The sequence below is a fragment of the Caballeronia sp. LZ019 genome (assembly GCF_031450825.1).
Lineage (GTDB): Bacteria > Pseudomonadota > Gammaproteobacteria > Burkholderiales > Burkholderiaceae > Caballeronia.
The window spans coordinates 1946434-2173889 of the sequence record NZ_JARTVZ010000005.1 but is presented as its reverse complement, the minus strand read 5'-3'; the positions used below and the strand labels follow the sequence as shown (position 1 = coordinate 2173889).

The 227456-nt window shown below is 64.3% G+C and carries 211 protein-coding genes, 8 tRNA genes, 1 other RNA gene, 3 pseudogenes and 1 riboswitch (2 of these 224 only partly in view); of the genes and pseudogenes, 113 read left to right on the top strand and 110 right to left on the bottom strand.

What is annotated here, in order from left to right; translation table 11 throughout:
- A protein-coding gene (locus tag P9255_RS23640; RefSeq protein ID WP_309790513.1) for a type VI secretion system tip protein TssI/VgrG crosses the window boundary here: on the top strand, positions 1-2382 show its 3' portion. 1614 nt of this gene lie to the left of the window's left edge; 2382 of the gene's 3996 nt are visible here — the last part of the coding sequence; the start codon falls outside the window, past its left edge; the stop codon is at positions 2380-2382.
- A 16-nt stretch (positions 2383-2398) separates the two neighbouring features.
- Positions 2399-3196, top strand: a complete 798-nt coding sequence (locus P9255_RS23635; RefSeq protein WP_309790512.1) for a hypothetical protein — start codon at positions 2399-2401, stop codon at positions 3194-3196.
- Between the two features lie 144 nt (positions 3197-3340).
- Here the strand turns inward: P9255_RS23635 and parC are convergent, their stop codons facing one another.
- The 4 genes from parC to P9255_RS23615 form a co-directional block, all read right to left on the bottom strand.
- The gene (parC, locus tag P9255_RS23630) at positions 3341-5659 is read right to left on the bottom strand and encodes a DNA topoisomerase IV subunit A (RefSeq protein WP_309790511.1); all 2319 of its coding nucleotides are present in this window, start codon (positions 5657-5659) and stop codon (positions 3341-3343) included.
- A gap of 37 nt (positions 5660-5696) precedes the next feature.
- Positions 5697-7676, bottom strand: coding sequence for a DNA topoisomerase IV subunit B (locus tag P9255_RS23625; RefSeq protein WP_309765494.1), 1980 nt, complete (start codon positions 7674-7676; stop codon positions 5697-5699).
- A gap of 270 nt (positions 7677-7946) precedes the next feature.
- On the bottom strand, positions 7947-9881 hold the full coding sequence (locus tag P9255_RS23620; protein WP_309790510.1) for an ATP-binding cassette domain-containing protein: 1935 nt from the start codon (positions 9879-9881) through the stop codon (positions 7947-7949).
- A 144-nt stretch (positions 9882-10025) separates the two neighbouring features.
- Positions 10026-10436, bottom strand: coding sequence for a DUF4399 domain-containing protein (locus P9255_RS23615; protein WP_309765284.1), 411 nt, complete (start codon positions 10434-10436; stop codon positions 10026-10028).
- 168 nt (positions 10437-10604) lie between these two features.
- On the opposite strand from P9255_RS23615, the gene P9255_RS23610 reads away from it, so the two are divergent.
- Positions 10605-10787 carry a rubredoxin gene (locus tag P9255_RS23610; RefSeq protein WP_309765285.1) on the top strand — a complete coding sequence of 61 codons (183 nt, stop codon included), beginning with the start codon at positions 10605-10607 and terminating at the stop codon, positions 10785-10787.
- Between the two features lie 33 nt (positions 10788-10820).
- Here P9255_RS23610 and P9255_RS23605 read toward each other — a convergent pair whose 3' ends face one another.
- The 4 genes and pseudogenes from P9255_RS23605 to P9255_RS23590 all read right to left on the bottom strand — a co-directional run bounded on the left by P9255_RS23605 (position 10821) and on the right by P9255_RS23590 (position 12584).
- Positions 10821-11084 (bottom strand): hypothetical protein, encoded by a 264-nt coding sequence (locus P9255_RS23605; protein WP_309790812.1) that lies wholly within the window; start codon positions 11082-11084, stop codon positions 10821-10823.
- An 88-nt stretch (positions 11085-11172) separates the two neighbouring features.
- Positions 11173-11556 (bottom strand): annotated as a pseudogene (locus P9255_RS23600) (class I SAM-dependent methyltransferase); the annotation flags it as partial.
- A gap of 8 nt (positions 11557-11564) precedes the next feature.
- Entirely contained in the window at positions 11565-12368 is an 804-nt protein-coding gene (locus P9255_RS23595; protein WP_309790509.1) for a hypothetical protein, read from the bottom strand.
- Between the two features lie 141 nt (positions 12369-12509).
- A tRNA-Arg gene (locus tag P9255_RS23590) sits at positions 12510-12584 on the bottom strand.
- 136 nt (positions 12585-12720) lie between these two features.
- Here P9255_RS23590 and P9255_RS23585 point away from each other — a divergent pair.
- On the top strand, positions 12721-13026 hold the full coding sequence (locus P9255_RS23585) for a hypothetical protein (RefSeq protein ID WP_309790508.1): 306 nt from the start codon (positions 12721-12723) through the stop codon (positions 13024-13026).
- On the opposite strand, the gene P9255_RS23580 is transcribed toward P9255_RS23585, so the two are convergent.
- Complete coding sequence (locus P9255_RS23580) at positions 13010-13174, bottom strand: hypothetical protein (protein ID WP_309765289.1); 165 nt, start codon at positions 13172-13174, stop codon at positions 13010-13012. The genes P9255_RS23585 and P9255_RS23580 overlap by 17 nt on opposite strands.
- 93 nt (positions 13175-13267) lie before the next feature.
- Positions 13268-15166 carry a TIM barrel protein gene (locus P9255_RS23575; protein WP_309765495.1) on the bottom strand — a complete coding sequence of 633 codons (1899 nt, stop codon included), beginning with the start codon at positions 15164-15166 and terminating at the stop codon, positions 13268-13270.
- A 267-nt stretch (positions 15167-15433) separates the two neighbouring features.
- Here P9255_RS23575 and P9255_RS23570 point away from each other — a divergent pair, with 267 nt between their 5' ends.
- Positions 15434-16291, top strand: a complete 858-nt coding sequence (locus tag P9255_RS23570; protein ID WP_309765290.1) for a shikimate dehydrogenase — start codon at positions 15434-15436, stop codon at positions 16289-16291.
- A gap of 60 nt (positions 16292-16351) precedes the next feature.
- Here P9255_RS23570 and P9255_RS23565 read toward each other — a convergent pair whose 3' ends face one another.
- Positions 16352-17041, bottom strand: a complete 690-nt coding sequence (locus P9255_RS23565; RefSeq protein WP_309765291.1) for a TetR/AcrR family transcriptional regulator — start codon at positions 17039-17041, stop codon at positions 16352-16354.
- Between the two features lie 131 nt (positions 17042-17172).
- Here P9255_RS23565 and P9255_RS23560 point away from each other — a divergent pair, with 131 nt between their 5' ends.
- From P9255_RS23560 to P9255_RS23530, 7 genes are all read left to right on the top strand, one after another.
- On the top strand, positions 17173-17571 hold the full coding sequence (locus tag P9255_RS23560; RefSeq protein ID WP_309765292.1) for a hypothetical protein: 399 nt from the start codon (positions 17173-17175) through the stop codon (positions 17569-17571).
- A 167-nt stretch (positions 17572-17738) separates the two neighbouring features.
- Entirely contained in the window at positions 17739-18242 is a 504-nt protein-coding gene (locus P9255_RS23555) for a YbhB/YbcL family Raf kinase inhibitor-like protein (protein WP_309790507.1), read from the top strand.
- A gap of 111 nt (positions 18243-18353) precedes the next feature.
- Complete coding sequence (locus P9255_RS23550; protein WP_309790506.1) at positions 18354-19721, top strand: MFS transporter; 1368 nt, start codon at positions 18354-18356, stop codon at positions 19719-19721.
- Between the two features lie 192 nt (positions 19722-19913).
- Complete coding sequence (locus tag P9255_RS23545) at positions 19914-20465, top strand: type 1 glutamine amidotransferase domain-containing protein (RefSeq protein WP_309790504.1); 552 nt, start codon at positions 19914-19916, stop codon at positions 20463-20465.
- A gap of 39 nt (positions 20466-20504) precedes the next feature.
- Positions 20505-21053, top strand: a complete 549-nt coding sequence (locus P9255_RS23540) for a DUF4142 domain-containing protein (protein WP_309790503.1) — start codon at positions 20505-20507, stop codon at positions 21051-21053.
- Entirely contained in the window at positions 21050-21424 is a 375-nt protein-coding gene (locus P9255_RS23535; RefSeq protein ID WP_309790502.1) for a DUF1488 domain-containing protein, read from the top strand. The genes P9255_RS23540 and P9255_RS23535 overlap by 4 nt, the downstream gene beginning before the upstream one ends.
- Before the next feature lie 64 nt (positions 21425-21488).
- Positions 21489-22064: a hypothetical protein gene (locus P9255_RS23530; protein ID WP_309765298.1), complete on the top strand. Its 576-nt coding sequence runs from the start codon at positions 21489-21491 to the stop codon at positions 22062-22064.
- A gap of 65 nt (positions 22065-22129) precedes the next feature.
- On the opposite strand, the gene P9255_RS23525 is transcribed toward P9255_RS23530, so the two are convergent.
- Positions 22130-22369, bottom strand: coding sequence for a hypothetical protein (locus P9255_RS23525; RefSeq protein ID WP_309790500.1), 240 nt, complete (start codon positions 22367-22369; stop codon positions 22130-22132).
- A 186-nt stretch (positions 22370-22555) separates the two neighbouring features.
- On the opposite strand from P9255_RS23525, the gene P9255_RS23520 reads away from it, so the two are divergent.
- Positions 22556-23008, top strand: coding sequence for a PA2169 family four-helix-bundle protein (locus P9255_RS23520; RefSeq protein ID WP_309765300.1), 453 nt, complete (start codon positions 22556-22558; stop codon positions 23006-23008).
- Between the two features lie 157 nt (positions 23009-23165).
- On the opposite strand, the gene P9255_RS23515 is transcribed toward P9255_RS23520, so the two are convergent.
- Complete coding sequence (locus P9255_RS23515; protein ID WP_309790499.1) at positions 23166-23402, bottom strand: hypothetical protein; 237 nt, start codon at positions 23400-23402, stop codon at positions 23166-23168.
- 307 nt (positions 23403-23709) lie between these two features.
- A pseudogene (locus P9255_RS23510) lies at positions 23710-24055 on the bottom strand (BON domain-containing protein).
- A gap of 515 nt (positions 24056-24570) precedes the next feature.
- Between P9255_RS23510 and P9255_RS23505 the strand changes: the two are divergent.
- A complete protein-coding gene (locus P9255_RS23505) occupies positions 24571-26058 on the top strand; it encodes an RNA polymerase factor sigma-54 (protein WP_309765303.1) in 1488 nt (495 codons plus the stop codon).
- Between the two features lie 144 nt (positions 26059-26202).
- On the opposite strand, the gene P9255_RS23500 is transcribed toward P9255_RS23505, so the two are convergent.
- The 9 genes from P9255_RS23500 to P9255_RS23460 all read right to left on the bottom strand — a co-directional run bounded on the left by P9255_RS23500 (position 26203) and on the right by P9255_RS23460 (position 32986).
- Positions 26203-27111, bottom strand: coding sequence for a YihY/virulence factor BrkB family protein (locus P9255_RS23500; RefSeq protein WP_309790498.1), 909 nt, complete (start codon positions 27109-27111; stop codon positions 26203-26205).
- Positions 27112-27235: 124 nt separating this feature from the next.
- On the bottom strand, positions 27236-27589 hold the full coding sequence (locus P9255_RS23495) for a chemotaxis protein (protein ID WP_404980402.1): 354 nt from the start codon (positions 27587-27589) through the stop codon (positions 27236-27238).
- A gap of 114 nt (positions 27590-27703) precedes the next feature.
- Positions 27704-29152, bottom strand: a complete 1449-nt coding sequence (gene otsA, locus P9255_RS23490) for an alpha,alpha-trehalose-phosphate synthase (UDP-forming) (protein WP_309790497.1) — start codon at positions 29150-29152, stop codon at positions 27704-27706.
- A 191-nt stretch (positions 29153-29343) separates the two neighbouring features.
- A complete protein-coding gene (locus tag P9255_RS23485; RefSeq protein ID WP_309765306.1) occupies positions 29344-29580 on the bottom strand; it encodes a hypothetical protein in 237 nt (78 codons plus the stop codon).
- A gap of 233 nt (positions 29581-29813) precedes the next feature.
- A complete protein-coding gene (locus P9255_RS23480) occupies positions 29814-30014 on the bottom strand; it encodes a hypothetical protein (protein ID WP_309765307.1) in 201 nt (66 codons plus the stop codon).
- 201 nt (positions 30015-30215) lie between these two features.
- A complete protein-coding gene (locus tag P9255_RS23475; RefSeq protein ID WP_309765308.1) occupies positions 30216-31619 on the bottom strand; it encodes a sigma-54 dependent transcriptional regulator in 1404 nt (467 codons plus the stop codon).
- 353 nt (positions 31620-31972) lie between these two features.
- On the bottom strand, positions 31973-32182 hold the full coding sequence (locus P9255_RS23470) for a hypothetical protein (RefSeq protein ID WP_309790496.1): 210 nt from the start codon (positions 32180-32182) through the stop codon (positions 31973-31975).
- 39 nt (positions 32183-32221) lie between these two features.
- Positions 32222-32539, bottom strand: coding sequence for a DUF883 family protein (locus P9255_RS23465; protein ID WP_309765310.1), 318 nt, complete (start codon positions 32537-32539; stop codon positions 32222-32224).
- An 84-nt stretch (positions 32540-32623) separates the two neighbouring features.
- Positions 32624-32986, bottom strand: coding sequence for a hypothetical protein (locus tag P9255_RS23460; RefSeq protein ID WP_309790495.1), 363 nt, complete (start codon positions 32984-32986; stop codon positions 32624-32626).
- 623 nt (positions 32987-33609) lie between these two features.
- Here P9255_RS23460 and P9255_RS23455 point away from each other — a divergent pair.
- The 3 genes from P9255_RS23455 (at position 33610) to P9255_RS23445 (ending at position 36023) form a co-directional block, all read left to right on the top strand.
- The gene (locus P9255_RS23455; RefSeq protein ID WP_309765312.1) at positions 33610-34677 is read left to right on the top strand and encodes a sigma-54 dependent transcriptional regulator; all 1068 of its coding nucleotides are present in this window, start codon (positions 33610-33612) and stop codon (positions 34675-34677) included.
- Positions 34678-34947: 270 nt separating this feature from the next.
- Entirely contained in the window at positions 34948-35502 is a 555-nt protein-coding gene (locus P9255_RS23450) for a hypothetical protein (RefSeq protein ID WP_309765313.1), read from the top strand.
- A complete protein-coding gene (locus tag P9255_RS23445) occupies positions 35499-36023 on the top strand; it encodes a hypothetical protein (protein ID WP_309790794.1) in 525 nt (174 codons plus the stop codon). Before P9255_RS23450 ends, P9255_RS23445 begins: the two co-directional genes overlap by 4 nt.
- Before the next feature lie 105 nt (positions 36024-36128).
- Here the strand turns inward: P9255_RS23445 and P9255_RS23440 are convergent, their stop codons facing one another.
- Together P9255_RS23440 and P9255_RS23435 are read right to left on the bottom strand one after the other, a co-directional pair.
- Positions 36129-37499, bottom strand: a complete 1371-nt coding sequence (locus P9255_RS23440) for a nitrate/sulfonate/bicarbonate ABC transporter ATP-binding protein (RefSeq protein WP_309765314.1) — start codon at positions 37497-37499, stop codon at positions 36129-36131.
- A gap of 12 nt (positions 37500-37511) precedes the next feature.
- Complete coding sequence (locus P9255_RS23435) at positions 37512-39263, bottom strand: ABC transporter permease subunit (protein WP_309765315.1); 1752 nt, start codon at positions 39261-39263, stop codon at positions 37512-37514.
- A gap of 768 nt (positions 39264-40031) precedes the next feature.
- Here P9255_RS23435 and P9255_RS23430 point away from each other — a divergent pair.
- Positions 40032-41717, top strand: coding sequence for a diguanylate cyclase (locus P9255_RS23430; protein WP_309790793.1), 1686 nt, complete (start codon positions 40032-40034; stop codon positions 41715-41717).
- 95 nt (positions 41718-41812) lie between these two features.
- Entirely contained in the window at positions 41813-42076 is a 264-nt protein-coding gene (locus tag P9255_RS23425; protein ID WP_309790494.1) for a hypothetical protein, read from the top strand.
- A gap of 11 nt (positions 42077-42087) precedes the next feature.
- Here the strand turns inward: P9255_RS23425 and P9255_RS23420 are convergent, their stop codons facing one another.
- Together P9255_RS23420 and P9255_RS23415 are read right to left on the bottom strand one after the other, a co-directional pair.
- Entirely contained in the window at positions 42088-43446 is a 1359-nt protein-coding gene (locus P9255_RS23420) for an ATP-binding protein (protein ID WP_309790493.1), read from the bottom strand.
- A complete protein-coding gene (locus tag P9255_RS23415; protein WP_309762993.1) occupies positions 43430-44152 on the bottom strand; it encodes a response regulator in 723 nt (240 codons plus the stop codon). Before P9255_RS23415 ends, P9255_RS23420 begins: the two co-directional genes overlap by 17 nt.
- Before the next feature lie 223 nt (positions 44153-44375).
- Between P9255_RS23415 and P9255_RS23410 the strand changes: the two genes are divergently transcribed.
- Positions 44376-44990, top strand: a complete 615-nt coding sequence (locus tag P9255_RS23410; protein WP_309790492.1) for a periplasmic heavy metal sensor — start codon at positions 44376-44378, stop codon at positions 44988-44990.
- Positions 44991-45097: 107 nt separating this feature from the next.
- Here P9255_RS23410 and P9255_RS23405 read toward each other — a convergent pair whose 3' ends face one another.
- Positions 45098-45796 carry a pirin family protein gene (locus tag P9255_RS23405; RefSeq protein WP_309790491.1) on the bottom strand — a complete coding sequence of 233 codons (699 nt, stop codon included), beginning with the start codon at positions 45794-45796 and terminating at the stop codon, positions 45098-45100.
- Positions 45797-46207: 411 nt separating this feature from the next.
- Between P9255_RS23405 and P9255_RS23400 the strand changes: the two genes are divergently transcribed.
- From P9255_RS23400 to P9255_RS23380, 5 genes are all read left to right on the top strand, one after another.
- Complete coding sequence (locus P9255_RS23400; RefSeq protein WP_309762996.1) at positions 46208-46894, top strand: histidine ABC transporter permease HisQ; 687 nt, start codon at positions 46208-46210, stop codon at positions 46892-46894.
- A 35-nt stretch (positions 46895-46929) separates the two neighbouring features.
- Positions 46930-47643: an ABC transporter permease gene (locus P9255_RS23395; RefSeq protein ID WP_309762997.1), complete on the top strand. Its 714-nt coding sequence runs from the start codon at positions 46930-46932 to the stop codon at positions 47641-47643.
- Between the two features lie 29 nt (positions 47644-47672).
- Positions 47673-48452 carry an ATP-binding cassette domain-containing protein gene (locus P9255_RS23390; protein ID WP_309790490.1) on the top strand — a complete coding sequence of 260 codons (780 nt, stop codon included), beginning with the start codon at positions 47673-47675 and terminating at the stop codon, positions 48450-48452.
- A 515-nt stretch (positions 48453-48967) separates the two neighbouring features.
- Positions 48968-50116, top strand: coding sequence for a porin (locus P9255_RS23385; RefSeq protein WP_309765316.1), 1149 nt, complete (start codon positions 48968-48970; stop codon positions 50114-50116).
- A 319-nt stretch (positions 50117-50435) separates the two neighbouring features.
- Positions 50436-51557, top strand: a complete 1122-nt coding sequence (locus P9255_RS23380; RefSeq protein ID WP_309762999.1) for a porin — start codon at positions 50436-50438, stop codon at positions 51555-51557.
- A gap of 128 nt (positions 51558-51685) precedes the next feature.
- Here the strand turns inward: P9255_RS23380 and P9255_RS23375 are convergent, their stop codons facing one another.
- The 3 genes from P9255_RS23375 to zwf form a co-directional block, all read right to left on the bottom strand.
- Positions 51686-53602 (bottom strand): bifunctional transcriptional regulator/glucokinase, encoded by a 1917-nt coding sequence (locus tag P9255_RS23375; protein WP_309763000.1) that lies wholly within the window; start codon positions 53600-53602, stop codon positions 51686-51688.
- The gene (pgl, locus tag P9255_RS23370) at positions 53583-54305 is read right to left on the bottom strand and encodes a 6-phosphogluconolactonase (protein WP_309763001.1); all 723 of its coding nucleotides are present in this window, start codon (positions 54303-54305) and stop codon (positions 53583-53585) included. The genes P9255_RS23375 and pgl overlap by 20 nt, the downstream gene beginning before the upstream one ends.
- Before the next feature lie 129 nt (positions 54306-54434).
- Positions 54435-55895, bottom strand: a complete 1461-nt coding sequence (gene zwf, locus P9255_RS23365) for a glucose-6-phosphate dehydrogenase (RefSeq protein WP_309763002.1) — start codon at positions 55893-55895, stop codon at positions 54435-54437.
- Between the two features lie 293 nt (positions 55896-56188).
- On the opposite strand from zwf, the gene P9255_RS23360 reads away from it, so the two are divergent.
- The 6 genes from P9255_RS23360 (at position 56189) to P9255_RS23335 (ending at position 63194) form a co-directional block, all read left to right on the top strand.
- Complete coding sequence (locus P9255_RS23360; RefSeq protein ID WP_309763003.1) at positions 56189-56497, top strand: hypothetical protein; 309 nt, start codon at positions 56189-56191, stop codon at positions 56495-56497.
- Entirely contained in the window at positions 56494-57747 is a 1254-nt protein-coding gene (locus P9255_RS23355; protein WP_309763004.1) for an ABC transporter substrate-binding protein, read from the top strand. The genes P9255_RS23360 and P9255_RS23355 overlap by 4 nt, the downstream gene beginning before the upstream one ends.
- A gap of 204 nt (positions 57748-57951) precedes the next feature.
- The gene (locus P9255_RS23350; RefSeq protein WP_309763005.1) at positions 57952-58893 is read left to right on the top strand and encodes a sugar ABC transporter permease; all 942 of its coding nucleotides are present in this window, start codon (positions 57952-57954) and stop codon (positions 58891-58893) included.
- Entirely contained in the window at positions 58883-59740 is an 858-nt protein-coding gene (locus P9255_RS23345; RefSeq protein ID WP_309790489.1) for a carbohydrate ABC transporter permease, read from the top strand. Before P9255_RS23350 ends, P9255_RS23345 begins: the two co-directional genes overlap by 11 nt.
- A gap of 52 nt (positions 59741-59792) precedes the next feature.
- Complete coding sequence (locus P9255_RS23340) at positions 59793-60911, top strand: sn-glycerol-3-phosphate ABC transporter ATP-binding protein UgpC (RefSeq protein WP_309763006.1); 1119 nt, start codon at positions 59793-59795, stop codon at positions 60909-60911.
- A 156-nt stretch (positions 60912-61067) separates the two neighbouring features.
- Entirely contained in the window at positions 61068-63194 is a 2127-nt protein-coding gene (locus tag P9255_RS23335) for a prolyl oligopeptidase family serine peptidase (protein WP_309763007.1), read from the top strand.
- Positions 63195-63724: 530 nt separating this feature from the next.
- Here the strand turns inward: P9255_RS23335 and P9255_RS23330 are convergent.
- Positions 63725-64936: a Bcr/CflA family multidrug efflux MFS transporter gene (locus P9255_RS23330; RefSeq protein ID WP_309763008.1), complete on the bottom strand. Its 1212-nt coding sequence runs from the start codon at positions 64934-64936 to the stop codon at positions 63725-63727.
- A gap of 112 nt (positions 64937-65048) precedes the next feature.
- On the opposite strand from P9255_RS23330, the gene P9255_RS23325 reads away from it, so the two are divergent.
- From P9255_RS23325 to P9255_RS23310, 4 genes are all read left to right on the top strand, one after another.
- Positions 65049-65513, top strand: a complete 465-nt coding sequence (locus tag P9255_RS23325; protein WP_309763009.1) for a hypothetical protein — start codon at positions 65049-65051, stop codon at positions 65511-65513.
- A 155-nt stretch (positions 65514-65668) separates the two neighbouring features.
- Positions 65669-66952 (top strand): glutamate-1-semialdehyde 2,1-aminomutase, encoded by a 1284-nt coding sequence (hemL, locus tag P9255_RS23320; RefSeq protein ID WP_309763010.1) that lies wholly within the window; start codon positions 65669-65671, stop codon positions 66950-66952.
- Positions 66953-66975: 23 nt separating this feature from the next.
- The gene (gene ribD / locus P9255_RS23315; protein ID WP_309763011.1) at positions 66976-68097 is read left to right on the top strand and encodes a bifunctional diaminohydroxyphosphoribosylaminopyrimidine deaminase/5-amino-6-(5-phosphoribosylamino)uracil reductase RibD; all 1122 of its coding nucleotides are present in this window, start codon (positions 66976-66978) and stop codon (positions 68095-68097) included.
- A 29-nt stretch (positions 68098-68126) separates the two neighbouring features.
- On the top strand, positions 68127-68741 hold the full coding sequence (locus tag P9255_RS23310; protein WP_309790488.1) for a riboflavin synthase: 615 nt from the start codon (positions 68127-68129) through the stop codon (positions 68739-68741).
- Positions 68742-68757: 16 nt separating this feature from the next.
- Here P9255_RS23310 and P9255_RS23305 read toward each other — a convergent pair whose 3' ends face one another.
- Positions 68758-69162 carry a type II toxin-antitoxin system RelE/ParE family toxin gene (locus P9255_RS23305; RefSeq protein WP_309763013.1) on the bottom strand — a complete coding sequence of 135 codons (405 nt, stop codon included), beginning with the start codon at positions 69160-69162 and terminating at the stop codon, positions 68758-68760.
- The gene (locus tag P9255_RS23300; RefSeq protein ID WP_309763014.1) at positions 69152-69475 is read right to left on the bottom strand and encodes a type II toxin-antitoxin system Phd/YefM family antitoxin; all 324 of its coding nucleotides are present in this window, start codon (positions 69473-69475) and stop codon (positions 69152-69154) included. The genes P9255_RS23305 and P9255_RS23300 overlap by 11 nt, the downstream gene beginning before the upstream one ends.
- A gap of 215 nt (positions 69476-69690) precedes the next feature.
- Here P9255_RS23300 and ribBA point away from each other — a divergent pair, with 215 nt between their 5' ends.
- The 4 genes from ribBA to P9255_RS23280 are packed head-to-tail and all read left to right on the top strand — an operon-like array spanning position 69691 to position 73033.
- Positions 69691-70857, top strand: coding sequence for a bifunctional 3,4-dihydroxy-2-butanone-4-phosphate synthase/GTP cyclohydrolase II (gene ribBA, locus P9255_RS23295; protein WP_309763015.1), 1167 nt, complete (start codon positions 69691-69693; stop codon positions 70855-70857).
- Positions 70858-70902: 45 nt separating this feature from the next.
- Complete coding sequence (gene ribH, locus P9255_RS23290) at positions 70903-71418, top strand: 6,7-dimethyl-8-ribityllumazine synthase (RefSeq protein ID WP_244793135.1); 516 nt, start codon at positions 70903-70905, stop codon at positions 71416-71418.
- Positions 71415-71843 carry a transcription antitermination factor NusB gene (nusB, locus tag P9255_RS23285; protein WP_309763017.1) on the top strand — a complete coding sequence of 143 codons (429 nt, stop codon included), beginning with the start codon at positions 71415-71417 and terminating at the stop codon, positions 71841-71843. Before ribH ends, nusB begins: the two co-directional genes overlap by 4 nt.
- The gene (locus P9255_RS23280) at positions 71840-73033 is read left to right on the top strand and encodes a pyridoxal phosphate-dependent aminotransferase (protein WP_309763018.1); all 1194 of its coding nucleotides are present in this window, start codon (positions 71840-71842) and stop codon (positions 73031-73033) included. The genes nusB and P9255_RS23280 overlap by 4 nt, the downstream gene beginning before the upstream one ends.
- A 71-nt stretch (positions 73034-73104) precedes the next feature.
- Here P9255_RS23280 and P9255_RS23275 read toward each other — a convergent pair whose 3' ends face one another.
- Positions 73105-74259: a transglycosylase SLT domain-containing protein gene (locus P9255_RS23275; protein WP_309763019.1), complete on the bottom strand. Its 1155-nt coding sequence runs from the start codon at positions 74257-74259 to the stop codon at positions 73105-73107.
- A gap of 116 nt (positions 74260-74375) precedes the next feature.
- Between P9255_RS23275 and P9255_RS23270 the strand changes: the two genes are divergently transcribed.
- The 4 genes from P9255_RS23270 (at position 74376) to P9255_RS23255 (ending at position 78114) form a co-directional block, all read left to right on the top strand.
- Positions 74376-74561 carry a hypothetical protein gene (locus tag P9255_RS23270; RefSeq protein ID WP_309763020.1) on the top strand — a complete coding sequence of 62 codons (186 nt, stop codon included), beginning with the start codon at positions 74376-74378 and terminating at the stop codon, positions 74559-74561.
- Positions 74562-74843: 282 nt separating this feature from the next.
- Positions 74844-76454, top strand: a complete 1611-nt coding sequence (locus P9255_RS23265; RefSeq protein ID WP_309763021.1) for a UbiD family decarboxylase — start codon at positions 74844-74846, stop codon at positions 76452-76454.
- The gene (locus P9255_RS23260) at positions 76451-77446 is read left to right on the top strand and encodes an asparaginase (RefSeq protein ID WP_309763022.1); all 996 of its coding nucleotides are present in this window, start codon (positions 76451-76453) and stop codon (positions 77444-77446) included. Before P9255_RS23265 ends, P9255_RS23260 begins: the two co-directional genes overlap by 4 nt.
- Positions 77446-78114 (top strand): LysE family transporter, encoded by a 669-nt coding sequence (locus P9255_RS23255; RefSeq protein ID WP_309765317.1) that lies wholly within the window; start codon positions 77446-77448, stop codon positions 78112-78114. Before P9255_RS23260 ends, P9255_RS23255 begins: the two co-directional genes overlap by 1 nt.
- Positions 78115-78129: 15 nt before the next feature.
- Here the strand turns inward: P9255_RS23255 and P9255_RS23250 are convergent, their stop codons facing one another.
- From P9255_RS23250 to P9255_RS23240, 3 genes are all read right to left on the bottom strand, one after another.
- Positions 78130-79095: a threo-3-hydroxy-L-aspartate ammonia-lyase gene (locus P9255_RS23250; RefSeq protein ID WP_309790487.1), complete on the bottom strand. Its 966-nt coding sequence runs from the start codon at positions 79093-79095 to the stop codon at positions 78130-78132.
- Between the two features lie 133 nt (positions 79096-79228).
- Complete coding sequence (locus tag P9255_RS23245) at positions 79229-79546, bottom strand: hypothetical protein (RefSeq protein WP_309763024.1); 318 nt, start codon at positions 79544-79546, stop codon at positions 79229-79231.
- 322 nt (positions 79547-79868) lie between these two features.
- Positions 79869-80030 carry a hypothetical protein gene (locus P9255_RS23240; protein WP_250450752.1) on the bottom strand — a complete coding sequence of 54 codons (162 nt, stop codon included), beginning with the start codon at positions 80028-80030 and terminating at the stop codon, positions 79869-79871.
- 680 nt (positions 80031-80710) lie between these two features.
- Here P9255_RS23240 and P9255_RS23235 point away from each other — a divergent pair.
- The 3 genes from P9255_RS23235 to P9255_RS23225 all read left to right on the top strand — a co-directional run bounded on the left by P9255_RS23235 (position 80711) and on the right by P9255_RS23225 (position 83379).
- Positions 80711-81271 (top strand): YggT family protein, encoded by a 561-nt coding sequence (locus P9255_RS23235; RefSeq protein ID WP_309790486.1) that lies wholly within the window; start codon positions 80711-80713, stop codon positions 81269-81271.
- Positions 81272-81336: 65 nt separating this feature from the next.
- Positions 81337-81411, top strand: a tRNA-Gly gene (locus tag P9255_RS23230).
- Between the two features lie 72 nt (positions 81412-81483).
- Positions 81484-83379: a site-specific integrase gene (locus P9255_RS23225; RefSeq protein WP_309790485.1), complete on the top strand. Its 1896-nt coding sequence runs from the start codon at positions 81484-81486 to the stop codon at positions 83377-83379.
- Between the two features lie 328 nt (positions 83380-83707).
- Here the strand turns inward: P9255_RS23225 and P9255_RS23220 are convergent, their stop codons facing one another.
- From P9255_RS23220 to P9255_RS23200, 5 genes are all read right to left on the bottom strand, one after another.
- Complete coding sequence (locus P9255_RS23220; RefSeq protein WP_309790484.1) at positions 83708-84187, bottom strand: hypothetical protein; 480 nt, start codon at positions 84185-84187, stop codon at positions 83708-83710.
- A gap of 113 nt (positions 84188-84300) precedes the next feature.
- A complete protein-coding gene (locus tag P9255_RS23215) occupies positions 84301-84903 on the bottom strand; it encodes a hypothetical protein (RefSeq protein ID WP_309790482.1) in 603 nt (200 codons plus the stop codon).
- A gap of 328 nt (positions 84904-85231) precedes the next feature.
- Complete coding sequence (locus P9255_RS23210; RefSeq protein ID WP_309790481.1) at positions 85232-85951, bottom strand: hypothetical protein; 720 nt, start codon at positions 85949-85951, stop codon at positions 85232-85234.
- A 203-nt stretch (positions 85952-86154) separates the two neighbouring features.
- Complete coding sequence (locus tag P9255_RS23205) at positions 86155-86544, bottom strand: hypothetical protein (RefSeq protein WP_309790480.1); 390 nt, start codon at positions 86542-86544, stop codon at positions 86155-86157.
- Complete coding sequence (locus P9255_RS23200; protein WP_309790479.1) at positions 86541-87020, bottom strand: hypothetical protein; 480 nt, start codon at positions 87018-87020, stop codon at positions 86541-86543. The genes P9255_RS23205 and P9255_RS23200 overlap by 4 nt, the downstream gene beginning before the upstream one ends.
- 150 nt (positions 87021-87170) lie before the next feature.
- Here P9255_RS23200 and P9255_RS23195 point away from each other — a divergent pair, with 150 nt between their 5' ends.
- Entirely contained in the window at positions 87171-87848 is a 678-nt protein-coding gene (locus P9255_RS23195; RefSeq protein ID WP_309790478.1) for a recombinase family protein, read from the top strand.
- 46 nt (positions 87849-87894) lie between these two features.
- Here the strand turns inward: P9255_RS23195 and P9255_RS23190 are convergent, their stop codons facing one another.
- Positions 87895-89349: a P-loop ATPase, Sll1717 family gene (locus P9255_RS23190; protein WP_309790477.1), complete on the bottom strand. Its 1455-nt coding sequence runs from the start codon at positions 89347-89349 to the stop codon at positions 87895-87897.
- A 317-nt stretch (positions 89350-89666) separates the two neighbouring features.
- Between P9255_RS23190 and P9255_RS23185 the strand changes: the two genes are divergently transcribed.
- Together P9255_RS23185 and trmB are read left to right on the top strand one after the other, a co-directional pair.
- The gene (locus P9255_RS23185; protein ID WP_309790476.1) at positions 89667-90146 is read left to right on the top strand and encodes a hypothetical protein; all 480 of its coding nucleotides are present in this window, start codon (positions 89667-89669) and stop codon (positions 90144-90146) included.
- 232 nt (positions 90147-90378) lie between these two features.
- A complete protein-coding gene (gene trmB / locus P9255_RS23180; RefSeq protein ID WP_309763026.1) occupies positions 90379-91113 on the top strand; it encodes a tRNA (guanosine(46)-N7)-methyltransferase TrmB in 735 nt (244 codons plus the stop codon).
- 67 nt (positions 91114-91180) lie between these two features.
- On the opposite strand, the gene P9255_RS23175 is transcribed toward trmB, so the two are convergent.
- From P9255_RS23175 to P9255_RS23165, 3 genes are all read right to left on the bottom strand, one after another.
- A complete protein-coding gene (locus P9255_RS23175) occupies positions 91181-92014 on the bottom strand; it encodes an undecaprenyl-diphosphate phosphatase (protein ID WP_309763027.1) in 834 nt (277 codons plus the stop codon).
- A gap of 63 nt (positions 92015-92077) precedes the next feature.
- Positions 92078-92665, bottom strand: coding sequence for a DUF1439 domain-containing protein (locus P9255_RS23170; protein ID WP_309763028.1), 588 nt, complete (start codon positions 92663-92665; stop codon positions 92078-92080).
- A 49-nt stretch (positions 92666-92714) separates the two neighbouring features.
- Entirely contained in the window at positions 92715-92996 is a 282-nt protein-coding gene (locus tag P9255_RS23165) for a YkgJ family cysteine cluster protein (RefSeq protein ID WP_309765318.1), read from the bottom strand.
- Positions 92997-93116: 120 nt separating this feature from the next.
- Between P9255_RS23165 and hemN the strand changes: the two genes are divergently transcribed.
- From hemN to P9255_RS23115, 10 genes are all read left to right on the top strand, one after another.
- The gene (gene hemN, locus P9255_RS23160) at positions 93117-94499 is read left to right on the top strand and encodes an oxygen-independent coproporphyrinogen III oxidase (RefSeq protein WP_309763029.1); all 1383 of its coding nucleotides are present in this window, start codon (positions 93117-93119) and stop codon (positions 94497-94499) included.
- Positions 94500-94709: 210 nt separating this feature from the next.
- Positions 94710-96089 (top strand): amidase, encoded by a 1380-nt coding sequence (locus tag P9255_RS23155; protein WP_309763030.1) that lies wholly within the window; start codon positions 94710-94712, stop codon positions 96087-96089.
- Between the two features lie 129 nt (positions 96090-96218).
- Positions 96219-96740, top strand: a complete 522-nt coding sequence (locus tag P9255_RS23150) for a disulfide bond formation protein B (RefSeq protein WP_309765319.1) — start codon at positions 96219-96221, stop codon at positions 96738-96740.
- 245 nt (positions 96741-96985) lie between these two features.
- Positions 96986-98479, top strand: a complete 1494-nt coding sequence (xdhA, locus tag P9255_RS23145) for a xanthine dehydrogenase small subunit (protein WP_309763031.1) — start codon at positions 96986-96988, stop codon at positions 98477-98479.
- Complete coding sequence (xdhB, locus tag P9255_RS23140) at positions 98476-100842, top strand: xanthine dehydrogenase molybdopterin binding subunit (protein WP_309763032.1); 2367 nt, start codon at positions 98476-98478, stop codon at positions 100840-100842. The genes xdhA and xdhB overlap by 4 nt, the downstream gene beginning before the upstream one ends.
- Positions 100843-100885: 43 nt before the next feature.
- Complete coding sequence (xdhC, locus tag P9255_RS23135; RefSeq protein ID WP_309763033.1) at positions 100886-101917, top strand: xanthine dehydrogenase accessory protein XdhC; 1032 nt, start codon at positions 100886-100888, stop codon at positions 101915-101917.
- Positions 101918-101942: 25 nt separating this feature from the next.
- Complete coding sequence (locus tag P9255_RS23130; RefSeq protein ID WP_309763034.1) at positions 101943-102965, top strand: adenosine deaminase; 1023 nt, start codon at positions 101943-101945, stop codon at positions 102963-102965.
- A gap of 37 nt (positions 102966-103002) precedes the next feature.
- Positions 103003-104373, top strand: a complete 1371-nt coding sequence (locus P9255_RS23125) for an NCS2 family permease (RefSeq protein WP_309763035.1) — start codon at positions 103003-103005, stop codon at positions 104371-104373.
- 29 nt (positions 104374-104402) lie between these two features.
- The gene (guaD, locus tag P9255_RS23120) at positions 104403-105731 is read left to right on the top strand and encodes a guanine deaminase (RefSeq protein WP_309763036.1); all 1329 of its coding nucleotides are present in this window, start codon (positions 104403-104405) and stop codon (positions 105729-105731) included.
- Between the two features lie 123 nt (positions 105732-105854).
- Positions 105855-106334: a hypothetical protein gene (locus P9255_RS23115; RefSeq protein WP_309790475.1), complete on the top strand. Its 480-nt coding sequence runs from the start codon at positions 105855-105857 to the stop codon at positions 106332-106334.
- Here P9255_RS23115 and P9255_RS23110 read toward each other — a convergent pair whose 3' ends face one another.
- The 8 genes from P9255_RS23110 to P9255_RS23075 form a co-directional block, all read right to left on the bottom strand.
- Entirely contained in the window at positions 106335-107399 is a 1065-nt protein-coding gene (locus P9255_RS23110; protein ID WP_309763038.1) for a 2-aminoethylphosphonate aminotransferase, read from the bottom strand. It abuts the gene before it with no gap.
- On the bottom strand, positions 107399-108577 hold the full coding sequence (gene aepY / locus P9255_RS23105) for a phosphonopyruvate decarboxylase (RefSeq protein WP_309763039.1): 1179 nt from the start codon (positions 108575-108577) through the stop codon (positions 107399-107401). Before aepY ends, P9255_RS23110 begins: the two co-directional genes overlap by 1 nt.
- Entirely contained in the window at positions 108570-110267 is a 1698-nt protein-coding gene (aepX, locus tag P9255_RS23100; protein WP_309763040.1) for a phosphoenolpyruvate mutase, read from the bottom strand. The genes aepY and aepX overlap by 8 nt, the downstream gene beginning before the upstream one ends.
- 24 nt (positions 110268-110291) lie before the next feature.
- The gene (locus P9255_RS23095) at positions 110292-111080 is read right to left on the bottom strand and encodes a phosphocholine cytidylyltransferase family protein (RefSeq protein ID WP_309763041.1); all 789 of its coding nucleotides are present in this window, start codon (positions 111078-111080) and stop codon (positions 110292-110294) included.
- A gap of 24 nt (positions 111081-111104) precedes the next feature.
- Positions 111105-112121, bottom strand: a complete 1017-nt coding sequence (locus P9255_RS23090; RefSeq protein WP_309763042.1) for a flippase-like domain-containing protein — start codon at positions 112119-112121, stop codon at positions 111105-111107.
- Positions 112118-112930 carry a 2OG-Fe(II) oxygenase gene (locus tag P9255_RS23085; RefSeq protein WP_309763043.1) on the bottom strand — a complete coding sequence of 271 codons (813 nt, stop codon included), beginning with the start codon at positions 112928-112930 and terminating at the stop codon, positions 112118-112120. The genes P9255_RS23090 and P9255_RS23085 overlap by 4 nt, the downstream gene beginning before the upstream one ends.
- Positions 112927-113643, bottom strand: coding sequence for a CDP-alcohol phosphatidyltransferase family protein (locus P9255_RS23080; RefSeq protein ID WP_309763044.1), 717 nt, complete (start codon positions 113641-113643; stop codon positions 112927-112929). The genes P9255_RS23085 and P9255_RS23080 overlap by 4 nt, the downstream gene beginning before the upstream one ends.
- Positions 113644-113751: 108 nt before the next feature.
- On the bottom strand, positions 113752-114459 hold the full coding sequence (locus P9255_RS23075; RefSeq protein ID WP_309763045.1) for a DUF4136 domain-containing protein: 708 nt from the start codon (positions 114457-114459) through the stop codon (positions 113752-113754).
- A 177-nt stretch (positions 114460-114636) separates the two neighbouring features.
- Between P9255_RS23075 and pepN the strand changes: the two genes are divergently transcribed.
- The 5 genes from pepN to P9255_RS23050 all read left to right on the top strand — a co-directional run bounded on the left by pepN (position 114637) and on the right by P9255_RS23050 (position 120173).
- Complete coding sequence (gene pepN / locus P9255_RS23070; RefSeq protein ID WP_309763046.1) at positions 114637-117360, top strand: aminopeptidase N; 2724 nt, start codon at positions 114637-114639, stop codon at positions 117358-117360.
- 151 nt (positions 117361-117511) lie between these two features.
- Positions 117512-118531: a class 1 fructose-bisphosphatase gene (locus tag P9255_RS23065; RefSeq protein ID WP_309763047.1), complete on the top strand. Its 1020-nt coding sequence runs from the start codon at positions 117512-117514 to the stop codon at positions 118529-118531.
- A 53-nt stretch (positions 118532-118584) separates the two neighbouring features.
- Positions 118585-118660, top strand: a tRNA-Thr gene (locus P9255_RS23060).
- A gap of 550 nt (positions 118661-119210) precedes the next feature.
- Positions 119211-119360, top strand: coding sequence for a hypothetical protein (locus P9255_RS23055; protein ID WP_309763048.1), 150 nt, complete (start codon positions 119211-119213; stop codon positions 119358-119360).
- A gap of 210 nt (positions 119361-119570) precedes the next feature.
- Positions 119571-120173, top strand: a complete 603-nt coding sequence (locus P9255_RS23050; protein WP_309763049.1) for a chorismate mutase — start codon at positions 119571-119573, stop codon at positions 120171-120173.
- Between the two features lie 31 nt (positions 120174-120204).
- Here the strand turns inward: P9255_RS23050 and P9255_RS23045 are convergent, their stop codons facing one another.
- On the bottom strand, positions 120205-121350 hold the full coding sequence (locus tag P9255_RS23045; protein ID WP_309790792.1) for an exonuclease domain-containing protein: 1146 nt from the start codon (positions 121348-121350) through the stop codon (positions 120205-120207).
- A gap of 1310 nt (positions 121351-122660) precedes the next feature.
- Between P9255_RS23045 and P9255_RS23040 the strand changes: the two genes are divergently transcribed.
- Complete coding sequence (locus P9255_RS23040) at positions 122661-123815, top strand: porin (RefSeq protein WP_309763050.1); 1155 nt, start codon at positions 122661-122663, stop codon at positions 123813-123815.
- A gap of 76 nt (positions 123816-123891) precedes the next feature.
- On the opposite strand, the gene greB is transcribed toward P9255_RS23040, so the two are convergent.
- Positions 123892-124443: a transcription elongation factor GreB gene (greB, locus tag P9255_RS23035; protein WP_309763051.1), complete on the bottom strand. Its 552-nt coding sequence runs from the start codon at positions 124441-124443 to the stop codon at positions 123892-123894.
- Positions 124444-124633: 190 nt separating this feature from the next.
- On the opposite strand from greB, the gene P9255_RS23030 reads away from it, so the two are divergent.
- Together P9255_RS23030 and P9255_RS23025 are read left to right on the top strand one after the other, a co-directional pair.
- A tRNA-Arg gene (locus P9255_RS23030) sits at positions 124634-124710 on the top strand.
- An 86-nt stretch (positions 124711-124796) separates the two neighbouring features.
- Positions 124797-124873: transfer RNA gene (locus P9255_RS23025), tRNA-Arg, on the top strand.
- Between the two features lie 410 nt (positions 124874-125283).
- Here the strand turns inward: P9255_RS23025 and P9255_RS23020 are convergent.
- From P9255_RS23020 to P9255_RS23000, 5 genes are all read right to left on the bottom strand, one after another.
- The gene (locus P9255_RS23020) at positions 125284-125775 is read right to left on the bottom strand and encodes a phage protein NinX family protein (protein ID WP_309763052.1); all 492 of its coding nucleotides are present in this window, start codon (positions 125773-125775) and stop codon (positions 125284-125286) included.
- 69 nt (positions 125776-125844) lie between these two features.
- Positions 125845-128190, bottom strand: coding sequence for a RelA/SpoT family protein (locus tag P9255_RS23015; RefSeq protein ID WP_404980450.1), 2346 nt, complete (start codon positions 128188-128190; stop codon positions 125845-125847).
- 184 nt (positions 128191-128374) lie between these two features.
- Entirely contained in the window at positions 128375-128578 is a 204-nt protein-coding gene (gene rpoZ / locus P9255_RS23010) for a DNA-directed RNA polymerase subunit omega (RefSeq protein WP_006025620.1), read from the bottom strand.
- A gap of 69 nt (positions 128579-128647) precedes the next feature.
- The gene (gene gmk, locus P9255_RS23005; protein WP_309763053.1) at positions 128648-129322 is read right to left on the bottom strand and encodes a guanylate kinase; all 675 of its coding nucleotides are present in this window, start codon (positions 129320-129322) and stop codon (positions 128648-128650) included.
- A gap of 9 nt (positions 129323-129331) precedes the next feature.
- Positions 129332-130276, bottom strand: coding sequence for a YicC/YloC family endoribonuclease (locus P9255_RS23000; protein WP_309763054.1), 945 nt, complete (start codon positions 130274-130276; stop codon positions 129332-129334).
- 290 nt (positions 130277-130566) lie between these two features.
- Between P9255_RS23000 and rph the strand changes: the two genes are divergently transcribed.
- The 5 genes from rph (at position 130567) to P9255_RS22975 (ending at position 134492) form a co-directional block, all read left to right on the top strand.
- Complete coding sequence (gene rph / locus P9255_RS22995) at positions 130567-131307, top strand: ribonuclease PH (RefSeq protein ID WP_309765322.1); 741 nt, start codon at positions 130567-130569, stop codon at positions 131305-131307.
- A 10-nt stretch (positions 131308-131317) separates the two neighbouring features.
- Positions 131318-131917, top strand: coding sequence for an RdgB/HAM1 family non-canonical purine NTP pyrophosphatase (gene rdgB / locus P9255_RS22990; RefSeq protein WP_309790791.1), 600 nt, complete (start codon positions 131318-131320; stop codon positions 131915-131917).
- Entirely contained in the window at positions 131914-133137 is a 1224-nt protein-coding gene (gene hemW / locus P9255_RS22985; RefSeq protein WP_309790473.1) for a radical SAM family heme chaperone HemW, read from the top strand. Before rdgB ends, hemW begins: the two co-directional genes overlap by 4 nt.
- Before the next feature lie 11 nt (positions 133138-133148).
- Positions 133149-134357 (top strand): MFS transporter, encoded by a 1209-nt coding sequence (locus tag P9255_RS22980; RefSeq protein WP_309765324.1) that lies wholly within the window; start codon positions 133149-133151, stop codon positions 134355-134357.
- A gap of 45 nt (positions 134358-134402) precedes the next feature.
- Positions 134403-134492 (top strand) — tRNA-Ser (locus P9255_RS22975).
- A 530-nt stretch (positions 134493-135022) separates the two neighbouring features.
- Here the strand turns inward: P9255_RS22975 and P9255_RS22970 are convergent.
- Positions 135023-135379, bottom strand: coding sequence for a hypothetical protein (locus tag P9255_RS22970; RefSeq protein ID WP_309763056.1), 357 nt, complete (start codon positions 135377-135379; stop codon positions 135023-135025).
- 1154 nt (positions 135380-136533) lie between these two features.
- Between P9255_RS22970 and P9255_RS22965 the strand changes: the two genes are divergently transcribed.
- Positions 136534-136857, top strand: coding sequence for a hypothetical protein (locus P9255_RS22965; protein ID WP_309763057.1), 324 nt, complete (start codon positions 136534-136536; stop codon positions 136855-136857).
- Positions 136858-137076: 219 nt separating this feature from the next.
- On the opposite strand, the gene P9255_RS22960 is transcribed toward P9255_RS22965, so the two are convergent.
- Positions 137077-137235, bottom strand: a complete 159-nt coding sequence (locus P9255_RS22960; RefSeq protein WP_309763059.1) for a hypothetical protein — start codon at positions 137233-137235, stop codon at positions 137077-137079.
- A 108-nt stretch (positions 137236-137343) separates the two neighbouring features.
- On the opposite strand from P9255_RS22960, the gene P9255_RS22955 reads away from it, so the two are divergent.
- A complete protein-coding gene (locus tag P9255_RS22955) occupies positions 137344-137835 on the top strand; it encodes a TonB family protein (RefSeq protein ID WP_309763060.1) in 492 nt (163 codons plus the stop codon).
- A gap of 261 nt (positions 137836-138096) precedes the next feature.
- A complete protein-coding gene (locus P9255_RS22950) occupies positions 138097-139401 on the top strand; it encodes an MFS transporter (RefSeq protein ID WP_309790472.1) in 1305 nt (434 codons plus the stop codon).
- A 15-nt stretch (positions 139402-139416) separates the two neighbouring features.
- Here P9255_RS22950 and opgC read toward each other — a convergent pair whose 3' ends face one another.
- The gene (gene opgC / locus P9255_RS22945) at positions 139417-140616 is read right to left on the bottom strand and encodes an OpgC domain-containing protein (RefSeq protein WP_309763062.1); all 1200 of its coding nucleotides are present in this window, start codon (positions 140614-140616) and stop codon (positions 139417-139419) included.
- 225 nt (positions 140617-140841) lie between these two features.
- Here opgC and P9255_RS22940 point away from each other — a divergent pair, with 225 nt between their 5' ends.
- Together P9255_RS22940 and P9255_RS22935 are read left to right on the top strand one after the other, a co-directional pair.
- Complete coding sequence (locus tag P9255_RS22940) at positions 140842-141021, top strand: hypothetical protein (protein WP_309763063.1); 180 nt, start codon at positions 140842-140844, stop codon at positions 141019-141021.
- 270 nt (positions 141022-141291) lie between these two features.
- On the top strand, positions 141292-142659 hold the full coding sequence (locus P9255_RS22935; protein ID WP_309763064.1) for a chloride channel protein: 1368 nt from the start codon (positions 141292-141294) through the stop codon (positions 142657-142659).
- A gap of 121 nt (positions 142660-142780) precedes the next feature.
- Here P9255_RS22935 and minE read toward each other — a convergent pair whose 3' ends face one another.
- The 5 genes from minE to map all read right to left on the bottom strand — a co-directional run bounded on the left by minE (position 142781) and on the right by map (position 146325).
- Positions 142781-143035, bottom strand: coding sequence for a cell division topological specificity factor MinE (gene minE / locus P9255_RS22930; RefSeq protein WP_049655730.1), 255 nt, complete (start codon positions 143033-143035; stop codon positions 142781-142783).
- A gap of 9 nt (positions 143036-143044) precedes the next feature.
- Positions 143045-143860 (bottom strand): septum site-determining protein MinD, encoded by an 816-nt coding sequence (minD, locus tag P9255_RS22925; protein WP_309763065.1) that lies wholly within the window; start codon positions 143858-143860, stop codon positions 143045-143047.
- A 78-nt stretch (positions 143861-143938) separates the two neighbouring features.
- Positions 143939-144718, bottom strand: coding sequence for a septum site-determining protein MinC (minC, locus tag P9255_RS22920; RefSeq protein ID WP_309763066.1), 780 nt, complete (start codon positions 144716-144718; stop codon positions 143939-143941).
- Between the two features lie 132 nt (positions 144719-144850).
- Positions 144851-145375: a GNAT family N-acetyltransferase gene (locus P9255_RS22915; protein ID WP_309763067.1), complete on the bottom strand. Its 525-nt coding sequence runs from the start codon at positions 145373-145375 to the stop codon at positions 144851-144853.
- Between the two features lie 167 nt (positions 145376-145542).
- On the bottom strand, positions 145543-146325 hold the full coding sequence (gene map, locus P9255_RS22910) for a type I methionyl aminopeptidase (protein ID WP_309763068.1): 783 nt from the start codon (positions 146323-146325) through the stop codon (positions 145543-145545).
- Positions 146326-146638: 313 nt separating this feature from the next.
- Between map and P9255_RS22905 the strand changes: the two genes are divergently transcribed.
- Positions 146639-146884 carry a hypothetical protein gene (locus P9255_RS22905; RefSeq protein ID WP_309790471.1) on the top strand — a complete coding sequence of 82 codons (246 nt, stop codon included), beginning with the start codon at positions 146639-146641 and terminating at the stop codon, positions 146882-146884.
- 91 nt (positions 146885-146975) lie between these two features.
- On the opposite strand, the gene P9255_RS22900 is transcribed toward P9255_RS22905, so the two are convergent.
- The 3 genes from P9255_RS22900 to P9255_RS22890 all read right to left on the bottom strand — a co-directional run bounded on the left by P9255_RS22900 (position 146976) and on the right by P9255_RS22890 (position 149990).
- Positions 146976-147066: transfer RNA gene (locus P9255_RS22900), tRNA-Ser, on the bottom strand.
- A 109-nt stretch (positions 147067-147175) separates the two neighbouring features.
- Positions 147176-148474 (bottom strand): serine--tRNA ligase, encoded by a 1299-nt coding sequence (gene serS / locus P9255_RS22895; RefSeq protein ID WP_309763071.1) that lies wholly within the window; start codon positions 148472-148474, stop codon positions 147176-147178.
- A 199-nt stretch (positions 148475-148673) separates the two neighbouring features.
- Positions 148674-149990, bottom strand: coding sequence for a replication-associated recombination protein A (locus tag P9255_RS22890; RefSeq protein ID WP_309763072.1), 1317 nt, complete (start codon positions 149988-149990; stop codon positions 148674-148676).
- A 235-nt stretch (positions 149991-150225) separates the two neighbouring features.
- On the opposite strand from P9255_RS22890, the gene cytX reads away from it, so the two are divergent.
- Positions 150226-151530: a putative hydroxymethylpyrimidine transporter CytX gene (gene cytX, locus P9255_RS22885; protein WP_309763073.1), complete on the top strand. Its 1305-nt coding sequence runs from the start codon at positions 150226-150228 to the stop codon at positions 151528-151530.
- A 180-nt stretch (positions 151531-151710) separates the two neighbouring features.
- On the opposite strand, the gene speB is transcribed toward cytX, so the two are convergent.
- Complete coding sequence (gene speB / locus P9255_RS22880) at positions 151711-152721, bottom strand: agmatinase (RefSeq protein ID WP_404980392.1); 1011 nt, start codon at positions 152719-152721, stop codon at positions 151711-151713.
- A gap of 117 nt (positions 152722-152838) precedes the next feature.
- On the opposite strand from speB, the gene P9255_RS22875 reads away from it, so the two are divergent.
- Positions 152839-153768, top strand: coding sequence for a LysR family transcriptional regulator (locus P9255_RS22875; RefSeq protein WP_309763074.1), 930 nt, complete (start codon positions 152839-152841; stop codon positions 153766-153768).
- A 159-nt stretch (positions 153769-153927) separates the two neighbouring features.
- On the opposite strand, the gene lolA is transcribed toward P9255_RS22875, so the two are convergent.
- Both lolA and P9255_RS22865 read right to left on the bottom strand, forming a co-directional pair.
- Positions 153928-154638, bottom strand: coding sequence for an outer membrane lipoprotein chaperone LolA (gene lolA / locus P9255_RS22870; RefSeq protein WP_404980391.1), 711 nt, complete (start codon positions 154636-154638; stop codon positions 153928-153930).
- Positions 154635-156959, bottom strand: coding sequence for a DNA translocase FtsK 4TM domain-containing protein (locus P9255_RS22865; protein ID WP_309790470.1), 2325 nt, complete (start codon positions 156957-156959; stop codon positions 154635-154637). Before P9255_RS22865 ends, lolA begins: the two co-directional genes overlap by 4 nt.
- Before the next feature lie 357 nt (positions 156960-157316).
- Here P9255_RS22865 and trxB point away from each other — a divergent pair, with 357 nt between their 5' ends.
- The 5 genes from trxB to P9255_RS22840 all read left to right on the top strand — a co-directional run bounded on the left by trxB (position 157317) and on the right by P9255_RS22840 (position 161170).
- Positions 157317-158324, top strand: a complete 1008-nt coding sequence (gene trxB, locus P9255_RS22860; protein ID WP_309763078.1) for a thioredoxin-disulfide reductase — start codon at positions 157317-157319, stop codon at positions 158322-158324.
- Between the two features lie 254 nt (positions 158325-158578).
- Positions 158579-159376 (top strand): Smr/MutS family protein, encoded by a 798-nt coding sequence (locus P9255_RS22855; RefSeq protein WP_309763079.1) that lies wholly within the window; start codon positions 158579-158581, stop codon positions 159374-159376.
- 2 nt (positions 159377-159378) lie between these two features.
- Entirely contained in the window at positions 159379-159999 is a 621-nt protein-coding gene (locus P9255_RS22850) for a trimeric intracellular cation channel family protein (protein WP_309763080.1), read from the top strand.
- A gap of 127 nt (positions 160000-160126) precedes the next feature.
- Positions 160127-160780, top strand: a complete 654-nt coding sequence (locus P9255_RS22845; RefSeq protein ID WP_309763081.1) for a protein-L-isoaspartate O-methyltransferase — start codon at positions 160127-160129, stop codon at positions 160778-160780.
- Positions 160781-160846: 66 nt separating this feature from the next.
- Positions 160847-161170: a rhodanese-like domain-containing protein gene (locus tag P9255_RS22840; protein ID WP_309763082.1), complete on the top strand. Its 324-nt coding sequence runs from the start codon at positions 160847-160849 to the stop codon at positions 161168-161170.
- On the opposite strand, the gene P9255_RS22835 is transcribed toward P9255_RS22840, so the two are convergent.
- The 4 genes from P9255_RS22835 to hemC all read right to left on the bottom strand — a co-directional run bounded on the left by P9255_RS22835 (position 161164) and on the right by hemC (position 167192).
- Positions 161164-162693, bottom strand: a complete 1530-nt coding sequence (locus P9255_RS22835; protein ID WP_309763083.1) for a GDSL-type esterase/lipase family protein — start codon at positions 162691-162693, stop codon at positions 161164-161166. The two genes, P9255_RS22840 and P9255_RS22835, sit on opposite strands and share 7 nt — an antisense overlap.
- Before the next feature lie 226 nt (positions 162694-162919).
- Positions 162920-164113, bottom strand: coding sequence for a heme biosynthesis protein HemY (locus tag P9255_RS22830; RefSeq protein WP_309790790.1), 1194 nt, complete (start codon positions 164111-164113; stop codon positions 162920-162922).
- Positions 164113-166158 carry a fused uroporphyrinogen-III synthase HemD/membrane protein HemX gene (gene hemDX, locus P9255_RS22825; protein WP_309763084.1) on the bottom strand — a complete coding sequence of 682 codons (2046 nt, stop codon included), beginning with the start codon at positions 166156-166158 and terminating at the stop codon, positions 164113-164115. The genes P9255_RS22830 and hemDX overlap by 1 nt, the downstream gene beginning before the upstream one ends.
- Entirely contained in the window at positions 166158-167192 is a 1035-nt protein-coding gene (hemC, locus tag P9255_RS22820) for a hydroxymethylbilane synthase (protein WP_309790469.1), read from the bottom strand. Before hemC ends, hemDX begins: the two co-directional genes overlap by 1 nt.
- 277 nt (positions 167193-167469) lie before the next feature.
- On the opposite strand from hemC, the gene ppc reads away from it, so the two are divergent.
- Positions 167470-170472 (top strand): phosphoenolpyruvate carboxylase, encoded by a 3003-nt coding sequence (gene ppc / locus P9255_RS22815; protein WP_309790468.1) that lies wholly within the window; start codon positions 167470-167472, stop codon positions 170470-170472.
- A 21-nt stretch (positions 170473-170493) separates the two neighbouring features.
- On the opposite strand, the gene P9255_RS22810 is transcribed toward ppc, so the two are convergent.
- The gene (locus tag P9255_RS22810; protein WP_309790467.1) at positions 170494-171258 is read right to left on the bottom strand and encodes a class I SAM-dependent methyltransferase; all 765 of its coding nucleotides are present in this window, start codon (positions 171256-171258) and stop codon (positions 170494-170496) included.
- A 113-nt stretch (positions 171259-171371) separates the two neighbouring features.
- Here P9255_RS22810 and P9255_RS22805 point away from each other — a divergent pair, with 113 nt between their 5' ends.
- From P9255_RS22805 to P9255_RS22795, 3 genes are all read left to right on the top strand, one after another.
- A complete protein-coding gene (locus tag P9255_RS22805) occupies positions 171372-172181 on the top strand; it encodes a helix-turn-helix transcriptional regulator (RefSeq protein WP_309763088.1) in 810 nt (269 codons plus the stop codon).
- Positions 172182-172248: 67 nt separating this feature from the next.
- Positions 172249-173652, top strand: coding sequence for an argininosuccinate lyase (argH, locus tag P9255_RS22800; RefSeq protein WP_309763089.1), 1404 nt, complete (start codon positions 172249-172251; stop codon positions 173650-173652).
- 83 nt (positions 173653-173735) lie between these two features.
- Positions 173736-174668 carry a bestrophin family ion channel gene (locus tag P9255_RS22795; protein WP_309763090.1) on the top strand — a complete coding sequence of 311 codons (933 nt, stop codon included), beginning with the start codon at positions 173736-173738 and terminating at the stop codon, positions 174666-174668.
- Here the strand turns inward: P9255_RS22795 and P9255_RS22790 are convergent.
- Entirely contained in the window at positions 174655-175038 is a 384-nt protein-coding gene (locus P9255_RS22790; RefSeq protein ID WP_309763091.1) for a T6SS amidase immunity protein Tai4 family protein, read from the bottom strand. The two genes, P9255_RS22795 and P9255_RS22790, sit on opposite strands and share 14 nt — an antisense overlap.
- A 302-nt stretch (positions 175039-175340) precedes the next feature.
- Here P9255_RS22790 and gstA point away from each other — a divergent pair, with 302 nt between their 5' ends.
- Positions 175341-175946 (top strand): glutathione transferase GstA, encoded by a 606-nt coding sequence (gene gstA / locus P9255_RS22785; protein WP_309763092.1) that lies wholly within the window; start codon positions 175341-175343, stop codon positions 175944-175946.
- Between the two features lie 79 nt (positions 175947-176025).
- Here gstA and P9255_RS22780 read toward each other — a convergent pair whose 3' ends face one another.
- The 4 genes from P9255_RS22780 to apbC form a co-directional block, all read right to left on the bottom strand.
- The gene (locus P9255_RS22780; RefSeq protein WP_309790466.1) at positions 176026-178311 is read right to left on the bottom strand and encodes an arginine/lysine/ornithine decarboxylase; all 2286 of its coding nucleotides are present in this window, start codon (positions 178309-178311) and stop codon (positions 176026-176028) included.
- 87 nt (positions 178312-178398) lie between these two features.
- On the bottom strand, positions 178399-178968 hold the full coding sequence (dcd, locus tag P9255_RS22775; protein ID WP_309763094.1) for a dCTP deaminase: 570 nt from the start codon (positions 178966-178968) through the stop codon (positions 178399-178401).
- 164 nt (positions 178969-179132) lie between these two features.
- A complete protein-coding gene (locus tag P9255_RS22770; RefSeq protein ID WP_309763095.1) occupies positions 179133-179666 on the bottom strand; it encodes a superoxide dismutase family protein in 534 nt (177 codons plus the stop codon).
- Between the two features lie 120 nt (positions 179667-179786).
- Positions 179787-180875 carry an iron-sulfur cluster carrier protein ApbC gene (gene apbC / locus P9255_RS22765; RefSeq protein WP_309763096.1) on the bottom strand — a complete coding sequence of 363 codons (1089 nt, stop codon included), beginning with the start codon at positions 180873-180875 and terminating at the stop codon, positions 179787-179789.
- Between the two features lie 271 nt (positions 180876-181146).
- Between apbC and P9255_RS22760 the strand changes: the two genes are divergently transcribed.
- Together P9255_RS22760 and metG are read left to right on the top strand one after the other, a co-directional pair.
- Positions 181147-181803, top strand: a complete 657-nt coding sequence (locus tag P9255_RS22760) for an OmpA family protein (protein ID WP_309763097.1) — start codon at positions 181147-181149, stop codon at positions 181801-181803.
- Between the two features lie 502 nt (positions 181804-182305).
- Positions 182306-184420: a methionine--tRNA ligase gene (gene metG / locus P9255_RS22755; RefSeq protein ID WP_404980449.1), complete on the top strand. Its 2115-nt coding sequence runs from the start codon at positions 182306-182308 to the stop codon at positions 184418-184420.
- A gap of 69 nt (positions 184421-184489) precedes the next feature.
- Here the strand turns inward: metG and P9255_RS22750 are convergent, their stop codons facing one another.
- Positions 184490-188611 carry a translocation/assembly module TamB domain-containing protein gene (locus P9255_RS22750; RefSeq protein ID WP_309763099.1) on the bottom strand — a complete coding sequence of 1374 codons (4122 nt, stop codon included), beginning with the start codon at positions 188609-188611 and terminating at the stop codon, positions 184490-184492.
- 35 nt (positions 188612-188646) lie between these two features.
- On the bottom strand, positions 188647-190467 hold the full coding sequence (locus P9255_RS22745) for an autotransporter assembly complex family protein (RefSeq protein WP_404980390.1): 1821 nt from the start codon (positions 190465-190467) through the stop codon (positions 188647-188649).
- Positions 190468-190865: 398 nt separating this feature from the next.
- Here P9255_RS22745 and P9255_RS22740 point away from each other — a divergent pair, with 398 nt between their 5' ends.
- The 4 genes from P9255_RS22740 (at position 190866) to panD (ending at position 193268) form a co-directional block, all read left to right on the top strand.
- Positions 190866-191054 carry a DUF3460 family protein gene (locus P9255_RS22740; RefSeq protein WP_174447191.1) on the top strand — a complete coding sequence of 63 codons (189 nt, stop codon included), beginning with the start codon at positions 190866-190868 and terminating at the stop codon, positions 191052-191054.
- 83 nt (positions 191055-191137) lie between these two features.
- Positions 191138-191965, top strand: coding sequence for a ScpA family protein (locus P9255_RS22735; protein WP_309765328.1), 828 nt, complete (start codon positions 191138-191140; stop codon positions 191963-191965).
- Between the two features lie 68 nt (positions 191966-192033).
- Positions 192034-192867: a pantoate--beta-alanine ligase gene (panC, locus tag P9255_RS22730; protein WP_309790465.1), complete on the top strand. Its 834-nt coding sequence runs from the start codon at positions 192034-192036 to the stop codon at positions 192865-192867.
- Between the two features lie 14 nt (positions 192868-192881).
- The gene (gene panD, locus P9255_RS22725) at positions 192882-193268 is read left to right on the top strand and encodes an aspartate 1-decarboxylase (RefSeq protein WP_309763101.1); all 387 of its coding nucleotides are present in this window, start codon (positions 192882-192884) and stop codon (positions 193266-193268) included.
- Positions 193269-193452: 184 nt separating this feature from the next.
- Here panD and P9255_RS22720 read toward each other — a convergent pair whose 3' ends face one another.
- On the bottom strand, positions 193453-194079 hold the full coding sequence (locus tag P9255_RS22720) for a ParA family protein (RefSeq protein WP_309763102.1): 627 nt from the start codon (positions 194077-194079) through the stop codon (positions 193453-193455).
- A 185-nt stretch (positions 194080-194264) separates the two neighbouring features.
- On the opposite strand from P9255_RS22720, the gene P9255_RS22715 reads away from it, so the two are divergent.
- Positions 194265-194681 (top strand): PaaI family thioesterase, encoded by a 417-nt coding sequence (locus P9255_RS22715; protein ID WP_309763103.1) that lies wholly within the window; start codon positions 194265-194267, stop codon positions 194679-194681.
- Positions 194682-194688: 7 nt separating this feature from the next.
- Here the strand turns inward: P9255_RS22715 and P9255_RS22710 are convergent, their stop codons facing one another.
- Positions 194689-196161: a cobyric acid synthase gene (locus P9255_RS22710; RefSeq protein WP_309790464.1), complete on the bottom strand. Its 1473-nt coding sequence runs from the start codon at positions 196159-196161 to the stop codon at positions 194689-194691.
- A 56-nt stretch (positions 196162-196217) separates the two neighbouring features.
- Between P9255_RS22710 and cobU the strand changes: the two genes are divergently transcribed.
- The 4 genes from cobU to P9255_RS22690 are packed head-to-tail and all read left to right on the top strand — an operon-like array spanning position 196218 to position 199593.
- Positions 196218-196781 (top strand): bifunctional adenosylcobinamide kinase/adenosylcobinamide-phosphate guanylyltransferase, encoded by a 564-nt coding sequence (cobU, locus tag P9255_RS22705; RefSeq protein ID WP_309790463.1) that lies wholly within the window; start codon positions 196218-196220, stop codon positions 196779-196781.
- A 4-nt stretch (positions 196782-196785) separates the two neighbouring features.
- On the top strand, positions 196786-197727 hold the full coding sequence (gene cbiB, locus P9255_RS22700) for an adenosylcobinamide-phosphate synthase CbiB (RefSeq protein WP_309763106.1): 942 nt from the start codon (positions 196786-196788) through the stop codon (positions 197725-197727).
- The gene (cobD, locus tag P9255_RS22695) at positions 197720-198715 is read left to right on the top strand and encodes a threonine-phosphate decarboxylase CobD (RefSeq protein WP_309763107.1); all 996 of its coding nucleotides are present in this window, start codon (positions 197720-197722) and stop codon (positions 198713-198715) included. The genes cbiB and cobD overlap by 8 nt, the downstream gene beginning before the upstream one ends.
- Positions 198712-199593: a cobalamin-binding protein gene (locus P9255_RS22690; protein WP_309763108.1), complete on the top strand. Its 882-nt coding sequence runs from the start codon at positions 198712-198714 to the stop codon at positions 199591-199593. The genes cobD and P9255_RS22690 overlap by 4 nt, the downstream gene beginning before the upstream one ends.
- A gap of 9 nt (positions 199594-199602) precedes the next feature.
- On the opposite strand, the gene cobC is transcribed toward P9255_RS22690, so the two are convergent.
- From cobC to P9255_RS22660, 6 genes are read right to left on the bottom strand one after another with little or no spacing between them, the layout of a single operon-like run.
- Positions 199603-200172: an alpha-ribazole phosphatase family protein gene (gene cobC, locus P9255_RS22685; RefSeq protein WP_309763109.1), complete on the bottom strand. Its 570-nt coding sequence runs from the start codon at positions 200170-200172 to the stop codon at positions 199603-199605.
- Positions 200157-200918, bottom strand: coding sequence for an adenosylcobinamide-GDP ribazoletransferase (locus tag P9255_RS22680; RefSeq protein ID WP_309763110.1), 762 nt, complete (start codon positions 200916-200918; stop codon positions 200157-200159). The genes cobC and P9255_RS22680 overlap by 16 nt, the downstream gene beginning before the upstream one ends.
- Complete coding sequence (gene cobT, locus P9255_RS22675; RefSeq protein WP_309763111.1) at positions 200915-201964, bottom strand: nicotinate-nucleotide--dimethylbenzimidazole phosphoribosyltransferase; 1050 nt, start codon at positions 201962-201964, stop codon at positions 200915-200917. The genes P9255_RS22680 and cobT overlap by 4 nt, the downstream gene beginning before the upstream one ends.
- A 22-nt stretch (positions 201965-201986) precedes the next feature.
- Entirely contained in the window at positions 201987-202763 is a 777-nt protein-coding gene (locus tag P9255_RS22670) for an ABC transporter ATP-binding protein (protein ID WP_309763112.1), read from the bottom strand.
- Positions 202760-203758 carry an iron ABC transporter permease gene (locus P9255_RS22665; RefSeq protein WP_309763113.1) on the bottom strand — a complete coding sequence of 333 codons (999 nt, stop codon included), beginning with the start codon at positions 203756-203758 and terminating at the stop codon, positions 202760-202762. The genes P9255_RS22670 and P9255_RS22665 overlap by 4 nt, the downstream gene beginning before the upstream one ends.
- Positions 203759-203782: 24 nt before the next feature.
- Positions 203783-205657 (bottom strand): TonB-dependent receptor domain-containing protein, encoded by a 1875-nt coding sequence (locus P9255_RS22660; RefSeq protein ID WP_309763114.1) that lies wholly within the window; start codon positions 205655-205657, stop codon positions 203783-203785.
- An 84-nt stretch (positions 205658-205741) separates the two neighbouring features.
- A riboswitch (cobalamin riboswitch) is annotated at positions 205742-206042 on the bottom strand.
- Between the two features lie 193 nt (positions 206043-206235).
- Between P9255_RS22660 and P9255_RS22655 the strand changes: the two genes are divergently transcribed.
- The 5 genes from P9255_RS22655 (at position 206236) to P9255_RS22635 (ending at position 208572) form a co-directional block, all read left to right on the top strand.
- On the top strand, positions 206236-206631 hold the full coding sequence (locus P9255_RS22655) for an ATPase (protein WP_309763115.1): 396 nt from the start codon (positions 206236-206238) through the stop codon (positions 206629-206631).
- The gene (locus tag P9255_RS22650) at positions 206628-206942 is read left to right on the top strand and encodes a cell division protein ZapA (protein WP_035960522.1); all 315 of its coding nucleotides are present in this window, start codon (positions 206628-206630) and stop codon (positions 206940-206942) included. The genes P9255_RS22655 and P9255_RS22650 overlap by 4 nt, the downstream gene beginning before the upstream one ends.
- Positions 206943-207059: 117 nt before the next feature.
- Positions 207060-207242, top strand: a non-coding RNA gene (ssrS, locus tag P9255_RS22645) — 6S RNA.
- Positions 207243-207308: 66 nt separating this feature from the next.
- Positions 207309-207779: an EVE domain-containing protein gene (locus P9255_RS22640; RefSeq protein ID WP_309763116.1), complete on the top strand. Its 471-nt coding sequence runs from the start codon at positions 207309-207311 to the stop codon at positions 207777-207779.
- A gap of 67 nt (positions 207780-207846) precedes the next feature.
- On the top strand, positions 207847-208572 hold the full coding sequence (locus P9255_RS22635) for an SIMPL domain-containing protein (RefSeq protein WP_309765329.1): 726 nt from the start codon (positions 207847-207849) through the stop codon (positions 208570-208572).
- A gap of 12 nt (positions 208573-208584) precedes the next feature.
- On the opposite strand, the gene lgt is transcribed toward P9255_RS22635, so the two are convergent.
- Both lgt and P9255_RS22625 read right to left on the bottom strand, forming a co-directional pair.
- Positions 208585-209481 carry a prolipoprotein diacylglyceryl transferase gene (gene lgt / locus P9255_RS22630; RefSeq protein WP_309763117.1) on the bottom strand — a complete coding sequence of 299 codons (897 nt, stop codon included), beginning with the start codon at positions 209479-209481 and terminating at the stop codon, positions 208585-208587.
- 37 nt (positions 209482-209518) lie between these two features.
- On the bottom strand, positions 209519-210475 hold the full coding sequence (locus tag P9255_RS22625; protein ID WP_309763118.1) for a LysR family transcriptional regulator: 957 nt from the start codon (positions 210473-210475) through the stop codon (positions 209519-209521).
- Between the two features lie 108 nt (positions 210476-210583).
- On the opposite strand from P9255_RS22625, the gene ilvD reads away from it, so the two are divergent.
- A complete protein-coding gene (ilvD, locus tag P9255_RS22620) occupies positions 210584-212257 on the top strand; it encodes a dihydroxy-acid dehydratase (RefSeq protein WP_309763119.1) in 1674 nt (557 codons plus the stop codon).
- 75 nt (positions 212258-212332) lie between these two features.
- On the opposite strand, the gene P9255_RS22615 is transcribed toward ilvD, so the two are convergent.
- From P9255_RS22615 to P9255_RS22605, 3 genes are all read right to left on the bottom strand, one after another.
- On the bottom strand, positions 212333-212683 hold the full coding sequence (locus P9255_RS22615) for a DUF2486 family protein (RefSeq protein ID WP_309763120.1): 351 nt from the start codon (positions 212681-212683) through the stop codon (positions 212333-212335).
- A 68-nt stretch (positions 212684-212751) separates the two neighbouring features.
- Complete coding sequence (locus tag P9255_RS22610; RefSeq protein WP_309790789.1) at positions 212752-213168, bottom strand: DNA polymerase III subunit chi; 417 nt, start codon at positions 213166-213168, stop codon at positions 212752-212754.
- 8 nt (positions 213169-213176) lie between these two features.
- Positions 213177-214724, bottom strand: coding sequence for a leucyl aminopeptidase (locus tag P9255_RS22605; protein ID WP_309763121.1), 1548 nt, complete (start codon positions 214722-214724; stop codon positions 213177-213179).
- A 164-nt stretch (positions 214725-214888) separates the two neighbouring features.
- Here P9255_RS22605 and lptF point away from each other — a divergent pair, with 164 nt between their 5' ends.
- Genes lptF through P9255_RS22590 form a run of 3 tightly spaced genes read left to right on the top strand, consistent with a single transcriptional unit; the run spans position 214889 to position 217523 of the window.
- Positions 214889-215986 carry an LPS export ABC transporter permease LptF gene (lptF, locus tag P9255_RS22600; RefSeq protein WP_309790462.1) on the top strand — a complete coding sequence of 366 codons (1098 nt, stop codon included), beginning with the start codon at positions 214889-214891 and terminating at the stop codon, positions 215984-215986.
- A gap of 3 nt (positions 215987-215989) precedes the next feature.
- Positions 215990-217138 (top strand): LPS export ABC transporter permease LptG, encoded by a 1149-nt coding sequence (gene lptG / locus P9255_RS22595; protein WP_309763123.1) that lies wholly within the window; start codon positions 215990-215992, stop codon positions 217136-217138.
- A gap of 19 nt (positions 217139-217157) precedes the next feature.
- Positions 217158-217523: a CbiX/SirB N-terminal domain-containing protein gene (locus tag P9255_RS22590; RefSeq protein WP_309763124.1), complete on the top strand. Its 366-nt coding sequence runs from the start codon at positions 217158-217160 to the stop codon at positions 217521-217523.
- 409 nt (positions 217524-217932) lie between these two features.
- On the opposite strand, the pseudogene P9255_RS22585 reads toward P9255_RS22590, so the two are convergent.
- The 7 genes and pseudogenes from P9255_RS22585 to P9255_RS22555 all read right to left on the bottom strand — a co-directional run.
- Positions 217933-218226, bottom strand: a pseudogene (locus P9255_RS22585) (DUF2459 domain-containing protein); the annotation flags it as partial.
- 102 nt (positions 218227-218328) lie between these two features.
- On the bottom strand, positions 218329-219084 hold the full coding sequence (gene cobA, locus P9255_RS22580) for a uroporphyrinogen-III C-methyltransferase (protein WP_309763125.1): 756 nt from the start codon (positions 219082-219084) through the stop codon (positions 218329-218331).
- 15 nt (positions 219085-219099) lie between these two features.
- On the bottom strand, positions 219100-220413 hold the full coding sequence (locus P9255_RS22575; protein WP_404980389.1) for a sulfate adenylyltransferase subunit 1: 1314 nt from the start codon (positions 220411-220413) through the stop codon (positions 219100-219102).
- 26 nt (positions 220414-220439) lie between these two features.
- On the bottom strand, positions 220440-221402 hold the full coding sequence (gene cysD, locus P9255_RS22570; RefSeq protein WP_309763126.1) for a sulfate adenylyltransferase subunit CysD: 963 nt from the start codon (positions 221400-221402) through the stop codon (positions 220440-220442).
- 89 nt (positions 221403-221491) lie between these two features.
- Entirely contained in the window at positions 221492-222232 is a 741-nt protein-coding gene (locus P9255_RS22565; protein WP_309763127.1) for a phosphoadenylyl-sulfate reductase, read from the bottom strand.
- 3 nt (positions 222233-222235) lie between these two features.
- Positions 222236-222775, bottom strand: coding sequence for a DUF934 domain-containing protein (locus P9255_RS22560; protein ID WP_309790461.1), 540 nt, complete (start codon positions 222773-222775; stop codon positions 222236-222238).
- A gap of 10 nt (positions 222776-222785) precedes the next feature.
- A complete protein-coding gene (locus P9255_RS22555; RefSeq protein WP_309763130.1) occupies positions 222786-224462 on the bottom strand; it encodes a nitrite/sulfite reductase in 1677 nt (558 codons plus the stop codon).
- Positions 224463-224688: 226 nt separating this feature from the next.
- On the opposite strand from P9255_RS22555, the gene P9255_RS22550 reads away from it, so the two are divergent.
- From P9255_RS22550 to P9255_RS22540, 3 genes are all read left to right on the top strand, one after another.
- Positions 224689-225630 carry a CysB family HTH-type transcriptional regulator gene (locus tag P9255_RS22550; protein ID WP_309763131.1) on the top strand — a complete coding sequence of 314 codons (942 nt, stop codon included), beginning with the start codon at positions 224689-224691 and terminating at the stop codon, positions 225628-225630.
- A gap of 53 nt (positions 225631-225683) precedes the next feature.
- The gene (locus P9255_RS22545) at positions 225684-226844 is read left to right on the top strand and encodes an ABC transporter substrate-binding protein (protein WP_309763132.1); all 1161 of its coding nucleotides are present in this window, start codon (positions 225684-225686) and stop codon (positions 226842-226844) included.
- Between the two features lie 115 nt (positions 226845-226959).
- Positions 226960-227044 (top strand) — tRNA-Leu (locus P9255_RS22540).
- Positions 227045-227186: 142 nt separating this feature from the next.
- Here the strand turns inward: P9255_RS22540 and P9255_RS22535 are convergent.
- Entirely contained in the window at positions 227187-227333 is a 147-nt protein-coding gene (locus P9255_RS22535; protein ID WP_309763133.1) for a hypothetical protein, read from the bottom strand.
- A protein-coding gene (locus tag P9255_RS22530) for a hypothetical protein (protein ID WP_309763134.1) crosses the window boundary here: on the bottom strand, positions 227318-227456 show its final stretch. Its footprint extends 299 nt past the window's final position; the window shows 139 of its 438 coding nt (coding positions 300-438); its start codon lies beyond the right edge, outside the window; it ends in the stop codon at positions 227318-227320. The genes P9255_RS22535 and P9255_RS22530 overlap by 16 nt, the downstream gene beginning before the upstream one ends.

Here is a 227456-nt window from a genome sequence, read left to right as displayed (position 1 = left end):
TCGAATCATCTTGCGCTGGACGATACGAAGGATCAGTTGCAGGCGCAGCTTGCGAGCGACCAGAGTTCGTCGATTCTCAGCCTTGGGTTCATCCGCCGCATCTTCGGCAAGGAAGGCCGCAAGGAAGCACGCGGCGAAGGGTTCGAATTGCGCACCGACGGGCACGGCGTCGCGCGTGCGGCCAAGGGCTTGCTGGTGACCACCGAGGCGCGCACCGGAGCGCAAGCGCACGCGACCGACATGGGCGAGACGATCGCGCGGCTCACGCAGGCTCGCGATGTTCACGAAAGCATGGCCAGGCTCGCGCAACAGCATGGCGCGCAAACGTCGCCGAGTGGGCAATCGGAAGTGGTCAAGTCGATGAAGGCCACCAATGACGCCCTTCGAGGCACGGGCAAAGGCAGTCCTCATTCGGGCGGCTTTCCTGAGTTCACAGAGCCGCATCTCACCCTGGCGAGTCCTGCAGGCATCGAGACGACAACGGCAGGCAGCACGCACCTTGCAAGCGACAAGGATCTCGCGGTGACGACCGGCCGGCATATCAGCCTGGCGGCGGCGCGTTCACTCTTCGCGAGTGTGCTGGAGTCGGTCGCCGTGTTCGCGCAGAAAGCCGGCATCGCGCTCACGGCGGCAGCGGGCAAGGTTCGCATCGAGGCTCAGAGCGACAGCGTGCAGGTCATCGCGAAGAAAGACGCCGAACTCGTCAGCACGGATGGGTGGATCAATCTGACGGCGGCGAAGGGAGTGCGGATCAACGGCGGCGGGACGGTGCTGGAGATCAGTCCGAGCGGGTTGGTCGGCTTCACCTCAGGGCAGTTCCTCGTACATGCCGCGGATCATGGAACGGCGGGGGCGCGAAGCAAGCCCGTCAAGATGCCACTAAGTAATCTCGCCGACGCCAAAGTAGCGGAACATTTCGTATTGGTTGAGCACGGTTCGGGCTTTCTTCTTCCCGATCACCCTTATCGAGTCACACTTGATGACGGCACTGTGCTTGAAGGTGTTAGCAATGAGCTCGGCGAGACGAAGCTTGTCCTATCGGAGTCCATCCAATTCGGCACTGTAGAAATTCTGAACAGCGATGGTTCCGGCAACGCTCTTTCCATTACTCGCGTCGCACTGACGCGTGACTCGGACATCAAAACTCCGCCCCCGTTGAGCATGCAGAAGCGTCTGAACACCATAGGTTCAAAAGTGGTTGAAAGAAATAATGCAAAACCAACGAGTGAGAATAAATATGCTAATTTGGCCAAGTGCAGCCCAAATAACTGGGGGATGCGCTATTCGACGAACCGTGACGCAGCTTCCGGCAAGCTGGGTTATCCGGTGGCGAGCGAATACGCCACGGCAATATACCGATGCCTTATCGACACAGTAAAGTGGGGCGATGGTTACTTCGGCAAGGATGAGAAGAACGCAACGCTCGCGCTCTCGTGGCCGATTGATCCAGCCGCAGCTCGCAAGCTTACGAAACTGATTGCTCCCGTGCTGCGAACTGCACTCGCAAGCTCTCTTGGTGACTTCAGCTTGCCAGAAGCCGCCTTCCCCACGTTTTCGTTCGAGTCGTTTCGGAACTCCGAGAATAACAAGGACATTGCAGTAGCCGATGGTGGTTTCACGGCGGCGCGCTGGGAGCTTTGCATCAATACCGACAAGTTGGCGAACATCTTCACGGGGAATATGGCCGAGGTCGGTGAACGTTGGCTGCGACTCAAGGAAATACGCAAGCTTGCGATGACGCTCTTTCACGAAAGCCGACATTGCGAACAGACGTTCTGGATGTATGCGATGGTGCAGCAGCAATCGAACGGATTCCGTGGTCAGGTGGACAAAGACGGCAAAGTACTGCCTGACCTTGTGCATATCGGAGAGTGGCCGGAGGCAGAAGCAAGAAACGACCTGGCTCGAGCAATCGTTGCGCTTGCATGCACACAAAGTATTCCTGAAAACACTGCGGCACTCATTAGCATCAAGCGCATGGCCGTGCCGTATTACTTGTGGCATCTGACTTTTCAGGAGCGGCATGGGGCACGTCCTTCCTATCTGTCAGACGCGAACGCTGCGGCGGTAGAGATCGGGAAGGTCAGAAGGTTTGCACTTGATTTATTGCACGATACCGGACTAGGAGGAACTGCGATTGATATCGACGATCTGGCAACCGAGCCGCCACAACGAAATGTTAATTACTCAGGCCGACCGTGGGAGAACGATGCATTCTTCACAGAAGAAGTTGCTGGCTGTTACTGGGATCATCTTGGCGGCGGTGAACTTGTCCTCCCCGAACCGGACGTTTGCAGCCCCAAACTCGACGGTGACAGTCGCTCCAGCGAACGACTCGCTAGCATTCTCAAGGGAAGCCGGCAAGGCGAACAGGCAAAATGACATGGGAAAAATACGCATGGCTAGTCCAGAACAACAGCACACGATTATTGAATGGTTCAGGTTGGCCCTAGACTGGACAAACGGTCGGATCGGATCAGAAGCGATACGTCGCTCCTTCGGTCAACCGGAGCAAGATGACGTTGTTGGGAATACTCGGTCTCAGGATTATTTTCCCGATTTCGCATCTATCTCGTTCGAATCGACTGTCACGAGTGATACGCCGACTTCTTTCACACTCAAGGTCGAACCGGCGCTTGATACGAACATACCCAAAGAGAGCTTCGAAAGCTATTTAGGACTTCGCAGAGCGGTGCGAGGGGAGATTATCGACGGCCGGCGTGAAGAGAAGAACCAATTCTTCAATCCTAACGTGGTTCCCAATGGAAATCCGGATCTGGTGACCCTGATTTACCGCGTTCCGCAATCTCCTGATTCACATTTCGAGGTGTACGTCAGCATCGACTATCTCGGGCTAAACGCCCACGATGGCCCGGATTTCAAGAACCTGCAAAGTGCCGTCAATCTGCGACAGATCGCAATACATCGTAGACCGCTGACCCCGGACGAACTCGAGCAACGTAATCAGGCCAAGCGTCAGAAATACGGCTACATGAACTTGCGCAGTGGCATGCTGTGCCCGGAAACGGGATGGTGGGAAGGTTGGACGACGCTTAACGAGATCGACAAGCAAGTCGTACGCGCAGGTTCTAATTTTCCGCAAGCAGTGTTGGGCGCGGGAAGATCCGGTCCTGACGGCGCGAGATTTGCCGACGCACAGTGGATGTGGCGCGGTCTCTATCGCGAGACGTCCTGAGCCACTGCTTGTTAATCGCGCCCTCTCCCATTCGGGTCGATAAGTGCCTTCCATCTAGCCGCCATAACGCGGTGCGCGTCGTTCCACAATCGCGACCGAGATGCAAGCACGCCCCGCAGACTGTCACTGCGGGGCGCCTCGTCACTACCCCTCAAACACCGGCCGCATCTCACCTACCTTCAACGACGTATCCGGCGCGCGCCCCTTCCTCGCCCGCTTGCCAAGATGCAGTTGCAACTGCGCCCCCGCGAGCTTCTCGTCCCTCACCTTCCCGCCGCGCCCCGCCCCCGTCAGCACGACGCCGCGCGCATCGATCGCCAACGCCTGTCGCAAAGTCTCCTTCGGATCCAGCGCCATCAGCGTGACGCCACGCCCGCCGCCCGACAGCGTCTTCATCTCGTCCATGCCGAACACGAGCAGGCGGCCCATGCTCGACAGGCACGCGACATGACTCGCGCCCGGCACGACCGGCATCGGCGCAAGCGGCGTCGCGCCCTCGTCGATAGTCATGAACGCCTTGCCCGCCTTCACGCGGCTCACCATATCGCCGATCTTCGCGATAAAGCCGAAGCCATTGCTCGACGCCAGCAGCAACTGCTGATCCGCCGATGCCGCGAAATAATGCAGCAAGTGCGTGCCCGATCCCAGCTCGATCAGCGACGTCACCGGCACGCCATCACCGCGCCCACCCGGCAGCGCCGCGACCGGCACCGAATACACGCGCCCATTGCTGCCCCACGCGACGAGCGTATCCGGCGTGCGCGCCTGGAACGCCGCATAGAGACTGTCGCCGGCCTTGAACGTGAAGCCCGCGGGGTCCAGCCCGTGTCCCTTCAGCGCGCGCACCCAGCCCCGCTGTGACACGACGACCGTCACCGGCTCATCGACGACACGCGCTTCGAAGGTGGCGCGGGTGGCCTGCTGAATCAGCGTGCGCCGATCGTCGCCATACTGCTTCGCATCCGCCTCGATCTCCTTGATGAGCAGGCGCTTCATCGCCGCGTCGCTGTTGAGCAGTTCCTCGAGCTTCGTCTTCTCGTCGCGCAGATCGGACAGTTCCTGCTCGATCTTGATTGCCTCCAGCCGCGCCAGCTGACGCAAGCGGATCTCGAGAATATCCTCGGCCTGCCGGTCCGAGAGCTTGAACCGCGCAATCAGCGCCTGCTTCGGCTCCTCGGCCTCGCGAATGATGCGAATGACTTCATCAATATTCAGGAAGACGATCATTCGCCCTTCGAGAATATGGATGCGGTCGTTCACCTTGTTCAACCGATGCTGCGTGCGGCGCGTCACCGTCACGAATCGGAAGCCGATCCACTCGTGCAGGATCTCGACGATGCCCTTCTGACGCGGCCGGCCATCCGCGCCGATCATCACGAGATTGATCGCCGCGTTCGACTCCAGGCTCGTATGCGCGAGCAGCGAATTGACGAACTCCGTCTGGTCGATACGGCTCGACTTCGGCTCGAACACGAGGCGCACCGGCGCATCCTTGCCGGACTCGTCGCGCACCGTATCCAGCAGGCCGAGCAGCGTCTGCTTCGTCTGCAACTGGTCGGGCGTGAGCGTCTTCTTGCCGAGCTTGATCTTGGGATTCGTCAGTTCCTCGATCTCTTCGAGCACCTTCTGGCCCGAAGTATTCGGCGGCAATTCGGTGATGACGAGTTGCCACTGACCGCGCGCGAGGTCCTCGATCTTCCAGCGCGCGCGCACCTTGAGACTGCCCCGCCCGCTTTCATACGCAGCGGAGATTTCCGCCTGCGACGAGATGATCTGCCCGCCGCCCGGAAAGTCGGGACCGTTGAGCTTTTCCATGACCGCCGCATGACCGAGCTTCGGATCGCGAATCATGGCGACGGCAGCCGTCGCGACTTCGCGCAGGTTGTGCGACGGAATCTCCGTCGCGAGACCGACCGCAATCCCCGATGCGCCGTTGAGCAGCAGAAACGGCAAGCGCGCGGGCAGGAGCTTCGGCTCTTCGAACGAACCGTCGTAGTTCGGCATGAAGTCAACCGTGCCCTGATCGATTTCATCGAGCAGAAGGCGCGCGATCGGCGTGAGGCGCGCTTCGGTGTATCGCATGGCGGCGGCGCCGTCGCCGTCGCGCGAGCCGAAGTTGCCCTGCCCGTCGATGAGCGGATAGCGCATCGAGAAGTCCTGCGCGAGACGCACGAGCGCGTCGTACGCCGATTGATCGCCGTGCGGGTGATACTTGCCGAGCACGTCGCCGACCACGCGCGCCGATTTCACCGGCTTGGCCGTACTCGCGAGGCCCATCTCGCTCATCGCGTAGAGAATGCGGCGCTGCACGGGCTTTTGCCCGTCCGATACGTCGGGCAGCGCGCGCCCCTTGACCACGCTCACCGCATAGTCGAGATACGCGCGTTCGGCGTAATCGCCGAGCGTCAGTTGTTCGCCGTCCGGTGCGGTCTGCTCGGCGAAGAGATCGTCTGTGATTCCCATCGAATTTCCGTTCTTGAAGCGTTGCGTCGTTTAAGCGTCAGATGTCCGCTTCGACTTCGTTGCCCTTCTCTTCGAGCCAGCTTCGGCGCGAGGCCGCTTCGCCCTTGCCCATCAGCATCGTCATGCGCGACACCGTGAGATCGAAGCCGAGATCGCCCAGGCCGACAGGCATCAGACGCCGCGTGTCGGGGTTCATCGTCGTGTCCCAGAGCTGTTCCGCGCTCATTTCACCCAGGCCCTTGAAGCGGCTGATGCTCCATTGCGTCTCGCGCACGTTGTCCTTGCGCAGCTTGTCGAGGATCGCTTCGAGTTCGCCTTCGTCGAGCGCATAGAGCTTCTGCGCGGGCTTCTTGCCGCGCGCGGGAGCATCGACGCGAAAGAGCGGCGGGCGCGCAACGCAGACATGGCCGCGTTCGATCAATTGCGGGAAATGCTTGAAGAACAGCGTGAGCAGGAGCACCTGAATGTGCGCGCCGTCAACGTCCGCGTCCGACAGGATGCAGATCTTCCCGTAACGCAGATTCGACAAGTCGATCTGATCGTCGGGACCGTGCGGATCGACGCCGATCGCGACCGCAATGTCATGCACTTCGTTGTTCGCGAACAGCCGGTCGCGCTCGGTTTCCCACGTGTTCAGCACCTTGCCGCGCAACGGGAGAATGGCCTGGAACTCCTTGTCGCGGCCCATCTTCGCGGACCCGCCCGCCGAATCGCCCTCGACGAGGAAGAGTTCGTTGCGCGAAATATCCGTCGATTCGCAATCGGTCAGCTTGCCGGGCAGCACCGCCACGCCCGAGCTCTTGCGCTTCTCGACCTTCTGGCCGGCACGCGTGCGCGCCTGCGCCTGGCGGATGACGAGTTCCGCGAGCTTCTTGCCGTACTCGACGTGCTGATTGAGCCACAATTCCAGCGCCGGCCGCGAGAACGACGACACGAGCTTCACCGCATCGCGGCTATTGAGGCGTTCCTTGATCTGCCCTTGAAACTGCGGATCGAGCACCTTCGCCGACAGCACGAACGACACGCGCGCGAACACGTCTTCCGCGAGCAGCTTCACGCCCTTCGGCTGCAGATTGTGAATCTCGACGAAGTTCTTCACCGCCTGAAAGAGGCCGTCGCGCAAGCCGGATTCGTGCGTGCCGCCCGCGGGCGTCGGGATGAGGTTCACATACGATTCGCGCAAGAGCGGCCCTTCCTCGCTCCACGCGACGACCCAGGACGCACCCTCGCCTTCCGCGAAGGTTTCTTCGGTGTTCTTCGAGCTTTCGGCGTAGCGCTCGCCTTCGAAAAGCGGAATCAGCAGTTCGCCGCCGCCCATGCCTTCGAGCAGATAGCCGCGCAGGCCGTCTTCGTACTTCCACGTCTGACGCTCGCCGCTTTTCTCGATGACGAGCGCCACTTCGACGCCCGGCAGCAGCACCGCCTTCGAGCGAAGCAGGCGCTGCAGTTCGCCGAGCGGCAGGTTCGGGGAGTCGAAATATTTCGCGTTCGGCCAGGCGCGCACGCGCGTGCCGGTCTTCTTCGCGCCGCGTTCGGCCGGGCGCACGGTGAGCGGCTCGATGACATCGCCGTTGGCGAACGCGAGTTGCGCGCACTTGTTGTCGCGCCAGACGGTGACTTCGAGGCGCGTGGCGAGCGCGTTCGTCACCGATACGCCGACGCCATGCAGGCCGCCCGAAAACGTATAGGCGCCGCCAGCGGCCTTGTCGAACTTGCCGCCCGCATGCAGGCGCGTGTACACGATCTCGACGACGGGCACGCCTTCCTCGGGATGCAGGCCGAACGGAATGCCGCGGCCATCGTCCTCGACGGACACGGAGTTGTCCGCATGCAGCGTGACGGTGATCTGCTTGCCGTAGCCGCCGAGCGCTTCGTCGGAGGCGTTGTCGATCACTTCCTGAATGATGTGCAGCGGGTTCTCGGTGCGCGTGTACATGCCCGGCCGCTGCTTGACCGGCTCGAGCCCTTTGAGCACCTTGATCGATGCTTCGCTGTAACCGGCCGCCTTCGCGCTCATCGCGCGCTTGCTGGAAACTGCTTCGGCCGCACTGGATTTTTTCGTGGACATAGCTGAACGTTGGTCCCGGCACCGAACCGACGCGCGGGAACGTTCACTGCGCGTCTGCCCGGATGCCGGGGAATGCTTGATCGAATGCTCGGGAAGTGCCTGGCGAAGCCGGCGCCACGCGGACATTGCCGCGAACGCTTGCCGCGCCGCGCTAGGAGAATAGCGGTTTTCGCGGGCCGCGCCCATCTTGACGGCGGCCCCGAAGCCGTGCAAGCCCGCTCAAGTGCGCTTCGCTTCCAGCTCTTCCCAGCGCTCCAGCGCGACGAGCAGTTCCTCTTCGATGGCCGCATGCCGCTCCGAAAGCCGCGCGCCTTCCTTCGCGTCCTTCGCGAAGATGGAGCCGTCTTCGAGCTGCGCGCCGATGCGCTTCTGCTCCTCTTCCAGTTCCGCGATGCGGCCGGGCAGCGCCTCGAGCTCGCGCTGTTCCTTGAACGACAGCTTGACCGTGCGCTGCGCGTTGCGGCCCGCTGCGCTTTCCTTGGGCGCATCGTCCCTCGGGGCTTCCTTCGCGCTTTGCCGCGCCGCTTCTTCGGCGATGCGATCCGAACGTTCGCGCTGGATTTGCCAGTCCGAGAAGCCGCCGACATACTCGCGCCACTTCCCGCCGCCCTCCGCCGCGAACACCGAGGTCACCACGTTGTCGAGAAACGCGCGGTCGTGGCTCACGAGCAGCACGGTGCCGTCGTAGTCCGCGAGCAGTTCTTCGAGCAGCTCGAGCGTGGGGATATCGAGGTCGTTGGTCGGCTCGTCGAGCACGAGCACGTTCGCGGGACGCGCAAAAAGCCGCGCGAGCAACAGGCGATTGCGCTCGCCGCCCGACAGCGACCGCACCGGCGAACGCGCGCGTTCCGGCGCGAACAGGAAGTCGCCGAGATAGCTCATCACATGCTTCTTCACGCCGTTCACCTCGACCCATTCGCTGCCCGGGCTGATGGTGTCCGCGAGCGATTTGTCGAGATCGAGCTGGGCGCGCATCTGATCGAAATACGCCGTCTGGATGTTCGTGCCGATGCGAACACCGCCTGCGTCGGGCTGAAGTTCGCCGAGAATGAGCTTGAGCAGCGTGGTCTTGCCCGCACCGTTCGGCCCGACGAGGCCGATCTTGTCGCCGCGCATGACAGTGGCCGTGAAGCTGTCAACGATGCTCCGCCCGCCGTAGCGCTTGGTGACATCGGTGAGTTCGGCGACGATCTTGCCGGACTTCTCGCCCTGCCCGACGTCGAGCTTGACGTTGCCCTGCACGTTGCGGCGATCGGCGCGTTCCTTGCGCATTTCGACGAGCCGCGCGATGCGTCCGACGCTGCGCGTGCGCCGCGCCTCCACGCCCTTGCGAATCCACACTTCTTCCTGCGCGAGCAGCTTGTCGAACTTGGCCTGCTCCACCTGTTCGACTTCGAGCTGCTGCGCCTTGCGAATCTGATACGCGCTGAAATTGCCCGGATACGACAGGAGACGCCCGCGATCCAGTTCGACGATGCGCGTCGCCACACGATCCAGGAATGCGCGATCGTGCGTGATGAAAAGCAGGCCCGTGCGCAAGGTCACGAGCAGTTCTTCCAGCCAGCGGATGCCTTCGAAGTCGAGATGGTTGGTCGGCTCGTCCAGCAGCAACACGTCGGGCTGCACGACGAGCGCCCGCGCCAGCGCGACGCGCTTTCTCATGCCGCCGGAGAGCGAGCCGGCACGCGCCTCGCCGTCGAGGCCGATCTGCGCGAGCGTCGTCGAGACGCGCGTGCGCCAGTTCCACGCGTCGCGCGTATCGAGTGCGGATTGCAGCGCGTTCATGCGCGCAAGCAGCGCATCGTGCTCCGCGCCTTCGGGCGTATCCGCGAGACGATGCGCGACGCTGTCGTATTCGTCGAGCAGCGAACGCGCATCGGTGAGGCCGGAGGCGACGACATCGAACACGGAGGCATCGAGGTCGAATTCCGGCTCCTGGGGCACATAGACGGTCGTCAGTTCGTTCTGGCGCGTGACGAGGCCATCGTCGGGCGCGGCGAGCCCCGCGACGATCTTGAGCAGCGACGACTTGCCCGCGCCGTTGCGGCCGATCAACCCGACGCGCTCGCCCGCTTCGAGCGAGAAGTCCGCGTGATCCAGCAATGCGACGTGGCCGAACGCAAGCTGTGCGTCCGAGATGGAATAAAGCGACATGGGGATGAATGCGAACGGACGGTGAACTAGCAGTGAACGATAGGCCAGCAATGGCGATACCGTGGAAGCGGCCATTGTACCGATGTTGACCGGCGCGTTCGGCCGGTCCTCCGCGCGTTGGCCGAACGGCCGATGCCCCGCTCGCTACTTCACGTGAACCTTGATCGTCTGCGCCATCTCCGGTCCATACGAGCGATGCGCGCCGTCGCCGAACTGCATCGTCAGCGTGTGGTCGCCGGGCGGCAGCCTGACATCGGCCTCGGTCTGGCCCTTGCCGTAGTGCAGGGAGGTGTCGCTGGCGGGAATCACCGTGCCCTTGGGCAGCGGGCCGCTATCGATGAGCAGGTGATGGTGGCCGGTGCCGTCGGTCATCGTGCCGGCCGGCTCGATTTTCATGCCCTCGACGGCGAACCTCACATGCACCGGGCTGGTGACGGTCGCGCCGTCCTTCGGCTCGACGAAACCGACGTGCGATTGCGCGTGAGCCGCGTGAGAGAAAGCGCCGAGCGCGAGCGCGCCCGACAGCGCGGCGGCGGAAAGCGTGTTCTTGAGCATCGTATTCTCCTGGTCAATGGCAGGCACAAACCGCGACCAAGGATACACCGCCCGGCGCGTGACGCATCGGGAACGCGTCCGCCGATTCGGGTAAGATGCCGGGTCGCCGGATGCCGCGCCGATGCAAAGCGCGGGCGGCCTGTTTCCATTTCAGATCAAGAGTTTGTCGTGAGCGAAGTCATCGAATACAAAAGCTGGGTGTGCCTGATTTGCGGCTGGGTCTATAGCGAGCAAGACGGCCTGCCGAACGAAGGCATCGCGCCGGGCACGCGTTTCGCCGATATCCCCGCCGACTGGCGCTGTCCGGAATGCGACGTCGGGAAGGAAGATTTCGTCGTCGTCGAGTTCTGATGTTACGGGCGTCGCCGATGCGCGACGCCTCCCCTAGCGCGCCACCGCGATCAACTCGCGGCTCGTTGCCGCCACCGGCGCGCGATTCCAGTCCCCGTACCACTCGATGTGTGCGAATCCCGCCTGCGTCAGCAAGCGCGCGAGTTCGTCCCGGGCGCGCAACCGCAGTTCGCTGTCGGCGCGCAAGGTCTCGCCGTCCGCGCAAAAGCGATAGTGCGTCGTGAAGGCGACGCGGCCTGTCGCGTCCGGGTCCGGAGCCGCATGCCGCTCCTGCCACACGTCGAACGATGCGCCCATCGGCTGCGGCGATGCGCCTTCGCGAGCGATCAGGCGTCCAGTCCTCCCACGCCCTCGCAGCGGGATTGCGGCTCTCGAACGCGATGCGCCCGCCCGGCCGCAGTGCGCGCCGCGCGGCCATGAGCGTCGCGAGCAGCGAGGCATCGTCGAGAAAAATCTGCGCGACGTGGCCCGTCATCACGAGCAGGTCCGCCGCGCCGGCGAACGGCAGCGCGCCGGCATCGCCTTCGATCCAGTTCACGCGATCGCCGCCCGCCCTTCGACGCGCGATACGCAGCATCTCCCGCGACGGATCGATGCCCGTCACGCGATAGCCGCGCTCCGCCAGTTCACATGCGAGCAGCCCCGTGCCGCAGCCGAGATCGATGACATGCCGCGCCGATCCGGCGAGCGCGAGATAGAACGCGGTATCGGGACCCGCGGGGTTGAGCGCGTCGTAGAGCGCGACGATGCGCGGGTCGGAGTAAGGCATGGAGGACGTCACCGGCTTTGATAAGCGAGCGCTTCGCGCATCGGCTGGCTGTGGACCATGATCGGCCCGGAGAATGGCGTATCGAGATCGAGGATCACGAGCACGGCGGACGCGATCGACAGCGCGCCGAGCGTGATCGTCACGAGGGACAGCGCGTTGCGCGGCGCGATCAGTCCGAAGCACAGAAAGATGATGAGCAGCCAGCCGACGAGAATGCGATCGAACGGATACGAGATCGAGCCGTGCGCTTCCTCGATCAGCTTCCAGCGCAGCGCGATCAGTTGATCGAAGCGCGTGGCGGCCTCGTCGGCGAGCTTGCGATGATACGCATCGGCGGGTTCGAGCAGCCGCACCTGACGTTGCCCGCGCGCGAGCATCTCGCCGAGCGCGCGGCTCGCGAGCTTGCCGCTCGCATGCGGCGAGGATTCCACTTTCGGATAGTCATCGCCGGGCGGCGGCGTTTCGCCGGGCCACGTGCTCGCGACCGCCGCCGCGGTGTACGCGCGCAGCAGCGCGCGGGTCTCGGCGAGTTCCGCGCCGTAGTCGCGCATCGTGTGATCGAGTTCGATGATCGCGGCGGCATAGCTGCGCACGTCGTTATCGGTAGTATCGAAAACCGTTTTCGCCGATGCCGTCAGAAGTCCGAGCACGAGCGCCGCGAACGTCACGAGCATGCCGACGAGCAACTGGACCAGTTGCACCGTCTCCTGCGCCTTGTGCTCCTCGGGCAGGAGCGGCCGCACCATCGCGCCGATGCCGGTGCTGGCGAGCAGCAGGACGAACACGAGCACCGCGGATTCGATTTCGGTCATCGAGGCATGAGCCGGCAGGCGCGATGAGGAGTCGTCGCATTATGGAGGGAATCGGGTCGGAGCGTGCAAGGACGCGGCGCGCACAGCAAGCGCCGGAAGGAGGGTCAACAGCTTGTGGGAGTTGCTGCGTTGCTTGCCTGGTGGTCCCCCCGGCAGGAATCGAACCTGCATCTAGCGCTTAGGAGGCACTCGTTCTATCCATTGAACTACGGGGAGCGGACCGTGCGACTCGCCAGAACTGGCGAGAGCGCAGAGTATAGCAAACGCTCCCGGCAATCGGCATCGGTCTGCCGCACGCACATTAAGGGTTTCTTCCTATCAAGTCTTGCCGCGCGATGCCGCCATCGGAGTAATGGACTCCATTCCCCACATGAAGCCGCACGGCGCATTCTCCGCGTTGCTGGCAGACCAGGACCTGGCGCACCTTCAGAGGGTGATGCGCCGTTCGTTGTCGTGCGATCTCGGCGGTCCGTTGCTGCCGCTCTCGTACTGGCGCGACCGGCTCGCCGCCATCACGCGCCGGACACACCTTTCGCCGACGCAGGTTCAGACCGTGCATCGGCTTTATCTTTATATCGATGTGTTCGAGGCCGCGTCCGTGGTGCGCGACGATGAGCCCGTCGCCATCGAAGCGGCTCAGGTCAATGCCGATGCCTGAGCCACCAGTCGCGCAGCGGATGACGCCGCGCCCGTGCGTGCATCGGCTCGCGCCGCCGGTCGTCCATCCGCCAGTCCTGCGCGAACAGCACGATGCCGAGCGCGGCCAGTCCCGCGATGCCGACGAGGATGCTGGTCAAATCCGTCATGGCGGCCTCCCGCTATCGATTGCCCCATGACTTCATGATAGTCACGCGCGCCGCGCACGACCGTCCGGAATCGCCCTGATCGCCGCCATCGCCCTAGACGGCCGCCTCCTGGCGCGCGCGCTGCTGCTGCGCATGCGCCGCAAGACGCACCGCCGCGTTCGCCGCGCCGTAGCCGTCATAACCGCCGCGCCGCTCGATCACTTCAAGAAAGAAGCGCTGATCGAGCTGCTCCGTGTAAGCATGGAAGAACTCGCCGCCGCGCTCGTCGCGGTCATAGAGGATGTTGTGCTCGCGCATCGCGTCGATCTGCTCGTCGGGCAGGCCGTAACGCGCGGCGAGATCGTCGTAGTAGTTGCGCGGAATGCGCAGGAAGGCGACGCCATCGGCGACGAGGCGCGGGATCGCATCGAAGATATCGGGCGTGCTGAACGCAACGTGATTCAGCCCCGAGCCGCGATACATCGACAGCGATTCGCCCACCGCCGTATATCGATCCACCGATGCGTTCAGCGCGATGCGCACCGAACCGTCGCGGCTGCGCACCGCACGGCTGCGCACGAGGCCATACGGGTCCGGTACGAGCACGCCCGGCTCCGTTTCGAAGCCGAATGCGCTCCGGAAAAACAGCACCCACGTATCGAGCGCTTCGGCAGGCAGCGACAGGCACACATGGTCGATGCGCGATAGCGGGCCCACTTCGTACGGGCCGTCGATATCGGTCAGGACGAAATCGGATTCCCATAGCGTCGGCGCGCCGGGGGCTTCATCGACGAAATAATCGAGACTGCCGTCCGGCGACTGCACGCCCGGCACGACGCGCTCGTTCGGCCCGACCTGCCCCGAGAACGGCTTCGAGCCGTAGGCGGCGGCGCGTTCGAAGGCGAGCTTCGCATCGTCGACATGAAACGCCGACGCGCACAGCGACAAGCCATGCTGCTGATAGAACGCGCTCGCGAACGAATCGGCTTCGGCGTTCAGCACGATCGACCCCGCGCCGTGGCGATACAGCGTCACATCCTTCGAGCGATGCCGGCCCGCGAGTCTGAAGCCGAGCTTGCCGAGCCAGCCGGCGACATGCTCGCGCGTCGTATCGTCGACGGCGAATTCGAGAAACTGGAAGCCGATATGCTCGGGCGGCGCGGGGGGATCGAAGAGCGCGGCGGGCGCGTTGTCGCCCATGAGGGCGCGCGTCTGTTCCTCGAGAAAGCGCAGCGAGCGATGCCCGTCCGCCGCGGTGATCGCGGTCGGCGCGGCGCGAAAGCCGTCGTTGAAGATTTCGAGCGACAGCGGGCCGGTGTAGCCCGCTTCGAGCACGCGCGCCGTGAAACCCGCGACATCGAAGGCGCCCTGCCCCGGAAAGCACCGATAGTGGCGGCTCCATTCGAGCACGTCCATCGCGAGGACGGGCGCATCCGCGATCTGCACGAACGCGATGCGATCGCCCGGAATCGCAGCGATTTCATCGACGGAATCGCGGATGCAAAGCGTATGGAAGCTGTCGAGCACGAGGCCCAGGCTCGGATGATTCACGGCATCGACGAGACGCCACGCATGCTTGTACGAATTGACGTGCCGCCCCCACGCCAGCGCCTCATAGCCGACGACGACGCCCGCTTGCTCGGCGAGCCGCGCGAGCGCGCCGAGCTGATCGACGATCAGCGCATCGTCAGCGATCGTCTCCGGCGACACGTTGCTGCACGCAAGCATGCGGTCCGCGCCGAGCTCGTGCATCAGGTCGAATTTGCGCTTCACGCGCTCGACGTTCCTGGCGAAGCGGTCGGGATTCACGCCCTCGAAATCGCGAAACGGCTGGAACAGGTAGATGCCGAGGCCGAGGTCGCCGCAAATGCGCCGGACATCGGCGGGCGTGCCGTCGAAGTAGAGAAGATCGTTCTCGAATATCTCGACGCCATCGAAGCCCGCCGCGCGAATCGCCTTCAGTTTTTCGACGAGCGTCCCGCTGATGGACACGGTCGCGATGGATGTGGGAATTGAACGCAGCATGCTGCCTCCTCGTTGCATTCGGTGTGATGCGGGATCAATCGATTCAGTGTAGGCGCTGCGCAAGCATTCCACGTCATTGTGCGGCAGAATAACAAACTAACTAGACCGTACAAAATCGGTACAAGTACGGACGGACAGCAATTGCTCCAGCGGTCACACTGCGTTCTTCCGTTCTGTCGCGATGCAGCATCGCGCCTTCAATTTCTGCTGTACGCTAGGCGCTGTCGCCTGGCTTCTTTCGCGGGAGCAGCTCGCATGACCAGCAAAACTTCATACCTCATCGGACTGATCGGCTCGGGCATCGGCGGTTCGCTCACGCCCGCGATGCACGAGGAGGAAGGCCGCCTCCTCGGGCTGAACTACGTGTATCGACGCATCGATCTGCAGGCGCTCGAGCTCGAACCATCGGCGCTGCCCGATCTCCTTCAAACAGCCGAACGCATGGGTTACGACGGCCTGAACATCACGTATCCGTGCAAGCAAAGTGTGATCCCCCTGCTCGACGATCTCGACCCCGACGCGCGCGCGCTCGGCGCGGTGAACACGGTCGTGCTGAAGGACGGCAAGCGCATCGGCTACAACACGGACTGGTCGGGCTTTGCGCGCGCGTTCCAGCGCGGTCTGCCCGATGCCCCGCTCGATCGCGTGGTGCAGCTCGGCGCGGGCGGCGCGGGCGCGGCCGTGGCGCATGCCGCGCTGACGATGGGCGCACGCGCGCTCACGCTGTTCGATTCCGACGAGGCGCGGGCATCGTCGCTGGCGCAGGAACTGGCGGCGCGCTTTCCTGATCGCGAAGTGACGAGCGGCGGCGATCTGCGCGAGACGCTGCGCGCCGGGAACGGCCTCATTCACGCGACGCCGACTGGCATGGCGAAGCTGCCCGGCCTGCCGTTGCCGGCCGAGTTTCTGCACGAGGACCTGTGGGTCGCGGAAATCGTCTATTTCCCGCTGGAGACCGAACTCCTCAAGGCGGCGAAGGCGCTCGGCTGCAAAACGGTCAGTGGCGGCGGCATGGCGGTGTGTCAGGCTGTCGATGCGCTGCGCATCTTCACCGGCCGCGAACCGGATGCCGAGCGCATGTTCGCGCATTTTCAGCGCTTGCTCGAAGCCTGATCCGCTGCGTTCATCGACGCCATGAAAAAACGGCGGTCTCGCAAGAGAGCCGCCGTTTTTTTAGTCGTCGCGACGCATGAAGCACAGCACGGCGTCGATGATCATCTCGCGATGCCGCGCCCGTGAGCGCGGACCGGACGGATCGCGCCCGAACGCCGCGCTCCACGTATGCCGGTTCGCCACGCGATGAAAACAGAACGAGCTGATCATCAGATGCAGATCGATGGGATCGACGTCATCGCGAAAGCGCCCCGCTTCGACGCCCCGCGCGATGAGATCCTCGATGGTCTTCACCACGGTCGAATTGCGCGCCTTGAAGGTCTTCGACTGCTCGATGTACTTCGCCGAATGCACGTTCTCGATGGTCACGAGGCGCACGAAATCGCGGTGCCTGTCGTGGTAATCGAACGTGAAGCCGATGAATTCGCGCAACGCTTCTTCGGGGTCCATCTCCGCCAGATGAAGCTCCTGTTCGAGCGCGCGGATGTCGCCGTAGACCTGTTCCAGCACCGCTTCGTACAGCCCTTCCTTGCTGCCGAAGTAGTAGTACAGCATGCGCTTGGTGGTGTTCGTGCGCTCCGCGATGGCATCGACGCGCGCGCCCGTCAGGCCCATCGCCGAGAATTCCTGCGTGGCGATGTCGAGGATATTGCGTTTGGTTTCCAGAGGATCGTACTTGCGCCGCCCTTCCGACCCGGTCGACGAGGGCGCAGCACTGGCGGGCGTCGCGGCCTTGCTTCCTTTTTTCATTGTTGTGTCTGAGAACGGCGGTGGGGAACGATTCTAGCATGGGGGTCCCGAGCTTCCGGGCCCATGCGCACGAGGGTTTTCAGGGGCTTCATCTATACTTTTTCGATCCCCTCAACGTCACCGTTCATCGCATGCCGCACGCCAAAGTCATCGCCGTATCGCTCGTGTTTTCCGCCCTCGCCGCTTCCGCGCTGCCCGTTGCGGCACAGACGCAACTGCCGCCCGGCCATCCATCGTCGCCGCAGCTTCTGGCCGCCGAAGGCGTGATGACGAGCGCGAACATCGCGCGTGGCGCGGCGGATGTCTGTCATATCGATGCAGCGAAGATCGCTCACTTCAAGGACGCCGCGCGCGCGAATTTCCGCGACGCGCCCGATTTCGACGCGGAATGGGCGCTCGGATACAAGCAGGCACAGGCGACCGTCGATCGCTTCGACAAGCTGAAGACGAGCAATCCGGCCGAGTACAAGAAGGAAATCGACGAGGCGTGCCCCGCGCTCGATCGCGGCATCGACGAAGTGACGCGCTAGGGAATAAGCGCCCGCGCGTGCGTGCTCGAATTGAGGGGCGGATGCTACACTCGACCGGCTATTGCGGTCCCTTGCGTACTCGTCGTCAGCCGTGCTGACTTTGTTCGCGCGCCGGGTTGGCAGAGACCGCATCGATCATTCGAAGCTCATAAGGAGGCATGACTCTCATGGCTGATTTCCGCATCTGGTCCGACGAATTTCCGGCGAATGGCTTCCTGACCCGCGCACAGGAATTCGATCAGCAAGCCTTCGGCGCGTCGGGCGAAAACATCTCCCCGGCATTGCAGTGGTCCGATCCGCCCGCCGACACGAAGAGCTTCGCGCTCACCGTCTACGATCCCGACGCGCCTACGGGCAGCGGCTTCTGGCACTGGATCGTCGTCAACATTCCCGCCGATGTCCGCTCGCTGCCGCGCAACGCGGGCAAGGCCGACGGCAGCCTGCTGCCCGCCGGCGCGCTGCAGCTTCGTAACGATTACGGCACGGTCGGCTTCGGCGGCGCGGCGCCTCCGCGTGGCGACAAGCCGCATCGCTACATCTTCCGCATCCACGCGCTCGAAGCCGAGAACCTCCCGCTCGATCCCAACGCGACGAACGCGGTGGCGCGCTTCATGACGCATCTGAACGAAATCGATTCGGCGACCTACACCGGTCTCTACGAATTGAAGTGAAGTGAACCGAGACGCGCGCCACGGCAGAATCCGTGGCCGCGCCGATCGCGTCACAAGCGATTTGAAAACGGCGCGTCATACAATGCGCCGCCCGCCACTCACCGCCCTCCGATGGATTCCGACCAAGGCCTTCCCGTCCCCCAACGATATTGGGCGATCGCCGTCGTCGCGCTCGGCATCACGCTCGCGGTGCTCGACGGCGCCATCGCCAACGTCGCGCTGCCGACCATCGCGCGCAATCTCTCGGCCTCCCCCGCCGATTCCATCTGGGTCGTCAACGCATATCAGCTCGCGATCACGATCTCGCTGCTGCCGCTCGCATCGCTCGGCGATCGCATCGGCTATCGGCGCGTGTACATGGCGGGGCTTGCGCTTTTCACGGTGTCGTCGCTGGCGTGTGCGCTGTCGGGATCGCTCGTCGCGCTGACGGTCGCGCGCGTCGTCCAGGGCTTCGGCGCGGCAGGCATCATGAGCGTGAACACCGCGATCGTCCGCATGATCTATCCGCAAAAGCTGCTCGGGCGCGGCGTGAGCATCAACGCGTCGGTGGTCGCCATCTCATCGGTAATCGGACCGACGGTCGCATCCGGCGTGCTCGCCATCGCGCCGTGGCCGTGGCTCTTTGCGATCAACGTGCCGATCGGCATTGCCGCGCTCGTCATCGGCGCAAAGGCGCTGCCGCGCACGCCGGGACATCGCCAGCCCTACGACTACGTGAGTGCGGTGATGAATGCGCTTTTCTTCGGCATCGCGATCGTGGCCATCGACGGACTCGGGCACGGCGAGCATCGGCCGTATGTGATCGCCGAATTCGTCGCCACAGCGGTCATCGGCTACTTCTTCGTGCGCCGGCAGCTCACGCAGAGCGCGCCGCTGCTGCCGGTCGATCTCTTGCGCATTCCGGTGTTCGCGCTGTCGGTCGGCACGTCGGTCTGTTCGTTCTGCGCGCAAATGCTGGCGTTCGTTTCGCTGCCTTTCCTGCTGCAGAACGGCTTCGGCATGAGCCAGGTCGAGACCGGCTTTCTGATGACGCCGTGGCCGCTCGTGATCGTCTTCGTCGCGCCGATAGCCGGCATGCTCGCCGACCGTTACTCCGCCGGATTGCTCGGCGGCATCGGCCTCGCGATCCTGACCGTCGGACTCGTTCTGCTCGCGACCGTCGGCGCGCATCCGACACCGCTCGACGTGGGATGGCGCATGGCGATCTGCGGGCTCGGCTTCGGCCTCTTCCAGTCGCCGAACAACCGGCAGATGCTTTCCTCGGCGCCGCGTCATCGCAGCGGCGGCGCGAGCGGCATGCTCGGCACCGCGCGCCTCACCGGTCAGACGGTGGGCGCGGCGCTCGTCGCGCTGATCTTCGGCGTGGAGCCGCAACGCGGCGCAGTCATCGCGCTGTCGCTCGCGGCCGTGTTCGCGGCGGCGGCGGCCGTGGTGAGCTTGTTGAGGCTGACGGGCAAGCGACGCGTCGAGCCTGCCTGACATCCCGGTTCAGCGACTGGCCGTCTGCCTCGCGCGCGACGCTGCGGACACGCGCGCCCGTCGGGCCGCATCTGCATCGCCGAAATCCCGGCCATCGCTGGGCACACACCTTGCTGCCGTTCGGACATCGATCCGCAGGCGATCTTCTCGCCGCGCGGAAGTCCGAACAAGCATCGAGAAGGAGGTGTGTTCATGGCAAGTTCCCTCAACGGCCGCAAGGTAGCGATTCTCGCCGTCGATGGATTCGAGCAGGCGGAACTCGTGGAACCGCAGCGTGCGCTGAAGGAAGCCGGCGCGCAAGTCGACGTCATCTCGCAGAAGCCGGGACAGGTTCAGGGCTTCAATCATGTCGACAAGGGCGATGCCGTGCCGGTCGACCGTACGTTCGATGAAGCCACCGCCGCCGAATACGATGCGGTCGTGCTGCCGGGCGGCGTCGTCAATGGCGATGCAATCCGCCTCGACGCGAAAGCGCAAGCCTTCGTGAAGGAAGCCGATCAGGCGCAAAAGCCCATCGCCGTGATCTGTCATGGCGGCTGGCTGCCGATCTCGGCGGGGATCATCGCCGGGCGCACCATCACGAGCTGGCCGAGCCTGCAAGACGATGTGCGCAACGCGGGCGGCACGTGGGTGGATCAGGAAGTGCAGATCGACGGCAATCTCATCACGAGCCGCAAGCCCGACGATCTGCCCGCATTCAACAACGCGCTGATCGAGGCGCTCGGCAAGGCGAACGCCGCCTGATCGCGCCGATCGAACCGACACGACCACCGGAGCCCGCCGATGCCACGCGTTTCATCGTGCTTCATCGCCCTCGCATTTGCCGCGTTCGCCACGCTCCCGGCGCTCGCACCTGCGCAGGCTCAGGACGGCGCGGGCAAGATGCAGACGCAGAAGCTCTCGACCGTCGATCAGCAGTTCATCCAGGACGCCGGCGCCGCGAGCGCGACGGAAATCGCCGCTAGCAAGCTCGCGCTCGCGCGATCGGCCGACAAGCAGGTGAAGGACTTCGCACAGCGAATGATCGCCGATCATACGAAGCTCGCACGCAACCTCGATGTGATCGCGAAGCGCCACGGCATCACGACGCCGCCGGCTTCGGACTCGTCGGTCGTCGGCAGCCTGCAAAATCTCGAGGGCGCGGACTTCGACAAGGCTTATATTGAAAAGGTCGCGCTGGCCGCGCATCAGAAGGCCGTCGAACTTTTCGCGAAGGAAAGCGAAAGCGGCAACGATGCCGCGCTGAAGGCCGCCGCCGCGAAGGCGCTGCCGATCATCCGCCATCACTATGCGATGGCGCAGCAGCTCGCCAGGACTAAGTCCGCGCCATGACCGCCCGGCTCAACACCGATCGCGCGGGCGGCCTGCCCGTTCGCGCGCCCGCCGGTCCCCGACCGGCTTATGAGGACTCGACCATGCACATCACGTTTTCGGAAGAACGCCCCGTGTTCGACGGCGACGACCTCGCAGTTCATTTCACCGCGCTCGTCGACGGCGAGGCAGTCGTCTGTTCGATCAGCGCGGAAGCGCTCGAGGATCACTTCGGCGCGGCATCGCCACGTGAAGAAGATCTGATGCCTGCGTTCGAAAACGGCGCGGCGCGCATTCGCGCAGTCTGCGCAGAAGCGCTCGACGACAACGGCGGCCAGCCCGTCGTGCTGCGCAGCGGACTCTTCCGCGTCGCGGGACTGGAACCCGAATGATGCCGTTCACACAGCGAGCAACGCTCGCCGATTCCACGCCATTCACATCTCAAAAGGAGGGAACATGTCCCTGATCATCGCCGGCCGATTCGAGACTTTTCCCGCCGCCGAAACGGCCGCGCAACGGCTCTTCGCAGACGGCTTCGTGGAAGAAGACGTGACGCTCTTCTTCGTCAATCCGAGCGGACAGCATGCGCGGTTTCCCATCGGCGGCGACGTGCATACGGACAAGGGCGCGGGCGCCGCACCGAAAGGCGCTGGCAAGGGCGTGACGATCGGCGCGGTCATCGGCGCGATCATCGGCGCGGCGATTTTCGCCGTCTTCAAGGCGCCGCTGTTCGTGTCGGTGGTGGCGGCCGGTGTCGGCGCGTATATCGGCTCGCTCGCGGGCGCGATGTCGCATACGAAGAAGAAGCCGGACGCCCCGATGCAGGCGGAAGAACCGACGCGCACGTCGGGCGTGCTCGTCGCCGTGCATGTGTCGCCGGAAACGCACGACCGCGCGGCGTCGATCTTGCGTGAAGCGGGCGGGCTCGATATCGAACGCGCGTCCGGCCGCTGGAAGCAAGGACGCTGGAGCGACTTCGACCCGCTGAAGCCGCCGCAACCCGTGAAGGAATTCGCGCAGCCGCGCGCGTGAGGTCCATCGGATAAGCAATCCAGACCGAGCCCCGAACCGCCAAGCTTCGGGGCTCTTTTATCGCGTCACACCCAGGGACGCTCGACGCCGGGCGGATGCGCGCCGGCCGGCACGTCGCATTCCGCGGATTGCAGCTTCGCTTTCTTCGTCGGCGGCGCGAAAGGTTCGCACATGAGCGTGTAGTTCGCGTGCGCCACGGCTGGACGGTCGACGACCTGCTCGCGGACATGCAACGTCAGCGCCGATACGACGATCGCCACCAGCACAAGAAACTCGCGATTCGCGAGCGCATTCAGCACTTTCATTCATTCTCCTGTTGCCTTGTCCTTGCGCCGTCCTGCGTGGGACAGGCGTCTGGTGCGCGGAACCAGCAAGTCACATGCCGCGCGCAAGGCCGTGATCCGGGCACGGGTCGTGCGACAGGAAGCGCAGGCGCATCCCCGAGGGGACGCAGCGCTCAAACCAATTCGCTAACAAAAGGAGGTATCCCTATGAGCACGAACGTCGTATCGGTACTCAACGATCTCATCGAAACCTCGAAGGACGGAGAGAAGGGTTTCCTCAAGGCCGCCGAAGATACGCGCGATCCGAGTCTCAAGCTGTTGTTCCAGAACCGCGCGGAAGCGTGCGCGCAAGGCGCGATCGAACTGCAAGACCTCGTGCAGCGTCTGGGCGGCAAGCCCGAAACCGGCGGTTCGGTTTCCGGCGCGTTGCATCGCGGCTGGGTCGATGTAAAGTCCGCCGTCAGCGGCCACAGCGATCACGCGGTCCTCGCCGAATGCGAGCGCGGTGAAGACGCTGCGAAGAAGAACTATCGCCAGGCGCTCGAAAAGGACCTGCCGGCCGATGTCCGCGCGGTCGTCGAACGCCAGTATCAGGGTGTCATCGAGAACCACGATCGCATCCGCGATCTGCGCGATCAGTACGCAGCCGCGAAGTCGTAAGTCATCGCGACGCATGCCGGCCCCGCGCCGGCATGACGCGTTGCGAGCATCGCTGCGCCGCCTTCGGGCGGCGTTTTTGTTGGGCGACGATGCGCCGCGTCATCGAATAAAAACGGCCACTTGCGTGGCCGTTCGTCGGACGCCGCTGCAACCGATATCAGTGCGGCTGTCCCTTGTCGTTGGTGCCGAGCGCGGATGCAGCCGCAGCCGCCGATGCGCCCTTGAGCTTGTGCGCCTTGTTCTGCTGATGCAGGGTCGTGCCCTTGCTCTTCGTCGTCTGCGCGCCGGAAGCCGGAGCAGCCGTGCCCGCCGCATCCGATGCTGCCTGTGCGAACGCCGTCGTCGAGAATGCGAGCGCCAGCGCGCCGATCAATGCCATCTTTTTCGTCTTCATGAAGAGCTCCTTTTGCCGGGGCCTTCGAGCGCCGTGTGCACGACGCGTCGTGAGCCGCCTGTGAGTAACGACCTGAGGCCGTCCTTCGTTTTTAGGGTTTCGAACATGCTGCGAGGTGATGCACGTGCCAGTTGATGCAAGCAAGGGCGATACAAAAAACGCCGCCCGATGCGATGAACCCGCGCCAAAGTCCGATGTCTCGCCGCGACGACGAATCATCGGACCCCGCGCGGGTTCCGGTCCAGCTGTTTCGAGCGCGGCCCGCCTTCAGCGAGCCGGGCATACGAACTATGCCATCACTTCCGTGTTACTTGGCAGAGATTTTGAGATGGTTCTTCACGGATGCAACACCCGACACTTCCTTCGCCACTTCGGCTGCGGCGGTCTTGTCTTCCGCCGACGGCACCGTGCCGGTCAGCGAGACGACGCCCCCGCGCGTCTTGACGTGGATGTGCGTCGACTTGACGTTCTTCGCGCTAAGCAACTCGGCCTTGACCTTTGCGGTCACCGCGCTGTCGTTCAACCTTCTGGCCGACCGAGGTATCGGTTGCGCCCGACGAGGACGCCGCCGAGTTGGTCTGCGCGCCCGCGTTCAGCGCGAACACCACACATGCGATACCGCCGGCTGCTTTGAGGAATTGAGTCGTCTTCATGGCAATGCTCCTTCTTTTCAGTTTTAGTGTTGCGCGCCCCTGTCACGCTGACTTGTCCCGCGTGTTCGCCGTAGGTCTTACGGCCCACACGCGCACGAGGCGCCCCGCTTTCTTTGTGACGATCGTTGTTGCCTCGATTGGTCCGCGCGTCGCCGCACGAACGCATCGATTCTTATGCAACTAGCGTGCCGGATCGCTTGGTTGTCGCGCTCGTCGAGCGTTCGTTGCGCCTCGTCGCCCTTGTCGGGCGGTCTCCAGCCGGCCCGGTGACAAATCGTCGACAAGCTCTGACGCACGTTCGGCGAGTGCGGGCAGCACCGTGCGCAACCCGCGTTCTTTTGTCTGAACCCGTGTAAAAATGGCGTGGAAAGCGCGCGTCCGCACGGTTCCCGGTGAGTTCTGCCGAAGCGAAAACGTAGTCGAAGCATGGCTTTAGCCGTCGATGGCATGGACGTTGCTCTGAGTGTGGTCGCGAACATATCGATCACGTACGAACACTCGAGGATTAGCAAGCAATGCCGCCTTCACTCGAACTCCGCACCAAGCAAAGCCTGGCCCTGACGCCACGGCTCCAGCAGTCCGTCCGGCTGTTGCAACTCTCGTCGCTGGAATTTCAGCAGGAACTGCGGAACGCCCTCGACACGAATCCTTTCCTCGAATACGACGAATCGCAGACCGAGGACAACGCGCTCGGCGCGGATAACGGCAACTCGATGAGCGACAGCTCGCTTTCGACTTCCACCGATACCGCGACGGAAGCGCCGCTTGCCGCCGAATCCAGCATGGACGGCGAAGCCAGCGCCGACTCCAGTTCACGCGAGGACTCCATGAGCGAGTTCTCGTCCGACCCGTTCGGCCGCAGCGCATCGCGCAACAACGGCGACGGCGAAGGCTCCGATCCCGCCGACTGGGTCCGCATCGAGCCGTCGCTGCATGAAACGCTGCACGATTCGCTGCGCATGTATCAGCTGAACCACCGCGATCGCGCGGTCGCGCAACTCATCATCGAAGCGCTCGACGACGACGGCTATCTGCGTCAGGAACTGAGCGAACTCGCGGACGTCGTCGACATCGAGCCCGCCATCAGCGAAGACGAACTCAGCATCGCGCTGAAGCTCGTGCAGTCGCTCGACAGGCCGGGCGTCGGCGCGCGCAATCTTTCGGAATGCCTGACGCTCCAGCTCGACGCGATGCCCGCCGACACGCCGGGCCGCGATGTGGCGCGCGAGATCGTCGCGCATCATCTGGAACGTCTCGCACGCCGCGAACAGGCGGAGCTGCAGAAGAAGATCGGCTGCACCGCGGAAGAACTGCGCATCGCGTGTGCGCTCGTGCGCCGTCTCGATCCGAAGCCGGGCGAGAACTACGGCCAGAGCGAGGACAACTACGTGGTGCCCGATGTCATCGTGCGCCAGGTGAAGAAGCAGTGGGTCGTGACGATCAACCCGGCGGTGCTGCCGCGTGCGCGCATCCATCGCATGTACGCGGAACTGTTCGCGCAATCGGCCGGGGCGAGCCGCTCGCCGCTCGCGCAGCAGTTGCAGGAAGCGCGCTGGCTGATCCGCAACGCGCAGCAGCGTTTCACGACGATTCAGCGCGTGGCCGAATGCATCGTCTCGCATCAGAAGGCGTTCTTCGATTACGGCGAAATCGCGCTGAAGCCGCTCGTGCTGCGCGATGTCGCCGACGAACTCGGCCTGCACGAATCGACCATCTCGCGCGCGACGGGCAACAAATATATGGCGACGCCGCGCGGCATCTTCGAGTTCAAGCACTTCTTCCCGCGCGAACTGTCAACGGAAAGCGGCGGCACGTGCTCGGCCGCAGCGGTGCGCGCGCTGCTCAAGGAGATGATCTCGAAGGAAAACTCGCGCGACCCGCTGTCGGATGTGAGCCTCGCGAAGATGCTCGCCGATCAGGGCGTGATCGTCGCGCGCCGCACGGTGGCGAAGTATCGGCATCTGATGAAGGTGCCGCCCGCCGAACTGCGCAGGCAGGCTTGAAGCACCGTGAAGCGTTTTGGCGCTCCGGCGTTCAGCGACGACCCGGTCAACTGAGTCGCATGAGCGGGATCAACGGAGCGTAGCTGCAGGGCCGCCTTTCCACAGGCGGCCTTTTTTTTCAGCGGGCACGGCTGCCCTGTCGTTCTATCGCCAGCCCGACTCGCGATGCGTGCGCCTGCGCGCCGCCGTGGCGGACAGTTCCGCGCCCAGCAGAAACACCGCCGCCGAGTAATAGAGCCACATGAGGATGATTGCGAGCGAGCCCGCCGCGCCGAACATGTTCGCCGTCCCGGCGTGCTGCAAATAGAACGCGAAGAGCCGCTTGCCGCCCTCGAACAGCAGCGCGGCCGCAGCGGCGCCGAGCGCGGCATCGCGCCAGCGCATGCGCGTCGTCGGCAGGAATTTGAGCAGCACCGAGAACGCGAGCATCAGCATCGCGAGCGATATCGCGCGGCGCGTCAGCGTCGACAGGACCACGAACGGATTGCCGTCGCCGAGCGCCCAGTGACCGAGCACTTCGACGAGCGCATCGAGCACGAGCAGCACGACCACGAGCAATCCCGCGCCGACGACCAGGCCGAACGACACGAGCCGCACGCGCAGCATCGCGAAGATGCTGTCGCGCGTGCTGACCGCCGGCGTCGGCCAGATGACGTTCAGCGCGCTATGCAGCGATGAGAATGTCGCCGACGCGCCGATCAGCACGCCTGCGATGGACAAGACCGCCGTGCGCCGCGCCATGTCGGCCTGCCATGCGTTGGCGACGATCGCCTCGAGCGCGTGAGCGGCATCCGCGCCCACCACGCCGCTGATCTCGTCGAAGAGGCGGCCCTGCACGGCATCCGCGCCGAAAAAGACGCTCGCCACCGAGATCACGATGACGAGCGTCGGCGCGAGCGAGAACGCGGCGAAGAATGAGATCGACGCCGAGAACATCAGGCAACGGTCCTGAATCCACTGCGTGACGGGATCGGCGACCCACGATAGCCAGCCGAGCCGCGACGTGCGACCTTCGGCGAGCGGAGCGGACGGATTCGGGACTTCGCGGGTCATCGGCAGAAAGCGGGCGAGTGGTGCGTCAAGCGCCGATGTTAACGTCCCCGCGTGCGATGCGTGTAAAAAGGCGCGGGCGGAAATCGTCCGCACGCGCCTCGACTCCGTTATCGAGCAAGCGACTTCAGATGCGTTCGTCGTCGCCGGCCGGGTCCGCGCCGTCGTCGCTCAGCGACTCCACGTCTTCGTCCTCGACCTGATCGGGCAGGATATCGCCGTAGACTTCGAGGTTGTTGTCGCCGTCGGCGGAGGCGTCCTCGCCGGTGCCGGCGCGGTCGGTGTCGCTGTCGAGCTGGGCGTCGGACAGGCCGAGCGCATGGGCGTCCAGTTCGTCTTCGATGTCGCCCGGACGGCGCATTTCGCCTTGCACGTCCGAACCGCTATCGGATGAATCGCTCGGTCCGAGCGCGCCCGTGCCGTGCCCCTTGCCCCATTCAACGCCGCCCTCATCCGGCGGATTCAGTGTGCTTCCCGTCATGATGACCTCCTTCGATTGTGTCGATGACGGGAACGCAAGACCCGTTCCGCGTTCCATGCGCGAAAAAATGCCCCGCGTTCTTGCGATACGCGGGGCATCGGCGAACGGCGAGCTTCACGCGCGGGCGGCGCGCTTCGCCGTCGCTGCGCCCTGCTTCACCGTCTTCACGGTCTTTTCCGTGACGGACGTCGCCGTGGCGACACTGCGCAAATCGGACAGGAACGAGTCGCGCCACACGGAGAGATTGTTCTCGCGCAACGGCGCCATCATGTCGGCGTGGCGGGCCTGACGCTCGGCGAGCGGCATCGACAACGCGCGCTCCAGCGCTTCGGACATCTGCGACAGATCGAACGGATTGACGACGAGCGCCCCCGGCAGCTGATCCGCCGCGCCCGCGAACTGCGACAGCACGAGCGCGCCCGGATCGGCCGGATCCTGCGATGCGACGTACTCCTTCGCGACGAGATTCATGCCGTCGCGCAACGGCGTCACATAGCCGACCTGCGAGAGACGGAACAACGCCATCAGCAGATTGCGTTCGTACTTGCGGTTGAGGTACTGGATCGGCGTCCAGTCGAGTTGCGCAAACCGCCCGTTGATGCGCCCCGCCTCGCCTTCCAGGTTCTGGCGAATGCGCTGGTACGTCTGCACGTCGGAGCGCGTCGGCGGGGCGATCTGCACGAGCGACACGCGCCCATGCCAGCCCGGCGCATTCAGCAGCAGCCGCTCGAACGCCTGGAACCGCTCGACGAGGCCCTTCGAATAATCGAGGCGATCCACGCTCATGATGAGCTTGCGGCCCCGCATGCTGTCGCGCAGGCTCTTGACCTGCTTGCGGCTGGAGAACTGCTCGGCGGCCTTGGCGATCGCATCCGGATAGATGCCGATCGGATACGCGCCGACTTTCAGCATGCGGCCGAATGCCTGCAACATGCCGTCCTCGCTCGCATGGCCGCGGCCGCTGCGCTCGATGTAATCGACGAACGACTGCTTGTCGCTGTCCGTCTGGAAGCCGACGACATCGTACTGGCACATCGCCGTCATCAGTTCTTCGTGCGGCGGCACGGTGCGCATGACTTCGGGCACCGGAAACGGAATATGCAGGAAGAAGCCGACAGGGTTCGTCACGCCGATCTTGCGCAGCTCCTGCGCGAACGGCAGCATGTGATAGTCGTGAACCCAGATGATGTCGTCGGGCTGCAGCAGCGTCTTCAGCTTCGCGGCGAGCGTCGCGTTGACGCGCATGTAGCCGGCGAATTCCTCGCGATCGAAGCGCGACAGGTCGTTGCGATAGTGGAAGGTCGGCCACAGCGTGGCGTTCGAGAAGCCGCGGTAGTACTGGTCATAATCGCGGCGCGTCAGTCCGACGGTCGCATAAGTGACATTGCCGTTCTTTTCGACGACCGGCGCAGCCGCTTCGCCGACGATTTCCCCGCTCCAGCCAAACCATACGCCGCCCGTCTCCTTGAGCGCATCCAGCACGCCGATAGCGAGACCGCCCGCGCTGGGCTTGCCCTCCTGAACCGGCGCGACGCGATTCGATACCACGATCAATCTGCTCATTACAGGCTCACCTCTCAGTTGTCGTTGCATGCCCGAATGGACGCCTTAGGGAATGCAAATCCTATGCCGTTTTGCGCATGATCCGATTCATAAATTCGTATCGAGATGTTACGGACGAACGGAAACGCGCGGCGCGAGGCCGCGGCGTCGAACTTTCTTGCTGTGCCGGATGCGCCGCGCAAACGCGGCATTCAGGCGTCCTGCTCGGAGCCGAGATCGCGCTGATAGTCGATGCCCTCGCGACGCACGCCGCCCTGGTTGTGCTCGCCATCGGGCGGAGCGCCAGGCGCGGGGCGATTCTGCCCGGCGGGATCGTGTTCGGCGGGCGGCGGCGACGCGCTCTGCGCCGTGCCGTTCTTGGCCGCTTCGGCGCGTGCTTCGCGTTTGGACGAGTGACGCGCGGAGCGTCGAAGTGCGGGATGCCTCATGGTGCCTCCAGAAAGAAGGCCGTCGTGAATGGACCTCGGCGGCGTCAGACCGATGCGCCTGCCCGCTGCCTGCGAAAGCAGTGGACCCAGGCGCGCTCTCAGAAAAAAGAACCGGCAGCGACAGCGCCGCCGGTCATTCTTGCGTCATTCGTTGTAATCCCTACCTTCGGAATTGAAAACTTATTAAGGCTTGCACGAATTTCGGTGAATCGGTCCGGAAGACGCCGGTGCGCTCAGGCCACAGGAGGCGCGTCGCCCGGTCCCGGCGGCGGGTCGCCGATCGGCTGCATCGGCTGCTCGGGGGGATCGCGCGTCGGGTCCGGATTCGTATCGGGCGGGATCGGAGTCGGCGGCGGCTGATCGGGCGGCGTCACCGGCGGGTCCGGCGGCTGGGGCGTCTGCGCACTAATGGGCGCGCGGTCGAAATCGGACATGGCGGGCTCCTTGCGGTCTTGTGTCGTGGATGCATCCGTCAGCGACGCATGCACGTACGGTCACGCAAGGCGCGTTCCGCTTTTCCTGAGTCGCTCCGCGTCCGTCGACCCCATTATGGTTGCTGAAAGCGCGCCTGCCAACAAAAACGCCCGCGCTTTTGCAAGCAGCGGGCGTTATTTTCGTGTGAAGATAACCGAAGATCAGGTATTTTCGCTGTCCGAGTCGCTCGGGTCGACGCCTTCGCCTACCGCCGCCTTGTTCGCGTCCTCGCCGTATTCGACGAGCCGGTTGTAGAGCGTCTTGAGGCTGATGCCGAGAATTTCCGCCGCGCGCGTCTTGACGCCGCCGCACTGCTCGAGCGTCGCGAGAATCAGTTGCCGGTCGGCTTGCGCGAGCGACGTGCCGAACGGAATCGTCACCGCCGTACCCGCCGATGGCTTCGACAGCGAAATCTGCAGCGGCACGGTCGCGGTGCTGTCCGAGTCGGACCCCGACATGATGTATGCGCGCTGCACGTAGTTCTTCAGTTCGCGCACGTTGCCCGGCCAGTTGTACGACGCGAGCATGTCCCGCACGGCCGGCGGAAAGTCCTTGCGCGTGTTGTAACGGGCGTTCAGTTCGTCGAGGAACGCCTGCCCCAGCAGTTCGACGTCCTTGCCACGCTCGCGAAGCGGCGGCAGGTTGATCGGAAACACGTTCAGCCGGTGATACAAGTCGAGGCGCAGCTTGCCTTCCAGCACGGCCTGCTCCGGATCGCGGTTGGTCGCGGCGATCAGGCGTACGTCCGTTTCAAGTTCCTTCGTCGTACCGACGCGCATGAACATGCCGGTTTCGAGCACGCGTAGCAGCTTGACCTGCAGCTCGATCGGCATTTCGGTGATTTCGTCGAGGAACAGCGTGCCGCCGTTCGCGCGTTCGAAATAGCCCTTGTGCTGACGATCCGCGCCGGTGAACGACCCGCGCTCGTGCCCGAACATTTCGGATTCGATCAGGTTCGGCGAGATCGCGCCGCAGTTCACCGCGATGAACGAATGCTTGCGACGCAGGCTCAGCTCGTGCAGCGTCTGCGCCGCGACTTCCTTGCCGGTACCCGATTCGCCGATCAGCAGCACCGATGCCGCCGTCGGCGCGACACGGCCGACTTGGTCGTAGACGGTCTGCATCGCGGGCGAATTGCCGAGCATCAGGCCGAAGCGGCCCATGCGGCGCAATTCGCCGCGCAAGGTGCCGATTTCCGCCTTGAGGTCGCCGGCGCGCGGCAGGCGCGACAGGATGGCCTTGACGCGCTGCATGTTGATCGGCTTGACCAGATAGTCGGTCGCGCCCATCTTGAGCGCGCTCACAGCCGACTCGACGGTCGCGTGTCCGGTGATGACGATCACTTCCACGCCCGAGCGCGGATCGAGATCCTCGAAAAGGTCGACGCCCGTGCCGTCAGGCAGCTTGAGGTCCGTGAACACGACGTCCGGCGTCTGCCTCACGAGCTGGATGCGCGCCTCGCGCAAATCGCTGGCGGTGGCTGTCGTCAGTCCATCTTCGCCGATGATCGCGGCTAGCGCCTCGCGGGTACTGGGATCGTCATCGACAATCAATACGTGTGGCATTGCGTCTCGAATTCTTCCAAAGCGTTTCAGGGTCACACACCGCGTGGCGGCGTGGTCGTCTCCGGGCGGCGGGACGCCGTCCGGGCCGGTGCGTCTTGCGGCCGGGCGTCAGGGCTGACGAACCGGGTTAAGGCGCAGAAAATAAAATAATTTCCGAAACTTCCGCACGCTTGGGGGCTGCCGCCGTAAGTATTGCCAATCAGGCCGCTTATAGGCCACTGATAGGGCACTTATGGCAGAGGTTTCTCGATTATAAGGGTTTATTAAGATAAAAACGCACGCCGGGCGGCGTGCGTCTGCATCGTGGATGCGTCGTATCGTTGCGGTCGAGCCGTTCAACGGCCCGGCGGCGATCAGCTGCGCGGGAAGTGCCAGGCGTCAGCCGTGCCGCCGACGACTTCGTCGCCCTTCACCGCCGAGCGCCGCCGCGACGAGGACACGGTGCGACGCCCATCGCGTCCCAGACGGCGCGCCGTGCCGTCCTGCGACTGCATCCACTTCCAGGCGAGCACGCTGCCGACAGCGAACAGCGCCCCGAACACTCCGATCGAAGAACGTGCCATTTCGTGTTTCTCCTGTCGTTATTGAGATTCGATGTCAGGTCAGCGCGAGATCAGGACGGCGAGCAGGAAGCCGGCAGCGGCTGCCATGCCCAGCGAGTTCCACGGGTTCTCGCGCACGTACTTCTCGGTGCAGTCGATCCCCGCGCGATAGCGGCTTTGCGCGTTCGCCTGGGCATCCTCCAGCGCGGCGCGAGCGGTGTCGGTGTGATCGCGCAGGCGCGAGCGCAGCGCTTCGACGCCCTCGCCCGGCAGCGTCGCCGACAGCCGCAGCAACTCTTCCGAGTCGTTGAGCAGCACCTTGATGTCCTCGATGATCTTCTGCTTGCCCAACGCAAGCTGGACAGTCGTATGACTCATGGAATCAGTCCTCCACATTGGGTTTGCCACTCCGGGTTGATTCAGCGGTTATTGCGGTTATTGCGGTCATTGCGGTCATTGCGGTTACCGAGTTTCGGCAACGGACACCGTCAACGGTTCGTGCGCGCCGGTCGCCGTCAGCCGGGCGCGCAGGCGGCGCACGATGCCGCTCGCCGTCAACATGCCGCCCGCCACGCCGAACACGAGGCTCGTCACGTTCGCCGCGCGCGCCAGCGCCGGCGTGCCCGCCGCGTAGCCGAGCACCGCGCACATCAGCGCCGTCACCAGCGCGACCGCGGCCCAGTGATAGATGTCGATCGCCTCGCCCGCCGCGAGTTCCTTCCCATCGCCGGGCGGGCGAGTACGGCCGCCTCGCGCGGAGCGCGCGGCGCCGGCTGAAACGCGGCTCTCGCGTGCGGCGATATCGAATTCGAAAATGTCTTCCATGATGTGTCGGCCTCTCGCACTGCCCTGTGTTTCGCCACGGTCCCGGGCATTCGAATAAGGATGCACAGCAAAGAGCAGCAATCGTGCCAGGCAGCATGAGCAGCCGCACGCCGTCGGACAACGCGTTCGCGGGTAAGTCTTACGCCGTCGGCTTGTAATTTCGCGGCGCAGAGGGCGAACCTTTCCGGAAGCGCCCGCCGCCGTCGCGGGCAGTCAGACAATTTGCCCTCGGGCCTTCAAGAGCGGATTGCCGCAATATCGTTGCGAATGGTTAAATAGCGTTTATGAGATAGAGTCGCCGACGGCGAAGCACGAGGAACACGGCAATTTAACGTGCGATGCGCGCCGCGCGGCTCTGGACCGACGCATAGAGAGGAATCGGCTCACCGCCATCGCGAGCAGGACAGCAGCGCCAGCGCGTCATCGCTGAAGCGGACGGTCACCACGGCGCGTGCGTCATGCCGCGCGAGGAAGTCACAGCACGATTTGCGGCCCGAGGCCCGCGTGCACCGCGTTTTGCGCCCCTGCCCGCTTCGGCGGCGCGCCTCTATCGACCGTATGGACCGATGCTGCGCGGCCGCCCGCCCAACCACATTCGCAGAACTCAGGAACCATCAGGACCTATGGCGTCAACCGATCTTGACCCGCCGCTCGTCGCAGGCGATACACCCGCGCAGAAGAAGCGCACTGCGGGCGATGTGCCGGGTTTGAAGTCTTACGGACTGCTGTACGGCTCGTCGCCCGTGATGCTCGAGCTGTACTCGCAGATCGAGCGCGTCGCGGGGACGGACGCCACGGCGCTCATCATCGGCGAGTCCGGCACCGGCAAGGAACTCGTCGCGCGAACGATTCACGACCAGAGCGCGCGCAAGGACGCGCCGTTCATCGCAGTGAACTGCGGTGCGATCCCCGACAACCTGATCGAAGCCGAACTGTTCGGCCACGAAAAAGGCAGCTTCACGGGCGCGGTGCAGGGGCGCGTCGGTTACTTCGAGCACGCGAATGGCGGCACGCTCTTTCTCGACGAAGTGACGGAGATGTCGCCGGTCCGGCAGGTCAAGCTGCTGCGGGCGCTCGAAACCGGCACGTTCTTTCGCGTCGGCGGCAACGATCTCATCAGTTCTGATGTGCGCGTGATCGCCGCCACCAATCGGGACCCGGTCGCCGCCGTGAAGGAGAACGGGCTGCGCGAGGACCTGATGTATCGCCTCGCCGTCTTTCCGTTGCGCGCGCCGCCGCTGCGCGAACGCGACGCCGACCGCGAACTGCTCGCGCAGCACTTTCTGGCCGAGATGAACGCGCAGGAAGGCACGAACAAGGCGTTCAGCAAGCGCGCGCTCGACGTGCTGCGCACGTATTCGTGGCCCGGCAACGTCCGCGAGCTGAAGAACACGGTGTATCGCGCGTTCATTCTCGCGGAGAAGACCGTGGAGATCGCGCATCCGCATCTGGCATCGCGCGTGAAGAAGCCCATCACGCAGGGCGACGCGATGAACGTCTGGGTCGGCACGCCGCTCGCCGATGCGCAAAAGCAGATCATCCTCGGCACGCTCAAGCATTGCGGCGGCGACAAGCGACGCGCGGCAAAGGCGCTCGGCGTCAGCCTCAAGACCTTGTACAACCGCCTCGGCGCCTATGAGAACGAGGACAGCGAGGGCGGCGACACGCCCTCTTCGTCCAGCGAAAGCTAATCCGAGCGGCTCGGGACCGGACGTTCGCTTCGTCGCCGGTCCTGACTGACACCGTCAACTTTACGCGGCGTGCAACGCGTTCCGCCCGCTTGCAATTTCTTGCAATTTTCCGGCACCGGTTATTAGAAGCTTGCTTCAAAATGCGCGATGCCTGCGGTGCGCCGCGCCTTCGCGTCGTCACGGCATTCGCGGGCGTTGAATCGCAAGAAGAATTTAGCCGCGTGCGTTCGATCGCAGCGCCAAGAAACGGCAGACGAAGGAACAAGCAACATGCAGATCTGTGTCCCCCGGCGCGGCCGACGCGTCGCCGCGCTCACCGCGATCGTGTCCGGCGCCATCGCGTGTCTGACCTTGAGCGGGTGCAACTCGCTCTACAGTGAAGGCGCGACGGCGGGCGCGGGTATCGCGGGCGCGGCTGTCGCCGCGAAGGTGACGGACAACGCGGCAGTGGCCACCGGCATCGGCCTCGGCGCGGTCGCGGCGGCGCGCGCGGGCGTGCAGTACACGCAACGCGTCATTCACACCGACACCCAGGACAAGATCGCCGCCGCTGCCGGCCCGCTCGCCGTCGGCGCGGTTGCGCCGTGGGTCGCGGTTCACTCGGTGCCGCTCGAAGCAGACGAGAAAGGCCGCGTGACGGTCAGCCGCGCCATCAGCAGCGGCGCGCTCGACTGCAAGGAAATCGTCTTCTCCGTGGATCGCGACGCGACGACCGATCGCGCCGCCGACAGCGCGTTCTATGTGGCGTCCGTCTGCCGCGACGGCAACAAGTGGAAGTGGGCGTCGGCAGAACCGGCTACGCCGCGCTGGGGCTCGTTGCAATGACGGTCCGGCTGACGAATCCGGCGGCGCTGCGCCTCGCGCTGCTGACCGCCGTGACGGCGGCGTGCGCGACCGTGAGCGGGTGCGCATCGATCGGCGCGGCGACCGGTGCGCTCGCCGGCGTGGCGACGGGCGCGGTGACGACGAATCCCGCGATCGGCATCGGCGTCGGCATTGCGGTGCAGGCCGCGACCGACGAAGCCGTCAAGCGCGTGTCGAAGTCGCTCCACACCGATCAGCAAATGGCGATCGCGGCGACGGCGGGCGGTTCGGCGGTCGGCGAGACTCGGCCGTGGAAGGTGAAGCACACGCTGCCGATTGAAAACGGCCACGGCGAAGTCCGCGTGTTGCGCACGTTCGACAACGCGCTCGCGAGTTGCAAGGAATTTGCGTTCTCGGTCGCGGACGGCGACGAGCCGAACGCGCACGCCGACTGGTTCATCGCCACTGCCTGCAAGCAGACCGAAGGATGGAAATGGGCGTCCGCGGAGCCTGCCGTCGAGCGCTGGGGAAATCTGCAGTAGCGACGAAAGGCGCGCAGAGGAAGCGCGATTCCGGCCGCAGGCCAATGCAAAAAGCGCGGCGCCGTTCCCGGCCACCGCGCTTTTTCGTCGAGTCGAAGCGAGACGTCAACCTTCCACGTCCTCCAGACTCAGCATCTCCGTCTGATCGTTGTACGAGAAAATCTCCCCGTACCGTCCCCAGTCGATAACCGCGTCGAGCGTCTCCTGCGCGGCCTTGTCGGAGAGAAAGTCCTCCAGTTCCTGCTCGAAACGCACGCGCGGCGCCCGATGCCCCGGCCGCTCGTTCAGCACCTTCTTGATTCGCGCGGCAAGCGGCACATGCCGCAGCAGATGCTCCGCGAACATCATCTTGCGTTCCTGCGTGCCGAATTCCGCGAAGACGCGCGCCTGCGGCGTCAGGTAAATGTCGCCCTCGCGCACGTCCGCGAAGCCGAGATGCTGGAGCACTTCGGCAATCGGGAACAGATCGTCCACTTCGAGATGCAGCGACCGCGCAATTTCCGGCATGTCCGCGCGCCCGTGATACGGCTCCGCAGCCAGCGTTTCGATGAGCCCCGCCATCAGGTTCGTCGATACCGACGGCAGCCAGCTTCCCAGCTCCAGCCCCTTCCGCTTCGATTCGTCGAGCTGGCGCGCCGTCATCTTCGCGTAGATGTCGTCGACGAGCCGCCGGAACGCCGGATCGAGCCGGTTGCGCGGATGCTTGAACGGCACCTTGATTTCGGCCATCACGCGGCCCGGATTGGACGACAGCACCAGAATGCGATCGCACATGAACACCGCTTCCTCGATGTTGTGCGTGACGATCAGCACCGATTTGATCGGCAGCCGGCCCTGCGTCCACAGGTCGAGCAGATCCGTGCGCAGGTTTTCGGCGGTCAGCACGTCGAGCGCGGAGAACGGCTCGTCCATCAGCAGCAGCGTCGGATCGACGACGAGCGCGCGCGCAAACCCCACGCGCTGGCGCATGCCGCCCGACAGTTCGCGCGGATAGGCGTTTTCGAAGCCGTCGAGACCGATCAGATCGATCGCGGCCAGCGCGCGTTCGCGGCGCTCGCGCGCGCCCACGCCCTGCGCTTCCAGCCCCGCTTCGACGTTCTGCAGCACGGTCAGCCACGGAAAGAGCGCGAAGGTCTGGAACACCATCGCGACACCCTTCGCGGGGCCGCGCAACGGCTCGTTCAGGTAGGTCACTTCGCCGGCGGTCGGCTCGATCAGTCCGGCGATGATCCGCAGCAAGGTCGATTTCCCCGAGCCTGAACGCCCCAGCAGTCCGACGATTTCGCCTTCGCGCAGGGCCAGGTTCGCGTCGTCGAGCACGAGCAGTTCGCCCTGCGTCTTGTTGAAGCCGCGGCTCACGTTCTGCACGCGCAGGATTTCCGCGCCGGGACGCGGCGGCTTCGCAGGCGCAGCGGCCGCGCCCGTGCGCGAAACGGTCTGCGCGCCGGGCGTCTGCGTGTTCTTGAGGTTCTGCATCGGAACTCGTCCTTAATCCAGTCGAAGCCTGGCTTCGGCGTAGGCGTACAGCGGACGCCACAACAATCGGTTGAACAACGTCACGAAGAGCGACATCACGGCGATGCCGAGAATGATCTTCGGGTAATCGCCATTGGCGGTGGTCTGCGCGATGTACGCGCCAAGGCCGTGCGCGACGACGCGGGTATCGCCCCACGACACCGCCTCCGCGACGATGCTCGCGTTCCACGCGCCGCCCGACGCGGTGATCGCGCCGGTGATGTAGTAAGGGAAGATGCCGGGCAGCATGGCCTTCTTCCACCACTGCCAGCCGCGAATCTGGAAGTTGGTCGCGGCTTCTCGATAATCGTTCGGATAGGCCGACGCGCCCGCGATCACGTTGAACAGGATATACCACTGCGTCCCGAGCACGATCAGCGGCGACAGCCAGATGTCCGGATTCAGATGCCAGCGCACGATCGCCACGACGAATACCGGAAACAGCAGGTTCGCCGGAAACGCCGCGAGGAACTGCGCGAGCGGCTGGAACTTCTCGGCGAGCGCGGGACGCAGCCCGATCAGCACGCCCACCGGCACCCACACGATCGAAGCAATCGCGATCAGCACGACGACGCGGATCAGCGTGAGAAAGCCGAGCAGGAACACATGGCCCACTTCGCCCCACGTGACGCCCGTCGCGACGAACGAGACCACTTTCCACACGACGAACACGGTCAGCAGCAGCACGACCGCGCCCCACGCGATGTCGCCCGCGCGCGTGGACGGCACGGGCGCGCGCAACGGCAGCCGCACGCGCTGGATCGACGGCAGGCGGATCGGCACGCGCGCCGCCTTCGAGAGCAGCCATCCGGCCGGCACGAGCAGGCGGTGAATCAGCCGCGTGCGGCGAATGAGGTCGAGCAGCCACGATGCCGGCGCGTTGCCCGAACTCGTGTTTTCCATGCGGAACTTGTCCGCCCACGCGACGAGCGGGCGGAACATCAACTGGTCATACGCGAGAATCACGATGGTCATCGCAAGGATCACCCAGCCGATCGCGCCGAGATTGCGCTCGCCGATGGCCGCCGCCAGGTACGCGCCGATGCCCGGCAGCACCACCGTGCGGTTGCCGACCGTGATCGCCTCGGACGCGACGACGAAAAACCAGCCGCCCGACATCGACATCATCATGTTCCAGATGAGGCCCGGCATCGAAAACGGCACTTCGAGCTTCCAGAAGCGTTGCCAGTTGGTGAGATGAAAGCCGCGCGACACTTCGTCCAGGTCGCGCGGCACCGTGCGCAGCGACTGATAGAAGCTGAACGTCATGTTCCACGCCTGGCTCGTGAAGATCGCGAAGATCGCCGCGCATTCCGCGCCGATCACGCGGCCGGGGAACAGCGCGAGAAAGAAGGTGACGGTAAACGAGATATAGCCGAGCACCGGCACCGACTGGAGGATGTCGAGAATCGGCACGAGCACGATGGACGCGCGCCGGCTCTTCGCGGCGAGCGTGCCATAGACGAGCGTGAAGACGAGCGAGGCGACCATTGCGGCCAGCATCCGCAAGGTCGTGCGCAACGCGTATTCGGGAAGATTCGCGGGGTCGAGGGAGATGGCCTGCGTCTCGAGCGTCGAGATCGGCGCGAGGGTCTCATGAAAACCGACGGCGGCGAGCGCGATGATGCAGATGATCATCGGGAAGGCGACGAAGTCCCACCGGTTGGGCAGGAGCCGCCACGCCGACGCATTCGCCGTGCGATTCAGATTGAAACCAAATTCCATTCAAGGCCCTCCCCGTAAGGCTTTGTTCCAGCCGCGCGTGGCGCGGGTCATGCTCGAGACGGCCAGCGCCGTCGCGCGGGTCGGAGGCCTCCCGTTGGCCGCTGCTCCGCGCCCTGACATTCAACGCGGCTCGCCGCCGAATCGACTACAGATGCGGCGCGCCGAACCGAGCGACACTACACCATGCACGATGACAGGCACAACCTCTCCTCCCGTACTTCGCCCATTCGTGCGATGCTTCTGTTGCTCTTCGGCACGACGAAGGCAAAAATGAAGGTGCGGCTCTCCCGGGCGTCGGTGTCCGTGCAACGGCGATCCGGCGCACCCGAAGACCGCCAGCCAGGGCAAGACGCCCGGCGCGGGCACGGCGGCGCGGCATGGCGTTGTGTTGGACAGACGTCGCCCACGACGAGAAGGCGCTTGATAGACGACAAAAAACATCGTCCAATCTTGGCTTACCACAAACAATAAATTGAGCGCCGATGCAATGCGTGACGCCAAATTCGAGTCGGAAGGCCGTCCGACAGACCCGAGAGACTGCTTCAGCCGCATCGCCCGGCCCGGTGCGTATGCAAGAACGGCGGCCGCGGCCCTGACGCGACGCAATGAATGCGCCCGCCGCGCACCGCTGAGCGGCGCGGCCAGGCCGGCGATTATCCCGTTTTCGGCCGACGCAGGCGAGTCTGGGCGCGCGTCCCGCATGTCCGCCGCGCGCGGCGCCGTTCACCCCCGCCCGACGCGTGCGGCGTGACCGTCCGCACCCGCATGATGAACAGGCTCAATCTGCACCGCGCGATCGCGACGCTCTGCCTCGCGCTGGTCGTGTTCGCGTGCTGGATCGCCGCGGGCCTGCTGTCGGACCGAATGGTACAACAGGAGATGACCGCGACGGTGCGCACCGAGCGGCAGATGGCTGCGTCCATCGTCGACAACATGGCGCAGATCATCGCGAGCGACCTGGCGATGTCCCGCGCCATTCCGGCCACGCTCGCGCAGATGGATCTGATGCAGCGCGCCCTCGCGGAATCGCGGCATTATGCCTTGAACCTGGATGCCACGGAAACCGCGCGCCGCGCGCAATGGATGACCTTGCCGAGCCTCGTCAAGGTCGACGCCTTTCTCCACGATGCACAGGGCTTCTCGGGGCTCGACTCGATCTGGCTCGTCAACGACCGGGGATACTGCATTGCGTCGAGCAATGCGGCCGATCCGAACAGCTTCATCGGCTATGACATGAGCGCGCGCGCCTACGTCGGACGCGCACTGCTCGGCGGTTTCGCCGAAATGTACGGCGTCGGCAGGCTGTCGGGCGAGCCGGGCATTTTCATCGCAGCGCCGGTGTACGAGGACGGACTGCTCGTCGGCGCGGTGATCGCGAAAGTGAGCATCGACCGGTTGCGGCACTGGGTGTCGCGCGCGGGGACCTTCGTGACCGATGAGAACGGCGTCGTCGTCATGGCCCACGACGGACGTCTCGAGTATCAGGCGATGCCCGATGCGCCCGTTGCCCGCATGACGCCCGGCGAGCGCTTCGAGCATTACCGCCGCGACGCGTTTCCGCCGTTGCGCGTCGCGCCGGTCGGCGATCAGATGCGCGAGACCGCGCCGTGGCTCGCCCCGCAACTCGCGGAGGGCTTCTATACCGCCAACGGCGACGCGTCACCTTCGCTCTACGACGAGCGCACCGGGCTCAATTCGGGGCTGTCAGCGCATATCATGCATCCGCTCACGAGCTGGCCGGAAATCAGCCGCAACCACAATCGCGACCGCCTGCTCGTGTTCCTGACGATGCTCGGCGTGGTGACGCTCGCGGTGGTGATCGCGACGTCGTACTCGCGCGAGCGCCGGCTGCATCGCGCGACACGCGATCTCGCCGAGCAGTTGCAGGCCGCGAACACGCTGCTGTCCGCCGAGGCCCGCCACGACGCGCTGACGGGCGCGCTGTCGCGCCGCTATTTCCTCGATACGCTGCGTCACGAAGTGGAGCTGGCGCGTTCGGCGGGCGCGCCGCTATCGGTGGCGATCGCCGATCTCGATCACTTCAAGCAGATCAACGACCGCTACGGTCATGCTTCCGGCGACCGCGCGCTGGAGCACTTCGCGGAAGTGTGCCGCACGCAGCTTCGTCCGAGCGACGCCATCGGCCGGCTCGGCGGCGAGGAGTTCGGCATCATCCTGCCGCAGACTTCGCTCGCGGATGCGCAAGCCGTGCTCGAGCGGCTGCGCAAGCGCTTCCGTCACGAGCACTGCGCGCATCTGCCCGACGACGCGGAGCTGTCGGTGAGCATCGGCATCACCGAACTGGCGGGCGGCGACGCGCTCGAATGGATTCTTTCGCGCGCCGACCTCGCGCTCTACGAAGCGAAGTCGCGCGGGCGCGACCGCAGCGAAGTGCGCCCCGCCGATCCCGTCCCGCCGGCGCGCCATCCCGAGAATTCGCTCGCCGGCAAATAGGCGCTTCTCCTCGCCGATGAACCCGGCGCATGCGCGCAGGGGCAGGTATGATGGCCTCGGACATCGAATGCCGTTGCCGTCACCGGGAGGATTGCATGAAGGGAAATCTGGTCATCGTGTGCCGCGATCAGGACGCTGAAACGTTCGACCAACTGCTCGCCGAGTACGGGTCGTTCCAGACGCGGCTCTCGTCCACCGCGTGGTACCTGAAGATCGACATCGCGCCCGAAGTCATTCAGGAAGAGATTCTCTCGCGGCTCGGCAAGTACACGACGCACTACATCTTCGAGGCATCCACGGTCACGTACAACACGGTCAACAGCGAGGCGGCCTCGGCGCTCGAAACGCTGTTCGACTGACACGCCTTTCGCTACAGCGCACGCTCCTCGTGCTGAGGTCCGGCGCGGCGTTCCGTGACCGGCCGCGTCGCGACATCGAACGGAAAGGTCATCACGACCTGCAAGCCGCCCTCCGCATGATTGCCGATCTCGCATTCGCCGCCCGCGCGCCGCGCGAGCCGCTCGACGATGGCGAGGCCCAGACCGCTATGCCCGCTGCCGCCGCGCGCGGGATCGAGCCGCACGAACGGCCGGGCCGCCTTGATGAGATCGGCGGGCGCAATGCCTTTGCCGTGATCCGAGACGCTCAACGTCCAGCCAATCGCCCCGCGCCGCGTCTCGATGACGATGGGCGGCGCGCCGTACGCATGCGCGTTGTCGAGCAGATTCGATAACAGGCGATCCAGCGTCGCCGCCGGCAGCACGAAGCTCGGCCCCGCTTCGAGCACGAGGCGAATGGACTCGGTTCCCGGCGGGAGCGCCGCAAGCGGCCGATACGCCCGATACGCCCGCGCGATGCGCTCGCAGTGCTCGTCCACCGGCGCCGGCTCGCTGCCGTCCGGGCGGTCATGCGCAAACACCAGAAATTGATCGACGATATGCGCCATCGAATCGACATCGCGCACGACGCCGTCGCGCGCTTTTTCGTCGTCCATCATCTCGGCGCGCAGACGCAGGCGGGCGAGCGGCGTCTTCAGATCGTGCGCGACGCCCGCGAGCATCACGGCGCGGTCGTTCTCGGTCTGCGAGACTTCTCGCACCATCTGGTTGAAGCCGTGCGTCAACTGACGCAGTTCGCGCGGACCGCGTTCGGGCACGGGCGGCGTCGGCTGGCCGCGCGCAAAGCGGCCGACCGCATGCGCGAGCGAGCGCAACGGCCGTTGCAGTTGCCACGCGGCTAAAAGCGCGGCAAGCACCGCCGTCGAGAAGATGATCGCGAGCCAGACCAGCATCCGGTCGCGCGAGCGCGGGGGCCGCAACGGCTGCACCGGCACGACGATCCAGCCTGCGTCCTTCACGCCATGTACCCACACGCTCGGCGGCGCGCCGGGTTCTCCGGGGCGCACGTCGGTGTCGTCGGGCAAACGGTCCTTCATGTCTTCGAGAAAGCGCGACAGCGGCCGCGGAATGTCCTCGGCCGCACGCTGAGGCACGTCGGGCGCGTTCAGCGGCACGACGCGCACGCGCGAAGGCAGCGGTTGATCCGGATTGTTCGCGATGTGCTGCCGCACGGCCTCGACGAGAAACGCGGCCTCTTCGACCGCATATCGCGTTTGCGAGTTGTCGCGCTCGACGCGGATGACCGCGAACCACGCGAGGTGCGACAGCACCAGCACGCCGATCACGAGGACGACGAGACGCCCGAACAGCGAATCAATGGGCCGGCGCATTGTGCTCGCCGTCGGGAACGAAGACGTAGCCGCGCCCCCGAACCGTCTGGATGAAGCGCGGCGCGGAAGGATCGGTCTCCAGGATGCGACGCAGACGCCACACCTGCACGTCGATGCCGCGGTCGGTGCCGTCGTATTCGGGGCCGTGCAGCAATTCGAGCAGGCGTTCGCGCGTGAGCGTGCGCATCGGGTTGTTCACGAAAATCTTCAGGAGCGCGAATTCGCTGCCAGAGAGCGTGAGCGGCTTTTCGTCGTGCTGAAGCGTGCGCGACTGGAAGTCCAGCCGGAAACGGCCGAACGAATAAGGCTCGCGCTGCTCGGGCGCGGCGGACGGAATCGTGCGGCGGCGGCGCAGCACCGCCTGCACCCGGGCGAGCAGCTCGCGCGGGTTGAACGGCTTGCCGAGGTAATCGTCCGCGCCGAGTTCCAGGCCGACGATACGGTCGACGTCGTCAGCGCGGGCGGTCAGCATGATGACGGGGATGTCGTCGCCGGATGCGCGCAGCTTCCTGAGCGCGGTAAGGCCGTCGACGCCCGGCATCATCAGATCGAGCACGATGAGATCGGGGCGTTCGCGCTCCAGGCGGCGTTCGAGCGAACCGGCGTCATGCAGCACCGACACTTCGATGCCCTGCCGGACCAGATAGTCGCGCAGAAGGTCGCGCAGTTCGGCGTCGTCGTCGACGACAAGGATTTGTGTAGTCATGTGAAGGAGTTTAGCGCGTGAGCCAGGACGGTTTGACGGTGTACGCGCCCCAAAGGGTTACGGGGTGTTACCGCGAAAGCCGCGCGTAAACCAGCGTAATACGAAACGTCATCGCGGTAACACGGGACGCGCCGCGAGCCTCTACGCTGTGTCTCACCGGAAGCGCAAGACCTCGACGAGGCCTCGCAATTCGGCTCCGACAATCAAGAAAGGGAGTCTCACGATGGGCAAGCAATATCGCATCCTCACCGCCGCCGCCACCGCGCTCGCTCTGACCTTCGGCTCGGCCTACGCCGCCACGAACGAAGCGCCCAGCGCGCCGCCGCCCGGCGGCCCGGCCATGATGGGTGGCCCCGGCGGTCCTGGCGGCCATCGCATGGAAATGCGCATGCAGAAGCAACTGGACCAGTTGCACGGACAGTTGAAGCTCAGCGCGGAGCAGGAAAAGCTCTGGCAAACCGCGCTCGACACGATGAAGCACAACCGCGACACGATGCGCGACAGTCATCGTCAGATGCATCAGCAGTTCGAGTCGATGGCCAACCAGCCGATTCTCGACCTGAACGCCATGCACGCGGCGCATCAGAAGCTGGAGCAGCAGCAGGCGCAACTGCGCGAAGAGACCGCGACCGCGTGGCTCAACTTCTATAACTCGCTCAACGATCAGCAGAAGACGACCGTCAGCACCGCGCTCAAGAAGCACTTCGCGAAGATGCGCGAGCACGAGCACAAGATGCACGAACGCTGGGGCAAGCATCGCGGCGCTCAGGACGGCGCTCGCGAAGCCGCGCCGGGCGCGGGGGCGGCTGCCGGCGCGTCGGCTGTGGCCAAGCCGTAAGCGCGTTGCCGGCCGCCAGGCGCGACCGGTTCCATTGCGCAAAAAAAAGCCGCGGGCGCTTGCGCTCCGCGGCTTCCGCATTGGCTGCGGCAACGACTCGCGCAATGTCACGCGAGGTCGAACAGCAGCACTTCGGCGTTATCGCCGGCGTCGAGCGTGACCTTCGCCACGTCTTCGATCTTCGCGGCATCGCCCGCACGGAGCGGCTCGCCGTTCACCGAGACGTTGCCGCGAGCGACATGCACATACACACGACGCCCCGCCGGCACGTCGAAGTCCGCCCGCGCCTCACCGTTGAAGAGTCCCGCGAAGATGCGTGCGTCCGCGCCGATCTTCACCGACCCGTCCACCCCTTCCGGCGATGCGATCACGCGCAGCCGGCCGCGCTTTTCATCGTCGCTGAAGCGCTTTTCCTCGTAGCCCGGCGCGCCGCCCGGCGCATCCGGAATGATCCAGATTTGCAGGAAGTGGGCCGTCTCGCTCGGCGAACCGTTGAACTCGCTATGACGCACGCCCGTGCCGGCGCTCATGCGCTGCACGTCGCCGGGACGGATCGTCGATCCGTTGCCCATGCTGTCGCGGTGGGCGAGCGCGCCTTCGAGCACATAGCTCACGATCTCCATGTCGCGATGACCGTGCGTGCCGAAGCCCTGCCCGCCCGCGACGCGGTCTTCGTTGATGACGCGCAGCGCGCCGAAGTGGACATGCTCCGGATCGTGATAATCGGCGAACGAGAAGCTGTGATACGAGTCGAGCCAGCCGTGGTTTGCGTGACCTCGTTCGTTGCTGCGGCGAATCTCGAACATGATGATGGCTCCCGGTAAAGACGTTGAACTGCGATGGAGAGAATGTAAGGGCGGCGGCCGCCCGGAACAACGAGCGCGCCGGCACTACACCGTCCTGCCGGTGGATGTAATCGGACATGTCCTGACATCGCCCGCGCCCGATCCGGGTTCGGGTAAAATACCGCGCTTTTCGGCCAGCGACGTCGCTTTGGAGCTGCGGAAAGCCTGCGGGCGGTCATCGTTCACGTCTCAGCGCACAGTGAACGGGAGCGGGACGGGACGCTCGCCAATTTTGGCCACCTAGAATACGCACCGCCGGCGCTCGAGCCTGAACACGGCGGCCTCGGCGCACGGCGCTTGCGAAACGGATGCCGGCCCGGCGCGGCCCAATGCGCGCCGGTCATATGTGGCGCACCTTACGAAGGAATCACCATGTTGCAAGGCTACGGTCCGCTGATCCTCGCGGGCACCTGGCAGACCGTCAAGCTGGCGGTGCTGTCGCTCGGGTTCGCCTTCGTGATCGGTCTGATCGGCGCGGCGGCGAAGCTCTCGAAGAGCCGGATCGCCTCGGGCATCGGCACCGTCTACACGACGCTGATCCGCGGCGTGCCCGATCTGGTGCTGATGCTGCTGCTCTTCTACAGCATTCAGATCTGGCTGAATCTGCTGACCGATCAGCTCGGCTGGGATCAGATCGACATCGATCCGTTCCTGGCGGGCATTCTCGTGCTCGGCTTCATCTACGGCGCATATTTCACCGAGACGTTCCGCGGCGCGTTTCTCTCGGTGCCGCGCGGCCAGCTCGAAGCGGGCGCGGCCTACGGCATGACACCGTGGCAAACCTTCTCGCGCATCATGTTTCCGCAGATGATGCGTTTCGCGCTGCCGGGCATCGGCAATAACTGGCAGGTGATGGTGAAGGCGACGGCGCTGGTGTCGATCATCGGCCTCGCGGATGTCGTGAAGGCCGCGCAGGACGCGGGCAAGGGCACGCAGCGGTTCTTCTTCTTCACGCTGCTCGCGGGCGTGATCTATCTCGCGATCACGACGATCTCGAACTTCGTGCTGATCTGGCTCGAGCGGCGCTACTCCATCGGCGTGCGCAAAGCCGATCTTTAACCAGCCATCCCCAGCGAACACGAGCGGCGGACTTCATGATCGAAATCATCCAGGAATTCTGGAAGAACTACCTTTTCACCGACGGCTATCGCATCACCGGTCTCGCGATCACGATGTGGCTGCTGGTCGTCTCCATCGGCTTCGGCTTCTGCCTGTCGGTGCCGCTCGCCGTGGCGCGCGTCTCGAAGAACAAGCTGCTGTCACGCTCGGTGTGGCTCTATACGTACGTGTTTCGCGGCACGCCGCTCTACGTGCAGTTGCTGCTTTGCTATACCGGCCTCTACAGCCTGCAGGTCGTGCGCGATCATCAGGTGCTCGGCGAATTCTTCCGCAGCGGAATGAACTGCACGCTGCTCGCATTCACGCTCAACACATGTGCCTATACGACGGAAATCTTCGCCGGCGCGATCAAGGCGACGCCCTACGGCGAAATCGAAGCCGCGCGCGCCTACGGCATGTCGAGCTTCACGCTTTATCGACGGGTGATTCTGCCGTCCGCGCTGCGCCGCGCGCTGCCGTACTACAGCAACGAAGTCATCCTCATGCTGCACGCGACGACCGTTGCTTTTACCGCGACCGTGCCGGACATTCTGAAGATCGCCCGTGACGTAAATTCGGCGACGTATCAGTCGTTCCAGGCATTCGGCATCGCCGCCCTGCTCTATCTCGTCATTTCGTTCGCGCTCGTGTGGCTGTTCCGCCGCGCCGAGCACCGCTGGCTCGCGTACCTGCGGCCTCAAGGCAAATAAGTCAGGCAATAGTCGCCCCAGGACCGTTCATGAATTCCCAGAAGCACAAGCTTTTCGTCAACGACATCCACAAGCAGTACGGCAGCAACGAAGTGCTGAAAGGCGTATCGCTGAAGGCGAACGCCGGCGATGTGATCAGCATCATCGGCTCGTCGGGCTCGGGCAAGAGCACGATGCTGCGTTGTATCAACTTTCTCGAGCAGCCGAACCGCGGGCGCATTTTCGTCGATGGCGCCGAGGTCCGCACGATGATGGACAAAAGCGGCGCGCTCAAGGTCGCCGATCCGAAGCAGCTGCGCCAGGTCCGCTCGAAACTGTCGATGGTGTTCCAGCACTTCAATCTCTGGTCGCACATGAACGTGCTGGAGAACGTGATGGAAGCGCCCGTCAACGTGCTCGGGCTGCCGAAGAAGGAAGCCGAGGACCGCGCGCGCATGTACCTGGAGAAAGTGGGCCTCGCGCCGCGGCTGGAAAAGCAGTATCCGTCGCATCTGTCGGGCGGACAGCAACAGCGCGTGGCAATTGCGCGGGCGCTCGCCATGCACCCCGACGTCATGCTCTTCGACGAGCCCACGTCCGCGCTCGATCCCGAACTCGTCGGCGAAGTGCTGAAGGTGATGCAGACGCTCGCCGAAGAAGGCCGCACGATGGTGGTCGTCACGCACGAAATGGCGTTCGCGCGCAACGTGTCGAACCATGTGGTGTTTCTGCATCAGGGGCGTATCGAAGAAGAAGGACATCCCGACGCGGTCTTCGGTAGCCCGAAGAGCGAGCGCCTGAAGCAGTTTCTGTCGGGCAGCCTCAAATAAGCAGACTAATGCAATGAAAAAGCGCCGAAAGGCGCTTTTTTTTCGTCTATGCGCCGTCAACGCGGCCTCTTGCGTGACTAGCGCCGCGGCGTTCGCCCGTCAATAGGCGTCAAACCCGACCCTCAATCCTTATCCGGCCAGAACCCTTGTCCAGTAAGGAGTTGCGGGCTGTTTCCCAAGCTATGGGTCGCGCGGCCACTGCATCAGCATTGCATTTTCGACACACAGTTCCTTCGAACGTCAAATTCTTTTGGCGTCTGTGATGTATTTTGTTAAATTGGTAACTAAAGTACCAAAACGAAGTACCCAAAAAGTAGTTTTACTTCAAAACAAAGTGAGGAGACACCGATCGACGGGTCGGCGTCACGTTCGCGCGCCCGACGCGTGGATCGCCATGAGCACTCTTGCCCGCGCGTGTGTCTTTCTCTGAAAACGATTTCCGGTTGGATGCGCTCGCATCGAACCGCACACGGCAGCACTTTGGGTTCTATTTCTTGACAGGGTTGGAGGAGATGATGAAGAAAGCTTTGCTCGCGGCAGCAGCACTGCTGACGTTCAGCGCGGTGGCTCACGCTCAAAGCAGCGTGACGCTGTACGGTCGCCTGGACGCGGGGCTCGAGTACATGAACGGCGTGCCGACCGGTCCCGCCGGCGCACCCGCCACCGGCACGTCGCACCGCTTCCGCGCGGAAAGCGGCGACTGGGGCACGAGCCTGTGGGGTTTGAAGGGCGTCGAAGACCTGGGCGGCGGCTATCGCGCCGTGTTCCAGTTGGAAGGCAGCTTCAACACCATGACGGGCCAGGGCCCGGGCAATAACGGCATCTTCAATCGCTGGGCGACGGTCGGTGTGGCGAACAACCAGTTCGGTACGCTGCTGTTGGGCCGTGAACTCTTCATCGCTAACGGCGTGTGGGACTTCGATCCGTTCGGGCAGTCGAACTGGTCGTCGGCATCGCTGGTTCGTGGCCGTAACTGGCCGCAGTCGAGCAACAACATTTCTTACCAGTCGCCGAAGTTCGCGGGCTTCGACTTCTACGGCCAGTACTCGCTGTCGAATGCGACGAACTGGAACGGCAACGGCACGACGCCGCAAGGCCGTGAAGCCGGCGCGTACATCACCTACACGACGCCGCTGTTCCAGATCCGCGGCATGTACGATGAAATCCGCAATCCGGCCAACGGCACGCTGGGCGGCGCGTACAACGCCATCGACGGCGGCGCGGGCGGCAACGGTGTCTACGCGTACTCGCGCGAGTACACGGCGATGTTCAACCTGTTCCTCGGCCAGTTCAAGGTCCAGGGCGCTTACCAGGCGATCCGCTCGTCGGGCATGACGGGCCAGTTGCCCGGCCAGCCGACCACGCTCGACCACGAATGGGGCGGCGTGACGTGGCAAGCAACGCCGGCGGCTGCGCTGATCGCGGCGGTCTACCACGTGAACGGCAACAACGGCGCGGGTAACGCGACCATCTATACGGTCGGCGGCTCGTACAACCTGTCGAAGCGCACGCTGCTCGATCTGCAGGTCGCGACGGTGCAGAACAGCAAGAGCGCCAACTACGGCCTGAACGCCAACAACTACGGTTCGGCGGCATCGACGGACAACCCGTTCCCCGGCCACAGCCAGACGGGCGTTTATGCAGGCATCCAGCACTCGTTCTGATCGTTCAGGCCGACGAAGCTGAATCAAGAATAGGTTTGTAGAGTTTTCACGCTGCTGCGAGAGGCGCGTATCGGTGCGGTGCCCGAAAGGGTATCGCACCGTTTTTTATTTGTGGCTGCATCTGTCAAATTGATTCAAAAGTACAGAATCAGGCGTTCTAAAAAGTAGTTTTCCTTCAGAATCCCGTCCAAAAAACGGGCCTTTGTCCGCATGGCGTTTTGCGCAAGGCGCGGGCATTCCCGTCGAACGCGTTCCGGTCGATGCACCCCGCATCGAACCGCAGCAGTGGTGAGTTCACTTTGACGGAGTTGGAGGAGATATGAAGAAGGCTTTGCTTGCAGCGGCAGCGCTGTTGACGTTCGGCGCCGCGGCGCATGCCCAAAGCAGCGTGACGCTGTATGGCCGCCTGGATGCGGGTCTCGAGTACATGAACGGCGTGCCGACCGGCAATCCGGCGAACGCCACCGCGAGCCGCATCCGCGCGGAAAGCGGCGACTGGGGCACGAACCTGTGGGGCCTGAAAGGCGCTGAAGACCTGGGCGGCGGCTATCGCGCCGTGTTCCAGCTCGAAGGCAGCTTCAATTCGATGAACGGCCAGGGCCCGGCCGACAACCGCATCTTCAATCGCTGGGCGACGGTCGGTATCGCCAGCGACCGCTTGGGCACGGTGCTGCTCGGCCGCGAACTGTTCGTATCGAACGGCGTATGGGACTTCGATCCGTTCGGCCAGTCGGCGTGGTCGTCGGCATCGCTGGTGCGTGGCCGCAACTGGCCGCAATCGAGCAACAACATCTCGTATCAGTCGCCGAAGTTCGCGGGCTTCGACTTCTACGGCCAGTACGCGCTGTCGAACGCGACGAACTGGAACGGCAACGGCACGACGCCGCAGGGCCGCGAGGCCGGCGCGTACATCACGTACACGTCGCCCTACTTCCAGATTCGCGGCATGTACGATGAAATCCGCAATCCGGGCAACGGCACGCTCGGCGGCAATTACAACGGCAACAACGGTGTCTACGACTACTCCCGCGAGTACTCGGCGATGGCCAACGTCTTCCTCGGCCAGTTCAAGCTGCAAGCGGGCTATCAGGCAATCCGTTCTTCCGGCATGACGGGCCAGTTGCCCGGCCAGCCGACCACGCTCGACCACGAATGGGGCGGCGTGACGTGGCAAGCGACGCCGGCGGCGGCGCTCACGGCCGCGGTCTACCACGTGAACGGCAACAACGGCGCCGGCAACGCGACGATGTACACGCTCGGCGGCTCGTACAACCTGTCGAAGCGCACGCTGTTCGACCTGCAGATCGCGACGGTGCAGAACAGCAAGACCGCGAACTACGGCCTGAACGCCAACGGCGTCGGCACGGGTCCGTCGACGGACAATCCCTATCCTGGCCGCAGCCAGACGGGCGTGTACGCGGGCATCCAGCACTCGTTCTGAGCGGCGATTGCGGCGTGACGGTGCGGCGTCTTTCGGATGCCGTACTGTCTCTCAGCAAGCGCGCAGACGTAAAAGGGGCCGCCGATTCACATCGGCGGCCCCCTTCATTGCGTGCGGCTCAACCGACGCTAATCCCTCGCGACGCCCGATGCCCCGTGGCTCAGCCAGTCGAGCACGGCGGCCGCGTCATCGTCGCTCGAATGACGCGCCTTCGCGACCGTCTCGCTCAGCTTCGCGCCCGGCTTCGGCGCGGCACGGCGGATCGCCACGCCGACCGCGAGGATGTCGATGATGACGAGGTGCAGGATGCGCGAGATCATCGATAGTTGCGATTCGCGAATCTCGATGTGATCGGTTTCCAGCGCCACGGTCGCGCGCTTGGCGAGCGGCGTGTTGCTCGATGTGATCGCGATCACGGTCGCGCCCTGCTGCATCGCCACTTCCAGCACGCGCAGCAGTTCCGGCGCGCGGCCCGACTTCGAGACGGCGACGATGACATCGCCCTTGCCGAGCAGCGCCGCCGACGCCGCCTGCATGTAGAGATCGCCGTAAGCGATCGTCGGGATGCCGAAGCGGAAGAACTTGTAATGCGCGTCCTGCGCGACGATGTTCGAATTGCCGAGCCCATAGAACTCGATGCGACGCGCGCCGTTCAGAATGTCGATCGCGCGCTCGACGTTCTCGAAGTTCAGATGCTCGCGCAGTTGCAGGATGGCGGACACGGTGTTGTCGAGCACCTTCGCGCCGAAATCCGTGGCCGTGTCGCCGAGATGGACCTGGCTGTGGCTGACGGGAATCGTGCCCGTCAGGCCTGTCGCGAGCTTGAGCTTGAAGTCGGACAGGCCCTGGCAGCCGAGCGAGCGGCAGAAGCGGATGACGGTCGGCTGGCTCACGTCGGCCTTGCGCGCGATGTCGATGATCGGATCGTTGATGATCGAGCGCGGATGATTCAGCGCGAGGTCCGCCACGCGCCGCTCGGCGGGCGTGAGTGCGTCGCGCATCTGGCGGATGCGCTCGAACACCGCCGACGAACCGCTATTCGCGCGATTCGACAGTTGTTCCGCGAGGATGGCGGACACACCCAGAAAGGCCGGATACTCAGCGGTGATGACGTAGGTCGGAATGCCGGACAGGTACTGCTGAAAGCGGCCTTTCGCCTCGAATCGCTCGCGAAAAGGCGACGCGTGAAAGAGCTCGCCGAGTTTCAGCACCACCCCGCCGCCGATATAGATGCCGCCCAGCGCGCCCAGCGTCACCGCGATGTTGCCCGAGAACGTGCCGAGGATGCCGCAGAAGCAGTTCACCGCCTGCAGCGCGAGCGGCTCGCCGTCGTGGGCGCGACGGGTGACGTCGGCGCTGCTGAAATCGTCCGCGACCGCCACGCCGTCACGCTCCGCGAACGCGCGATAGATCAATTCCAGGCCGGGCCCCGCGCACACGCGTTCGAACGACACGTGCGGCCACTTGCGGCGCGCATAGCGCATGACCAGGTCTTCGTTTTCGTCGAACGGCGAGAACGTGGCGTGACCGCCTTCGCTGCCGAGCGCGATCCAGCGGTCGTCGGCGGGAATCAGGCCCGAGACGCCCAGACCGGTGCCGGGACCGAGCAAGCCGATCACGCTGTTCTGCCGTCGCGCGCCGCCGCCGATCTGGACACGCTGCGCATCGGTGAGGCCGGGCAGCGCCATCGCCAGCGCGGTGAAGTCGTTGACAACGAGCAGCGTATCGAAGCCCAACGCGCGGCGCGTCGCTTCGATCGAGAAGCTCCAGTCGTGATTGGTCATTTTCACGTGATCGCCATCCACCGGATTGGCGATCGCGATCGCCGCGTGATTGACGCGGCCGACCTTCGTGTCCTTCAGATACTGCTGCATCACTTCCGCGATGCCGGGGTAATCGGCGCCCGGATAAACGCGGATTTGCCCGATCTCGCCGGGCGCCGTCTCCAGCGCGAAGCGCGCGTTCGTGCCGCCGATATCGGCGAGCAGCCTCGGTCCATCGGCGTGGCTCGCGGCCTGCGCGACCTTATGCACACCAGTAGACATCGAGCTTCACTCCTTCATCGTTGGCCAGCGTCGAGATGGCGTTCTTTTGGCGGGCGGCGAGCGCCGCATTGAGTACGTCGAGCTTCTTCTGGCCGGAGATGAAGAGAAAAAGCTGGCTGATTCCCTTGAGCGCGGACATCGACAGGCTCACGCGCGCATGCGGCGCGCTGCCCGGATGCACGGCGACGAAGCGCTCGGGCGTGGAAATCGCGAGATCCCACTCGGGCGCGTCCGCGAAGATGGATGCCGTATGTCCGTCTTCGCCCATGCCCAGCACGGCGACATCGGGCAGGCGGCGGCGCGCATCGGCGTTCAGTGCCGCGACGTGCGCCGCAAGCGACGCCGAGGTATCGACGAGCGGCAGAAAGGATGCCGCCGCGCCCGCGTTCTGCAGCAGCGTGCCGCGCACGAGCTGCGCGTTGCTGGCCGAATCGGATTCGGGCACCCAGCGATCGTCAACGAGCGTGACGTCGATGTGCGCCCAGTCGAGCGGCTCTTGCGACAGCGTCTGCAAGAACGGACGCGGACTCGTGCCGCCCGATACCGCAAGCGTGGCGTGCGCGGACTGTCCCGTGGGCTGCGCGCTGGCATCGGCCGATGCGGCGCCTCGTGCCGCGAGCGACGCGGCAAGCGCATCGCTGACGGCTTTCGCCAGCGCGTCCGAGTGGGCGCGCGGGTCGTCGAAAGTGCGAAGCTCGATCACTGCTCCTCCATCCTGCTTGTCTGGTTTATCGACCCGCTTTTGCCGCGAAGCCGCGAACGGTCCGCGAAGCGGTGTGGGTGCTGACGTTCGCGCCGCGTGCCTCTTCAGGGAACCGTCGGCGCGACGCCTTTAGTTCTCTTCTTCCAGCCAGCACGTGCCGTGCTGCGCGAGCATCGCGCTCGACGCCGCCGGCCCCCACGTGCCCGCCGCATACGGCTTCGGCTTGTTCATCGACGTGGACCATGCGTTCAGGATCGGTTCGACCCAGCGCCACGCGGCGTCCTGCTCGTCGCGCCGCACGAAAAGCGCGAGGCGGCCGCGGATCACGTCCAGCAAAAGCCGCTGATACGCCTCCATTTGCCCTTCCTTGAAAAACTGGTCGAACGCGAGATCCAGATGGACGCTTGCCAGATTCATGCCCTCGCCGGGCTGCTTGGCGAGGCAGTAGAGGCGAATGGTCTCGTTCGGCTGCAGGCGGATCACGAGCCGGTTCGCGCCTGCGCGCAACGCGTTTGCCCCGAGCGCCGAGTGCGGCACCGGCCTGAAATTGACGACGATTTCCGCGACCCGGTCCGCCAGCCGCTTGCCGGTACGCAGGAAAAACGGCACGCCGGCCCATCGCCAGTTTTCGATTTCGACCTTCAGCGCAACGAAGGTTTCGGTATTGCTGTCGGGACGCACTCCCGGTTCGGTCGCATACGCAGGCACCGATGCGCCGCGAATCACGCCCGCATGGTACTGACCGCGCACCGCGACACGGCTGATATCGCGCTCGTCGATGGGCTTCAGCGCGCGCAGCACGCGCAGCTTTTCGTCGCGCACGGAGTCGGAGTCCATCGAGTGCGGCGGCTCCATCGTCACGATGGAAAGCAGTTGCAGCAAGTGGTTCTGCACCATGTCGCGCAGCGCGCCGGTGTTGTCGTAGAAGTCGCCGCGCGCTTCGACGCCGAGTTCCTCGGCGATCGTGATCTGGATGCTCTCGACCCATTCCCGCCGCCATAGCGGCTCGAAGAGCGCATTGCCGAAGCGCAGCGCGAGCAGGTTCTGCACCGGCTCCTTGCCGAGGTAATGGTCGATTCGATAAATCTGCTCTTCCTGGAAGATCTCGCCGACAGCGTCGTTGATTGCGTTCGACGATTCCAGGTCATAGCCGAGCGGCTTTTCGAGCACGATGCGCGCATTCTCGTTCAGCCCCACTTGCGCGAGCGCCCGGCAAATAGGCACGAACAGCGACGGCCCGGTCGCCAGGTAGAAGACGCGCGTGCCGTCATGCCGCGCCAGTGCGTCGCGCAGCACGACGAAGTCTTCCGCCCGGCCGAGATCGAGCTGCACGTACTGAATGCGCTCGAGAAAGCTCCGCCACGCCGATTCGTCAACGCCCTTCTTCGAGACGTGCGGCTTCACGTGCTCTTCGACCCACGCGAGATATTCGCCCGGCGCCTGTTCGCCGCGCGCGACCGCGACGATCTTGCCCGACGGCGCGAGCATGCCCGCGCGATGCGCCTCGAACAGCGCGGGAAGAATCTTGCGCATCGACAGGTCGCCGGTCCCGCCGAACAGCACGAAGATGAAATTCGAGTCGGTTTGCATGGGTCTGAGGGCCGCTTTGTGAAGTCGGTGGGACGTCGAACAAAGAGCTAGCGTAGTTCGACAAAATTTTTTTTGACACTGAATTGTAGTTTAACTACAATCCAAATCAAGAGGAAATGTGATCTGGGAAAAAAATGGCTTGTCAATCAGAAGCTGCGTGTTTTCCCTAGGGCCATTGTTCTGAACGCATGTTAACGGAGTCCGGACATCGTTGCTTTCAAGCACCTTCGGGCTTTGCATGCGAACGGGCCTCGCGCCTGCACGCCTTCGCCCGCAACGTATCGCGGCGGTGCGTGCCGGCAAAAATCAAAAGCAATTACTTTGCATGGGACCGGAACAGGCGCACAACCGCCCGCTTCGGTCGAGAGGAGACAGTCGTTGCGATCCAACTCACTCATTCCTTGAGCGCCGTGCGGCCGATCATCGGTCTGCCGGCCCTGCACGCGCGTGCGCGAATCACGACGCGCGCCGCACGCTTTCCCGCCGACACCGCCGATTCCCCGGCCACCGCTGCACCCGTTGCACCTTCTTTTTCAACGCTTCTGGCGACATCAGGGGCCAATCGTTTTTTTGTTCAGGTGTCTGGAGGAGATAAACAATGAAAGTCCGTAAGCTCATGGGCGCGCTGTGCGCCGCAGGTCTTCTGTGCGGCGCGACGGCGTCGGCGGTGCAGGCTGCCGAAGCCGTGTCCGTGCTGCACTGGTGGACGTCGGGCGGCGAATCGAAGGCGGTCGGCGTGCTCAAGGACGACATGACCAAGCAGGGTTACACCTGGAAGGACTTCGCCGTCGCGGGCGGCGCAGGCGCTGCCGCGATGACCGCGCTGAAGACGCAGGTCATCTCGGGCAATGCGCCGTCGGCGGCGCAGATCAAGGGTCCGCTGATCCAGGAATGGTCGGAGCAAGGCGTGCTCGTGCCGATCGATTCCGTCGCCGGCGACTGGAAGAAGAACCTGCCGCCCGAAATCGACAAGATCATCCACGCGGACGGCCACTACGTCGCGGCGCCGTTCTCGGTGCATCGCGTGAACTGGCTGTACATCAACAAGGCCGCGCTCGACAAGGCGGGCGGCAAGGTCCCGACGACCTGGGCCGAGTTCTTCCAGGTGGCCGACAAGATGAAGGCCGCGGGCATTCAGCCGGTCGCGATGGGCGGCCAGCCGTGGCAAGACCTGACGCTGTGGGAAGACGTCGTGCTGTCGGAAGGCGCGGACTTCTACAAGAAGGCGATCGTCGATCTCGACCAGAAGACGCTGACCTCGGAAAAGATGGTCCAGGTGTTCGACACGGTCCGCAAGATTCAGGGCTACTTCGACAACGGCCGCACGGGCCGTGACTGGAACCTCGCAACGGCCATGGTCATCAACGGCAAGGCCGGCATGCAGTTCATGGGCGACTGGGCGAAGGGCGAATTCGCCGGCGCAAACAAGAAGGCCGGCACGGACTACATCTGCGCCGCGGTGCCGGGCACGGAGAAGTCGTACACGTTCAACGTGGACTCGTTCGTGTTCTTCCAGCAGAAGGGCCAGAAGAACGCCACGCCGGGCCAGCTCGCGCTCGCCAAGACCATCATGTCGCCGGAATTCCAGGAGCAGTTCAGCCTGAACAAAGGCTCGATCCCGGTTCGCCTCGGCGTGAAGATGGACAAATTCGACGACTGCGCGAAGAAGTCCTACGCTGATGAACAGACGGCGATCAAATCGGGCGGCTACGTTCCGTCGCTCGCTCACGGCATGGCTCAGGGCGACGCAACCGCTGGCGCAATGACCGACGTCGTAACGAAGTTCATGAATTCGTCGCAGGATTCCAAGAGCGCCGTCGCTGCGCTCGCGAACGCCGCCAAGACGAAGTAAGCACGCAGCCTGAAGGACGGGCGGCGCGCAGCGGATCATCGCTGCGCGCCGCCTGACCGGCGAACCGTCGCATCGAGCGCCCCTGGCGCTCCAAGCCAGCCCAATCGGAAAGCACCACCTGCCGCCACAAGCGCGCGAGTCCGTGTTCATCAGCGCGCAAGAGCGCATACCCCAAGCGCCGGCGCATCTTCCAGGAGTCGAGTTGTGACTGCCTCCCTCAGCGGTACCGCGGAAAAGACTCCGCACCAGCCTCGCCGCGCCTCGCCCACGGCGGCGCTCGCCGATCGCTGGATTCCCAAGCTGGTGCTCGCTCCCAGCATCCTGATCGCGCTCGTGTTCGTGTACGGGTTCATTCTCATCACGGGCTATCTGTCGCTGACGAACTCGCGCCTGATGCCACGCTACGAGTTCTCGGGATTCGACCGTTATCGGCAACTCTTCGACAACGACGTCTGGTGGACCTCGGCCGCCAACCTCGGCTGGTTCGGCATTCCGTTCATCGGTCTCTGCGTGGGCCTCGGCCTGTTTCTCGCAATCCTGCTCGATCAGAAAATCCGCAACGAAGGCGCATTGCGCGCAATCTTTCTCTATCCGATGGCCCTGTCGTTCATCGTGACCGGCACCGCGTGGCAATGGATTCTGAACCCCGGTCTCGGCATCGAGAAGGTGTTCCACGACTGGGGCTGGACGAGCTTCTCGTTCAACTGGCTCAACGATCCGGACAAGGCCATCTTCTGCGTTGTGATCGCGGCGGTCTGGCAATCGAGCGGCTTCGTGATGGCGCTCTTTCTCGCGGGCCTGCGCGGCGTCGACAGCGAAATCTTCAAGGCGGCGCAAGTGGACGGCGCGACGCTGCCGACCATCTATCGCAAGATCGTGATTCCGAGCATGCGCCCGGTGTTCTTCTCCGTGCTGCTGATTCTCTGCCACATCACGATCAAGACCTTCGACCTCGTCGTCGCGCTGACGGCGGGCGGGCCGGGCACCTCGTCGTCGCTGCCGGCCATCTTCATGTACACGTTCTCGTTCAACCGGGGACAACTGGGCGTGGGCGCCGCTTCGTCGATGATGATGCTCGCCACCGTCGTCGCGGTGCTCGTGCCGCTGATGTATCTCGAATCGAGGAGCACCCGCAATGCAGCCTAAGATGACGATCAGCCGCGCCGTCATTTACGCGGTGCTCATATTGTTCGCGCTTTACTTCCTGTTCCCGATCTACGTGATGCTGTCCACGTCGTTCAAGGACCTCGACCAGCTTCGCACGGGCAACCTGCTCACGCCGCCTACGCACTTCACGTTCGCGCCGTGGGTGAAGGCGTGGCAGGAAGCCTGTACCGGCGTGCGTTGCGACGGCATGCAGCCGTTCTTCATGAACTCCGTGCGCATGGTGATTCCGGCCGTGCTGATCTCGTCGATCGTCGGCGCGTTCAACGGCTACGTGCTCACGCACTGGCGCTTCCGCGGCGCGGATGCGTTCTTCACGATGCTGCTCGTCGGCTGCTTCATCCCGTTTCAGGCCATTTTGCTGCCGATGGCGCGCCTGCAGGGTTTCCTCGGCCTGTCGAACACGACGAGCGGCCTCGTGCTGGTGCACGTGATCTACGGCATTGCGTTCACGACAATGTTCTTCCGCAATTTCTACGTGAGCATTCCGGCGGAGCTCGTGAAGGCGGCGCGCATCGACGGCGCGGGATTCTTCACCATCTTCACGAAGATTCTGCTGCCCGTCTCGCTGCCCATCTTCATGGTTTGCCTCATCTGGCAGTTCACGCAGATCTGGAACGACTTCCTGTTCGGCATCGTGTTCTCGGGCGTCGATTCGATGCCGATCACGGTCGCGCTGAACAACCTCGTCAATACGTCGACGGGGGTCAAGGAATACAACGTCAACATGGCGGGCGCGATCATCGCGGCATTGCCGACGATTCTCGTCTACATGATCGCGGGGCGTTATTTCGTGCGCGGCCTGACGGCGGGCGCGGTGAAGGGTTGAGCGCGCAGCGGCGCGCGTCCCCTGCTGAACAGACAACATAGAGGATTCAAGCATGGCAAGCCTTTCCATCCGTGACGTGTACAAGACCTACCCGAACGGGGTGCCGGTTCTCAAGGGCGTCAACATCGACATCGAGGACGGTCAGTTTCTGATCCTCGTCGGCGGCTCGGGCTGCGGCAAGTCCACGCTGCTCAACATGATCGCCGGCCTGGAGACCGTGACCAAGGGCGCGATCATGATCGACGGCAAGACGGTCAACGATCTCTCGCCGAAGGACCGCGACATCGCGATGGTGTTCCAGTCGTACGCGCTCTACCCTTCCATGAGCGTGCGCGACAACATCTCGTTCGGCCTCAACATCCGCAAGGTGCCGAAGGACGAGCAGAAGAAGATCGTCGACCGCGTGTCGGAGACGCTGCAGATCGGCCATCTGCTCGACCGGAAGCCCGGCCAGTTGTCGGGCGGCCAGCGTCAGCGCGTCGCGATGGGCCGCGCGCTCGCCCGCGACCCCGTCATGTTCCTGTTCGATGAGCCGCTCTCGAACCTCGACGCGAAGCTGCGCATCGAGATGCGTTCGGAAATCAAGCTGCTGCATCAGCGTCTCGGCACGACCATCGTGTACGTGACGCACGATCAGATCGAGGCGATGACGCTCGGCGACCGCATCGCGGTGATGAAGGACGGCGTCGTGCAGCAGTTCGGCGCGCCGCAGGAAATCTACGATTCGCCGTCGAACCTGTTCGTCGCGGGCTTCATCGGCGCGCCGCCGATGAACTTCATCACCGGCAAGCTGGTCGAGTCGGGCGCGGGCGTCGGCCTGCAGATCGATACGGGCGTCACCCGGCAAGTGCTGAACCTGCCGTTCGATGCCTCCGGTCTGCGCGGCAAGGTCGGCCAGGACGTGGTGCTCGGCCTGCGTCCGGAACGTATCACCGATGCGCGCAGCGCCCACGACGTATCGGACGCGAGCCTGCAGCCGATCGACGTGCGCGTAGACGTCATCGAGCCGACCGGCCCCGACACCCTCGTGTTCGCGCAGGTGAACGGCAAGCGCATCGTGTCGCGCGTGCACCCGGCGTCGAATCCGCAGCCGATGTCGAACATGACGCTGCTTTTCGACGTATCGAAGGCCGTGCTGTTCGATCCGCAAACGGAAGAGCGTCTCGCCTGAGCGTTCGCTCCGGCTGCACCGCTTCCGAAGCCGCGCTCAACGCGCGGCTTTTTCTTTGCGCGTCGGCTCTGCATCGGCTTTGCATCGGCTTTGCGTGCCGTGCGGCACAATCACCGCTTCGACACTCGTATGAAGCTCCCCGCGCAGCCATCGTTCATGACCCAGCTTCCGACGCATCCCGCTCCCGCCTGGCCGCCTTCCGACGGCCCCGATCCGTTCATCGGCCTCGAATCCCTCGACGATCCTGCCGTCCAGGACTGGATCGACGCCCAGAACCGCCGCACCGAAGCCGCGTTCGGCGACACGCCCGAAGCGCGCGCCCTCGCCGCGCGGCTCGAAGCGGCGTACACGTCGCAGGATCGGATCGTGACCTGCTCGCGCTACGGCGACTGGGCCTACAACACGTGGCAGGACGACGCGCATCCGCTCGGCATCGTGCGCCGCACGCCGTGGAGCGCGTGGCTCGCCGGGACGCCCGACTGGGACATCGTGCTGGATGTCGACGCGCTCGATCTCAACTCGGACGCGGACGCCGACACCCGCTGGGCGCTCGCCGACTTCGACATGCTCTATCCGTCCTACGACCGCGCCCTCGTGAGTTTGTCGCCGGGCGGCTCGGACGCGTGCATCGTGCGGGAATTCGACATTGCGACGCGCCGCTTCGTCGACGATGGCTTCGTCCTACCGGATGTGGGCAAGCACGATGTCTCGTGGATCGATCGCGATACCGTCTACGTCGGCTGGGACGACAGCCGGACCAACGCGCGTCCCGCGCTGACGACGTCCGGCTTTCCGCGTCAGGCGCGGCGCTGGAAGCGCGGCACGCCGCTCGCCGATGCGCCGGTCGTGTTCGAAGGCAAGCGGCGCGACGTATCGGCGGGCGCGGACTACGATCCGCTCGAGAAGCTGCATCTCGCTTCGCGCGCGGTCACGTTCTGGGACACGCTGCACTACTGGCTCGACGAGAGCGCAAATGAATGGCGTCAGTACGACCTCCCGGCGCACGCGGAGATCGAGCATTGGGAGGGCTGGCTTTTCGTCACGCCGCGCAAGGCGTGGACGACGGGCGGGCGGCGGCACGCGGCGGGCTCGCTGCTCGTCATCCGGCGCGATGCGTTTCTCGACGGTGCGCGCGAGTTCACCGCGCTTTTCGTGCCGGGCGCGCGGCGCGTGCTCGCGGGCATCGACTTCACGAAGCACTGGCTGATCGCCTCCCAGATGGACGACGGCGCCCCGCGCGTCACGCTGTGGCGCCCGCCCGCCGATGCCGGCTCCGGCGCCGCATGGGAATCGCGCGAATTCGCGTTGCCGGACGCGAGCCAGTCCTATGTCGATTCGATCGATAGCGAACGCGACGACACGGTGCTGATCCACGTCGAGCACTTCCTGACGCCGCCGTCGCTCCATCACGCCGATCTCGCCACCGACGCGCCTTGGACGCTGCTCGCGCGCCTGCCCGCGCAATTCGACGCGACGGGGCTGTCGGCCGTGCGCCGTCACGCGATCGCGCCCGACGGCGAGCGCATTCCGTACTGGCTGATCGGCCGCGACGTCGACGCTGGACGGGCATCGCAACCGCGCCCCTGCCTGCTCTATGGCTACGGCGGCTTCGAAGTCGCGCTCGATCCGAGCTACGACGCGACAACCGGCATCGCGTGGCTGGAACGCGGCGGCCTCTACGCGGTGGCGAACATTCGCGGCGGCGGCGAGTTCGGGCCGCAATGGCATCAGGCTGCGCTGCGCGAAAACCGGCAAGTGTCCTTCGACGATTTCATCGCGGTGGCGGAGGCGCTCGTCGATAGCGGCGTCACGACCGCGAAGCAGCTCGGCATACGCGGCGCGAGCAACGGCGGGCTGCTGACCGGCGTCTGTCTGGTGCAGCGGCCGGACTGCTTCGGCGCGGTGCTTTCCGAAGTCCCGCTGCTCGATATGGCGCGCTTTCACATGCTGCTGCAGGGCGCATCGTGGATCGACGAATACGGCGATCCCGACGATGCCGCCGACCTCCGTCATCTCGTCGCGTATTCGCCGTACCAGAACGTCCGCGACGATGCGGCGTATCCGCCGGCGCTCTTCACGTCGTCGAGAAGCGATGACCGCGTGCATCCCGGCCACGCGCGCAAGATGGCGGCGAAGATGCAGGCGCAGGGTCACGAGCGCCTCTGGTATCAGGAGACGGGCGACGGCGGACACGGCGCGGGCGTCGAGCCGGAAGCGGTCGCGCAGGCCGAGGCGGCGGCGTTCGCATTTCTGGCGTCGGCGCTGGGGCCGCTGCCGCGATGAAGTAGTTGATTTTTGTCAGTCAAAACAATCGCTTGGCCGAATATGCATCGAATCCTTACGATTCGAATTCGTTCGATATGGTCGGGCGCACAGCGGGCCTATAGTTCATTCACTCCCTGCTGCATCGGCGATGCTTCTTCCGGACAAAGCGGCGAGCCAGTGAAGAACCGGTACGTGGACAGCACCGGTTCGTTCAGCCGGGAGTGATGAAGTAGTGACGTGTTCGACCCAAGCAAACCGATCGGGAAACCTTCTGACCCAGCAAGTACCGACCCGAACCAGGAGCAGACGCCTATCGCTGAAACCGCATCGACGAGTATTCACCTTTGACCCGGACGAATATTTGCCACGAAGCAGATCGACGCGCATTCATCTCTGACCCGGAAGAATGCTCGCCAGGAAACGGCTCGACTCAGGACACCTTTGACCCAGGCATGGACTGAACATTGACCGAAAGCATCACCTTTGACCTATTCGACCTCGCCATTGCGCGAGGTTTTTTTTCGCCCGCGCGGGCGCAGCGCTTCGTCTCAGACGCGGGCCGGCGCGGCGTGCGAACGCATTACGAGCGTGCGCCCGGCGAACGTGAGCACGCCGCATACGCCGATCACGATGCCCATGCCGTGCGGCGACACATCGTGGAAGAGACCGACCGCGAGGCTCGCCAGCGCGCCGAGCGCGAGCTGCATCGCGCCGAAGACGGCTGCCGCCGCACCCGCGTTGCGCGGATAGCGATGCATGAGTTCGGTCGTGCAGTTCGCCGACAGCAGGCCCACCACGCCGACGACGAAAAACAGGCTCGCGACGATCGACCACAGGCCGCCCCATCCCGTCAGCGCGACGAGCGCCACCACGAGCGCCGCCGCGACGCTGACGATCGCCGCGCCCGAAATCATCCGGATTGCGCCCACGCGCCCGACGAGCTTCGTATTCAGCACATTGCCGCCGATGATGCCGACGATGTTCAGCCCGAACAGCAGCCCATAATGCTGCGGCTTGACATGGAAGTAATCGATATAGACGAACGGCGTCGCGGTGATATACGCGAACATCGACGCGAACGCCATGCCGCCGCACAGCACGTGGCCCCAGGTGACCGGATCGGTCAGAAGATGTCCGTACGCGGCGAACGACTTGCCGAGCGCCGCGCCCGCGCGCTTCTCCTTCGGCCACGTTTCGGGCACGCGCAAGAACGCGGTCACGGCGCAGACCGCGCCGAAAAGCGTCAGCGCGACGAACACCACACGCCAGCCGCCCAGCAACAGCAATTGACCGCCGATGAGCGGCGCGAGCAGCGGGCCGATCGACGTGACGATGGACAGCATCGACAGCACGCGGGCGGCGTCGGTCGGCGCATGGGCGTCGCGGGCGATCGCGCGCGCCAGCACCGACGCCGCGCCCGCGCCGAGCGCCTGCAGGAAGCGCACGAAGACGAGCGCGTCGATCGAAAAGGCCGCCGCGCAACCGACGCTCGCCAGCGCGTAGAGCGCGATGCCGCCGAGCAGGACCGGTCGGCGGCCATAGGTATCGGAAAGCGGGCCATAGAGCAGCATGCCGAACGAGAAGCCGAACATGAAGCTCGTCAGCGTGCTTTGCGCGGCGGCCGGGCTCGTGCCGAACGCGGCGGCGAGCGACGGCAGGCTCGGCAGGTACATGTCGATGGACAGCGGGCCGCACGCTGCGAGCGCGCCGAGCAACAGGATCAGCCGGCGATCGGGCCGGCGACGGGTGGTGTCTGACATCGGATGCGCTGAAAAGGGGCTTGGGACCGGGCGCTTCGCGGCTTTCAGCGTTGAAGGCGAGCGGCCCATTGTACGCGACCCTCTTTTTCCTCGTTCGCGCTAAGCTCGGCGCATGACCGCCTTCCTTCTCATCTGGAGCCCCCGCAAGTGGCCGTGGCCCGAGTTGCCGGACCTTGCGCGCCGCGTGGCCGCAGGCGAAGCCGTCGCCGATGTCTGGGGCTGCGGCACGGCGCGCGGCCTTCTGCCGGGCGACCGCGTGTTCGTGCATCGCGTGGCGCAGGAGCCGAAGGGCGTCTTCGCGTCCGGCTACGTGACGCGCGCGCCCTACGAGGTCCCCGACGTGCACTCGAAGCGCGGCTATCGGCTGTGCATCGACTTCGTGTACGACTGGCTCGTCGATGCGCGCGAGCAGGTCGTCGTCACGCGCGACGAGCTGCGCGCGCATCCCATTTCCGTGCAGACGTGGGACGCTCAAAGCTCGGGCACGCTCATCAAGCCGATGGCCGAAGGCGCGCTCGAAAAGCTCTGGACCGCGCGCACCGGGCGGCGCGGGCGTTTCGGACCGGCCGAGGGTTGACATGTAACCCGGTCGCCACCCCGCCCGGCCCCGCCCGCTTGCAACGAGTCCGGTACAATTTCGGCAACAATCGTCGCGCCGGACGCCCAGGCATCTTCCACGGGCGAACGCCCCGTCCCGCGCGGCTCGCATCCACTTTCAGCAGGCCCTCATCCATGTCCAGGAACCAAGCTCTTTTCGAACGCGCCCAGCGAACCATTCCCGGCGGCGTGAACTCGCCGGTGCGGGCGTTTCGATCGGTCGGCGGCACGCCGCGCTTCATCGAGCGCGCGCAGGGGCCGTATTTCTGGGACGCCGAGGGCAAGCGCTATATCGACTACATCGGCTCGTGGGGCCCGATGATCGTCGGCCACGTTCACCCCGAAGTGCTCGATGCGGTGCAGCGCGTGCTCGCCGACGGCTTCTCATTCGGCGCGCCGACCGAGGCGGAAATCGAGATCGCGGAGGAAATCTGCAAGCTGGTGCCGTCGATCGAACAGGTGCGGATGGTCTCGTCCGGCACCGAAGCGACGATGAGCGCGCTGCGCCTCGCGCGCGGCTTCACGAACCGCAGCCGGATCATCAAGTTCGAGGGCTGCTATCACGGCCACGCGGACAGCCTGCTCGTGAAAGCCGGCTCGGGCCTGCTCACGTTCGGCAATCCCACCTCCGCCGGCGTGCCCGCCGACATCGCGAAGCACACGACGGTGCTCGAGTACAACAACGTCGAGCAGTTGAACGAAGCATTCGCGGCGTTCGGCGCGGAAATCGCGTCGGTCATCGTCGAGCCGGTGGCGGGCAACATGAACCTCGTGCGCGCGACGCCCGAATTCCTGAACGCGCTGCGTGAGCGCTGCAACGAGTACGGCTCGGTGCTGATCTTCGACGAAGTAATGTGCGGCTTTCGCGTCGCGCTCGGCGGCGCGCAGCAGGTCTACGGCATCAAGCCGGACCTCACGTGCCTCGGCAAGGTCATCGGCGGCGGCATGCCGGCGGCGGCCTTCGGCGGGCGGCGGGACATCATGGCGCATCTCGCGCCGCTGGGCGGCGTGTACCAGGCGGGCACGCTGTCGGGCAATCCGATCGCGGTCGCGGCCGGCCTCAAGACGCTGCAGCTGATCCAGCGCCCCGGCTTCTACGACGACCTCGCAAAACAGACGCGCAAGCTCGTCGATGGCCTCGCCGCAACCGCGCGTGAAGCGGACGTGCCCTTCTCGGCCGATTCTATCGGCGGCATGTTCGGCCTCTACTTCATGGACAAGGTGCCGGGCAGCTTCGCGGAAATCGCTGACGGGGACACGAAGCGCTTCAACGCGTTCTTCCACGCGATGCTCGATGCCGGCGTGTACTTCGCGCCGTCGGCATTCGAAGCGGGCTTCGTGTCGAGCGCCCACGACGACGCGGTGATCGACGCGACCATCGACGCCGCGCGCGGCGCCTTTGCGTCGGTCGCGGCCTGAACCCGCGTCCACGGACCGACGCGATGTTCTCGCAATCCGACTTCACCTACATGGAGCGCGCGCTCGCGCTCGCCTCCCGCGGCATGTACACGACGACGCCGAATCCGCGCGTCGGCTGCGTGCTCGTCAAGAACGGCGAAGTGATCGGCATGGGCTTCACGCAGCCGGCCGGCCAGGACCACGCGGAAGTGCGCGCGCTGAAGGACGCCCGCTCGCGGGGCAAAGACCCCCGCGGCGCGACGGCCTACGTGACGCTCGAACCCTGCAGTCATTTCGGCCGCACGCCGCCGTGCGCGCATGCGCTCATCGACGCGCGCGTCGAGAAAGTGATCGCCGCGATGGAAGATCCGAACCCGGCCGTGTCCGGACGCGGCCTCGCGATGCTGCGCGACGCGGGCATCGACGTGCGCTGCGGACTGCTCGCCAGCGAGGCGCACGAGATGAACATCGGCTTCGTCTCCCGGATGACGCGGCGGCGTCCGTGGGTGCGCATGAAGGTCGCGGCAACGCTCGACGGGCGCACCGGCTTGCCATCGGGCGAAAGCCAGTGGATCACGGGCGACGACGCACGCGCGGATGGCCACGCCTGGCGCGCTCGCGCCTGCGCAATCCTGACCGGCATCGGCACCGTGCGCGAGGACGATCCGCAACTGACCGTGCGCGCGGTCGACACGCCGCGCCAGCCGCAGCGCGTATTGATCGATAGCCGGCTCGACGTGCCGCTCGAGGCGCGCATCCTCGAGGGCGCGCCGCCGTGGATTTTCCATGCCGCCGATGCGGACCCCGCCCGCGCCGATGCGCTGCGCGAGCGCGGCGCGCAGCTCGTCGATCTGTCGAACGAACACGGCAAGGTCGATCTCCCCGCGATGCTGACCGCGCTCGCGGATCGCGGCATCAACGAATTGCATGTCGAAGCGGGGCACAAGCTGAACGGCTCGCTGCTGCGCGAAGGCTGCGTCGACGAACTGCTGATTTACCTCGCGCCGAGCCTGCTCGGCAACGCGCCCGGCATGTTCGATTTCGCGCCGCCCGCCACGCTGGATGCGCGGCCGCATCTGAAGTTTCATCGCATCGACCGGCTCGGCGACGATCTGCGCATTCTCGCGCGGTTCGCCGGGGCGCAAGCCGCCAGCGAAACGCGCTGAATTTCACCGAACAAAGGAACGCACATTTCATGTTTACAGGAATCGTCACGGCGGTGGGCCGCATCGAGAAAGTCACGCCGCTCGGATCCCAGCCGGAGGCGGGCGTCCGCCTGACGGTGGCAGCGGGCGGGCTGGATCTCTCGGACGTGGAACTCGGCGACAGCATCGCCATTCAAGGGGCGTGCATGACGGTGATCGAGAAATCGCCGGCTTCGTTCGACGTCAACGTGTCGCGTGAAAGTCTCAGCAAGACTGTCGGCCTCGGGGACACCGGCGCGGAGGTGAATCTCGAGAAGGCGCTGCGCGCGCACGACCGGCTCGGCGGGCATCTGGTTTCCGGTCACGTCGATGGGCTCGGCGTGGTATCGCGATTCGAGCGTGTGGGCGAATCGCACGAATTGCGCATCGTCGCGCCGAAGGACATCGGCAAGTATCTGGCCTACAAGGGCTCGGTGACGGTGAATGGCGTCAGCCTCACCGTCAATTCGGTCAGCGATCAGGCCGACGGCTGCGAATTCTCGATCAACCTCATCCCGCATACCGTGGAAGTCACGACGCTGAAGGCGCTGCGCGCGGGAGCGAAGGTCAATCTGGAAATCGATCTCATCGCGCGGTATGTCGAGCGGATGATGAGCGGAGCGTGACGCGGCGATTTGCTGCTCAGCGTTCGGGGTCCCAGATGTGGTCGAAGTCGAGGGAGAGTTCTTTGCTGCGGCGAATCGACAGCAGCTTCACCGTCTGTCCGCCCAGCCAGTACAGCAGGACGTAGTCATCGAAGATATGCTCGCGCAATTCGGCCCGCTGCGTTGACCCTCCCGTCGCTTCAATGAGCTTTTCGCAAGCCAGCAGCGCATCGCAGTTGTCCGGCATCGAGTCGAGAAACAGCCGACCGATAGCGGGAAAGCGTTCAAGCAGCGGTATCACCTTTGTATCGATGGAATCCAGCAGCCGGTCATAGCTGCGTGGTTGCGCCAGCCTGCTCCAATACCGCTCCATGTCCGCGAGTCGGGCCTCGAAAGCGTGCGTGAACTCGACGGCGGCGCGTGTGCGTCGATCACTCGCCATCCGAGGATCCTCCGCGTTCCCGCTTGGCCCGCAGATTCGCTCTGATGCGCGCAAGCGCCTCGCGAGCGTCCTCCGTGCGACCCGCCTCGAGATCTTCGAGTCCGGCCCGAGCATCTTCGAGAAGCTGGAGATGAACCCGCGCCCGCTCCGCCTCCTGATACTTCTCGAGCTTCTCCGTGCTGATCAGCGCGACGCTCGCGCCGTGGTTGTTCGTGATTATCTTGTTCGCGCCCTTCTGCACTTCATCGATGAGTTCGGACAGGTGCTCGCGCGCCTGTGAAAGGGAGATGACGTCCTTCGGTGTGAAAGCCATTTTCGGCTCCGTACTGTGTAATGTACGTAGCATGGTACGGTTTCCTCGCTTCGAAATGGGTAGGAATTGGTATCGTCGCGAACACGCGGCCAGCGCAACAGTCGGCCACACGGCATAAGCCGAATCCCCAAGCGCGCCGACCGCGATTTCACCGCCTGTCGATCGGCCGTGGCGTAAAATACGCCCTTTCCCAAACGCACCCATCGGGACGCACCATGTCGATCGCCTCCACCCCAGAAATCATCGCCGAGCTCAAGGCCGGCCGCATGGTGATCCTCGTCGACGAAGAAGACCGCGAGAACGAAGGCGATCTGATCGTGGCCGCCGATTTCATCACGCCCGAAGCCATCAACTTCATGGCGCGCTACGGCCGTGGCCTGATTTGCCTCACGCTCACGCAGGAACGCTGCCGGCAGCTCAATCTGCCGCTGATGACGCAGCGCAACGGCACTCAGTACGGCACCGCGTTCACGGTCAGCATCGAGGCGGCCGAAGGCGTGACCACCGGCATCTCGGCGGCCGACCGCGCGCGCACCATCGCCGCGGCCTGCGCGCCGGATGCGCGCGCCGACCACATCGTCCAGCCGGGGCACGTGTTCCCGATCATGGCGCAGCCGGGCGGCGTGCTCGTGCGCGCGGGACACACCGAAGCGGGCTGCGATCTCGCGTCGCTCGCGGGGCTGTCGCCGGCATCGGTGATCTGCGAAGTCATCCGCGACGATGGAGAAATGGCGCGTCTGCCCGATCTGATCGAGTTCGGCGAGCAGCACGGCATCAAGATCGGGACCATCGCCGATCTGATCCACTATCGCAGCCGCACCGAATCGATCATCGAAAAAGTCAGCGAGCGCACGATGCAGACCGCGCACGGACCGTTCCGCGCGGTGCTGTATCGCGACGAGCCGAGCGGTTCGCCGCATATCGCGCTGGTGCGCGGCACGCCGTGGCCCGACACCGAAACGCCGGTGCGCGTCCACGAGCCGCTTTCCGTGCTCGACCTGCTCGAAATCGACGCGTCCACGCACTCCTGGACCATCGACGCCGCCATGCGCGAAATCGCCGCCCGCGATCTGGGCGCGATCGTCATGCTGAATTGCGGCGACACGAACGATCATCTCGTCGACGCTTTCCGCGCCCTCGACGAAAACGACAAGACCGCGAAGCCGGCGCGCCGCCCGATCGACTTCAAGACCTACGGCATCGGCGCGCAGATTCTGCGCGATCTGGGCGTCGGCAAGATGCAGGTGCTCGCCACGCCGCGCAAGCTCGGTAGCATGTCGGGCTACGGGCTCGAGGTGACGGGCTTCATCCCGATGCCCGGGTCGCCCGCCACCGCCGCGGGTTCGAGCGACGCGGCTGTCCCGCATCTCAGGTCTGCATAAGACACCGCCTAAGCGCCACCCTATTCCAAACCAACGGATCTCTACATGGAAATCGGACAATATCAGCCGAATCTCGACGGCGACGGCCTGCGCATCGGCATCGTCCAGTCGCGCTTCAACGAACCGGTGTGCAACGGCCTCGCCGATGCGTGCATCGAAGAACTCGAACGCCTCGGCGTGATCGGCCAGGATGTGCTGCTCGTCACCGTGCCGGGCGCGCTGGAAATCCCGCTCGCGCTGCAGAAGCTCGCCGAATCCGGCCAGTTCGACGCGCTGATCGCGCTCGGCGCCGTGGTGCGCGGCGAGACGTACCACTTCGAACTCGTATCGAACGAGAGCGGCTCTGGCATTTCGCGCATCGCCCTGGATTTCGGCATTCCGGTGGCGAACGCCGTGCTGACGACCGAAGACGACGAGCAGGCCGTCGCCCGCATGACGGAAAAGGGCCGCGATGCGGCGCGCGTGGCGGTCGAGATGGCGAATCTGTCGGTCGCGCTCGAACAGCTCGGCGGCGACGATGAAGACGACGAAGATGAAGACGAAGACGAGGACCGCGCATGAAGAGCGCACGACGCCGCTCGCGTGAACTCGCGACGCAAGGGCTTTACCAATGGCTGCTGTCGGGTGCCCCCGGCGGCGAAATCGACGCGCAGCTGCGCAACGCGCAGGGCTTCGACAAGGCGGACCACGCCCATCTCGACGCCATCCTGCACGGCGTGATCAAGGAAGCCGACGCGCTGTCCGCGCAACTGCAGCCGTGTCTCGACCGGCCGATCGAACAATTGTCGCCGGTCGAGCGCGCGGTGCTGCTCGTCGCCGCGTTCGAGTTCAGGCACCACATCGACATTCCGTATCGTGTGGTCATCAACGAGGCGGTCGAACTGACGAAGACCTTCGGCGGCTCGGATGGCTACAAGTATGTAAACGGCGTGCTGGACAAGCTCGCCGTCGCGATGCGCCCGGCCGAAGCGCAGGCGCGCCGATGAACACCGTGTCGGAACCGCTCGTCCGGCTTGCGTCGCGCGTCGACGCAATCGAGCCGTTCTATGTGATGGAGCTGATGAAGGACGCACAGGCGCTGGAACGCGCCGGGCGCGACATCATCCACATGGGTATCGGCGAGCCGGATTTCACCGCGCCGGAGCCCGTCACGCGCGCCGCCGCCGATGCCCTGCATCGCGGCATCACGCAATACACGAATGCGCTCGGCGTCACGGCGCTGCGGGAAGCCATCGCCGCGCATTACCGCGATGCGTTCGGCGTCACCGTCGATCCGGCGCGCATCGTGGTGACGGCGGGCGCGTCGGCGGCGCTGCTGCTCGCGTGCATGGCGCTCGTCGATAACGGCGACGAAGTGCTGATGCCCGATCCCTGCTATCCGTGCAACCGGCATTTCGTGTCGGCGGCGGACGGCAAGCCGGTGCTCATTCCGAGCGGCCCGGCGGAGCGCTTCCAGTTGACGGCCGAACAGGTTCGGGCGCACTGGAGCGACAAGACGCGTGGCGTGCTGCTCGCGTCGCCGTCGAATCCCACCGGGACGTCGATCGAACCTGCCGAACTTCGGCGGATCGTCGATACGGTGCGCGAGCGCGGCGGCTTCACGATCGTCGATGAAATCTATCAAGGCCTGAGCTACGACGCGAAACCGGTGTCGGCGCTCTCCTTCGGCGATGACGTCGTCACCGTCAACAGCTTCTCGAAGTACTTCAGCATGACGGGCTGGCGGCTCGGCTGGCTGGTCGTGCCGCACGCGATGATCGGCGCGGTCGAGAAGCTCTCGCAGAATCTCTTCATCTGCGCGTCGGCGCTGGCGCAGCATGCCGCGCTCGCGTGCTTCGAGCCGGAGACCATCGCCATTTACGAAGCGCGGCGGCTCGAATTCAAGCGGCGCCGCGACTACATCGTGCCGGCGCTGCGCTCGCTGGGCTTCGGCGTGCCCGTGGTGCCCGATGGCGCGTTCTACGTCTATGCCGACACGAACGGCGTGCATCACCCCGGCGCTGGCGACAGTGAAGCCCTCACGCGCTCGATGCTGCACGACGCGGGCGTCGTGCTCGTGCCGGGTGCGGATTTCGGCGTGCATGCGCCGGAGCGCTACATCCGCCTTTCGTATGCGACGGCGTATGCAAAGCTGGAAGAGGCGGTCGCGCGGCTTGGCGATCTGTTCAGGCGCTGAACTTCCGCTGCGACCATGAAAAAGGGCACCGACGAGGTGCCCTTTTGCGTTTTGCGGATGCGGCTGCAGGATCAGGCGCCGTATTCCGCCGACGGAACGTGCTTCGCTTCGCCGACTTCGCCGTCGTCCTGCGCGTCGGCTTTCTTGGGCGCGTCCATCGTCATGTGAACGCGCTTGGCGGCATCTGTCGTCGATGCCGACGCCAGCACTTGCTTCGGCGCGGCCTGTACCGGCGCCTGAGGTCCGTTGACCGGCACATTGCGGCCGCGCGCGACATCGCGCAGACGCGAACGTTCCGCCAGCACCTTGGCGCCGTAACCGCCGTCGTCCTGCGACGTCGAGCCCACGTAGTAACGCAGACCACCGGCCACCGAGCCGCCGCGCGCGATGCAGTCCTTCAGCACCAGCGCACCGACCTTGATGTTCGCGAGCGGATCGAGCGCCGCGTGCGAGCCGCCGAAGTACTGGAACTTGTCCGAATGCACCTTCGACATGACCTGCATCAGGCCCTGAGCGCCCACGCCGCTTTCGGCATACGGATTGAAGCCGGATTCGATGGCCATCACCGACAGCAGCAGCAGCGGATCGAGACCGACTTCGCGGCCCGTATCGAACGCGGCGCGCACGAGTTCGCTGACCGGCTCCTGCGCCACGCGATACCGCCGCGCGATGAAGCTGGCGACGAGCTTTTGCTCGCGCGTCGAGACGAGCGCGCGATCGTCTCGGGCATCCGCGACGACGCGTTGCGTCGGAATCGCGTTCGCGAGCATGGCGACGGAGGGCATCGTGCGCGGGTCGAGCCCGTTCGGCGACACCGCGAGACTGATGCCGCCGGTCAACTGGCGCGTGCTTTCATCGTCGGAAGCGGCGGCGCCGAGCGACGGCGTCAACGGCTGCGGAGCAGCTGAAGGCGCAGCGTTCGCCGCGAGCGCGACCGACGTGGCCGCATCGCCCGGCTGCCGATGCACCGCCGCGAAAGGCGGCAGTGGCTGGCCCGCCAGCAGGCGTGCAGGGCCCGCCTGCACCGCGGCGGACACGAAAGGCATGATTCGTGCGGCAAAGGTGGTGCGCCACGAAGGCAGCAGCCACAGCGCGAGCGCCGTGACGACAGCCGCGCAGCCGACCAGACTGAAGATAGTGTGACTCATACGGCTTCCACGACGCAGCGCCGCGCGCAGAATCTGCGCGGCACGAGTGTCAGGACGCCATGTCAACCAAGCGTTCATCGATGCTCCCAATGTTGCATGATTTACGCTGATGATTGCCGGCAAGCCGGGAAATCGAAGCGTAAATCAGACACCGCTCGCTCTTGGCAAGGCGTAAGCGGCATCGGGGAAACGGCATGAGCCGTCAGGAAAACCGGCCCGGCAAAACGCGCCGGGATGCGCGGCACGAACAGCGTGCCCTTGGTGCGCAAGTGGCTTTCCACGCGAAAACCGGCGCGAGAAACGCCGGCAGTGATACCGACAGCCATGAATCGCCGGGCAGGTACGGCGCAGGCGACGCACAGCGTCTGAAGAAAACCTGAGGCGAAGGTAAAAAGTTTCAAAACCTGCAACTGATGCGAAGCGATTCTAGCAGGGTTTAATGATCCGTCAATGCTATAGCTTTGTGTTTCAATTACTTACAGTTATGATGAACACCGTTTAGGAGTGGCAACGCACACCTGGCGGGCAGTTTCGACGGGAATTTGCTGAATGTCTTCCAGCGCACGGACGCACACGCAGGTAAAATCGACAATCGCCAAGCGCGCAGCCGTCCCGCTCCCTCCGCTTGACCCGAGCGGCCTCGAGTCTCCAAACGACCATCGATGAAATATAAAGATCTGCGCGACTTCACCGCCCGCCTCGAAGCGCTCGGTGAACTGCGCCGCATCCGGCAGCCTGTTTCCCCCGTTCTCGAAATCACCGAAGTCTCGGACCGCGTCCTGCGCGCGGGCGGCCCGGCATTGCTGTTCGAAGCGCCGACCGGTCACACGATGCCGGTCCTCGCCAATCTGTTCGGGACCACGCGGCGCGTGGCGCTCGGCATGGGCATCGAGACGCAGACGCCCGCAGGCGCGACGGCGGAGCTCGGCAGCGACACCGCCGCCCTCGGTTCGCTGCGCGATGTCGGCCGGTTGCTGTCCGCGCTCAAGGAGCCGGAGCCGCCGCGCGGTCTGAAGGACGCCGGCAAGCTGCTGTCGCTCGCGAAAGCCGTGTGGGACATGGCCCCGAAAACGGTGAGTTCGCCGCCTTGCCAGGAAATCGTGTGGGAAGGCGACGATGTCGATCTCGCGCGCCTGCCGATCCAGACCTGCTGGCCCGGCGACGCCGGACCGCTGCTGACCTGGGGCCTCACGGTGACGCGCGGGCCGAACAAGCCGCGTCAGAACCTCGGTATCTACCGCCAGCAACTGATCGGGCGCAACAAGCTGATCATGCGATGGCTCGCTCATCGCGGCGGCGCGCTCGACTTCCACGAGTTCGCGCTCGTCAATCCGGGCAAGCCGTATCCGGTGGCCGTCGTGCTGGGCGCCGATCCCGCGACCATCCTCGGCGCGGTCACGCCTGTCCCCGATACGCTCTCCGAATATCAGTTCGCCGGCTTGCTGCGCGGCTCGCGCACCGAACTGGCAAAGTGTCTGACGCCCGGCGTCGATACCTTGCAGGTGCCGGCGCGCGCCGAAATCGTGCTGGAAGGCTTCATCTATCCGCAGGAAGGCGCGGCACCGCCCGCGCCGGAAGGTGCGCCGCCGCGTCCGTCCACGGGCGGCGCGGCGCGCTACGAGCACGCGCTCGAAGGGCCGTATGGCGATCACACCGGCTACTACAACGAGCAGGAGTGGTTTCCGGTTTTCACGGTCGAGAAGATCACGATGCGCCGCGACGCCCTGTTCCATTCGACCTACACCGGCAAGCCGCCCGACGAACCGGCCGTGCTCGGCGTCGCACTGAACGAAGTCTTCGTGCCGCTGCTGCAGAAGCAGTTCCCCGAGATCACCGACTTCTATCTGCCGCCCGAAGGCTGCAGCTATCGAATGGCGATCGTGCAGATGAAGAAAAGCTACGCCGGCCACGCGAAGCGCGTGATGCTCGGCGTGTGGAGCTTCCTGCGGCAGTTCATGTATACCAAGTTCATCGTCGTCGTGGATGAAGACGTCAACGTGCGCGACTGGAAGGAAGTCATCTGGGCGATCACCACGCGCGTCGATCCCACGCGCGACACCGTCATGGTCGACAACACGCCGATCGACTATCTCGACTTCGCCTCGCCGGTGGCGGGCCTCGGCTCGAAGATGGGACTCGACGCCACCAACAAATGGCCCGGCGAAACGCATCGCGAATGGGGCCGCCCGATCGTGATGGATGCAGCGGTCAAGCGGCGCGTCGATGCGCTGTGGACCGAAATCGGTCTCGACGACGCGGGGAAGAAGGCATGATCGCGGCGACGCTCTATCGCGGAAGCGCCATCGAGAATACGCATCGGGCGCACGTCGCGGTCGTCGATGCGAATGGCCGCGTGCTCCATTCGTTCGGCGATCCTCATCGCGTGACGCTGCCGCGCTCGGCCGCGAAGCCGGCGCAGGCGCTCGCGATCATCGAAACGGGTGCGCTTGAACGCTTCGCTTTCGACGATGCCGACCTCGCGCTGATGTGCGGCTCGCATAGCAGCGAGCCACGGCACATCGACCGCGCCCGCGCGATGCTCGCCAAGGCCGACGCGCACGAAGCCGATCTGCGCTGCGGCGGCCATCCGCCGATCTCGGACGCCGTCTACCGGGACTGGCTCCGCCGCGGCTTCACGCCGACGCCGGTTTGCAGCAACTGCTCCGGCAAGCACGCCGGCATGCTCGCCGCCGCCCGCGCGATGCAAGCTCCGCTCGCCGACTACCACTTGCCCGCGCATCCGCTGCAGGCGCATGTGAAGCAGACGGTGGCGCGCGCCGTCGATCTGCCCGCCGACGACGTGCAATGGGCCATCGACGGATGCAACCTGCCGACGCCCGCCTTCCCGCTCGACCGGCTGGCGCGGCTCTTCATGAAGATCGCCGCGGCGCGGGAAGGCTCGCCGCTCGGCCGCATCCATCGCGCGATGACGACGTATCCCGAACTCGTCTCGGGCGAAGGCCGTTTCTGCGAGCGGCTCATGCGCGCGTTCGGCGGCGCCGTTGTCGGCAAGACCGGCGCGGATGCGAGCTATGCAATCGGCGTGAAGCGTGCGCAAGGCGCGCTCGGCATCGCCGTGAAGGTGGAGGACGGCAACCTCGTCGTCATGCACGCGATCGTCGCGCACGTGCTGCATCTGCTCGACATCGGCACGCCGGAACAACGCGCGGCGCTCGACGACTTCCGTCACCCTGCGATGCGCAACACGATGGGCGTGGAAACCGGACGGCTCGACGTGACCCTGACACTGACCGGGGCACGATGATGCATTCCTGGTCGTTGATGTCCGACGGGTTTTTCCTGTCGCTGTCGCTGTGTCTGGATATCGGGATCGCGAACGTCGCGATCATTTCTCTCGCGCTGTCGCACGGCTTCAAGCCGGGGCTCGTGCTCGGCCTCGGGACGTGCGTCGGCGATCTGCTTTATGCGGGGCTCGCGCTCGCGGGCATGTCGGCGCTGCTGCAATTTTCCGCCGTGCGATGGGTCGTGTGGATCGGCGGCGGCATCGTGCTCCTGCTGCTTACCTGGAAGATGGCGCGCGAGGCGCTGAAGCCCGCGACCGCGCCGCCCGTCGAGGGCGAGGCGGACCCGCACGCGCCGCGTCAGAGCCACTTGAAGAGCTTCTTGCGCGGATGCCTGCTCGCGGTATCGTCGCCGAGCGCCATTCTATGGTTCGCAGCGGTTGGCGGCGCGCTGATCGCGAAGGCCGGCGCGACCAGCACGATGAGCGCATCTGTGTTTCTGCTGGGCTTCTTCTGCGGCGGACTCGGCTGGACCATCTTCATCTGCACGCTCGCGAGCCACGGCCGCAAGCGCGCCGGCACGCGCCTTTTGCGCGCGTGCCACGTGCTGTCGGCGGTGCTGTTCGCTTACTTCTCGTACAGCGTGATCATCGACGGCTACCGCGACCTCATCGTGCACGCGGCATCGTGACCATCGCCTGTCTCTTCAGGCGATGAACTGCGCGAGCCTCGCCAGATCGACATTACCGCCGCTCACGATCACGCCGACGCGCTTGCCTTCCACCGGCACGGTCTTCTGAAGCACCGCCGCCGCGGCGAGACAGCCGGTCGGCTCGACGACCATCTTCATGCGCTGCGCGAAGAACCGCAATGTGTCGATGAGCTGCGCGTCGCTGACGGTGACGATTCGATCCACATGTTCGCGGATGATCGGAAAGTTGTATTCGCCGACGTGCGTGGACGCGGCCCCATCGGCGATGGTGCGCGGCACGTCGATATGCACGATTTCGCCGCGCGCGAGCGACTGCTGCGCGTCGTTGCCCGCTTCCGGCTCCACGCCGATGACCTTGCACGATGGCGACAGCGCCGCCGCCGCGAGCGCGCAACCGGCGATCAGCCCGCCGCCGCCGAGACACACGAAAAGGTAGTCGAGCGGACCGGTTTCCTCGATCAGTTCCTTCGCCGCCGTGCCCTGCCCCGCGATCACATGCGGATGGTCGTAAGGCGGAATCAGCGTCATGCCGCGCTCGTCCGCCAGCGCGCGGCCGATCTCCTCGCGATTCTGCGTGTACCGGTCATACGTGATGACCTCGCCGCCGTAGCCGCGCGTCGCTTCCATTTTGGCGGCGGGCGCGTCTTCCGGCATGACGATCGTCGCGCGAATGCCCGCGAGCTTCGCCGACAGCGCAATGGCCTGCGCGTGATTGCCCGATGAGTACGTGATCACGCCGGCGGCGCGCTGTGCGTCGTTGAAATGCGAGATGGCGTTGTATGCGCCACGGAACTTGAACGCGCCCATGCGCTGGAAGTTCTCGCATTTGAAAAACAGCGACGCACCCGCGATCTCGTCGGCGGTCCGCGACGTGAGAACAGGCGTGCGATGCGCGAAACCGTCGATGCGGCGGGCGGCATCGGCGACATCGTCGAAAGTCGGAGCGGGAAGTGAGGGCATCGGATGGAGCGTAATTTGAGGAAGCCACCATTCTCCGCAGTTCCGGCGCGAATCGGAATAGGCTGATCGCGTCATGCATAAAAAAACGCAAGCCCCGGACGGGACTTGCGTTTATCGGCTCGCGAGACGGCGATTATCTGTGCCAGCCGCCGTAACCGTGGCGGTAATACCCGTGCTGCCGCCAATACGGACGGCCATAAGGACGGCCGTAGTATCCGTATGGATAACCGCCGACCACGACCGCGGGCGGCGGTCCATAGACGACCGGCGGCGGCGGCGCCATATACACGGGTGCTGCGGGTGCGACATAAACCGGCGCAGGCGGCGCCTGATACACCGGATACGCCGGCACCCCGATGCCGACACCGATCGATACACCGCCCGCCTGCGCCGCACCGGCCCCGCCGAGCGCGAGCGCACCAACGACCAAAAGACCACTGAGCTTTTTCACTTTCTTTCTCCTCGCCGCTTTTGCCGGCCATCCGGCGCGCGACGTCATAGAACGAATTTAGCGAAAAAAACGGCGCGGCGCATGAGCCATGTGTTGCAGATTGCAAGTTCTCGCGAAACCGCCGGTCGGCCGGCAAACGACGGCCGAACGGACCGCGCCCGTCGGCACGCCTTGTCGGGGCGATCGTCGCGCAAGCCAATTCCCCTTTGGCCGGAAGCGGGTAACGTCTGATTACAAATAGATGAGGAGCCAAATGAAAAGCCCCGCTGGACGTACGGTTCAGCGGGGCTTTTGATGTTTTACGCTAACTCGATAATCGATCTCAGCCGACTTTCACATAAGCGAATTCCCGCGAGACATTCGGCGGGACATAGGCCGCGCCAATGACGACACGCGGCGTCAGGCGCTTCTTTTGGTCCCACCAGCGGCGGCGCTGAGCCTGACTCAAGAACCGCAGATGCTTTCGATAAGAGAAAATGCTCATGCGACCTCCGAACGTAGCGAATAAAAACCTTGGGGAAAAGCATGCATTCACGATCCGCGATGCGTTTTCCATTGGAAACCGTCTTTCTCTAAGTATTTCGCGCCCTGTTCGTCCATCAATGTACGCAAGGAAACCAAAACCCGCGATCGACGTGTGCTGAACCACATTTCAGCAGTAACCGTGCCGATTACTTAATCGCTTTCTATTTCTCGGGCGGGTCTGTGTCGATTGCGGTCATCGTATCGTGGCATTTTTCGCTTTTCGAGACAGTATCGCTTTGACAACATCAGGGTTTTCCGATGCTGCGAGCGCCCCGGCCGCGTGCTTGCAGTCGGCTTTCACCGAGTCGTGGCACAATCGCTGCCGCCTGTTCGACAACGCTCCCCAAGCGGCGCGCAAGCCATGTTAAGGTGACGTCCGGCGCCCCACCGGCATTGGCGGTGGGCGGGGAACGCAAGCCGCCGCCCGGCGAAGACTTCGGCGTGACATCAGCTCAGAGAACGAACAATGATCAAGGTCAGCCTTCACGACTCGCACGGCCTCATACGCCGCAACGCCCGCGTCATCGGGCTTTGCGCGCCCCGCTAGCGGCATCGCCCTTTCGCTTCTTTCCGGCCAGCTTTCGCTTTTCCGACCCCGGCGCGGCGTGTATGCCGCGCATGTTTCCAAGAGGACCCGAGATGTTCGGCGATATCGCCCGTTTTCTGCTCAACACCGTTTTCACCCTCTTCGGCGCGGCGCTGCTGCTGCGCGCCTGGATGCAGGTCGTCCGCATGCCGCCCTACAACCCGGTATCGAATGCCGTGATGCAGGCAACGAACTGGATCGTGCTGCCGCTGCGCAAGATACTGCCGGGCGGGAAGATCGACTGGGCGAGCATCGTCGCGGCGTTTATCGCGGCGGCAGTCTATGTAACGCTGATGGTGGTGCTGGCCGGCGTCGATCCGACGCTCATGCTGCCGATGCTGCTGCTCGTCGCCGTGCTGACCGTCGTCAAATGGGCGCTGAACCTCATCATCTGGATGACGATCCTGATGGCGCTGCTCTCGTGGCTCAATCCGCAATCGCCGGCGATGCCGCTGCTCTATCAGATCACTGCGCCGTTTCTGGATCCGCTGCGGCGCATCCTGCCGCGTCTGGGCGGCATCGACCTGTCGCCGATTTTGCTCTTCGTGATCGTGCAGGTGCTGTTGATGGTGGTGACGCGCCTCGCCGTCTCGATGACCCTCTTCGGCATCTGAAGCTCGTCGGATGCGCCGCCGCAATTGCGCGGCGGCGCTTCTTGCGCTTACAATAGCCGACTCACGCGGGCGTCGTATAATGGCTATTACCGTAGCTTCCCAAGCTACTGACGTGGGTTCGATTCCCATCGCCCGCTCCAATACCCTCCTAAGCCGTTGATTTCAAGTCAACTCTGGCTCTGATGGTCGGGGTCCTCCGCAAGGCTACTACAGTGGTGGTCGCCATGTCGGGGATATCGTGCCTCTATCGTCGCCCCAGCGGCATCTATGCGGTTCGTCTCGTCGTGCCAAAGCGCCTTCGGGAGCTGTTAGGGCGCACGGAGATTCATACGTCTACCGGTCTGCGGAGCTTGGCGACGGCAAAGGCCGCCGCGCTCAGGATTCAACTCCACTGGCGCGAACGCTTTCTGGCGATGGACACCGAAAAACTCAGACACGAAAGCCCGTTGCTCGTTGGGGAAGGGACGATTGACCTCGCCGAAGCCGCCGCCTCTGTCGGCATATCCTCCGCCGCACTTGCCGGTGAGCTGTTGTCAGACGGCACGCGCGCCTTTGCCCGGGTCCAGGCATTGCGCTGCTGGACGGTTCCCGACCTGGACGATGTAGAGCGCGACTACGATGGCTCGTTCGTGCTGAACGACGCTATCGCCCGTGGTGAGCTGGACCTGTATTCCGGCGTCGTTCGCTTCTTCAGTAGTCGAGCCACGCTCGGGCGGTTCGCGGCAGGCGCTCTGGCGCGCGAGTCAGTATTCCGTGGCACAGGGGAAACCGGTTTCTTTGTGGATGGCGAGCTTGAACTGGCCCCATCCGATTGCATCGTGCCGAAAGCGGCTGTGGCGCAGGTGCGGGCGCGATTGGCGGCAGCATTGCCAGCGCCCGTTATGGCACCGACAAAGCCGCCAGCAAGCCCGGCGACGACGCCGACCATCTTTGACCCGATCACCGCACGGCACGGCGCGAAGCGGTTCTCTGAGCTGTTCGAAACCTACAAGCGCGACAAGGCATGGGGAAAAGATCAGGCCCGCCGCATGGCCACTGAGGCCGGTCTGTTCATTGACCTGATGGGCGACCCAGCACTGGGCGATATAGAGAAAGAGACGGTGCTGGAGTTCGCGCGATTGCTCGCCCTGCTGCCGACAGACATCTACCAGCCACGGCGCAAGTATGGCGCGAACAAAACCCTTCACGAGCTGATCGACATTGCCGAGCGCGACGGGCTTGCCTGCAAGTCGGAGACGACCATCAAGGGCCACGTAGGCCGCCTGAGCGAGATTCTTGGCTACGGAGTCAGGGCTGGCATGATGCGCTTCAATCCGGCGTCAGACTTCAAGCGCGGACGCAGCGTTGGACGACGCGCCCAGGATGAGCGGCAGGTCTTCACGCCGGACGAGCTTTCGTTGATCTTTTCGCAACACTGGTTCGTGCGAGGTGCGGGAACCATCGGCAATGGCGGTCGGACGCACTGGCGACCGCACTACTACTGGCTTCCGCTACTTGGTCTGCTTACCGGCGCACGCATCAACGAGCTGTCGCAGCTCTACGTAGACGACGTGCGGCAAACTGAATCCGGTTTGTGGTATCTGGATTTCAACCTTGATGGGGACAAGATCGACGAGCCGGACAAATCGCTAAAAACGGTCAATTCCGTGCGGGTTGTGCCGCTGCATGGAGAGTTGGTCCGGCTTGGACTGCCCGAATATGTCAACGCGTTGCGCCGGGCCGGTTACTCACGATTGTTCCCGGAACTTAAGCGCGATCCTGTGAAGGGCTATGGCAAGCCTGCCGGGTCTTGGTTCAACGAGCGCTTTCTGGGCGTGAAGCTTGGCATCGAACGAAACGGCATGAAGACATTCCACTCGTTCCGTCACACGTTCGTGACAGCGCTTGAAAGGCTCGGTCTACCAGAACGGGTTTTTGCGCAGCTTGCAGGACATGAGCGTGGCAAAACCCAAAGCGGGAGCCGCTACGCGAAGGATCGCAACGCCGACGAGGTAGCTGACAACGTAAAGGATCTCCGTTTCCCGGCGCTAGACGGCATTGCCCCCCTGAGGATCGATGATGCCTTGATGGCGATTCGGTATGCCTTGCGCCTGAAGGCTAAAGCGTGAAGGCGCAATGGCTGTGCTGGGCAGCTCAGGCCCATCACGCCGCTCCGAAAGTTCAGGTGGCGAAGCCTTGAACTTGCCGGGCGTCCTCATTGGTTGTTAGCTTCATATGAGTAGCGATCGACGTAGCGAACATGGCCCTTCGGGCTACGCTTTTAGAAGGTTTCCGATCTATAAGGTTTCGCAGTTTTCCGTCCCAGTTGATGAACGGACCGCCATCGGGCAGGTCCGTATTTCCTAAGGGTTTGCTTTTCACGCGTGCGCCCAAGTGGACCTATCACGCATCGTATCGTTTCGGTTCTTCGCCACAGAAGTAAGCGAATACCCGATTTCACATCGTCTCAAGCTGAAGTTCATTCGCGAGGGTGTCAAACTTTGCCGCTTCTTGATCGGCGACGGACGAACCGATTGCGTCCATAGTCGTCATCCATTGGGCAACAAGCTTCTTTGCTTTTGACTGCATGACGGGTCGCTTGAAGCCATTGATGAAGCGTTTGGCTTCCGGAAGCAAGATCCTTTTCTTTTCCGCTACGCATTGCTTGTGATAGAGCTGAACGTCTCCCTCCGACGAAGCCTTGTTTGTCCCGACTGGTCCGCCCGCGCGAGTCATTGCGTCGTCCGCGTCACGCCGGGCGTCGTCCGCTAGCCGGGAGACCTGCCGAATCGCCAAGTAGCCCTGATATTCGCTTTCGCACGCTTGGATCGCTTCCTTTCCCTGCTGCACGAAACTGGGCTCGCTCTCGGCCGAGAAGCCTGCCGTCGCGAACGCAACGAATCCCGCTGCGACGATGGCGCGAGTTTTGAGATTCATATATCCCCCGCAAATTGAGTGGTCTAGTTACGCTGTAGTTATGTATCAAATCAAGCGCGCGCGCCTTCGCGCCGCGCCGCATTGGCTTCCATACCGTCCAATGCGACCTCGCATCATAGGTAACGGGTTGTGAACGTGCTATCAAGCTCGGAATAGAAGCTCGTCCTATAAAGAGCAATGAGCCGTTGATATGATTCGTGGATCGCCGCTGCCGTAGCGTTTTTTCCATCAGGGAGCGAAATCTTCTTGTCGATTGTGTAGCTTCGAACAACCTTCCCTTCTACCTCTACCTCTAACGTTGCCTTAAGAAGCAGATAGAACTCCTCGTCGGCACCGACGGCGAGTATCCCGAAGAACGGGACGCGTTGACCGGCGCCCATGACCCAGTAGGATTCCGCTTTTTCCAGTCGGACAACTAGTTTTTCATTCGATGACGGGTCTATAACCGTCGAGTCGCTGAAATATTTCTTGAGGTCCGCCGTAACGGTGTCTCTCGTGTCGTTGGTAACCGGAAAAGACATCGCATCGAATACCGAAACGCTTGGTTTGGGCGGCAGTGGCGCCGCGTTGATAACCTCTACGGCGGCGACGGATGGCTTTTTCTGTGTCACAACCGCTGTTTTTACAAGATTCTCGGATTGGGAAACGTCGAAAGGAGCGACGGCGCACCCGGCCAAAAACACACAGACAGCGGAAACGACCGCTTTCTTTATCATTTTTTTGCATCCCCATAGCGTTATGAATTATGGCGTCGAGTTGGCCTGCCTAGAGCCAGCGACTGCACCTTCCGATTGAACGATCGCGGTGCAGCGACGCAGCGCCGATGCTATCAAGGCCGAAACACGTGCCCGGCTTACTTGAGTGAAAAGCAAGGGATTGAAGATACTGCGGTAACGGAGGCATCAATCCTTAGTGGCTATGTCAAGTAAAAGCGAAGGGTCCCGTATATACAGTTATTAGGACTGTCGTGGCACAATCCCGGCCCGGCAAGGCTTTCACCCGTGCAGGCCTACGAATCTTCGCCCCTTTTTTTGCGCAAGCCACTTACAGCTTCAGGTGGCGCAAGGCATCCTTGACCGCGCGTTGAAGCTCGTTGTCGGCTTGCAGATGGCTACTCTCGCTGCGCAGTTTCCGCCACTTGTCGCGCCGCCCCAATGACTCGAAGCTGTGCAAGCCGCGCTCCGGCGTTGCGTCATTCAAGCGCCTGTTGGCCTTAATCGCGACCAATTTGTAGCGATTTCCGTTGGCTTGGATGTCTGGGTCGATGGGCGTCCGAAATCGGAAGAACCGCGCAAGTCGCGCGAACTTGTATCCGTCGAGATCGGACAGCATTGCTAGGCCGACGGACTCTAGCGCAACCCCTTGCAGGGTGACTTCCACTCGCGCTCGCCACTCTGCCGGCGGTAAGGCCATCGTTTTATCCGTAGTCTTCCAATAGACCTGCCACGCCACGTCGTCCCATTTGTTCCCCACGCGAAAGTTTAGCTCGGGGTTTAGTCGCAGTCCGGGCGCGTCCATAAAGCGATTCTTGCCATTCTTGCCAATGGATGGATCGAACTGGCGGGGCTTGACACTATTGGTCAGCAAGCTCGTTTGCAGGCGATGCGCCATCGAGACCGTTGCCGAATCACGCTCCGCCCTGCTCCCTCTGTGCGTGAAGTCGCAGGCGACTTCAATCGCGCGGACGACGGGCTCTTCGGTAAGCGGAAACTCGGCAGAAACATCGGTAATCGCCTTGCGAAGTGCCGCGTAGTTGTTCGCCATACGGTCGGTAAAGCGCACCACAAACGTGTTCGCTACCCTGCCGGGACCGGCATCTACAGGGGTGACGTGGAGCCTTCCGACGCCCGCTGCATTGAACGCGGACTGGACGTGTTGGAACTGGGTCTGACGTGCCGTGTGAAGCGTCACGTCTAACCAGTCTACGCAAGCGCTGCGTCGGAAATCACGAAGGCCTGTCACGACGATTAGCTGCCCGCGATCGAGGCAAGCGGCGCGCGCCGGACCGCCCAGAGCCGTGCTACAGGTGCGCCGTCGCGGTCAAACTTGTTGACGCGCCAATGTCTGCCGGGATCAATCGATACAGCGGTCGTTTTGATAGTCTTTTTGCCGGCGCTTGGTATCACCTTTCGCACGTTCTCGATGAACGCTTTTACGTCCGACACCGCGTAGACTGGACGGTAGGACTTTCCGTCATGGCGTCGTGCGCACGGCATGAGCGTGCAACCGGCGATGCTTTGCTCTCCGCGAATATTGTCGCCGAGAAAGTTTGTCCAGTTGCGAAGTGTTCCAAGATAGCGATATAGCGTAAGCGCCGTTTCGCCTGCTGAGATCGTTTGAACGATGATGGCGGTCATTGCGCGCCCCGCTGTCCTGCTTGGGCAGTGTCTGCCAGTTCCTTCGCCAGCGCCCTTGCCTCGCTCAGCTCCAACCGATAGACCATGAGCGGGTCATTTGTGACGAGCTGCACGAAGTGCGCGCCGGTTGCTTGATCGAGCTGAAGCGTGAGAGCGGAAACATTCAGCTTGCGCCCGGTCGCGCTGCCACCCTTCTCGCCGATGCCGAATGCGCGCACGGCCTCTGCCGCCCGACCAGACAGCTTGAGGACGCCGAGACGGCGCGATTTCTCGAATTCGACAAATGCGGCTACATCCTCCGGCCGATAGAACGCGCCGCCACCCAATCTCTGGAAAGCAACGCGGTGCGGCGGGTTGCGATCCTCTCGGCGATTGTTGGTGAGAACACGCGACCAGTAGGCAGTGCCACCTGATTCGTCGATCTCAGCGGCGATCAGCTCTGCCGCCGCCTGAGTGCTCAAAAGTTCTTCGGTCATATCGGTGGTAAGAAATGAGATAAGTGTTACTGTATACAATAGTCATTTACTAGTCAATACGGATATATATTGACCTGAATCCCTACAGTGTGAGATAGTGGCCTCACATTAAACGCTCGTCTCGTCGTGAGGCCAAAAAAAGAGGAAGAGATGGCGCAAGGTCAGTTCGTCGCATATTACCGCGTCAGCACTGCGCGGCAGGGTCAGTCAGGATTAGGACTCGAAGCCCAGCGGGAGGCCGTCGCACGCTACCTGAACGGTGGCGATTGGGAGTTGGTGGGCGAGTTCACCGATACAGAGACCGGCAAGGGTGCGAACGCGCTCGAAAAGCGCCCGCAGCTTCGCACCGCGCTAGAGCTGTGCAAGCGCCGTGGTGCGACGCTCATTATCGCCAAGCTCGACCGCTTGGCGCGTAACGTCCACTTCGTATCAGGCTTGCTTGAGACCGGGTGCGACTTCGTAGCCGCAGACATGCCCGCCGCTAACAAGGTTATGATCCAGATGCACGCCGTGATGGCTGAGTGGGAACGAGATCAGATCAGCAAGCGCACACGTGATGCGCTCGCCGCCGCTAAGGCGCGCGGGGTGCGTCTTGGCGTGGCCGGACCAACAAACCTCAAGCCAAACCTTGAGGTCCGCCAGCGCGCCGCCAACGCCTTTGCAGACAAGCTGGCGGGCGTCATAACGGGATTCCGTAGTCGGAATCTGTCTCAACGTGAAATGGTGGCGCAGTTGAACGCCCTCGGAATTCGAACGCCTAACGGCGGCACGTGGCACAGAGGCCAATTGTGCCGGTTGCTAGAACGAATAGGCAAACAGACGAATTAGGCGTCGCAAAGCCCTTGGCTCGTCAACCCAATTATTTCCACGCCCATTAGACATTCTTAAGCTTGAGCACTTGCCGAAATACCGGATGTATTTCCCAAGAGTGCCCTTGATCAATATTAGTCTTCGCACCCAACAAAGCGGGATTCTCTGGGAACGAAACGTGATCATATCCGCCATCCGCCCTTTCCTTACGTGCGGTCAAGAACTCGATCTGAAACAGAAAGCGCGCGACCTCCCTCGGTGACGGCTTTCCCAATACCCCCACGATCTGAGGACTAACTGCTTGCAAGATTCGATTATTAATCGTGGAAATCAACTGGTCGGTAGTGAACCGTTCCGGCTGCCCCACGAAAGCAGTCAGCAGATCCTCCAGTTGAGGACATTGCGATCGAAATTCGGCTATCGAATCATCAATGCGCTTTCGACCAAACTCTTCCAACTGATCATCAATGTCATCAAAATTGATTTTCGAACGTCGAGCGACCTTTGCTGATTTAGCAGAGATTTTGCTCAACTCGATCACCCAGCGCGGCCGATGACGCGAAAGCGTATAGAGGATTGTTGTGGGTGGCCTGCTCGAATCGCGCCCCCACGGCATCGGATCATCGAAGACCATCCCAATCAACTCGCGGTTCCGTTGCGCCCGATTTCGGCTGAGCCCTTTGTCAACCTGTTCCCACAGACCGTAGCGCTTGAAGTATCCTTCAACGCGCTTTGCAAGCAGGTCGTAGAAATCATCCAGGGACCAATTCAAGTCGGTAATATACTGCTCGACGTGAGACAAAGCTTCAAAATCGCGCTTAATTGTCGTCCAAACGTTCGGACGAATCGCCAATCGAAACCTAAATTCTGGAATCAGATTCGAAATTTGGCGAATTGCCACAAAAAAACTGGCAATTTTGACCTTATTGATCTTTTCGTTTTCGAAGTTCTGGTCCAAATCGTCAATGATAAACCATACGTCGCTCCCCTTTTCACTCCACCTCTTAAGCAGCGCTTCTGGATTTGTCATTACAGGCTTGGTCCGCTCGATCGGGACTGCCGACGATTTAAGTCGATCGATTATTGAAGACACGAAGGAGCGCTGCTTAAAGCCATTGTTCTCCGCTTGCTCGACGAGCGTGATCGCGTCATCTTTGAAGGCGAAAGCAATAGCCGCTCCAATTTCATTGGCTGCCAATCGAAGTAAATTCGTTTTCCAGCCTCTTACCCATCGGTCCGAATCCGTCGTTTCGAGTTCGGGCGACACGGAAGATGCCGTTGTATTGATAACCAGTGGAATAGAAGACGTTCGCTTCTGCAAGCGCTCAGCAATAAGCCTCAATATTCCGGATTTTCCTTCGCCTTTGTAGGCACGGACGATTGAGATCTGCTTTTTCTCGTCCAAGAAAGCTGCGACCTCTGGACGCTCCACCGCATAGCTGTGAAACACATCTTCCGGCTCGTCTTCCGATGCCTCGTTGCCGAATAACGACTCGTCCGATAGATTGATCGTAACCACACTTTCTCCTTTTAGAATTCACGCCTGCGGAGACACTCGCTATAAAGAAGGAAGTGTTCGCCGCCCTGGTTATAGTCGTGCCTATGAACGGATCATGCCAGTTGCAATGCATTCGCGATAGACATTATCAGCGACTAGCCGCGCGCTCCCGCCTTGATGCGACGCTCTGTTTGCACACAAATGCGCAAAGAGCTAACGCCAAGCATCTCCGATCCCCTTCATGAACGACGCCTCCGACAGAGCTGTCCGGTATGATGCCGACGACAACAAACGGCAAGCGGCCTCAGCGAGGTCTCATAGGGCAAGGGAAACGTGATATGGACAAAACGAAACTCGACTTCATATCGGCGATCACGGACCATTTGGCTTGGCCGCTGCTAGTCCTCGTTTTGGTGCAGATGTTCCGCAACAATGTGAAAGAACTGCTGCACCGAGTGACCTCCGTGAAGCACGGCGAAACTGAAATGACGTTTGCCGAACAAAGCAAGCAGAAGCTCGCTGGCAACCTGACAGATGCCGAGGAAGACGAAATCAAGTGCCAGCAAGTCGTCACGACGAACGAGCACTACACGCTTTATGCGAATGGGACGTTTGTCCAGCGAGTGTCCGTGACATCGCGCCCAGGCGAGACAGACACGGTGGTGTTCCCTATCACGTTCCCCAACGAAGCTATCACAGTGCAAGTCATTGGCGACACGGGCGCCCGGGTGATCGAGATCACTCCCGGCAACTGCAAGATTGCTTACCCGCCCAACGACGCCCGGCAAACTTTCAGACTCTTGATTAGCGGGATCTGAGCCTGAGGACACTTGCTCTGATACAATCCGCTCCCACAAAAGCATGCCACATGGGCGGGTTTTGCCCGCTCGCTCTTTCAACTCAATCAAGCACTTGCGGTTTATACTGTGCGGGCGTTCGATTCCCATCGCCCGCTCCAGCATCACAGCGAAAGCCGCCTTCCTTCATCGAGGCGGCTTTTTAGTTCCCGCTTTCCGCGCAGCGCTTCCCCGCATCTTGCCTATTCTCGCCATGAATCACGATCCTGAGGACGACGTCAACGCCGCCGGTGAACCGGCAGACAGCCATGCATCGACGCTGCATCATCGCCGCATCCGCAGCTTCGTGACGCGTGCAGGCCGCGTCTCGCCAGGGCAGCAGCGTGCGATCGACGAACTCGGTCCACGCTTCGTCGTGCCATATACGCCCGAACTCGCCGACTGGGACGCCGTTTTCGGCCGGAAGGCGCCGCGCGTGCTCGAAATCGGCTTCGGCATGGGCGCGACGACGGCGGAAATCGCCGTGGCGCGTCCCGGCGACGATTTCATCGGCGTGGAAGTGCATGAGCCGGGCGTCGGCGCGTTGCTGAAGCTCATCGGCGAGCAGCAGCTCGGCAATATCCGCATCCTTCAGCACGACGCCGTCGAAGTGCTCGAACACATGATCGCGCCCGCGAGCCTCGACGGCGTGCACATCTATTTTCCCGATCCGTGGCACAAGGCGCGTCACCACAAGCGTCGCCTGATTCAGCCGAAGTTCGTTTCGCAACTCGTGTCGCGGGTGAAGCGGGGCGGCTATCTGCATCTCGCGACCGACTGGCAGAACTACGCCGAGCAGATGCTGGAAGTGCTGTCGGCAGAACCGGCGCTCGAAAATACCGCCGACGGTTATGCGCCGCGCCCCGATTATCGCCCGGTGACGAAATTCGAACGCCGCGGCTTGCGGCTCGGACACGGCGTATGGGACCTGGTGTTCCGGCGCAAATAAGCGCTCCGCACAAACGAAAACGCCACGGCAAGCCGTGGCGTTTTCGCATGCGTGGAAGTGCGGCGAATCAGTCCGCCCAGCTCAACCCGCCGCTATAGCCGACGATCAGAATGAGCAGCCCGAAACCGATCCGATACCACGCGAACGCCGTAAAGTCGTGCGACGCGACGTAGCGCAGCAGCCAGCGCACGCAGACGAACGCGCTCACGAACGCGGACACGAGCCCGATCGCGAACAAGCCGAGATCGTTGACGGACAGCGCGCGCCAGTATTTCGCCATCTCATAGAGCGTCGCGCCGAAGATGATCGGTATCGCGAGGAAAAACGAAAACTCCGTTGCCGCGCGCCGGTCGAGGCCGAACAGCATCCCGCCGATAATCGTCGCGCCGGAACGCGACGTGCCCGGAATCAGCGCGAAGCATTGCGCGAGGCCGACCTTGAAGGCGTCGGCATAGGTGAGGTCGTCGACGGAATGCACGCGCGGCGGCACGCCGCGATCCCGCTGACGCGCTTCCGCCCACAAGATGACGATGCCGCCGATGATCAGCGCCACCGACACCGGCACCGGCGAGAACAACACCGCCTTGATCTTCTTTTCGAAGAGCAGCCCGAGCACGATGGCCGGAATCGTCGCGATGATGACGTTCACCGCGAAGCGCCGCGCGTCAGGGCGCGTCGGCAATCCGCCCACGATGGAGCCGATCTTCGCGCGATATTCCCAGCAGATCGCGAGAATCGCGCCGAACTGGATGACGACATCGAACGTTTTCGCCTGGGCGTCGGTGAAATTCAGAAGACTGCCCGCGACGATCAGGTGCCCCGTGCTCGAGACTGGCAGAAATTCGGTGAGGCCTTCGACAACGCCCAGAACGAGCGCCTTCAACATGAGAATCCAGTCCATCCGTCAGCCCTTTGTTAGCTGTTTTCGCTGTTGGCGTGGAGCATTGCGCGCAAAGATTTCGGCTTACTTCTCGACAATCTGAACGCGTATGCCGTTTGAAAGGACTGTGATTGTACCGGGTTCGTAAGAAACACCGGCAAACTGCAATTCTTCGGGCTTGAACGTGTAGATCGGATAGCGGTCGAGCAACTGCGCGGCGAGCAGCGCGCCGGCGGCCGCAATTTGTTGGTTGTACTGCGCGGCGTCGCCGGTCAGCTGCGAATCGTCAACTGTCGGCGACATCAGGATGACCGAGCGGCTCGGGGCATCGTAGGCGAGTTGCGTCGATACCGTGAACGCGCCGTTCACCGGATTCGGCATGAAGGGCGTGGAAAGCCGCGCATCCACGCGCACCGTCACGCGATTGCGATCCGCCGCCATGCCGACGACGGGATTGCTCAGTACGACGTCGAAGATTTGCCGCGCGGTGCGCTCGAGCGGAAACTTGCGCGCGACCGCTTCCTGCACCTGCTTTTGTGAAAACGTGTAGTGATCCGGAATAAACGGAAAGATGGATGCAGCCCGCGCCGCCGATGCGAACGCGCACACCGGCAAGGCGGCAAGCCCGGCCAGCATGATCCGGCGCCGACGCGGCGCGACGGGATGAGTCATGCGGGGTTTCCTCGATTCGATGTTGGAACGGTGCTTTGACAGGCGAACTTCACTGCGGTTGCGTCTCGATCTCGAGCCTGCCGAGCCATGCGATCGCGTACTCGCGCGTGTCGCCGCACATCTCGGCCGAGGGCTGCAGCCCGCCGCAGCAAGCGGGCCGGCGCGGATCGCCGAAGATCCTGCAGCGCAGATCGTCGTCGAGCTGGACGCACGGCTCCCCCGCGCGCTTGCCGTGGGGCATGCCGGGAATCGCGCTCGTGATGGAAGGCGCGATGCAGCACGCGCCGCATCCTTCGCGGCAGGCATGAGGTGAGGAAGGCTCGGGAGGCATGGCGAAGTGGCAGACGAACGGCGAAAGCCGCATTGTCCCATGCCCGCGCCGGCTGCGACGTTATCACGCAACGCCGGTTCCTCTGCGCTCGCTAAACTCGGCGCAACGCACAGGCTTGCCATGACACTCGTCGACACTCTCTTCCGCCCGGACCTGCTCGCCCGCTACGACGCGCACGGCCCGCGCTACACGTCCTACCCTACCGCCGTCCAGTTCACGGATTCCTTCGACCCCGCGCATTACTTCGACGCAGCCGCACGCGGCGGCGCATCGGCGGACTTGTCGCTGTACTTCCACATACCGTTTTGCGACACCGTCTGCTTCTACTGCGGATGCAACAAGGTCGCGACGAAGAACCGCGCGCACGCTCGCCCGTATCTGGATCGCATGAAGCGCGAACTGGCGATGCAGGCCGCCTGCTTCGATACCGCCCGTCCGGTCACGCAGCTTCACTGGGGCGGCGGCACGCCCACCTTCCTGTCGCACGACGAAATGGCCGAACTGATGGCCGCCACCGCCGCGCATTTCAATCTGGTCGAGGACGAGCGCGCCGAGTATTCGATCGAAGTCGATCCCCGCGAGGCGTCGCCGGAAACCATCGGGCTGCTGCGGGCGCTCGGCTTCAATCGGCTGAGCCTCGGCGTCCAGGATTTCGATGAACGCGTGCAGCAGGCCGTCAACCGCATCCAGCCCCGCGCGATGACCGAAGACGTGATGCGCGCGGCGCGCGAGCACGGCTTCCGGTCGGTGAGCGCCGATCTCATCTACGGCTTGCCGCATCAGAGCGTCGAGAGCTTCACCCGCACGCTCGATGCCATCATCGCGCTCGCGCCGGATCGCGTGTCGGTGTTCGGCTACGCGCACATGCCGTCGCTCTTCAAGATGCAGCGTCAGATCGACGAAGCCGCCCTGCCCTCCCCCGCCATGCGGCTCGCGATTCTGAAGCGCGTGATCGAGCGCATGAGCGATGCGGGCTACGTCTACATCGGCATGGATCACTTCGCGCTGCCCGGCGACGAACTCGCGCGCGCGTACGAAGCCGGCACGCTTCAGCGCAACTTTCAGGGCTACAGCACGCACGCGGACTGCGATCTGATCGGCATCGGGGCATCGTCGATCGGCAAGGTCGGCCACGTCTATGCGCAGAACGCCCGCGAGTTGCCCGACTACGCCGCCGCCATCGACGCCGGCCAGTTCGCCATCCGGCGCGGCGTCCGGCTTTCCGCCGACGACCTCCTGCGCCGCGACGTCATCATGCGGCTGATGTGCGGCGGCACGCTGCGTTTCCCGGAGATCGAGGCGGCCCACGGCATCGCGTTCGCGGAAACATTCGCCGACGAACTCGCGCGCCTCGCGCCGATGGCCGGCGACGGTCTCATCGACATCACCGGCGACGCGATTCGCGTGCTCCCCGCGGGACGGATGCTCGTGCGCAACGTCGCATCGGTGTTCGACCGCTATCTGGGACAAGCGAGCCTTCAACGCTTCTCGCGCACCATCTGAGTCCGGCAGGCTGCGACGCCACTACGCCGTCGCACGAGTATTTCTTACTTCGCTGGCTTAGAATGACAGCCACCTTCGGCGCCCGGTCGCAGCCCCGGCTGATGATCGCGCCCGCCCTTACACCGCCGATGCGCGCCGAAAGCGCCGCATCGGACGCCGTCCGGCATGCGTGAAGCGAAGCCTGCCGCCGGCATGCTACTGCCCGACGCCATGCCAACCACATCGCCGCAGTTCGCCCCGCTCGCCCTCCTCGCCGCCGACCTGAGATGCGGCCGCACGACCAGCCGCGCGCTGATCGAAACGGCGCTCGAACGTATCGCCGATCCGAACGGTCAGGGCTCGACCGTCTTCACGCACGTCGATGCCGACCACGCCCGCTCCGCCGCCGACGCCCACGATGCGCTGCGCCGCGCCGGCACGGTGCTGTCGCCGCTCGCGGGCATTCCGGTGTCGGTGAAGGACCTGTTCGATATCGAAGGCCAGGTGACGCGCGCCGGGTCCCGCGTGCTCGCGAACGCCGCGCCCGCGAAAGCCGATGCCGTCACCGTCGCGCGGCTGCGGCGCGCCGGCGCGGTGATCGTCGGGCGCACCAACATGAGTGAATTCGCGTTCTCGGGACTCGGGCTCAATCCGCACTACGGCACGCCGCGCTCGCCGTATCGGGCCGACGTGCCGGGCGATGCGCGCATCGCGGGCGGATCGTCGGCGGGTGCGGCGGCCTCGGTGGCCGACGGCATGGCGGCCGTCGCGCTCGGCACCGATACCGGCGGCTCCATCCGCATTCCCGCCGCGCTGTGCGGCCTGACCGGCTTTAAGCCGACGGCGAGCCGCATCCCGAAGCAGGGCGGCATTCCGTTGTCGAAGACGCTCGATTCGTTCGGGCCGATCGGCGTATCGGTCGCGTGCTGCGCGCTCGTCGACCGCATTCTCGCGGGCCGCGAGCCGGATGTGCCCGCCACGCGCCCGCTCGACGGCGTGCGCCTCGGCGTGCTCACCAACTACGTGACGGAGGGCATCGAAGCGCCGGTCGCTCAGGCGGTGCAGGCCGCCGTCAATCATCTGGCGGCGGCAGGCGCGCTCGTCGATGACGTGCGCTTCGCCCCGCTCGACCGCCTGCCCGAACTGAACCGTTTCGGGCTCGTGTCGATCGAAGCGTATGCGTGGCATCGCAAGCTGATCGCCGGGCATTCCGCCGACTACGACCCGCGCGTGCTCGCCCGTCTGATGCGCGCCGAGACGGCGAGCGCCGCCGATTACATCGAGCTCTGCGAGGCCCGCGCCGCGATGATCGAGGCCGCGCGCACCACGCTCTGGCAGCGTTTCGACGCGATTCTCTGCCCGACCGTGCCGGTTCTGCCGCCGCGCATCGCGGATCTGGAGGGTGAAGACGAGCTTTTCAATCGGACCAACGCGCTCATTCTGCGCAATCCGACCACCTTCAATTTTCTCGATGCGTGCGCGTTGTCGCTGCCGTGCCATCCGCGTGGCGGCGCGCCGGTCGGCCTCATGCTCGCGGGCGCGCCGAACAGCGACGACACGCTGCTGTCGATCGGACGCGCGGTCGAGGCCGTACTGGAAACGACGCGCTGACCGCGCTGTCGCGTCTCGCTCGCGCCCTCGGGGCGTCGCGTTAGAATTCCTGCGCGAATCCCCGGGGAATGGGGTACTTCTTTCTCGAATCGTTGCGCAATAATGAACAACCATCTACATCACTTCACGATGCACGAGGATGACCGCGTGCTGCGACGCGAGCGCCGGCTTCTTTCGCTGCTCGGCTTCGTGTGCCTCGGGCTCGTCGGCGGTGCGCTGTACCTGCAGTTCTTCCACGGTGAGGACCCCTGCCCGCTGTGCATCATCCAGCGCTATTTCTTCCTGCTCGTCGCCGTGTTCGCGTTTCTCGGCGCGGGCCTCAACGGCTGGCGCGGCATTGCCGTGCTCGAAACGCTGGTGGCGATATCCGCGCTCGGCGGCATCGTGACGGCCGTCCGGCATGTCTACATCCAGGCGCATCCGGGCTTCAGCTGCGGCTTCGATGCGCTGCAGCCCGTCGTCGACGCCCTGCCGCCCGCGCGCTGGCTGCCGCAAGTGTTCAAGGTCGCGGGGCTGTGCGAAACGCCGTATCCGCCGATTCTCGGCCTGAGCCTGCCGCAATGGTCGCTCGTGGCGTTCGTCATCATCTTCGTGCTCGTGCTCGCGAGCCTGTTTTCCAAGCGCAAACTGCGCGCCGCCGCCGCGCGCTGATCCGCCTATACCGCGCGGGGGATTCGTCGCCCGCGCGCGTCGCCAGCTCCCCGCCTCGCATTTCGCTTCCCCGCATCAGCGCTTCCGCATAACCTAGATACCGTCCCGAAAATATTTTTGGGATATTGCGGTGCTATGGTCGAGGCTGGATGGCGATCTACGTGCGCGCAGTTCGTTTGGCCGAGCTTTCGCCGGCGACGGAAACCGCGTAACGCGCGCCCGGTCCGCAATGTCCCTGCTCGCTCATGACAACGCAAACCATCCGCTTCTACTGGCGCGGCGCCGTCCGCGAAATCGGCGACGCGCCCGCCACGCGCACGGTCCTCCAGCATCTGCGCGAAACCGAGCTTTGCACCGGCACGAAGGAAGGCTGTGCCGAAGGCGATTGCGGCGCGTGCACGGTCGTCGTCGGCGAGATCGATCCGGCCGGCGAACTCGTGCTCAAGGCCGTCAACGCGTGCATCCAGTTCTTGCCGACGCTCGATTCACGCGCGCTCTTCACCGTCGAAGACCTGCGTGGCGCCGATGGCGCGCTGCATCCGGTGCAGCAGGCGCTCGTCGATTGCCACGGCTCGCAGTGCGGCTTCTGCACGCCGGGCTTCGTGATGTCGCTGTGGGCGCTCTATCAGGCGCATCCCGTCGATGCCGGCCCGCCCTCGCGCGACGAAATCGCCACCGCGATCTCGGGCAATTTATGCCGCTGCACGGGGTATCGGCCGATCGTGGATGCCGCCGAGCGCATGTTCGGCTATCCGCGTCCGGCATTCGATCGCGAAGCGGTCAAGCACACGCTGGCTCAGATCCGCCGCACGGAGACGTTCGAATACGGCACGTACCGGGCGCCCGTCACGCGCGCCGAATTTGCGCGGCTGCGCGCAGCGAATCCGGGCGCGCGGCTGCTGGCAGGCAGCACGGACATCGGCCTGTGGGTCACGAAGCAATTCCGCGATCTGGGCGATATCCTGTTCATCGGCAACGTCGACGAGCTGAAGCGCATCGAGCGCGACCCGCAGCATCTGACGATCGGCGCGGCGGCATCGCTCGAAGACGCGTATGCGGCGCTGACCGTCGATCATCCCGAACTCGCGGAACTGTGGACGCGCTTCGCCTCGCGGCCCATCCGCAACGCGGGCACGCTCGGCGGCAACGTCGCGAACGGCTCGCCCATCGGCGATTCGATGCCCGCGCTCATCGCGCTCGACGCCGAAGTCGTCCTGCAACACGGCGACTCGACGCGCACGCTCCCGCTCGATGCGTTCTACCTCGCGTATCAGAAGACCGCGCTCGCGGCGGGCGAATTCGTCGCGGCGATCCGCGTGCCGCGCCCGAGCACCGATCTGCGGTTTCGCACCTACAAGGTGTCGAAGCGATACGACCAGGACATTTCCGCCGTCTGTGCGGCCTTTGCGATCCGCCTCGACGATGCGAAGCGCGTGACGGACGCGCGTATCGCGTTCGGCGGGATGGCGGCGACACCGAAGCGCGCGCCGCAGGCGGAAGCCGCGCTGATCGGCCACGACTGGACCGACGTCAGCGTGCGCGCCGCGATGACCGCGCTCGACAGCGACTTCCAGCCGCTCACCGACATGCGCGCATCGAGCGCGTATCGCGCGAAGGTGGCGCGCAACGTGCTGTGGCGCTTTTATCTGGAGACGCGTGCCGACGCGCCGCTCGCGCTCGCCGAAGTCAACGCGTTCGCTTACGGCGCGCACGCATCGGTTTCCGAGGGGCAGCCATGAACAAGGCAAGCGAGCCGGTCGCATTCGACGTCGCCGCGCAACAGGCCGCGGGCGCCGCGCTGCCGCACGAGTCGGCGGCGCTGCACGTGAGCGGCGAAGCCATTTACACCGACGACATCGCCGAGTTGCGCGGCACGCTGCACGCGGCGCTCGGCTTGTCGCGACACGCACATGCGCGCATCGTTTCGCTCGACCTCGACGCCGTGCGCGCCGCGCCGGGCGTGATCGCCGTGCTGACCGCCGCCGACATCCCCGGCGAGAACAACTGCGGCCCGGTGCTCCACGACGATCCGATCCTTGCGACCGGCGAAGTGCAGTATCTCGGCCAGCCGGTTTTCGCGGTCATCGCCGAAACACACGATCTCGCGCGCCGCGCCGCCGCGCTCGCCCGCAGCGGCGACGTCGTGCGCTACGAGCCGCTGGAAGCCGTGCTGACGCCGCGCGAAGCCAGGGCGCGCCATCAGTTCGTCTTGCCGCCGCTGCGCCTCACGCGCGGCGATCCGCAAGCGCGCATCGCGCAGGCGAAGCATCGCATCGCCGGGGAATTCGAAGTCGGCGGGCAGGAGCAGTTCTATCTCGAAGGACAAGTGGCGTATGCCGTGCCGAAGGAATCGGACGGCATGCTCGTCTACAGTTCGACGCAGCATCCGAGCGAAATGCAGCAGGTCGTCGCGCACATGCTCGACTGGCCGTCGCACGCCGTCGTGTGCGAATGCCGGCGCATGGGCGGCGGATTCGGCGGAAAAGAATCGCAATCGGCGGTGTTCGCCTGCGTCGCGTCTCTGGCGGCGCATGTGCTCAAGCGCCCCGTCAAGCTGCGCGCCGATCGCGACGACGACTTCATGATCACCGGCAAGCGCCACGACGCGGTCTACGAATACGAAGCGGGCTTCGACGACGATGGCCGCATCACCGGCGCGCGCGTCGAGATCGCGCTGAGAGCGGGATACTCGGCGGACCTGTCGGGCGCGGTGGCAACGCGCGCGGTCTGCCACTTCGACAACGCGTACTACCTGAGCGATGTCGATATCCGCGCGTACTGCTGCAAGACCCACACGCAGTCCAACACGGCGTTTCGCGGCTTCGGCGGGCCTCAGGGCGCGCTCGTGATGGAAGTAATGCTCGATGAAATCGCGCATCGCCTGAAGCGCGATCCGCTCGACGTGCGGCGCGCGAATTTCTACGGCATCGGCGAGCGCGACGTGACGCCGTACGGCCAGCCCGTCGCGGACAACGTGATCGCGCCGCTGACCGATGCGCTGATCGCCTCGAGCGATTACGCCGCGCGCCGCGCCGCGATTGCTGCGTTCAATGCGGCGAGCGGCGTGCTCAAGCGCGGCATCGCGTTCACGCCGGTCAAATTCGGCATCTCGTTCAATGTGCCGTTCCTGAATCAGGCGGGCGCGCTCGTGCACGTCTACAAGGACGGCTCCGTGCTCGTGAACCACGGCGGCACCGAAATGGGCCAGGGGTTGAACACGAAGGTCGCGCAGGTCGTGGCGAGCGTGTTCGGCATCGGCATCGCGCGGGTGCGCGTGACGGCCACCGATACGTCGAAAGTTGCGAATACTTCGGCGACGGCGGCATCGACCGGCAGCGATCTGAACGGCAAGGCTGCGGAAGACGCCGCGCTCACAATCCGCATGCGGCTCGCCGAACTCGCGGCGAAGCAGCTCGGCGGCGCGGCGGCGGACGTGCGTTTCGGCGGCGGCGTGGTCGCATCGAACGGCGGACAGATGCCCTTCGAACAGCTCGTCGCGGCTGCCTATCTCGCGCGCGTGCAACTGTGGTCCGACGGCTTCTACGCGACGCCGAAAGTCCATTGGGACGCGAAGACGCTCACCGGCCATCCGTTCTATTACTTCGCGTACGGCGCGGCGGTATCGGAAGTCGTCGTCGATACGCTCACCGGCGAATGGAAGCTCTTGCGCGCCGATCTGCTCCACGACGCGGGGCGCTCGATCAACCCGGCCATCGACATCGGGCAAGTGGAAGGCGGCTTCATCCAGGGCATGGGCTGGCTCACGACCGAGGAATTGTGGTGGAACCGCGATGGCCGCTTGATGACCCACGCGCCGTCCACATACAAGATTCCCGCCGTCAACGATACCCCCGCCGCGTTCAACGTCGCCCTGTACCGCAACGACAACGCCGAGCCGACGATCTTCCGCTCGAAGGCGGTCGGCGAGCCGCCGCTGTTGCTGTCGTTTTCGGTGCTGCTCGCGATCCGCGCGGCGATTGCGGCGTCCGCGCCCGATGCGCCGAACGCGCCGAAACTGCGCGCGCCCGCGACGCCGGAAGCGATCCTCGACGCGCTCGATTCGCTCGCCGCCGAAGCGCAAGGCGAGCGCCCGGTAAACTAGCGCCTGCGACGACGCAAACACGATCCTTTCCGGAGCTCCATCGATGCAAGTTTGGCTGACCGACCTGCAACACCTGCTCGCGCACGGCGACGCCGTCGTGCTCGTGACGGTCGCGCGTGTCGAAGGCTCCGCGCCGCGCGAGCCGGGCACGAAGATGATCGTCACGCGCGAGGACGCCCGCCATACCATCGGCGGCGGCCATCTCGAATGGAAGGCGATCGAAACCGCCCGGCAAGTGCTGAAGGACGGCATGCACATGCAGCGCATGCGCCGGCTCGAGCGTTTCGCGCTCGGCCCGAGCCTCGGCCAGTGCTGCGGCGGCGCCGTGGTGCTCGCGTTCGAGCGGCTCGACGTATCGGACCTGAACTGGGTGACATCGCTTGCGAAACGCACCGCGCAACGTCTGTCGACGGTGCGCAGCGTTTCCTTCGCGCCGCTGCCCGATGCGGTCATGCTCTCCGATCCCGAGCCGGGCGCGCAGGACACCGACTGCCTGCTGTGGGACGGCGCGGGTTTCGATGAAAGCGGCGCATTGCTCACCGAAACCATCGCGCCGCGCGACTTCAACTTGGTGCTGTTCGGTGCGGGTCATGTGGGCGCGGCGCTCGTGCGCGTGCTCGCGACGCTGCCCTGCCGCGTCACGTGGGTCGATGAACGCGACGCCGCTTTCCCCGCTGCGCCATTCGTTCCCGCGAACGTGAAGATCGAGCCGAACGACGCGCCCGACGAAGCTGTCGACAACGCGCCGCCCGGCACGTATTTCATCGTGATGACGCACAACCATGCGGTCGATCTCGTGCTGGCCGAGCGCATTCTCGCGCGCGGCGACTTCGCGTTCTTCGGCATGATCGGCTCGCACACGAAGCGCAGGCAGTTCGAGCATCGGCTGGCGGCGCGCGGCATCGACCCCGCGCGCATCGGACGGATGGTGTGTCCGATCGGCATCGGCGGCATCGTCGATAAAGCGCCCGAAGTGATCGCCGTCGCAGCGGCAGCCCAACTGCTGCAGGCGGTCGAAGCCAACATGGCGCATGCGTCGTCGCAGTCGTCCCAGTCCCCGCAGCAAACCGTATAAACCCAAGCCCCAAGAAGAAAGCCCCATGAATCCCACACTCGCCGACAAGATCGCGCACGCGCCCAAGGCGGAACTGCATATCCATATCGAAGGATCGCTCGAGCCCGAGCTGATCTTCGAACTGGCCAAACGCAACAACGTGAAGCTCGCGTACGGCTCCATCGAAGCCTTGCGCGCCGCGTATGCGTTCACGGACCTGCAATCGTTCCTCGACATCTACTACGCCGGCGCGAGCGTGCTGCTCACCGAGCAGGACTTCTACGACATGACGATGGCCTATGTCGAGCGCGCGCTCGAGGACCACGTCGCGCATGCGGAAATCTTCTTCGATCCGCAGACGCACACGGAGCGCGGCGTATCGATCGAAACGGTCGTCGCGGGAATCGAAGGCGCGCTCGCCGAAGCCGAGACGCGCGGCCTGAGTTCGCGCCTCATCCTGTGCTTCCTGCGCCATCTGTCCGAAGAAGACGCGCTCGCCACGTTCGAGGAAGCGCTGCCGCTCTTCGACAAGTACGCGCACCGGCTGATCGGCGTCGGGCTGGATTCGTCGGAGCGCGGGCATCCGCCGTCGAAATTCGAGCGCGTGTTCGCGAAGGCGCGCGCACGCGGGCTGAAGCTCGTCGCGCATGCGGGCGAGGAAGGCCCGCCGTCGTATGTCTATGAAGCGCTCGATCTGCTGAAAGTCGATCGCGTCGATCACGGCGTGCGCAGCATCGAGGATGCGCAGCTCGTCGCGCGTCTCGCCGACGAACGCATTGCGCTCACCGTTTGCCCGCTGTCGAACATCAAGCTCTGCGTGTTTGACGACATGACGAAGCACACGCTGAAGGACCTGCTCGATCAGCGCGTTCGCGTGATGATCAATTCCGACGATCCGGCCTACTTCGGCGGCTACGTCAACGCGAACTACTTCGCCATCGTCGATGCGCTCAAGCTCTCGGACAAAGAGGTCTACACGCTCTTGCGCAACAGTCTCGAAGCGTCGTTCGTAAGCGCGGAGGAACGCGACGGCATGATCGCGCGCCTCGACGCACACTGGAAGCAGTAACCGCCTCAATCCGCACTACACAGAAACAAGAAACACGATGGAAACCACTGCAACAACTCAACGCGACACCACCGCGCTCGAGCGCTTCTTCGGCATTCGCGCGGCGGGATCGCGCACGAAGACGGAAGTCGTCGCGGGCATCACGACGTTTCTCACCGCGATGTACATCATCGTGGTCAATCCCGGCATTCTGTCGCAGGCGGGCGTGCCGTTTCCCGCCGCGCTCACGGCCACCGTCATCGTCAGTTTTCTCGGCAGCTGCGCGATGGGCCTCTATGCGCGCAATCCGGTGCTCGTCGCGCCCGGCATGGGCATGAACGCGCTCTTCGCGTTCGTGATGGTTCACGGCGGCAAGATGCCGTGGCAGACCGCGCTCGGCTGCGTGTTCTGGGCCGGCGTCATCTTCGCGATCCTCGCGATGTTCAACGCGCGCAAGCTCGTCGTCGATGCGATTCCCGCCAACCTGCGCCATGCGGTGTCGTGCGGCATCGGGCTTTTCATCAGCCTGATCGGGCTCGTGAACGCGAAGTTCGTCGTCGGCGATCCGGTGACCATCGTGCATTCGGCGTCGCTCAATCCGGTCGTCGTCACGTTCCTCGTCGGCCTCGCCGTCACGACGATTCTCGTCGCCCGCAAAGTCACCGGCGCGCTGATGCTCGGCATCGTATTCACGACGATCATCGCGATTCCGATCGGCCGCGTCTGGGGCGACGGCACCGCGTACTGGCCCGCCGCCATCGCCACGAAAACGCTCGTCAACTGGAACGGCCTCTTCTCCGCGCCGGACTTCTCGGGCATCGGGCAACTGGACCTCTTCGGCGCGCTCAAGGTGGTCTACTGGCCGTTCATCTTCGTGATGCTGTTCACGTCGTTCTTCGATGCGCTCTCCACGTTCATGGCCATCTCCGAGGCCGGCAAGCTGTACGACGAGAAAGGCAATCCGCGCAACATCCGCCAGTCGATGACGGTCGACGCCTTCTCGGCGCTCGTTTCCGCGCCGCTCGGCACGAGTCCGGCAAACGCGTACATCGAATCGGCGGCGGGCATCTCGGCGGGCGGGCGCACGGGCCTCGTCGCAGTCGTCGCAGGCCTGTGTTTCCTGCCTTTCCTCTTTCTCTCGCCGCTCTTGTCGCTCGTTCCGGCGATCGCCACGGCGCCCGCGCTGGTGCTCGTCGGCGTGTTCATGATGGAAGCGATCACGAAGATCGAGTGGCATCGCTTCGATGAAGCCATTCCCGCGTTCCTCGCGATGATCCTGATCCCGCTCACGTACTCGATCACGGATGGCGTCGCCTACGGCTTCATCGCGTTCGTCGTGCTGAAGTCGGCGACGGGCCGCGCGAGGGAAATCAAGCCGGCGATGTGGATCATCGCGGCATTCTCGGTTCTGCTGCTGACGCAGCTGTAGACATTATTAGAAACTGGAGACGTTGCACCATGACTCAGACCGCCTACCGCGCGCAGTTGCTGACCTTTCGCGATGACCCCGCGCATGCCGCCGACGGCGCGGTGCACGAGGCCGATGGCCTGCTGATCGTCGAGAACGGCAAGGTGAGCGCGGCGGGCGCGTATGCGTCGCTGCGCGACAGGCTGAACGCCGACGCGTTTCTCCACACGATGCGAGACAAGCTGATCGTGCCGGGCTTCATCGACTCGCACATCCACTATCCGCAGACGGACATGATCGCGTCGCCGGCATCGGGCTTGTTGCCGTGGCTCAACACATACACGTTTCCGGTGGAACGCGGCTTCGAGAACGCCGCTGTCGCACGCGAAACGGCGAGCTTTTTCCTCGACGAACTGCTCGCGTGCGGCACGACGACGGCCTTCGTCTACTGCACCGTCCACAAGCAATCCGCCGATGCGTTCTTCGCCGAAAGCGATGCGCGCAATCTGCGCATGGTCGCGGGCAAGGTGCTGATGGATCGCAACTGCCCCGAGTTCCTGCGCGACACCGCGCAATCCGGCTATGACGACAGCGCCGAACTGATCGCGCGCTGGCATGGACATGGACGCCAGCATTACGCGTTGACGCCGCGCTTCGCGCCGACATCCACGGAAGCGCAGCTCGAAGCGTGCGGCGCGCTCGCGCAAAAGCACAACGACGTGTTCATTCAGAGCCACGTCGCCGAGAACACGGACGAGATCAAGTGGGTCGAGAGCCTCTTCCCGGGGCATCGCAGCTATCTCGACATTTACGATCACTACAACTTGCTGCGGCGGCGCGCGGTGTACGGACACTGCATCCATCTGGACGATACGGACCGTCAGCGCATGGCCGAAACCGGTGCGGTGGCGTCGCACTGCCCGACATCGAACCTCTTTCTCGGCAGCGGCCTGTTCGATTTCGAGAAAGCGGGCGCATCGAAGATGCCGGTGGCGCTGGCGACGGATGTCGGCGGCGGCACGTCGTTTTCGATGCTGCAGACGATGAACGAAGCGCACAAGGTCGCGCGGCTGACGGGACATCATCTGACCGCGACGCGCATGTTCTGGCTCGCGACGACGGGCGCGGCGCGCGTGCTCGACCTCGACGACACCATCGGCACGCTCGCGGCGGGCAGCGAAGCGGATTTCGTCGTGCTCGATCCATCCGCGACGCCGCTGCTTGCGCGGCGCACGGCGCGCGTCCAATCGCTCGAGGAACTGCTGTTCGCGTTCGCGCTGCTAGGCGACGATCGCGCGGTGTTCGAGACCTATGCGGCGGGCAAACGCGTGCATTCGCGCGACAAGCGCAAGACGGCGAGGCTCGAACTGGCAGCCTGACGCGCGCCTTCGATCCGCTTCGGTCGGGTTCGATCGGGTTCCAACCGGCTTCGCGACGGCGCGGCTCATGCACGATTCTTGCGTTGTCGTTAAAGTGCCTGAACCCCATCACGTCACTTTGCCATGACGCTCGCCGCTCGACTATTCTCGCTTGCCTGGCCGTTCGCGCTGACCGCCTTCGTCGCGCCGTCGCTCGCGCACGCGGCAGCGACAGCGACAGCGGCAGCGACAGCGACAGCGACAGCCATCGAATCGCAACTCGACTGCAAGTCGACGCCGCATGACTTCATCGCGCCGCTTCAGCAAGAAGGCCTGCTCGAAAAGAAAGCCATGCGCGTCGAGCCGAATTCGATCAACGCGTTCCGGCCGGTCAAAGGCGCGGCGCTGACCGCTTACGGCTTCAAGGTCTACGCGCTGGTGGCGTATCAGAAGGACGATCCGCTCTTCAGGCAAGGAAAGGGCGAACCGATTGGCGATGCGGCGTATGGCGCAGTCGTGTGGGGCGGCGATGACGAAGTGCAGCAGCGCGTACGCGAAGCCGGCAGCGACGCGGTGGTGCACCACGTCGCGCCGTTCATCACCGCGATCTTCTGCAAGCCCTGATCAGCGCAGCAGTTCGCCGACCGCTGCGATCAGCCGGTCCATGTCGCCCGCAGCGAGCGCGCCCATCGTCGAGATGCGGAACAGGCTCTTCGACAAACCGCCCTGCCCCGCGTAGATCACGAAGCCCCTGGCCTTGAGCGCATCGTGCAGCGTCTCGTACGTGACGCCTTCGGGCAGCCGGTACGCGCGCAACACCACCGACGATTCCTCCGCCGGCAACGCGCCTTCGATGCCGAGCGTGGCCAGCCCCGCGCGCACCTGCTCGGCGAGCGCCGCATAGCGGGCATGCCGAGCGCGCCAGCCGCCCTCGTCCTCGAACTCGCGCAGCGCTTCGACGAGCGCATAGTACGCATGCACCGACGGCGTGAACGGCGTGTTGCGCTCGTCCTGCAGCTTCGCGAGCCGCGCGATGCCGAGGTAGTACGTGCGGCTCGCGGCCTTCTCCAGCGCATCGCGCCGGACGATCACGAACGCCGCGCCGGGCACGCCGTGCAGGCACTTGTTCGCCGTCGCCGCCACCGCGACGATGCCCCCGCCGTCGAAATCGATTGCTTCCGCGCCGAAGCTGCTGACGCCGTCGACAAGCAAGCCCACGCCGCGCGCGGCGCACGCGCGCGACAGCGCATCGATGGCGTTGAGGCGGCCGGTCGTCGTCTCGTGATGGATGATCGCGACGTGCGTGAACGCCCGGGCGTCGATCATCGCGACGATCGCGTCGATGTCGGGCGCCTGCATCCACTCGTATTTCACGACTTCATGCTCGATGCCGTACTGCTTCGCAATCTGCGCGATGCGGTCGCCGTAGACGCCGTTCTCCACGATAAGCAGACGCCCGCCTTCCGGCACGATGCCCGCCACCATGCTTTCGACGGCGGCCGTGCCGGAGCCGGTCATCAGCACGGCGGTCCACTTCGCGGGATCGAGTTCATAGGCGGCGACGAGGCGCGTTCTCGCTTCGTCCTGAAGATCGAAGAACTCGGGCTCGCGATGGCACAGGTCCGTTTGCAGCAGGCTCTTGCGCACGCGCTCGGTCAGCGTGACGGGACCGGGATTGAGCAGCAGCATCAGCGTTCTCCGATGTGTCGTTGCAGGCGCGCGCGCACGTCCTCGGGCGTGATCTTCGGGCGCGGCAGGTCAGCGGGCGTGCCGGTGTCGATCGACAGCCGCGCGAAGCGTGCGCCTCGGCGGGCATCGGCTGCGGCATCGGCTTCGAACAGGCGATCGATCACGCCGATGTCGTCGCCATCGAGCGCGAGGGCGTAGCCGCACGCCGATGCGATCGACGCAAAGTCGACGCCGCGCGAGACGGTCGCCTGTCCGCCCGTCGATTCGTGCGCGCCGTTGTCGAGCAGCAGATGCAGCAGGTTCGACGGGCCATAGGCGCCGAGCGTCGCGAACGCGCCCATGCGCATCAGCGCCGCGCCGTCGCCATCGAGCGCGACCACGGTGAGGTCCGGCCGCGAGAGCGCGAGACCGAGCGCCATCGGCGTGACGCAGCCCATCGAGCCGACCAGATAGAGCTGGTTCTCGCGGTCGTCGATTGCGTACAGTTCGCGGCCGCAAAAGCCCGTCGATGCGAGCACGACGGTCGAATCCTTCGGCGTCCTCGCGATCACGCGCCGGAGCGCATCGCGGCGCGACACGCGCTCGCCATCGAAGCGCGCGACGGCGGCCGGTTCGCCAGATGCGTGCACGCCGGACAGGCCGGTCTTCTTCAGCTCATAAGGTGCGACGCTGCCCTTCTGCATCACGAGCGCATACGGACGGCCGGTGCGGTCCATGTACTCGGTCGCGCGATGGAGCGCCGGACCGATCGCATCGCTTTCGGTCGGGAACAGCTCCCACGCGATTTCCATCGTGTCGAGCATCTGCGGCGTGATCGGGCCCATCAGCGCGTGCTGCGGTTCGTCGGCGACGCCCGGCTGTCCGCGCCACGTGACGATCAGAAGCTGCGGCAGCCGGAACGTCCACGTGAGCGACGTCAGCGGGCTCACCGCATTGCCGAGGCCCGAGTTCTGCATCATCGCGATGCCGCGACGCTTGCCCGCCTCGTTTCCGGCGCCGAGCGCGACGCCGGCGATCAGCGCGACGGCGTCGCCCTCATTGGCCGCCGACACGTAATGCAGCGATTCGTCCTGCAACACGTAGTTGATGAACGGCGTGAGAAACGAGCACGGCACGCCCGCATACCAGTCGAAGCCGTGCGCGCGCGCCGCTTCGACGAACTCCGCTGCTTCAATCATGCGCGTTCTCCAATCCTTCCGAACCGATGGGCGTCTGACCGTGCGCGAAATCGCCGGCGCGGCGGAAGTCGTCGAGGTCGTTGACGCCGCGCCAGTGGCCGTGCACGTACTGCACTTCCACCTTCTCGCCCGACGCGATCAGCGCGTTGAGCAGCGCGGCCATGTCGAGAGTGTCGAAGTCGGGGCGTTGCCGAAGCTGCGAGAGCGTCGCAGTGAAACGCTCGCGCGCGCCCGCCCGCACGTTGATGAGGCCCATCCAGCGGCCTTGCGGCGCGCGGCTTTCGGTCAGCGCCTGCCCCGCGCCGACCACGCTTTCGAGCCACACTTTGTGGCCGAAAAGCGCGCGGTCGTCGGCGGTCGAGCAATAGGCGAAGTCAGTCGCGGATGCGCCCGCGTGCGGCGTCTGCGACGAATCGACGACGACGCAGAAGTCGCTTTCCGATTCGACCAGATCGCGCAGGATGTAGCTTCGGAACAGCAGGTCGCCGTAGGAGATGACCGTATCGCCGGTGATGTGCTTCGCCGCGCACGCGAGCGACGCGAGCTCGCCCGTCGATTCGTGCTGCTCGTTGACGACGAGGCGAATGCCCGACGCATCGATCGCGTCCGCGCGATATCCGCCGACCACGGTGATGTCGTTGATGCCTTCCTTCTTGAACGCTTCCGCGAGATGGCGCAGCAGAGGCTTGCCCGCGACCGGCAGCATCACCTTCGGGCGATCCGCCGTCACCGCTTCCAGGCCCGCGCCGCGGCTCGCCGCCAGCACGACCGCGCCGCGCTTTTCGTTGGCCGCCGTCAGATACAGGTTCTCGGCGGCGGAATATTCGTCCGCGTCCTGCAGCCGGAAAATTTCGTTCACCGACGCGATGCGGTCTTCCACATTGACGAGCGTCTCGCTGTCGTGGATTTCCTTGGCGATCGCCTGCATCGCGGAGACCGCGCCGCGAATCAGATGATTCGCCCAGATCACCGTGCTGATGCCCGCCTGACGGAACACGTCGGTCGGCGTGCTGTAGTACTTCGTCGGCACGATCACGAGCGGACCGCGCCCGGCCCATTCGCGGGCGAACGTGAGGATTTCGTCGGGCTTCGAGAGCTTGCTGTGAATGAGGATCGCGTCCGCGCCCGCCTGGCGATACGCCTCGGCGCGCTTCAGCGCCTCTTCCATCCCCCAGCCGGCGATCAGCGCTTCCACACGCGCGACGATGGAAAAGTTGGGATCGCTCTGCGAATCCTTGCCGGCCTTGATCTTGCCGCAGAATTCGTCGATGTCGGCGAGCGGCTGCGCTTCGCCGTTGATGAAGCTGTTGGTCTTCGGAAACTGCTTGTCTTCGATGCACACGCCCGCGATGCCGCGCTGCTCCAGCTTCTTTACCAGCCGGCGCACGTTGTTGAAGTTGCCGTAGCCGGTGTCGCCGTCGAGCAGGATCGGCAGATCGCTCGCGTCCGCCATGAATTCGAGGTTATCGACGACCTGCGTCCAGCTCGCCTCGTTGTTGTCGCGCACGCCGAACTGCGCGGAAATGGAAAGGCCCGAGCCCCAGATCGCCTTGAAGCCCGCTTCCTTCGCAATGCGCGCGGAAATGCCGTTGTGCGCTTCCATCAGGAATTCGAGGCGATTGCTCGTGAGCATCTCGCGCAGGCGCATCGTGCGCGAATAGCCAACCGGGATAGTGCGTGGTGCGTTCATTGTCGAATTGCTCCTCTTGTCCTTTTAGCCTGCGAACTGACGCAGCGGATGCAGTTGCGGCAGAACTTCATCGGCCGCGCGCTTCACGTCGTTCGGAAAGTCGATCTCGATCCACGGTGCGCCGGTGACATCGGCGATATCGAACACGTGGCGTTTTTCTAGCAGAAGGTCGCGCACCGCTTCTTCGTGCGGCAGCTTCGCGCGGCCCGTCTGCACGTAGTCCGCAACGATATCGGCGAGACGCGCGGCCGTCTTTTCGTCGAAGCGAAAGAAGCCGACCGATTCGCCGATGGTGTCGTACTTGAGGCCCGCCGCCACCTGCTTGCGCAGCTCGACCGGCACGCCGTTCTCGACGCACAGCTTCACCGGCTCGTCGCCGGCTTCGAAATCGCGGTCGATCAACAGACGGTTCACCGAGCCGCCCGCCACGAGCGGCTCGACGATGCGCTCATCGTAGAGCACGTCCGCGTCCATCAGCAGCACGTCGCCGCCGCGCGTCATCGCATCGCGCGCCGTGTGGACGGACAGCACGCTGCCGAGCGTGTACTCGTCGTTCACGATGGTCGAAGTCCGCGGCTTCCAGTCGATGCCCGCGAGTTCCGCATCGATCTGCTCGTGCTTGTAGCCCGTCACGAAGACGATTTCGTCGACGCCCGCGTTCTTCAGAAAATGCAGATGGCGTTCGAGCAGCGAGGCATCGCCCGAACCGTCGCCCATGTTGTCCTTGAAGCGCAGCAGACACTTCGGTTTTTGCTGGCCGTCGGGCTGACCGAGACGCGAGCCCATCCCGGCCGCAAGAATGATTGCGCGCATGCTTGTGTTTCTCTTCGAGGGTGATCAGTCGATGTCCGGCACGCGCGCAAGACGGCGGCGCTGCCAGCCCTTCTCAACGAAATGCAAATAGACGATGCCCGGCACGCCGAGCAGCAGTTCCCGCGCGCGCTTGGCGAGCGACAGCGCGAGCGCCGCTTCGGGCGGCAGGCCGACGAGCCGCGCGAGCAGCAGATAGCCGCCCTCCTGCACGCCGAGCGAGCCGGGAATCATGAAGGCCGCGCCGCGAATCGCCTGGCCGAGGCTTTCGAGCAGCAGCGCTTCGGTCAGCCCGACCGGATGGCCGAGCACGTTCAGCGCAAGCCACACTTCGCCGGTGCCGACGATCCATCCGATGAGGCTCAGGCCGAAGCTCGCGGCGACCTTGCCGCGCTCGCGATAGAGCGCGTGCACGGCGGTGTCCACCGCTTCGGCGCGGGAAACCAGCGACGACCAGTCGCGCTTCTTCGAGAAGCGCGCCGCGATGCCGGAGACGAAGCGCATCGCGCGGCCGAAGAGGCCCCGCCGTTGCGCGAGATAGAAGCCGAAAATGAGCGCGCCGATCACGGCGACGACCGCCAGCACTGCGATCGACACGACGGTCGACGATCCGCCCGCCGCGTGATCCGTGAGCAGCACGACGCCGACGAGCGCGAAGATCAGTTGGCCGACCGTCTGCATCGTCGTGCTGACCGTAATGACGGCGGCGGCGTCGCGCGCACGCATGCCGCGCTGCGAGAGATGGCGGACCATCAGCATCGGCCCGCCGATCTGGCCTGCGGGCATCAGGCTATTGACCGATTCGCCCGCCCAGCGCGCGAGCAGCGCATCGCGCAGGGAGACATCGCGTTGCTTGCCTGAGAAGAGCACGCTGATCGCGCCGGCATCGAGCATGAGCGGCACGAAGTGAAAGGCCGCGACCGCGACGAGACCCCAGCCCGCTGCGGCGAGCGTTGACGCCACCGAACCGAAGCCCTGCCAGCCGAGCAGCGCGATGAACAACACCACGCCGACCGACAGCATGAACGTTCCGGCGCGGCTCATGCCTGTCCGTTCTTGCCGCCCTTGCGGCGAAAGACCTGCCGGAAGCCGAAGTAGGCGATCGAATCCTTCATGTTCGAAATGAAGCGCTGGAACGGCCGCATGTTCGGATTCGTCACGTATTCGAACGTGAGCGACACGCGCATTTCGTTCTCGCCGAGCGGCGTGACGCGATGGCGCAGCTTGTCGCCGTCGAAGAACACCAGCGCGCCCGGCGGATACTGCACCGAGCCGGGCTCGGGCGTCGCGTTCGGCGTGCGCGTGTGCAGTTCGTAGTCGAGGCGGCAGGAAGAATGGTCGACGACGCCGAGCAGCATCGTGTAGCGGCGGCCGTTGTAGTACGAGGTATCGTAGTGCCAGCCGATGTGATCGCCCGGACGCGTGTAGAAATACAGCGCGTAGGCGTGCGGGTCGTCTTCGGGCGAGAGCTGCAGCTTGTCGCCGCTGATGGCTTCGAGCCACTTGATGAGCGCCTCGGACCGGTACAGGTCCGCGATGAACGGCGCGAGCTTGTCGAGCGTGTGGCGGCTCACGCTGCCGCCCGCCTTGTGACCCGGCAGATAGTTGCGGTTCACGGCCGGCGTCACGTCGTGAACGGCGGCGATCAGGCGTTCGGTGTATTCGCGCGGCAGGAAGTCGTCGAGATAGAGGAAGGAGCCCTGCTTCTCGTAGTCCGCATGCAGCTTGGGCGTCTGCAGCCCCGCGAGCCGGGCGTTCAGCGTGGCGTCGATTTCGTCCCGCGTGGGACGGCCGGCGTGCGTTGCATGCTGTTCGTGTTGCAGGTTGTTGACCGGGGTTGCCGTATCGCTCATCTCACCGCCTGGAAATCGTTGCCGTCCTTCGCCTGCGCAGCTTGTGTGGCCTGTGCGGCCTGTGCGTTGGCATGCACGCTTCTCACGACCCGCCGATAGTCCACCGCGACATACACCGCGAACAGCGGCGCGCCGATGCATGCGGCGATCAGGAACGGCGTCATGCCGTTGAGGATCGTCACGACCGGCAGCAGGTACAGCACGTCTTCGGTCTCGAAGCCGCCCATCGAAGCCTGCCTCGTGCCGGACTTGCCGACCATCGACTCGACGCGCATGCGCAAGAAGAAAATGATCGCGACCGCAACGCCCGCGACGCCGCCGAGCCACTGCGCCGCCGCAGCCATCGACGGATGATGCTCCGCCACATAGAAACCGATGCCGACAAACAGCAGCACGGTAATGAGCGCGTCGGACGCGAGGTCGTAAAAGTGCCCGATTTTACTCGACTGGCCGCTGATGCGCGCGAGCTCGCCATCGGTGTGATCGACGAAATTGGACAGCGCGATCAGCAACGCGCCGAGCGTGCAGAGCCAGAAATCGCCGAGGGAAAGGCAGTACGCTCCCGCGAGGCCGATAACAAGGCGCAGCGTCGTCAGATGGTTCGGCGTGACGGGCGTGCCGACGAGCGGCGTGACCAGCGCGCGGGCGAGCCGCGCGTCCCACGTGGAGGGCTTCGGAACGGTTTTGGGGTCGGGCGGACACGGTTTAGTCATGACCGCGAATATATCGCTAATCGGGCCGCACTGCATGGGTGCGGGCTGCCGCCGGCGACTGCGAACGCCCCGTTCCGTCAGGGTTCGCCGGGTTTCACCCAGCCCGTTTCACTCGACGTTTTTGGCCGCAGCGCCGCCGGCGTTCGAGCCGACCGACGCCGCCGTTTCGTTACCGACGCCGCCGCTCTGATCCACGGGCAGCGTCACCGTGCGCACGGTGCCGTTGCCGAGCGGGAAATCGGCGAGCGCGCTGCGGGCGAGATAGGGCATCGCGTGAAAGAGCGACGCATCGCCGGTCGAATTGACCGCGCTCACCTTGTAGACCTCGCGGCCCGTCGTGCGGTCGGTCATGCGAATCTGCAGCGCGTGGATAAAGACCGGATAGCTCTGGTCGACATAGCCCGTCGGTCCCCACGGACCGTACGGCCCCATGCCGCCCCACGGTCCCCAGAACGGGCGGCCGTAGTAGCCGTACATCGGCCACGGATCGTAATAGACGGGCTGACGCACGGTCAGCAGATCGCCGCGCACCGAATACGCGAGCGCCACTTCATAATGCGCGCTTCCTTCAGGCGCGTGCTTGAACGCATATCTCGCCAGCTCGTTCGCGACGAGCACTTCGTAGGTTGCCTGTTCGATGCTGTTCTGCTGCTCGGGCGTGCGCGCGAACGCGTAGGTGCGGTTCGCGTCGCTGCCGGACCAGTCCGAGAAGGCGGTCACGCGAGTCTGAACGTAGCTCGTGCAGCCCGCGAGCCACAGCGCGCCCAGTAGGCAGACGGCGCGAACAAGCGTCCGGGGAAACTTCGGGAGATTCATGGTCTTCCTCACTTGGTCAACTGCCCTTCTTAGTTATAGATAGCACTTGCCAGCCTTGCCGGCTCGCATCGGACTCACGACGTCCAGCCGTTTTGTACAATGGTTCGACCCGCCGCGCCCGCATTCGTGCCGTACCGCTGTGCGACCGCGCCGCCATTCCACCTACACGATCCTGCCATGTCCAACACCGCACCGACCGCATCCGCTGTTATCCGCCGCGAGGACTACACGCCGCCCGCGTTTCTTATCGATTCGGTCGCGCTCGAGTTCGATCTCGTGCCGTCGCGCACGGTCGTGAAGAACACCATGCGCCTGCGCCGCAATCCGGACGCCGCGGGCGAAGCGCCCCGTCTGGAACTGATGGGCGAGCAGCTCGAATTCGTGAGCGCATCGATCGATGGCCAGCCGCACGCCGACGCCCACGTGACCGACCACGGACTGTCGATCGGCGATATTCCCGGCGACGCGTTCGAACTCGTCATCGAAAGCATCTGCAATCCGGCCGAGAACACGACGCTGTCCGGGCTATATGTGTCGAGCGGCAACTTCTTCACGCAATGCGAGGCGGAAGGATTCCGGCGCATCACTTATTTTCTCGACCGCCCGGACGTGATGGCCACCTACACCGTCACGCTGCGCGCCGACAAGTCGGCGTATCCGGTGCTGCTGTCGAACGGCAATCTGCTCGAAGAAGGCGATCTGCCCGATGGCCGTCACTTCGCCAAATGGGAAGACCCGTTCAAGAAGCCGAGCTATCTGTTCGCACTCGTCGCGGGCAAGCTCGTCTGCCTCGAAGAGCGCATCGAATCGAGTTCGGGCAAGGAGAAGCTGCTGCAGGTCTGGGTCGAACCGCAGGATCTCGACAAGACGCGTCACGCGATGGATTCGCTCATCCACTCCATCCGCTGGGACGAAAAGCGCTTCGGGCTTGAACTGGATCTGGACCGCTTCATGATCGTGGCGGTGAGCGACTTCAACATGGGCGCGATGGAGAACAAGGGCCTCAACATCTTCAATACGAAGTACGTGCTGGCGAATCCGGAGACGGCGACCGACATCGACTTTTCGAACATCGAGGCCGTGGTCGGCCACGAGTATTTCCATAACTGGACGGGCAACCGCGTGACCTGCCGCGACTGGTTCCAGTTGAGCCTGAAGGAAGGGCTGACGGTGTTCCGCGACCAGGAATTCTCCGCCGACATGGCCGCCGGCGATGTCGAAGGCGCGGCGAGCGCGGCCGCCCGCGCGACCAAGCGCATCGAAGACGTGCGCGTGCTGCGGCAGATGCAGTTCGCCGAGGACGCCGGCCCGATGGCCCACCCGGTGCGCCCGGAAAGCTATGTCGAGATCAACAACTTCTACACGATGACCGTCTACGAGAAAGGCTCGGAAGTCGTGCGGATGTACCAGACGCTTTTCGGCCGCGACGGCTTTCGGCGCGGCATGGACCTCTACTTTCAGCGCCACGACGGCCAGGCCGTGACCTGCGACGATTTCCGCCGCGCGATGGCCGACGCCAACAAGCGCGACCTCGCGCAGTACGAGCGCTGGTACAGCCAGGCCGGCACGCCGCGCGTGACGGTGCGCGCATCGTACGACGCCGCCGCGAAGCGCTACACGCTGACGCTTGCGCAAGGTTACGGCGAGACGTCGGAGGCGGCGCGGGCGACCCAGAAGGGACCGCTGCTGATTCCGTTCTCGGTCGGTCTCATCGGGGCGAACGGCGCGGATCTGCCGCTGCGGCTCGACGGCGAGCCGCAGCCGGGCGGCACCACTCGCGTGCTCGAACTCACGGAGCGCGAACAGTCGTTCACGTTCGTCGATGTGAACGAGCCGCCGCTGCCGTCGCTGCTGCGCAATTTCTCGGCGCCGGTCATCGTCGATTTCGATTACACCAATGAACAGCTCGCGTTCCTGCTCGCGCACGACAGCGATCCGTTCAACCGCTGGGAAGCCGGTCAGCGGCTCGCGACGCGCGAGTTGCTCGCGCTGGCGGGACGCGCGGCGAAGGGTGAGACGCTATCTCTCGACGATGAAACCATCGCCGCGTTCGCCCGCGTGCTCGACGACACGACGCTCACGCCCGCATTCCGCGAGCTCGCGCTGATGCTGCCGTCGGAGAGCTATCTGGCCGAGCAGATGAGCGTGTCCGACCCGGCCGCTGTGCATGCGGCGCGCGTGTTCATGAGCCGGCAACTGGCGTCGCGCCTGCGCGACAAGTGGCTCGCGCTCTACGAGGCGAACCGGACGCCGGGCGAATATCGGCCGACGCCCGAAGACGCCGGCAAGCGCGGCCTGAAGAATCTGGCCCTCGCCTATCTGAGCCAGCTGGACGATCCGCGTGACGGCGGTAAGCTCGCGCAGAAACAGTACGACGACGCCAACAACATGACCGATCGCTCGGCGGCGCTTTCCGCGCTGCTGCTGGCGAGCGCGACGGCAGGCGCGAGCGCGACGGTCGCCGATGCCGCGCTCGAAGACTTCTATCGCCGCTTCGAGAAGGAGCCGCTCGTCATCGACAAGTGGTTCGCGCTGCAGGCGACGCAGCGCGGCGGGGCGGATCGCAAGGTGATCGATATCGTGCGCGAGCTGATGCAGCATCCGGCGTTCAACATCAAGAATCCGAATCGCGCGCGCTCGCTCATTTTCAGCTTCTGCAGCGGCAATCCCGCCCAGTTCCATGCCGTCGACGGTTCCGGCTACGCGTTCTGGGCCGAACAGGTGATCGCGCTCGATGCGCTCAATCCGCAAGTCGCCGCGCGTCTCGCGCGCGGACTCGAAATGTGGCGACGCTTCACGCCGCAGCTTCGCGAGAAGATGCATGCGGCGTTGACCGAAGTGGCGTCGAAGGTGAAGTCACGCGACGTACGGGAAGTCGTGGAGAAAGCACTGGCGTCCTGAGCGTTGCTAGCAGCCTGAACGGCCGCCGCGCGAGCATTCGCGCGACGGCCGTTCTCGCTTATGGCGGGCATCGGCGGGCGCTGTCATAAGGAATGACCGAATCGAGCGGTTACAATCGTGAACATTCGTCTAAACGCTCACGGAGCTCCGCATGTCCTCCATCTCCAGCCGTACCACGCTGACCAAGTATCTGATCGAGCAGCAGCGTGAACATCAAAACCTGCCGGCCGACCTGCGTCTGTTGATCGAAGTCGTCGCGCGCGCTTGCAAGCAGATCGGCTACCAGGTCAGCAAGGGCGCGCTCGGCGACGCGCTCGGCTCGGCGGGCAGCGAAAACGTCCAGGGCGAAGTGCAGAAGAAGCTGGACGTGCTCTCGAACGAGATTCTGCTCGAAGCCAACGAATGGGGCGGGAACCTGGCCGCCATGGCGTCGGAAGAGATGGAAAAGATCTTCCCGATCCCGAACCGCTATCCGAAGGGCAATTACCTGCTGACCTTCGATCCGCTCGATGGCTCGTCGAATATCGATGTCAACGTATCCATCGGCACGATCTTCTCCGTGTTGCGCTGCCCCGACGGCGCGGAGCCGACCGAAGCTGCGTTCATGCAGCCGGGCTCGGCGCAGGTGGCCGCCGGCTATGCGGTCTACGGTCCGCAGACGGTGCTCGTGCTGACCACCGGCAACGGCGTGAACTGCTTCACGCTCGACCGCGAACTGGGCTCGTGGGTGCTGACGCAGCGCGATATGCAGGTGCCGGCCGAAACACGCGAATACGCGATCAACGCGTCGAACAGCCGCCACTGGTACGAGCCGGTGCAGCGCTACATTGGCGAGTTGAACGAGGGCAAGGACGGCCCGCGCGGCGCGGACTTCAACATGCGCTGGATCGCATCGATGGTCGCGGACGTGCATCGCATCCTGACTCGCGGCGGCATCTTCATGTACCCCGCCGATCGTCGCGATCCATCGAAGCCCGGCAAGCTGCGTCTGATGTACGAGGCAAACCCGATGGCGTTCATCGTCGAACAGGCTGGCGGCGCGGCGACGAATGGCGAGCAACGCATCCTCGATATCGTTCCGACGAGCCTGCATCAGCGCGTGCCGGTCTTCCTCGGCTCGAAGAACGAAGTCGAGCGCGTGACCGGCTACCATCTCGAAAAGAAAATTTGATTCAGGCTATTGCCAAAACGAGAAGGTGCTCGCTATAATCTTGTTTCTCTGATGCCGGAATAGCTCAGACGGTAGAGCAGCGCATTCGTAATGCGAAGGTCGGGGGTTCGATTCCTCTTTCCGGCACCACAAGATTCAGCATCAAACAAAAACCCGCGTTCACGCAAGTGACGCGGGTTTTTGCTTTGCGTTCGCGGTTCGGCGCGACTCATCCGACTCCCTGGCTCGGCGCACACAGCGGATCTCGCTGTCGCGCTGTTCCGTTTTGGCGTGCCTTGACCGCGCCGGCTAATTCGCGCGTTATGTGCGGTTTCATACAGGAGCGACCCATTTTCCGCTCCGCAGCATGAGTCGTCAACGATGGTTTCCCGGTATCGTTATACCTATAGAGGAAAGGCTAGAGTTGGAAGCGTGCGGCAGGCGTCGTCGGCAAGGACAGACGCCACGCGCCTTGGCGGGCGGGGTCGTGCGACCGGAATGCGAAGCAGGGCATCGCGCGCAAATTACCGAAGGACTCACGAAAGATCATGCCGGGTCCGACGCGCCGCTCAAGTCAGGCAGCGACGATTCCGATAACGCATAAACACAAGGAAGTGGTATTGGATTAGTAAGGATGCGATTCACGCGAACGGTCGCATCCGCAGCAACGCAACAGTTGACGTCACCCGAGGAGAGAACCATGGACGCGAAACCGACGAAGATCCCGACGCCCGATAAAGTGTATTCGCCGGACCCGGAGCCGGTGGCGGTCGAGTTTCTCGCGACCGAGTTGCCGGAGCACGTGCGCGCGTTCTTCGACGAACAGCGCAAGATGGCGTCGTCGAAATAACGGCGGCGAATCTCATCGCCCTGTCGTCGACGTGATCCTGACGCCCTTGCGCGTGGCGCACCCGGACTCCGAAGTCCGCATACGGCTCGACGCCGGCGGGCGTCGCGCGCCCTCGAATATCGTCGATCGTCGCTGGCCGGCGCGCGTCCGTTTCGCCGGCTGAAGTCGCTGCGCTATGCTGGCGGTTTCGCCAGCTTCCGCCCATCACCGATGCGCCGACCTTCCCTTCTTCGTTCCCTTCACGCGATAACCGCCGCTTCGGCGCTCTTCCTCGCCTTCGTCACGCCCGCGCACGCCGACGGCGACGACACCGCGTTCACGAATCTCATCGCACTGGTTTCGCAACGGCTGGCTTTGGCCGAACCGGTCGCGCGCTGGAAATGGGCGAAGCACGAGCCGATTACCGACGAACCGCGTGAGGCGGCGTTATTGAAACAGGTCGAACAGCGGGCACTCGCCGCGCAAGTGGACCCCGAATTCGCGCAACAGTTCTTCCGCGATCAGATCGACGCCAGCAAGGACGTGCAAAACGCCCTCTTCGCCAGCTGGCGCGCGGTGCGGGCCGCGCCGGAAGGCACGCCGCCCGATCTCGCCCGTGATACGCGGCCGAAACTGGATCAGCTCACGCGGTCGCTGCTGAGCGCACTGGCGCGCATCGAGCCGATTCGTCATGCCGACGACTGCCCGCTTCGCCTCGCCGACAGCGTCGCGCGCTGGAAGCATCTGACGCGCTATGAGTCGTCGATGAACGCGCCGCTTTCGCGCGCGTTGTCACATGTGTGTGCGACCGGCGGTGTGGGCGCGGTTGGTTGAACCGACCGGCGTCGGATTGCGCGACGCTACGCTACGTTACGTTGACGAGCGCATCGAGCGCGAGCGGTGTGACGGCGAGTCCCCGCGAAAGGCGCTCGGCAAGAATCCGGTAGGTTGCCAGGTCGAATGCCTGCGGCGTGGCGGCCACGCATAACGCCCGCGCTTCGGTCAACGTGCCGGCCGTCCCGAGATACTGCCATTTGTCGACGACATGCCACGCGCGCGCGCCCGTTAACGCGTCGCGCTCCTCGATCGCGATCGCGCCCGCATGCAGCCACGGCGCGCCGCGCGCATCGCCGGTGCGCGACTTCGAAACGCGATTCAGCGACGGACGCAGCGTTGCAATCATCTGCGCTTCGGCAAGCATCGCGCCGATTTCACCGCCCGTCGCCTTCCATTCGACACGCCGTACGAGCGCGGCGAGGCGCATGTCCTTCGCGGATCGCCGCGGCCCCGTCAGATGGGAGCGCACGCGCTGACGCAGCCGCACGCTGCGGCCGACGTAGAGCGGCAGGTCATCGTCGCCATAGAACATATAGACGCCGCAGCCCGCCGGGATACGCTCGATCGTGTCTTCGTCGATATGCGCCGCGAGCTGGAACCGTCGCGTGACGCGCTCGACATGCGCGCGCAGCACGTCTTGCGGATGCGCGCCATGAAGATGCTGCCAGAACTGCCATAGCAGATCGGCGTCTGCGAGCGCCCGATGCCGCGCCGAAGGCAACAGCGCATGACGTTCGACGAGCGCATCGAGGCCATGGCGGGTCTCTCGCGGATAGATCGCACGCGAAAGCTGAACGGTACAGAGCACATCCGGCGAGAAACGCATGCCGATACGCCTGAACTCGCCCTTCAGGAATCCGTGGTCGAAGTGCGCGTTGTGCGCGATGAAGAGCCGTCCGCTCATCCGCTCCATCAGGCCGGAGGCGAGTTGCTCGAAGGTGGGCGCGTCGCGGACCATCGAATCGTCGATGCCGGTGAGCTGGCGGATGAACGCGGGAATCGGCCTGCCGGGATTGACGAGCGATGTCCATTGCGACACGCCTTGCGGCCCCGCCTCGACAATGCCGATTTCCGTGATGCGGTCGACGCCCAGCGTGCCGCCCGTGGTTTCGAGATCGACGAAAACGATCGGTTCGGCGGGCAGTGCGGATTGGGGCAATGAGTCGGGAAGCATCGTGGGACGGCTGGGTTGAGGCGGATCGAAGATCGCGATGACGATCGGATCGTGCATTCTAACGTACGGCGTTTTCCCGCAGCGATGGAGTGTGGGAAAACGCATTGACATCGGCAAATTGTACTTTTGCTAATATCGATTTGCGCATTGGTTAGTAGTTTCACTGATTTACGGTCTGCGAGACCTCGGCTTCGCGCATTCGTTATCCATTCGACAGCACAGAAGATAATCAGCAATTGAGGATAACCCGGTTGTCGCAGCCGCCTACGTTGCGGACGATTTATCACCACCCGTATTTTGGTTGTGGTAGTGCAGTCCGACGGAAAGTGACGACAAACCCGCCCGGCGGCCGGCCCCGTCGGACGGAGCGCCCAGCCTGCCGGGCGATCCAAGGCGGCGGCTCTCTTGAACACGCTAAACTTTTTGTGCGCTTTCCGCATGGACTCTTTTAACCTCCACGCGATTATTTAGTTTCCAGCCGTATTAATCCGTTAATGCCGACCGGATTCATAGCTATGAAAATGCACAGGACACGGATTCTGAATGAATCCACTACATCGCTCCGCCTTTATTCGCGCAATTGCTGTGTGTATTTATGACCCACTCGTCAACTCATTTTATAAGCAGCGTTAATTCGAACCGGAAAGGCACGATCGAGTTCGTCAGCAAAACTTACTGCCATGGCGGAGCCAACGGACATTCTGTAGCGGACTATCGGGCGAGCGTTTTCACACGGCTACCCGGCGCTCCGCACAGGCCCACGGAACATGGCCTAGAGCCCTCCCGGCCCATGCCGGCGCGACCGCGAAAAAAAAGCGCGACCGGGAAGTCGCGCTGACAAAGTTTGGAGATCTTTTCCGTCAACGAAAAAGTCTGCTTCGGAAAGCAGAAACGGCAGTATAGCCATACGCCACGCATGAATTACAGTCGGAACGCACAAACGTCTGTTTCATTACCATCAACAATCATCACTTCGGCATTTTCCCATTGCGAATGCCCCGGTTTCATGTAGCACTTGCGCAACGCTGTCTTGTTGACACCCACGCCCTTACGACTTTATTCGCTTATAAACCCTTGTGTATAAAGGAGAAAACGCCGTCGGGCGATCATTGCTGATTGCAGAATGATTTATTGCGGATTCTGGAACATCCGCTTTGTAACGCCGTCTTTACACTTCGTCTGGTCCGGAAACAAATGTGTCGCACCTTCGGACGCATTGCTCCGGTGGCCGCGCCTCTCGCAGCGCGCCGCACGGAGGTTTCCTCAAAGCCTGGGACCCTTAGGCCCAAACTGCTCTCGGAGTTACAAAGATGAAAAAGACTCTCATGGTCGCTGCCCTGTCGGGCGTTTTCGCTACCGCTGCCCACGCGCAAAGCAGCGTCACGCTGTACGGCCTGATCGATGCGGGCATCACCTACACGAACAACAACGTGACGACGGTCGGCGGCCCTGGCCATAGCAACTGGAAGGCGACGAGCGGCTCGGTCAACGGCAGCCGTTGGGGCCTGCGTGGTTCTGAAGACCTGGGTGGCGGTCTGAAGGCGATCTTCACGTTGGAGAACGGCTTCAACATCATGAACGGCACGAACGGCCAGGGCGGTCGTGAGTTCGGCCGTCAGGCTTTCGTCGGTCTGTCGAGCAACCAGTTCGGCGCGATCACGCTTGGCCGTCAGTATGACTCCGTGGTCGACTTCCTCGGGCCTCTGGCGCTGACGGGTACGCAATACGGCGGCACGCAGTTCGCCCACCCGTTCGACAACGACAACCTGGACAACACGTTCCGCGTCAACAACTCGGTCAAGTACACGAGCGCTAACTACGCTGGCTTCAAGTTCGGCGCACAGTATGGCTTCTCGAACGCAGCCGGCGGTTTCTCGAACAACCGTGAATACAGCGCAGGCGTGTCGTACAACTACGGTCCGTTGAACATCGCCGGTGCGTACATGCAGCTGAACAACGGCAACAATCCGCTGCAAGCAGGCGGCGCAGTTGCTGGCGACGCTCCGTTCGTCGCAGGCCGTCAGCGCGTGTTCGGCGGCGGCATCAACTACGCGTTCGGTCCGGCGACGGTCGGTTTCGTGTTCACGCAGACGATGCTGGACAACGCTACGCAAATCAGCGCGGTCGGCACGCAGACGGGCTCGCCCTTCAACCTGTCGAACGGCCACGTTCGCTTCACGAACTACGAAGTCAACGGCCGTTACAACCTGACGCCGGCTTTGTCGCTCGCTGCGAACTACACGTACACGAACAGCCGCATCGACGGTATCGCCCCGAAGTGGCATCAGGTCGACCTGCAAACGGCGTACGCGCTGTCGAAGCGTACCGACGTGTACCTGCAGGGCGAGTACCAGCACGTGACCGGCCTGGACGGCTCGGATCTGGGCGCGACGATCAACGGCGTCGGTATGTCGTCGTCGTCGAACCAGGTTTCGGCAACGGTTGGCGTTCGTCACCGCTTCTAAGCCGTATCCGCAGCACAGTTGTGAAAAAGCCGCTCTTCGGAGCGGCTTTTTTTCGTTCTGCGTTTCCGGTTCGGTTTCAGCGCGGATAACGCACGTCGAGAATATCGATCTGCTGAACGCCTGCGGGCGTGTGCAGCGGCACCGTATCGCCGATCCTGGCCTTGAGCAGCGCACGCGCGACCGGCGAGATCCAGCTGACGTGGCCGCGATCGAGATCGACCTCGTCGATACCGACGATCGTCACCGTATGCACGATTCCGTCGTCGCCCGCGTAGTCGACCGTCGCGCCAAAGAACACCTGGTCGACGTTTTCCTGCTTGCGCGCATCCACGACTTCCGCGAGGTCGAGGCGCTTGGTCAGGAAGCGGATGCGGCGGTCGATTTCACGCAGACGGCGCTTGCCGTAGATGTAATCGCCATTCTCCGAACGATCGCCGTTGGACGCCGCCCAGGACACGAGCCTGACGACTTCGGGACGTTCGGTATCGAGGAGCTGCAGCAACTCGCTGCGCAGCCTCTCATGCCCTGCCGGCGTGATGTAGTTCTTGGCGCCGGCCGGGACATCGGGCTGGTTCAGTTCGAGGTCGTCGTCGCTCTCGTCCGATTCTTTGACAAATGCCTTGTTCATCGTACCAACCAGTTTCAGTATTCTGCGGATGGGTTCAGACCATCAACTTACCACGCCCCAAGGGGCGAAGCGCGATCGGACCTGACTGCGCGATGGTGGCGGCAGCGGTCGAATGCAAACGATGCGTCGATCTTTCGGTCGAAAACTCTTCCTTTTTGAAAAAGGCTTCGCTATAATTCCGCTTCTGCGTGCGGCTGTAGCTCAGTTGGATAGAGTACTTGGCTACGAACCAAGGGGTCGTGGGTTCGAATCCTGCCAGCCGCGCCACTCATTCCGGTGTTTTCGTTTGGAACGAAGGCATCGAGCGCTTAACCACAAGCGCGTCGAAGTAACATAGCAGTACCGTTTTGCGTGCGGCTGTAGCTCAGTTGGATAGAGTACTTGGCTACGAACCAAGGGGTCGTGGGTTCGAATCCTGCCAGCCGCGCCATTTTTCGAAGGGCCTTCCATACGGAAGGCCCTTTTCGTTTGGCGCGGCGCAAATCGAGTGAGGCACCCAACGGCAGAGCACTCCACGGCAGCGCCAAGCGCTGTGCCGGATGAATGAGCCGCTCACCACTAAGTGGAGTGCGCGGTGCCACAGTGGCTAATCGCACCTAACCCGTACTGCCTATGCGGCCGACACTTAAGCGATTGCCGCTGCTAGGGCAAGTGCGATCGCGCCGGGCATGCTGCGGGCGGTGTGAAAGCTCCTTTCTTTGCATGGGACCAGCGTAAGGCGCCAAAGCGCCAACTCTGGCCGACAGCGAAGAAAATCGGCCCCGCCTCGGCGAGGCGCAGCCTAATAAACCGACACGAAGCAAGCGCCGCGGGGCCGCGCCGCAAGGCACAAGAAAAAACTCAAGGCCGCGGCGCCGACCTGACATCGCCGATCCGCCCTTCAGGCACGGGGACATCCCCCGTCGTACTGACAGCACTTTGCTCACCAATAGATTCGGCCTGAGTTCCAAGCAACGTCTGGGGATGCCGTAGATAAACATCCTCGACGGACTCACCGAAAGCGTGCCGCACGAACGCCCGCAGCAGCGCGATGCGCAACGACGGTCCCCGCCCCTCCACCGGCTGCCCATCCGCACCGAAGGTCACGGTACATTGCACTTCGCCCCGCCCGTGATCGCTCATCTCGAGCCGGCAGGCGCGCTCGAGGACGACAGAAGCCGCCTCCCAGGAAGTCGACGGCAAGAACCGCCCGTCCCATGCCTTCCCGCGATCATTGCCGCGAATGGAAAGCGTCTCCCCACTATCGGTGAAGTAGATTTCTCGGATGAAGTCATGCAGCCCTCGCGCGACCCAGTAGTCGAGCGTGGCGCCTTCGAGATCGGATGTATTCATTGCGGCGCTTCCCATGCTTTCAGTCGAATGACAATGACAAAAGGCATGCACGCCGCGTTCCCGCGCCGCTCAGTAGTCGGCGCGTTCGCGGTCGACACGCATGCCGCCGTCCTGATTGCGATGATGCGGCTCGTCGCTCGGACGCTCCCGCGCGATGCGCATCACGTCGTGGTTGGTGCGCACGCGGCGCATCACGTTGGCGAGGTGCACGCGGTCGCTCACCTGGATCACGAAACGCAGCAGCTTCGCTTCCTGCGAGACGTCTTCGTCCATCGCGATATGGACGATGTTCGCGTCCGCCGACGTGATGTCCGCCGCGACGCGAGCAAACACGCCCTTGGTGTTCCTGACGAGCACCTTGACGGCGACATCGAACAGGCGGCCCGGCTGCGGCGCCCACGCGACGTCGATCCAGCGGCCCGGATCGCGCCGATGAATGCGTTGGGCGACGCGGCATTCGGTCGTGTGAATCGCCATGCCGAGCCCGATGCCGATATAGCCCATGATGTTGTCGCCGGGAATCGGACGGCAGCACGGCGACAACTGCACCGACATGCCTTCCGTGCCCGTGATCACCACCGGCGGCGCGGTGTTCGTATGGTGATGCTCGCGATGCGGATGCTCGTCATCATCGGCGATGCCGTTCATCAAGACTTCGATGCGCTTCGCCATCACCGCCGCGACGCGCCGGCCGAGACCGATGTCCGCGAAAATTTCCTGGCGAGTCTTGTTGCCGGTCCACTGCACGAGCTTTTCCCACACTTCCGGCGTGACTTCGGAGAGCGCGAGGCCATAGCCCTTCAGACTTTGATCGACGAGCCGCTCGCCAAGTTGCACCGACTCGTTCAGGCGCATCGTCTTGAGATAGTGACGAATGGCCGAGCGCGCCTTTCCGGTGCGTACGAAACCGAGCCACGCCGGATTCGGCTTCGAATACGGCGCGGTGATCACTTCGACGATATCGCCGCTCTTCAGCTCCGTGCGCAGCGGCAGAAGCTCGTTGTTGATCTTCACCGCGACGCACTGGTTGCCCAGGTCGCTGTGGATCGAATACGCGAAGTCGAGCGCGGTCGCGCCGCGCGGCAGCGGCATGATCTTCGACTTCGGCGTGAAAACGTAGACCGCGTCCGGGAACAGATCGATCTTGACGTGTTCGAGGAATTCGCTCGAATCGCCGGCTTCGCTCTGAATGTCGAGCAGCGACTTCAACCACTGATGCGCGCGCTTCTGCACATCGTTGAGATCCGCGCCGCCGTTTTTGTAAAGCCAGTGCGCCGCGACGCCCGCTTCGGCGATTTCATGCATCTTGCGGGTGCGAATCTGAAACTCGATGGGCGCGCCGAACGGCCCGACGAGCGTCGTGTGCAACGACTGATAGCCGTTGACCTTCGGAATCGCGATGTAATCCTTGAACTTGCCCGGCACGGGCTTGTAGAGCGCATGCAACGCGCCGATGCATGTGTAGCACTCCAGCGCGCTTTCGACGACGACGCGAAAGCCGTAGACGTCCAGCACCTGCGAGAACGACAACTGCTTGTCGCGCATCTTCTTGTAGATGCTGTAGATGGTCTTTTCGCGGCCGGTGACTTCCGCGCAAATCTTTGCATCCGCGATGGTGCGCTGCACCGCTTCGAGAATCTTGCCGACCACTTCGCGCCGGTTGCCGCGCGCCGCCTTCACCGCTTTTTCGAGCGTGGCGTAGCGGTTCGGATTGAAGTTCGCGAAGCTCAGGTCCTGCAGTTCGCGATAGGTATTGTTGAGACCGAGCCGATGTGCAATCGGCGCGTAGATGTCCAGCGTTTCGCGCGCCACGCGCCGCCGCTTTTCCGGCGGCACCGCACCGAGGGTGCGCATGTTGTGCAGCCGGTCCGCGAGCTTGACGAGAATCACGCGGACGTCGCGCGCCATCGCGAGCAACATCTTGCGGAAGTTTTCCGCCTGCGCTTCCTCGCGATTGCGGAACTCCATCTTGTCGAGCTTCGACAAGCCGTCGACCAGTTCCGCGACTTTCGCGCCGAAGCGCTCCGCGATTTCGGTCTTGGTCACGCCCTGGTCTTCGATCACGTCGTGCAGGAGCGCCGCCATGATCGATTGTGCATCCAGCTTCCAGCCCGCGCAGATTTCGGCGACCGCCACCGGATGCGTGATGTACGGCTCGCCGCTCTGGCGATACTGCCCGAGATGCGCTTCGTCGCTGAAATGGAACGCCGCCTTGACTTCCTTGATCTCGTCGGCCGAGATATAGCTCGCGAGCGCGTTCGTCAGGTTCGCGATGGAAACGACATCGTGCTTGCGCGGCTGCTCGGGCGTCGCGGTCGGGCCGAACAGGTGGCGAAACGACTGTTCGAGGACCGCATCGATGTACTTGCGCGCGGCGTGCGGCTTGTCGGCGTCGAGAAGCGCGTCCTGATCGATCTCGGGATCGGTCTGGGTCTCGATCTCGGGGTCCACTGACGCGGAGACGGGCAACGGTGTCTGACTCAAGTTCGCCTCCGTGTTCGTGTGACGCGCCGCTTGACGATCTGTCGCGCCGGTTGCAGGAAATGAAACGCGTGTGATGCGATAAGACGTTGAAGCCGGACGTTGAAGCCGGCGGCCCTTAGACGGGCACCTTCTTCAGCATTTCGACGCCGACTTGCCCCGCTGCGATTTCGCGCAGCGCGACGACGGTCGGCTTGTCGCGGCTTTCGATCTTCGGGGTGTGACCTTGCGCCAGCTGGCGCGCACGATACGTTGCCGCGAGCGCCAGCTCGAAGCGATTCGGAATTTGTTTCAGGCAGTCTTCGACGGTAATGCGGGCCATGTTTGTTTCCTTCTCAATATGAGTTTTATTCTACCTTATGTGACCGATACGCCCCGGCCACGGCTCGCGTCACGACGCGTGCGAGGGATGAATGCCGAGGTCGACGAAAAGCTGCGTATGACGCGCGTATTGAGACGTGAAGCGCAGGCGCGTCGCCGTGACGAGGCATTGCAGTTCGGTGAGCGCGCGATCGAAGTTCTCGTTGATGACCACATACTCCGCCTCCGATGCATGCGCCATCTCGCTGCCCGCCGCGAGCAGGCGTCGCACGATCACTTTTTCGGAGTCCTGTCCGCGCTTCTTGAGCCGGTCTTCGAGCGCATCGAGCGACGGCGGCAGAATGAAAATCTCCACCGCGTTCCGGAACTGCTTCTTGACCTGTTGCGCGCCCTGCCAGTCGATTTCGAGCAGCACGTCGTGGCCCATCTTCATCTGGTCTTCGATCCACAGGCGCGAGGTCGCGTAGTAATTGCCGTGGACCTCGGCGCTCTCGAGGAACTCGCCCTTGTCGTGCCGTTCCATGAAGTCTTCGACCGACACGAAGTGATATTGCACGCCGTTGGTTTCCATCGGACGCGGATCGCGCGTGGTGTACGACACCGACAGGCGAATGGCCGGGTCCTGGGCGAGCAGCGCGTTGACGAGCGTGGACTTGCCCGCGCCCGACGGCGCGACCACCATGAACAGGTTGCCGGGATAGACGCCCGTATAGTTGCTATGCGAGCGATGTGTGGTGTTCGGCATGATGTTGCGTTACTCCAGATTCTGTACTTGTTCGCGCATCTGTTCGATGAGCAGCTTGAGCGTCATCGATGCATCCGCGAGTTCCTTCGCGGCCGCCTTGGAGCCGAGCGTGTTCGCTTCGCGATTGAGCTCCTGCATCATGAAGTCGAGCCGCTTGCCGACCTTGCCGCCCTTCTGCAGCACGTGGCGCGTTTCGGCGAGGTGCGCGGTCAGCCGCTGCAACTCTTCGGCGATGTCGATACGAATGCCGTACATCGTCACCTCCTGACGGATGCGCTCGGCAATCTCTTCGCGCGGCACGCTCGTCGTCGCGGCGTTCTCGGCAGTCGCGATGCCGAGCGCATCCTGCAATCGCTCGACGATCTTCTGCTGATGCTTGGCGATGAGTTCCGGCACGAGCGGCGTGATGCGCGCGACGATCGCTTCCATTTCCGTCACGTTGCTGACGAGCACGTTGCCAAGCGCCGCGCCTTCACGCGCGCGCACGTCGATGAGATCGGCGATGGCCTGCTTGCCGCACGCGAGCACCGCTTCGCGCAGCGTTTCCGGCGACACCGAGCTTTCCGCCAGCACGCCCGGCCAGCGAAGAATCTCGCCGGTGCGCATGCGCTCCGCATCGGGGAAAACGTCGAGCACCGCGCGCTCGAGCGTCGCGAGTTGCGTGAGCGCATCGCGATTGAGCGCGCCCGCGTTCGCCGTCTGCTCGACGCGATTCAGGTTGATGCGAATATCGACCTTGCCGCGCGAGAGCTTCGTCATCAGCATTTCGCGCAGTTGCGGTTCCGTCGCGCGCACGTCTTCGGGCATGCGGAAATTCAGGTCGAGAAAGCGCGAATTCACCGTGCGCAATTCGACCGATACGCCGACGCCCGAACCGCCCGCGCCATTGGGTCCCGCGCCATTCGCGACGACTTCCCGCGTCGCGCTGGCATAGCCTGTCATGCTGTAGATCATGGTCCGTCCCGCGATGTGAGCCTTGCTTGCGAAGGCCGGTTCAACGAAACGCCCGGCGTGTCTGAAGGTGCATTGGGATGGGCACGCGCGTGCCGCCGGGCGATGAATCGGCATTATCCCATTTTTGCCGCGCGGGCCGCCCGGAAAGGCGCGCCCGAAACATCCGATCCCCGCCGCGCCCGGCAACGCCACCCGTTGAATGACGATAAAATTGCTTCACCCGGCGCGCTCGGATTCGAAGCCGCGCCTGACCTCTCTTACTGCGGATCACCATGACCGACTCTCCCCTGCTGAAGCCTTCCATTCCACGTCCGAGCGGCCGTCGCGACAATCAGTTGCGCGATGTTCGCATCACGCGGCATTACACAAAGCACGCGGAAGGATCGGTGCTCGTCGAGTTCGGCGATACCAAGGTGATCTGCACGGCGAGCATCGCCGAGCGCGTGCCTGCGTTTCTGAGCGGACGCGAGCAAGGCTGGCTGACCGCGGAATACGGCATGCTGCCGCGCGCGACGCACACGCGCAGCGACCGCGAAGCCGCGCGTGGCAAGCAGACGGGCCGCACGCAGGAAATCCAGCGTTTGATCGGCCGCGCGCTGCGCTCGGTGTTCGACCTGAACGCGCTCGGCCCGCGCACGCTGCATATCGATTGCGACGTGATCCAGGCGGACGGCGGCACGCGCACGGCGAGCATCACCGGCGCGTTCGTCGCCGCGCACGATGCGGCAACGAAGCTGCTGGCAAGCGGGCGCATCGCGCAATCGCCGGTGAAGGACTTCGTCGCTGCGATTTCGGTCGGCATCTTCGATGGATCGCCGGTGCTCGATCTCGACTACGAAGAAGACTCGCAATGCGATACCGACATGAACGTCGTGATGACGGGCGCAGGCGGTTTCGTCGAGGTGCAGGGCACGGCGGAAGGCGCGCCGTTCTCGCGTGACGAAATGAACGCGCTGCTCGATCTCGCGGATAGCGGAATCAGGGCGCTGATCGCGAAGCAGAAGGCCGCGCTGGAGATCGAAGGTGTCTGATACGCACGGCATGAAGCGCGTGGTGCTCGCGTCCAATAACGCGGGCAAGCTGCGCGAATTCGCATCGCTGCTGGGGGCGGCGGGCATCGAACTTATCGCGCAGGGCGAGCTCGGCGTGCCGGAAGCGGAAGAGCCCCATGCGACGTTCGTCGAGAATGCGCTGGCGAAGGCGCGTCACGCGTCGTCGCTGACGGGCCTGCCCGCGCTCGCGGACGACTCCGGCCTCTGCGTGCGTGCGCTGAACGGCGCACCCGGCGTCTATTCGGCGCGCTACGCGATGATCAACGGCGGCGAAAAAAGCGACGCCGCCAACAATGCGCGGCTCGTCGCGGACCTCGCGAACGAGACCGACCGCCGCGCTTACTATTTCTGCGTGCTCGTGCTGGTGCGGCATGCGAACGATCCCGAACCGCTCATCGCGGAAGGCCGTTGGCATGGCGAAGTAATCGATGCGCCGCGCGGCGCGAACGGCTTCGGCTACGATCCTTATTTCTTTCTGCCGACGCTCAACGCGACGGCCGCCGAACTCGAGCCCGCACGCAAGAACGCGCTGAGCCATCGTGCGCTCGCGCTGCGTGATCTGCTGCAACGGCTGAAGGAACTGGCGTGAGCACGGGACCGAAGACGATCAATGTCGTTCAGGCGTTCACGTCGCCGGGAAGCATCCGGCTCACGTCGCTGCCGCCGCTTTCGCTTTATGTGCATTTTCCGTGGTGCGTGCGCAAGTGTCCGTACTGCGATTTCAACTCGCACGAATCGAAGGACGATACCTTCCCCGAAGACCGTTATCTCGATGCGTTGCGCGCCGATCTCGAAAGCGCGTTGCCGCTCGTATGGGGACGTCAGGTCCATACCATCTTCATCGGCGGCGGCACGCCGTCGTTGCTCTCGGCGAAGGGGCTCGATCGCTTGTTGTCCGATGCCCGCGCCCTGCTCCCCCTCGACGCCGACGCGGAGATCACGCTCGAAGCCAACCCGGGCACGTTCGAAGCCGAGAAGTTCGCGCAGTATCGGGCAAGCGGGGTGAATCGCCTGTCGATCGGCATTCAGAGCTTCAACGAGGCGCATCTGAAGGCGCTCGGGCGCATCCACGATGCGACGCAAGCCAGGCGCGCGGTGGAGATCGCCGGGAAGCACTTCGACAACTTCAATCTCGATCTGATGTTCGCGTTGCCGCAGCAGACGCTCGCCGAATGCCGGCAGGACATCGAGACGGCGATTGCGTTCGCGCCGCCGCATCTGTCGCTGTATCACCTGACGATGGAGCCGAACACGCTCTTTGCGAAGTATCCGCCCGCCTTGCCCGACGACGATGCCGCCGCCGACATGCAGGACTGGATTCACGAGCGCACGCGAGATGCGGGCTACGAGCGCTACGAAGTATCGGCGTATGCGAAGCCGCATCGGCAGAGCCGGCACAATCTGAACTACTGGCGTTTCGGCGACTATCTCGGCATCGGTGCCGGCGCGCATACCAAGCTGTCCTTTCCGCAGAAGATCGTGCGGCAGGCGCGCTTCAAGCATCCGTCGACGTATATGGATCAGGCGTTGTCGTCCGGGCAGAGCGCGGTTCAGGAAGAGCGTGAAGTCGGTCCGCGCGATCTGCCTTTCGAGTTCATGCTGAACACGCTGCGGCTGGTCGAGGGTTTTCCGGTGCACGCGTTCGTCGAGCGCACGGGCCTGGCGATGTCCGCCATCGAGCCCGCGCTCGTCGAAGCGGAGAAGCGCGGACTCATCACGCGCGATTTCGAGCGCATTGCGCCGACCGAACTCGGCCAGCGGTTTCTGAACGATCTGCAGGAGCTGTTCCTGAAGGATACGGACCGTTGAGCGCGCCGACGATGGCGCCCGGCTCGGTGATGCGGCATCGTCCGTTCGCGCTTTTCTGGAGCGCGCGGGTGATGTCGTCGGTGGCGTTTCAGATGATGTCGGTCGCGATCGGATGGCAGGTCTATTCGATCACGCACAGCGCGTTTGCGCTCGGGCTCGTCGGGCTCGCGCAGTTCCTGCCGATGTTCGTGCTCACGCTCGTGGTCGGGCATGTGGCGGATCGCTATGACCGGCGCACCATTGCGTACGTCTGTCAGACGATCGAGGGCATCGCGGCGCTGGTGCTGTGCTTCGGGGCGTGGCGCGGCTGGGACCACGTCGGGCCGATCTACGCGATCGCGATGATCACCGGCGCTGCGCGCGCATTCGAATCGCCATCGATGGCGGCGCTGCTGCCGAATCTCGTCGCGCGCAACCAGTTGCAGCACGCGAGCGCGTGGTCGACATCGGCGAATCAGACCGCGCAGATCCTTGGCCCGGCGATGGGTGGCCTGCTTTACGGGCTCGGCGCGTCGACCGTTTATGGCGCGGTGACGGTCGCGTTCATCGTCGCGGCTTGCGCGGTCGGGGCGATCCGCATCGACGAAGCCGTCCGCATGCGTGCGCCTTTGTCGTTTGCGGCGTTGTTCAGCGGGATCGGCTTCATTCGAAGCAAGCCGGTGATTCTCGGTGCGCTGTCGCTCGATCTCTTTGCGGTGCTGCTTGGCGGCGCGACGGCGCTGCTGCCCGTGTTCGCGCGTGACATCCTGCATACCGGTCCGTGGGGGCTGGGCGTGTTGCGGGCCGCGCCGGCGGCGGGCGCGTTGGCCGGATCGATCTGGCTTGCGCATTTTCCGCTGCGACGGCGCGCGGGGACGGCGCTTTTCGGCGGCGTGATCGCGTTCGGCATCGCGACGATCGTGTTCGGGCTGTCGAGCAATCTCTATGTGTCGCTGATCGCGCTGGCGGCGCTGGGCGCATCGGATGTGATCAGCGTGGTCGTGCGCATGTCGCTCGTTCAATTGCAGACGCCGGACGAGATGCGCGGACGCGTCGGCGCGATCAATTCGCTTTTCATAGGGACGTCGAACCAGCTCGGCGAATTCGAATCGGGGATGACGGCGGGCCTGTTCGGCGCGGTGCCGGCGGTGCTGATCGGGGGTATCGGCACGATTGCGGTTGCATTGCTGTGGATGCGGCTTTTCCCCGCGCTGAAGGCGACGCGCACGCTGGAAGGCTGAGCGTTTCTTCCGGCTGGCGAGTTGCGCTACAATACGCGCCTTGCTGGAGGTGTGGCCGAGCGGTTTAAGGCACCGGTCTTGAAAACCGGCGAAGGAGCGATCCTTCCGTGAGTTCGAATCTCACCGCCTCCGCCAGCGACAGAACAAAGGCCCCGTCAGTCAAGTGACTTACGGGGCCTTTTCGCAACCGGCCTTTCAGCCGATCAGACAAGGCGCTCAACGTTGAACGGCTACAGTGCTCGCCCTCACCGTCTGCGAAAGCGCGAAAAACTGTTCCGACGAAAGCGCCCTTCCGTCGTCAGCGAACCCCGTTCGAGCCTGCGCATGCATGGTGGTCACGACGCTGTCACAGCGCCGCTCGGAAAGACGGAGCGACCGCGAGTCCGGATCATGCTCCACCGCAACAAGTTCGGCGTCGTGAAAATTGGGTGCATCGGCAAGGGTTTGAACGGGCGTGAATCTGGAAGTAATCATCCGCTGGTCAACGGAAGAGTAGTGAGCGGCGCCCGCAACTATCTTTCCCGGTGAAAGAACTTGACGCTCCATTTCTGGGCGTGCGATACGCTTTGTTCATGGTCATGATCGAAGTCGAGGTCCACAACCGCTGCCATCGCTCACATACAACCGCATCCTGTTACTGCCGGTGCAATGTTAGCTTTGTGTTCTCACTGGTTATGAGAGTCGACTTCGACCGACCGCATCCTGTCGAATTCAACCGTTGCCTCGGCGCCGAGCGACGCGGAGATTCTTGCGATCTTCTTCATGGGCCAGTTATCACCCCAGGGATGCGCCTCCTCCAATGCCTTTCGTGCCACTGCGTATTCAGTCGAGGACTCCGTCAGTAGCGTCAAACTGTAGACGACGTTCTGAGCAACGAATCCCTCGACGATGAAACGAGTAGCCCCTTCGAAGTAGATGCTGGCGCGGCGTTTCTTGAAGTCGTCGCAAAGTTGAATGGTTAACTCATGAGTCCCCATATCCAGCGAGACGCCGACCCGGAACCAATCATGGAACGATTGCATACATCCTCTTAATAGGACCAAGGGCTAAAAGGAACTACGTCGTATCCGGTATCGCGGCCCCCGGTTCCCCACTTATGCGCGTGCGGCCGTAAGCCGTTGTGGACATGATCGAAATCCAGATCAACTACGGGCCTGCCGTCAGAACCATAGAGCCGCATTTGACCGCTGCCGGAATTCGTGTACCAGCTTCCCGGTTCCCCGAGATTCGGCGTCTTTGCAACGTCCCACACGTCACCGTCTGGCATGTCCGGCGAATATTCGAACGGCTGGGCGTCTGCAAGCGGTGTAACTTCTGACAGGCTCGATGGCTCATCGACCTCCTGGGGCATTCGCAGCCCCCCGCCGTACTTTTGAACCGCTCGGATTGCGCGGTAATCGCCTGCGGCTTGCGCCGGTCTTCCTGAATTGACTTCACGCAGACTCGCAAGTCATCGGGCGTCGGCACGAAAATCGAATCGCCTCGCGTCACCGCTTCGCGCACGGCCTGCGCGATCTCCCTTGTTTCCCGCCATACCCAATGCGGAAAGGACCTATCGGAGCGACCGAGCGCCGAACGCAAGTCAGAGTCGGAGCTCGATAATCGAATCACGGTGAAACGGTTGAGGAATGCGTGGCGGGCGACTCTCATGGCTATGGTGATAGCGTCTATCTCTTCGCGAGTCACTTCCGTGGCATTCCGGTTTGTGCAAAAACAGTAATGGCTAGCCGGAAAAAACATACGTGGATTTCTCACGCTGAGATAAACCGATCGATGAATGCTCTGCCAAAACAGATATGTGTACCGGTTGTTTTCGTCGTGAATGCCGTAGTCCGGACCAAGGTGAAACATTGCGTTCCTTACCTCTCCGCTGTCTTGAAAGAGAGCGTCAGAAGTACCACAAAACGGCGAAACGAAACCAGTGCGTTATTCTGAAAAGCCAATGGGGTAACGTTTCCAATAACGACCGCGCTGCGAAGCAGCGTAAAAAGATGCGCCTGAGTCGGGTTCGTTGATTGAAGCGCTCCCGTTGCCTTCTCAGCTCAGCTCGCGGGCATCGGCAATCGACCTATGAGGATACGTGCCCCTGCACGCCCGCATGCGATGCATTCGCTTTGGAACGCCCTCGCCTGCGCTCTATCTAACACGCCTCCATTCCTTACGCGGAGCACCGTGCATGAAATTTCCAAGCGGCATCCCGGCAATTCTTCTCGCGCTCGCGCCGCTCGCCATGGCCCCGTCCACCCGCGCCGAAGAAACACCCAACGCCCAATGGCGCGCATCTGAAACAACGCTCTTCGACCTCATTCAGAACGGCTACACGATGGTCAGCACGACGAGCGTCGCCGCGCGCAGCACGGGGCTGCCCGAAGACACCTACCTCCTGCAAAAGACAAACAGCGTCTATCGCTGCGTGGAAACGCGCGCGACCGATTCCGCCGCCACGCGTTCCATCACGCCGCTGCGCTGCGCCGAACTGGTCAAGCCGTACCGCGACTGATGCGGACCTCGCGTCAGTTGTCGTCCGTCCTGACAGGACGCTCGTGCGGCGCCGGCTCGGCCTTGTCGGCATCGGGAACGGATGCGTTCTCGTCCGGTGACGGCGGGGGTTGTTGCTCAGGCGCGCCGTTGGAAGGGGGATCGTTAGCGGGTGACATGGCATTCTCCCAAGAGGCACGGGGCGCCTCGCCCCTACCTTAGCACCGCACCGGCGCTGCGCTCAACCCACCGGCGGCTCGCCTTCGCCCGGCTCTTTCCCCGGCTGGTCGTTCGGCGCCTGCTTGCGACCTGCATCGTCACGCTCCGGCAGCTTGCTCTTCTCGTTGTCGCTATGCTCGGCGGGCTGCGCGTCTTCAGGCCGATTCGCTTCGCTGCTCATGACTCCCTCCTTTCTCCGTTCGATGGTGAACCATCGATAGCAAGTTATGCACCCGTCGACGCCACCACCGACTACTATTGAATCATCGCGTCACCCGTTCTTTCGCTCATGTTCGCCATATTCCTGCGACGGTCGGGCATCTGCCTCGCGTCGATGCTCCTTCTCGCGACCACCGCCTGCACCATCACGCCGCCGCCCGGCGTGCTGCAGGCGCGCGCCACGGCGCCCGCCACACCCGCGCCCAGCCCGACACTCGACGACTACAAGGCGCGCATCGCCGAGCGCATCTTCGAGCGCAATCCGTCGCTCGTGCTGCGTGGCACGCCGCAGGCGATGCTTCGCTCCTTCGTCCTCGTCTCGTTCACCGTCGATCGCAGCGGGCGGGTGGTGCACTCGTCGGTGTATCGCACGAACGGGGACGATGAAGCCGAAGCCACCGCGCTCGCGTCGCTGCGTCGATCCGCGCCGCTGCCCGCGCCGCCCGCGCGGCTCCTGAACGGCAGCGGACAGATCGAGCTTTTCGAAGGATGGATGTTCAACGACAACGGCCAGTTCCAGCTGCAGACATCGCACTCGCCGCAAGCGACGACCATCGATTAGCGCGCGCCGGCGAACGAGTTGGCGCTCCCCGCGCCCGGTCGATATAATTTTTGACACCCCTGCCGGCTCCACCGGCACCGCCTTCGCCGCGCGCCGACCCCGCGCGCCGTGCGAAGCGCCCATGCGGCCACGCCGCACCGCCTCGCGCACCACTCCCGCGCAGCACGAGGCATCGTATCCAATCCCTATAAAAGCATGACCGAGCGCCATCGTCCATGTGCCGTCGATGCGCGCAACAGCGTTTCATGAAACGGAGACACCATGTCCTCAACCCCGCTTTCCGCCGAAAATTCCGGCGATAAAGCCCAAAGCACCTCGCGCGTGATCTTCGCGAGCTTCATCGGAACCGCGATCGAGTTCTACGACTTCTACGTGTACGCGACCGCCGCCGCGCTTGTCATCGGACCGGTGTTCTTCCCGCACGGATCGCCGGCGGCGCAGGCGTTGTCGGCGTTCGTCACGTTCGGCATCGCGTTTCTCGCGCGTCCGGTCGGCTCGTTCCTGTTCGGGCATTTCGGCGATCGCGTCGGGCGCAAGTCGACGCTCGTCGCCTCCCTGCTCGTGATGGGCGTTTCCACGACGCTCATCGGCTTCGTGCCGGGCTACGATTCCATCGGCAGTCTTGCGCCCGTGCTGTTGTGCATCCTGCGCTTCGGGCAAGGCATCGGGCTCGGCGGCGAATGGGGCGGCGCGGCGCTGCTCGCGACCGAATATGCGCCGAAGGGCAAGCGCGGTCTCTTCGGCATGTTTCCGCAACTGGGGCCATCGGTCGGGTTCCTGGCGTCGAACGGATTGTTCTTCGGGCTCGCCCTCTCCCTTTCCGACGAGCAGTTCCGCAGCTGGGGCTGGCGCGTCCCGTTCATCGTCAGCGCGGTGCTGGTGGCGCTCGGCCTCTACGTGCGCCTGAAAATTGCGGAAACGCCTGCGTTCCGCGCCGCACTCGAGCGACAGGAGCGCGTGCGCGTGCCCATCGCGACGCTGCTCGGCCGCCATCTCGGGCCGACGCTGCTGGGCGCGCTCGCGATGGTCGTCTGCTACACGCTGTTCTATATCTCGACGGTCTTTTCGCTGTCCTACGGCGTCGCGACGCTGCACTTCTCGCGCGAAAAGTTCCTCAGCCTGCTGTGCTTCGCCGTGCTGTTCATGGCGATCGCCACGCCGATTTCCGCCATCGCCAGCGACCGCTTCGGCCGCAAGCCGGTGCTGGCCGTCGGCTGCATCGCGGCGATCCTCTCGGGCTTCGCGATGTCGCCGTTGCTCGGCAGCGGCAACACGGCTTACGTCGCGCTCTTCCTGGTGATCGAACTGTTCCTGATGGGCGTCACCTTCGCACCGATGGGCGCGCTTCTGCCCGAACTCTTCCCGACGAACGTGCGTTACACGGGCGCGGGCGTCGCCTACAACCTGGGCGGGATTCTGGGCGCATCGGTGGCGCCGTATATCGCGCAACTGCTCGCCAATCGCGGCGGGCTGGCGTGGGTCGGCGCTTATGTGTCGGTGGCGGCGGCGGTGAGTCTCTTCGCCGTGCTGGCCATGCGCGAAACGCGCGATATCACGCTGGAGTGATCGGAGCCGATACGCTCAGCGCTCGCGCCGCCGGTCGACGGCATGCGCGGGCGCCGGCCGCTGCTCGATGACCGGCAGCCGCCGCGCCGGTTTCGCGCCGGCGCGCGCCGCCTCTTTCGCTCGGACCGCCTTCGCCGCCTTGCGATCCGCCCAAACGCGCGCGAGCCATAGCAGCACGCCGACGGCGAGCGCATCGGCGGCGAGCCCCGCGAGCCAGTGCGACGGCGTCCGTCCAAGCTGATCGACGCCCATCACGCGCAGCGCCGTATCCAGCACGAGCGACACGCAGGTGCCCGCGATGAAGCACACGAGCCCCTGCTGCCCCACCGTGACGACGCCCGGCAGCCTGCGCGCGAGGTCGCCTATCCATCCTCGATACACCGCCCGCGCAACGATCCACGCGACGACCGCGAAACTCACGATGCGCAGCGTCGCGAGGTTCTGCTTCATGTATCCCGGCGGCGCCTGCGTCTCGAGAAAGAGCTTGGCGAACGCAAACGTCAGCGCGAACGCGACCGCGACGCACGTGAGCCAGCGCGCGGTCCGGCTCGCGTGAAACGTGGCGCTGACCGGCTGCGCGCGCGCCAGCACGCCCGCCACGAACATGAGCTGCCAGGCAAAAGGGTTGAAGGACCATGCCTGCGCATACGATGCCGGCAGCGCATGCGCGAGCGGCGCGGCGGCGAGCCACAGCAGCAGGCTCCCGAACATCACGGCGACGGGCCTGCGTTGCGCGAGCGGCGCGGCGACCGGCACGGCAAGGGCGAAGAGCGCATACATCGGCAGCACCGACGACAGATACGGCTGCTGACGCAACGTCGCGACATCGAGCATCAGGCCGAAGGGACGCCCGAGCAGCGCAGGCCATTCGGTGTACTGCAGCATCGGCGAATCGATCCGAAGGAACATCAGGAGCGCGCCGCAGAGCAGCATCAGCATCGCCGTCAGAAGATACGCGCGATAGATCTCCCAGCTTCGTCTGAAAAAGCGTCGGCGAGCGGCCGGGTTGCCACGGCGAGTCGCGAGCGCCGTGTAAGCCGCCGCCGACGCATAACCGCCAAGAAAGACGAAGACTTCAGCGGAGTCGCAGAACGCGTAGCGATGCAGCGTGAAGTGCGACAACACGCTTCCCGATATATGGTCGACCGCGATGACCAGCAGCACGATTCCCCGGAAGAAATCGACTTCGAGAGAACGTGTGGTCGGGGAAGTCATCGATCGGAAGCTCCAACGGACTGCGGTCGGGCGCGCCTCTCAGGGACGATTGCGCGCATGCGGGTTGGTAACCGGCCTTGCTGAAAGATTCCCTGAAATGCGTGCATCAAAGCTAACACCTGAACGCCGTCCGCAATGTGGCGGGAATATGGCGTTTCTGCCGGTTTGCCGCTGAACGCGGCGTGCCTATACTCGATCGAAGCAAGGCATTCAACGGGGACCACCATGCGCCTCTTTTTTCAAACCTCGCATCTCGTCGCGATGATCGCCATCGCGCTGTCCGTCGCCCTCCTGCTTGCGATCCGGTTCCGCCCCGCGACATGGCGCGGGGTCGTGTGCGAAGCGGTCATCGCCAATCTCGGCGCGATCGCGGCAGTCGTTGCTTTCGAAGTACTTACGGCTTGATCGATCGAGCGAAGAAGTTCGAAAGTCGATTGAACTTCCATCACAGGGTCTAGTCCGAACGTGTGATGCCGCGCTTGCCGACGAATCTCTTCCGGCGCGCGCGGCGCTCTTCTCCTCTCCGCTCCTGCTTTGTGGGAGCGTTTCCTGGGCGCCCGGCGAAAGCCTCGCGCCTGTTCTTTTTTCTGGCGGTCTTTCGCTTCTCGCGCGGCGCGCCATCGTTTATGAGATGGTCGTTATAATCGGCGCTCCTTCGAAAGCGACGGCTAACGCATGCTCCGAGCGCTCCGCTCCCTCTCGACCCTCACCACGCGCCGCACGCGCAGTCTCTGGCGGCGCTACGGCATCTTCTGGCTGGGTGCGATCCTCGTCGGTCTCGTCGCGGTGTACTACGCGCGGCTCATCGACTGGGGCTACGACCTTTTCATGCACTATCGCGCCGGGCATCCGTGGCTGCCGCTCATCGTGACGCCGGCGGTCGCGGCGCTGTGCGTCTTTCTCACGCGCAGTTTCTTTCGCGGCTCGGAAGGCAGCGGCATCCCGCAGGTCATCGCCGTGCTGCATAGTCCGACATCGGCGGCGGCAGGCAGGCGGCTGCTGACGCTGAAGATTCTCGCGAGCAAGATCGCCGTCTCGTTCATCGCGATTCTCGGCGGCTTCACGATCGGACGCGAAGGACCGACCGTGCAAGTCGGCGCGGCGCTGATGTTCAACATGCGGCGCTTCTATCCGCGTTCGAATTCGCTGATCGAACGGCAACTCGTGCTGGCGGGCGCGGCGGCCGGCTTGTCGGCGGCGTTCAACACGCCGCTTGCGGGCATCGTGTTCGCGATCGAGGAACTCACGCGCAGTTTCTCGACGCGCGCAAGCGGCGTGCTGATCACGGGCATCATCATCGCGGGTATCGTCGCGCTGGGGCTGAACGGCAACTACACGTACTTCGGCACCATCGACGTCGGCGCGCACTTTCCCAGTCTGCTCGCGGTGGCGGTCGTCGTCACGGCGGTCATTACCGGCATTGCGGGCGGCGTCTTCTGCTGGCTGCTGCTCAATACGGCGAAATGGATTCCCGCGCCGCTGCGCACACTGCACGCGTCGCGTCCGGTCGTCTTCGCGGCGCTGTGCGGGCTCGTCATCGCTGTAGTGGGCGTCGTGTCGGGTGGCACGACGTTCGGCAGCGGCTACGCGGAAGCACGCGGCCTGCTCGAAGGACGCGAGCATCTGTCGGTGTTTTATCCGCTGCTGAAAATGGTGTCGATGATCGGCTCGTATCTGCCGGGCATCCCCGGTGGCATCTTTGCGCCGTCGCTCTCCATTGGCGCGGGCTTCGGCAACGTGATCCACATGCTCTTCACCGACATGCCGTTGCCGATGCTGATCGCGCTCGCGATGGTCGGCTATCTCGCCGCCGTCACGCAGTCGCCGATCACGGCGTTCGTCATCGTGATGGAGATGATCAACGGCCACGCGCTCGTGATCTCGCTGATGGCGACTGCACTCATCTCGAGCCGCGTGTCGCGCGCGTTCGCGCCGCCGCTCTATGAAGCGCTGTCGGAGCGCTATCTGACGCCTGTGGCGCCGCAAGCGCCATCGCCGGAAGTGCCGGAAGCCGAAGAGACGCGCGTCGAAAAACGGACGTGAATCGCGGCACGCAAACGATAGCGCGCAAAAGCAAAAAGCCAGGTTCCAACCGATCCTGGCTTTTTTCATTTGGCGACGCCCCGCGCCAAGCGGATGACGCCGCGCGATGCGCGAAGGCGCGTTACGCCTGCGGAATCTCGATCTTCACTTCCAGCACTTCGAGATCGTCCTGACGTTCGAGGCTCACTCGAATATCGTCATCGGAAATCTTCACGTACTTCGAAATCACGGCAACGAGTTCCCGTTGCAACGCCGGCAGATAATCGGCGGCGGCTCTGCCACCCGCGCGCTCGTGCGCAATGATCAACTGCAAGCGTTCCTTCGCGACCGTAGCGGACTTCTTTTTCTCGCCCAGCAAAAACGAAAGAATCGACATTGCGTCCCCTTACTTGGTGCCGAAGATGCGTTGCAGCAGGCCAGGCTTCTGGTAGTCAGTGAAACGCAGCGCCTTTTCCTCGCCGAGGAAACGCGACACCACGTCCTTGTAGGATTCCGCGACATCGGTGCCGTCGAGATGCACGGCCGGCAGACCCTGGTTCGATGCATGCAGCACCGCTTCCGATTCCGGAATCACGCCGATCAGCTCGATACGCAGGATTTCCTGGATGTCGTTGAGCGACAGCATCTCGCCTTCCGACACGCGCTTCGGGTTGTAGCGTGTGATGAGCAGGTGTTCCTTGACGGGCTCCTTGCCTTCCATCGCGCGCTTCGTCTTCGATGCGAGAATGCCGAGAATGCGGTCCGAGTCGCGCACCGACGACACTTCCGGATTCGTCACGATGAGCGCTTCGTCCGCGAAGTGCATCGCCATCAGCGCGCCGGATTCGATGCCCGCGGGGGAATCGCACACGATGTACTCGAAGTCCATCTTGATGAGTTCGTCGATGACCTTCTCGACGCCTTCGAGCGTCAATGCGTCCTTGTCACGCGTCTGAGACGCCGGAAGGATATAAAGGTTCTCGCATTTCTTGTCCTTGATGAGCGCCTGGTGCAGGTTCGCTTCGCCCTGAATGACGTTGATCAGGTCGTACACGACGCGGCGTTCACAGCCCATGATGAGGTCGAGGTTGCGCAGACCGACGTCGAAGTCGATCACGGCCGTCTTGTGGCCGCGAATCGCGAGCGCCGATGCGAAGCTTGCGCTGGTGGTCGTCTTGCCGACGCCGCCCTTCCCCGAAGTCACCACAATGATTTTTGCCATACAAGTACCTTGTGTTCGTCAATAGGTCCGCTCGCGCCTCGTGCATGAGCGCGCGCCAAACGCAGCGGGCGCGCGGCTTCAGGTCAGCCGCAGCGGTTCGATCATGAGTTTTTCTTCGTCGAGCCAGATCTGCACGGGCTTGCTTTGCACATCGGCTGCGAGGGGGTTCTCGGTCGTCCGGTAGATTCCGGCGATGGAAATCAGTTCCGGCTCGAGGCACGTGCAGAAGATGCGCGCATCGAGATTGCCGTGCACGCCGGCGAGCGCGCGGCCACGCAACGGCGCATAGATATGGATGTTCCCTTCCGCGATGACCTCGGCCCCGTACGACACCAGCCCGAGCACGATGAGATCGCCCTTCGCATACACCTGCTGCCCCGAGCGCAGCGGCCGGTCGATGATGGTCGCGGGTTGCGGCAGCGCGGGCGGCGGCTCCTTCGCGACGGCCGCTTCGATGACGGCGGCGGCTTCGGTGTTGGGCTTCGCTTCATCCACCGAAGGCTTCGGTGAACCACGACGGTCGCGCGCTTCGAGCATGGGCAGGCCGCCCGCGTTCGCCCACTGGATCGCCCACGTCTGCGACGGCAATGCGACGACGCCCACGGGACGCATGTGCACGCTCTTCAACAGCGCCTCCAGCTCCGCCAGCGATACACGCTCGCCTTCGCCGCCTTCAGCCGAAGCGAGCCGCCGCACGTCGATGGCGACGACGTCGTTCGCGAAAAATTCGGGAGTCGCTTCGAAGCGCCGTGTGAGTTCGGTGCGAAGGGCATCGAGGTCGGGAGTCTTGACGACGAAGAGAAGCGTGTCGACGGAGCCGCTGCGCAGTTCGAAGAAGGGCGTTTTGTTGAGCGACATAGGAACGGCCAAAAATTTTGCGTATTTTACAGGCGTACACGCTCGCGGCCATAGTTTTTCAGGCCGATTTTCTGGCATCGAACAGATGAGTGCGTGCGGCGCGCACGCGATGCAGAGGCTTGACCGAAGGGCTTAAACGTCGTGTCCGGACTTCATGTGACGCACGTAGAGCGATTCCGCTTCCTGCTCGTGCATCGGCATCGCGCGTCGATCGCCGGTGGGGCCGAAGCCGAGGCGTTCGTAGAAGCGCATCGCGTTGCGGTTCTCATCGGCGATCCATGCATGCACTTCCGATGCGCCCTGCTCCGCGAGCCACTGCGATGCGAAGTTCACGAGCAGTTCGCCGCCGCGCAAATGACGGACCGCCGGGGCGACCCAGAGCGCGCTCACGAACGCGCGCCTGTCATCGGTTTCTTCGATATACGCATGCACGAGCCCGGCCGGATGCCCTTCGGTGTACAGCAGGAATGTCGCGAGCCGGGGCGAGCCGGCGTGCAGCGAGGCGGCATCGTCGAAGGAAGCGGGATCGACGAGCAGCGTGTCTTCCAGTGTTTCGCCGAACGCGTACGGCGCTTCGCGCAGCGATGCCGTGCGAAGCTCGCGCAAAACCGAACCTTGTTGCGCGCCGATGCGGCTGACGGTCAGTGAGGGACTCATGCGGGCGATTATCTCTCTGGCTTTCTGGCTGTGCTGAGGCGCCTCGCGGCGGCCCGGGCGCAGGCCCATTCGCGTAGCTTCATCCGAACGGGCGAACCCGTCAATTCCTAAATCCTGGAAAGTGCTTTACAGCGCACGCTTTCGCGTTTTTCCAGACGTCGCCCCGTTCACGGCTGGGCATACGGACCCGTGCCGTCGGGCCAGGGCGTGAGCAGCTCGAAGCCTTCTTCGGTGACGGCGACCATATGCTCCCATTGCGCCGACAGGGAGCGGTCCTTGGTCGTGACGGTCCAGCCATCGCGCGATTGCTGCGTGGCCGCGCGGCCCGCGTTGATCATCGGCTCGATGGTGAAGACGAGGCCGGGCTTGAGACGCAGTCCCGCGCCGCGCTGGCCGTAATGCAGCACTTGCGGATCTTCGTGATACACCCGGCCGATGCCGTGGCCGCAATACTCGCGCACCACGGAGAAGCCTTCGCGATGCGCCACCGATTGAATCGCGAAGCCGATATCGCCGAGCGTCGCGCCGGGACGCACCGCGCGGATGCCGGCGACCATCGCTTCGTATGTCGTTTCAGTCAGACGGCGCGCTTCCTTGCCCGGCGTGCCGGCGTAGTACATGCGGCTCGTGTCGCCGAAGTAGCCGTCCTTGATGATCGCGACATCGATGTTGACGATGTCGCCATCCTTCAATTCCTTCGGCCCCGGAATGCCGTGACAGACCACGTGATTGACCGACGTGCAGACCGTCTTCGGAAAGCCCATGTAGCCGACGTTCGCGGGGATGGCCTTCAGTTCGTCGACGATGAAGCGATTGCAGATGGCGTCGAGTTCGTCGGTCGTGACGCCGGGGCGCACGTGTTCGGCGATCATCGCGAGGACTTCGGCGGCCATGCGGCCTGAGATGCGCAATTTCTCGATGTCGGCGGGAGTCTTGAGGGTGATGGCCATTGAGCGATGCGGGTGGATTCGTGCCGCCTGCATGCGGGCCGGGCGCCGCCGCTGGCGACTGCCGATGGTGCGCCGCGCACGAGGACAATGGGCCCGATGATAGCATTGCCGCTCCTGGCAACGGGCGCGCGCGCTTCGAGGACGGCCTTTCCCGCCGTTTCGGCGCATGTCGCGTTCGTCGGCCAATTGGGTTTTCTTACGGAGCGTTATGACCTTGCATCGTGTTTTTGTCGTTCTCGCTTTTGCCTCGGCTGCCGGGGCGCTTGCCGCGTGCAGTTCGACCAGTGGTCCCGAGTTACGGGCATCGAAACCCGTGATCTATGTCTCGTCGGCGCGCGCGGCATCGGATATATCGAGCTGCCTGCAGCGCAGGCTACCGTCGGCGCAAGTGATGCGCGACCAGGGTTCCACCGAGCTGCTCGTCGGATCGAATGCCTGGCTTGTGACGTTGACGCCGTCGGGGTACGGATCGATCGTGAAGGTGCAGCAGTCGGCGAGCGACGATGGCGGCGTGCCCGAGCCGGAGATGAGGTTCGACGTGGCGCGGTGCGCGGTTTGAGGTCGGTATCGGACCCGGCGGTTTGCGGGTCCGCACATAGACCGGAAATGAAAAACCCCGCAAGTCTCTCGACTTGCGGGGTTTTGAATTTTGGCGGAAAGGGTGGGATTCGAACCCACGGTACGGGGAAACCGTACGCCTGATTTCGAGTCAGGTACATTCGACCACTCTGCCACCTTTCCGTCTACCAGCTTGCTTCTGCCGGCCTTCGCCAAGCGGGTCGCTGCTCAACGAAGAATGAAAGTATATCGAAGACTCGGAAGTTTTCAAGCACCTTTTTGCAAATAAGCATCACGCCGATGCACCCGCTTCGATACGCTCCGCACCGCGCATGTACGGGCGCAGCGCCGCCGGAATCGTCACCGAGCCGTCCGCGTTCTGGAAGTTTTCGAGCACCGCGACGAGCGTGCGACCGACCGCCAGCCCCGAACCGTTGAGCGTGTGCACGAACTCCGGCTTGCCCTGCGCGTTGCGAAAGCGCGCCTGCATGCGCCGCGCCTGGAACGCCTCGGTATTCGAACAGCTCGAAATTTCGCGATACGTGTTCTGCGCCGGCAACCAGACTTCGAGGTCGAACGTCTTCGCCGCGGAGAATCCCATGTCGCCCGTGCACAGCGTAATGACCCGGTACGGCAGTTCGAGCTTCTGCAGGATGGCTTCTGCCTGGCCGACCATTTCGTCGAGCGCCGCGTACGAATGTTCGGGCGCGACGACCTGAACCATCTCGACCTTGTCGAACTGATGCTGGCGGATCAGCCCGCGCGTGTCGCGTCCATACGAACCCGCCTCGGAACGGAAGCACGGCGAATGCGCCGTCAGCTTCACAGGCAGCGCGCCCGCTTCGAGGATGCTGTCGCGCACCGTATTCGTCAGCGAGATTTCCGACGTCGAAATCAGATACTGCGTGACCGTGTTCTCGTCGCCGCCCTTCTCCACGCGGAACATGTCGTCGGCGAATTTCGGCAACTGGCCGGTGCCGTACAGAATCTCCGGATTGACGATATACGGCGTGTAAGCCTCGGTATAACCGTGCTGCTCCGTATGCGTGTCGATCATGAACTGCGCGAGCGCGCGATGCAGCCGCGCGATCGGTCCGCGCAGCAGCGTGAAGCGCGCGCCCGACAGCTTCGCGCCCGTTTCGAAGTCGAGACCGAGCGGCGCGCCGACATCGACGTGATCCTTCACTTCGAAATCGAACGCGCGCGGTGCGCCCCAGCGCCGCACTTCGACGTTCTGCGTCTCATCGTTGCCCACGGGCACGCTTTCGTGGGGCAGATTGGGCACGGTCAGCATCAGGTCCGACAGGCGCTTTTGCACGTCGTCCAGTTGCGCCGCCGATGCCTTCATCGTCTCGCCGATGCCGCCGACTTCCGCCATGACGGCAGAGGCGTCCTCGCCGCGGCCTTTCATCGCACCGATCTGCTTCGACAGGCTGTTGCGGCGCGCCTGGAGTTCTTCGGTGCGGGTCTGGATCTCGCGGCGCTCGGCTTCGAGCGCGGCAAAGGCGGCGACGTCGAGCGTATAGCCCCGATCGGCGAGGCGCTTCGCGACGCCGTCCAGGTCTTTGCGGAGGAGTTGAATGTCGAGCATGGCGGGCTGCTTTTGTTAAGTATTCGGAAACGCCGATTCTAGCGTACCGACAATTGGCCGCTATCCGGCAACCGGCGCCGTGTGCGAAGGCGAAACGAAAGTGCAGTGGAAAGTCTAGTGCATCGTCCGCGCCGGCCAGCGTGCCTCGCCCGCTCGCCTGACGAAATTCGCATCGCGCAGGAGCGAAACGGCCATCGCATCACCGCTTCTTGCCATCCCGATGCTCGCGCCGCCAGGCATCGTCCAGTTCGGCCAGCCGCGAGAGCTTCTCGCCGATCTTGCCTTCCAGCCCACGCGGCGTCGGCTGATACCAGTGTGGATCGCGCATGCCGTCCGGCAGGTACGTTTCGCCGGCGGCGTAAGCGTCGGGCTCGTCGTGCGCGTAGCGATATTCGTGGCCGTAGCCGAGCTCTTTCATCAGCTTCGTCGGCGCATTGCGCAGATGCACCGGCACGCCGCGCGACTGGTCCTTGCCGACGAATCGCCGCGCCTCGTTATACGCGTTGTAGCCCGCATTCGATTTCGGCGCGACCGCGAGATAGATCAGCGCCTGCGCGAGCGCCAGTTCGCCTTCGGGCGTGCCGAGGCGTTCGTACGTTTCGGCGGCATCGAGCGCGATGCGCGCGGCGCGCGGGTCGGCCAGCCCAATGTCCTCCCACGCCATGCGTACGATGCGCCGCGCGAGATAACGCGCGTCCGCGCCGCCGTCGATCATGCGGCAGAACCAGTAGAGCGCCGCGTCGGGGTTGCTGCCGCGCACCGACTTATGCAGCGCGCTGATCTGGTCGTAGAACGCGTCGCCGCCCTTGTCGAAACGCCGCAGGTTTTCCGCGAGCGCGCTGCCGAGCAACGCGCCGTCGACTTCGGTTGTCTTCTGTTGCGCCGCCGCGCGCGCGACGATCTCGAGGTTGTTGAGGAGCTTGCGCCCGTCGCCGTCCGCCGAGCCGATGAGCGCGTCGCGCGCTTCGTCCGTGAACGTCAGGCCGCCCAGCTCCGCGGTCGCGCGTTCGAGCAGTTCCTTCAGCTCGTCGGCATCGAGGCTTTTGAGCACATACACCGCCGCGCGTGACAACAACGCGCTGTTCACCTCGAACGATGGATTCTCGGTCGTCGCCCCGACGAACACGAACAGGCCCGATTCGACATGCGGCAAGAACGCGTCCTGCTGGCTCTTGTTGAAGCGATGCACTTCGTCGACGAACACAAGCGTCTGCCGCCCGTTCGCGCGATGGATCTGCGCAGTCTCGACGGCCTCGCGGATGTCCTTCACGCCCGACAGCACCGCCGACAGCGAGATGAACTCCGCGTGGAACGCAGCGGCCATCAGGCGCGCGAGCGTCGTCTTGCCGACGCCGGGCGGGCCCCAGAGAATCATCGAATGCGCCTCGCCCGATTCGAAGGCGACGCGCAGCGGCTTGTTGGGCCCGAGCAGATGCTTCTGGCCGATTACATCGTCGATGGTGCGGGGACGCAGGCGCTCCGCGAGCGGAACGTTGCCACGATTTTGTTCGAACATGGTGCTGTGGACGCAATAGATGCAGGTTGGCGCGCGTATCGCACGCAGACCGAACGCGGCGATAATCTTGCGCTTTTCATGGAGCGCGGTGCATCGGCCATTCGGCCAGGTATCCGCGCGGCCAGCCGTGGCGCAAAACGGGTAACGATTCCGGGGATTATGACAGCCGGAAGCTGCACATGATTCACGGCGGCGGCCGTCATTCCGAACCGACACAACCTGGGGATCCGATCCGATGCAGCAAGAGAACACGTCCACCTACGCGCCGCTCACGCCGGTGCCCTCCGAGCGGCGCGCTTTCGGCACGAGCGACGCGTTCGCGCTGTGGTTTTCGCTCGGCATCGGCTTGCTGGTCGCGCAGGCGGGCGCGCTGCTGGTGCCGGGGCTGTCGCTGCCGCACGCGCTCGCCGCCATCGTCATCGGCACGGCGATCGGCGTCGTGCTGCTCGCGCTTGCCGGCGTCATCGGCACGGATACGGGGCTTGCGGCGATGTCGTCGCTGCGCCCGACGCTCGGCGTGCGCGGCGCGTCGGCGCCGGCGGTGCTGAACGCGGTGCAACTGGTCGGCTGGGGCTCGTTTGAAATCATCGTGATGCGCGATTCCGCCGACGCGCTCGCGAAGCAATCCTTCCATCTGTCGATCCCGCTCGTCTGGACGCTGCTTTTCGGCGCGCTCGCGACGCTGCTCGCCGTGAGCGGCCCGCTCTCCTTCGTGCGGCGCTTTCTGCGGACGTGGGGCATCTGGCTGCTGCTCGGCGGCGCGGGCTGGCTCACGTGGAATCTGCTTTCGACGCACGACCTCGCTTCGCTCCTGGCGCGCCCCGGCACCGGCGAAATGGCGTTCGGCGCGGGCATCGATCTGGTCGTCGCGATGCCGCTTTCGTGGCTGCCGCTCATCGCGGATTACACGCGCTTCGGGCGCAGCGCGGGCGGCACGTTCCGCGGCACGCTGCTGGGCTACGGCATCGCGAACCTGTGGTTCTATGCGCTGGGCGCGGTGTACGGCCTCGCAGCGGGCGGCGGCGATGCGCTTCTGACCGTCGCGCTGGCGCAGGCGGGCGGCGGCGTCGCGCTGCTGCTGATCCTGATCGATGAAATCGACAACGCCTTCGCCGATATCCACTCGGCCGCCGTTTCGACCGGCACGTTCTGGGCGCGCGCCAGCGTGCCGATGCTGTCGGCGGGCTACGGCGCGCTCTGCACGCTGGTCGCGCTCTTCGTCGCCATGGGCAAGTACCAGAACTTCCTGCTGCTGATCGGCTCGGTGTTCGCGCCGCTCTTCGGCGTGGTGCTGGCGGATCACTTCATCGTGAGAAAGCGCCGGGTCGATGCCGCGGCGCTCGGGCGCATCGACGGGCGCTACGGCTATTCCGGCGGCTGGCACGTGAGCGCGTTCGTCGCATGGGCAATCGGCATTGCGGCGTATCACGCGATCAACCAGTGGCTGCCGAACCTCGGCGCGACGCTGCCGGCGCTCGCGCTCGGTGCGGCGTGCTATCTGCTGCTGGTATCGGCGCGGCGGGCGGCGCTGGCTTCGTGAAGGCGTCTTGCGCGACGCTCTGAGCGAGGACGGAGCGCAACGCCATCCGCATAGCGCGAAGCACGCTTTGCGCAAAGTGCATGGCGCGCACGCCGGATCGAACCGTTCGTGCGCGTTCAGCCGCGCCGCCGCTGCGCGTTCAGCGCGTAACGCGCCCGCCTCGGCGTATCGCCTGCGCGCTCAAACGCGCCGCTCCACGCCCGGCAGCACGCACAGCAATTCAAACGCGATATTGGCCGCCAGCAACGCAGTGGTGCCGAACGGATCGTAAGGCGGCGCGACTTCCACCAGATCCGCGCCGACAATATTCAAGCCCCACGCGCCCCGCACGATTTCGAGCGCCTGCGGCACCGTCAGTCCCGCGATTTCCGGCGTGCCGGTTCCGGGCGCGAACGCCGGGTCGATGCCGTCGATATCGAACGTGATGTACACCGGCCCGTCGCTCAACTGCGCGCGCACTTCATCCATCAACGGTGCGAGCGACTTGTTCCAGCATTCCTCCGTCTGCACGACGCGAAAGCCCTGCTCGCGGCACCAGTCGAAATCGCCCGCTTCGTAGCCGGTTCCGCGCAGGCCGATCTGCACGACGCGCTCGCAATCGAGCAAGCCCTCCTCCACCGCGCGGCGAAAGGGCGTGCCGTGCGCGATTTTCTCGCCGAACATCGTGTCGTTGACGTCCGCGTGGGCGTCAACGTGAATCAAGCCGACTTTGCCGTGCTTCGCGTGGATCGCACGCAGGATCGGCAACGCGATGGTGTGGTCGCCGCCGAGCGTGATCGGCTTGCAATCGTGCTCGAGAATCTCGCGATACGCCCGCTCGATCCGGTCGATCGAATCGGGCAGGTTGTACGGATTGATCGCCACATCGCCTACATCCGCCACGCACAGCGAGTCGAACGGCGCGGCGCGCGTCGCCATGTTGTAGGGGCGCAGCAGCACCGATTCGTTGCGCACCTGGCGCGGCCCGAAGCGCGCGCCGGTCCGGTTCGACGTGCCGAGATCGAACGGCACCCCGACGAAACACGCGTCGAGCCCGGCGGCGGATGCGACGTGCGGCAGGCGCATCATCGTCGTGATTCCGCCGCAGCGCGGCATCTGATTGCCCGACAGCGGCTGCGGCCGCTCGGCGCGATGATCGCGGAAGTGCGAATCGAAGTGTTCGGCGGGAGCGAAAAGCGACGATGTATTCATGGCAGTGAATGTGAGCTGAAAGGCTGACAAACCTCATTAGTACCGCCTTTCCCGCCAAGTTAAAATGCCGCCGGCATCAACTACACATCGATACGAATCGATCTAACGGCGGCACGCATGTTCACTCACCTCTCGGACCTGGATTTGCGGCTCATCCGCGTCTTTTTGGCCATCGTCGATGCGGGCGGCGTTTCATCCGCGCAGGCAACGCTGAACGTGGGCCAGTCGACCATCAGCACGCAACTCGCGACGCTCGAAACGCGGCTCGGCTATCGGCTATGCGACCGCGGACGCGGCGGCTTCGCACTCACCGCGCGCGGCGAGCAATTCGTCGATGCCTGCCGGACGCTGCTCGTCGCCGTCGATACGTTCGATTCCACCGCGCGAAACGTCGGCAGAAAGCTCGTCGGCACGCTGACGCTCGGGATGATCGGCACGACGCCGGTCAGCGCCAACGCGCGCATCGGCGAGGCCATCGCGCGTTTTCGGGAACGCGACGAATCGGTGCGCTTCGCCGTGCTCGTCCGGTCGCCCAGCGAACTGGAAGAGATGCTGCTTGCCGGGCGCATTCAGATGGCGATCGGATATTTCTGGCATCGCGTGCCGTCGCTCGATTACACGGAAATTTTCGCGGAGGATCAGCTCGCGTATTGCGCGCGCACGCATCCGCTCTACGCCCGCGCGGGCGACGTGTCGCTCGATGAGGCCGCCGAACACGACTGGGCGTGGCGCAGCTATCCGCTGCCCGAAGCGGGCGCGCTGACGCCGCGCTCGATCAGCGCGGTGGCGGACAATATGGAAGCGGTCGCCATGCTGGTGCTGTCGGGGCGGCATCTCGGCTATCTGCCGGAGCACTTCGCCGCGTCGTATGTGGACGACGGACTGCTTGCGCCGCTGAACGAAGCGACGATGCGTTATCGCGTCGCCTTCCAGATGGTGACGCGCGCGCGGCGGGATCGCGGAGAACGCAACGAGATTCTCGATGCGTTTATCGAGGATATGAGCGCGGCGCATGCACCGAAGTGTCTTGCAGCTAGAAAGCAGTGACGCTCCTCGCCGGTTATCACTAAAAGCCGAGACCGCAAATGACGCGCGGCCCGAGAGAGCCGCGCTTTGCTTGACCTGCTGAAATTGAAGTCCCGCCGTGGATCGGCGGGTTCTTCTGACTATCCAAAACGCCCCGATGGGAAGTCGGGCGGCATCTCTTTACCCGTTGATCACATCCGCGCCCTTCGGCACGTTGAACTTGAAGGTATCGCTTTTGATCGGCGGGTTCTTCTGGATGTTCAGAAACGTAAGCAGCGTGACGTTACCGAACACATCGTGCAATTCCATCGCCTGCAAATTACCGTCCTTGAAGCCGATGCCGACCGTCTCGAACTGCGTGTCCTTCGCCTTCGGCGTCAGTTCCAGCCAGTCGATGCCGCCCTTCACGCCCGCATCGCGCAACGTGAAGTTCTTGTCGAGATCGTTGCTGCCGAAGAGGATCGCAGCCGGGCTTGCGCCGAGCGCACCGCCGAGGCTGCGAACCGTCACCTGGTTCAGGTCCTTGTCGTACACGTAGAGCTTGTCGCCGTCCGCCTGCAGCACTTGCGAATACGGCTTCTCATACGACCAGATGAATTTGCCCGGCCGCGCGAACATGAACGTGCCGCTGGAATTCGCGCCCTTCGACGCTGTGGGCGTGGCCGCCGCGCCATTGTTCGCCCTGCCCGGCGCTTTCACTTCCTGCTGCGTGAATTCGCCTCGCGCCGCGTGAACTTGCGACACGAACTGCTTCAACTGCTCCGTGCCGCTCGCGAATGCCTGCGCCGCGAAAAGCATCGACGCCGACAGAATCGCCGCGCCGAATATCTTCCCCGTTCGTTGCTTCATAGTCTCGTTCTCCAAATAATGCTCACCGTGCGCGACGCTCATTCCGCCTCGCGCGCCGGCGTGAGAATCTCCCGGTTGCCGTTCGACGACATCGCCGACACGAGACCCGAGTTCTCCATCTGTTCCAGAAGCCGCGCCGCCCGGTTATAGCCGATCCGCAAATGCCGCTGCACGAGCGAAATGGAAGCGCGCTTGTTCTTGATGACGACTTCCACCGCCTGATCGTACAAAGGATCGGCTTCGCCGTCGGCCGAGCCCGCGCCCGCGCCGGCTGCGCCTTCGTCGCCATCGCCCGCCAGCCCGCCCTCCAGAATCCCTTCGATGTAATTCGGCTCGCCGTGTTCTTTCAGCTTGTCGACCACGCGATGCACTTCCTCATCCGATACGAACGCGCCGTGCACGCGCACCGGCAGGCCCGAGCCCGGCGGCAGATACAGCATGTCGCCCATGCCGAGCAGCGATTCCGCGCCCTGCTGATCCAGAATCGTGCGTGAGTCGATTTTCGACGACACCTGGAACGCCATGCGCGTCGGTACGTTCGCCTTGATGAGGCCCGTGATGACATCGACCGACGGCCGCTGCGTCGCCAGAATCAGATGGATGCCGGCCGCCCGCGCCTTCTGCGCGATCCGCGCGATCAGCTCTTCGACTTTCTTGCCGACGACCATCATCAGGTCGGCGAGTTCGTCGATCACCACGACGATGTTCGGCAGGCGCGTGAGCGGCTCGGGATCGTCCGGCGTCAGGCTGAACGGATTCGGAATCTTCTCGTCGCGCTTCTTTGCTTCGTCGATCTTCGTATTGAAGCTCGCGAGGTTGCGCACGCCCATCTTGCTCATCAGCTTGTAGCGGCGCTCCATCTCGGCCACGGCCCAGTTGAGCGCATGCCCCGCCTGCCGCATGTCGGTGACGACCGGACACAGCAGATGCGGAATGCCTTCGTAGACGCTCATTTCGAGCATCTTCGGATCGATGAGGATGAGCCGCACCTGATCCGCGCTTGCCTTGTAGAGCAGGGAGAGGATCATCGCGTTGATGCCGACCGACTTGCCCGAACCCGTCGTGCCCGCGACCAGCAGGTGCGGCATCTTCGCGAGGTCGGCGCAGACCGGATTGCCGCCGATGTCCTTGCCGAGGCCCATCGTGAGCGGCGACGCGCCGTTCGCGTACACCTCGGAGCCGAGGATCTCCGAGAGCTTGACCGTCTGCCGGCGCTGGTTCGGCAATTCGAGCGCCATGAAGTTCTTGCCGGGAATCGTCTCGACGACGCGAATCGACACGAGCGACAGCGAACGCGCCAGATCCTTCGCCAGACCGACGATCTGGCTGCCCTTCACGCCCGTCGCCGGCTCGATTTCATAGCGCGTGACGACCGGCCCCGGATACGCCGCGACGACGCTGACTTCGACGCCGAAGTCCTTCAGCTTCTTTTCGATGAGACGCGATGTGTATTCGAGCGTATCCGCAGCGATGGTCTCCTGCGTCTTCGGCGGCGGATCGAGCAGGGAGATGGCCGGCAACGTCGAATCGCCCGGAAGGTTCGTGAAGAGCGGCGCCTGCTTTTCCTTCTCGACGCGCTCGGACCGCGCGGGCGTGGCGACCGGCGGGACGATCACGACCGGCTCGTGGTCCTCCTGCTTCACGCGCGAACGCACGACCTTGCCCTCGCGCTTCGATGCGGCTTCCTCGCCGAGCTTGCGGTCGCGGCCGGCTTCGCGCCGCAGTTGCGCGCCGGTGATTGCGTTCAGGATGCCCTCGCCGACCTTCTCGCAAACCGAGAGCCACGAGAACCGGAAGTAGAGCGACAGGCCGATTGCCAGCGCGATCAGCAAAAAGAGCGTGGCGCCGGTGAAGCCCAGCGCATGCGATACATGGCGCGCGATCAGATCGCCGACGACGCCGCCCGGCGCGCGCGGCAGCGGCACCTTGAGCGACCACATGCGCAGCGCCTCGATGCCGTCGCTGGCCAGCAGCACGAGCACGAAGGCGAACGCTTCGGCGAGCCACGTGCGGTCGCGCGGCGCGTCGGCATCGTCCTTCAATGACTGCGCCGCCGGCTCGCTGATGCGCCGGTAATTCGCGATGATGCGCCGCCCGAGCAGCACGACGAGCCAGTACGACGACAGCCCGAACACGAGCAGCAGAATGTCCGACGTGTACGCGCCGACGCGGCCTGCCCAGTTTGAAATGTGATCGACGCTGACCGCGTGCGTCCAGCTCGGGTCCTTGCGGCTGTAGGAAATCAGCGCCATCACGAGGAACAGGCCGAGCGCGACCTGGAGAATCCAGCGAATCTCGGTGAAGAGCCGCGACATGCGGTGAGGCAACGCCTGCGGGCTCGCGGAATAGGATGCTTTTGCCATTGATTCGGTGTCGCTTTTTGCGGCCCGTGGTTGATGAGCGCCGATGGCGAATGGGGCCGTACGAACGGTGGCCTATTGTAAACGCTGCATTGCGGGGAAAGGCGCAAAAACGGGCGCGTTCTTGCATCCTGTAACACTCCTCACATGCCGCGCGCGCGCCGTTTTCGCGTCGAATCTTCTACGGAAGCCTATCAAAGCGATTGAAAGGTTCACTCGGAAGGCTTTCGCACGGACCTTTATAATCGAGGACTTGCATCCAACTACGGGTCATCGGAATGCGACGCGCGCGGGAGTCGAACTTGCTGCGCTGACGTCATCCCCTGCTTCCGGTCAGACCATCAATAACGGACCATCGCCATGTCTTCATCCCAAAGCGCGCCCAAGCACGCCAAAGTGCTGATTCTCGGTTCCGGCCCCGCCGGCTACTCCGCCGCCGTCTACGCGGCGCGCGCGAACCTGTCGCCGCTGCTCGTCACCGGCCTCGCGCAAGGCGGCCAGCTGATGACCACGACCGACGTCGAAAACTGGCCGGGCGATCCCTCGGGCGTGCAGGGTCCGGAACTCATGCAGCGCATGGAGGAACACGCGCGCCGCTTCAACACCGAGATCGTGTTCGACCACATCCACACCGCGAAGCTGAACGAGCGGCCGTTCCGTCTGATCGGCGATTCGGGCGAGTACACCTGCGATTCGCTGATCATCTCGACGGGCGCATCGGCGCAATATCTCGGCGATCCGTCCGAGCAGGCCTTCATGGGCAAAGGCGTGTCCGCGTGCGCCACCTGCGACGGCTTCTTCTATCGCAACGGCGAAGTCGCGGTCATCGGCGGCGGCAACACGGCGGTCGAAGAGGCGCTGTATCTGTCGGGCATCGCGAAGAAAGTGACGGTGATCCACCGCCGCGACAAGTTCCGCGCCGAGCCGATTCTGATCGACCGCCTGCTCGCGAAAGAGAAGGAAGGCGTGGTCGACATCAAGTGGAATCACGTGCTCGACGAAGTGCTCGGCGACGAATCCGGCGTCACCGGCCTGCGCGTCAAGCACACGGTCACCGGCGAGACCACGGACATCGCGCTGCAGGGCGTGTTCGTCGCGATCGGTCACAAGCCGAACACCGATCTCTTCGCCGGCCAGGTGGAGATGAAGAACGGTTACATCATCACGAAGGGCGGCACGACCGGCAACGCAACCGCGACGAGCATCCCCGGCGTGTTCGCGGCGGGCGACGTGCAGGATCACATCTATCGTCAGGCGATCACCAGCGCCGGCACGGGCTGCATGGCCGCGCTCGATGCGCAGCGCTATCTCGAAGCCATCGACGAAACGCCCACGCCGCACTCGATGAGCCACGAAAAGGATCGTTGAGCGGCAAGGCGATACAGTGCGCCGGGCCGCTGGAATGGGGCTGGGCGCGCTGCATTCGGCGCAACGCGACGCCTGATCCATACCGGCGTTTCGACAAAACGGGCCTCGGCCCGTTTTTTGTTTCCCCGTACGGCCACGCGCGTTTCACCATCGCGCATTCGACGGCATCGCGCCCGTGGCACAATCGGCGCGCCGCGTCGCGTGCCGTCCTCAAGCCTGGCTTTTGAACTGCAGCCGACTCTTCAGGCCGAACGATGCCCAAAAATCATCCTCACCCGCACGAACCGAAAGCCCGCCGCCGGGAAACGCCGCGCGCAGCCGCGCCCGCCGAGAAGCCAGCCGATCCGCGCGAGGTGTCGGCGGCGGTGAAGCGCGACGGCCTCGCCGGTCTTGCATCGCTAAAGTCCGCGCTGAAAGCGGACGCCGACAAGCGCCAGGCCGAACGGGTCGCCGTGAAGCGCGCCGAGCGCGAAGCCGTCGCGGATGCCGACGAGTTTCGCCGCGCGATCGGCGAAGTCGAGCCGCTCAGAACGCCTCCGCGCACGATGGCGCCCCGCGTGCCGCCTTCGCCGCTGCCGCTCCAGAGCCTGCGCGACGAAGAAGCGGTGCTGCAGGAAGCGCTCTCCGACGAATACGATCCCGAAAGCCTGCTCGACATCGACGAAACGCTGTCCTTCCACCGGCCGGGCGTCAGTCAGGAAGTCGTGAGAAAGCTGCGGCGCGGCGCGTGGATCGTGCAGGCGCAACTCGATCTGCACGGCATGCGGCGCGAGGAAGCACGCGAGGCGCTGGCGGAATTCATCCGCGAATCGGTGAAGCGCGGGCTGCGCTGCCTGCGCGTGATTCACGGCAAGGGGCTCGGGTCCATCGGCAAGCATCCGGTGCTCAAGGGCAAGGTGCGCGCGTGGCTCGTGCAGAAGGCGGAGGTGATTGCCTTCTGTCAGGCGCGTCCGCACGACGGCGGCGAGGGCGCCGTGCTCGTGCTGCTGCAGCCGGGCGGCACGCCGCGGCATCACAACCATCCCGAAGACAAGACCCGCAAAACGGAATAGACGTGCATCCCAGACTCACCCTCGCCATTTCCATCATGGAGGCGTTCGCGATTTTCGCGTATGCGCTCTCCGGCCTCATCGAAGCGAGGAAGCGCCGGCTCGACGCGGTCGGCGCATTTCTCGTCGCGCTCGCGACCGCGTTCGGCGGCGGCACCGTGCGCGACGTGCTGCTGTCGCGCCGCCCCTTCTACTGGGTCGAGCATCAGGAATACGTGCTCGCGATTTTCGCGATGTCGATCTTCGCGCCGCTGTTCCTGCGCGTGACGACGCGCCTCTTCGATCAGCGCGCGCTTCTCGTCACCGACGCCATCGGGCTCGGCCTCTTCAGCGTGTCGGGCACGTCCATCGCGCTCGATGCGCAAATGCCCGTTTTCACCGCGACGATGATGGGCGTCACGACCGGCGTGTTCGGCGGCATCATGCGCGACGTGCTGTGCAACGAAATCCCTCTGATCCTGCGCGATTCGCGGCCCTACGCGGTGTGCGCGTTCGCGGGCTGCTGGATGTACATCGGCTTGGAGCAGTTCGCCGTCGAGCCGATCTACAACGTCCTGCTGTCGACGGCCTTCATCCTCGTGGCGCGGCTCATCACCTTCAAGTTCGATATCCGGCTGCCGCATTAGCGGCGCGGGGGCGCGGGCGGCGACGAGGCGTCGATTTGCTACAATCGCGAAGTCAATCAGCCCCGTTCCGGCGCGTCTCGCCGGGCATCGGGGCGTATGTTCCCGGTCGCCAACACGCACACAGAAAATGAACATCGAGCAAGCGCGTTTCAACATGATCGAGCAACAGATTCGTCCGTGGGATGTGCTGGACCAGGACGTATTGAATCTGCTGTCGGTCGTCAAGCGTGAGAACTTCGTTCCCGCCGCCTATCGCAACATCGCTTTCGCGGACCTCGAAGTTCCGCTGCCGGGCGGCGAACGCATGCTCGCGCCGAAGATCGAGGCGCGCGTCCTGCAAGAACTGGCGGTGAAGAAGACCGAGACGGTGCTCGAAATCGGCGCGGGCTCGGGCTACATGGCGGCCCTGCTCGCGCATCGCGGCCGCAGCGTGACGACCGTCGAAATTTCGCCGGAACTGGCCGAATTCGCCAAGCAGAACCTGGCGGCGAACGGCGTGACGAACGCGCAGGTCATGGAAGGCGACGGCTCGCGCGGCTGGAACGAAGGCGCACCGTACGACGTCATCTGCGTGTCGGGCGGACTGCCGATCATGCCGCAGGAATTTCTCGAGCAGCTGAGCATCGGCGGGCGTATTGCGGCATTCGTCGGCGCGGCGCCGGTCATGAAGGCGCAAATCATCACGCGCGTCGACGAAAAGCAGTTCCGCGTGTCGGATGTCTTCGAAACGCTCGTCGCGCCGCTCAAGAACGCGTTGCATCCTTCGCCGTTCAGGTTCTGAACGCCGCCCGGTCCGCGGCGGGCGAACATCGCCGCCGCGCATCATCATCGTCCCGCCCAGGCTCCCATGCAGAATCTCACCGCACCCGAACTCGCCGCGTGGCTCGCCGATTCCTCCCGCCCCGCTCCCGTGCTGCTCGACGTGCGCGAACCGTGGGAGCTTCAGACAGCCGCGATGGACAACATCGTGTCCATTCCGATGCGCGACATCCCCGCGCGCAGTGAAGAACTCGACGACGACGCGCAGATCGTCTGCATCTGCCATCACGGCGCGCGCAGCGCCCAGGTCGGCATGTTTCTCGAATCGCGCGGCTTCACGAACATCTTCAATCTGTACGGCGGCATCGACGCATGGTCGCGTCAGGTCGATCCGTCCGTTCCCACTTACTGAGCCCGTCCGGTCACCGTGCCCGTCGCCCAGACGGGCGTGCCGGCCTGCGAATAGACGACGAGGTTGCCGTCGCGCTGCATGTAGGCGTAGCCGGGCGCGCTGGTTTTCGTCGTCTGCCAGACGCGGGCGCCGTTCGCGTTGTATAGCGACAGCGTGCCGTCTTCCGCGAAGCGCACCACGACGCCCGGCGCTCCGAACGCGCCAGACGACCAGATCGGCCCGCCGTCGAACACAATGGCGAGATAACCGTCGCGGCCGAGCGTCAGAGAGAATCGACCGTCGCATGATGCGAGCGTCTGCCCCGCCAGCAATCCCTCGCCCGGCGCGAGCCGGCCGCAGCCCGAGGGCGCGCGCACCGTCGGCAACGCGGCGAACCAGCCGAGGTTGGCCGCATCGGCGATAGCCTGAAGGCCCGCATCGTTCGGATGCAGATTGTCGCCGCTATTGAACGCGGGCGCGAACGCGCTCGCACCGATGCCCGCGCCGCCGACCGCGACGGCCTGATCGAGCAAGCCGTCGCAGCCGCTGGATTTGTCGCGCAGGAAGGCGTTCACCGCCTGCCGCGTGTTCTCGATGCCGGGCGTCCAGCGCGACACACCCTGGAACGGCGTCAGCGTCGAGCAAATCATCCTGACGTTCGCCGCGTGGGCCTGCGCGATCAACAGCCGATAGGCGTCGATCAGCCGCTCGGCGGTCGGCGGATTGCCGCTGATCAAGTTGTTCACCGCATCGTCGGACACGATCACCCACTTCACGTTGGCCTGTTGCAGCGCATCGCGACCGAAGCGCGCGAGGCCCGCCTGACCCGTCGCGCCGCCATCCGAGAAGAAGTTGTTGCCGCTGATGCCCTGATTCAGCACGCCCACGTTCATGCCCGCGCCGATGAGCCGCTCGGCCAGGCGGTCAGGCCAGCGCCCGTTCGTGTTCGGCGCCGACGCGATGCCGTCCGTGATCGACGCCCCGAACGCGACGACCGCGCCGGTCGCGCCCGCGTTGACGACATCGACGTTGGTGAGGAAGTAATAGGACCGCTCGCCCGCCGCATTCGCGACGCCGCCCGCGAACGACGCATCCCCGCTGACGTCGCCGGGCGCGATGTAGACATCCTGCAATGCGGCGACGTGTCCGGTGGAATTCGGCGGCGTCTTCGACGGCACATGGACGCTGACCGCGATATCGCCGAGCGTCGGCACCGCGAAGGCGATGGCGTCGCTCAGCACGGAACCGCCCGCCGGAATCGTCACGTAGGCTTGTCCGTTAAATGTCGCGACGCGGTCGGTGGCGGCCACGGTCTGCGCCCCGCTCGCCCGTTCTGCGAGATGCACGTCGCCGATGGTGACAGGCTGCGCGCCGAACAGATTGGAGAACCGCAGCCGCGCCGCCGATCCGCCGATGCTCGTGTGGACGATCTGCCGGATCGTCTGGTTGTCGAAACCGGGATCGCTGGTCACGGCGGGCGCGGCTGACCACGTGCCGGTCCACTGCGGCGCGCTGTTCTGCGCGAACGCGGCCGATGATTCCATACACGAAAGCATCGTCCAAAGCGCCGCGGCGACGACGCTTCGAAGCCCATTTGTCTTATTCACTTCGTCCCCTTTGGCTGACTTTCGGCAACGGCTGAATGCGAATAGATCACGTTACCGTGCGGCGTGCACGTGCGGGAGCGAACAGACAGAGGCAGTGAAATAAAAAAGCCGCAGGCGCTTCGCGCGCCGGCGGCTTCTCTGCACTTCGAATCGAGCTTCGGCTTTAGACGACGTTCATCGCCAGCGCGCTCGCGCGATAGTGCTCGGCGGCTTTGTCGGCATCGCCGAGTTGTTCGTGCAGGCGAGCCAGCGCGCGATGCGTGCGGATCTTCAGCGGTTCGTTATCGGCGAGCTTCAGCGCCGATTCGAGGAACGCCTGCGCCTTGCCCCACAACTGCTGATGCAGGCACAGCCGCCCGAGCGTGAAGAGGAGGTCCGCGTCCTCCGTGCGCTCCTTCTGCCACGCCTCGGCGCGCTGAATCAGCGGGAAAGCGTCGCCACCGACGATGCAGTCCGGGTAACGCCGCAACAGGCGGGCATCCCAGTTGTGCGCGAGCGCGTCCTCGACGATCTTCTTCGCCTGCGCGCGGCGATCGAGCGCGATCAGCAGTTCGGCGGCGAGGTCGGCGAGACGCGGCGACTGGCGCTCCTTCACCGACAACGACTGCCAGAGTTCCAGCAGCGCGTCGGGATTGTGCCGGCGATCGCGCAAAAGGTTTTCGGCCGCGACCTGACGCAGGCGCACCGCGACCGCCGGATGCAGCGCCTCGCGCTTTTCCAGCATTCGCACGAGCTTCAGCACTTCGCCCCAGTTCTTCAACTGCTGCTGCGCGCGCAGCGCGATCTGCTGTGCATGGATGCGCCGGCCGCCCTGCGCCTGCATTTCCGTCAGCGCGACGAGCGCGCCGTCCGCGTCGCGGCCATCGGCGCGCATGTCGGCGGTGGCCATGAGACGCGCGTCCTGCCAGTCGGAGCCGTCGATCTGCGCGAGCCATTCGTCGCGACGCGCGTATTCGTGCAGCCGATGCGCCGCGTGCGCAGCGATCAGCCCGGCCGCGCCCTTGTTGGCATCGACGGAAAGCGCATCGCGCGCGGCTTTCTCCGCCTTCGAGAAGCGGCCCGCGTACAGGTGGCCGATCGCATCGCGCAAGGACGCATTCGCCTTCGCGAGCCGGCTGCGCGCCCGATAGGCGGCGACGCGCTCCGGCATCTTCCACACGCCGCGCGCCGCGCGAATCAGCGCGTACAGCACGATGAACAGCACGACGAGCGCCACCGCGAACAGGTTCAGCGACAGATCCACGCGATACGGCGGCACCACGAGCAGAACCTGCCCGCCGTCGAAGCCGCCGACCGTCGCGACGATCACCGCGACCGCGAACAGCAGCGCGAGCCAGATGAGTCCACGAATCGTCATCATCCGCCTCGCTTGAACTGGTGCACGGCGGCGAGGCTCGCGTTCAGGTTCGGCACGGCGACCGCGAGCGACGCCTGATCGACCTGCTTCACGAGACCGCGCACGGCCTGCACTTTCTTCGACGACGGATCGAAATAGCGGCCGAGCGACGCGTCGGCGGCCTGCAGATCGGATTTCAGCGTCGCTTCGCTGCGCGAAAGCAGCGACAAGCGCGCGGACAAGAGCCGCAGCTTCACGTTCTCACGCACGAAGTAGCCCTGATCGGGCGACGTGAGCATCGCGTCGGCGTTGTCGATACGCCGCACCGACACGAGACTCGCCAGTTGCTGGCCGATGCCCGTCGTGACTTGGCGCCACAGGACCTTCCAGCGCGGCTCGCCCGTCGCCGCCGCGATGGACGCGCTATCGCCCGGCGCCGCGGCCTGCGCGCGCGCGCGCTCGATCGGCGCTTCGCCCGCGAGCGGCAACGCGTCGATCTGTTCGATGGCGGTATCGAGCTTGATGGCGAGGCCGGTGAGATCGGTGGTGGGCGCGGCTTTGAGCTTGTCCATGTCCTGCGCGATGGCCTTGCGGATGGACACCACTTGCGGGCCGGTGGTCGCGGCGAGGCGCGTGTCGGCGCTTTCGAGCGCGAAGAGCGCAAGCTGCACGTTGCCGGTGAGTTGCAACTGCTGGCTCGCGCTCGACAAAATCTGCTCGACTTCGGCGAGCGTCCAGTCGTCGCGATTGCTCGCGAGGTCCTGATACTGCTGCTGCAGCGCCTGGCTGTGCGCTTCGGCATCGGCGAGCTTGCCCTGCAACTGGATGATCTGCGTGTTGAGCGCGCCCGTTGCGCTCGCGGCCTGATCGGCCTTCGCGCGCAGATCGGCGTTTTGCGCGTCCGACTGCGCGACGCGCTGCGTCAGCTGTTGCTCCTTGCGATCGACCTTGCGGTTCAGCGCGTAACCGCCCGCGCCTGCGGCAATCGCGAGAATGGCGACGACGAACCATAACAATACGATGCCCGCGCCGCCCCGCCGCTTCTGCTGCTCGTCAAGCGTGAACGGCGTGTTGGGCGGCAGGGGCGGTGTCACGTTCGGCTGAGGTGAAGCTTTCTTGGAATCGTTCGAATCAGTCATGCGTGATTGAGCCGGTTGATGGGCCGGTGAGTTGTCCGGCGAATGAGCCGGTGCGTTGTCCGTCGATACCGCCGCCCCGCGGCTCTGCGCCGGTGCGGCGGCATTGTCTGGAAGCAGGCTTTGCAGGGTATCCACGATGCGCTCGTCGCCGGCGCCGGACACCGTAATCCTATCAAAACCCGTCTGGCGCGCGGCTTCGGCGATGCGCGGGTGCGGGCAGACAACCGGCGCACGCTTCAGGCGCGCGATTTCATCGGCGGTCAGGTGCTCGCGCGCGAGTTCATCGAGATTGCGCACGCCTTCGGAACTGGTCAGCAGCCACGCGTGCGGCTCGCCGGCGAGCAGTGAGTGGATGCGCTCCCACTCTTGCATGGACGGTTCCGGCAGGAGACGCCGGTACGCCGCAGCCTTTTCGACACGCGCGCCCGCTTCGGCGAGACGGTCGGCGAGCCATTCGCGCCCGCCGTCGCCGCGCACGATCAGCACGCGCTTGCCTTCGAGCCCGTTCGCACCGAAGTGCGCCTCGATCGCCGTGTACAGCGCCTCCGAATCGAAGCGCGGATCGGCGTGTTCCGCCGACGGGCTGATCACGCGATGCCCCGGGGCGCTCACGCCCTGCCGCGCGAGCGCCGCGACGCTGCCCGGCCCGACGGCGGCCACCGGAATGTCCACCGGCCACGGCGCGAAGAGGCGGCCGAATGCGTGATCGATTGCGTTCGGCGACACGAACACCACCAGCGCGTAACGCCCGGGGCCGTAGAGTTCGTCGAGGGCCGCGCGCAGCGGGGCATCGTCGGAAACGGCGGCGATGTCGATCAGCGGAAACTCGAATGCATCGAGATGCGCGCGATGAAGCCGCTCGACCAGCGCGGACGACTGCCCGCCCGGCCGCGTGATGACGACGGTGGCGCGATGCGCGCTCGCCATCAGGACGGGTCCGCCGCGGACGGCGGGAGCGGTTGTTCCTTCGCCGGCGCTGCGTTGGGCGCGTCGGCGCGGCTCATCGCCGAGAGCGCGTTGACGATATCCATTGCGCCTTGCGCGGCCAGATCCGCCGATACGCGCTGACCGAGCGCGAGCGCAGCCGCGAGATCGGGCGTGGGCACGTGCTCTTCGGCGCGCAGGATGCGCTTGCCGTCGGGCATCGATACGGCGCCGCGCAGATAGAGCGCGTCGTCGCGCCATTGCGCGTAGGCGGCGAGCGGCACCTCGCAGCTTCCGCCGAGCGCGCGCGACACCGCGCGTTCCGCTTCGACGGCGAGCGCGGTCGCTTCATCGTGCAGCGGCGCGAGCCACGCGGCGAGATCGGCGCGGTCCGCGCAAATCTCGATGCCGAGCGCGCCCTGACCCGCCGCGGGCAGGCTGTCCGATGCGTCGAGCAGCGCGCGGATGCGCTCCTCCATGCCGAGCCGCTTCAGTCCGGCCGCCGCCAGAATGATGGCGGCGTAGTCGCCGCGATCGAGCTTCCCGAGGCGCGTGTCGAGATTGCCGCGCAGCGGCCGCACTTCGAGATGCGGGAAGCGCGCGCGGATCATCGCTTCACGGCGCAGGCTCGACGTGCCGACGACGCTGCCCGCAGGCAAGTCCGCCAGCGATGCATAGTGCGGCGACACGAAGGCGTCGCGCGGATCTTCGCGCTCGAGAATCGCGCCGAGCGTGAAGCCGTCGGGCAACTGCATCGGCACGTCCTTCAGCGAATGGACGGCCAGATCGGCCCGGCCTTCGGCGAGCGCGGCTTCGAGCTCCTTCACGAACAGGCCCTTGCCGCCGACTTTCGACAGCGTGCGATCCAGAATCTGATCGCCGCGCGTCGTCATTCCGAGAATTTTGACGTCGCAAGATGGATATAATTTGTGCAGCGCACACCGCACGTGCTCGGCCTGCCACATGGCGAGCCGGCTTTCCCTCGACGCGATGATGAGCGTGGCGGGCGGTGTCGTGGAATGCGTCTCGGAATTCATTGATGCTCGATCGAATGACGGGATGAAATAACGAATAATGGTAGCACGCACGCCAGGGTCCATTCGGCGCGGGCGGTGCGCCGGAGCCTTGTCTGGTGCGCTTCTCCGAGCGCCTGCAAGGCCGGCGCCGTGCGTGGCCGCCGCATGGGGAGACACATGCGCGCGCACTACGCTTCGAGCAGTTCCGCTTTCGCTGGTCCGCATGACACGCCAAGGACGCCGGCCCCGGCCGCTGCGTCTGTCGATGTTCTCTGGTTGCATCAAAGAGGAATCCAACGTGACGTCTTCCGCATCGGCCCGCCCGGCTAGCAGTAACGGCGCATTGCCCGACTCATCCTCCGACGCGTCGCTCGCGTTCGAGGCGAAGCCATCGAAGAAAAAAGACGCATTGACGCCGCGCAAGAAGCCGGTGGCCGATGCCGGCATCGACGAGGCTTCCCCCGAACGCGCGAAGCCCGCGAACCGCGCCCGCGACGACAAGGACCGCCCGCTCTTCGAAGACATCCGCTTTCTCGGCCGGCTGCTCGGCGAAGTGCTGCGGGAGCAGGAAGGCGACGCCGTCTTCGACATGGTCGAAACGATTCGGCAGACCGCCGTGAAATTCCGCCGCGAAGACGATGTCGATGCGTCGCAGGCGCTGGAAAAACGCCTGCGCGCGCTGTCGCCGGAGCAGACGGTGAGCGTCGTGCGCGCGTTCAGCTACTTTTCGCATCTGGCGAATATCGCGGAGGACCGGCATCACAACCGCCGCCGGCGCATCCACGCGCTCGCCGGCACGGCGCCGCGGCCCGGCTCGATCGCCTATGCGATCGAGCGCATGCGCGAGCAGAAAAACGTCAGCGCGACGCGCAAGCTGCTGCAGAAGTTCTTCGACGACGCGCTGATCGTCCCCGTCCTCACCGCGCATCCGACCGAAGTGCAGCGCAAGAGCATTCTCGATGCGCAGCACGACATCGCCCGCCTGCTCGCCGAGCGCGATCAGGAATTGACCGCCCGCGAACGTGCGCGCAACGAGGCGGTGCTGCGCGCGCGGGTGACGTCGCTGTGGCAGACGCGCATGCTGCGCGACGCGCGCCTGACCGTCGCCGATGAGATCGAGAATGCGCTGTCCTACTATCGCGCGACCTTCCTCGAAGAGATTCCCGCGCTTTATGCCGATATCGAAGCCGCGCTCGCCGAGCACGGCCTGCCCGCGCGCCTGCCGCCGTTCTTTCAGATGGGGAGCTGGATCGGCGGCGACCGCGACGGCAATCCGAACGTGACGGCCGAGACGCTCGAGAACGCGATCACGCGGCAGGCGACCGTCATCTTCGAACACTATCTGGAAGAGGTTCACAAGCTAGGCGCGGAACTGTCGGTGTCGGAGTTGCTCGCCGGATCGAGCGCGGCGCTGCAGGCGCTTGCCGATGCATCGCCGGACCGCTCGCCGCATCGCACGGACGAGCCGTATCGCCGGGCGCTGATCGGCATCTACACGCGGCTTGCCGCGAGCGCGCGCGTGCGGCTCGGCGAAGGCGTGGTGTCGGTGCGCGGCGCGGGGCGCAGCGCGACGCCGGTGCGCGCGACGCCCTATGCCGACGCCGCCGAGTTCACGCGCGACCTGCACGTGCTGATCGATTCGCTCGCGGAACATCACGGCGCGTCCTTGTCGACGCTGCGCCTGTCGCCGCTCGCGCGGGCATCGGAAGTGTTCGGCTTCCATCTCGCGAGCATCGATTTGCGGCAGAGTTCCGACATTCACGAAGCGGTCGTCGCGGAGCTGCTGTCGCGCGGCGGCGTCGAGCAGGACTACGCGGCGCTTGCCGAGGAAGACAAGCGGCGCGTGCTGCTGAAGGAACTCGCGCAGCCGCGTCCGCTGCGTCTGCCCTATGCGCGCTATTCCGATCTCGCGACGAGCGAGCTCGGCGTGCTCGAAGCCGCGCGCGTGACCCGCGAAAAATTCGGCACGCGCGCCGTGCGTAACTACATCATTTCGCACACGGAAACCGTCAGCGATTTGCTGGAAGTCATGCTGCTGCAAAAGGAGACCGGCGTCCTGCAAGGCTGCCTCGGCAACGACGACGATCCCGCGCGCGACGGCCTCATGGTGATTCCGCTCTTCGAGACGATCGCGGACTTGCGCAATGCGCCCGTCATCATGGGCGATCTGTTCGCGCTGCCGGGCGTCGATGCGCTCATCGAAAATCAGGGCGGCGAGCAGGAAGTCATGCTCGGCTATTCGGACAGCAACAAGGACGGCGGCTTCCTCACGTCGAACTGGGAGCTGTATCGCGCGGAACTGGCTCTCGTCGCATTGTTCAGGGAGCGGCGCACGACGCTCAGGCTGTTCCACGGGCGCGGGGGCACGGTCGGACGCGGCGGCGGCCCGACCTATCAGGCGATCCTGTCGCAGCCGCCCGGCACCGTTGACGGGCAAATTCGCCTGACGGAGCAAGGCGAAGTCATCGCGAGCAAGTTCGGCAATCCGGAAATCGGGCGGCGCAATCTGGAAACGGTCGTCGCCGCGACGCTGGAAGCCTCGCTGCTGCCGCACGAGAACGCGCCCGCCGAGCTGCCGAAGTTCGAAGCGACGATGCAGACGCTATCGGATGCGGCGATGTCCGCGTATCGCGCGCTCGTCTACGAGACGCCCGGCTTCACCGACTACTTCTTCTCGTCGACGCCGATCGCGGAGATCGCGGAGCTGAACATCGGCAGCCGGCCGGCGTCGCGCAAGCTCCAGGACCCCAAGCATCGCAAGATCGAGGATCTGCGCGCGATTCCCTGGGGCTTCTCCTGGGGACAATGCCGCTTGCTGCTGACGGGCTGGTACGGCTTCGGCAGCGCGGTGACGGCTTATCTGGATCAGGCGGCGTCGGATGCCGAGCGCACGAAGCGGCTCGGCATGCTGCGCAAGATGCACAAGACGTGGCCGTTCTTCCAGAACTTGCTGTCGAACATGGATATGGTGCTCGCGAAGACCGATCTCGCCGTGGCGTCGCGTTATGCGCAGCTCGTCAGCGACAAAAAGCTGCGCAAGCTCGTGTTCGAGCGGATCGTCGCGGAGCATGAGCGCACGTGCCGCGTGCTCGGCGAAATCTCCGGCAAGAGCGAGCGCCTCGCCGATAACCCGCTGCTCGCGCGATCGATCAAGAACCGCTTCCCGTATCTCGATCCGTTGAATCACCTGCAAGTGGAGCTGCTCAAGCGCCATCGCTCGGGAGACCAGAACGTGCGGCTGCGGCGCGGGATTCACCTGACGATCAACGGGATCGCGGCGGGGTTGCGCAATACCGGCTGAGGATCGCGCGGGGCGAACGCGTCAATCCCGGCGCTTCGCCTCGATCATCAACGCGTCCAGCTCGAACGAGCAATCGTCCTTGACGCTGAAGTACTGGCGCACTTCGTCGGGGGCGCTCGTCCACATCGAGCGAATGGCGGTCACGCGCTCCGGCGGCGTGCGCATCCGCGATACCCACGCTTCGAACTCCAGCGGAATGCGCCAGCGCTCGGTCACGTGCGCGTCGAAGCCGGCCGTGTCGAGCATCGCGATCCATTCGTCCGCGCGATAGTCGCGAATGTGCGACGCGTCGCGCAGCAGTTCGATTGCCTGAATGTACGTGTCGTAAAGCGGATCGTCGATGCCGGCGATATCGATGAACTTGAGCCGCCCGCCCGGCTTGAGCACGCGATGCGCTTCACGAAGCGCGCGCGGCACGTCGCGCCAGTGATGCGCGCTCATGCGGCTCACGGCCCAATCGAACGATGCGTCGTCGAACGGCAGCGTCTCGGCGGCGCCCTGCTGCGTGCGGATGGCCGTCAAGCCGCGCTCCTTCGCGGCGGCATCGACCGTGGCGAGCATCTGCGGCGCGATGTCGTACGCGACCACTGCCCGCACATGCGGCGCGATCGCGAAACTTGCGTGTCCCGCGCCGCAGCCCATGTCGAGCACCGTCGCGTTGCCGCACGTGGCCGCGAACGTCGCGGCGAGGTTCTGCAAGTCGGCGCCGGTCGCGTGAACCTGGCTCGTGAGATACGCGGCGGCGGTCGAGCCGAAGGCGTCGGCGACCTGTTCGTGGTGTTTCATCGTGCGCTCCGTTTTGTCATCGGCTGAAGTGCCTGCCGCTACAATAGAGCCCGCCTGGTACCAGTACAAGTTGAGCATTTATTCTGGTATCGGAACCACCTGTCGAAGTCCGAATGAATCCTGAGAAAAACGCTTCCGAGCCGTTGCCCGAGACGCCCGCGCGCGCGCTCGGCGATTTCATCCGCACGCATCGCGAACGCCTGTCGCCGCTCGCCGTCGGCTTGCCGCCCGGACCGCGCCGCCGCACGCCCGGATTGCGGCGCGAAGAAGTCGCGCAGCTTTGCGGCGTGAGTCCGACGTGGTACACGTGGATCGAGCAGGGCCGCCCCGTCTCCGCTTCCGCCGATGCCCTCGCGCGCATTGCCGTCGCGCTGCAGCTGTCGCGCGCCGAGCGTGCGTACCTTTTCGAACTCGCCGCCCAGCGCGATCCCGCCGAGCCCGATCCCGCCGCGCAGGACGTGCCCGCCGCGCTCTTGCAGACCGTCGGGCTGATCGGCGCGCCCGCCTACGTGCTCGACCGCCAGTGGAACGCGCTGCGCTGGAACGCGCCCGCCGCCGATCTGTTCGTCGGCTGGCTCGACGGCGAGCACGACCGCAATCTGCTGGCGTACACCTTCACGTCGATGGCGGCGCGCGAACTGATCGTCGACTGGGAGACGCGCGCGCGGCGTCTTGCCGCCGAATTCCGCGCCGATTCCATTCGCCATCTGAACGATCCGCCGACCCGCGCGCTGATCGATTCGCTTTCCGTCGCCAGCGACGCGTTCGCGCGCTACTGGGCCTCGCAGGACGTGTTCGAGCGCGAAGGCGGCGAGCGCGCGTTCCAGCATCCGGCGCGCGGGCGCATCGTGTTCAATCAGATCACGTTCAAGCCCGCGCATCGCGAGGACTTGAAGCTCGTCATTCTGGTCGGGTCCGAATAGTCTCGAATGTTAAAATCTTCGTCTTCCGGCTTGACGCAAAGCCGCTCCAACCGCTGAAAACATCACCATGACGTCCCAACTCCACAAAAAAGGCGAAGCCTGGTCGGCTCGCTTCTCCGAGCCGATGTCGGACCTCGTCAAGCGCTATACGTCGTCGGTGTTTTTCGACAAGCGGCTCGCGCTCGTCGACATTCAGGGCTCGCTCGCGCACGCGTCGATGCTCGCCGCGCAGAAGATCATCGGCGCCGACGACCTCGCCGCCATCGAGCGCGGCATGGCGCAGATCAGAGGCGAAATCGAACGCGGCGAATTCGAGTGGAAGCTGGACCTGGAAGACGTGCACCTGAACATCGAAGCGCGTCTGACCGCATTGATCGGCGATGCCGGCAAGCGGCTGCACACCGGCCGCTCGCGCAACGATCAGGTCGCGACCGACATCCGCCTGTGGCTGCGCGGCGAGATCGATCGCATCGGCGGCTTGCTCACGGACTTGCGCGGCGCGCTCATCGACATGGCCGAGAAGCACGCCGATACGATCATGCCCGGCTTCACGCACTTGCAGGTCGCGCAGCCGGTGACCTTCGGGCACCATCTGCTCGCTTACGTCGAGATGTTCGCGCGCGACGCCGAACGCATGCGCGATTGCCGCAAGCGTGTGAACCGCCTGCCGCTCGGCGCGGCGGCGCTTGCGGGCACGAGCTATCCGATCGACCGTCACGCGGTTGCCGCGACGCTCGGCTTCGACGGCGTCTGCGCGAATTCGCTCGATGCCGTCTCCGACCGCGACTTCGCGATCGAATTCACGGCGGCGGCCGCGCTCGTGATGACGCACGTATCGCGCTTCTCGGAAGAGCTGGTGCTGTGGATGAGTCCGCGCGTCGGCTTCATCGATCTTGCGGACCGCTTCTGCACCGGCTCGTCCATCATGCCGCAGAAGAAGAATCCCGACGTGCCCGAGCTGGCGCGTGGCAAGACGGGCCGCGTGAACGGGCATCTGATGGCGCTGCTGACGCTGATGAAAGGCCAGCCGCTCGCCTACAACAAGGACAATCAGGAAGACAAGGAGCCGCTCTTCGATACGGTCGATACCGTCGCCGATACGCTGCGCATCTTCTCGGAGATGGCGGCGGGCATCACGGTCAAGCCGCAGAACATGCGCGCGGCGGCGTTGCAGGGCTTCTCGACGGCGACCGATCTCGCGGATTACCTCGTGAAGCGCGGCCTGCCCTTCCGCGATGCGCACGAAGCCGTCGCGCACGCGGTGCGTATCTGCGACGACCGCGGCTGCGATCTCGCGGATCTTTCGCTCGACGCAATGCGTATCGAGTTGCCGAACGTCGCGCATCTGATCGGCGACGACGTGTTCGATTATCTGACGCTCGAAGGCTCGGTCGCGAGCCGCAATCATCCGGGCGGGACTGCGCCGGATCAGGTGCGCGCGGCGGCGAAGGCGGCGCGCGAAGCGCTTTGAACGTGCGCTGACATCGCATGTCACGGGAGGCCGTCCGTAAGGATGGCCTTTTTTGTCGCCGTCCTTCCCGTTCCTGACGCACCATGATCATTCGCCCCAAGCTGCACTGGTTCCGCATGCTGTTCGTCTGGCGCGGCTCTGTGCTGCCCCAGTTGCTGCCGCGGCTCGGACTGATCTTCGCGCTCTCGGTCGCGGCGATCTTCATGCACGACCACATGCGCCACTATCCGATCGGGCTTGGCACGCCGCCGTTCGCGCTCGTCGGCATTGCGCTCGCGGTGTTTCTCGGCTTTCGCAACAGCGCGAGCTACGACCGCTGGTGGGAGGGCCGCAAGCTGTGGGGCTCGATGCTGATCACCGCGCGTTCGCTCGCGCGGCAGGCGCTCGCATTGCAGCATCCGCGCGACGACGAAGCGACACGGCGCTTTCTCGCGGTGATCGGCGGCTTCGCGCATGCGCTGCGGCATCAGTTGCGCGGCACGGACGCGTCCGCCGATCTCGCGCCGCGCCTGCCGCCCGAACTGCTCGACCGGGTGAACGCCGCGCAATACAAGCCCGCGACGATCCTGCTGTGGCTCGGCGAATGGATTGCACAGCGCAAGCGCGATGCGTCGCTCGACGGCTACGCGGTGCTTGCGATGGATCACAACCTGAACGCGCTGTCGGCCGTCGTCGGCGGGTGCGAGCGGCTCGCGTCCACGCCGCTGCCGTTTTCGTACTCGGTGATGATCCATCGCACGATCTACATGTTCTGCTTTCTGCTGCCGTTCGGCCTGGTCGATGGCGCGGGCGTGCTCACGCCGCTTTTCGCGCTGCTGGTCGCGTATGCGTTCATGGCGCTGGAGGCGATTGCCGCGCAGATCGAGGACCCGTTCGGGCTCGAAGAAAACGACCTCGCCCTGAATGCGATCTGCGCAACGCTCGAAGCCGCGCTGCACGACATGGCGGCGGACCCCGAGTTTGCATCGGCGCCGCCGGCGGCGCGGGAGTCGGCGCGAAGGTTCATCGTCGATTGAGGGCGGCGAGGCGTCGGGTGAGATCGTCGAGCGCCTTGCTGTCGAACAAGTCAATGCATTTCTTCGTGCCGAAAGACGAATCTATCGAGCCCGTGCAGTGCCGGCTCGCGTAGTCGCTCGCGAGTTGATCGATTGCCCCGTACGCGTCCACTGGAACTTTGCCCGCTTCCAGATAGACGCTGGCCGTCGCGTTCGCATCTTTGCTCGTGGCTGCATCGGGATAGACCTTGGCGAGGCATCGGCTCAGTGCCCATCGCTTCAAAAGCGCACGTTGTCCGACGATGGAATCCGGTTGCGCTGCGGCTGCGGATTGGCCAAGTAACACCAACGCGATGCCTGCGACGACTGCGCGCATCAGTGCAGTATCCATAGCGATGCCGTTTCGGGAACGAATGTGCCGTTATCAGGGTTCTGAAGCAGATGGCATGAATCAGAACATGCGTTGCCGTCCCACAGGGTAACGTGCCCGCGCGAATGGCGGTCTCCCACTCATCGATGATCTCTCTCGTCGGTTTGTGATCGGCCAGCGTAATAGTCACCTCTACCCATTCATACACGACTAATCCGATAACCCCATCATTTCCCCCGCCGACACACATCGTTCCTCACCCGTCACTGCCGGCTCCGCCGCGAATCGTTCATAATGCTCCGCGATTTACCCTGGAGATTCGAATGAAACTGTTTTACAAAGCCGGCGCATGTTCGCTCGCATCGCATATCGTTCTGGAAGAGTCCGGTCTGCCTTACGAAATCGAAGCAGTTGACCTCAAAACGAAGCTGACCGCAAGCGGCGCCGATTTCACGGCGATCAACGCAAAGGGCTACGTGCCCGCGCTGCAACTCGATAACGGCGAAGTGCTGACGGAAGGCCCGGCGATCATGCAATACATCGCGGATCAGGTTCCGGCAAAGCATCTCGCCCCGCTCGCCGACGCGATGGCGCGCTATCGCCTGCAAGGGTGGCTCACGTTCATCGGCACCGAACTGCACAAGAACTTCTCGCCGTTCTTCAATCCCGCCGCGTCGAGCGACTGGAAAGCGGCCGCCATGGCAAATCTGGAACGCCGTCTCGGTTACGTCGCCAAGCACATCGACGACAAGCAGTTCCTGCTCGGCAACGAATTCGGCATTGCCGATGCATACCTCTTCACCGTGCTCGGCTGGGCCCCGCATATCGATCTCGACCTGAACAAGTGGTCGGCGCTGGTCGCGTATCAGGCGCGCGTGGGCGCGCGGGCGGCGGTTCAGGCGGCGATGAAGGCCGAAGGACTCATCTGACGCCGGCATTCATCGTCGTCACACCAAGACAAACGGCCCTCGCGGGCCGTTTGTCTTTCAGGCAAGAGACGCACAAGCGTCAATCCCGCACGCAATCGACAAAATACTCGATACGCCCGTTGATCATCTCGCCGACGAGCCCGTGAATATCCGTATGGAAGCCCGGGAAGCGCTCGTTGAACTCGCGCGCGAAACGCAGGTAATCGACGATCGTGCGATTGAAGCGCTCGCCCGGAATCAGAAGCGGAATGCCCGGCGGATACGGCGTCAGCAGAATGCTCGTCACGCGGCCTTCGAGTTCGTCGATCGGCACGCGGTCGATCTCGCGGTGCACGAGCTTCGCGTACGCCTCGGACGGCTTCATCGCCGGCTCCATGCTCGACAGATACATCTCGGTCGTCAGGCGCGCGATGTCGTTCGCGCGGTAGACGCTGTGAATCTGCTGGCACAGATCGCGCAGGCCGATGCGCTCATACGACGGATGCTGCGCGACGAATTCCGGCAGCACGCGCCACAGCGGCTGGTTGTTGTCGTAGTCGTCCTTGAACTGCTGAAGCTCCGTGACCATCGAGTTCCAGCGGCCCTTCGTGATGCCGATGGTGAACATGATGAAGAACGAGTAAAGCCCCGTCTTCTCCACGATGATGCCGTGCTCCGCCAGATAGCGCGTCACGATGCCGGCCGGAATGCCCGTTTCGCCGAACTCGCCGTTGACATCCAGCCCCGGCGTGATGATCGTCGCCTTGATCGGATCGAGCATGTTGAAGCCTTCCGCAAGCGGGCCGAAGCCGTGCCAGCGATCGTTCGGCTTCAGCATCCAGTCCTCGCGATCACCGATGCCTTCCTCGGCCAGCGCGTCCGGGCCCCAGACCGTGAAGAACCAGTCGTCGCCGTATTCGGCATCCACCTTGCGCATCGCGCGGCGGAAATCGAGCGCCTCCGCAATCGATTCTTCCACGAGCGCCGGGCCGCCGGGCGCTTCCATCATCGCGGCAGCGACGTCGCACGACGCGATGATCGCGTACTGCGGCGACGTTGACGTATGCATGAGATACGCCTCGTTGAAGCGATGACGGTCGAACGTGCTGTTCTCGCTGTCCTGCACGAGAATCTGCGACGCCTGCGAGATGCCGGCGAGCAGTTTGTGCGTGGAGTGCGTCGCGAACACGAGCGCGCCGGTGCGCGGCCGGCCCGCGCCGATCGCGTGCATGTCCTGATAGAACGAATGGAACTCGGCGTGCGGCAGCCACGCTTCGTCGAAATGCAGCGTGTCGAGCGTATCGCCGAGCAGGTCCTTGATCATCTCGACGTTGTAGACCACGCCGTCATACGTGCTTTGCGTAATCGTCAGAATGCGCGGCTTGACCTTCGGATTTTTCGCCAGCACTTCGCGCGCGAACGGATTCTCCTCGATCTTCTTCCTGATGACCTCGGGCTTGAACTCGTCGCGCGGAATCGGACCGATGATGCCGAAGTGATTGCGCGTCGGCGTGAGGAAGACGGGGATCGCGCCCGTCATCGTGATTGCGTGCAGGATCGACTTGTGACAGTTGCGGTCCACGACGACGATATCGCCCGGCGCAACGGTGGCGTGCCACACGATCTTGTTCGACGTCGAGGTGCCGTTCGTCACGAAGAAAAGATGGTCCGCGCTGAAAATGCGCGCCGCATTGCGCTCGGAAGCCGCGACAGGCCCCGTGTGATCCAGCAACTGACCGAGTTCGTCCACCGCGTTGCAGACGTCCGCGCGCAGCATGTTCTCGCCGAAGAACTGATGGAACATCTGTCCGAGCGGATTCTTCAGGAACGCGACGCCGCCCGAGTGCCCCGGGCAGTGCCACGAATACGACCCCTCCTCGGCGTAACGCACGAGCTCGCCGAAGAACGGCGGCGCGAGCGAATCCAGATACACCTTCGCCTCGCGGATGATATGGCGCGCCACGAACTCCGGCGTGTCCTCGAACATGTGGATGAAGCCGTGCAGTTCGCGCAGGATGTCGTTCGGCAGATGGCGCGACGTACGCGTTTCGCCGTACAGGAAGATGGGGATGTCGGCGTTGCGGCGGCGCACGGCGCTCACGAACGCACGCAGCGCGACGATCGCCGAGGCGAGCTCGGGCGTATCGCCTTCGACCACGACGTTGTCGGCATAAGGCAGCAGCTCGTCGTCGTCGATCGAAAGGATGAAGCACGATGCGCGGCTCGATTGCTGGGCGAACGCGGCGAGATCGCCGTAGCTCGTCAGGCCGAGCACTTCGGCGCCTTCTTTTTCGATCGCCTCGGCCAGCGCGCGAATACCGGAACCCGAGATGTTCTCGGAGCGAAAATCTTCGTCGATGATGACGACGGGAAAGCGGAACTTCATGAGGCGAATCTCCAAATGGAACGACCGCTGCCCGAGCATCGGATCAGCGGTCTTTCAACAGCGTGCGCGTGTCTGACGATGCGTGGCTCAGGTCTTCGGCAGCGTGACGCCGTGCTGCCCCTGATACTTGCCGCCGCGATCCGCATAGGACGTCTCGCATATTTCGTCGCTTTCGAAGAACAGAACCTGGGCGACGCCCTCGTTCGCATAGATCTTCGCAGGCAAAGGTGTCGTGTTCGAGAATTCGAGCGTGACGTAGCCTTCCCATTCCGGCTCGAACGGCGTCACGTTCACGATGATTCCGCAACGCGCGTAGGTTGACTTGCCGAGGCACACGGTCAGGCACGAGCGCGGAATGCGGAAATACTCGACGGTGCGCGCGAGCGCGAATGAATTCGGCGGAATGATGCAGACGTCGCCCTTGAAGTCGACGAACGATTTTTCGTCGAAGCCTTTCGGATCGACGATGGTGGAATTGATGTTCGTGAAGATCTTGAATTCGTCGGCCACGCGGATGTCGTAGCCGTAGCTCGACGTTCCGTAACTCACGATCTTGCGGCCGTCCTCGGCCACGCGCACCTGATCGCGCACGAACGGCTCGATCATCTTGTGCTCTTCGGCCATGCGCCGAATCCACTTGTCGGACTTGATGCTCATAGAACGCTACCCAGCGTTGCAGCTTGCGATCGCGCGATGGGACCGCAGGCCTTCGGTGAAACGGCGCATGGCCCGGCCGGACCAGACGAAAGACGATGACAAAACGAAGCGCGTATTTTACGCGAATGATGCTGAAGGCGAGCCCGGCCGTTCAGCCGATGCCGTCAGCGCCGGATGACGCCGCACGCAAGCGCCGGACCCACGTTGTGCGGGCTCATCGCGTAGGGGTCCGTGGCTTCGCGATGCAGCATGATCGCGCGGGAAATGACGGAGCGCACGCCGTCGAGCGATACGTCCGTGGCAACGATGAACCCCGTCGCCGTGCCGTTGGCGTCCGCATGGATGTTGCCGAGTTCGCCTTCGAGCCGCCCGCTCGCGCGCGCCCGTTCGCCCGGCAGTGCGAACACCGGGCTCGCGTCGGCGCCGTTCACCGCGATGCAGTCGCCGCGTTCATGGACCTGCAACGCGTGATCGCTGTTGGGCGGCATGTCGGTGATGCTGTAGGTGACCTGTACGCCGTCCGAGCGCTCGATCAGCGTGATGGTGCCCCGCGCCGTGTTGCCGGGCGTGGGCTTCAGCGTGGCGTCGGCGAGTTTCTCGTGATTCTGGAAGATGATGCCGCAGCCGCTCAGAACGACGCTGCACGCGGCCGTGGCGAACAAGGCGGCAAGCGCCCTCCCGTCGAATCTGTCTCTCATGCGATCCTCTTGGCGGCCCGCCGACACCCCGTGCGTCCACGCTGCCGCGCCTCGAAGGCGACATGATACCGCGAGCCGCACCGCACAAGGCCCGCGAAAGACACGTCCGGACGATCGATGTCAGGTGTTCTGCACGACGATGCTCGGGAACTTCGAGGTCATGTCGCGCTGGCGCTCGGCGATCGAAATCGCGACGCGGCGAGCAATCGCGCGATACGTCTCCGCAATACGGCTATCGGGCTGCGACACGACGGTCGGCTGGCCGGCATCGGTGCGCTCGCGGATCGAAATATCGAGCGGCAGTTGCCCGAGAATCTCGACGCCGTATTCCTTCGCCATGCGCTCGCCGCCGCCCGCGCCGAAGATGTGCTCTTCGTGGCCGCAATTCGAGCAGATATGCGTGCTCATGTTTTCGACGATGCCGAGAATCGGAATGCCGACCTTCTCGAACATCTTGAGGCCCTTCTTCGCGTCGAGCAGCGCGATGTCCTGCGGCGTCGTGACGATCACCGCGCCCGTCACCGGCACTTTCTGCGACAGCGTGAGCTGGATGTCGCCCGTACCCGGCGGCATGTCGACGACGAGGTAATCGAGGTCCTTCCAGTTCGTCTGACGCAGCAGTTGTTCGAGCGCCGACGTGACCATCGGGCCGCGCCAGACCATCGGGTTGTCCTGCTCGATCAGAAAGCCGATCGAATTCGCCTGAATGCCGTGGCCGGTGAGCGGATTCATCGACTGATTGTCGGGCGATTCGGGGCGGCCGGAGATGCCGAGCATCATCGGCAGCGAAGGACCGTAGATGTCTGCGTCGAGCATGCCGACCGATGCGCCTTCCTGCGCGAGCGCAAGCGCGAGATTCGTCGCCGTCGTGCTCTTGCCGACGCCGCCCTTGCCCGACGCCACCGCGATGATGTTCTTGACGTTCGGCAGCAGTTTCACGCCGCGCTGCACCGCATGCGCGACGACTTGCGAGGTGACATCGACTGAAACGTCGGTAACGCCGGCCACCTGGCGCAACGCATCGGCAACGAGGCTGCCGATCGTGGCAAATTGCGTCTTCGCCGGATAGCCCAGCACGACGCTCACCGCCACCTTGCCGCCCTCGATGGAAACGTTGCGGATGCTCTTCGTATCGACGAACTTGCGGTTCGTGTTCGGATCGGTCAGGGTAGCGAGTGCGGTGTCGATCCGCGCGCGGTCAATGCTCATTGAAACTCCATGGAACGCCTGTTGCTAAGCTGCCGTCGCACTGCAACAAACTGAGGAAATTGAAAGTAATTGTTAACGCCGTTGCGCGCGAGTCGCCCCGCGCTGCACTATGCCGCTGCTGTTGCTCCCCGGGGACGCATCGCACCGGGCCGGACGGACGTGTTTCTCAATATTCCCATTATTGTAGAGGCTCGTCCGAAAGCCCGTCCGAAGACCCTTTCGCATTGTCGGCGCGTGTCGCCGAACCGCTTTCGAATCAAAGGAGATCAAGATGAATACGAAGTTGTTGACCCGCCTGTCCGTTTTCGCCGTCGTCGGCGCGCTGGTTGCCGGCTGCGCATCGCAGCAAGGCACGAATACCGCCGTCGGCACGGGCGTCGGTGCGGCCACGGGCGCTGGCATCGGCGCGATTTTCGGCGGCGGCAAGGGCGCGGCGATCGGCGCGGCGACGGGCGCGGCGGTCGGCGGCATCACCGGCTACAACTGGCAGGCGATTCGCAACAAGATTTCCGGCGATTCGAAGGGCACCGGCACGCAAGTGACCGAGCAGCAGGACGGCTCGCTCAAGGTCAACATCCCGAATTCGATCTCGTTCGACACCAACAGCTACGCGATCAAGCCGTCGTTCGATCCCGTGCTGAACTCCGTCACGCAAACGTTGCAGCAGCATCCTGAACTGATCGCGAGCGTCGTCGGCCATACGGATAACACCGGCACGGCTGCCTATAACCAGACGCTGTCGCAAAACCGCGCGCAAAGCGTCGCTTCGTACATTTCGACGCACGGCGTTCCGGCGCAGCGTCTGTCGGCGCAGGGCATGGGCCAGAACCAGCCGATCGCCGACAATTCGACGGAAGCCGGCCGCGCGCAGAATCGTCGCGTGGAGATCTATCTGCGCGCGACCGCGCAGCCGGGTCAGGTGCAGTAAGTCTCTGAATTGAAGGGGAAACGGACGGGCGGGCGCACTTGGGCGTCATCCCGCCGAATGCGCCTGAAAAAAAGTTGAAACTTGCCGGCGCGGCGCTTGTCTGTTGTTACGGTAGGTGGATGGCTGGACCATCGCCTGCCATTCTCCTCTTGTCGTTGTTGCTCCGGGGCCCAGATGGACCCCGGTTTTTTTTGTGCGCGCGCTTTTGCCTGCGCGTCGATCGGATCATCAGGCGACGGAGATACAGAGCCGTTTGCCGAGTGATCGAGAATCTGCCTCCATCGCTTCAGCGACCGAATCGCCGAGACGCAGGCCATGAGTCGTATGGCGCTAAGCGAAAAACACAACTCAAGTGCTGCATTTCGTTGTTGCGCTCCAGCAGCGGTTTTCTCGCCCCCGCAGTCCCGCCCCGCCTCGCTTCCCCGCCCTGCTAAAATCGAAAATCCGCTTTTTCCACAATCCGAAGCAATTCCCTCCGGGCCGCGCCTCTATGTCAGCACCGATTTCCGCCACTGCCACCGCCGCGTCCGCCGCCACCGACGGCCGCCGCCAGATCCTCGTCACGTCCGCGCTGCCGTACGCGAACGGTCAGATTCACATCGGCCATATGGTCGAGTACATTCAGACGGATATCTGGGTTCGGACGCTGCGAATGCATGGCCACGAGGTCTATTACGTCGGCGCCGACGATACCCACGGCACGCCGATCATGCTGCGCGCCGAAAAGGAAGGCATCACGCCGAAGGCGCTGATCGAGCGCGTCTGGAAAGAGCACAAGCGCGACTTCGACAGCTTCGGCATTTCGTTCGACAACTACTATTCGACCGATGCCGACGAAAACCGCGTGCTCTGCAATTCGATCTACACCGCCCTGCAGGAAGCCGGCCTGATCGAGGCACGCGACATCGAGCAGGCCTACGACCCGGTCAAGGAAATGTTCCTGCCGGACCGCTTCATCAAGGGCGAGTGTCCGAAGTGCGGTGCGAAAGACCAGTACGGCGACAACTGCGAAGTCTGCGGCTCGACCTATCAGCCGACCGAACTCGTCAATCCGTATTCGGTCGTTTCGGGCGCGACGCCCATCCGCAAGACATCGACGCATTACTTTTTCCGCCTGTCCGATCCGCGCTGCGAAGACTTCCTGCGCGGCTGGGTCGGCGGTCTCGCGCAGCCGGAAGCCACCAACAAGATGCGCGAATGGCTCGGCGACAAGGGCGATGCGAAGCTCGCCGACTGGGACATCTCCCGCGACGCACCGTACTTCGGCTTCGAAATTCCGGGCGCGCCGGGCAAGTACTTCTACGTCTGGGTCGATGCCCCCGTCGGTTATTACGCGAGCTTCAAGAATCTGGCCGATCGCATCGGCATCGATTTCGATGCGTGGGTCAAGCCGGAGTCGAAGGTTGAGCAGTATCACTTCATCGGCAAGGACATCCTGTATTTCCACACGCTCTTCTGGCCCGCGATGCTCCAGTTCTCCGGCCATCGCACGCCGACGAACGTGTTCGCGCACGGCTTCCTGACCGTTGACGGCGCGAAGATGTCGAAGTCGCGCGGCACGTTCATCACCGCGCAGAGCGTGATCGACACCGGACTCAATCCGGAATGGCTGCGCTATTACTTCGCCGCGAAGCTGAACAGCACGATGGAGGACATCGACCTGAACCTCGAGGACTTCCAGGCGCGCGTGAACAGCGATCTCGTCGGCAAATACGTGAACATCGCGAGCCGCGCGGCGGGCTTCCTCATCAAGCGTTTCGACGGCCGCGTGGAAGACCGCGCGATGCAGCATCCGCTCATCGCGCAACTGCGCGGCGCGATCCCGCAAATCGCCAGTTTTTACGAATCGCGCGAATACGGCCGCGCGCTGCGCACGACTATGGAACTCGCCGACGCCGTCAATCACTACGTCGATTCCGCCAAGCCCTGGGAACAGGCGAAGGACCCGGCGAACGCCGCCGCGCTGCACGAAACCTGCAGCGTGAGTCTCGAAGCGTTCCGCCTGCTGTCGCTTGCGCTCAAGCCGGTGTTGCCGAAGCTGATCGAATCCGTCGAGGCGTTCCTCGGCATCGCGCCGCTCGTCTGGGCCGATGCAACGAAGCCGTTGTCGTCGGCGAGCGCGATCAATGCGTACAAGCACCTGACGACGCGCGTCGATCCGAAGCAGATCGAGGCGTTGCTCGCGGCGAATCGCGAATCGCTGCAATCGACGACGGAAGCGGCAGCGGCAGCGCCGAAAACCGTCGCGAAGAAAGAGACGAAGAGCGAAGAGTCCGGCGTCATTTCCATCGACGACTTCGCGAAGGTCGATCTGCGCATCGCGAAGATCGTCGATTGCAAGGCCGTCGAAGGCTCGGACAAGCTGCTGCAACTGACGCTCGACGTCGGCGAGGAAAAGACGCGCAACGTGTTTTCCGGCATCAAGTCGGCGTATCAGCCGCAGGATCTGATCGGCAAGCTGACGGTGATGGTCGCCAATCTCGCGCCGCGCAAGATGAAGTTCGGCCTGTCGGAAGGCATGGTGCTCGCGGCCTCCGCCGCCGACGAGAAAGCCGAACCCGGCCTCTACATCCTCGAGCCGCACGGCGGCGCAAAGCCGGGGATGCGCGTGAAGTAAGGCGCACCGGCTGAAAAACAAAGGGCACGCGCCGGACAGTCGCGTGCCCTTTTGCTTAGTGCGTCGCCTTCAGTCCCCCGACGAATCCGACTCTACCGCCGACGAAGCCCCGAACGGCGCCGACACCCCCGACGCGCCCGAAGCCGCCGATGGCTGCACCGCCGGACCGGAGGGCGCCGACGCCATCGACAGCAAGCGCGCCCACGAATTGAAGCGCCGCGTGTACGACAGGTCGATGCCCTGATACGTGCCGCCATACACCGTCGTAGACCAGAACCGCGACAACGCGAGCGTGGCCTTCACAGCGTTCTGCGCCGACTGCAAGCCCTGCTCGTACCCAAGCACGAGACGCTCGTTGATCGCCTTCGACAACAGCACGACCTGCGGGTCCGTCAGCCCCACTTCGCTCGATCCGACCGTGAACTCGTCGAGGCCGACGGTCTGCGCGATCTTCGCCCCGCCGCGGCTGCCGAGCAGCGCCAGCGCGCTCGTCATCGCGCTCTGCTGGCCGATGTTGTTCCCCTGATCGGTGCCGTGTCCGAACAGCAGCCACGAGAGCTTTTCGTTGTCAGGCACGTTCGGCTCCGAGATCAGCTTCGCCACCGGCGACTGCACCGTGCCCGTCACCTGCACGCCCGCTTCGATTTCCTGATTGCGCCGCATCGCCAGAATGTTGATGCCCGGATTGGCCACCGGCCCGTTGAACGTGAAGAAGCCGTTCTCGATGCCGAGCTTGCGACCGAACGCGGTGTACGTGGAACCGGGCGTGACGCGCACGTTGCCGATCGCACGCAGCGGCATGTTCGGCGCGCTCGTCGCGGTGATGGTGCCCGCGAGCCCGAGGTCCGCGCCCGCGCCCTTGAAGCGGAAACGCTGACCCAGGTTGATATCGATATTGGCGCGCGGCGTGAACGGCCCGACCGGCTTTTCGGTTGCCGCGACGGCCTGCTGCTTCGTGTTCTCGCCCTTCACGGTGCCGTCGGGACGCACGATGACCACGTCATCGCCGAGCGCGGGCGCGGAGCTTTCCGGCAAGTCGAAAAGCGCGTGATCGACGGTGAATTTGCCGTTGATCGCCATACCGCCCTGCAATCCCGCATTCGCGATGCTCGCGCTGCCCGACAGCATGAGCTCGCGATCGGGCGAAGCGAACAGTTCCAGCTTGTCCGCAATGATGCTCGCCGTCAGATCGGGCTCCTGCTGGTCGAGCCGCACCTTGCCGGTCGCGCGGAGCACGCCGCTCGCGCCGTGGAACTCGACTTGCCGGAAATCGACGAGATTCTCGGACAGCGCGATCCGGATGATGCCGTCCTTCAGTTGCACGCCCTGATCGACGACCGTCGCGGAAATATTGTCGCCGGTCAGCGATCCCGACAGACTCGGCTTTGCGACGATGCCCGCGATCGTCAGCTTCAGCCCGAGCTTGCCGCCGAGCAGATAGTTCGCGCCGAGCAGGCCGCCGGTCGTGCGCAGTTCTGGCACGTTCGCGTCGATGGCGCCGGAGAGCGGCGCTTCGTCGGCCACGGTCAGCATGCCGTCGCGCGGGACGAGCGTCGTGTGCACGTTGGCATCGATGGCGCCGATGCGGCTCGCCTGCGCATGGAGCGTCGCGTTGAGGCGGTTGCCGCTCGTGAAATCGGCGCGCGCCACGATGTCCGATATGCCGAGCGCAGCCACGCCGCGCGTGCCGTCGATCGTCACGTCGCCGCCGCGCCGCTTGATCTGCGCGTAGCCCGTGGCCGTCGCGCCGAGCGAGAAATCCCAGTTGCCGTCGAAAATCAGGTCGGTCCGGATCGACGATTCCTCGCCCGTCATCTGCCGCCGCACTTCCAGCAGGCGCGGCACCGAGAGATTCGTGAGCGTGCCGGCCGACTGGATGCGCCCGCCTTCCAGCGCGAACGACTTCAGATTTAGCGACGTGCCTTCCGCGACGAGCCGCGTCGCCCCGAGCACGATACGCTGCGGCCCGTAACTCACCGACAACGGCGACTCCAGATTCACCGACGGCGTGCCCTTGTTCGTGAGCTTCGTGATCGCGCCGTCCCAGTGCGGACCGTCGGCGGCGTCGGTGAACTTGCCGTTTGCCCCGAGCGTGAGGTTGACCGGCTGGCCCTGCACCTTGCCGGTCGCGGTCACGCCGAGCGTGTGCTGCATGCGCGTGCCGTTCAGGTTCGCGTCGAGCGTGGCGACTTCGATGCCCGATGTGCTCGCATCGCGCGCCTTCAGCGTGAAGACCAGCGCGCCGTTCGCGCCGTCGCGGATATCGGCGCGGCCTTCCGCATGGCCCAGGCGATTTGCGCCGAACACGACGCCATCGGCCTGATAGTTCGCCGCGACGTTCGGATGCGCCATCGAGCCGGTCAGATCGCCGTCCGCCTTCACCGTCCCCGCGATCCCGAAGCCGAGGCGCTCCAGTTGCGGCGCGTCGATGCGAAACCGCAAACGGTCGCCGGGCGCACCGAAGCTGCCGTTCAGCTCGGCGTCGTTGCCCGCCACCGACAGCTTCGCGGTGCTCGGCAGCACGCGCGTGCCCGCGATCTGCACCGTGCCCTCGCCGGTGAGCGGCAGGTTGTCGTACATGCTGTCGCCGAGCCTGAAGGTGGCTTTGGTCGTGAGCGTCGGCGCGAGCACGCCCGATGCGGCAAGCGTGCCGTTCACGCGCGCTTCGATCGGGCGCGGCGGTGTCGCCGTCTTTTTCGCAGCGGGCTTTTGCGCGATTAATTGCTGCTGGAGCAAGAGCGGGTTGAAGTCGACGAACTTCGCCTTCAGGTCGTAGCTCGAATTGACATCTTTCTTGAGCACGCCGCTCGCCTCGACGCGTCCCTTGCCGACCATCAGCTTCACGTCGTCGAGCGTGGTCTGCTTCGCGTCGAGCCTGATCTTGGCCTGGGCGCGGATGGCTGCTTTCGGATCGTTCAGGTCGACGGTCACGGTTTGCGTGTCGCCCGCGAGCACGACGCCGACCGGCCCCGCGAAGTCCGTCGGGCGCACGCTCGGTTCGATCGCGTTGAGATCGAGCTTCGCCACTTTCAGGTCGAAGCGTCCGTGGCCGGCCGAAATCGCGCCGCCGCCCGCGATGCTCGCGTCTTTCAGCAGCCGCACGTTCAGGTCCATGACGCTTTGCGCCGATGCGTCGAGCCGCACGTTCGCGCGCGCGTCGATGAGCGGCAGCAATTTCTTGTCGATGGAACCGGGCTTCGCATTGACGATCGACACCGGGCCGCTCACGACGAACTTCTTCGCCCCTTGCACCGGCTTCACTTCGGCGCGCACGGCGAGGTCGGCGGCGGGCGCGCCCGCGCTGATCGCCTGCGGATTGATGTGATCGGCCGTGACGATTGCGAGCTTGAGCGGCACGTCGGCGAACGGCGTCGCTTCGACGTGCGCGCGGCCCGCGAGCTTCATGCCGCTGGCATCGACGTCGGCGATCAGGTCTTCCAGCGATCCCGACAGCCGCGCGCCGACCTGCACCGCTTCGTCGTTGACCCGGCCGGCGTAGGTCGCGTCGCCGGAAAGCGGGAACGGGCGCGCGCCGCCGTCGAGTTTGGCGGCGGCCGTCACCGATCCGAACGGCGTCGTGAGCCGCTGGACAGCGGCCTCGTGATGCTGGCCGTCGCTGCGCCCGTTGAAGAGCAGGCCGGAGAATTCGGTCGTCGTCGCGCCCTGATGCAGCCGCAGTTTCGCGACGCTCAGATCGCGAACGGCGAGCTGAATCGGCAAGCGCAGATCGCGCGGCAGTTCGGTCTTCCTGCTCGGCTCGTTCGATGGCGCGATGCGCGCGTCGATGGTTCCGATATGCAGATAATCGATGGTGAAGCGCAGCGGATCGCGCGTGAGCGCCCAGCGGCCCGAGACGCTATCGACGGCGATATCCGTGCCCTTGCCGTCCTTCCAGCGCACATCGCGCAATTGCAGGCCGCTGGCGATCGCGCCGCCGTCCAGTTTTCCGGTCAGCCGCCCGCCGAGCAGCGAGGTCGCCGCGTCCCAGGCGTAGCGCGTGCCGCGATCGGTCGTCAGCGCCAATAGCACGGTCCCGAGTGCGAGCACGACGATCAGCACGACGACGAGCACGAGCGCGCCGATCCAGCGCAAAAAGCGCCGCATGCCGCGCGGGCGTTGCGGCTTTTTCGGCGTTTCCGGCGCTTCTTTGCCGTCGTTGCTTTCGTTCGTCTCGTTGCTCGCGTCCGTCATGCCTTCGCTTTTCGAAAATGTCGTCGATGCATCGCTCAGAAAGCGATGCCGAGCGTCAGATACGGCTTGATGCTCTTGTTCTTGAGTCCATACGCAACATCCACGTTGACCGGCCCGACCGGGCTGCGCCACCGCGCGCCGACGCCGACGCCCGGCTGGAACACGCGCTCGCCCCAGGTATCGGTCGCGGTGCCGATATCGAAGAACACCGCGCCGCCCCAGTCGTGCGTGAACCAGTGCTGATATTCGCTGCTGCCGGTCACCATGTACTTCGTCGGCAGAATCGATCCCGACACGTTATGCCCGATGCTCAGATAACTGTAGCCGCGCACCGAATTCGCGCCGCCCGCGCGAAACAGCAGCGACGCCGGTATGCCGCTCGACGGCCCGCTCGTGAAGACGCCGCCGAATTCCGCGCGGAACACGAGCAGATCGTTGCGGCCGAGCGGCAGGTATTGCTGCATGTTGGTGTAGAGGCGCGCGAAAGTCTGATCGGTCAGCGCGCCCTTCACCGCGAAACTCGCCTCCGCGCGAACGACGTTGCCGCGCCGGGGAAACAGCGGATCGTCGACGTCGCGGCGCACCCACGTCCACGCCGGCACGAGCGCGCGCGCCGTTGACGGATTCGGCTCGTTCTGCGTCAGGCGATCGTTGTAGAACGTCAGCGAGTACGTCGTGTCGATGTTCTGCGTCGAGCGCGAACGCTGCACGCCGACGCGCGCGCTGTAGATGTTCGTATCCGACACGTCGGTGATCGTGTAGGAGCCGAAGATCGCGTTGACCCAGCCGTGCGAATCCGGCGGCATCGCCAGTTGCACGCGGCCGTATTGCTGCGTCTGGTCGAGCCGGCCGGAGATGGTGAACGGATACGCCGCGCCGAACGTGTTCAGGTAGCTGTACGCGCCCTGGATGTGGAAGCCCGTGTCCGTCGCGTACCCGACGCCGTAGCGCACGCTGTGATACGGATACTCGCTGACTTTCACGTGCAGCGGCGTTTCGATCGGCTTCGTGACGTCGTTGTCGGCGTCGATCGCGACACTCGCGTAATACGGCGTGTTCTGCACTTGCCGCTGCAGTTCCGTCACGCGGGCGATGTCGTAGATATCGCCTTCGTTGATCGGATTCACGTTCTCGATGATTTTCTGCGGATAGCGCTTCGTCCCGCTGATGTCGAGCTTGCCGAAGGTGAAGGTCGGACCGCTGTCGAAGGTGACGGACAGATCCGCGATATGCGTGCGCGGATTGATGCGCGCCTGCGAGCGGACGATCCGGGCGCCCAGATAGCGGCGCGATTGCAGCGCCTTCAGCGCGGCGTTCTTCGCGTCGTCCCAGGCGCCCTGCGTGAACGGGTCGCCCTCCTTGATCGCGAAAGCGAAGCGCGCGGCGTTTTCCTGCTTGCGGTCTTCGGTCGTCACCGCGCCGGTGAATTTCAGGTCGACGGAGGCGACTTGCGTCTGCGGGCCCGGATCGACGCTGACCTTGACCGAGCGCTTGTCGTCGGCCGTGGTGACGTCGGTGCGTACCACCGGCGTGAAATAGCCCTCGGTCGCGACGAGATCGCGCACGTCTTTCGGCGTCGCGGTGACGAGGAACTGGAACTGGTCGTCGCTGATATCGTCGCGCTTTGCGAAGCGCGCAAGATCGAGGTGCTCGCTCAGCAGTTTCTTGACGTTGCGCGGCGCGTCGATGTCCACGTCGTATTTCGCGAACGCGGGGGACGCGATCGCGAAGAGGACAAGCGCGGCGAGCGCCGTCAGCGCCGGAGCCGGGCGATCGCCGGCGGCCGGGTTCATCGCGTGCAGCTTCGCGGCCGCGCCGCGCACCGCACACACCAGATCAAACGAACGCCCCGCCAAACGCGACCTCCGGCATCGGAAAAAATAGATAGAAAGGCGAAGCGGGTCCGCCATGCGCTTTTCGTCTGTTCGCGTGCAAACGGCGCAGCACGGCGCGCGAGCGCTATTTCACCACACCGCTACGCCCCATCGCGGTAAAAATGCGGCAGCGGCGCGCGGACCGTGCGCCGTTGGACGGCCGGCGCCCCGCCCGGTTCCCGCCGATTAGCACGCGCATGCGTGACATGCGCCGGCACGAGCCCCCCGATATGCGCGACGCGGCCAGTGCTTGCGGTAAAATCGCGGCGAACTTGCGGCCCGTCGTGCCCGCTGTCCCGCCTGTCCCGCAGGGCAACGCGGCGGCACGGCACGGCGAAGCGCCGCCATCCAACGAACCGCATCGAACCCACGGAAGCCGGATCATGTACCAGTCGGACATCACCCAGTTCATCAATCAGTTGAAAACGCAGAAGCCGTCGCTGGAAGAAGAACAGCGCCGCGGGCGCGCGCTGCTGTGGGACAAGCAGCCGATCGACCTCGATGAGCGCGACCGCCAGCAGACGTCGCGCGTGAAGCAGACGCCTTACGTCTACTACCAGAACTTCTGAACGTGAGCGCCGGCCACGAGCCGCAACCGCCGCACGTCGAGCCGCGCGGCGACGCGCGCGACGACGCCCGGAATTCGCGCGACGTGGCGCTCGCCGCCCCCGCGACCGATTCGACGCCCGACACCATCGACGGCGTCGCGTTCGCGCATCTCTACGGCGAGCCGCTCTGGAAGCTGCCGACCGATCTGTACATTCCGCCCGATGCGCTCGAAGTCTTTCTCGAAGCGTTCGAAGGCCCGCTCGACCTCTTGCTGTACCTGATCCGCAAGCAGAACTTCAACGTACTCGACATTCCGATGGCGGATGTCACCGCGCAATACCTCGGCTATGTCGACCAGATTCGCCAGTCGAATCTCGAACTGGCGTCGGAGTATCTGCTGATGGCGGCGATGCTCATCGAGATCAAGTCGCGGATGCTGCTGCCGGTCAAGAAAGCGGACACCGGCGAGGACGCCGAAGACCCGCGCGCCGAACTCGTGCGGCGGCTGCTCGAATACGAGCAGATGAAACTCGCGGCGCAGCGCATCGACCAGTTGCCGCAACTGGGCCGCGACTTCCTCCGCGCGGACGTGTATATCGAGCAGTCGACGGAACAGCGCTTCCCCGACGTTGACATGAACGACCTGCGCGCCGCCTGGGCCGATGTCATCAAGCGCGCCAAGCTCGTGCAGCATCACAAGATTTCGCGCGAGGAACTCTCGGTGCGCGAGCACATGAGCGTGATCCTGCGCCGCCTGCAGAACGCGCGCTTCATGGAGTTCAGCGAACTCTTCGATACTTCGCGCGGCGTGCCCGTCGTCGTGGTGAACTTCATCGCCATGCTGGAGCTGTCGCGTGAATCACTGATCGAAATCACGCAGGCCGAGCCTTATGCGCCGATCTACGTGAGACTGGCGTACTCTCCCGCCTAGGAGCCGCCCTTTCCTTACTTGCCTTGGGGCGGCCGGTCAACCGCCGCCCGCCAGGAGACACCCGCTCGATGAAAGTCATCAGCTCCATTCACGAACTGCGCGACCAGTTGCGCGGCCAGAACCGCACCGCCTTCGTCCCGACGATGGGCAACCTTCACGAAGGCCATCTCTCGCTGATGCGTCTCGCGCGGCAGCACGGCGATCCGGTCGTCGCGAGCATCTTCGTCAACCGGCTGCAATTCGGTCCGAACGAAGACTTCGACAAATATCCGCGCACGCTGCTGGACGATATCGAGAAGCTGCAAAGCGAAAACGTGTACGTGCTGTTCGCGCCGACGGAAACCGATATGTATCCGGAGCCGCAGCAGTATCGCGTGCATCCGCCGCACAACCTCGGCGACATTCTCGAAGGCGAGTTCCGCCCCGGCTTCTTCCAGGGCGTGTGCACGGTCGTGATGAAGCTGATGTCGTGCGTGCAGCCGCGCGTCGCGGTGTTCGGCAAGAAGGACTACCAGCAGTTGATGATCGTGCGGCAGATGTGCCACCAGTTCGCGCTGCCGACGGAAATCATCGCGGCCGAGACCGTGCGCGACGAAGACGGCCTCGCGCTGTCGTCGCGCAATCGCTTTTTGTCGGCGGACGAGCGTGCCGAAGCGCCGCAGCTCGCGCTGCAACTGAACCGCGTGCGCGAAGGCGTGCTGTCTGGCAATCGCGATATCGCCGCACTGGAGCGCGACGCGATGAACGCGCTCGCCGAACGCGGCTGGAAGCCCGATTACATCAGCGTGCGCAAGCGCGTCAACCTGCTCGCGCCGGGCGAAGCGGATGCGAACGCGCCGCTCGTCGTGCTGGCAGCGGCGAAACTGGGCAACACGCGCCTCATCGACAATCTGGAAATCTGAAGGAAGTCTGCAACATGCAACGCACCATGCTCAAATCGAAGATTCATCGCGCGACGGTCACGCACTGCGAGCTGCATTACGAAGGCTCGTGCGCCATCGACGAGGACCTGCTCGAAGCGGCGAATCTGCTGGAGAACGAGCAAATCGACATCTGGAACGTGAACAACGGCGAGCGGCTCACGACGTACGCGATCAAGGGCGAGCGCGGCAGCGGCATGATTTCGCTGAACGGATCGGCGGCGCGGCGCGCGCAACTCGGCGATCTGGTGATCATCGCGGCGTTCGCTTCGGTCGATGAGGAAGAGATCAAGGCGGGCTGGAAGCCGAACCTCGTGTTCGTCGATGGCGAGAACCGGATCAAGGGCAGCCGGGATCATGTGCCGGCGCAGAGCTGGACGTAATCTCCAGACCGAGTTGTAGTCGAGGCCGGCGCTTCTCTTTGGGGAGCGCCGGTTTTTTCATGGCGAGGCCACATTCCTCGTTTCCGCTCGGGAACGAAACGTCCACGCAGAAGATCGCACAGCAACGGCCCGTGCGAGTCCGAAACCTCACTGCCGCAGGCGCAGCGCACCGGGAACGGCACGCCTACCTCCCCTGCGCCCACTCGACGATCGGCTGCCACTGCTCCAGATCCTTCTCGACCCGGCTCTTGGCCACGTCCCACAGCGTGAGGCCGTGCGCCGCGAGCTGCACATAGTTCTGCGTATCGCGCAGATAACCCAGCACCGGCAGATCGAGCCCGTCGACGAAACGATGCAACTGCTCCGCCGATCGCGTGCGCGCATCCACCCGCATGCCGACCACGCCGACCTGGATCGCGCCCTTGCGCACCGCTTTTTCCTTCGCCAGCTTCGTCAGGAAGTCCTGCGTGGCCAGAATGTCGAACATCGATGGCTGCAGCGGCACGATGACCTTGTCGGCCAGTTGCAGCGCGAGCGCGAGCCGATTGCCATGCACGCCGGCCGGCGTATCCACGATGGCTTTTTCCAGACCTTTCGGCGGCTTCGCGGGGGCATCGACATCGACGCCCCATTCTTCGATCTTCGGCAGCGTATCGACGCGCAGCGAAAGCCACGCATGGGCGGAGCGCTGCTTGTCGAGATCGGCGAGCGCGACCCATTCGCCGTTCGCCGCGAAGTAACCTGCGAGGTTGGTTGCGAGCGTGCTCTTGCCGACGCCGCCCTTCGGATTTGCCACCACGATCACGGTCATGAAAGGTCCTGGAGTTTGTCCGGCGCGGCGTTATCGCAAGACGACGCGCACGATTTCGTCGTTATAGAACGGATGCATGATTCGAGCCGTTGATATTATCGGCAAAACCGGCGCGCGCGGCACGCTGGCCGAACGGCCAGGTCACGTCGCACGCGCCATTCATCACACTTCGACGGACCACGCCCATGCCGCTTCGCCCCGATGTCACGCTCGATTTCCTGCGCAACCGCCAGAAAGGCCGCCTGCCCGATCTGCTCGGCGTGCAGCTTCTGTCGCTCGATGAAGGCGCGCTCACCGGCGAACTCGTGATCCGGCCGGAACTGCTCGCGCCGAACGGCTTTCTGCACGCGGCGACGGTCGTCGGTCTCGCGGATACATGCTGCGGCTACGCGTGCATCGCGCATCTGCCGGACAAGGCGCAGAACTTCACGACGCTCGAACTCAAGAGCAACCATGTGTCGACGGCGCGCGACGGAAAGATCGTCGCGAAGGCGAGCGCCGTGCATCTCGGGCGCAGCACGCACGTCTGGGATGCGACGGTGACGAACGGCGACGGCAAGCTGATCGCGATGTTTCGGTGTACGCAGATGATTCTTTATTGACGAAGGCTCACCCGAACGCCGCCATCACTGCATCGAGATCGAGCGCCTGCGCGAACGAATCCGCGAGCCGCTCGAGCGATGCCTCCCGCAGCGCCGGATAATCCAACGGCGCGGCGTCCTCCACCCCCGCCCACGCGAGCAGCGCGGCGCACGCTTCGGGCGTATCGAAAAGGCCGTGCAGATACGTCGCGGCGACTTGTCCGTCGGATGAAATCCCGCCGTCGCCCCGTCCGCCGTCCAGCATGACGGCGGGATTGTCCAGCGCAGCGCCACGCGTGCGTCCCATGTGAATCTCGTAGCCGCGCACGCTTGCCTGCGCGCCGCCGATCGCGAGCCGCCCCGTCACGTTTTCCAGTTGTTTATGCGGCGTCAGCACGGTATGAAGATCGAGCAAGCCGAGTCCATCGACACACCCCGCCGCGCCCTCGATGCCATCCGGATCGTCTATCTCGCGCCCGAGCATCTGCATGCCGCCGCAGATGCCTAGCACCTTGCCGCCATATCGAAGATGCCGTGCGATCGCCCGATCCCAGCCGTTCTCGCGCAGCCACGCAAGATCGCGCTGCACGTTCTTCGATCCCGGCAGGACGATCAGATCCGCCGCCGGCGGCGCGACACCCCCGCGCACATACTCGAAATCGACCTGAGGATGCGCCCGCAACGCATCGAAGTCCGTGTGATTGCTGATACGCGGCAACGCCGGCACGATCACCTTCAGCGCCGGCCGGTCGCCGCGTGCGTGAGCATCGCGCGGCAGCATGTCCTCGGCATCGAGCGTGAGGCCGTGCAGGTACGGCAGCACGCCGAGCACCGGCTTGCCCGTCTGTGCTTCCAGCCAGTCGAGGCCCGGCTTAAGCAACGAGAGATCGCCGCGAAACCGGTTGATGACGAAGCCCTCGACGCGCGCCCGCTCGCTCTCCGACAGGCACGCGAGCGTGCCGACGAGATGCGCGAACACGCCGCCGCGATCGATATCCGCAACCAGCACGACCGGGCAATCGACATGTTCCGCGAAGCCCATGTTGGCGATATCGCGATCGCGCAGATTGATCTCGGCGGGACTGCCCGCGCCTTCGACGATGACCGCATCGAACTCGGCTTGCAGCCGCGCATAGGATGCGAGCACGGCATCGAAGGCAGTGCGCTTGTACTCGTGATACGCGCGGGCATCGAGATTGGCGTGCGCGTGGCCGTGAATGATGACCTGCGCGCCGCGATCGCTCGTCGGCTTCAGCAGCACAGGATTGAAGTCGATCCGCGCGGGCACGCCCGCCGCGATCGCCTGCAGGGCCTGCGCGCGGCCAATCTCGCCGCCATCGACCGTCACCGCGCTGTTGAGCGCCATGTTCTGCGGCTTGAACGGTGCGACCTTCACGCCGTTTCGCCGCGCGAGGCGGCAGAGGCCCGCGACGAGCGTGCTCTTGCCGGCATCGGACGTGGTGCCCTGAATCATCAGCGTGCCGCGGGGCGTAAATGGCATCGGGAAGTTCCTGGTAAGCGCAGCCCGCCATCTTATCCCGCCGCTACAATATTGCGATGACCTCCAATGTCTTCACTCGCGACCTCACGTTCATCCTCGGCGGCGCCCGTTCGGGCAAGAGCGCCTATGCCGAACGTCTCGCCGATGAAAGCGGCCTGCCCGTCACCTACATTGCGACCGCGCGCATCGGCGATGCCGAATTCGCCGAACGCGTGCGGCATCATCGCGAGCGGCGGCCCGCGCACTGGACGCTCGTCGAAGCGCCGCTCGACCTCGCGGGCGCATTGCGCGAAGCGGACCACGCGGGACACTGCGTGCTGATCGATTGCCTCACGTTATGGCTCGCCAATCTGCTTTGCCCGCCCGAAGCCACGCACGACGAAACCGCCGCGCTTTCCTGCGAAGCGACGCAAGCCTTCGATGCCTTCGACCGCGCGCTCGCCGATGTACGCGGCAAGGTCATTGTCGTCAGCAACGAGATCGGGCTCGGCGTCGTGCCGCTCGGCTCGGTGACGCGTCTTTATGTCGACGAGCTCGGCCGCCTGAATCAGCGCGTCGCCGCCGCGAGCACGCACGCCGTGTTGATGGTCGCGGGCGTGCCGCTCGCGCTCAAGGGCTGACGCGATGCTGCTGCTCTCCGTCTACGCGATGGCGCTGCTCGCGGTGCTCGGCGTGATCGTGGATCGCATATTCGGCGAACCGCGCAGGCGGCATCCACTCGTCGGCTTCGGCACGCTCGCCGCAAGAATCGAAGCGCGCATGAATACGGGGCATCGCGCACGGCCGGCAGGAATCGTCGCGTGGTTCGCGGCGGTCGCGCCGCCTGTCGTGATCGCGTGGATGCTGGTGAGCGTGCTGCCGTTCACGTATGCATGCCTCGTCCACGTCCTGCTGCTGTGGTTCGCGCTCGGCGCCAAGAGCTTGCGCGAGCATATCGCGCCGATCGCCCGCGCGCTGAGTTTCGGCGATATCGACGGCGCGCGCACGCTGACATCGCGCATCGTGTCCCGCGATACCTCGCACGCCGATGAAAACGCGCTCTCGCGTGCGGCCGTCGAATCGGCATTGGAGAACGGCAACGATGCGATCTTCGGCGCGCTGTTCTGGTTCGCGATAGCGGGCGGCCCCGGCGCGCTCGCGTTTCGTCTCGCGAACACGCTCGATGCGATGTGGGGCTATCGCACGCCGCGTTATCTGCGCTTCGGCTGGGCGGCCGCGCGCTTCGACGACGTGCTCAACTTCATTCCCGCGCGGCTGACGGCGGCGACCTACGCGCTCACCGGCGATACGCGCATGGCGTGGCATTGCTGGCGAACGCAGGCGCGCTCCTGGGACAGCCCGAACGCGGGCCCGGTGATGGCGTCGGGCGCGGGCAGCCTCAACGTGCTGATCGGCGGCGCGGCGGTGTATCACGGCGTGCTCGAAGCCCGGCCGACGCTCGGCGCGGGCCACGATGCAACGCCACGCGATGTGGTGGCCGCATTGCGCCTCGTCGATCGTTCCATGATGTTGTGGCTCGCGGTGCTGCTCGTGCTTGCGGTTTTCAGTGTGACGACGAATGGCTGATGCAATCCTCCACGGCGGCAATCTGCGCGAAGCCGCGCGCCGCTACGCAATCGCACTCGACGACTGGCTCGACCTGTCGACGGGCATCAATCCGCGCGGGTATCCGGTGCCGCCCGTGCCGCCCGACGCATGGCGGCGCCTGCCCGAAGACGACGACGGCCTCGCCGATTGCGCCGCGCGTTACTATGGCGCGCCGCACGCGCTGCCGGTAGCCGGATCGCAGGCGGCGATCCGCGCATTGCCTCAGATACTCACGCGCGGCGTCGCGGGCGTCGCGCCGCTGGCTTACGGCGAATACGCGCCGGCGTTCGCGCGCGCGGGGCATTCCATCGACACGTTCGACATCACGTGCGCCGATCTACCGGCGACGCTCGATCACGTGATCATCGGGAATCCGAACAATCCGACCGCTGACCGCCTTTCACGCGAAACGCTGATGCGCTGGCACGCGCAACTTGCATCGCGCGGCGGAACGCTGATCGTCGATGAAGCCTTCGCCGACGTGGACCCGGATGCATCGCTTGCCGCCGAGACGGCGCGCGACGGGCTCGTCGTGCTGCGCTCCGTGGGCAAGTTCTTCGGGCTCGCGGGCATCCGCGCGGGCTTCGTGCTCGCCGCGCCCGCCATGACCGGTGCGTTGCGCGATGCGCTCGGCGCGTGGACCGTCGGCGGCCCGGCGCGTCATGCGACGATCGCGGCGTTCGCCGACCATGCATGGCAGCACGAAACCCGCGACCGCCTGAAACGCGATGGCGCGCGTCTCGCCGCCCTCATCGCGCGTCATGGCTTCGACGTGCGCGCGACGCCGCTCTTTACGTGGACGCCGACGCCGCGCGCACCTTCGCTGCAACATGAACTGGCGATGCGCGGTATCTGGACGCGTCTGTTCGACCGACCGGGAATGACGACGAGCCTTCGCATCGGCTTGGCCGGCAGCGAAGGCGACTGGGCGCGGCTCGAACGCGCACTCGCGGAGATTCGCGCATGAGGTTCGTCGCGCTCGTCGCCCTCTTCGTCGCGATGCACGCTCAGGCCGCGATCACCGTCACCGACGACACCGGCGCGCCCGTCACCCTCCCCGCTCCGGCGACGCGAGTGGTAAGCCTCGCGCCGCACGTCACCGAATTGCTGTTCGCGGCGGGCGGCGGCGCGCGCATCGTCGGCACGGTGAGTTACAGCGATTACCCGAAGGAAGCGCAGGCGATCCCGCGCGTCGGCGACAACAAGGCGCTCGATCTCGAACGCATCGTCGCGCTGCATCCCGACCTGATCGTCGTGTGGCGGCATGGCAATGCCGCGCGTCAGATGGATCGCCTCAAAGCGCTCGGCATTCCGCTCTATTTCAGCGAGCCGAAGCGTCTCGACGATATCGCCGCGAGCATCGACAAGCTCGGCGCACTGCTCGGCACGCAAGAGCACGCGCGTGCCGCATCGACGGCCTTCACACGCAACATCGCGCAACTGCGTGCGAAGTACGCCGCGCTGCCGCCGGTGCGCGTCTTCTATCAGGTCTGGGACGATCCGCTGATGACGCTCAATCGCGACAACGTGCTCAGCGAAGTCATCGGCTTGTGCGGCGGCGAGAACGTGTTCGCAGCCGAAGCGCCGCGCGTGCCGACGATATCGACCGAAGCCGTGCTCGCGGCCAACCCGGAAGCCATCGTCACCGCGACGCCCGGCGCCACGAAGCCGGATCGCGCGCTGCCGGCGCTGGATCGATGGAAGCGCTGGACGTCGATGACCGCGGTGGCGCGCGGCAATCTGTTCGGCATCGATGGCGACGTCATCAATCGACCGACGCCGCGCATCGCGCTCGGTGCGGCGGAGCTTTGTCGCGATCTGGATGTTGCGCGAAGGAAGCGCTGACGGCGACGCTCAGGCGTTCCATCGCACGACGATCCACCCCGCATCCATACGGCGAAGCCACACGATCCCTTCGAAATCGAGCGCCCACTGCAGCACGTTCGCATGGTCGAGCCGCAGCAAGCGCGCCGCGAGAACACGCATGACGCCCGCATGGGCGACGACGTGCATGGTGCGCGAAGCATCGGCGGATGCGTCGTCGAACCAGTCGGTCACGCGCGCGCTGAACTGCGCGAGACTTTCGCCGCCATGCGGACGCGCATGTTCGAGATCGGCGGCCCACGCATCGATCATCGCGCGATCGATGTCGTTCCACGCGCAGCCTTCCCACGCGCCGAAATGCATCTCGGCGAGACGCGCATCGATGCTGGCCGATCCGAGCGCATGCGCCAGCGACGCGCATCGGCGCAACGGACTCGAATGCCATCCGTCGATGCAATCGGGCACGTTCAGCGCACGCATCCGCGCAAGCAAGCCGCCCGCCGTTTCGTTCGCATCGCGAAGAAGCGGCGCGTCGGTCTGGCCGTAGCACACGCCCGCGTCGATATCGACAGCGGGATGACGTATCAGTACGAGATCCATGCGAGCCCGATGAGATAGATCGCGATTTCGAACACCTGCTGCGCGAAGCCCAGGCAATCGCCCGTATAGCCGCCGATGCGCCGCACGAAGTAGCGTCCTGCGATGAAACGTATCGATGCGAGAGCGACGATCGTCAGGAAGGCGAACTTCCAGCCGAACGTGAAAAGCCACGGCAAGCCGAACGCCATTGCCAGCGCGAACGGCATCGCGCTCATGCGCTGCGCGACCGGCTTCGCCTTGCCTTCGGCGCGCACGTAGTCGAGCGTCACGAGATAGCTGATCGCGAACGCGCGGCTCGCGGCATGCGCGGCGACCATCAGCGTCGCGGCGCGCATCGGCGGCAAGGCGGCCAGCGCCTGCCACTTGAGCGCCAGCGCGATGACGAGCGCAATCGCCCCAAACGCGCCGATGCGCGAATCGTGCATGATGCGCAACACGTCGTCGCGCGTGTAGCCGCCGCCGAAGGCATCGGCGCAATCGGCGAGGCCGTCTTCGTGGAACGCGCCGGTCAGCACGAGCGTCGTGGCCATCGACAGCAACACCGCCACGCCCGCCGGAAACACGTGCAGCGCCGCGAGATAAACGAGGGCCGCGACCCCGCCGACCATCGCGCCGACGAGCGGAAAGTAGCGCGCCGCCGCGTTCAGATAACCGGGATCGAACCCGACCCAGCGTGGCACCGGCACGCGTGTGAAGTAGCCGAGCGCGGTGAAGAAGTAGCGCAGCTCGTCGAGCGCGCGGCTCATGGCTGCGCGTCTTGCTTGTTCGATACGCCCGCCGAATCGAAGCTCGCCATCTCGTCAACGAACGCGACGGCCGCGCGCAGGATCGGCAACGCGAGCGCCGCGCCCGTGCCTTCGCCGAGACGCAGGTCGAGTTGCAGGAGCGGCGCGGCACTGAAATGCGCCAGCATGCGCCGATGCCCCGCCTCGTCCGATGCGTGCGCGAACACGCAATAGTCGAGCACCTCCGGCGCGATCTTCGACGCGACGAGCAGCGCCGAACTCGCGATGAAGCCGTCGACGAGCACCGTCATGCGCGCCTCGGCTGCAGCGAGATACGCGCCCGTCATCATCGCAATCTCGAAGCCGCCGAAAGTGGCGAGCGTATCGATCGCATCGCCGCTCGATTCGCGCGACGCGAGCGCGCGGGCCAGCACGTCGCGTTTATGCGCGAGCCCTCGATCGTCGAGACCGGTGCCGCGTCCGACGCAATCGTCGATCGGCAACGCGCACAACCGGCTCATCAGGCACGCCGCCGCCGATGTATTCGCGATGCCCATCTCGCCGAAGCCGATCACGTTCGTGCCGAGCGACGCGTGATGCCGCACGCGCGCCGCGCCCCGCGCGATGCCTTCCAGCGCCGTGTCGCGCGACATCGCCGCTTCGCGTGCGAAGTTGCGGGTGCCGGGGCCGAGCGACAATCGTTCGTATCCCTGATCGATGGGTATCGGCGTCGCAACGCCCGCATCGACGATTTCGAGCGTCATGCCGACGGAACGCGAGAGCGCATTGATCGCCGCGCCTCCGCTCAGAAAATTCGCGACCATCTGCGCCGTCACTTCCTGCGGATACGGACTCACGCCTTCCGCCGCGATGCCGTGATCGCCCGCGAAGACGATCATCGCGGGACGTTCGACGCGCGGCTTCGTCGCGCCCTGTATCAGGCCCATCTGCAGCGCCAGCGATTCGAGCCGCCCCAGGCTGCCCGGCGGCTTCGTCTTCATGTCGATGATGCGGCGCAGGTCGGCTTCGATGGCGCGATCGAGCGCGCGGGGCATCGGTATGGACATGGGCTGTTCCTTGGTGAAATGATCAAATGGGAAAGCGAGGCACGAGCGCCTCATGCCCGCCATCGCGGATCAGCACGAGCGGATAGCCGAACGCGGCGCTCGCGCGCTCGGCCGTCAGGACATCGGCGACGCGGCCCGCATACGCGCCACCCTTGCCGTCGAGCAACAGCGCATGCGTGGCGAAACGGCGCGCGAGGTTCAGATCGTGGCACGAGAGCACGACCGCGCGGCGTTCATCGCGTGCGGCTTTCGCGAGCGCATGCAGGCAATCGATCTGATGATGCAGGTCCAGATGCGCGAGCGGTTCGTCGAGCAAAAGCAGCGGCGCGTGCTGACACAGCACGGCGGCGAGCGCGACGCGCTGCCGTTCGCCGCCCGACAGCGTCAGCACGTCGCGCGATGCGAATGCGGCGAGGCCGAGCGCATCGAGCGCGGCGTGGGCGGCGGCGCGGTCGTCGTCGCTTTCCCAGCCCCAGCCGGTGAGATACGGAAAACGGTTGAGCAGCACGGTGTCGAGCACAGTCGCGCTGAACGCGTCGTGCGTGCTTTGCGGCATCAGCGCGCGATGCCGTGCGAGGTCCGCCGCGCGCCATTGTTTGAGTGCGCGGCCATCGAGCGATACGCCGCCCGCCGCCGGTTTCGCGAGTCCCGCGAGCACGCCGATGAGCGTCGTCTTGCCCGCGCCGTTCGGCCCCGCGATGCACCACACTTCGCCCGCCGCGATGGTCGCGCTCAGTTCATCGACCAGTGTGCGGTCGCCAGCGCGGAGCGTGAGCTTGTCGATGCGGAGCGTGTTCATCGCGGGCGGCGCAAGAGCATCCACAGGAACATCGGCACGCCGACGAGCGCCGTCACCACGCCCACCGGCAACTGCCCCGGCGCGATGACGGTGCGCGCGGCGAGATCGGCGCTCATCACGGCGAGCCCACCGGCCAGCGGCGCGGCGGGCACGAGCATGCGCTGATCGTTGCCGCATGCAAGCCGCAAGAGATGCGGCACGACGAGCCCGACGAAGCCGATGGTCCCCGCCGTCGTCACTGCGGCCGCGGCCGCAAGCGACGCCACGAGATACACGCGCAGGCGCAATCGTTCGACGGGCACGCCGAGCGCGCGCGCGGCCGCATCGCCACGCAGCAGCACGTTCAGTTGCGGCGCGACGGGCACGATCGTGGCAAGCGCCACGACGAGCGCGATCATCGCGGGCCAGGGCGTGGCTGCGCCGTTGAGGTCGCCGGTGAGCCAGAAAAGCATGCCGCGCAGCCGGTTCTCCGGCGCAACGCTGAGTATCAGCGTGATGAGCGCGCCCCATCCCGCCGCGATCACCACGCCGGTCAGCAACAGCCTCGGTGATGCGTCCTGCTCGCCGTGCCACAGATGCCTGCGCGCAAGGCCGAGCACCAGCACGATCGACACGAACGCGCCGATGCACGCGGCAAGGTCGACGCCCCACCACGGCATCGACGCGAGCATCGCGGCAAGCGCGAAGGTCGCCGCGCCGCCGGATACGCCGAGCACGTACGGCTCCGCGAGCGGATTACGCAGCAGCACTTGCAGCAGCGCACCGGCGAGCGCCAGCAGCGCGCCCGATGCAAAGCCAGCCAAAGCGCGCGGCAAACGTAACGTAAGGACGATGTCATCGGCGATATCGGGCGTGGCGGAATGCGCGTGCAGCAGCGCGGCGATTGCACGCGACATCGGCAGATTCACGCTGCCGAGCGCAAGCGACGCCACGAGCATGACGAGCGCCATCGCGCCGAGCGCGAGCCAGATGACGGCGGCGCGGCTAGCGTTCATCGCGTCTCGATGACGGCGTCATGCTCACGACGGATGCCATCCGAGTGTGATATACGCGCCGCGTCGCGGCGTGTTGTACGAGTAAGCGAGTTCATAGTCCCGGTCGAACAGATTGTCGATGCGCGCGCTCACGTACCACGACTTCGTGATGTCATAGCGCGCGGACAGATTGACCACGCCGTAGCCTGCAAGCGTCGAATCGTAATCGCTGCGCGCGCCGCTCACGATCCACTCGCCGCCCACGCGCCATCGTCCGATCGATCGATGCGCCGACAGCGATGCGAAGCGCCGCGCACGTCGCGTCAGCTCTTCGTGATTCGTCTCGTCAACGGGATTCTGGAACGTGACACCGGCGCGTAGATCCGTTGCGCCCACATGCCCCGCCCACGATCCCTCGACGCCCTGCACTTTCGCGCGCCCCACGTTCTGCGCGATATAGAAGCCGCTGCCATCCGATACGTAATCGATCAGATTCGAATAGCGCGTCTGGAATGCCGTCACGCGCAGCACGCCCACTTTGTCCGATGCGTACTGCAACGCCGCTTCGACCGAATGGCTGCGCTCCGGTTGAATCGACGCATTGCCGCTGAACGGATAGTAGAGGTCATCGAAGCTCGGGGCGCGGAACGACACCGCATAGCTCGCGCTCGCGCGCCAGTGGGCATCGAACCTGTAGGCGTAGCCGAGATAGTAGCTGTTCGCGCCGCCGAAATCGGAATACTGGTCGTGACGCACGTTCGCCTGAACCTCGCTCGAGCCGAAGCGCCCCACGTAACCCGCGAACACCGAATTCACGTGACGGTCCGGCGCGCTCAGCTGATCCGAATCGAGCGATTGATCGAGATGCTCGTAGCCGAACAGCAGCTTGTGGGCATCGGCGAGCCTGAAGTCGTTCTGCCAGAGGTACTGATGCGTCTCCGAGTTGAATCGGCTCGTATAGACGCCGTTCTGCTCGATGTTCGCGCGGTCCTGCCCCTGCGCCATCGTGAAGTGCGTGGTCCAGCGGTCGGTCAGCTTGCCGTTCGCGAACACCGACGCCGAGCGCACGCGGTCGTGCGTCTTGTTGATGTCGGTCGGCGAGCCGTAGGCATCGTCGAAGCTGTCGACGCCGTTCGCTTGCAAAAAGCGCACGCCCGCGTCCCACTTGTCGGTGAACTTGTGGCGCAGCGTCGCCGCGACGCTTTCGTTGAGATAGCCGTTCGCGTTCGGGTTGGCATTGGGCGCAAGCGCGGGATCGATCGACGAGAAGCCGTCGGTCTTTTCGCGGGACACGTTGAGGCTGAACGTGGTGCGGCCATCGGCGTCGAGCGCGCCGTCGACGCCCGCCGACTGACGCTGCGTGTGATAGCTGCCGTACTCGGCTTCGAAGTGGAAGCGCGGCGGGTGTGCATCGCCCTCTTTCGTGAAGATCTGCACGACGCCGCCGATCGCATTCGATCCATACAGCGCCGATACATTGCCGTTCACGACTTCGACGCGATCGGTCTGATCGAGCATTAGCTGCGACAACTGCGCCGCGCCGAGCGATACCGACTCCACGCGCACGCCGTCGATCAGCACGAGCGATTGCGACGACGCCGCGCCGCGTATGTACACGCCCGAATTCGCGCCTGGCCCGCCGTTGCGGGTGATCTGCACGCCGGGCGCGAGCGCGATGAGGCCGAGCACATCGTCGGCGTTGGTGTCGGCGATGTCCTGCTGGTCGAAGAGCGATGTCTGCGGAAGCGAATCGGCGAGCGGCTGCGGGCTGCGCGTCGCGGTCACGACGACGGGCGCGAGTGTTTGGGCGGCGGCATCGGCGGCATCGGCATGCGCGGATTGCACCGGCAGCACGCTGAACGCGGCGCACGCCGCAACGCAAACGGCGCGACGCCTCGTGCCGGACGGAGATGGAACCATGCGTGAAGACTTCCAGTTCGGGGCTGGCGCGTGCCCCGCTCCCCGCGAGGTCTGTGCGCGACGCGCGCGCCGGTCGTCATGACATGGACGCGCTGGACGATTGGCCGGTATCCGGGCTGGCGACGCTTCGTCCCGCCTTCCCGCGCATGGCGCGCAGTGGCGTCGACACGCTTCCTGCAGGGCGCACGCATGACGATGAACCATGCGATGCGACGCGAGAAACGTGCGAGGGACGACTTGCAACTTGCGTTGCGGTCGCTTACCGTTGCGGGGGCAGCACAGGTTGACGCGTCCCGGTCATGCGCCGTGGACTTCGCTCCCTGTTTCCCGTTTGACTGCATCCGCGAGAGAAGCGGACGCGAGCACCAAAAGTGCGGCAAGTTTAGGAGCGGGCATCGGGGCCGTCAAGAACGCGCGCCGTCCCAGCCGCTTGCAATCAACGCGCACGCTCGCTCTTTCCACACACGAATGCATGGCGATGCACGCATGTTCCGGGGTTGTTACGTCTCGAAACGAGACAATTATCGGACGCTGCTTTGAACCGCGCTAAAATGCCAGGTCTTTAGAGGACGCAGCACATGCTCAACGAACTCGAATCACTGTCAGGAAACATCGGCCGGCTGATCAAGATCAGCGAGCGCCACAATCAGGCGCGTCTCGCGCTGGAAGCGCAACTCGAACAATTGCGCGCCGACTACGCGGGCGTACAGGACGAACTCGTGCAGGTGCGAAGCGAGCGCGACGCATTGCAAGCCGAGCGTGACTCGCTCTCCGCGAAGATCGACGACGCTCAGGTGCGCTTGAACGCCATCCTCGAAAAACTGCCGCGCGGCAAGACGCAGCACGCGGAAAGCGACAATCAACTGGACCTTCTCAACGCCGAAGCCGAAAAGCACGCATCGCGCGGCGCGCAGCACGAACATGCGCATGCGGAAGAGATGCAGGGCGCTCACCATCACGGAGAGAAGGCATGACGACCACGCAGATCGAAGTATCCATCCTCGGGCAACCGTATCGCCTCGCGTGCTCGCCTGAAACGGAAGCCGCGTTGCGCGAAGCGGTCGCCCGCGTCGATGCGGAAATGAACAAGATCCGCAATGCAAGCAGCGTGCGCGGCACGGACCGCATCGCAGTGATGGCCGCGCTGTCGCTGGCGTCCGAATTGCTGCGTCTGCAGGAAAGCGTGCGTCACGGCGAGGCCTTCCCCGCCGAAGAAATTCGCCGCACGGTGCACTCGATGAACCAGCAGTTGGGCGCGGTCATCGCGCAGTACGAAGTGCAGTAAGTGCAGGTTATCTGCATGATGGGTTGATCTAATCACCCTCGCGGTGTCAATGAAAAAAAGATACCGCGCGATCGATGGCCGGGGGCTGCATAAGGCAAATGATTGGTGTAGAGTGATGTTTCCCTGCCTGGTGCGCCAAGGTCATATATTCCTTGAACCAATGTCACATTGGCACGGTTGCGGAACCTTGTAACACGGGCGCGCGCGTCACTTAGTCTGATGTACCCGAAGTGTTGCTTACCGCGACCAATCTTGAACCCAGGTTCAGGATGCCGGCCTAGCGGCTGAGGCGGGGACCTTACCCAGACGGCATCGGTTTTCACCGATGCCGTTTTCATTTGCATCGTCGACTCTTGCTGCTCCCTCATGCGCTACTGGCTGATGAAGTCCGAACCGGACGAAGCGAGCATCGATCATCTCGCGCACGCGCCGAAGAAAACCTTGCCGTGGACGGGCGTGCGCAACTATCAGGCGCGCAACTTCATGCGCGACCAGATGACAGTCGGCGACGGCGTGCTCTTCTATCATTCGAGCTGTCCGGAGCCGGGTATCGCGGGCATCGCGAAGGTGGCGTCGACGGCCTATCCCGATCCCACGCAGTTCGATTCGACAAGCCCCTACTTCGATCCGAAGTCCACGCCGGACACGCCGCGCTGGCTGCTCGTCGACGTGAGCTTCGTCAGGAAGATCCCGCTCATTTCGCTTGCAGATTTGCGCGCACACGAGGCGCTCGCCGACATGCAGGTGCTCGCGCGCGGCAACCGGCTGTCGATCACGCCTGTCACGGATGCGCAGTGGCGTTTTATTACCGAACGGCTCGCCGGGAATCGGAACTAAGGACGCGGCCGGACCGCCTAAAGGGCGTCGCGAAACGCGCGACGTTACAGGCCGGAGTCCTTCGATGATGAACAAGAAAACCGCCGCCGCACTCGCTCTTGCGATGTCGAGCGCCGCGCTCACCTTTTCGGCCACTGCCGCTGCGCAGACGGTCATTACCAATCCGCAGCCTTCGGGCGTGCTCTCGCTGTCGGCTCAGGCCAGTGCGCAAGTGCCGCAGGATGTCGTCACCATCACGCTCTTCTACGAGCAGGAAGCCGCCGACCCTTCATCGCTCACCACGACGCTGAATCAGCGTGCCGAGGCCGCGTTGCGCGAGGCGAAGGGCGTCGATGGCGTCACGGCGAAAAGCGGTGCGTTCAGCGTGTATCCGTCGACGGACCGCGACGGCAAGATATCCGCGTGGCGGGGGCGTACCGAAGTCGTGCTCGAATCGCATGACTTCGCGGCGGCGTCGAAGCTCGCGGGCAAGATGAGTTCGTCGATGCAGGTCGGCAACGTCACGTTCTCGCTGTCGCCGGAAGCGCAGCGCGCCGCCGCGCAGAAGCTCTCGACGCAGGCCATCGAATCGTTCCGCAAGCAGGCGCAGGCTGCATCGCAGGCATTCGGCTACAGCAGCTTCACGATTCGGGAAGTGAACGTCGGTCAAAGCGGCGTTGCGCCGCGTCCGGTGATGATGATGCAGGCGCGCGGCATGAACGCCGATGCGAAGATGGCCGCGCCGATGGCGCTGGAAGCCGGCACGACGATGGTGACCGTCGACGTATCCGGCTCCGTGCAGATGGGGCGTTGAACGAGCCCGTGCTCAGGCGGCGTTGGCCGGCACGCGCCGATGCCGCTTGTACGCCCACACCATCATGACGATGCCCGCGATGACCATCGGCAGAGAAAGCCACTGGCCCATCGAAAGATTGAGCGCGAGCAGGCCGAGATAATCGTCCGGTTCGCGCGCGAATTCCACCGTGAAGCGCGCGAGTCCATAGCCGATCAGAAAGAGCGCGGATACGGCGCCCATCGGACGCGGCTTGCGCGAGAACGTCCAGATCAGAATGAACAGCACGATGCCTTCCAGCGCGATTTCATACAACTGAGACGGATGGCGCGGCAGCATCTGATACCGCTGAAAGATTTCGGTCAGATGCCATTGCGCATCCAGTTGCGGATTTTTGGCGAGCCAGACGGCGTCGTCATTCGATGAGTGCTGGAAGAGCATGGCCCACGGCGCGGTCGGGTCGGTCACGCGGCCCCACAGTTCACCGTTGATGAAGTTGCCGAGGCGCCCCGCCGCGAGACCGAGCGGGACCATCGGCGCGACGAAATCCGTCACCTGCAGCCACGTGCGCTTGCGCTGATGCGCGAAGAGCACCATCGCGAGCGTGACGCCGAGAAAGCCGCCGTGGAACGACATCCCGCCTTCCCAAACCTTGAAGACATCGAGCGGATGCGCGAGATAGTAGCTCGCCTTGTAAAACACCACGTAACCGAGGCGTCCGCCGAGAATGGTGCCGAGCACGCCGTAGAACAGCATGTCGTCGATGTCCTTCGCGGTCCAGCCCTGATTCGCGACGAACGGCAGCCGCAGCCGCAGCCTGCCGATGACGATGGCCGATATGAATGCGACCAGATACATGAGGCCGTACCAGCGCACGGCGAGCGGTCCGAGATGAATCGCGACGGGATCGAAATTGGGATGTATGAGCATCGTAAGAAGTGAAGCAAAGCGAGAAGTCAGGCACGAATCATAAAGCAGAGACGGCTGCGGCCCGCGCGCGCACGATCTCGATGAACCCGGCGAGCACCGGGCTCACCTCCGCCGCGCGCCACACGAGTCCCGTTTCGACGACGGGCGCATCGGCCACCGGCCGCAACGGACGATACACCACGCCCGTGCGCCGCAGATGCCGCAGCGATTGCGGCACGAGCGCGACGCCCATGCCCGCCGACACCAGGCTCACGATGGTCTGCATCTGAATCGCCTCTTGGCCGATGCGCGGCGTCAGCCCCGCTGCGCCGTAGCAACCCATGATGATGTCATACAAGCCCGGCGCGAGACGCCTCGGAAACACGACGAGCGGCGCGGCGGCCAGCTCGCGCAGATCGACGGGCGTATCGGCCCATTCCGCCGCGCCCTGCTGCAACTGCTCCGCCGCTTCCGCCGACATCGCGACGACGAGCGGTTCACGCGCGATCGGCAGATAGGAGAGCGACATCGCGTGGCGCGGCGGCAGCGGCGGGATGACAAGGCCCGCATCGATGCGGCCGGCGACGAGTTCTTCGATCTGCACGTCGCTCGTCGCTTCGGTCAGCTGCAGCCGCACGCCGGCATAGCGTGCGCCGAAATCGCGCAGCAGCGCGGGCAGCAGGCCGTAATCCGCCGTCGACACGAACGCGAGCGACAGCACGCCCGCCTCGCCGCGCGCGAGCGATTGCGCGAGCGGACGCAGCGCATCGGCGGAGGCGAGCAGCCGGCGCACTTCGGGCAGCAAGTCCTTGCCGACCGGCGTCAGCTCGACCGTGCGCTTCGTTCGCGCGAACAGCGCCACGCCGAGCGCGTCTTCCAGCGCGCGGATGGCTTGCGAGAGCGGCGGCTGAGTCATCGCGAGCCGCGCGGCGGCACGGCCGAAGTGCATTTCTTCGGCCACCGTCACGAAGTAGCGCAACAAACGCAGCTCGATGGGCGGGTTTCGCTCTTCCATTGATATGTTCCGCGACCTAATACGCCCTGAATAATATATTGGACAGGCACAAGCCGACGCTTCATTCTTGGGCCACTAGACCAAGAACATTCTTACGGAGCCCCCATCATGGCCTTCAATCGCCGCTCGAAAAACATCACCCAGGGCGTTGCGCGCTCGCCCAACCGTTCGATGTACTACGCCCTCGGTTACAAGGAGGAAGACTTCGACAAGCCGATGATCGGCATCGCCAACGGGCATTCGACCATCACGCCGTGCAACGCGGGCCTGCAGCGCCTCGCGGACGCCGCGATCGCCGCGATCAGACAGTCGGACGCGAACCCGCAGATTTTCGGCACGCCGACGATCTCCGACGGCATGTCGATGGGCACCGAAGGCATGAAGTATTCGCTCGTGTCGCGCGAGGTGATTGCCGACTGTATCGAGACGGCCGTGCAGGGCCAGTGGATGGACGGCGTCGTCGTGATCGGCGGCTGCGACAAGAACATGCCAGGCGGGATGATCGGCCTCGCGCGCATGAACGTGCCGGGCATCTACGTCTACGGCGGCACCATTCGTCCGGGCAACTGGAAGGGCCAGGATCTGACCATCGTGTCGTCGTTCGAGGCGGTCGGCGAGTTCACGGCGGGCCGCATGTCGGAAGAGGATTTCAAGGGCGTCGAGAAGAACGCGTGTCCGTCGACCGGATCGTGCGGCGGCATGTACACGGCCAACACGATGAGTTCGTCGTTCGAGGCGCTCGGCATGTCGCTGATGTATTCGTCGACGATGGCGAACCCGGACGAGGAGAAGGTCGACTCGGCGGCCGAATCGGCGCGCGTGCTGGTGGAAGCGGTCAAGAAGGACCTGAAGCCGCGCGACATCATCACGAAGGAGTCGATCGAGAACGCGGTCGCGCTCATCATGGCGACGGGCGGCTCGACCAACGCGGTGCTGCACTATCTCGCGATCGCGCATGCGGCGGAAGTCGAGTGGACTATCGACGACTTCGAGCGCATGCGCAAGAAAGTGCCGGTCATCTGCGATCTGAAGCCGTCGGGCCAGTACGTCGCGACCGATCTGCACAAGGCGGGCGGCATTCCCCAAGTGCTGCGGATTCTGCTCGACGCGGGTCTCCTGCACGGCGATTGCATGACGATCACGGGCCGCACCATCGCCGAAGAACTGAAGGACGTGCCGGCCAAGCCGCGCGCGGATCAGAAGGTCATCTTCCCGATCGAGCAGGCGCTCTACAAGCAGGGCCATCTTGCGATACTGCGTGGCAATCTTGCGGAAGACGGTGCGGTCGCGAAGATCACCGGGTTGAAGAATCCGGTGATCACCGGCCCGGCGCGCGTGTTCGACGACGAGCAGACCGCGATGGACGCCATTCTCGCGGACAAGATCAAGGCCGGCGATGTCGTCGTGTTGCGCTATCTCGGACCGCAAGGCGGCCCCGGCATGCCGGAGATGCTCGCGCCGACATCGGCGATCATCGGCAAGGGGCTGGGGGAATCGGTCGGTCTCATCACCGATGGACGTTTTTCGGGCGGCACGTGGGGCATGGTGGTCGGCCACGTCGCGCCGGAAGCATACGCGGGCGGGACGATCGGCCTCGTGCAGGAAGGCGATTCGATCACCATCGATGCACACAAGCTGCTGCTGCAGCTGAACGTGGATGACGCGGAAATCGCGCGTCGGCGTGCGGCGTGGAAGAAGCCGGCGCCGCGTTATACGCGTGGCGTGCTGGCGAAGTTTGCGTCGCTGGCGCTGCCGGCGAATCGGGGGGCGGTGACGGGGTAACGCGCCGCGCAGTTTCTCCAAGGCAATGACAAAGGGGCGCTCAATGCGCCCCTTTGTCTTCTCAATCGATGATGTTCAAACTTCCCGCTGCCGCCGCAACTCCTCCTCCACCGCGACGCTGACCCACTCGCGCATGTGCGCTTCCAGCGCGACCGCCACTTCGCGCGTGATGTCCTGCACGAGCTTCGCCGAATGCGCGCGCAGCACGTCCTGACAACGCGCTTCGATCAGCGCGCGGGCCTCGCCGTTCAGGAACTGCGCGACGCGCCCCTGCAAGCGTTGCGCGACGAGTTCGGCGTCGTAAGCCACGGTCGCTTCGTCAGCCGATGCCGCACGCGCGAATTCCGGCTTGCCGGGCACGACGACATCGGTGAGAACGGGAATCGACGGATCGAAGGAATCGGACGTGTTCGTGGTATCGGTCATGGTCTTGAATGTGTCAGAGCGGTCCGTGCGCCGATGCTAACGCGCGCGCGCCGCCCCGCTCTGTTCGCTCAGCCGCCTTGCTTATGCGTTTCGATGGCGTAGCCGCGATCACGATAGAAGCGAAACCGCTCGCGCCCGGCTGCGAGTTCGTCGCTTTCATTGCCGACGATCTCGATGAGCCGCTCGAAGCGCGCGAACTGCGCGGGCACCGGTGCGCCGAGATTGACCAGCACCTGATGATGCGGCACGTCGTTCAGATCCGATGCCAGCACCACCGGCGTTTCCTGCGCGAGCGCGCTTTTAGCCATGCAATGGGGCACGAACTCGAGCGGCGCGAAGGTCCACAACTGCGCGTCGAACGCGGCGAGACGCTGCGGTTCCGCGAGCACGACGAGCGCCCGCCCGCTCGCATACGCCTTGCGCGCGAGGCGGCAGGCATAGGCGAGCGGATCGCCGACATTCGTATGGAAGTCGATGCGCGTCACGGTCTCGCTCACTGCCCCGCGCGATCGATCAGGAATTGCGACAAGAGCGGCACCGGCCGGCCCGTCGCGCCCTTCGCCGCGCCGCTCTTCCACGCGGTCCCGGCGATATCGAGGTGCGCCCACGGATAGTTCTGCGCGAAGCGCGACAGGAAGCACGCCGCCGTCACGCTGCCCGCCGGCCTTCCGCCAATGTTCGCGACATCCGCGAAATTCGACTTGAGCTGTTCCTGATATTCGTCGTCGAGCGGCAGACGCCACGCCGGATCGACCGCCTCGCGTGATGCATCGAGCAGTTCGCCGGCGAGCGCATCGTCCTTCGAGAAAAGACCCGTGTTGTGATGGCCGAGCGCGATGATGCACGCGCCCGTCAACGTCGCGATATCGACCACGGCGGCCGGCTTGAAACGTTCCGCGTACGTGAGCGCGTCGCAGAGAATGAGGCGGCCTTCGGCGTCGGTGTTCAGCACTTCGATGGTCGTGCCGTTCATCGCCGTGATGATGTCGCCCGGCTTGACCGCGTTGCCCGCGGGCATGTTCTCGCAGGTCGGCACCACGCCGATCACGTTCAGCTTCAGGCCCATTTCCGCGACGGCGCGCAACGTGCCGAAGACCGAGCCCGCGCCGCACATGTCGTACTTCATCTCGTCCATCGCCTCACCGGGCTTGATGGAGATGCCGCCGGAATCGAACGTGATGCCCTTGCCGACCAGCACGATCGGCGCATTCGCTGCAACCGCCGCATTCTTGCCGCGCGCCTTCGCCGGCTCGCCCGCGCCCTGATAATGCATGACGATGAACTGCGGCGGCTCTGCCGATCCCTTCGCGACCGACAGGAACGACCCCATGTTCAGCGCCTCGATCTGCTTCTGGCCGAGCACTTCGACCTTGAGCTTCCAGTCGCGGCCGAGCTGCTTCGCGGTCTGCCCGAGATAAGTCGGCGTGCAGACGTTCGGCGGCAGATTGCCGAGATCGCGCGTGAGGTCCATGCCGTTGGCGATGGCGACGCCTTGCCTGACCGCGACGCGCGCGACTTTCTCGTCGGCGGTATCGATGCTGAAGACGATTTTTCTGAGCGAGCGCTCGCCGTTTTCCGGCTTGCTCTTCATCTGCGAGAACTTGTAGGTGAGCTCGCGCAGCGCGAGGACGGCGGCACGCACGGCCCAGTCGCCGGTGCGCTCGAGAATCGGCAATTGCGCGAGCGTGAAGGTCACTTGCGCGATCTTCGTGCCGAGGATCACGCGCCATGCCGCGCGCACGGCTTCGCCATAGGCTTTCTGATTGAAGGCGTCCTGCTTGCCGAGGCCGACGAGCAGCACACGCGCGGCTCCGATGCCCGTCACTTCCGGCACCATCAGCGTGGTGCCCGCGCGGCCGCTCATGTCGCCCGCCTTGACGACGCGCGAAATCAGCCCTTTCGTCGCGATATCCATGACGCGGGCCGCGCCTGTGAGTGTCTGTGCTTCGAACACGCCGAGCACGACGACATCGGCTTTCCCCGTCAGGAAACCATTTGCCTCGCCTTTGCTCCAATCACAGGCTTTTATGCTAAAGTCCATCGCGCTTATCCTCGGTAAAATCTGGGCTGAAGGATGAAAGCCGCAATTATCCGCTATTTTCACCGCGGCGGTCACAGGCTCACGGCGCAAGGGAACGAAGCGTCGAACCTCGCGTCTGTAGAACGAATAGCCACGCTGCTGCCGCCGGCCTCAAGCAAAATTCAATGATCTTCGAACGCTCCCTGCAGCGCGAACTCGCGTACACGGCCGGCGCCGTGTTCATGGTGCTGCTCACGATCATGCTCACGACGATGATGATCCGCATCGTCGGCTTCGCGGCATCGGGCCAGGTTGACCCGCGCGATGTCGTCGTGCTGATCGGGCTCACGGTCATCGGCTATCTCGCCGTCATGCTGATCGTGACGCTCTTCGTGTCCATCCTCTTCGTGCTCACGCGCTGGTATCGCGATTCGGAGATGGTCGTGTGGCTCGCCTCGGGCGTAAGCCAGACGCAGCTCATCAAGCCGATCGCCACGTTCTCCGCGCCGATCATCATCCTCATCGTTTTCTTCGCGTTCGTCGGCTGGCCCTGGTCGAACCAGCAGAGCAAGCTCATCAAGGCGCGCTTTCAGCAGCGCGATGAAGTGTCGTTGCTCGCGCCGGGGCAGTTCCGCGAATCGCCGTCGAGCCATCGCGTGTTCTTCATCGAGAAGATGTCGCCGGATCAGGGGCATGTCGAGAACGTGTTCGTCACGAGCACCGAAGGCGGCAAGGTCAACGTGATCGTCTCGAAGAACGGCCACACCGAAACACGCGCGGACGGCGACCGCTTCATCGTGCTGGAAAACGGCCGCCGTTACGATGGCGAACCCGGCCAGCCCAACTTCCGGATCATGGAATTCGCGCGCTACGGCGTAAAGATCATGAACCATCAGGTGGTCAATACGCCGTTGACGACGGGCATCTCCACGCCCGATCTGCTCGCCGATCCAACCCGGCAGAACCTCGCCGAATTCGCGTGGCGGCTGGGCTTGCCGCTCATCGCCATCAATCTGATGCTGCTCGCCATCCCGCTGTCCTATCAGAATCCGCGCCGCAGCCGGACCATCAATCTCGTGATGGCCGTGTTGATCTATCTTACTTACTCGAACCTGCTCAACGTGGTGCAGTCGTGGATCGAGCAAGGGAAGCTCTCGTTCGGCGTGGGGATCGCGGGGCTGCATATTCTGGTGAGCGCGGTCGTGGCTTTCATCTTCTGGCTGCGGGTGCGCAACCGGCCGCTCTTCACGCGCGCGATGTTCACGCGCTCGAAGGGGGCGTAAGCAATGCGCATCTACGAACGATACTTCGCGCGCCAGATCTATCTCGCGTTCATCTTTATCCTGTTCGCGTTCTCGGGCCTGTTCTTCTTTTTCGACCTGATCAACGAACTGAACACGGTCGGGCACGGCAACTACAAGTTCACGCTCGCGGTGCTGCGTGTCGCGTTGCAGACGCCGTCGCGCTTCTACGAAATCATCCCCGTCGCGGCGCTGATTTCCGCCATCTACGTGTTCGCGCAGATGGCGGCGGCATCGGAGTTCACCATCTTCCGCGTGTCGGGGCTGTCCACCGGCACTGCGTTGCGCTCGCTGTTGAAGATCGGCGTGCCGCTCGTGCTGGTGACCTATCTGATCGGCGAAGTCATCGGCCCGTATTCGGACCAGTTGTCCGAGCGCGTGCGGCTCGAGGCGCTGGGCTCGTCGGTGTCGTCGAACTTCCAGTCGGGCGTGTGGGTGAAGGACACGCTCAACGCGAAGGAGAACGGCGAGCAGGTCACGCGCTTCGTCAACGTGGGGACGCTCAATCCCGACACGACGATCGCGAACGTGCGCATCTATGAGTTCGATTCGAAATTCCGTCTGTCGAACGTGCGCATCGCGCAGAGCGGCGTGTTTCAGCCGCCCGGCCACTGGAAGCTGACCGGGGTGACGGAAACGCAGTTGATCGACGCGCAGCCGCAAGCCGTCAATCCCGGCGATACGCTCAATCCGGTGTATCGCGCGAAGGAAACGGCGCTGCCGGAATACTCGCTGCGCTCCGAGCTGACGCCGCAGATTCTGTCGGTGCTGCTGGTGTCGCCGGACCGGATGTCGATGTTCAACCTCTTCCGCTATATCCAGCATCTGACGGAGAATCATCAGGACACGCAGCGGTATCAGATCGCGTTCTGGCGCAAGATTCTTTATCCGTTCGCCGTGCTGGTCATGCTGGTGCTGTCGCTGCCGTTCGCTTACCTGCATACGCGCGCGGGCGTGGTGGGCGTGAAGGTGTTCGGCGGCATCATGATCGGCATGAGCTTTCAGTTGTTCAACACGCTGTTTTCGCACATCGGCACGCTCAATACGTGGCCCGCGCCGATCACGGCGGCGGCGCCCGCCCTCGCCTATCTGGCGATCGGCTTGCTGGGCCTGAAGTGGGTCGAACGGCACTGAATCGTTTCGGGAGAGCGTGATGGGCAAGCACGGCATCATCCTGTTCGGCCACGGCGCACGCGATCCGCGCTGGGCCGAGCCGTTCGAACGTCTGGCTGTGAAGCTGCGTTCGCTGCGCAGCGATCCGGTCTCGCTCGCCTTTCTCGAACTGATGAAGCCCGACCTGCCCGCTGCGGTCGCCGCGCAAGCCGCCGAAGGATGCGATGCGATCACCGTCGTGCCGGTTTTCTTCGGACAGGGCGGACATGTGAGGCGCGACTTGCCGCAGGTCATCGACACGTGCCGTGCGGCGAATCCGGGCGTCGTCATCCGCTGCGCCACGGCCGTCGGCGAGGACGATGCGGTGCTCGAGGCGGTTGCGGGGTATTGTTTGCGGCAGGTTTAGGGGCGACGGCTGGCCGTTTGGCTGAGTGTTTGCGGCGTGCAGCGGGAGCTACGATGGAATCCAGTTCCGTCACCACTGCAATATCCCCATGCCCAGCGACACGCAGTCCTCCGCCGGCATCTCGATTCTCTCGATGCGAAGTTCGGAACCGCCACCAGCGAGCCTTCGACTCCGGCTTATCCCGAAGAAGTTATCCGGCTCCGAAGTGAGGTGACGCGTCTGCGCGCGGAACTTCAGCTCGTCGAAGCCAGGGTGAACGGTTACGCCACGCCACCGAACGCTCGCTGGATGGCATCGATAGCACATACAGGCGCTTATGTCGGTGGCTTGCGGCACCGCCGCGCGAGGCCCGCGGTCTAGTCGCTGGCAATGCCACGGATTCAGTGGAGCGACCCTTTCGGAGCGGCTCCTACGGTCGCAACTGCCAAAACAACGCCCGCTCGAACGGCGCCCACACCGGCACCCGCACGCCTGCGGCATCGAGCGCATTGCGCGTCCACTCGTTGCAGGTGGTATAGGCGGAATAGTGACCGAGCGCTTCATAGAAGGCATCGTGATCGTTGTAGTGATGCCCCTTCACGCTCGCGGACTGTCCGTTGGCATCGAGCCTGATCGTCCGAAGCACATGGCCCGCCAGCCGCTTGTAGGCAGCGAGCGATAGCGTGATGGGCAGCGCATCGTCCGATGCCTCACGCGGCGCGGGCGTGAACTGGACCGTCGCGGATCACAGCGTAGCGCAGACACAAGCAAGGCAAAAAAAACGCACCTGCCGGTGCGCTTTATCATCCCTGAAACGGAGCCGGCATCAGGCGGCCATCATCCCTTTGAGATGCACCGCCGGCTTCACCGCCGACGCCCTTTGGCGAAACGCCTCTCCGATCATCAGCAGGCTCGGCTGCGACGGATCGAGCCATTCCTGCGCCTCGCCCAGCGCCATCTGCGCGAGCGTCAGCGTCAGCGTGCGTTCGCGCGGCGTGCTGCACGCCTCGACGATCGCCACCGGCGTCGAACCCGGCCGCCCCGCGTCGATGAGCTGCTGCGCGATATCCGGCGCGCTGTCGCGGCCCATGTAGAACACGAGCGAATCGGCCTTCGCCTGCTCGCGGATGGCGTCGCTGTCGGCGGCGCGGCTATGCGTCGCGAGCGCCACGCTGCGCGACACGCCGCGCAGCGTCAGCGAACGCCGCAGCGTCGCCGCACTCGCCAGCGCCGCCGTGATGCCCGGCACCACTTCATAGTCGATGCCGGCCGTCTCGAGCGCGCGCATTTCCTCGTCGGCGCGGCCGAACAGCATCGGATCGCCGCCCTTCAGCCGCACGACGACGCCATGCTCGCGCGCCGCATCGACGATCTGCTTGTTGATGAAATGCTGGGCCGTTGAGCGCTGCCCGCAACGCTTGCCGACCGCGACCCTTTTCGCGTGCGGCGCGTAGTCGAGCATCGCCGGTTCGATCAGCGCGTCGTGCAGCACGACATCGGCCGATTCGAGCAGGCGCATGCCGCGCACGGTGATGAGATCCGCCGCGCCCGGCCCCGCTCCGATCAGATAGACCTTACCCATTGCATTCACCCGTCTTCAGGCCGCGATTGCGCGGATCATGCCCGCCGCGACCGTGTGATGCGTCGCCTCGTCGATCAGCACGAATGCGCCCGTTCCCTGATGCGTATCGTACGCGTCCGCGACGATCGGCTTCTGCAGCGTCAGCGCCACGCGGCCGATGTCGTTCATCGCGAGCGTCGTGCGATCGACCGAGTGCGACAGCGTATGCACGTCGAGCACCTGCTTCACGGCGCCGATGCGCGCGAACACGGTATTCGTCGTCTGCTTCAGCAAATACTTGCGCTGCGGCGAAAGCGGCTCTTCGTCGAACCAGCAGAGGTCGGCTTCGAGCTTCTTCGCCGGATCGACGGCCGCCGCCGCCGGCACGAAGGTATCGCCGCGCGATACATCGACGTCTTCGGCCAGGCGAATCGTCACCGTCTGACCCGCGAACGCGCGATCCACCGGGCTCACGCCGCCCGGCACGGGCGCCACGATCTCGGCCACCGTCGCCTGACGATTGGCCGGCAGCACGGTGATCGCGTCGCCGACGCGCACTTCGCCGGCTTCGACGCGGCCCATGTAGCCGCGGAAATCGTCGGCCTGGGAGCCGTCCTGACGCGCGACCCATTGCACCGGGAAACGCAGCGCCTGTTCATTCGGCTGCGCAACCGGCAGCAATTCGAGCAGATCGAGCAGCGGCTCGCCCGCGTACCAGGGCATGCGCTCGCTCGCGGTCACGATGTTGTCGCCCTTCAGGGCCGACACCGGCACGAAGCGCACGTTGTCGAGTCCGAGCTGGCGCGCGAGCGCGACATAGGCGTCGCGAATCTCGTTGAAGCGGGCCTCGCTGTACTCGACGAGATCCATCTTGTTGATCGCGACGATCACGTGTTGCAGGCCCAGCAGCTTGACGATGGCGCTATGACGCTTCGTCTGCGGCAGCAATTGCGCCGCGCCGTTTTCGAAGGTGACGCGCGTCGCGTCGACGAGGATGATCGCGGCATGCGCCGTCGATGCGCCCGTCACCATGTTGCGCGTGTACTGCTCGTGCCCCGGCGTATCCGCGATGATGAACTTGCGCTTCGCAGTCGCGAAATAGCGGTACGCCACGTCGATCGTGATGCCCTGCTCGCGCTCGGCCTCGAGGCCGTCGGTCAGCAGCGACAGATCGATTTCGTCGCCGACGGTGCGCTTGTTCTTCGCACGCGAGATCGCGGAAAGCTGGTCAGACAGCACGGCCTTGCTGTCGTACAGCAGGCGGCCGATCAGCGTGCTCTTGCCGTCGTCGACGGAACCCGCCGTGATGAAGCGCAGCACGCCCAGGTCTTCGGTTTGATAGATGCTCATGATTCGTCGATTCCTTTGGGCGTTGCTTAGAAATAGCCTTGCTTCTTGCGCTGTTCCATCGCGGCTTCGGAAGCCTGATCGTCCATGCGCGTCGCGCCGCGTTCGGTGATTTCCGTCACGGCCGTTTCCGCGATGATCTTCTCGACATCGTCGGCATCGCTCGAAACCGGGCACGTGCAGCTGATGTCGCCGACGGTGCGGAAGCGGACCTGCGCGATCTCGGAAGTTTCGCCTTCGCGCACCGGCGTGAGCGGCGTCACCGGCACGAGCAGCCCGTTGCGGCGGACGATCTCGCGGTCATGCGCGTAGTAGATCGACGGCAGTTCGAGCTTCTCGCGGGCGATGTATTGCCACACGTCGAGTTCGGTCCAGTTGGAGATCGGGAACACACGCAGATGCTCGCCGTTGTGCAGGCGCGCGTTGTAGATGCTCCACAGTTCCGGGCGCTGCGCCTTCGGGTCCCACTGGCCGAATTCGTCGCGGAACGAGAAGATGCGCTCTTTCGCGCGAGCCTTCTCTTCGTCGCGGCGCGCGCCGCCGATCATCGCCGTGTAGCCATATTGCTCGATGGTTTCGAGCAGCGTCACCGCTTGTGCGGCGTTGCGCGAATCCGTTTCGCGACGCAGGCGCACGGTGCCCTTCCTGATCGAATCCTCGACATGGCCGACGACCAGTTCCGCTCCGATCTCCGCCGCGCGGCGGTCACGGAAGTCGATCACTTCGTCGAAGTTGTGGCCCGTATCGATATGCACCAGCGGGAACGGCAGCACGGTCTTGCGGCCCGCGCCGAGACCGAACGCCTTCAGCGCGAGATGCAGCACGACGACCGAATCCTTGCCGCCCGAAAACAGCAGCGCGGGCTTGCTGCATTCCGCGACGAGTTCGCGCAGGATGTGGATCGACTCGGCTTCGAGCCAGTCGAGATGGTCCATCCGCGTCGCCCGGTTGACGATCGGGGTCGTGACGTTGGGGTCGAGCGTCGTGCTCATATTCGTCGATCCTTTTATGGCGGCATCCTCGGGACGCCGCGTTCGGTAACAGGGTTGTGCTGCGGCGTCTGCGCGCCTCGTTGTCTTCGTCAGATCGCCGAGCTGGGAGCTTCTTCGACGATCCTGATGCTGCTGATGCTGCTGATGTTGGTCATGTGCAGGCCGCATTCCTTCGTATCGCGCGATTCCCACCACCAGCGGCCCGCGCGGCTGTCCTCGCCGGGACGCACGGCGCGCGTGCACGGCTCGCAGCCGATGCTCGGATAGCCGCGCGCATGCAGCGGATTCACGGGCACGTCGAACGCCTTCAGGTAATCCCAGACATCGGCTTCGGTCCAGTCCGCGAGCGGATTGAACTTCGCGATGCCGCGCGGCGCGTCGTGTTCTTCCTCGTGCAGTTCGGCGCGCGTCACCGACTGCTCGCGGCGCTGGCCCGTCACCCACGCGGACACCTCCGCGAGCGCACGGTTGAGCGGCTCGACCTTGCGGATATGGCAGCAGCTCTTGCGCAAATCGATGCTCTCGTAGAACGCGTTCGCGCCGTGGTCGCGCACGTAGGCATCGACGGCATCGGCTTGCGGATGCAATTGCTCGATGTCATAGCCGTAGCGCGCATTCACGCTGTCGATCATGCCGAGCGTTTCCGCGTGCAGGCGGCCCGTGTTCAACGAGAAGATGCCGATACCGACCCCGCGCGAAAGAATTGCGTGCGTGAGCACCATGTCTTCCGCGGCGAGGCTGCTGGCTAGCTTGACGCGCTCGTGGCGCGCTGCGATGGAATCGAGCAGCGCATCCAGACGGTCAACCCTGGCTTGCAATTCTGGCGTCATGCCTCAGGCTCCGAGCGTGGCGAGCACCGCGGCGCGGCGGCGGAACAGCGGTTCGGGGTTGTCGTTCGCGCCCTGATACAGTTCGGTGAACTCGTTGAACGCGTTGAGCGCGTCGTTGATGTCCTTGTCGGCGCGCACGGCGAAAGCGTCGAATCCGCAGCGGTAGTGGAAGAACACCTGGTCGCGCAGCACGTCGCCGATGGCGCGCAACTCGCCCTTCCAGTCATAGCGCTCGCGCAGCAGGCGGCCGATCGAAAAGCCGCGGCCATCGCGGAACACCGGGAAATCGACGGCGATGACCGCGATCCTGTCGAAGTCCGGCACGACATCCGCGGGTTCGTCGTCGGGAGCGAGCCACACGCCGAGGGCGTCCCTGGAGCGCGTTGCGGCGATCGCATCCTTCTGCTCCTTCCACAGCGCGAACGGCACGATCACCTTGCCGGCGGGCAGCGCATCGGCTGCGGGCAGCGAGCCGTCTTCAGCGGCGCGGATCACGGTGAAATCGTCTTCCACGACCGCGCGGTTCTTGATAATCAACGTCATCTTCAAATCCTCAAGCGTGTGCCTGGCGCGATGCGTACACGCGCTCCTTGAACGGCGCAATGCCGATGCGGCCGAACGTCTCGATGAAGCGCTCGCCTTCGATGCGGTTGTCGACGAACGTCTCGATCACGCTCGACACGACGTCCGGCATTTCATGCGCCGAGAACGACGGGCCGATGACCTTGCCGAGATGCGCGCCGGTCGCGCCCGAGCTCTGCTCGCCGCCGAGCGTCACCTGGTACCACTCCGAGCCGTCCTTGTCGACGCCCAGCACGCCGATGTTGCCGACGTGGTGATGACCGCACGCGTTCATGCAGCCCGAAATGTTGATCGACAGGTCGCCCAGGTCGTAGACGAAGTCGGCGTTGTCGAAGCGTTGCTGGATCGCCTGCGCGATCGGGATCGACTTCGCATTCGCGAGCGAGCAGAAATCGCCGCCGGGGCACGAGATGATGTCCGTCAGCAAGCCGATGTTCGCCGACGCGAAACCGACCGCCTTCGCGCGTTCCCACACGGTGAACAGGTCGTGCTTCTTCACGTTAGCGAGAATCAGGTTCTGCTCGTGCGACACGCGGATTTCGCCGAAGGAGAACGCGTCGGCGAGATCGGCGACGTCGTCCATCTGCTTGTCGGTCGCGTCCCCCGGAGCGATGCCCGTCGGCTTCAGCGACAGCGTCACCGATGCATAGCCCGGCACCTTGTGCGGACGCACGTTGCGCTCGACCCAGCGCGCGAACGCCTTGTTTTCGATCAGATGCTTTTCGTACGATGCGTCCGTGTCCGGCAGCTTCTCGTAGGCCGGCGGCGCGAAGAACTTCGACACGCGCTCGACTTCGTCCTGCGTGAGCGTCGACGGGCCATCCTTCAGATGGAGCCACTCTTCCTCGACCTGCTTCGCGAACTTTTCCGGCGAGAGCGCCTTCACGAGAATCTTGATGCGCGCCTTGTACATGTTGTCGCGGCGGCCGTAGCGGTTGTAGACGCGCAGCACGGCTTCGCAGTACGTCAGCAGATGCCGCCACGGCAAGTCTTCCTTGATGACGGCGCCGATGATCGGCGTGCGGCCGAGCCCGCCGCCCGCGAGAATGCTCGCGACGACTTCGCCCTGCGCGTTCTTCTTCAAATAGACGCCGAGATCGTGAATCTGCACCGCCGCGCGATCCTCCGCCGATCCGCAGACCGCGATCTTGAACTTGCGCGGCAGCCAGGCGAACTCGGGATGGAACGTGGACCATTGACGCAGGATTTCAGCCCACGGACGCGGATCGACCTGCTCGTCAGGCGCCACGCCCGCGAACTGGTCCGCCGTGATGTTGCGGATGCAGTTGCCCGACGTCTGGATCGCGTGCATCTGCACCGAAGCCAGCTTGCGCAGGATTTCGGGCGTCTCTTCGAGCTCGACCCAGTTGAACTGGATGTTCGTGCGCGTCGAAAAGTGCCCGTAGCCGCGGTCGTGCTCGCGCGCGATGGTCGCCAGCATGCGGAGCTGGTCGCTGCGCAGATTGCCGTAAGGAATCGCGATGCGATGCATGTACGCGTGACGCTGCATGTACAGGCCGTTCTGCAACCGCAGCGGACGAAACTCCTCTTCGCTCAACTCGCCCGACAGACGGCGGCGAACCTGATCGGCGTACTGTGCGACTCGCTCGTCGACGATTCGCTGGTCGACCTGATCGTATTGGTACATTCGGGGGCCCCAAGTTTTTGTTTGGACACCGCGTTTCAGGTTGCGCGGCGCAGATAACCATTGATCCGCCATTGCACGCGTCGTTCAGACGGAACGATCATTTGCTAATGACGAAAACAGCTATGGATATTGGAAAAATTGGACTGATAGTAATAAACCTGCTATATATTGCAAACGACTGAAAAATTACTTTGATATGCAATCAGGTAATAACGAAGGGTTCTAAATGAATTTGCACCAGTTCCGCTTCGTGCGCGAGGCCGTGCGGCAGAACTTCAACCTGACGGAAGCAGCGAAGGCGCTGTATACATCACAGCCGGGCGTCTCCAAGGCGATCATCGAACTGGAGGACGAGCTGGGCGTCGAGATCTTCACGCGGCATGGCAAGCGCGTGCGGTCGCTCACCGAGCCGGGGCGCATCATTCTCGCGTCGGTCGAAAAAATCCTGCAGGAAGTCGAAAGCCTGAAGCGTGTCGGCAAGGACTACGCGGCGCAGGATCAGGGCAATCTCGTCATCGCCGCGACGCATACGCAGGCGCGCTACTCGCTGCCGGCGGCCATCGCCGAGTTCAAGAAGCGCTTCCCGAAGGTGCATCTTTCGATCCTGCAAGGCAGCCCGACGCAGGTCGCGGAAATGGTCATCCACGATCAGGCGGACATCGCCATCGCGACGGAAGCCATCGCCAATTACAAGGAACTCGTGTCGCTGCCCTGCTTCCAGTGGCAACACCTCGCGGTCATGCTGCCCGAGCATCCGCTGCTGGAACGCAAGCTTCTCACGCTCGACGATCTCGTGCAGTACCCGCTCATCACGTACGACGCCGCGTTCGCCGGCCGCACCAAGATCAATCAGGCGTTCGCGCTGCGGACGCTCAGCCCGGACATCGTGCTCGAGGCCATCGACGCGGACGTCATCAAGACCTATGTCGAGCTTGGGCTGGGCGTGGGGATCATGGCGGATATCGCGTTCAACCCGGAGCGCGACCGCCATTTGCGCGCGATGCCCGTCGGCCATCTGTTCGGCACCAACGTCACGCGGCTCGCGCTCAAGCAGGGCGCTTATTTGCGCAGCTATGTCTACACGCTCGTCGAACTGCTGTCGCCTTCGATGAACCGCAAGCTGATCGAACAGGCGCTTGCGGGCGGTCACGAGACTTACGAACTGTAAATACGACGGCGCAAACGCCGCCACAACAAGACGCACTCCTGGAGACCATCCCGATGACGTTGTCGAAGATCACGCGCCGCCTCGCTGCCGGCGTCGCCCTCGCTTTGCTGACCGCCGCGGCGCACGCGCAGATCAAGGTGGGCGTGGACCTGTCGAGCACCGGCCCGGCCGCCGCGATCGGCATCACGAGCAAGAACGCGATGCTGATGTGGCCGAAGACCATCGCCGGTCAGGACGCGCAGTACATCATCCTCGACGACGGTTCCGACCCGGGTGCTGCCGTGCGCAATATCCGCAAGCTGATCACCGAAGACAAGGTCGATGTGATCGTCGGCCCGAACATCACGCCGGCGGCGCTGGCGGCGCTCGATCCCGTCTCGGAGTATCAGACGCCGATGATCACGCTGATCGGGTCGGCGTCGGTGGTGGAACCGCAGGAAGGGAAGAAGGTGTGGGCGTTCAAGATGGCGCAGACCGACCGCGCCATGGCCGACGTGATGACGCGTTACATGGCGAATCACGGCGTGAAGACCGTCGGTTTCATCGGCTTCGCGGACAGCTACGGCGATAGCTGGCTGAACGAGTTCGGCAAGTTCGCGGAGCTGCGGCACATCAGGATCGTCGGCAGCGAGCGCTTCAACCGGACCGACGCGAGCGTCACCGGCCAGATTCTCAAGCTGATGGCCGCGCGACCGGACGCCATGCTGATTGCGGGCGCGGGAACGCCGACCGTGCTGCCGCAGCGCACGCTCGTCGAGCGCGGCTACAAGGGCGCGATCTATCAGACGCACGGCATCGCGACGCCCGAATTCATCAAGCTCGGCGGCAAGGATGTCGAAGGCACCCTTTTCCCGACGCAGCCGGTGGTCGTGGCGCGCACGCTCCCGGCGGATCATCCGTCGAAGAAGGCGGCGCTCGCGTTCGTCGACGCCTATGAGGACAAGTACGGGAAAGGCACGGTCACGCAGTTCGCCGGCGATGCGGCGGGCGTGTACCCCCGCTTGCAGGATGCCGTGGCGCGGGCGCTGAAGACCGGCAAGCCGGGTACGAAAGAGTTTCGCGTCGCGCTGCGCTCGGAACTGGAGCGCGCGCACGAACTGGTGGTGCCCAATGGCGTCGTGAATACGAGCGCGAGCGATCACGTCGGGCTGGATCAACGGGCGAGCGTGATGGGCGTCATTCGGAACGGCGCATTCACCTATCTGAGCCAGTGATTTCGGGTTGCATCGTTCTTTGACGCGGGCAGCTTGCTCATCGCAGGGATTTCGGTCATAATCGCCGACTCGATTTGGACGTTCCGCTTGGGTCGTCTTCATCGAAGAACAGCGTGCCCAGGTGGTGAAATTGGTAGACGCAGGGGACTCAAAATCCCCCGCCGCAAGGCGTGCCGGTTCGATTCCGGCCCTGGGCACCAGAGATTCAATGCAAAAAGATTCAACGCAAAAAGCCGCTCCTGAGGAGCGGCTTTTTGCATTGGGGCGAAGGTATCGCGACGGGTGCTCCGGCAGTCAGTCGCGCGGTCCGTCGCCTGAGCGCCCGTCACGAGAACAAGGGCCTCAATGCTTTGCCGCCTCACGCTGCCGGCGAAGCTCCCTTCGCCGAAATTGCCAGTCCAGCAATCTCGGCATGCCGAACTGGCCGAAGGCGCACATCAACACGAGCGGCCAGTAGTCGCGAAAGAATCCCATCACGAAGTCCAGCATTCCACCTCCCTATTCTTGTGGTCGGTCAAATAAACAGAAAGCGCGTAGTACGCCGAAGCTTCGATCATCGGATGCAGCGGCAACAGCGCTCTGACATCCTCGTTGAACGAAGCAAGCAGCAGA

Excerpts from the sequence above, each read along its gene's own strand:
- P9255_RS23635 (WP_309790512.1), top strand. The coding sequence starts at position 2,399 with ATGGCTAGTCCAGAACAACAGCACACGATTATTGAATGGTTCAGGTTG.
- parC (WP_309790511.1), bottom strand. The coding sequence starts at position 5,659 with ATGGGAATCACAGACGATCTCTTCGCCGAGCAGACCGCACCGGACGGC.
- P9255_RS23625 (WP_309765494.1), bottom strand. The coding sequence starts at position 7,676 with ATGAGCGCGAAGGCGGCCGGTTACAGCGAAGCATCGATCAAGGTGCTC.
- P9255_RS23620 (WP_309790510.1), bottom strand. The coding sequence starts at position 9,881 with ATGTCGCTTTATTCCATCTCGGACGCACAGCTTGCGTTCGGCCACGTC.
- P9255_RS23615 (WP_309765284.1), bottom strand. The coding sequence starts at position 10,436 with ATGCTCAAGAACACGCTTTCCGCCGCCGCGCTGTCGGGCGCGCTCGCG.
- P9255_RS23605 (WP_309790812.1), bottom strand. The coding sequence starts at position 11,084 with ATGGGCGCATCGTTCGACGTGTGGCAGGAGCGGCATGCGGCTCCGGAC.
- P9255_RS23595 (WP_309790509.1), bottom strand. The coding sequence starts at position 12,368 with ATGACCGAAATCGAATCCGCGGTGCTCGTGTTCGTCCTGCTGCTCGCC.
- P9255_RS23585 (WP_309790508.1), top strand. The coding sequence starts at position 12,721 with ATGGACTCCATTCCCCACATGAAGCCGCACGGCGCATTCTCCGCGTTG.
- P9255_RS23580 (WP_309765289.1), bottom strand. The coding sequence starts at position 13,174 with ATGACGGATTTGACCAGCATCCTCGTCGGCATCGCGGGACTGGCCGCG.
- P9255_RS23570 (WP_309765290.1), top strand. The coding sequence starts at position 15,434 with ATGACCAGCAAAACTTCATACCTCATCGGACTGATCGGCTCGGGCATC.
- P9255_RS23565 (WP_309765291.1), bottom strand. The coding sequence starts at position 17,041 with ATGAAAAAAGGAAGCAAGGCCGCGACGCCCGCCAGTGCTGCGCCCTCG.
- P9255_RS23560 (WP_309765292.1), top strand. The coding sequence starts at position 17,173 with ATGCCGCACGCCAAAGTCATCGCCGTATCGCTCGTGTTTTCCGCCCTC.
- P9255_RS23555 (WP_309790507.1), top strand. The coding sequence starts at position 17,739 with ATGGCTGATTTCCGCATCTGGTCCGACGAATTTCCGGCGAATGGCTTC.
- P9255_RS23550 (WP_309790506.1), top strand. The coding sequence starts at position 18,354 with ATGGATTCCGACCAAGGCCTTCCCGTCCCCCAACGATATTGGGCGATC.
- P9255_RS23545 (WP_309790504.1), top strand. The coding sequence starts at position 19,914 with ATGGCAAGTTCCCTCAACGGCCGCAAGGTAGCGATTCTCGCCGTCGAT.
- P9255_RS23540 (WP_309790503.1), top strand. The coding sequence starts at position 20,505 with ATGCCACGCGTTTCATCGTGCTTCATCGCCCTCGCATTTGCCGCGTTC.
- P9255_RS23535 (WP_309790502.1), top strand. The coding sequence starts at position 21,050 with ATGACCGCCCGGCTCAACACCGATCGCGCGGGCGGCCTGCCCGTTCGC.
- P9255_RS23530 (WP_309765298.1), top strand. The coding sequence starts at position 21,489 with ATGTCCCTGATCATCGCCGGCCGATTCGAGACTTTTCCCGCCGCCGAA.
- P9255_RS23525 (WP_309790500.1), bottom strand. The coding sequence starts at position 22,369 with ATGAAAGTGCTGAATGCGCTCGCGAATCGCGAGTTTCTTGTGCTGGTG.
- P9255_RS23520 (WP_309765300.1), top strand. The coding sequence starts at position 22,556 with ATGAGCACGAACGTCGTATCGGTACTCAACGATCTCATCGAAACCTCG.
- P9255_RS23515 (WP_309790499.1), bottom strand. The coding sequence starts at position 23,402 with ATGAAGACGAAAAAGATGGCATTGATCGGCGCGCTGGCGCTCGCATTC.
- P9255_RS23505 (WP_309765303.1), top strand. The coding sequence starts at position 24,571 with ATGCCGCCTTCACTCGAACTCCGCACCAAGCAAAGCCTGGCCCTGACG.
- P9255_RS23500 (WP_309790498.1), bottom strand. The coding sequence starts at position 27,111 with ATGACCCGCGAAGTCCCGAATCCGTCCGCTCCGCTCGCCGAAGGTCGC.
- P9255_RS23495 (WP_404980402.1), bottom strand. The coding sequence starts at position 27,589 with ATGACGGGAAGCACACTGAATCCGCCGGATGAGGGCGGCGTTGAATGG.
- otsA (WP_309790497.1), bottom strand. The coding sequence starts at position 29,152 with ATGAGCAGATTGATCGTGGTATCGAATCGCGTCGCGCCGGTTCAGGAG.
- P9255_RS23485 (WP_309765306.1), bottom strand. The coding sequence starts at position 29,580 with ATGAGGCATCCCGCACTTCGACGCTCCGCGCGTCACTCGTCCAAACGC.
- P9255_RS23480 (WP_309765307.1), bottom strand. The coding sequence starts at position 30,014 with ATGTCCGATTTCGACCGCGCGCCCATTAGTGCGCAGACGCCCCAGCCG.
- P9255_RS23475 (WP_309765308.1), bottom strand. The coding sequence starts at position 31,619 with ATGCCACACGTATTGATTGTCGATGACGATCCCAGTACCCGCGAGGCG.
- P9255_RS23470 (WP_309790496.1), bottom strand. The coding sequence starts at position 32,182 with ATGGCACGTTCTTCGATCGGAGTGTTCGGGGCGCTGTTCGCTGTCGGC.
- P9255_RS23465 (WP_309765310.1), bottom strand. The coding sequence starts at position 32,539 with ATGAGTCATACGACTGTCCAGCTTGCGTTGGGCAAGCAGAAGATCATC.
- P9255_RS23460 (WP_309790495.1), bottom strand. The coding sequence starts at position 32,986 with ATGGAAGACATTTTCGAATTCGATATCGCCGCACGCGAGAGCCGCGTT.
- P9255_RS23455 (WP_309765312.1), top strand. The coding sequence starts at position 33,610 with ATGGCGTCAACCGATCTTGACCCGCCGCTCGTCGCAGGCGATACACCC.
- P9255_RS23450 (WP_309765313.1), top strand. The coding sequence starts at position 34,948 with ATGCAGATCTGTGTCCCCCGGCGCGGCCGACGCGTCGCCGCGCTCACC.
- P9255_RS23445 (WP_309790794.1), top strand. The coding sequence starts at position 35,499 with ATGACGGTCCGGCTGACGAATCCGGCGGCGCTGCGCCTCGCGCTGCTG.
- P9255_RS23440 (WP_309765314.1), bottom strand. The coding sequence starts at position 37,499 with ATGCAGAACCTCAAGAACACGCAGACGCCCGGCGCGCAGACCGTTTCG.
- P9255_RS23435 (WP_309765315.1), bottom strand. The coding sequence starts at position 39,263 with ATGGAATTTGGTTTCAATCTGAATCGCACGGCGAATGCGTCGGCGTGG.
- P9255_RS23430 (WP_309790793.1), top strand. The coding sequence starts at position 40,032 with ATGAACAGGCTCAATCTGCACCGCGCGATCGCGACGCTCTGCCTCGCG.
- P9255_RS23425 (WP_309790494.1), top strand. The coding sequence starts at position 41,813 with ATGAAGGGAAATCTGGTCATCGTGTGCCGCGATCAGGACGCTGAAACG.
- P9255_RS23420 (WP_309790493.1), bottom strand. The coding sequence starts at position 43,446 with ATGCGCCGGCCCATTGATTCGCTGTTCGGGCGTCTCGTCGTCCTCGTG.
- P9255_RS23415 (WP_309762993.1), bottom strand. The coding sequence starts at position 44,152 with ATGACTACACAAATCCTTGTCGTCGACGACGACGCCGAACTGCGCGAC.
- P9255_RS23410 (WP_309790492.1), top strand. The coding sequence starts at position 44,376 with ATGGGCAAGCAATATCGCATCCTCACCGCCGCCGCCACCGCGCTCGCT.
- P9255_RS23405 (WP_309790491.1), bottom strand. The coding sequence starts at position 45,796 with ATGTTCGAGATTCGCCGCAGCAACGAACGAGGTCACGCAAACCACGGC.
- P9255_RS23400 (WP_309762996.1), top strand. The coding sequence starts at position 46,208 with ATGTTGCAAGGCTACGGTCCGCTGATCCTCGCGGGCACCTGGCAGACC.
- P9255_RS23395 (WP_309762997.1), top strand. The coding sequence starts at position 46,930 with ATGATCGAAATCATCCAGGAATTCTGGAAGAACTACCTTTTCACCGAC.
- P9255_RS23390 (WP_309790490.1), top strand. The coding sequence starts at position 47,673 with ATGAATTCCCAGAAGCACAAGCTTTTCGTCAACGACATCCACAAGCAG.
- P9255_RS23385 (WP_309765316.1), top strand. The coding sequence starts at position 48,968 with ATGAAGAAAGCTTTGCTCGCGGCAGCAGCACTGCTGACGTTCAGCGCG.
- P9255_RS23380 (WP_309762999.1), top strand. The coding sequence starts at position 50,436 with ATGAAGAAGGCTTTGCTTGCAGCGGCAGCGCTGTTGACGTTCGGCGCC.
- P9255_RS23375 (WP_309763000.1), bottom strand. The coding sequence starts at position 53,602 with ATGTCTACTGGTGTGCATAAGGTCGCGCAGGCCGCGAGCCACGCCGAT.
- zwf (WP_309763002.1), bottom strand. The coding sequence starts at position 55,895 with ATGCAAACCGACTCGAATTTCATCTTCGTGCTGTTCGGCGGGACCGGC.
- P9255_RS23355 (WP_309763004.1), top strand. The coding sequence starts at position 56,494 with ATGAAAGTCCGTAAGCTCATGGGCGCGCTGTGCGCCGCAGGTCTTCTG.
- P9255_RS23345 (WP_309790489.1), top strand. The coding sequence starts at position 58,883 with ATGCAGCCTAAGATGACGATCAGCCGCGCCGTCATTTACGCGGTGCTC.
- P9255_RS23340 (WP_309763006.1), top strand. The coding sequence starts at position 59,793 with ATGGCAAGCCTTTCCATCCGTGACGTGTACAAGACCTACCCGAACGGG.
- P9255_RS23335 (WP_309763007.1), top strand. The coding sequence starts at position 61,068 with ATGACCCAGCTTCCGACGCATCCCGCTCCCGCCTGGCCGCCTTCCGAC.
- P9255_RS23330 (WP_309763008.1), bottom strand. The coding sequence starts at position 64,936 with ATGTCAGACACCACCCGTCGCCGGCCCGATCGCCGGCTGATCCTGTTG.
- P9255_RS23325 (WP_309763009.1), top strand. The coding sequence starts at position 65,049 with ATGACCGCCTTCCTTCTCATCTGGAGCCCCCGCAAGTGGCCGTGGCCC.
- hemL (WP_309763010.1), top strand. The coding sequence starts at position 65,669 with ATGTCCAGGAACCAAGCTCTTTTCGAACGCGCCCAGCGAACCATTCCC.
- ribD (WP_309763011.1), top strand. The coding sequence starts at position 66,976 with ATGTTCTCGCAATCCGACTTCACCTACATGGAGCGCGCGCTCGCGCTC.
- P9255_RS23310 (WP_309790488.1), top strand. The coding sequence starts at position 68,127 with ATGTTTACAGGAATCGTCACGGCGGTGGGCCGCATCGAGAAAGTCACG.
- P9255_RS23305 (WP_309763013.1), bottom strand. The coding sequence starts at position 69,162 with ATGGCGAGTGATCGACGCACACGCGCCGCCGTCGAGTTCACGCACGCT.
- P9255_RS23300 (WP_309763014.1), bottom strand. The coding sequence starts at position 69,475 with ATGGCTTTCACACCGAAGGACGTCATCTCCCTTTCACAGGCGCGCGAG.
- ribBA (WP_309763015.1), top strand. The coding sequence starts at position 69,691 with ATGTCGATCGCCTCCACCCCAGAAATCATCGCCGAGCTCAAGGCCGGC.
- ribH (WP_244793135.1), top strand. The coding sequence starts at position 70,903 with ATGGAAATCGGACAATATCAGCCGAATCTCGACGGCGACGGCCTGCGC.
- nusB (WP_309763017.1), top strand. The coding sequence starts at position 71,415 with ATGAAGAGCGCACGACGCCGCTCGCGTGAACTCGCGACGCAAGGGCTT.
- P9255_RS23280 (WP_309763018.1), top strand. The coding sequence starts at position 71,840 with ATGAACACCGTGTCGGAACCGCTCGTCCGGCTTGCGTCGCGCGTCGAC.
- P9255_RS23275 (WP_309763019.1), bottom strand. The coding sequence starts at position 74,259 with ATGAACGCTTGGTTGACATGGCGTCCTGACACTCGTGCCGCGCAGATT.
- P9255_RS23270 (WP_309763020.1), top strand. The coding sequence starts at position 74,376 with ATGAGCCGTCAGGAAAACCGGCCCGGCAAAACGCGCCGGGATGCGCGG.
- P9255_RS23265 (WP_309763021.1), top strand. The coding sequence starts at position 74,844 with ATGAAATATAAAGATCTGCGCGACTTCACCGCCCGCCTCGAAGCGCTC.
- P9255_RS23260 (WP_309763022.1), top strand. The coding sequence starts at position 76,451 with ATGATCGCGGCGACGCTCTATCGCGGAAGCGCCATCGAGAATACGCAT.
- P9255_RS23255 (WP_309765317.1), top strand. The coding sequence starts at position 77,446 with ATGCATTCCTGGTCGTTGATGTCCGACGGGTTTTTCCTGTCGCTGTCG.
- P9255_RS23250 (WP_309790487.1), bottom strand. The coding sequence starts at position 79,095 with ATGCCCTCACTTCCCGCTCCGACTTTCGACGATGTCGCCGATGCCGCC.
- P9255_RS23240 (WP_250450752.1), bottom strand. The coding sequence starts at position 80,030 with ATGAGCATTTTCTCTTATCGAAAGCATCTGCGGTTCTTGAGTCAGGCT.
- P9255_RS23235 (WP_309790486.1), top strand. The coding sequence starts at position 80,711 with ATGTTCGGCGATATCGCCCGTTTTCTGCTCAACACCGTTTTCACCCTC.
- P9255_RS23220 (WP_309790484.1), bottom strand. The coding sequence starts at position 84,187 with ATGAATCTCAAAACTCGCGCCATCGTCGCAGCGGGATTCGTTGCGTTC.
- P9255_RS23215 (WP_309790482.1), bottom strand. The coding sequence starts at position 84,903 with ATGATAAAGAAAGCGGTCGTTTCCGCTGTCTGTGTGTTTTTGGCCGGG.
- P9255_RS23210 (WP_309790481.1), bottom strand. The coding sequence starts at position 85,951 with ATGGCGAACAACTACGCGGCACTTCGCAAGGCGATTACCGATGTTTCT.
- P9255_RS23205 (WP_309790480.1), bottom strand. The coding sequence starts at position 86,544 with ATGACCGCCATCATCGTTCAAACGATCTCAGCAGGCGAAACGGCGCTT.
- P9255_RS23200 (WP_309790479.1), bottom strand. The coding sequence starts at position 87,020 with ATGACCGAAGAACTTTTGAGCACTCAGGCGGCGGCAGAGCTGATCGCC.
- P9255_RS23195 (WP_309790478.1), top strand. The coding sequence starts at position 87,171 with ATGGCGCAAGGTCAGTTCGTCGCATATTACCGCGTCAGCACTGCGCGG.
- P9255_RS23185 (WP_309790476.1), top strand. The coding sequence starts at position 89,667 with ATGGACAAAACGAAACTCGACTTCATATCGGCGATCACGGACCATTTG.
- trmB (WP_309763026.1), top strand. The coding sequence starts at position 90,379 with ATGAATCACGATCCTGAGGACGACGTCAACGCCGCCGGTGAACCGGCA.
- P9255_RS23175 (WP_309763027.1), bottom strand. The coding sequence starts at position 92,014 with ATGGACTGGATTCTCATGTTGAAGGCGCTCGTTCTGGGCGTTGTCGAA.
- P9255_RS23170 (WP_309763028.1), bottom strand. The coding sequence starts at position 92,665 with ATGACTCATCCCGTCGCGCCGCGTCGGCGCCGGATCATGCTGGCCGGG.
- P9255_RS23165 (WP_309765318.1), bottom strand. The coding sequence starts at position 92,996 with ATGCCTCCCGAGCCTTCCTCACCTCATGCCTGCCGCGAAGGATGCGGC.
- hemN (WP_309763029.1), top strand. The coding sequence starts at position 93,117 with ATGACACTCGTCGACACTCTCTTCCGCCCGGACCTGCTCGCCCGCTAC.
- P9255_RS23155 (WP_309763030.1), top strand. The coding sequence starts at position 94,710 with ATGCCAACCACATCGCCGCAGTTCGCCCCGCTCGCCCTCCTCGCCGCC.
- P9255_RS23150 (WP_309765319.1), top strand. The coding sequence starts at position 96,219 with ATGCACGAGGATGACCGCGTGCTGCGACGCGAGCGCCGGCTTCTTTCG.
- xdhA (WP_309763031.1), top strand. The coding sequence starts at position 96,986 with ATGACAACGCAAACCATCCGCTTCTACTGGCGCGGCGCCGTCCGCGAA.
- xdhB (WP_309763032.1), top strand. The coding sequence starts at position 98,476 with ATGAACAAGGCAAGCGAGCCGGTCGCATTCGACGTCGCCGCGCAACAG.
- xdhC (WP_309763033.1), top strand. The coding sequence starts at position 100,886 with ATGCAAGTTTGGCTGACCGACCTGCAACACCTGCTCGCGCACGGCGAC.
- P9255_RS23130 (WP_309763034.1), top strand. The coding sequence starts at position 101,943 with ATGAATCCCACACTCGCCGACAAGATCGCGCACGCGCCCAAGGCGGAA.
- P9255_RS23125 (WP_309763035.1), top strand. The coding sequence starts at position 103,003 with ATGGAAACCACTGCAACAACTCAACGCGACACCACCGCGCTCGAGCGC.
- guaD (WP_309763036.1), top strand. The coding sequence starts at position 104,403 with ATGACTCAGACCGCCTACCGCGCGCAGTTGCTGACCTTTCGCGATGAC.
- P9255_RS23115 (WP_309790475.1), top strand. The coding sequence starts at position 105,855 with ATGACGCTCGCCGCTCGACTATTCTCGCTTGCCTGGCCGTTCGCGCTG.
- P9255_RS23110 (WP_309763038.1), bottom strand. The coding sequence starts at position 107,399 with ATGCTGCTGCTCAATCCCGGTCCCGTCACGCTGACCGAGCGCGTGCGC.
- aepY (WP_309763039.1), bottom strand. The coding sequence starts at position 108,577 with ATGATTGAAGCAGCGGAGTTCGTCGAAGCGGCGCGCGCGCACGGCTTC.
- aepX (WP_309763040.1), bottom strand. The coding sequence starts at position 110,267 with ATGAACGCACCACGCACTATCCCGGTTGGCTATTCGCGCACGATGCGC.
- P9255_RS23095 (WP_309763041.1), bottom strand. The coding sequence starts at position 111,080 with ATGCGCGCAATCATTCTTGCGGCCGGGATGGGCTCGCGTCTCGGTCAG.
- P9255_RS23090 (WP_309763042.1), bottom strand. The coding sequence starts at position 112,121 with ATGAGCCGCGCCGGAACGTTCATGCTGTCGGTCGGCGTGGTGTTGTTC.
- P9255_RS23085 (WP_309763043.1), bottom strand. The coding sequence starts at position 112,930 with ATGAGCGATACGGCAACCCCGGTCAACAACCTGCAACACGAACAGCAT.
- P9255_RS23080 (WP_309763044.1), bottom strand. The coding sequence starts at position 113,643 with ATGACTAAACCGTGTCCGCCCGACCCCAAAACCGTTCCGAAGCCCTCC.
- P9255_RS23075 (WP_309763045.1), bottom strand. The coding sequence starts at position 114,459 with ATGAATCTCCCGAAGTTTCCCCGGACGCTTGTTCGCGCCGTCTGCCTA.
- pepN (WP_309763046.1), top strand. The coding sequence starts at position 114,637 with ATGTCCAACACCGCACCGACCGCATCCGCTGTTATCCGCCGCGAGGAC.
- P9255_RS23065 (WP_309763047.1), top strand. The coding sequence starts at position 117,512 with ATGTCCTCCATCTCCAGCCGTACCACGCTGACCAAGTATCTGATCGAG.
- P9255_RS23055 (WP_309763048.1), top strand. The coding sequence starts at position 119,211 with ATGGACGCGAAACCGACGAAGATCCCGACGCCCGATAAAGTGTATTCG.
- P9255_RS23050 (WP_309763049.1), top strand. The coding sequence starts at position 119,571 with ATGCGCCGACCTTCCCTTCTTCGTTCCCTTCACGCGATAACCGCCGCT.
- P9255_RS23045 (WP_309790792.1), bottom strand. The coding sequence starts at position 121,350 with ATGCTTCCCGACTCATTGCCCCAATCCGCACTGCCCGCCGAACCGATC.
- P9255_RS23040 (WP_309763050.1), top strand. The coding sequence starts at position 122,661 with ATGAAAAAGACTCTCATGGTCGCTGCCCTGTCGGGCGTTTTCGCTACC.
- greB (WP_309763051.1), bottom strand. The coding sequence starts at position 124,443 with ATGAACAAGGCATTTGTCAAAGAATCGGACGAGAGCGACGACGACCTC.
- P9255_RS23020 (WP_309763052.1), bottom strand. The coding sequence starts at position 125,775 with ATGAATACATCCGATCTCGAAGGCGCCACGCTCGACTACTGGGTCGCG.
- rpoZ (WP_006025620.1), bottom strand. The coding sequence starts at position 128,578 with ATGGCCCGCATTACCGTCGAAGACTGCCTGAAACAAATTCCGAATCGC.
- gmk (WP_309763053.1), bottom strand. The coding sequence starts at position 129,322 with ATGCCGAACACCACACATCGCTCGCATAGCAACTATACGGGCGTCTAT.
- P9255_RS23000 (WP_309763054.1), bottom strand. The coding sequence starts at position 130,276 with ATGATCTACAGCATGACAGGCTATGCCAGCGCGACGCGGGAAGTCGTC.
- rdgB (WP_309790791.1), top strand. The coding sequence starts at position 131,318 with ATGAAGCGCGTGGTGCTCGCGTCCAATAACGCGGGCAAGCTGCGCGAA.
- P9255_RS22980 (WP_309765324.1), top strand. The coding sequence starts at position 133,149 with ATGGCGCCCGGCTCGGTGATGCGGCATCGTCCGTTCGCGCTTTTCTGG.
- P9255_RS22970 (WP_309763056.1), bottom strand. The coding sequence starts at position 135,379 with ATGCAATCGTTCCATGATTGGTTCCGGGTCGGCGTCTCGCTGGATATG.
- P9255_RS22965 (WP_309763057.1), top strand. The coding sequence starts at position 136,534 with ATGAAATTTCCAAGCGGCATCCCGGCAATTCTTCTCGCGCTCGCGCCG.
- P9255_RS22960 (WP_309763059.1), bottom strand. The coding sequence starts at position 137,235 with ATGAGCAGCGAAGCGAATCGGCCTGAAGACGCGCAGCCCGCCGAGCAT.
- P9255_RS22955 (WP_309763060.1), top strand. The coding sequence starts at position 137,344 with ATGTTCGCCATATTCCTGCGACGGTCGGGCATCTGCCTCGCGTCGATG.
- P9255_RS22950 (WP_309790472.1), top strand. The coding sequence starts at position 138,097 with ATGTCCTCAACCCCGCTTTCCGCCGAAAATTCCGGCGATAAAGCCCAA.
- opgC (WP_309763062.1), bottom strand. The coding sequence starts at position 140,616 with ATGACTTCCCCGACCACACGTTCTCTCGAAGTCGATTTCTTCCGGGGA.
- P9255_RS22940 (WP_309763063.1), top strand. The coding sequence starts at position 140,842 with ATGCGCCTCTTTTTTCAAACCTCGCATCTCGTCGCGATGATCGCCATC.
- P9255_RS22935 (WP_309763064.1), top strand. The coding sequence starts at position 141,292 with ATGCTCCGAGCGCTCCGCTCCCTCTCGACCCTCACCACGCGCCGCACG.
- minE (WP_049655730.1), bottom strand. The coding sequence starts at position 143,035 with ATGTCGATTCTTTCGTTTTTGCTGGGCGAGAAAAAGAAGTCCGCTACG.
- minD (WP_309763065.1), bottom strand. The coding sequence starts at position 143,860 with ATGGCAAAAATCATTGTGGTGACTTCGGGGAAGGGCGGCGTCGGCAAG.
- minC (WP_309763066.1), bottom strand. The coding sequence starts at position 144,718 with ATGTCGCTCAACAAAACGCCCTTCTTCGAACTGCGCAGCGGCTCCGTC.
- P9255_RS22915 (WP_309763067.1), bottom strand. The coding sequence starts at position 145,375 with ATGAGTCCCTCACTGACCGTCAGCCGCATCGGCGCGCAACAAGGTTCG.
- map (WP_309763068.1), bottom strand. The coding sequence starts at position 146,325 with ATGGCCATCACCCTCAAGACTCCCGCCGACATCGAGAAATTGCGCATC.
- serS (WP_309763071.1), bottom strand. The coding sequence starts at position 148,474 with ATGCTCGACATTCAACTCCTCCGCAAAGACCTGGACGGCGTCGCGAAG.
- P9255_RS22890 (WP_309763072.1), bottom strand. The coding sequence starts at position 149,990 with ATGTTCGAACAAAATCGTGGCAACGTTCCGCTCGCGGAGCGCCTGCGT.
- cytX (WP_309763073.1), top strand. The coding sequence starts at position 150,226 with ATGCAGCAAGAGAACACGTCCACCTACGCGCCGCTCACGCCGGTGCCC.
- speB (WP_404980392.1), bottom strand. The coding sequence starts at position 152,721 with ATGAATACATCGTCGCTTTTCGCTCCCGCCGAACACTTCGATTCGCAC.
- P9255_RS22875 (WP_309763074.1), top strand. The coding sequence starts at position 152,839 with ATGTTCACTCACCTCTCGGACCTGGATTTGCGGCTCATCCGCGTCTTT.
- lolA (WP_404980391.1), bottom strand. The coding sequence starts at position 154,638 with ATGAGCGTCGCGCACGGTGAGCATTATTTGGAGAACGAGACTATGAAG.
- P9255_RS22865 (WP_309790470.1), bottom strand. The coding sequence starts at position 156,959 with ATGGCAAAAGCATCCTATTCCGCGAGCCCGCAGGCGTTGCCTCACCGC.
- trxB (WP_309763078.1), top strand. The coding sequence starts at position 157,317 with ATGTCTTCATCCCAAAGCGCGCCCAAGCACGCCAAAGTGCTGATTCTC.
- P9255_RS22855 (WP_309763079.1), top strand. The coding sequence starts at position 158,579 with ATGCCCAAAAATCATCCTCACCCGCACGAACCGAAAGCCCGCCGCCGG.
- P9255_RS22845 (WP_309763081.1), top strand. The coding sequence starts at position 160,127 with ATGAACATCGAGCAAGCGCGTTTCAACATGATCGAGCAACAGATTCGT.
- P9255_RS22840 (WP_309763082.1), top strand. The coding sequence starts at position 160,847 with ATGCAGAATCTCACCGCACCCGAACTCGCCGCGTGGCTCGCCGATTCC.
- P9255_RS22835 (WP_309763083.1), bottom strand. The coding sequence starts at position 162,693 with ATGGAATCATCGGCCGCGTTCGCGCAGAACAGCGCGCCGCAGTGGACC.
- P9255_RS22830 (WP_309790790.1), bottom strand. The coding sequence starts at position 164,113 with ATGACGATTCGTGGACTCATCTGGCTCGCGCTGCTGTTCGCGGTCGCG.
- hemDX (WP_309763084.1), bottom strand. The coding sequence starts at position 166,158 with ATGGCGAGCGCGCATCGCGCCACCGTCGTCATCACGCGGCCGGGCGGG.
- hemC (WP_309790469.1), bottom strand. The coding sequence starts at position 167,192 with ATGAATTCCGAGACGCATTCCACGACACCGCCCGCCACGCTCATCATC.
- P9255_RS22810 (WP_309790467.1), bottom strand. The coding sequence starts at position 171,258 with ATGAAACACCACGAACAGGTCGCCGACGCCTTCGGCTCGACCGCCGCC.
- P9255_RS22805 (WP_309763088.1), top strand. The coding sequence starts at position 171,372 with ATGAATCCTGAGAAAAACGCTTCCGAGCCGTTGCCCGAGACGCCCGCG.
- argH (WP_309763089.1), top strand. The coding sequence starts at position 172,249 with ATGACGTCCCAACTCCACAAAAAAGGCGAAGCCTGGTCGGCTCGCTTC.
- P9255_RS22795 (WP_309763090.1), top strand. The coding sequence starts at position 173,736 with ATGATCATTCGCCCCAAGCTGCACTGGTTCCGCATGCTGTTCGTCTGG.
- P9255_RS22790 (WP_309763091.1), bottom strand. The coding sequence starts at position 175,038 with ATGGATACTGCACTGATGCGCGCAGTCGTCGCAGGCATCGCGTTGGTG.
- gstA (WP_309763092.1), top strand. The coding sequence starts at position 175,341 with ATGAAACTGTTTTACAAAGCCGGCGCATGTTCGCTCGCATCGCATATC.
- P9255_RS22780 (WP_309790466.1), bottom strand. The coding sequence starts at position 178,311 with ATGAAGTTCCGCTTTCCCGTCGTCATCATCGACGAAGATTTTCGCTCC.
- dcd (WP_309763094.1), bottom strand. The coding sequence starts at position 178,968 with ATGAGCATCAAGTCCGACAAGTGGATTCGGCGCATGGCCGAAGAGCAC.
- P9255_RS22770 (WP_309763095.1), bottom strand. The coding sequence starts at position 179,666 with ATGAGAGACAGATTCGACGGGAGGGCGCTTGCCGCCTTGTTCGCCACG.
- apbC (WP_309763096.1), bottom strand. The coding sequence starts at position 180,875 with ATGAGCATTGACCGCGCGCGGATCGACACCGCACTCGCTACCCTGACC.
- P9255_RS22760 (WP_309763097.1), top strand. The coding sequence starts at position 181,147 with ATGAATACGAAGTTGTTGACCCGCCTGTCCGTTTTCGCCGTCGTCGGC.
- P9255_RS22750 (WP_309763099.1), bottom strand. The coding sequence starts at position 188,611 with ATGACGGACGCGAGCAACGAGACGAACGAAAGCAACGACGGCAAAGAA.
- panC (WP_309790465.1), top strand. The coding sequence starts at position 192,034 with ATGAAAGTCATCAGCTCCATTCACGAACTGCGCGACCAGTTGCGCGGC.
- panD (WP_309763101.1), top strand. The coding sequence starts at position 192,882 with ATGCAACGCACCATGCTCAAATCGAAGATTCATCGCGCGACGGTCACG.
- P9255_RS22720 (WP_309763102.1), bottom strand. The coding sequence starts at position 194,079 with ATGACCGTGATCGTGGTGGCAAATCCGAAGGGCGGCGTCGGCAAGAGC.
- P9255_RS22715 (WP_309763103.1), top strand. The coding sequence starts at position 194,265 with ATGCCGCTTCGCCCCGATGTCACGCTCGATTTCCTGCGCAACCGCCAG.
- P9255_RS22710 (WP_309790464.1), bottom strand. The coding sequence starts at position 196,161 with ATGCCATTTACGCCCCGCGGCACGCTGATGATTCAGGGCACCACGTCC.
- cobU (WP_309790463.1), top strand. The coding sequence starts at position 196,218 with ATGACCTCCAATGTCTTCACTCGCGACCTCACGTTCATCCTCGGCGGC.
- cbiB (WP_309763106.1), top strand. The coding sequence starts at position 196,786 with ATGCTGCTGCTCTCCGTCTACGCGATGGCGCTGCTCGCGGTGCTCGGC.
- cobD (WP_309763107.1), top strand. The coding sequence starts at position 197,720 with ATGGCTGATGCAATCCTCCACGGCGGCAATCTGCGCGAAGCCGCGCGC.
- P9255_RS22690 (WP_309763108.1), top strand. The coding sequence starts at position 198,712 with ATGAGGTTCGTCGCGCTCGTCGCCCTCTTCGTCGCGATGCACGCTCAG.
- cobC (WP_309763109.1), bottom strand. The coding sequence starts at position 200,172 with ATGGATCTCGTACTGATACGTCATCCCGCTGTCGATATCGACGCGGGC.
- P9255_RS22680 (WP_309763110.1), bottom strand. The coding sequence starts at position 200,918 with ATGAGCCGCGCGCTCGACGAGCTGCGCTACTTCTTCACCGCGCTCGGC.
- cobT (WP_309763111.1), bottom strand. The coding sequence starts at position 201,964 with ATGTCCATACCGATGCCCCGCGCGCTCGATCGCGCCATCGAAGCCGAC.
- P9255_RS22670 (WP_309763112.1), bottom strand. The coding sequence starts at position 202,763 with ATGAACACGCTCCGCATCGACAAGCTCACGCTCCGCGCTGGCGACCGC.
- P9255_RS22665 (WP_309763113.1), bottom strand. The coding sequence starts at position 203,758 with ATGAACGCTAGCCGCGCCGCCGTCATCTGGCTCGCGCTCGGCGCGATG.
- P9255_RS22660 (WP_309763114.1), bottom strand. The coding sequence starts at position 205,657 with ATGGTTCCATCTCCGTCCGGCACGAGGCGTCGCGCCGTTTGCGTTGCG.
- P9255_RS22655 (WP_309763115.1), top strand. The coding sequence starts at position 206,236 with ATGCTCAACGAACTCGAATCACTGTCAGGAAACATCGGCCGGCTGATC.
- P9255_RS22650 (WP_035960522.1), top strand. The coding sequence starts at position 206,628 with ATGACGACCACGCAGATCGAAGTATCCATCCTCGGGCAACCGTATCGC.
- P9255_RS22640 (WP_309763116.1), top strand. The coding sequence starts at position 207,309 with ATGCGCTACTGGCTGATGAAGTCCGAACCGGACGAAGCGAGCATCGAT.
- P9255_RS22635 (WP_309765329.1), top strand. The coding sequence starts at position 207,847 with ATGAACAAGAAAACCGCCGCCGCACTCGCTCTTGCGATGTCGAGCGCC.
- lgt (WP_309763117.1), bottom strand. The coding sequence starts at position 209,481 with ATGCTCATACATCCCAATTTCGATCCCGTCGCGATTCATCTCGGACCG.
- P9255_RS22625 (WP_309763118.1), bottom strand. The coding sequence starts at position 210,475 with ATGGAAGAGCGAAACCCGCCCATCGAGCTGCGTTTGTTGCGCTACTTC.
- ilvD (WP_309763119.1), top strand. The coding sequence starts at position 210,584 with ATGGCCTTCAATCGCCGCTCGAAAAACATCACCCAGGGCGTTGCGCGC.
- P9255_RS22615 (WP_309763120.1), bottom strand. The coding sequence starts at position 212,683 with ATGACCGATACCACGAACACGTCCGATTCCTTCGATCCGTCGATTCCC.
- P9255_RS22605 (WP_309763121.1), bottom strand. The coding sequence starts at position 214,724 with ATGGACTTTAGCATAAAAGCCTGTGATTGGAGCAAAGGCGAGGCAAAT.
- lptF (WP_309790462.1), top strand. The coding sequence starts at position 214,889 with ATGATCTTCGAACGCTCCCTGCAGCGCGAACTCGCGTACACGGCCGGC.
- lptG (WP_309763123.1), top strand. The coding sequence starts at position 215,990 with ATGCGCATCTACGAACGATACTTCGCGCGCCAGATCTATCTCGCGTTC.
- P9255_RS22590 (WP_309763124.1), top strand. The coding sequence starts at position 217,158 with ATGGGCAAGCACGGCATCATCCTGTTCGGCCACGGCGCACGCGATCCG.
- cobA (WP_309763125.1), bottom strand. The coding sequence starts at position 219,084 with ATGGGTAAGGTCTATCTGATCGGAGCGGGGCCGGGCGCGGCGGATCTC.
- P9255_RS22575 (WP_404980389.1), bottom strand. The coding sequence starts at position 220,413 with ATGAGCATCTATCAAACCGAAGACCTGGGCGTGCTGCGCTTCATCACG.
- cysD (WP_309763126.1), bottom strand. The coding sequence starts at position 221,402 with ATGAGCACGACGCTCGACCCCAACGTCACGACCCCGATCGTCAACCGG.
- P9255_RS22565 (WP_309763127.1), bottom strand. The coding sequence starts at position 222,232 with ATGACGCCAGAATTGCAAGCCAGGGTTGACCGTCTGGATGCGCTGCTC.
- P9255_RS22560 (WP_309790461.1), bottom strand. The coding sequence starts at position 222,775 with ATGACGTTGATTATCAAGAACCGCGCGGTCGTGGAAGACGATTTCACC.
- P9255_RS22555 (WP_309763130.1), bottom strand. The coding sequence starts at position 224,462 with ATGTACCAATACGATCAGGTCGACCAGCGAATCGTCGACGAGCGAGTC.
- P9255_RS22550 (WP_309763131.1), top strand. The coding sequence starts at position 224,689 with ATGAATTTGCACCAGTTCCGCTTCGTGCGCGAGGCCGTGCGGCAGAAC.
- P9255_RS22545 (WP_309763132.1), top strand. The coding sequence starts at position 225,684 with ATGACGTTGTCGAAGATCACGCGCCGCCTCGCTGCCGGCGTCGCCCTC.
- P9255_RS22535 (WP_309763133.1), bottom strand. The coding sequence starts at position 227,333 with ATGCTGGACTTCGTGATGGGATTCTTTCGCGACTACTGGCCGCTCGTG.